The organism is Streptomyces longisporoflavus (assembly GCF_014649775.1).
Taxonomy (GTDB): domain Bacteria; phylum Actinomycetota; class Actinomycetes; order Streptomycetales; family Streptomycetaceae; genus Streptomyces; species Streptomyces longisporoflavus.
On sequence record NZ_BMTR01000003.1, the window covers coordinates 1 to 230686 of the forward strand.

The 230686-nt window shown below is 70.4% G+C and carries 200 protein-coding genes, 2 tRNA genes, 1 rRNA gene, 1 other RNA gene and 2 riboswitches (1 of these 206 cut by a window edge); of the genes, 128 read left to right on the forward strand and 76 right to left on the reverse strand.

The features are described from left to right. Nucleotides 1-132 precede the first annotated feature (132 nt). Nucleotides 133-249: ribosomal RNA gene (gene rrf / locus IE226_RS06705) — 5S ribosomal RNA — on the forward strand. A gap of 104 nt (nt 250-353) precedes the next feature. Here the strand turns inward: rrf and IE226_RS06710 are convergent. The 5 genes from IE226_RS06710 to IE226_RS06730 form a co-directional block, all read right to left on the reverse strand. Next, nucleotides 354-1664, reverse strand: coding sequence for a DUF58 domain-containing protein (locus IE226_RS06710; RefSeq protein WP_190080116.1), 1311 nt, complete (start codon nt 1662-1664; stop codon nt 354-356). Then, nucleotides 1664-2656, reverse strand: a complete 993-nt coding sequence (locus IE226_RS06715) for an AAA family ATPase (RefSeq protein WP_190080117.1) — start codon at nt 2654-2656, stop codon at nt 1664-1666. Before IE226_RS06715 ends, IE226_RS06710 begins: the two co-directional genes overlap by 1 nt. After that, a complete protein-coding gene (locus IE226_RS06720) occupies nt 2653-3786 on the reverse strand; it encodes a DUF4350 domain-containing protein (protein WP_190080521.1) in 1134 nt (377 codons plus the stop codon). Before IE226_RS06720 ends, IE226_RS06715 begins: the two co-directional genes overlap by 4 nt. A 638-nt stretch (nt 3787-4424) precedes the next feature. After that, on the reverse strand, nt 4425-5114 hold the full coding sequence (locus IE226_RS06725; protein WP_229870657.1) for a DUF4129 domain-containing protein: 690 nt from the start codon (nt 5112-5114) through the stop codon (nt 4425-4427). Nucleotides 5115-5133: 19 nt separating this feature from the next. Continuing rightward, complete coding sequence (locus IE226_RS06730; RefSeq protein WP_190080119.1) at nt 5134-6438, reverse strand: DUF7847 domain-containing protein; 1305 nt, start codon at nt 6436-6438, stop codon at nt 5134-5136. A gap of 140 nt (nt 6439-6578) precedes the next feature. On the opposite strand from IE226_RS06730, the gene mtnA reads away from it, so the two are divergent. From mtnA to IE226_RS06765, 7 genes are all read left to right on the forward strand, one after another. Continuing rightward, nucleotides 6579-7772: an S-methyl-5-thioribose-1-phosphate isomerase gene (gene mtnA, locus IE226_RS06735; RefSeq protein WP_190080120.1), complete on the forward strand. Its 1194-nt coding sequence runs from the start codon at nt 6579-6581 to the stop codon at nt 7770-7772. 4 nt (nt 7773-7776) lie between these two features. After that, entirely contained in the window at nt 7777-8466 is a 690-nt protein-coding gene (gene mtrA / locus IE226_RS06740; RefSeq protein ID WP_190080121.1) for a two-component system response regulator MtrA, read from the forward strand. Between the two features lies 1 nt (nt 8467). Beyond that, a complete protein-coding gene (gene mtrB / locus IE226_RS06745) occupies nt 8468-10660 on the forward strand; it encodes an MtrAB system histidine kinase MtrB (protein ID WP_190080122.1) in 2193 nt (730 codons plus the stop codon). Beyond that, complete coding sequence (locus IE226_RS06750; RefSeq protein ID WP_506417418.1) at nt 10650-12527, forward strand: LpqB family beta-propeller domain-containing protein; 1878 nt, start codon at nt 10650-10652, stop codon at nt 12525-12527. The genes mtrB and IE226_RS06750 overlap by 11 nt, the downstream gene beginning before the upstream one ends. A gap of 112 nt (nt 12528-12639) precedes the next feature. Next, nucleotides 12640-13470, forward strand: coding sequence for a ComF family protein (locus IE226_RS06755; RefSeq protein WP_190080123.1), 831 nt, complete (start codon nt 12640-12642; stop codon nt 13468-13470). Between the two features lie 315 nt (nt 13471-13785). After that, the gene (hpf, locus tag IE226_RS06760) at nt 13786-14478 is read left to right on the forward strand and encodes a ribosome hibernation-promoting factor, HPF/YfiA family (RefSeq protein ID WP_373306894.1); all 693 of its coding nucleotides are present in this window, start codon (nt 13786-13788) and stop codon (nt 14476-14478) included. A 209-nt stretch (nt 14479-14687) separates the two neighbouring features. Next, complete coding sequence (locus IE226_RS06765; protein ID WP_190080125.1) at nt 14688-15431, forward strand: response regulator; 744 nt, start codon at nt 14688-14690, stop codon at nt 15429-15431. A 16-nt stretch (nt 15432-15447) separates the two neighbouring features. On the opposite strand, the gene IE226_RS06770 is transcribed toward IE226_RS06765, so the two are convergent. Then, complete coding sequence (locus IE226_RS06770; RefSeq protein WP_190080126.1) at nt 15448-16680, reverse strand: winged helix-turn-helix domain-containing protein; 1233 nt, start codon at nt 16678-16680, stop codon at nt 15448-15450. A gap of 73 nt (nt 16681-16753) precedes the next feature. Beyond that, entirely contained in the window at nt 16754-17338 is a 585-nt protein-coding gene (locus IE226_RS06775) for a GNAT family N-acetyltransferase (protein WP_190080127.1), read from the reverse strand. 234 nt (nt 17339-17572) lie between these two features. On the opposite strand from IE226_RS06775, the gene secA reads away from it, so the two are divergent. Continuing rightward, the gene (gene secA, locus IE226_RS06780) at nt 17573-20416 is read left to right on the forward strand and encodes a preprotein translocase subunit SecA (protein ID WP_190080128.1); all 2844 of its coding nucleotides are present in this window, start codon (nt 17573-17575) and stop codon (nt 20414-20416) included. A gap of 165 nt (nt 20417-20581) precedes the next feature. Here the strand turns inward: secA and IE226_RS06785 are convergent, their stop codons facing one another. After that, the gene (locus tag IE226_RS06785; RefSeq protein WP_190080129.1) at nt 20582-21094 is read right to left on the reverse strand and encodes an Rv3235 family protein; all 513 of its coding nucleotides are present in this window, start codon (nt 21092-21094) and stop codon (nt 20582-20584) included. A 353-nt stretch (nt 21095-21447) separates the two neighbouring features. Here IE226_RS06785 and IE226_RS06790 point away from each other — a divergent pair, with 353 nt between their 5' ends. Then, nucleotides 21448-21918, forward strand: a complete 471-nt coding sequence (locus IE226_RS06790) for a DUF6912 family protein (protein WP_190080130.1) — start codon at nt 21448-21450, stop codon at nt 21916-21918. 156 nt (nt 21919-22074) lie between these two features. Beyond that, nucleotides 22075-22758 carry an HAD family hydrolase gene (locus tag IE226_RS06795; RefSeq protein WP_190080131.1) on the forward strand — a complete coding sequence of 228 codons (684 nt, stop codon included), beginning with the start codon at nt 22075-22077 and terminating at the stop codon, nt 22756-22758. A gap of 120 nt (nt 22759-22878) precedes the next feature. Here IE226_RS06795 and IE226_RS06800 read toward each other — a convergent pair whose 3' ends face one another. Continuing rightward, the gene (locus IE226_RS06800) at nt 22879-23445 is read right to left on the reverse strand and encodes a DJ-1/PfpI family protein (RefSeq protein WP_190080132.1); all 567 of its coding nucleotides are present in this window, start codon (nt 23443-23445) and stop codon (nt 22879-22881) included. Between the two features lie 581 nt (nt 23446-24026). Here IE226_RS06800 and IE226_RS06805 point away from each other — a divergent pair. From IE226_RS06805 to IE226_RS06815, 3 genes are all read left to right on the forward strand, one after another. Beyond that, nucleotides 24027-28973, forward strand: coding sequence for an NAD-glutamate dehydrogenase (locus IE226_RS06805; protein WP_190080133.1), 4947 nt, complete (start codon nt 24027-24029; stop codon nt 28971-28973). A gap of 168 nt (nt 28974-29141) precedes the next feature. Continuing rightward, complete coding sequence (locus tag IE226_RS06810) at nt 29142-32030, forward strand: bifunctional glycosyltransferase/CDP-glycerol:glycerophosphate glycerophosphotransferase (protein ID WP_229870581.1); 2889 nt, start codon at nt 29142-29144, stop codon at nt 32028-32030. Beyond that, nucleotides 32027-33211, forward strand: a complete 1185-nt coding sequence (locus IE226_RS06815) for a glycosyltransferase (RefSeq protein WP_229870583.1) — start codon at nt 32027-32029, stop codon at nt 33209-33211. Before IE226_RS06810 ends, IE226_RS06815 begins: the two co-directional genes overlap by 4 nt. Nucleotides 33212-33252: 41 nt before the next feature. Here the strand turns inward: IE226_RS06815 and IE226_RS06820 are convergent, their stop codons facing one another. Together IE226_RS06820 and IE226_RS06825 are read right to left on the reverse strand one after the other, a co-directional pair. Continuing rightward, nucleotides 33253-34092: an ABC transporter ATP-binding protein gene (locus IE226_RS06820; RefSeq protein ID WP_190080135.1), complete on the reverse strand. Its 840-nt coding sequence runs from the start codon at nt 34090-34092 to the stop codon at nt 33253-33255. Further along, nucleotides 34085-35005 carry an ABC transporter permease gene (locus IE226_RS06825; protein WP_190080136.1) on the reverse strand — a complete coding sequence of 307 codons (921 nt, stop codon included), beginning with the start codon at nt 35003-35005 and terminating at the stop codon, nt 34085-34087. The genes IE226_RS06820 and IE226_RS06825 overlap by 8 nt, the downstream gene beginning before the upstream one ends. A gap of 191 nt (nt 35006-35196) precedes the next feature. Between IE226_RS06825 and IE226_RS06830 the strand changes: the two genes are divergently transcribed. Beyond that, a complete protein-coding gene (locus IE226_RS06830; RefSeq protein ID WP_190080137.1) occupies nt 35197-35829 on the forward strand; it encodes a TetR/AcrR family transcriptional regulator in 633 nt (210 codons plus the stop codon). A 39-nt stretch (nt 35830-35868) separates the two neighbouring features. Here the strand turns inward: IE226_RS06830 and IE226_RS06835 are convergent, their stop codons facing one another. Next, nucleotides 35869-36039: a hypothetical protein gene (locus tag IE226_RS06835; RefSeq protein WP_190080138.1), complete on the reverse strand. Its 171-nt coding sequence runs from the start codon at nt 36037-36039 to the stop codon at nt 35869-35871. Nucleotides 36040-36249: 210 nt separating this feature from the next. Here IE226_RS06835 and IE226_RS06840 point away from each other — a divergent pair, with 210 nt between their 5' ends. Together IE226_RS06840 and IE226_RS06845 are read left to right on the forward strand one after the other, a co-directional pair. Further along, a complete protein-coding gene (locus IE226_RS06840) occupies nt 36250-37416 on the forward strand; it encodes a sensor histidine kinase (RefSeq protein ID WP_190080524.1) in 1167 nt (388 codons plus the stop codon). Beyond that, complete coding sequence (locus IE226_RS06845) at nt 37404-38048, forward strand: response regulator transcription factor (RefSeq protein ID WP_190080139.1); 645 nt, start codon at nt 37404-37406, stop codon at nt 38046-38048. Before IE226_RS06840 ends, IE226_RS06845 begins: the two co-directional genes overlap by 13 nt. Before the next feature lie 223 nt (nt 38049-38271). Here the strand turns inward: IE226_RS06845 and IE226_RS06850 are convergent, their stop codons facing one another. The 6 genes from IE226_RS06850 to IE226_RS06875 form a co-directional block, all read right to left on the reverse strand. Then, nucleotides 38272-40800 (reverse strand): FtsX-like permease family protein, encoded by a 2529-nt coding sequence (locus IE226_RS06850; RefSeq protein WP_190080140.1) that lies wholly within the window; start codon nt 40798-40800, stop codon nt 38272-38274. Beyond that, nucleotides 40797-41594 carry an ABC transporter ATP-binding protein gene (locus IE226_RS06855; protein WP_190080141.1) on the reverse strand — a complete coding sequence of 266 codons (798 nt, stop codon included), beginning with the start codon at nt 41592-41594 and terminating at the stop codon, nt 40797-40799. Before IE226_RS06855 ends, IE226_RS06850 begins: the two co-directional genes overlap by 4 nt. Nucleotides 41595-41717: 123 nt before the next feature. Then, the gene (galE, locus tag IE226_RS06860; RefSeq protein ID WP_190080142.1) at nt 41718-42683 is read right to left on the reverse strand and encodes a UDP-glucose 4-epimerase GalE; all 966 of its coding nucleotides are present in this window, start codon (nt 42681-42683) and stop codon (nt 41718-41720) included. 97 nt (nt 42684-42780) lie between these two features. Next, on the reverse strand, nt 42781-44436 hold the full coding sequence (locus IE226_RS06865; RefSeq protein WP_229870585.1) for a glycosyltransferase family 2 protein: 1656 nt from the start codon (nt 44434-44436) through the stop codon (nt 42781-42783). A 47-nt stretch (nt 44437-44483) separates the two neighbouring features. Further along, nucleotides 44484-46037: a hypothetical protein gene (locus IE226_RS06870; RefSeq protein ID WP_373306895.1), complete on the reverse strand. Its 1554-nt coding sequence runs from the start codon at nt 46035-46037 to the stop codon at nt 44484-44486. Then, on the reverse strand, nt 46034-49555 hold the full coding sequence (locus tag IE226_RS06875) for a bifunctional glycosyltransferase/CDP-glycerol:glycerophosphate glycerophosphotransferase (RefSeq protein ID WP_190080143.1): 3522 nt from the start codon (nt 49553-49555) through the stop codon (nt 46034-46036). Before IE226_RS06875 ends, IE226_RS06870 begins: the two co-directional genes overlap by 4 nt. Before the next feature lie 163 nt (nt 49556-49718). Between IE226_RS06875 and IE226_RS06880 the strand changes: the two genes are divergently transcribed. After that, nucleotides 49719-51818, forward strand: a complete 2100-nt coding sequence (locus tag IE226_RS06880) for a CDP-glycerol:glycerophosphate glycerophosphotransferase (RefSeq protein ID WP_190080144.1) — start codon at nt 49719-49721, stop codon at nt 51816-51818. Here the strand turns inward: IE226_RS06880 and IE226_RS06885 are convergent. Both IE226_RS06885 and IE226_RS06890 read right to left on the reverse strand, forming a co-directional pair. Next, nucleotides 51800-54673 (reverse strand): stealth family protein, encoded by a 2874-nt coding sequence (locus tag IE226_RS06885; protein ID WP_190080145.1) that lies wholly within the window; start codon nt 54671-54673, stop codon nt 51800-51802. The genes IE226_RS06880 and IE226_RS06885 overlap by 19 nt on opposite strands. Then, nucleotides 54670-55662: a hypothetical protein gene (locus IE226_RS06890; protein WP_190080146.1), complete on the reverse strand. Its 993-nt coding sequence runs from the start codon at nt 55660-55662 to the stop codon at nt 54670-54672. The genes IE226_RS06885 and IE226_RS06890 overlap by 4 nt, the downstream gene beginning before the upstream one ends. Before the next feature lie 133 nt (nt 55663-55795). Here IE226_RS06890 and IE226_RS06895 point away from each other — a divergent pair, with 133 nt between their 5' ends. The 7 genes from IE226_RS06895 (at nt 55796) to IE226_RS06925 (ending at nt 68046) form a co-directional block, all read left to right on the forward strand. After that, entirely contained in the window at nt 55796-57553 is a 1758-nt protein-coding gene (locus tag IE226_RS06895) for a hypothetical protein (RefSeq protein ID WP_190080147.1), read from the forward strand. Beyond that, nucleotides 57550-58713, forward strand: coding sequence for an acyltransferase family protein (locus IE226_RS06900; RefSeq protein WP_190080148.1), 1164 nt, complete (start codon nt 57550-57552; stop codon nt 58711-58713). Before IE226_RS06895 ends, IE226_RS06900 begins: the two co-directional genes overlap by 4 nt. 52 nt (nt 58714-58765) lie before the next feature. After that, nucleotides 58766-59509 carry a methyltransferase domain-containing protein gene (locus IE226_RS06905; protein ID WP_190080149.1) on the forward strand — a complete coding sequence of 248 codons (744 nt, stop codon included), beginning with the start codon at nt 58766-58768 and terminating at the stop codon, nt 59507-59509. Between the two features lie 55 nt (nt 59510-59564). Next, entirely contained in the window at nt 59565-60389 is an 825-nt protein-coding gene (locus IE226_RS06910; protein WP_373306896.1) for a TylF/MycF/NovP-related O-methyltransferase, read from the forward strand. A 177-nt stretch (nt 60390-60566) separates the two neighbouring features. Further along, on the forward strand, nt 60567-64061 hold the full coding sequence (locus tag IE226_RS06915; protein WP_190080150.1) for a bifunctional glycosyltransferase/CDP-glycerol:glycerophosphate glycerophosphotransferase: 3495 nt from the start codon (nt 60567-60569) through the stop codon (nt 64059-64061). Beyond that, complete coding sequence (locus tag IE226_RS06920; RefSeq protein WP_190080151.1) at nt 64058-66871, forward strand: bifunctional glycosyltransferase/CDP-glycerol:glycerophosphate glycerophosphotransferase; 2814 nt, start codon at nt 64058-64060, stop codon at nt 66869-66871. The genes IE226_RS06915 and IE226_RS06920 overlap by 4 nt, the downstream gene beginning before the upstream one ends. Then, on the forward strand, nt 66868-68046 hold the full coding sequence (locus IE226_RS06925) for a glycosyltransferase (RefSeq protein ID WP_190080152.1): 1179 nt from the start codon (nt 66868-66870) through the stop codon (nt 68044-68046). Before IE226_RS06920 ends, IE226_RS06925 begins: the two co-directional genes overlap by 4 nt. Nucleotides 68047-68055: 9 nt before the next feature. On the opposite strand, the gene IE226_RS06930 is transcribed toward IE226_RS06925, so the two are convergent. From IE226_RS06930 to IE226_RS06955, 6 genes are all read right to left on the reverse strand, one after another. Then, nucleotides 68056-68922 (reverse strand): class I SAM-dependent methyltransferase, encoded by an 867-nt coding sequence (locus tag IE226_RS06930; RefSeq protein WP_190080153.1) that lies wholly within the window; start codon nt 68920-68922, stop codon nt 68056-68058. 39 nt (nt 68923-68961) lie between these two features. Next, nucleotides 68962-71211, reverse strand: a complete 2250-nt coding sequence (locus IE226_RS06935) for a bifunctional glycosyltransferase/CDP-glycerol:glycerophosphate glycerophosphotransferase (RefSeq protein ID WP_190080154.1) — start codon at nt 71209-71211, stop codon at nt 68962-68964. 184 nt (nt 71212-71395) lie between these two features. Next, nucleotides 71396-72277, reverse strand: coding sequence for a carbohydrate ABC transporter permease (locus IE226_RS06940; protein WP_190080155.1), 882 nt, complete (start codon nt 72275-72277; stop codon nt 71396-71398). Further along, nucleotides 72274-73554, reverse strand: a complete 1281-nt coding sequence (locus IE226_RS06945; protein ID WP_190080528.1) for a carbohydrate ABC transporter permease — start codon at nt 73552-73554, stop codon at nt 72274-72276. The genes IE226_RS06940 and IE226_RS06945 overlap by 4 nt, the downstream gene beginning before the upstream one ends. A 70-nt stretch (nt 73555-73624) precedes the next feature. Then, on the reverse strand, nt 73625-75019 hold the full coding sequence (locus tag IE226_RS06950) for an ABC transporter substrate-binding protein (protein ID WP_190080156.1): 1395 nt from the start codon (nt 75017-75019) through the stop codon (nt 73625-73627). Between the two features lie 138 nt (nt 75020-75157). After that, nucleotides 75158-78394, reverse strand: coding sequence for an FHA domain-containing protein (locus IE226_RS06955; RefSeq protein WP_190080157.1), 3237 nt, complete (start codon nt 78392-78394; stop codon nt 75158-75160). Between the two features lie 458 nt (nt 78395-78852). Between IE226_RS06955 and IE226_RS06960 the strand changes: the two genes are divergently transcribed. From IE226_RS06960 to IE226_RS06975, 4 genes are all read left to right on the forward strand, one after another. After that, the gene (locus IE226_RS06960; RefSeq protein ID WP_190080158.1) at nt 78853-80514 is read left to right on the forward strand and encodes a serine/threonine-protein kinase; all 1662 of its coding nucleotides are present in this window, start codon (nt 78853-78855) and stop codon (nt 80512-80514) included. Nucleotides 80515-80656: 142 nt separating this feature from the next. Beyond that, nucleotides 80657-81892, forward strand: a complete 1236-nt coding sequence (locus IE226_RS06965) for a serine/threonine-protein kinase (RefSeq protein WP_190080159.1) — start codon at nt 80657-80659, stop codon at nt 81890-81892. 239 nt (nt 81893-82131) lie between these two features. Continuing rightward, nucleotides 82132-83238, forward strand: a complete 1107-nt coding sequence (gene prfB / locus IE226_RS06970) for a peptide chain release factor 2 (RefSeq protein ID WP_190080160.1) — start codon at nt 82132-82134, stop codon at nt 83236-83238. Between the two features lie 271 nt (nt 83239-83509). Beyond that, complete coding sequence (locus IE226_RS06975) at nt 83510-84190, forward strand: LPXTG cell wall anchor domain-containing protein (RefSeq protein ID WP_190080161.1); 681 nt, start codon at nt 83510-83512, stop codon at nt 84188-84190. Nucleotides 84191-84293: 103 nt separating this feature from the next. On the opposite strand, the gene IE226_RS43995 is transcribed toward IE226_RS06975, so the two are convergent. Then, nucleotides 84294-84485 (reverse strand): hypothetical protein, encoded by a 192-nt coding sequence (locus IE226_RS43995; protein WP_229870592.1) that lies wholly within the window; start codon nt 84483-84485, stop codon nt 84294-84296. Nucleotides 84486-84725: 240 nt separating this feature from the next. Between IE226_RS43995 and ftsE the strand changes: the two genes are divergently transcribed. From ftsE to dacB, 8 genes are all read left to right on the forward strand, one after another. After that, on the forward strand, nt 84726-85415 hold the full coding sequence (gene ftsE, locus IE226_RS06980) for a cell division ATP-binding protein FtsE (protein ID WP_030788113.1): 690 nt from the start codon (nt 84726-84728) through the stop codon (nt 85413-85415). A gap of 30 nt (nt 85416-85445) precedes the next feature. Then, nucleotides 85446-86363, forward strand: a complete 918-nt coding sequence (ftsX, locus tag IE226_RS06985) for a permease-like cell division protein FtsX (protein ID WP_190080162.1) — start codon at nt 85446-85448, stop codon at nt 86361-86363. A gap of 78 nt (nt 86364-86441) precedes the next feature. After that, nucleotides 86442-87638 (forward strand): S41 family peptidase, encoded by a 1197-nt coding sequence (locus tag IE226_RS06990; protein ID WP_190080163.1) that lies wholly within the window; start codon nt 86442-86444, stop codon nt 87636-87638. 18 nt (nt 87639-87656) lie between these two features. Beyond that, on the forward strand, nt 87657-88178 hold the full coding sequence (smpB, locus tag IE226_RS06995; protein ID WP_190080164.1) for an SsrA-binding protein SmpB: 522 nt from the start codon (nt 87657-87659) through the stop codon (nt 88176-88178). A gap of 146 nt (nt 88179-88324) precedes the next feature. Next, nucleotides 88325-88713, forward strand: a transfer-messenger RNA (tmRNA) gene (ssrA, locus tag IE226_RS07000). A 218-nt stretch (nt 88714-88931) separates the two neighbouring features. Continuing rightward, nucleotides 88932-89204, forward strand: a complete 273-nt coding sequence (locus tag IE226_RS07005; protein ID WP_190080165.1) for a hypothetical protein — start codon at nt 88932-88934, stop codon at nt 89202-89204. Next, complete coding sequence (locus tag IE226_RS07010) at nt 89201-90052, forward strand: collagen-like domain-containing protein (RefSeq protein ID WP_190080166.1); 852 nt, start codon at nt 89201-89203, stop codon at nt 90050-90052. The genes IE226_RS07005 and IE226_RS07010 overlap by 4 nt, the downstream gene beginning before the upstream one ends. Before the next feature lie 362 nt (nt 90053-90414). After that, a complete protein-coding gene (gene dacB / locus IE226_RS07015; protein WP_190080167.1) occupies nt 90415-92007 on the forward strand; it encodes a D-alanyl-D-alanine carboxypeptidase/D-alanyl-D-alanine endopeptidase in 1593 nt (530 codons plus the stop codon). Here dacB and IE226_RS07020 read toward each other — a convergent pair. After that, a complete protein-coding gene (locus IE226_RS07020) occupies nt 91931-93268 on the reverse strand; it encodes an MFS transporter (RefSeq protein ID WP_190080168.1) in 1338 nt (445 codons plus the stop codon). The two genes, dacB and IE226_RS07020, sit on opposite strands and share 77 nt — an antisense overlap. 83 nt (nt 93269-93351) lie before the next feature. Between IE226_RS07020 and IE226_RS07025 the strand changes: the two genes are divergently transcribed. The 4 genes from IE226_RS07025 to IE226_RS07040 all read left to right on the forward strand — a co-directional run bounded on the left by IE226_RS07025 (nt 93352) and on the right by IE226_RS07040 (nt 99080). Next, nucleotides 93352-94344 (forward strand): LysR family transcriptional regulator, encoded by a 993-nt coding sequence (locus tag IE226_RS07025; RefSeq protein ID WP_308429433.1) that lies wholly within the window; start codon nt 93352-93354, stop codon nt 94342-94344. Between the two features lie 166 nt (nt 94345-94510). After that, entirely contained in the window at nt 94511-95296 is a 786-nt protein-coding gene (locus IE226_RS07030; protein WP_190080169.1) for a hypothetical protein, read from the forward strand. Further along, complete coding sequence (locus IE226_RS07035) at nt 95293-97575, forward strand: bifunctional polysaccharide deacetylase/glycosyltransferase family 2 protein (RefSeq protein ID WP_190080170.1); 2283 nt, start codon at nt 95293-95295, stop codon at nt 97573-97575. The genes IE226_RS07030 and IE226_RS07035 overlap by 4 nt, the downstream gene beginning before the upstream one ends. 242 nt (nt 97576-97817) lie before the next feature. Continuing rightward, on the forward strand, nt 97818-99080 hold the full coding sequence (locus tag IE226_RS07040) for an acyltransferase family protein (protein WP_229870662.1): 1263 nt from the start codon (nt 97818-97820) through the stop codon (nt 99078-99080). 19 nt (nt 99081-99099) lie between these two features. On the opposite strand, the gene IE226_RS07045 is transcribed toward IE226_RS07040, so the two are convergent. Next, nucleotides 99100-99753, reverse strand: a complete 654-nt coding sequence (locus tag IE226_RS07045; protein ID WP_190080171.1) for an NAD(P)-dependent oxidoreductase — start codon at nt 99751-99753, stop codon at nt 99100-99102. A gap of 66 nt (nt 99754-99819) precedes the next feature. Further along, a complete protein-coding gene (locus tag IE226_RS07050; RefSeq protein ID WP_190080172.1) occupies nt 99820-100797 on the reverse strand; it encodes an EamA family transporter in 978 nt (325 codons plus the stop codon). A gap of 123 nt (nt 100798-100920) precedes the next feature. On the opposite strand from IE226_RS07050, the gene IE226_RS07055 reads away from it, so the two are divergent. The 6 genes from IE226_RS07055 to IE226_RS07080 all read left to right on the forward strand — a co-directional run bounded on the left by IE226_RS07055 (nt 100921) and on the right by IE226_RS07080 (nt 108252). After that, nucleotides 100921-101469: a MarR family winged helix-turn-helix transcriptional regulator gene (locus IE226_RS07055; RefSeq protein ID WP_190080173.1), complete on the forward strand. Its 549-nt coding sequence runs from the start codon at nt 100921-100923 to the stop codon at nt 101467-101469. A 234-nt stretch (nt 101470-101703) separates the two neighbouring features. After that, complete coding sequence (locus IE226_RS07060; protein WP_190080174.1) at nt 101704-102363, forward strand: hypothetical protein; 660 nt, start codon at nt 101704-101706, stop codon at nt 102361-102363. Nucleotides 102364-102404: 41 nt separating this feature from the next. Next, complete coding sequence (locus IE226_RS07065) at nt 102405-103388, forward strand: hypothetical protein (protein ID WP_229870593.1); 984 nt, start codon at nt 102405-102407, stop codon at nt 103386-103388. Between the two features lie 483 nt (nt 103389-103871). Then, entirely contained in the window at nt 103872-105371 is a 1500-nt protein-coding gene (locus IE226_RS07070) for an ATP-binding protein (protein WP_229870594.1), read from the forward strand. Between the two features lie 170 nt (nt 105372-105541). Further along, a complete protein-coding gene (locus IE226_RS07075) occupies nt 105542-106918 on the forward strand; it encodes a nitrate/nitrite transporter (RefSeq protein ID WP_190080175.1) in 1377 nt (458 codons plus the stop codon). A gap of 131 nt (nt 106919-107049) precedes the next feature. After that, nucleotides 107050-108252, forward strand: coding sequence for a uroporphyrinogen-III synthase (locus IE226_RS07080; RefSeq protein ID WP_190080176.1), 1203 nt, complete (start codon nt 107050-107052; stop codon nt 108250-108252). On the opposite strand, the gene IE226_RS07085 is transcribed toward IE226_RS07080, so the two are convergent. Beyond that, complete coding sequence (locus IE226_RS07085; protein WP_229870595.1) at nt 108192-108785, reverse strand: anthrone oxygenase family protein; 594 nt, start codon at nt 108783-108785, stop codon at nt 108192-108194. The two genes, IE226_RS07080 and IE226_RS07085, sit on opposite strands and share 61 nt — an antisense overlap. A gap of 167 nt (nt 108786-108952) precedes the next feature. Here IE226_RS07085 and IE226_RS07090 point away from each other — a divergent pair, with 167 nt between their 5' ends. From IE226_RS07090 to IE226_RS07115, 6 genes are all read left to right on the forward strand, one after another. Beyond that, nucleotides 108953-109540 carry a CGNR zinc finger domain-containing protein gene (locus tag IE226_RS07090; protein ID WP_190080177.1) on the forward strand — a complete coding sequence of 196 codons (588 nt, stop codon included), beginning with the start codon at nt 108953-108955 and terminating at the stop codon, nt 109538-109540. Nucleotides 109541-109636: 96 nt separating this feature from the next. Then, nucleotides 109637-110221 carry a sigma-70 family RNA polymerase sigma factor gene (locus IE226_RS07095; protein WP_190080178.1) on the forward strand — a complete coding sequence of 195 codons (585 nt, stop codon included), beginning with the start codon at nt 109637-109639 and terminating at the stop codon, nt 110219-110221. After that, nucleotides 110218-111018 (forward strand): anti-sigma factor family protein, encoded by an 801-nt coding sequence (locus IE226_RS07100; RefSeq protein WP_190080179.1) that lies wholly within the window; start codon nt 110218-110220, stop codon nt 111016-111018. Before IE226_RS07095 ends, IE226_RS07100 begins: the two co-directional genes overlap by 4 nt. A gap of 124 nt (nt 111019-111142) precedes the next feature. Then, the gene (locus IE226_RS07105) at nt 111143-113521 is read left to right on the forward strand and encodes a HelD family protein (RefSeq protein ID WP_190080180.1); all 2379 of its coding nucleotides are present in this window, start codon (nt 111143-111145) and stop codon (nt 113519-113521) included. A gap of 376 nt (nt 113522-113897) precedes the next feature. Further along, the gene (locus IE226_RS07110) at nt 113898-115331 is read left to right on the forward strand and encodes an NAD-dependent malic enzyme (protein WP_190080181.1); all 1434 of its coding nucleotides are present in this window, start codon (nt 113898-113900) and stop codon (nt 115329-115331) included. 296 nt (nt 115332-115627) lie between these two features. Then, nucleotides 115628-115909, forward strand: coding sequence for an HU family DNA-binding protein (locus IE226_RS07115; RefSeq protein WP_016645140.1), 282 nt, complete (start codon nt 115628-115630; stop codon nt 115907-115909). Nucleotides 115910-116000: 91 nt separating this feature from the next. Here IE226_RS07115 and murA read toward each other — a convergent pair whose 3' ends face one another. Further along, the gene (gene murA / locus IE226_RS07120) at nt 116001-117344 is read right to left on the reverse strand and encodes a UDP-N-acetylglucosamine 1-carboxyvinyltransferase (RefSeq protein WP_190080182.1); all 1344 of its coding nucleotides are present in this window, start codon (nt 117342-117344) and stop codon (nt 116001-116003) included. A gap of 245 nt (nt 117345-117589) precedes the next feature. On the opposite strand from murA, the gene IE226_RS07125 reads away from it, so the two are divergent. From IE226_RS07125 to IE226_RS07180, 12 genes are all read left to right on the forward strand, one after another. Continuing rightward, nucleotides 117590-118207: a YqgE/AlgH family protein gene (locus tag IE226_RS07125; protein ID WP_190080183.1), complete on the forward strand. Its 618-nt coding sequence runs from the start codon at nt 117590-117592 to the stop codon at nt 118205-118207. A 167-nt stretch (nt 118208-118374) separates the two neighbouring features. After that, the gene (locus IE226_RS07130) at nt 118375-118689 is read left to right on the forward strand and encodes a hypothetical protein (protein ID WP_229870597.1); all 315 of its coding nucleotides are present in this window, start codon (nt 118375-118377) and stop codon (nt 118687-118689) included. Further along, nucleotides 118686-119960, forward strand: coding sequence for a putative T7SS-secreted protein (locus tag IE226_RS07135; protein WP_190080185.1), 1275 nt, complete (start codon nt 118686-118688; stop codon nt 119958-119960). Before IE226_RS07130 ends, IE226_RS07135 begins: the two co-directional genes overlap by 4 nt. 9 nt (nt 119961-119969) lie before the next feature. Continuing rightward, entirely contained in the window at nt 119970-120557 is a 588-nt protein-coding gene (locus IE226_RS07140; RefSeq protein WP_190080186.1) for a hypothetical protein, read from the forward strand. Beyond that, a complete protein-coding gene (locus IE226_RS07145) occupies nt 120554-121267 on the forward strand; it encodes a hypothetical protein (protein WP_190080187.1) in 714 nt (237 codons plus the stop codon). The genes IE226_RS07140 and IE226_RS07145 overlap by 4 nt, the downstream gene beginning before the upstream one ends. Beyond that, the gene (locus IE226_RS07150; protein ID WP_190080188.1) at nt 121264-121812 is read left to right on the forward strand and encodes a hypothetical protein; all 549 of its coding nucleotides are present in this window, start codon (nt 121264-121266) and stop codon (nt 121810-121812) included. The genes IE226_RS07145 and IE226_RS07150 overlap by 4 nt, the downstream gene beginning before the upstream one ends. A gap of 136 nt (nt 121813-121948) precedes the next feature. Next, nucleotides 121949-122257, forward strand: coding sequence for a DUF3039 domain-containing protein (locus IE226_RS07155; RefSeq protein ID WP_160505308.1), 309 nt, complete (start codon nt 121949-121951; stop codon nt 122255-122257). A 116-nt stretch (nt 122258-122373) separates the two neighbouring features. Further along, the gene (locus IE226_RS07160) at nt 122374-123990 is read left to right on the forward strand and encodes a beta-N-acetylhexosaminidase (protein WP_190080189.1); all 1617 of its coding nucleotides are present in this window, start codon (nt 122374-122376) and stop codon (nt 123988-123990) included. Between the two features lie 296 nt (nt 123991-124286). After that, a complete protein-coding gene (locus IE226_RS07165; protein WP_190080190.1) occupies nt 124287-125189 on the forward strand; it encodes an FAD binding domain-containing protein in 903 nt (300 codons plus the stop codon). Further along, the gene (locus IE226_RS07170) at nt 125186-126934 is read left to right on the forward strand and encodes a (2Fe-2S)-binding protein (protein ID WP_190080191.1); all 1749 of its coding nucleotides are present in this window, start codon (nt 125186-125188) and stop codon (nt 126932-126934) included. Before IE226_RS07165 ends, IE226_RS07170 begins: the two co-directional genes overlap by 4 nt. Beyond that, a complete protein-coding gene (locus tag IE226_RS07175; protein ID WP_190080192.1) occupies nt 126931-129243 on the forward strand; it encodes a xanthine dehydrogenase family protein molybdopterin-binding subunit in 2313 nt (770 codons plus the stop codon). Before IE226_RS07170 ends, IE226_RS07175 begins: the two co-directional genes overlap by 4 nt. A 2-nt stretch (nt 129244-129245) precedes the next feature. After that, a complete protein-coding gene (locus tag IE226_RS07180; RefSeq protein ID WP_268251278.1) occupies nt 129246-129779 on the forward strand; it encodes an AAA family ATPase in 534 nt (177 codons plus the stop codon). Between the two features lie 29 nt (nt 129780-129808). On the opposite strand, the gene IE226_RS07185 is transcribed toward IE226_RS07180, so the two are convergent. From IE226_RS07185 to IE226_RS07205, 5 genes are all read right to left on the reverse strand, one after another. Next, nucleotides 129809-129883: transfer RNA gene (locus tag IE226_RS07185), tRNA-Cys, on the reverse strand. A gap of 101 nt (nt 129884-129984) precedes the next feature. After that, nucleotides 129985-130227: a hypothetical protein gene (locus IE226_RS07190; protein ID WP_190080193.1), complete on the reverse strand. Its 243-nt coding sequence runs from the start codon at nt 130225-130227 to the stop codon at nt 129985-129987. Further along, nucleotides 130224-130472 carry a hypothetical protein gene (locus IE226_RS07195; RefSeq protein WP_190080194.1) on the reverse strand — a complete coding sequence of 83 codons (249 nt, stop codon included), beginning with the start codon at nt 130470-130472 and terminating at the stop codon, nt 130224-130226. The genes IE226_RS07190 and IE226_RS07195 overlap by 4 nt, the downstream gene beginning before the upstream one ends. 74 nt (nt 130473-130546) lie before the next feature. After that, nucleotides 130547-131353, reverse strand: a complete 807-nt coding sequence (locus tag IE226_RS07200) for a helix-turn-helix domain-containing protein (RefSeq protein WP_190080195.1) — start codon at nt 131351-131353, stop codon at nt 130547-130549. Between the two features lie 264 nt (nt 131354-131617). After that, a complete protein-coding gene (locus tag IE226_RS07205) occupies nt 131618-132049 on the reverse strand; it encodes an ATP-binding protein (RefSeq protein ID WP_190080196.1) in 432 nt (143 codons plus the stop codon). 156 nt (nt 132050-132205) lie between these two features. Between IE226_RS07205 and IE226_RS07210 the strand changes: the two genes are divergently transcribed. The 8 genes from IE226_RS07210 to IE226_RS07245 all read left to right on the forward strand — a co-directional run bounded on the left by IE226_RS07210 (nt 132206) and on the right by IE226_RS07245 (nt 139364). Next, entirely contained in the window at nt 132206-133078 is an 873-nt protein-coding gene (locus IE226_RS07210) for a helix-turn-helix domain-containing protein (RefSeq protein ID WP_190080197.1), read from the forward strand. Then, nucleotides 133075-133347, forward strand: coding sequence for a DUF397 domain-containing protein (locus IE226_RS07215; protein ID WP_190080198.1), 273 nt, complete (start codon nt 133075-133077; stop codon nt 133345-133347). Before IE226_RS07210 ends, IE226_RS07215 begins: the two co-directional genes overlap by 4 nt. A 98-nt stretch (nt 133348-133445) precedes the next feature. Further along, entirely contained in the window at nt 133446-134897 is a 1452-nt protein-coding gene (locus IE226_RS07220) for an MFS transporter (protein WP_190080199.1), read from the forward strand. A 45-nt stretch (nt 134898-134942) separates the two neighbouring features. Beyond that, nucleotides 134943-135140 carry an Arc family DNA-binding protein gene (locus tag IE226_RS07225; RefSeq protein ID WP_013003224.1) on the forward strand — a complete coding sequence of 66 codons (198 nt, stop codon included), beginning with the start codon at nt 134943-134945 and terminating at the stop codon, nt 135138-135140. Continuing rightward, the gene (locus IE226_RS07230; protein ID WP_190080200.1) at nt 135141-135524 is read left to right on the forward strand and encodes a type II toxin-antitoxin system death-on-curing family toxin; all 384 of its coding nucleotides are present in this window, start codon (nt 135141-135143) and stop codon (nt 135522-135524) included. 111 nt (nt 135525-135635) lie between these two features. Beyond that, on the forward strand, nt 135636-137435 hold the full coding sequence (locus tag IE226_RS07235) for a DEAD/DEAH box helicase (RefSeq protein ID WP_190080201.1): 1800 nt from the start codon (nt 135636-135638) through the stop codon (nt 137433-137435). A gap of 335 nt (nt 137436-137770) precedes the next feature. Then, the gene (locus IE226_RS07240) at nt 137771-138412 is read left to right on the forward strand and encodes an IclR family transcriptional regulator (protein ID WP_190080202.1); all 642 of its coding nucleotides are present in this window, start codon (nt 137771-137773) and stop codon (nt 138410-138412) included. A gap of 145 nt (nt 138413-138557) precedes the next feature. Next, complete coding sequence (locus IE226_RS07245; protein WP_190080203.1) at nt 138558-139364, forward strand: S16 family serine protease; 807 nt, start codon at nt 138558-138560, stop codon at nt 139362-139364. 148 nt (nt 139365-139512) lie between these two features. Here IE226_RS07245 and IE226_RS07250 read toward each other — a convergent pair whose 3' ends face one another. The 6 genes from IE226_RS07250 to IE226_RS07275 form a co-directional block, all read right to left on the reverse strand. Continuing rightward, nucleotides 139513-140112, reverse strand: a complete 600-nt coding sequence (locus tag IE226_RS07250; RefSeq protein ID WP_190080204.1) for an ArsR/SmtB family transcription factor — start codon at nt 140110-140112, stop codon at nt 139513-139515. Nucleotides 140113-140214: 102 nt separating this feature from the next. Beyond that, nucleotides 140215-141183: a glycine betaine ABC transporter substrate-binding protein gene (locus IE226_RS07255; protein ID WP_190080205.1), complete on the reverse strand. Its 969-nt coding sequence runs from the start codon at nt 141181-141183 to the stop codon at nt 140215-140217. Then, on the reverse strand, nt 141180-142079 hold the full coding sequence (locus IE226_RS07260) for an ABC transporter permease (RefSeq protein WP_229870665.1): 900 nt from the start codon (nt 142077-142079) through the stop codon (nt 141180-141182). The genes IE226_RS07255 and IE226_RS07260 overlap by 4 nt, the downstream gene beginning before the upstream one ends. 5 nt (nt 142080-142084) lie before the next feature. Further along, nucleotides 142085-143374, reverse strand: coding sequence for a betaine/proline/choline family ABC transporter ATP-binding protein (locus IE226_RS07265; RefSeq protein ID WP_373306899.1), 1290 nt, complete (start codon nt 143372-143374; stop codon nt 142085-142087). Then, nucleotides 143367-144014: an ABC transporter permease gene (locus IE226_RS07270; RefSeq protein ID WP_190080537.1), complete on the reverse strand. Its 648-nt coding sequence runs from the start codon at nt 144012-144014 to the stop codon at nt 143367-143369. The genes IE226_RS07265 and IE226_RS07270 overlap by 8 nt, the downstream gene beginning before the upstream one ends. A 129-nt stretch (nt 144015-144143) precedes the next feature. After that, the gene (locus IE226_RS07275) at nt 144144-144614 is read right to left on the reverse strand and encodes an Lrp/AsnC family transcriptional regulator (RefSeq protein ID WP_190080206.1); all 471 of its coding nucleotides are present in this window, start codon (nt 144612-144614) and stop codon (nt 144144-144146) included. Between the two features lie 133 nt (nt 144615-144747). Here IE226_RS07275 and hppD point away from each other — a divergent pair, with 133 nt between their 5' ends. Genes hppD through nthA form a run of 4 tightly spaced genes read left to right on the forward strand, consistent with a single transcriptional unit; the run spans nt 144748 to nt 147098 of the window. Next, nucleotides 144748-145908, forward strand: a complete 1161-nt coding sequence (gene hppD, locus IE226_RS07280) for a 4-hydroxyphenylpyruvate dioxygenase (RefSeq protein WP_190080207.1) — start codon at nt 144748-144750, stop codon at nt 145906-145908. Between the two features lie 32 nt (nt 145909-145940). Next, complete coding sequence (locus IE226_RS45205) at nt 145941-146231, forward strand: SH3-like domain-containing protein (RefSeq protein ID WP_190080208.1); 291 nt, start codon at nt 145941-145943, stop codon at nt 146229-146231. Further along, nucleotides 146224-146511 carry an SH3-like domain-containing protein gene (locus IE226_RS45210; RefSeq protein ID WP_190080209.1) on the forward strand — a complete coding sequence of 96 codons (288 nt, stop codon included), beginning with the start codon at nt 146224-146226 and terminating at the stop codon, nt 146509-146511. The genes IE226_RS45205 and IE226_RS45210 overlap by 8 nt, the downstream gene beginning before the upstream one ends. Continuing rightward, nucleotides 146511-147098, forward strand: a complete 588-nt coding sequence (nthA, locus tag IE226_RS07295) for a nitrile hydratase subunit alpha (RefSeq protein WP_190080210.1) — start codon at nt 146511-146513, stop codon at nt 147096-147098. The genes IE226_RS45210 and nthA overlap by 1 nt, the downstream gene beginning before the upstream one ends. 22 nt (nt 147099-147120) lie before the next feature. On the opposite strand, the gene IE226_RS07300 is transcribed toward nthA, so the two are convergent. Next, nucleotides 147121-148695 (reverse strand): tetratricopeptide repeat protein, encoded by a 1575-nt coding sequence (locus tag IE226_RS07300; protein ID WP_190080211.1) that lies wholly within the window; start codon nt 148693-148695, stop codon nt 147121-147123. A 98-nt stretch (nt 148696-148793) separates the two neighbouring features. Between IE226_RS07300 and IE226_RS07305 the strand changes: the two genes are divergently transcribed. Then, the gene (locus tag IE226_RS07305) at nt 148794-150173 is read left to right on the forward strand and encodes an FAD-binding oxidoreductase (RefSeq protein ID WP_190080212.1); all 1380 of its coding nucleotides are present in this window, start codon (nt 148794-148796) and stop codon (nt 150171-150173) included. A gap of 29 nt (nt 150174-150202) precedes the next feature. On the opposite strand, the gene IE226_RS07310 is transcribed toward IE226_RS07305, so the two are convergent. Further along, entirely contained in the window at nt 150203-150682 is a 480-nt protein-coding gene (locus IE226_RS07310; protein ID WP_190080213.1) for an SsgA family sporulation/cell division regulator, read from the reverse strand. 245 nt (nt 150683-150927) lie between these two features. Between IE226_RS07310 and IE226_RS45445 the strand changes: the two genes are divergently transcribed. Continuing rightward, entirely contained in the window at nt 150928-152556 is a 1629-nt protein-coding gene (locus tag IE226_RS45445; RefSeq protein ID WP_190080214.1) for an RDD family protein, read from the forward strand. Between the two features lie 185 nt (nt 152557-152741). Then, nucleotides 152742-153329, forward strand: a complete 588-nt coding sequence (locus IE226_RS07320; protein ID WP_190080215.1) for an RDD family protein — start codon at nt 152742-152744, stop codon at nt 153327-153329. A gap of 57 nt (nt 153330-153386) precedes the next feature. On the opposite strand, the gene IE226_RS07325 is transcribed toward IE226_RS07320, so the two are convergent. Continuing rightward, nucleotides 153387-153704, reverse strand: a complete 318-nt coding sequence (locus IE226_RS07325; RefSeq protein WP_190080538.1) for a hypothetical protein — start codon at nt 153702-153704, stop codon at nt 153387-153389. A gap of 476 nt (nt 153705-154180) precedes the next feature. Between IE226_RS07325 and IE226_RS07330 the strand changes: the two genes are divergently transcribed. Continuing rightward, complete coding sequence (locus tag IE226_RS07330) at nt 154181-156595, forward strand: immune inhibitor A domain-containing protein (RefSeq protein WP_190080216.1); 2415 nt, start codon at nt 154181-154183, stop codon at nt 156593-156595. Nucleotides 156596-156742: 147 nt separating this feature from the next. Then, a complete protein-coding gene (locus IE226_RS07335; RefSeq protein ID WP_229870601.1) occupies nt 156743-157135 on the forward strand; it encodes a hypothetical protein in 393 nt (130 codons plus the stop codon). Between the two features lie 228 nt (nt 157136-157363). On the opposite strand, the gene IE226_RS07340 is transcribed toward IE226_RS07335, so the two are convergent. Beyond that, nucleotides 157364-157948 carry a nicotinamidase gene (locus IE226_RS07340; RefSeq protein WP_190080217.1) on the reverse strand — a complete coding sequence of 195 codons (585 nt, stop codon included), beginning with the start codon at nt 157946-157948 and terminating at the stop codon, nt 157364-157366. Between the two features lie 140 nt (nt 157949-158088). Next, complete coding sequence (locus tag IE226_RS07345) at nt 158089-159417, reverse strand: nicotinate phosphoribosyltransferase (protein WP_190080218.1); 1329 nt, start codon at nt 159415-159417, stop codon at nt 158089-158091. A 79-nt stretch (nt 159418-159496) separates the two neighbouring features. On the opposite strand from IE226_RS07345, the gene clpS reads away from it, so the two are divergent. The 10 genes from clpS (at nt 159497) to IE226_RS07390 (ending at nt 167429) form a co-directional block, all read left to right on the forward strand. Then, nucleotides 159497-159811, forward strand: a complete 315-nt coding sequence (clpS, locus tag IE226_RS07350; protein WP_190080219.1) for an ATP-dependent Clp protease adapter ClpS — start codon at nt 159497-159499, stop codon at nt 159809-159811. An 11-nt stretch (nt 159812-159822) separates the two neighbouring features. Then, nucleotides 159823-160419 carry a DUF2017 domain-containing protein gene (locus IE226_RS07355; RefSeq protein WP_190080220.1) on the forward strand — a complete coding sequence of 199 codons (597 nt, stop codon included), beginning with the start codon at nt 159823-159825 and terminating at the stop codon, nt 160417-160419. Between the two features lie 350 nt (nt 160420-160769). Beyond that, nucleotides 160770-162242 carry an amino acid permease gene (locus IE226_RS07360; protein WP_190080221.1) on the forward strand — a complete coding sequence of 491 codons (1473 nt, stop codon included), beginning with the start codon at nt 160770-160772 and terminating at the stop codon, nt 162240-162242. Between the two features lie 132 nt (nt 162243-162374). Continuing rightward, nucleotides 162375-162797, forward strand: coding sequence for a M67 family metallopeptidase (locus IE226_RS07365; RefSeq protein ID WP_190080222.1), 423 nt, complete (start codon nt 162375-162377; stop codon nt 162795-162797). Between the two features lies 1 nt (nt 162798). Continuing rightward, a riboswitch (cobalamin riboswitch) is annotated at nt 162799-162916 on the forward strand. A gap of 45 nt (nt 162917-162961) precedes the next feature. Further along, nucleotides 162962-163936: an ABC transporter substrate-binding protein gene (locus tag IE226_RS07370; protein WP_190080223.1), complete on the forward strand. Its 975-nt coding sequence runs from the start codon at nt 162962-162964 to the stop codon at nt 163934-163936. 32 nt (nt 163937-163968) lie between these two features. Next, entirely contained in the window at nt 163969-165051 is a 1083-nt protein-coding gene (locus IE226_RS07375; RefSeq protein ID WP_373306900.1) for a FecCD family ABC transporter permease, read from the forward strand. Further along, nucleotides 165048-165863, forward strand: a complete 816-nt coding sequence (locus IE226_RS07380; RefSeq protein ID WP_190080224.1) for an ABC transporter ATP-binding protein — start codon at nt 165048-165050, stop codon at nt 165861-165863. Before IE226_RS07375 ends, IE226_RS07380 begins: the two co-directional genes overlap by 4 nt. Before the next feature lie 69 nt (nt 165864-165932). Then, nucleotides 165933-166034 carry a putative leader peptide gene (locus IE226_RS45215; protein ID WP_336605789.1) on the forward strand — a complete coding sequence of 34 codons (102 nt, stop codon included), beginning with the start codon at nt 165933-165935 and terminating at the stop codon, nt 166032-166034. Nucleotides 166035-166181: 147 nt separating this feature from the next. Then, on the forward strand, nt 166182-166469 hold the full coding sequence (locus IE226_RS07385; protein WP_190080225.1) for a MoaD/ThiS family protein: 288 nt from the start codon (nt 166182-166184) through the stop codon (nt 166467-166469). A gap of 6 nt (nt 166470-166475) precedes the next feature. Then, complete coding sequence (locus tag IE226_RS07390) at nt 166476-167429, forward strand: PLP-dependent cysteine synthase family protein (RefSeq protein ID WP_190080226.1); 954 nt, start codon at nt 166476-166478, stop codon at nt 167427-167429. 282 nt (nt 167430-167711) lie between these two features. On the opposite strand, the gene IE226_RS07395 is transcribed toward IE226_RS07390, so the two are convergent. Continuing rightward, nucleotides 167712-168209, reverse strand: coding sequence for a type II toxin-antitoxin system PemK/MazF family toxin (locus IE226_RS07395; protein WP_190080227.1), 498 nt, complete (start codon nt 168207-168209; stop codon nt 167712-167714). A gap of 223 nt (nt 168210-168432) precedes the next feature. On the opposite strand from IE226_RS07395, the gene IE226_RS07400 reads away from it, so the two are divergent. After that, a complete protein-coding gene (locus tag IE226_RS07400; protein WP_190080228.1) occupies nt 168433-169185 on the forward strand; it encodes an MBL fold metallo-hydrolase in 753 nt (250 codons plus the stop codon). Between the two features lie 80 nt (nt 169186-169265). Here the strand turns inward: IE226_RS07400 and IE226_RS07405 are convergent, their stop codons facing one another. Together IE226_RS07405 and IE226_RS07410 are read right to left on the reverse strand one after the other, a co-directional pair. Beyond that, complete coding sequence (locus IE226_RS07405) at nt 169266-170531, reverse strand: PTS transporter subunit EIIC (RefSeq protein ID WP_190080229.1); 1266 nt, start codon at nt 170529-170531, stop codon at nt 169266-169268. A gap of 264 nt (nt 170532-170795) precedes the next feature. Beyond that, nucleotides 170796-172109 (reverse strand): PTS transporter subunit EIIC, encoded by a 1314-nt coding sequence (locus IE226_RS07410; RefSeq protein ID WP_190080230.1) that lies wholly within the window; start codon nt 172107-172109, stop codon nt 170796-170798. 257 nt (nt 172110-172366) lie between these two features. On the opposite strand from IE226_RS07410, the gene IE226_RS07415 reads away from it, so the two are divergent. From IE226_RS07415 to rdgB, 4 genes are all read left to right on the forward strand, one after another. Then, nucleotides 172367-172600 (forward strand): PTS sugar transporter subunit IIB, encoded by a 234-nt coding sequence (locus tag IE226_RS07415; protein ID WP_055568676.1) that lies wholly within the window; start codon nt 172367-172369, stop codon nt 172598-172600. A gap of 95 nt (nt 172601-172695) precedes the next feature. After that, nucleotides 172696-173436: a ribonuclease PH gene (rph, locus tag IE226_RS07420; protein ID WP_190080231.1), complete on the forward strand. Its 741-nt coding sequence runs from the start codon at nt 172696-172698 to the stop codon at nt 173434-173436. Nucleotides 173437-173559: 123 nt separating this feature from the next. Beyond that, nucleotides 173560-173955, forward strand: a complete 396-nt coding sequence (locus IE226_RS07425) for a hypothetical protein (protein ID WP_190080232.1) — start codon at nt 173560-173562, stop codon at nt 173953-173955. A 28-nt stretch (nt 173956-173983) separates the two neighbouring features. Then, complete coding sequence (rdgB, locus tag IE226_RS07430; protein ID WP_190080233.1) at nt 173984-174589, forward strand: RdgB/HAM1 family non-canonical purine NTP pyrophosphatase; 606 nt, start codon at nt 173984-173986, stop codon at nt 174587-174589. Nucleotides 174590-174654: 65 nt separating this feature from the next. Here rdgB and IE226_RS07435 read toward each other — a convergent pair. From IE226_RS07435 to bcp, 5 genes are all read right to left on the reverse strand, one after another. After that, nucleotides 174655-174740 (reverse strand) — tRNA-Leu (locus tag IE226_RS07435). Nucleotides 174741-174791: 51 nt separating this feature from the next. Then, nucleotides 174792-175433 carry an HNH endonuclease gene (locus IE226_RS07440; protein WP_190080234.1) on the reverse strand — a complete coding sequence of 214 codons (642 nt, stop codon included), beginning with the start codon at nt 175431-175433 and terminating at the stop codon, nt 174792-174794. Continuing rightward, nucleotides 175319-175675, reverse strand: coding sequence for a hypothetical protein (locus tag IE226_RS07445; protein ID WP_373306901.1), 357 nt, complete (start codon nt 175673-175675; stop codon nt 175319-175321). Before IE226_RS07445 ends, IE226_RS07440 begins: the two co-directional genes overlap by 115 nt. 246 nt (nt 175676-175921) lie before the next feature. Continuing rightward, nucleotides 175922-177418 carry a glycine betaine/L-proline transporter ProP gene (proP, locus tag IE226_RS07450; RefSeq protein WP_190080235.1) on the reverse strand — a complete coding sequence of 499 codons (1497 nt, stop codon included), beginning with the start codon at nt 177416-177418 and terminating at the stop codon, nt 175922-175924. A 124-nt stretch (nt 177419-177542) separates the two neighbouring features. Further along, a complete protein-coding gene (bcp, locus tag IE226_RS07455; RefSeq protein WP_190080236.1) occupies nt 177543-178010 on the reverse strand; it encodes a thioredoxin-dependent thiol peroxidase in 468 nt (155 codons plus the stop codon). A 204-nt stretch (nt 178011-178214) separates the two neighbouring features. Between bcp and IE226_RS07460 the strand changes: the two genes are divergently transcribed. The 3 genes from IE226_RS07460 to IE226_RS07470 all read left to right on the forward strand — a co-directional run bounded on the left by IE226_RS07460 (nt 178215) and on the right by IE226_RS07470 (nt 179438). Continuing rightward, the gene (locus IE226_RS07460) at nt 178215-178544 is read left to right on the forward strand and encodes a DUF3618 domain-containing protein (RefSeq protein ID WP_190080237.1); all 330 of its coding nucleotides are present in this window, start codon (nt 178215-178217) and stop codon (nt 178542-178544) included. A gap of 98 nt (nt 178545-178642) precedes the next feature. After that, nucleotides 178643-178945 carry a GroES family chaperonin gene (locus IE226_RS07465; protein WP_190080540.1) on the forward strand — a complete coding sequence of 101 codons (303 nt, stop codon included), beginning with the start codon at nt 178643-178645 and terminating at the stop codon, nt 178943-178945. Nucleotides 178946-179006: 61 nt separating this feature from the next. Further along, nucleotides 179007-179068, forward strand: a riboswitch (guanidine-III (ykkC-III) riboswitch). A gap of 49 nt (nt 179069-179117) precedes the next feature. Continuing rightward, nucleotides 179118-179438 (forward strand): DMT family transporter, encoded by a 321-nt coding sequence (locus IE226_RS07470; RefSeq protein WP_190080238.1) that lies wholly within the window; start codon nt 179118-179120, stop codon nt 179436-179438. A 49-nt stretch (nt 179439-179487) separates the two neighbouring features. Here IE226_RS07470 and IE226_RS07475 read toward each other — a convergent pair whose 3' ends face one another. Beyond that, nucleotides 179488-182025, reverse strand: a complete 2538-nt coding sequence (locus IE226_RS07475; RefSeq protein WP_190080239.1) for a transglycosylase domain-containing protein — start codon at nt 182023-182025, stop codon at nt 179488-179490. A 233-nt stretch (nt 182026-182258) separates the two neighbouring features. Here IE226_RS07475 and IE226_RS07480 point away from each other — a divergent pair, with 233 nt between their 5' ends. From IE226_RS07480 to IE226_RS07495, 4 genes are read left to right on the forward strand one after another with little or no spacing between them, the layout of a single operon-like run. After that, nucleotides 182259-183080 (forward strand): ABC transporter permease, encoded by an 822-nt coding sequence (locus IE226_RS07480; protein ID WP_190080240.1) that lies wholly within the window; start codon nt 182259-182261, stop codon nt 183078-183080. Then, nucleotides 183073-183936, forward strand: coding sequence for an ABC transporter permease (locus IE226_RS07485; RefSeq protein WP_229870605.1), 864 nt, complete (start codon nt 183073-183075; stop codon nt 183934-183936). The genes IE226_RS07480 and IE226_RS07485 overlap by 8 nt, the downstream gene beginning before the upstream one ends. A gap of 6 nt (nt 183937-183942) precedes the next feature. After that, nucleotides 183943-184926 carry an ABC transporter ATP-binding protein gene (locus IE226_RS07490; RefSeq protein WP_229870607.1) on the forward strand — a complete coding sequence of 328 codons (984 nt, stop codon included), beginning with the start codon at nt 183943-183945 and terminating at the stop codon, nt 184924-184926. 9 nt (nt 184927-184935) lie between these two features. Beyond that, entirely contained in the window at nt 184936-185658 is a 723-nt protein-coding gene (locus IE226_RS07495) for a DUF1707 SHOCT-like domain-containing protein (RefSeq protein ID WP_190080241.1), read from the forward strand. Between the two features lie 55 nt (nt 185659-185713). On the opposite strand, the gene IE226_RS07500 is transcribed toward IE226_RS07495, so the two are convergent. Continuing rightward, the gene (locus tag IE226_RS07500; RefSeq protein ID WP_190080242.1) at nt 185714-187033 is read right to left on the reverse strand and encodes an SGNH/GDSL hydrolase family protein; all 1320 of its coding nucleotides are present in this window, start codon (nt 187031-187033) and stop codon (nt 185714-185716) included. 406 nt (nt 187034-187439) lie between these two features. Here IE226_RS07500 and IE226_RS07505 point away from each other — a divergent pair, with 406 nt between their 5' ends. From IE226_RS07505 to IE226_RS07520, 4 genes are all read left to right on the forward strand, one after another. Continuing rightward, nucleotides 187440-188651 (forward strand): DUF445 domain-containing protein, encoded by a 1212-nt coding sequence (locus tag IE226_RS07505; RefSeq protein ID WP_190080243.1) that lies wholly within the window; start codon nt 187440-187442, stop codon nt 188649-188651. A 193-nt stretch (nt 188652-188844) separates the two neighbouring features. After that, a complete protein-coding gene (locus tag IE226_RS07510) occupies nt 188845-190377 on the forward strand; it encodes an MFS transporter (protein WP_190080244.1) in 1533 nt (510 codons plus the stop codon). A 19-nt stretch (nt 190378-190396) separates the two neighbouring features. Beyond that, nucleotides 190397-191404: a GlxA family transcriptional regulator gene (locus IE226_RS07515; protein ID WP_190080245.1), complete on the forward strand. Its 1008-nt coding sequence runs from the start codon at nt 190397-190399 to the stop codon at nt 191402-191404. A gap of 99 nt (nt 191405-191503) precedes the next feature. Further along, complete coding sequence (locus IE226_RS07520) at nt 191504-192046, forward strand: hypothetical protein (RefSeq protein ID WP_229870608.1); 543 nt, start codon at nt 191504-191506, stop codon at nt 192044-192046. Nucleotides 192047-192106: 60 nt separating this feature from the next. On the opposite strand, the gene IE226_RS07525 is transcribed toward IE226_RS07520, so the two are convergent. Next, complete coding sequence (locus IE226_RS07525) at nt 192107-192415, reverse strand: hypothetical protein (protein WP_190080246.1); 309 nt, start codon at nt 192413-192415, stop codon at nt 192107-192109. Between the two features lie 210 nt (nt 192416-192625). Between IE226_RS07525 and IE226_RS07530 the strand changes: the two genes are divergently transcribed. Together IE226_RS07530 and IE226_RS07535 are read left to right on the forward strand one after the other, a co-directional pair. Then, nucleotides 192626-193885: an FAD-dependent oxidoreductase gene (locus IE226_RS07530; protein WP_190080247.1), complete on the forward strand. Its 1260-nt coding sequence runs from the start codon at nt 192626-192628 to the stop codon at nt 193883-193885. A 267-nt stretch (nt 193886-194152) separates the two neighbouring features. Further along, entirely contained in the window at nt 194153-194452 is a 300-nt protein-coding gene (locus IE226_RS07535) for a YndA family protein (protein ID WP_190080248.1), read from the forward strand. A 79-nt stretch (nt 194453-194531) separates the two neighbouring features. Here IE226_RS07535 and IE226_RS07540 read toward each other — a convergent pair whose 3' ends face one another. Genes IE226_RS07540 through IE226_RS07550 form a run of 3 tightly spaced genes read right to left on the reverse strand, consistent with a single transcriptional unit; the run spans nt 194532 to nt 195849 of the window. Beyond that, nucleotides 194532-194753 (reverse strand): DUF397 domain-containing protein, encoded by a 222-nt coding sequence (locus IE226_RS07540; protein WP_190080249.1) that lies wholly within the window; start codon nt 194751-194753, stop codon nt 194532-194534. Between the two features lie 53 nt (nt 194754-194806). Continuing rightward, nucleotides 194807-195004 (reverse strand): DUF397 domain-containing protein, encoded by a 198-nt coding sequence (locus tag IE226_RS07545; RefSeq protein ID WP_190080250.1) that lies wholly within the window; start codon nt 195002-195004, stop codon nt 194807-194809. Then, nucleotides 195004-195849: a helix-turn-helix domain-containing protein gene (locus IE226_RS07550; protein WP_190080251.1), complete on the reverse strand. Its 846-nt coding sequence runs from the start codon at nt 195847-195849 to the stop codon at nt 195004-195006. The genes IE226_RS07545 and IE226_RS07550 overlap by 1 nt, the downstream gene beginning before the upstream one ends. A gap of 202 nt (nt 195850-196051) precedes the next feature. Between IE226_RS07550 and IE226_RS07555 the strand changes: the two genes are divergently transcribed. Then, nucleotides 196052-196705: an ATP-binding protein gene (locus IE226_RS07555; RefSeq protein WP_190080544.1), complete on the forward strand. Its 654-nt coding sequence runs from the start codon at nt 196052-196054 to the stop codon at nt 196703-196705. Between the two features lie 35 nt (nt 196706-196740). Here IE226_RS07555 and IE226_RS07560 read toward each other — a convergent pair whose 3' ends face one another. From IE226_RS07560 to IE226_RS07595, 8 genes are all read right to left on the reverse strand, one after another. After that, nucleotides 196741-197163 (reverse strand): very short patch repair endonuclease, encoded by a 423-nt coding sequence (locus IE226_RS07560; RefSeq protein ID WP_190080545.1) that lies wholly within the window; start codon nt 197161-197163, stop codon nt 196741-196743. 52 nt (nt 197164-197215) lie between these two features. Beyond that, the gene (locus IE226_RS07565; RefSeq protein WP_229870609.1) at nt 197216-198283 is read right to left on the reverse strand and encodes a DNA cytosine methyltransferase; all 1068 of its coding nucleotides are present in this window, start codon (nt 198281-198283) and stop codon (nt 197216-197218) included. A gap of 105 nt (nt 198284-198388) precedes the next feature. Further along, nucleotides 198389-200239 carry a DNA cytosine methyltransferase gene (locus IE226_RS45040; RefSeq protein WP_308429437.1) on the reverse strand — a complete coding sequence of 617 codons (1851 nt, stop codon included), beginning with the start codon at nt 200237-200239 and terminating at the stop codon, nt 198389-198391. A gap of 3 nt (nt 200240-200242) precedes the next feature. Then, nucleotides 200243-201139: a hypothetical protein gene (locus tag IE226_RS44030; RefSeq protein WP_229870610.1), complete on the reverse strand. Its 897-nt coding sequence runs from the start codon at nt 201137-201139 to the stop codon at nt 200243-200245. After that, entirely contained in the window at nt 201136-203091 is a 1956-nt protein-coding gene (locus IE226_RS07580) for a hypothetical protein (protein WP_190080253.1), read from the reverse strand. The genes IE226_RS44030 and IE226_RS07580 overlap by 4 nt, the downstream gene beginning before the upstream one ends. Then, entirely contained in the window at nt 203088-204131 is a 1044-nt protein-coding gene (locus IE226_RS07585; RefSeq protein WP_190080254.1) for a PD-(D/E)XK motif protein, read from the reverse strand. Before IE226_RS07585 ends, IE226_RS07580 begins: the two co-directional genes overlap by 4 nt. Beyond that, complete coding sequence (locus IE226_RS07590) at nt 204128-206713, reverse strand: Z1 domain-containing protein (protein WP_190080255.1); 2586 nt, start codon at nt 206711-206713, stop codon at nt 204128-204130. The genes IE226_RS07585 and IE226_RS07590 overlap by 4 nt, the downstream gene beginning before the upstream one ends. 436 nt (nt 206714-207149) lie before the next feature. After that, the gene (locus tag IE226_RS07595) at nt 207150-208181 is read right to left on the reverse strand and encodes an SEC-C domain-containing protein (RefSeq protein ID WP_190080256.1); all 1032 of its coding nucleotides are present in this window, start codon (nt 208179-208181) and stop codon (nt 207150-207152) included. Between the two features lie 153 nt (nt 208182-208334). Here IE226_RS07595 and IE226_RS07600 point away from each other — a divergent pair, with 153 nt between their 5' ends. The 4 genes from IE226_RS07600 to IE226_RS07615 all read left to right on the forward strand — a co-directional run bounded on the left by IE226_RS07600 (nt 208335) and on the right by IE226_RS07615 (nt 211534). Beyond that, nucleotides 208335-209186: a class E sortase gene (locus tag IE226_RS07600; protein WP_190080257.1), complete on the forward strand. Its 852-nt coding sequence runs from the start codon at nt 208335-208337 to the stop codon at nt 209184-209186. Between the two features lie 148 nt (nt 209187-209334). Continuing rightward, nucleotides 209335-209655 (forward strand): DUF6412 domain-containing protein, encoded by a 321-nt coding sequence (locus tag IE226_RS07605; RefSeq protein ID WP_190080258.1) that lies wholly within the window; start codon nt 209335-209337, stop codon nt 209653-209655. 112 nt (nt 209656-209767) lie between these two features. Beyond that, on the forward strand, nt 209768-210535 hold the full coding sequence (locus IE226_RS07610; RefSeq protein WP_190080548.1) for a YidC/Oxa1 family membrane protein insertase: 768 nt from the start codon (nt 209768-209770) through the stop codon (nt 210533-210535). A 141-nt stretch (nt 210536-210676) separates the two neighbouring features. Beyond that, complete coding sequence (locus IE226_RS07615; protein WP_190080259.1) at nt 210677-211534, forward strand: fumarylacetoacetate hydrolase family protein; 858 nt, start codon at nt 210677-210679, stop codon at nt 211532-211534. 72 nt (nt 211535-211606) lie between these two features. Here IE226_RS07615 and IE226_RS07620 read toward each other — a convergent pair whose 3' ends face one another. Further along, entirely contained in the window at nt 211607-212092 is a 486-nt protein-coding gene (locus tag IE226_RS07620; RefSeq protein ID WP_190080260.1) for a heme-degrading domain-containing protein, read from the reverse strand. After that, nucleotides 212089-213186 carry a Gfo/Idh/MocA family protein gene (locus tag IE226_RS07625; RefSeq protein WP_190080261.1) on the reverse strand — a complete coding sequence of 366 codons (1098 nt, stop codon included), beginning with the start codon at nt 213184-213186 and terminating at the stop codon, nt 212089-212091. The genes IE226_RS07620 and IE226_RS07625 overlap by 4 nt, the downstream gene beginning before the upstream one ends. Before the next feature lie 56 nt (nt 213187-213242). Here IE226_RS07625 and IE226_RS07630 point away from each other — a divergent pair, with 56 nt between their 5' ends. The 12 genes from IE226_RS07630 (at nt 213243) to IE226_RS07685 (ending at nt 225363) form a co-directional block, all read left to right on the forward strand. Beyond that, nucleotides 213243-214577 carry an ROK family transcriptional regulator gene (locus IE226_RS07630; RefSeq protein WP_190080262.1) on the forward strand — a complete coding sequence of 445 codons (1335 nt, stop codon included), beginning with the start codon at nt 213243-213245 and terminating at the stop codon, nt 214575-214577. 358 nt (nt 214578-214935) lie between these two features. Then, nucleotides 214936-216114: a hypothetical protein gene (locus tag IE226_RS07635; RefSeq protein WP_190080263.1), complete on the forward strand. Its 1179-nt coding sequence runs from the start codon at nt 214936-214938 to the stop codon at nt 216112-216114. Nucleotides 216115-216577: 463 nt separating this feature from the next. Continuing rightward, entirely contained in the window at nt 216578-217327 is a 750-nt protein-coding gene (locus tag IE226_RS07640; RefSeq protein WP_229870611.1) for a GntR family transcriptional regulator, read from the forward strand. Nucleotides 217328-217491: 164 nt separating this feature from the next. Further along, nucleotides 217492-218616 (forward strand): TIGR03364 family FAD-dependent oxidoreductase, encoded by a 1125-nt coding sequence (locus tag IE226_RS07645; RefSeq protein ID WP_190080265.1) that lies wholly within the window; start codon nt 217492-217494, stop codon nt 218614-218616. A 5-nt stretch (nt 218617-218621) separates the two neighbouring features. Then, a complete protein-coding gene (locus IE226_RS07650; RefSeq protein WP_190080266.1) occupies nt 218622-219329 on the forward strand; it encodes a phosphonatase-like hydrolase in 708 nt (235 codons plus the stop codon). After that, entirely contained in the window at nt 219326-220378 is a 1053-nt protein-coding gene (locus tag IE226_RS07655) for an ABC transporter ATP-binding protein (protein ID WP_190080267.1), read from the forward strand. Before IE226_RS07650 ends, IE226_RS07655 begins: the two co-directional genes overlap by 4 nt. Continuing rightward, nucleotides 220371-221240, forward strand: a complete 870-nt coding sequence (locus IE226_RS07660; protein ID WP_190080268.1) for a 2-aminoethylphosphonate ABC transporter permease subunit — start codon at nt 220371-220373, stop codon at nt 221238-221240. Before IE226_RS07655 ends, IE226_RS07660 begins: the two co-directional genes overlap by 8 nt. Beyond that, entirely contained in the window at nt 221227-222024 is a 798-nt protein-coding gene (locus IE226_RS07665) for an ABC transporter permease (RefSeq protein ID WP_190080269.1), read from the forward strand. Before IE226_RS07660 ends, IE226_RS07665 begins: the two co-directional genes overlap by 14 nt. 38 nt (nt 222025-222062) lie before the next feature. Next, nucleotides 222063-223142 (forward strand): 2-aminoethylphosphonate ABC transporter substrate-binding protein, encoded by a 1080-nt coding sequence (locus IE226_RS07670; protein ID WP_190080270.1) that lies wholly within the window; start codon nt 222063-222065, stop codon nt 223140-223142. Between the two features lie 134 nt (nt 223143-223276). Continuing rightward, nucleotides 223277-224056: an HAD-IIA family hydrolase gene (locus IE226_RS07675; protein WP_190080271.1), complete on the forward strand. Its 780-nt coding sequence runs from the start codon at nt 223277-223279 to the stop codon at nt 224054-224056. Between the two features lie 71 nt (nt 224057-224127). Further along, nucleotides 224128-224682, forward strand: a complete 555-nt coding sequence (locus tag IE226_RS07680) for a hypothetical protein (protein ID WP_190080272.1) — start codon at nt 224128-224130, stop codon at nt 224680-224682. Between the two features lie 15 nt (nt 224683-224697). Next, entirely contained in the window at nt 224698-225363 is a 666-nt protein-coding gene (locus IE226_RS07685) for a class F sortase (protein ID WP_190080273.1), read from the forward strand. On the opposite strand, the gene IE226_RS07690 is transcribed toward IE226_RS07685, so the two are convergent. From IE226_RS07690 to IE226_RS07700, 3 genes are all read right to left on the reverse strand, one after another. After that, complete coding sequence (locus tag IE226_RS07690; protein ID WP_190080274.1) at nt 225344-226168, reverse strand: CbtA family protein; 825 nt, start codon at nt 226166-226168, stop codon at nt 225344-225346. The genes IE226_RS07685 and IE226_RS07690 overlap by 20 nt on opposite strands. 17 nt (nt 226169-226185) lie before the next feature. Continuing rightward, nucleotides 226186-226407, reverse strand: a complete 222-nt coding sequence (locus IE226_RS07695) for a CbtB domain-containing protein (RefSeq protein WP_190080275.1) — start codon at nt 226405-226407, stop codon at nt 226186-226188. Between the two features lie 477 nt (nt 226408-226884). Beyond that, entirely contained in the window at nt 226885-227640 is a 756-nt protein-coding gene (locus IE226_RS07700) for a GAF and ANTAR domain-containing protein (RefSeq protein WP_190080276.1), read from the reverse strand. 161 nt (nt 227641-227801) lie between these two features. Here IE226_RS07700 and IE226_RS07705 point away from each other — a divergent pair, with 161 nt between their 5' ends. Then, on the forward strand, nt 227802-228836 hold the full coding sequence (locus IE226_RS07705; protein WP_190080277.1) for a glycoside hydrolase family 6 protein: 1035 nt from the start codon (nt 227802-227804) through the stop codon (nt 228834-228836). Nucleotides 228837-228944: 108 nt separating this feature from the next. Here the strand turns inward: IE226_RS07705 and glxA are convergent, their stop codons facing one another. Continuing rightward, a protein-coding gene (gene glxA, locus IE226_RS07710) for a radical copper oxidase GlxA (RefSeq protein WP_190080278.1) crosses the window boundary here: on the reverse strand, nt 228945-230686 show its 3' portion. The gene runs 199 nt beyond the window's last position; only the last 1742 of its 1941 coding nucleotides appear in the window; its start codon lies off the right edge, out of view; its stop codon occupies nt 228945-228947.

Here is a 230686-nt window from a genome sequence, read left to right on the forward strand (position 1 = left end):
GGTGGAGGTGACTGGTACTAATAGGCCGAGGGCTTGTCCTCAGTTGCTCGCGTCCACTGTGTTGGTTCTGAAACCACGAACAACCCCGTATGTCGGGCCACGACTGCGGTGCGGTTGACAGTTTCATAGTGTTTCGGTGGTCATAGCGTGAGGGAAACGCCCGGTTACATTCCGAACCCGGAAGCTAAGCCTCACAGCGCCGATGGTACTGCAGGGGGGACCCTGTGGGAGAGTAGGACGCCGCCGAACTATTATTAACGGAAAACCCCCGCACCCTCTGGGTGCGGGGGTTTTCTGCGTTCTGGATCTTTTGTAAGGGGAAGTCCCGGAGAAGGGGCCTTTCCCTTTTCCGGTCAGAGGCGGCCGGCTGCCTTTAGGGACAGGTATGCGTCTGCCAGTGCCGGGGCCAGGTTCGTGGGTGTTGCGTCTACGACTGTGACGCCGTGCCGGGTGAGTTGTTCTGCCGTGCGGTGGCGTTCTGTGTGGGCCCGGGCTGCGGCAGCCGCTTCGTACACGGCCTCTGTTGTTCCGCGTGCCTTGGCCATCTGCTCTATGTGCGGGTCGGCCACTGATGCGAGGAGGACCGTGTGGCGCTGGGTGAGGCGGGAGAGTACGGGGAGCAGGCCCTCTTCGATGGGCGCTGTGTCGAGGCTGGTCAGCAGCACGATCAGCGAACTGCGGGTTGCCGTGCGGAGAGCCATTGAGGTCAGGCCTCTGGCGTCCGTCTCGACGAGTTCGGGTTCGAGGGTGGCCAGGGCGTTGACGACCGAGGGGAGTACGTCGCCTGCTGCTCTGCCCTGGACCAGGGCGCGTACCCGGCGGTCGTAGGCGAGGAGGTCCACTCGGTCTCCGGCTCGGGAGGCCAGGGCCGCTAGGAGCAGGGCCGCGTCCATCGAGGCGTCGAGGCGCGGGGCGTCGCCGACACGGCCTGCCGAGGTGCGGCCGGTGTCGAGGACGAGCAGGATGTGGCGGTCTCGTTCGGGGCGCCAGGTGCGGATGGCGACGTTGGACTGGCGGGCGGTGGCGCGCCAGTCGATGGAGCGGGTGTCGTCGCCGGGGACGTAGTCGCGGAGGCTGTCGAATTCCGTGCCCTGACCGCGGGTCAGGACGCTGGTGCGGCCGTCCAGTTCGCGCAGGCGGGCGAGCTTGGACGGGAGGTGCTTGCGGCTGGTGAAGGGCGGCAGGACCCGGAGCGTCCACGGGACCTGGTGGCTGCCCTGGCGGGTGAGGAGGCCGAGGGGGCCGTACGAGCGGATGGTGACGCGGTCCGCCCGGTGGTCGCCGCGGCGGGTGGGGCGCAGGCGCGTGGTGAGGCGGCGGCGTTCGCCGGGCGGGATCGTCAGGCGGTGCCGGGACGCGTCGATCTCGGTGCCGGGCTGCCAACTGCTGGGGGGCCAGGCGTCGCGGACGCGGGCGCGCAGGGGGCGGCCGGAGGGGTTGGTGACGGTCAGTTCGACGTCGGCTGGTTCGCCCAGGCGTACGGAGGTGTCTCCGGTGCGGGTCAGGCCCAGCCGGCGTACGGGAGCGGCCAGGGCGAAGTCGCAGGCGCAGGCCAGGGCCAGGGGAGCGTTCACGGCGAGGATGCCTGTCCAGCTGGGGTCCCAGATGCCTACGGGGAGGCTGCCGAGGGCCGCCAGGAGGGCTGTGCGGCCGGTGAGGGCCATCAGCGGGGGACCTGGACGTGGGCGAGGATGGCGTTGATGACGGAGTCCGCCGTCACGCCCTCCATCTCGGCCTCCGGGCGGAGTTGTACGCGGTGGCGGAGGGTGGGCAGGGCGAGGGCCTTCACGTCGTCGGGGATGACGTAGTCGCGGCCCGTCAGCCAGGCCCAGGCGCGGGCCGTCGAGAGGAGCGCCGTGGCGCCTCGGGGGGAGGCGCCCAGGGTGAAGGACGGCGAGTCGCGTGTGGCTCGGCAGATGTCCACCACGTAGGCGGTGATCTCGGGGGAGACGGAGGTCTTGGCGACCGCGGCGCGGGCCGCTTCCAGGTCGGCGGGGCCTGCCACGGGGCGGATGCCGGCGGCTTGGAGGTCGCGGGGGTTGAAGCCTTCCGCGTGGCGGGTGAGGACGTTGATCTCGTCCTGGCGGGAAGGGAGGGGGACGGTGAGCTTGAGGAGGAAACGATCCAGCTGGGCTTCGGGGAGGGGGTACGTGCCTTCGTACTCGACGGGGTTCTGGGTGGCCGCGACGAGGAAGGGCTCGGGGAGCGGGCGCGGGGTGCCGTCGACCGTGACCTGGCGTTCCTCCATGGCTTCGAGGAGGGAGGACTGGGTCTTGGGAGGGGTGCGGTTGATCTCGTCGGCGAGGAGGAGGTTGGTGAAGACCGGGCCCGGCTGGAAGGAGAACTCGGTGGTGCGGGCGTCGTAGATGAGGGAGCCGGTGACATCGCTCGGCATCAGGTCCGGGGTGAACTGGACGCGCTTGGTGTCGAGTTCGAGGGACGCGGTGAGGGCGCGGACGAGCAGGGTCTTCGCGACTCCGGGGACGCCTTCGAGGAGGACGTGGCCGCGGCAGAGGAGGGCCACCACGAGGCCCGTCACCGCGGGGTCCTGGCCGACCACGGCCTTGGAGATCTCGGTGCGCAGGGACTCCAGGGAGGAGCGGGCGCTGCCGGAGCTCCCGGAGTTCTCGGCGTTGTCAGTGGTCGGGTCCATCATGAAGTACGTACCTCTTTTTCGAGGGCGTCGAGTTGGTCGGCGAGGGTGATGAGGGCTGCGTCGTTGGCGGGGGGTGGGCCGAAGAGGAGGGGGTGCAGGTCCTGTCCGGGGGCGCGGAGCCGGGTGGACAGGGCGGGGAGCAGGGTTTCGGGCGCGTGCGCCCGGCCGGGGGATACGCCGATGAGGGGGGCGATGCGGGTGCGGGTGGCCGAGCGGAGGGCGGCGGCCGCGCGGTCGCGGGCGTTCGCCTTGCGGTAGAGGCGGGCTCGGCCTTCGACGGTTTCGGAGGCGCGGATGGCTACGGGGAGGCGTTCGGGGACCAGCGGGCCGAGGCGGCGGGCGCGCCACAGGGCGGCGAGGGCGGCGGCGATGGTGAGTTGCAGGGTGCCCCAGAGCCAGCCGTCGGGGATCAGGTCGAAGAAATCGCGGTCGGCTTCGTCGGTCGCGGCGTCGTCGGAGAGGGAGGGGAGGTACCAGACCAAGTGGGGCCGGGAGCCGAGGAGTTGCAGGGCCAGTGAGGCGTTGCCCTGCTTGTCGAGGCGGTCGTTGAGGAGGATGTCGGGGGCGCCGAGTACGACGGTGTCGCCGCCTCCCTCGGTCGCCGGGAGGTGCAGGAGGCTGGGCAGGCCGTCGCTGAGGTAGCAGGCCTCGGCGTCCGGGGCGAGGGTGTCGTAGCGCCGGCCGCCCACGTCGGCGGAGCCCGCGCGTTCGGCGGCGGGCAGCGAACAGCGGGGGGAGAGCGTCGAGTCGAGGCTGGGGGTGGCGTCCGCGGTGACCCCCGGCGCGAGGGTGCTGACCGAGGGGGTTCCGGGGGCGAGGAGGACGGTGCGGCCCCGGGAGCCCTCGGTGGCCGTGCGGAGGCGCTTTTGCTGGCGCTCGGTGAGGCGGTCGGGGGCGGCCACCAGGAGCGTGGTGTCCGGGCCGGCGGCGGCTCCGGCTTCCTCGGAGGTGGTGACCACGCGGGTGGACACGCCGCGATCGGCGAGGAGTTCGGCGACGGCGCGGCTGCCATAGGGGTCTGCGGAGCGCGGGTCGAGGCGGCCGTGCTGGGCGCCGGAGCGAACGGCCGCGACGGCGATGGCGGCTGCCAGGAGTACGACCAGGGCGAGGAGGATGCCGCGGGTTCGGATCCAGAGTTGGCGGGGGGTGGGTGCGGAGGAGGTCGGGGCGGAGGACGTTGGTGCGGAGGCAGTCGCCGATGCTGTCGCGGATGCGGATGCGGATGCGGATGCGGATGCGGATGCGGATGCGAGGGCGGTGGTGGCCTGCGGGCGTGCGGATGCGGATGCGGGCGCGGTGGTGGCCTGCGGGGGCGCGGTTTTGGGGTTGCTGGTTCCGGGGGTGCTGGGTGCGGAGGTGGGGCCGGGGCCGGGGGTGGAGTCGGGCCTTGTTTTGCTGAGGAGGCCGAGTCGGGGCGCGGATTCGGGTGTCGGCTCGGGGGCTTCGGGTTCGCGCTCGGGCGGGCGACTTCCGGCTTCGGGGTTGCTGTTTCCGGGGGTGCCGGGTGCGGAGGTGGGGCCGGGGGTGGCGTCGGGGCTTGTTTTGTTGAGGAGGGCGGGCCGGGGCGCGGATTCGGATGGGGGCTCGGGGGCTTCGGGGTCGCGCTCGGGCAGGTGACTTCCGGCTTCGGCCTTGGCTCCGGTCGTTGCCCGATGGGCCTTGGTGCTGCCCGTGCCCGCCTCCGGACGGGGGGTGTCGTCCGGCCCGGGCTTGGTGTGGGACGACGGGCCCGTTTCCGGGGTGGGCTTGTCGGGGTCCTTGGGCGGGGTCACCGGTGGCCTCCCTCATGGGTGGGGCTGAGGGTTGGCCTTGTCTGGGTGAGGGCGGTGTCCAGGGTGGTCAGGCGGTCGTACGTCGGTTCCGTCGCGGTGCGGGCTCCGTACGTGATGGCGTCGAACGACCGGGCCGCCGCATGGAGTTCGGGGGCGTGGGCCGGGAGGGTGCGTGAGGCCTCCGCCGCTGCTTCGTCCGCCGTGCGGCCGGGGCGGGGGTCCAGGAGGGCGCGTTCCTCCAGGGAGCGGACGATCGCCCGCATGCGCTCCTGGACGGCTTGGTTCCAGTGGCCCTGGGCGGCGTGTGCCTCAGCGGCGGCGCGATGTTCCGCGGCGGTGCGCGGGCGGTCGTCGAAGAGGGCGGGGGACGAGGCGGGGGCTCGGTGCGGGGTGCCGAGGCGCCACCAGAGTGCCCCGATGAGAGCCAGTACCGCGATGACGATGACCAGGACGCCGAGCCCGCCGCCCGGGGTTGCCCCCGCGGCGGCGGTGAACAGGTCGTCGACCCACTCCCAGAAGCGGTTGAGGGCGCGCTGCAGGAGGCTCGGGTCGTTCTCGTGGTACGGCGGCTTGGACAGTTCCCGTTCGGCGGCCTCCCGCGCGGGGTCGCGCGGAATCGTCACCGGCGGGGCGTCGTCACCGCCGGTGCCTCGTACAAGTGATGCGACCGTTCTTGACCCGTGCAGCGCTGCCCCCGTCACCGCATCAGCTCCCGGGGGTTCCGGGGGCGCCGCCGCCGTTGCCCTGGAGGCCGGCCGCGCGCGCGAGTTCGAGGTCGAGGGCCTCACGGCGGATGCGCTGGTCGACGTACAGGAGGACGGTGACGCCCGCGGTGATCGGGAACGTCAGCATCGAGCCGATGATCGAGCCGATGCCGCTGACGATCAGGAAGGTCCAGCCGAGGTCGCCGGTGCCGCTGTCGAGGAAGCCGGTGACGCCGTCGCCGCTGAGCGCGCCCGCGATGAGCGTGAAGGGGATGACGATGATCGACGCCACTACGTTGGCGATGACCGCGGCGAGCAACTGGATGCCGAACACCCGCCACCAGGAGCCGCGGACCAGCTTCGCGGAGCGGGCCATCGACTTCTTCACGCCCTGCTTCTCCAGCATCAGGGCGGGCGAGGCGAGCGAGAAGCGGACGAGCAGCCAGACGGCGACGACGCCGGCGGCGAATCCGCCGAGCACGGCGAGGCTGATGCCGGCGTCGGACGACCCGGCCACCGCGATCAGTACGCCGGGCAGGGTGCCCGCGGCGACGATCGCGGCGCCGATGAGCGGCAGCAGCAGCGTCAGGCCGACCAGCCTCGGCAGCTGCGGCTTGGCGTCCTGCCAGGCCTCGGCCGTGGTGACCGGCTTACCGAGCACCGCACGGCTGGTCACCATCGTGAGCAGGGCGGTGGCGACGATCGTGCCGAGCAGGGTGATCAGCAGGACCACGCCGGAGCTCAGCAGGGTGTCGCCGAGGGCACGGGTCAGTTCGCCGACGGTGGCGCTCGGGTCGTCGAGGGCTTCCGTGCTGGCGCTGTCGTCGAGGACGAGCCCTTGCAGCAGGATGACGACGATCTCGGTGAAGACGGCCACGGCCAGGGAGATGCCGAGCACCGTGCGCCAGTACGTACGCATCGTGGAGACCGCGCCGTCCAGGATCTCGCCGACGCCGAGCGGCCGCAGCGGGATGACGCCGGGCTTCGCGGCGGGCGGAGGGCCCTGCCAGGCGCCCCAGCCGGGGTAGCCACCGGGGCCGCCAGGACCGACCGGACCGCCGGGGCCGGGGCCTCCGGGGCGTCCGCCGCCCCAGCCGCCGCCGGGCGGCGGCGGAGGCGGTGGCGGGGTCTGGCCGGGCGGCGGCGGGCTTGGGGCGGACCACTGGGCGGGCGGCGGCTGCTCCTTGGACCACTTCGAGGGCGGTCCTTCGGGCTTGGCCGCAGGCTCGGCTGGTTCGGCCTTGCCGGAGTCCTGTCCGTCGGAGGGGGCAGATCCGGGCGAAGCCCAGCCCGGAGTGTCGTTCATCGTCGCTCCTTCACGGTGCCCGTCCGCGGTCGCGGCGGCCGGTTTGCAGCCATCGTGCCATGGCACACCCTTGCGGTGACCGGGCAGCGCATGGGCTGCACACCTTCAATTGTCCGACAGGTACGGGGCAGACTGGGCGGATGGCTGATCAGTACGCGCAATCAGGCGAGGACATCCGGCCCCCCGAGAACCCGACGATTCCGGTGAACCAGGTGAAAGAGGCGGCCCCGGCGATCCCCGCGATCCGCTGGGCCGAGCCGCCGGAGGGCCCCGTACTGGTCCTCCTCGACCAGACCAGGCTGCCCGGCGAGGAGACCGAGCTGGTGTGCACGGACGCGCCGGCCCTGGTGGAGGCGATCCGCACGCTGGCGGTGCGCGGGGCGCCGCTGCTCGGCATAGCCGGCGCGTACGGCGTCGCGCTCGCGGCCGCGCGCGGCTTCGACGTGGACGAGGCGGCGGTCGCGATCGCCGGGGCCCGGCCGACCGCGGTCAACCTCGGCTACGGCGTACGCAGGGCCCTGGCGGCGTACCGCTCGGCGGTCGCGGGCGGGGCGGGGCGGGAGCAGGCGGGCGCCGCGGCCCTGGCGGCGGCGCGGGCGCTGCACGGGGAGGACGCCGAGGCCAGTGCGCGGATGGCGGTGCACGGTCTGGCGCTGCTCGACGAGATGCTGCCCGGCGGCGGACACCGGATTCTCACGCACTGCAACACCGGAGCGCTGGTCTCCGGAGGCGAGGGGACGGCGTTCGCGGTGGCCCTCGCCGCGCACCGGGCGGGGAGTCTTCGCAGGCTGTGGGTGGACGAGACGCGTCCCTTGATGCAGGGTTCGAGGCTGACCGCGTATGAGGCGGCGCGGGCCGGAATGGCGTACACCTTGCTTACGGACAGCGCGGCGGGGTCGCTGTTCGCGGCGGGTGAGGTGGATGCCGTGCTGATCGGCGCCGACCGCATCGCGGCCGACGGTTCGGTGGCCAACAAGGTGGGGAGCTATCCGCTCGCGGTGCTCGCCCGCTACCACCACGTGCCGTTCATCGTGGTGGCGCCGGTCACGACCGTGGACCCGGAGACCCCGGACGGAGCGTCCATCGAGGTGGAGCAGCGGGCGGGTCATGAAGTGACGGAGGTCACGGCACCGTATGTGCCGATGGCCGGATTCGAAGCGGGAGGCGGGATCGCGGTGGCACCTCTGGGGACCCAGGCGTACAACCCCGCGTTCGACGTGACACCTCCGGAACTGGTGACGGCGATCGTCACCGAGGAGGGCGTCGTGTCGCCCGTGACAGCAGAGGGCCTGGGCGAGCTGTGTGCCAGGTCACGCCAGGTATCGATGAGCTAATGGGATGATGTCAGGCATGAAGGGACGAGTCCTTGTCGTCGACGACGACACCGCACTGGCCGAGATGCTCGGGATTGTGCTGCGTGGTGAAGGTTTTGAGCCGTCGTTCGTAGCTGATGGCGACAAGGCGCTGGCCGCTTTCAGGGAGGCAAAGCCGGATCTTGTACTGCTGGATTTGATGTTGCCGGGCCGTGATGGCATCGAGGTGTGCCGCCTGATCAGGGCGGAGTCCGGGGTGCCGATCGTCATGCTCACGGCCAAGAGCGACACGGTGGACGTGGTGGTCGGCCTGGAGTCGGGCGCCGACGACTACATCGTGAAGCCCTTCAAGCCGAAGGAGCTCGTGGCCCGCATCAGGGCGCGGCTGCGGAGGTCCGAGGAGCCCGCGCCGGAGCAGCTGGCCATCGGTGACCTGGTCATCGACGTGGCGGGGCACTCCGTGAAGCGTGAGGGGCAGTCGATCGCGCTGACGCCGCTGGAGTTCGACCTCCTGGTCGCGCTGGCCCGCAAGCCGTGGCAGGTGTTCACGCGTGAGGTGCTGCTCGAGCAGGTCTGGGGCTACCGCCACGCGGCCGACACCCGGCTGGTGAACGTGCACGTCCAGCGGCTGCGCTCGAAGGTCGAGAAGGACCCCGAGCGCCCGGAGATCGTGGTGACCGTCCGTGGTGTCGGTTACAAGGCCGGACCGAGCTGACATGTCCCGGGACAGTTCCCCCGTACCGCCCGGGGCTCCGGGTGGCCGCTCGGGGCGGACTGGAGGGCAGGGGCGGCGCGGCTCCACGTACGGGCGGCTCCTCGACAGTGGTCTGCTGTTGCAGGGCGGGGTGCAGGGCAGCCCCGTCCTGAGGCTCTTCGTGCGCTGGGTACGGCGGCCGCTGCTGCCCGCCCTGCGGCTGTGGCGGCGCAACATCCAGCTGAAGGTCGTCGCCACGACGCTGCTCATGTCGCTCGGCGTGGTCCTGATGCTGGGTTTCGCCGTCCTGAGTTCGGTGAACAACGGCCTGCTCAAGGCCAAGGTGAAGGCGTCGCAGAGCCAGGCCGACGGTGGCTTCAGGGCCGCTCAGGACGAGGCGAACTCCGCCCGGCCGCGCTCCGGGCAGGACAGCGGCGGCGGCACCTCCGACGGCGGGGCGACGCCGCCCACCGCCGTGTGGATGTCCGACCTGGTGGAGCAGCTCTCCAGCGGCGGGCAGAGCGCGTTCAACGTGGTGACGCTGAGCCCGACGTCCGCGCAGGGCAACACCAGTGTGCGCGGGCCGCGTGCCTCCGGGGGCGTGGACCCGATCCAGAGCGTGCCCGAGGCGCTGCGCGACAGCGTCGACAAGGGCACCAGGGCGTATCAGAGCAATACCCGCATCGTCTTCAACGACGGCCGTGAAGCCCAGCCCGGCCTCGTCATCGGCAAGCGTCTGAACGACCTGAACGGCGATCCCTACCAGCTGTACTACCTCTTCCCGCTGACGCAGGAGGAGGAGTCGCTCGGCGTCGTCAGGACGACCCTCGCCACCGCGGGCCTGTTCGTCGTGGTGCTGCTCGGCGCCATCGCCTGGCTGGTGGTGCGCCAGGTCGTCACGCCGGTACGGATGGCCGCAGGCATCGCCGAGCGGCTGTCCGCCGGGCGCCTTCAGGAACGTATGAAGGTCACCGGAGAGGACGACATCGCGCGGCTCGGCGAGGCCTTCAACAAGATGGCGCAGAACCTCACGCTGAAGATCCAGCAGCTGGAGCAGCTCTCGCGGATGCAGCGCCGCTTCGTCTCGGACGTCTCGCACGAGCTGCGGACGCCGCTGACGACCGTACGGATGGCCGCCGACGTCATCCACGACGCGCGCGTGGACTTCGATCCGGTGACGGCGCGGTCGGCCGAGCTGCTCGCTGATCAGCTCGACCGGTTCGAGACGCTGCTCGCGGATCTCCTGGAGATCAGCCGGTTCGACGCGGGCGCGGCGGCTCTGGAGGCCGAGCCGATAGACCTGCGTGAGGTCGTACGACGGGTCGTGGGCGGCGCGGAGCCGCTCGCGGAGCGCAAGGGGACCCACATACGGATCGTCGGGGACCAGCAGCCCGTGGTCGCCGAGGCGGACGCCCGCCGGGTGGAGCGGGTCCTGCGCAACCTCGTGGTCAACGCCGTGGAGCACGGCGAGGGCCGGGACGTCGTGGTGCGGCTCGCCGCGGCGGGCGGCGCGGTCGCGGTCGCGGTGCGGGACTACGGAGTGGGGCTCAAGCCCGGCGAGGCGACCCGTGTGTTCAGCCGCTTCTGGCGGGCCGACCCGGCACGCGCGCGTACCACCGGCGGTACGGGGCTCGGGCTCTCCATCGCCCTGGAGGACGCGCGGCTGCACGGCGGCTGGCTGCAGGCGTGGGGTGAGCCGGGCGGCGGCTCGCAGTTCCGGCTGACGCTGCCGCGTACGGCGGACGAGCCGCTGCGGGGCTCGCCGATACCGCTGGAGCCCGACGACTCGCGGCGCCACCGCGGCCTGAACGACGCCGGTCTCCCGCCCGGCGGCTCGAACAAGCTCGCCACGGTGCCGGCGCAGCCGTCGGCGGCCGAGCGGGTGCCGCCGCCGGTCCCCGCGAGGGCGCCGATAGCGCCACGGCTCGCACAGGCGTCGGCCACGGCGGATCCGACCGCGTGGCCGGGGAGCGGGTCGCGTGTCGTCCCGCGCCGGCCGCTGGACGACGAGGTGGCGCGCGGCGAGGGGCCGCGCGACGAGGAGTCGGGGGGCGTCGGGTCCGAGGGGCCGGCGTCCGAGGAGCTCGGGTCCGAGGGGCCTGAGCCTGGGCGGTCCGCGTCCGGGCGGTCCGCGTCCGACGGGGCCCGTGACGCCGGTGGACCGCCGACGGAAACAGATCCCGCCAGGGAAGGGGAGGCCTCTCGTGGGCGCTGACCACGATCGCCGCGCTCACGCTCCCGCTCGCGCCTACCGGCGTCCGCTGCGGGCAGGCCTGCTGTTCGGCTGCTGCGGCGTGCTGCTCGCGGGCTGCGCCTCGATGCCCGACAGCGGAAACCTCAAGGCCGTCGACGCCTCCCAGCGCCCCGACTCGCAGTCGCAGGTCCGCGTCTACGCGATGCCGCCCGCCGACGACGCGAGCCCCGTGGAGATCGTCCAGGGCTATCTTGAGGCGCTGACCAGCGACGACCCCGAGTTCGCGATGGCTCGCAAGTATCTGACCAAAGAAGCGTCCAAGACCTGGGACCCGACCGTGCGGACGACCGTGCTCGAGAACGGGCCGCGGCAGGGAACGAGTCTCGGGGACGAAAACGAGAGCGGCCGTTCGTTCCCGCTGACCGGGCGCAAGGTCGCCACGGTCGACAAGGAGCACGCGTACCAGCTCGACGACGCCGCGTACAACCAGGTCATCCACCTCACCCAGCAGGACGGGCCGGGCGGCAAGGAGTGGCGGATCGACCGGGTGCCGCCGGGGGTCGTGCTCGGGCAGTCCGACTTCCAGCGGATCTACTGGTCCGTCAACAAGTACTACTTCGCGACGCGGTCCGCCGGTTCGCCGTCCGGGGCGACCGGCGGCGGCCAGGAAGGTCTCGTCGCCGACCCCGTCTACATACGGCAGCGAATAGACCCCGTGACGGAGACCGTCAAGGCGCTGCTCGAAGGCCCCACCACGTGGCTCAAGCAGGTCGTGGACACCCGCTTCCCGACGGGTACGACGCTCAAGTCGGGCACCAGGACGCTGGCGCCCGACGACCAGGGCAAGCTGACGGTACCGCTGAACGCGAAGGCCGATACGGCGAACCAGGAGCGGTGCACCGAGATGGCCGCGCAGATGCTCTACACGCTCCAGGACCTGACGTCGTCGGGCGTCGAGGAGGTGGAGCTGCAGCGCCGCAACGGCTCGCAGCTGTGCGTCCTGAGCAAGGATCGGGCCGAGTCCGTCGCCTCACGCCGCACGGCGGACCACCCCAACTTCCAGTACTTCATCGACGACAAGCGGCGCCTGGTGCGGATGCCGGCCAGCTCGGGGCGGACGACCACGGATCCCGTGCAGGGCAAGCTGGGCAGTGGCGAGCAGCCGCTGCGTTCCGCGGCCGTGTCGCGTGACGAGGAGCGGGCGGCCGGGGTGTCGCTCGACGGGCGCTCGCTGTACATGGGGTCGCTGGTCTCCGAGACGCCGCTGGGCAAGCCGGAGGTGCGCAGCAAGGCCAAGTCGGAGGAGGACGGTCTCTCCACGCCCAGTTGGGACGGCCGCGGCGACCTCTGGGTGGCCGACCGTGACCCGAAGCGCCCGCGGCTGCTCTGGCTGGACCAGGGCGCGGGCGAGCCGATGCCGGTGGAGATCGCGAACCTCGATGGACGGATCGAGGCGGTGCGGGTGTCGGCGGACGGCGTGCGGATCGCGCTCCTCGTGAAGAAGGACGGCAAGACGTCCCTGAAGATCGGCCGCGTCGAGCGGACGGGCGCCAAGGGCGAGCAGCCGGCCATCTCGGTGGTCGAACTGCGCCGGGCGGCACCGCAGATGGAGGAGGTCACCGCCATGTCGTGGGCGGGCGGCAGCCGCCTCGTGGTGGTCGGGCGCGAGTCCGGTGGCGTGCAGCAGATGCGGTATGTCCAGTGCGACGGTTCGATGCCCGCGAGCACGACGCTGCCCGGCCTCACCGGCGTGAAGGAGATCGCTGCCTCCGAGGACGAGCGACAGCCGCTGGTGGCGCACTCGGACGACGGGATCGTGCGACTGCCCACGGGCGCGCAGTGGCAGACGGTGGTCAAGGAGGGGTCGGCGCCGGTCTATCCGGGCTGACGCCGCCGGCGTAACGCGCCGCCCGCGCCGCCGAGTTGGCTTCAGGTGGTTGTCCACAGGCGGTTGTCCACAGGGGTGGCAGGGCCGAGCGCGCCTTGGCACAGTGGTGGGCATGCCGGGGTGGTGGCAGGACCTTGCCGATCTGGTGCTGCCGGCCGAGTGCGGAGGCTGCGCCAGGCCTCGTACGGCGCTCTGCGTTCAGTGCGGTGACGCCCTGTGCGGTGCCGCGCCGTGCCGGGTGCGCCCCGATCCACGGCCGGCCGGGCTCCCGGTGGTGCACGCGGCGGCTGTGTACGAGAACGCGGTGCGGGCGGTGCTGCTCGCGCACAAGGAGCGGGGCGCTCTGGGGCTTGCCCGGCCGCTGGGCGCGTCTCTTGCCGGGGCGGTGCGTGCGGGGTTGCGGGGCGGGGAGGCTTCGGGGCGTGGGTGCGTTGCGGGTGAGCGGGACGGGGGCGCCGGGGGCGACGGTGGCGCCGGGGTGGGTGGTGACGCTGCGGTACTGCTCGTGCCGGTGCCGTCGACGCGGGGGTCCGTGCGGGCGCGCGGGCACGATCCGGTGCGGCGGATCGCGCTGGCCGCCGCGGGGGAGTTGCGGCGGGGCGGGACGCGGGCCCGGGTGCTCTGCGTGCTGCGCCAGCGGCGTGCGGTGGCCGACCAGTCGGGGCTCAACTCCCGGCAGCGGCAGGCGAATCTGCACGGTGCGCTGGAGGTGATCGCGGGTGGCGGGCGGCTGCTGTCCGGTGGTGGCCGGGTCGTGATCGTGGACGACCTGATGACCACGGGGGCCTCCCTGGCGGAGGCGGCCCGCGCAATACGTGACGTACACACGGAAAGTAAAAAACGCGGCGGATTGGTAACAGCCCGTGAAATTGCGTACGAGAACACGATCACCGCGGCTGTTGTCGCGTCCTCACCGGATTCTTTCGGAATAAACCGGAACTGACAGGGAACTTGCATCGTTGCAGGTAGTGAGAGGGTCAATACACCTGAATGGAGGTATGCGGCAGTAGAGGGTGACGACATCCCTCCGGGCGAGATATCTTCGGTTGTGAGGAATGGCGGACGCCGACCCTCGCATATCGGAATGCCGGTTGCCGGGTTTTTCTGCAAACACCGGGCCGGTCGGGGTGGAGATCTTGTTCGCGGGGGAGGAGGAGGTGGAAGTCACCGAGTCCGAGGCTCCGGGAGTCACCGGGGCCTGGTGCAAAAGGGAGATGCTCCGCCGCCGAAGCGGGGCGATCCGGGAACGGAGTTCTGCGTGGACATCGTCGTCAAGGGCCGCAAGACCGAGGTGCCCGAGCGGTTCCGCAAGCACGTGGCCGAGAAGCTGAAACTGGAGAAGATCCAGAAGCTCGACGGCAAGGTGATCAGCCTCGACGTCGAGGTGTCCAAGGAAACCAACCCGCGTCAGGCCGACCGTTGTGACCGCGTGGAGATCACACTCCGTGGGCGCGGACCCGTCATCCGCGCGGAGGCCTCGGCAGCCGATCCGTACGGCGCGCTGGACCTGGCCACGGCGAAGCTAGACGCACGGCTGCGCAAGCAGCACGAGAAGCGCCACAACCGGCGCGGCACCGGCAGGCTCAGCGCCGCCGAGGTGGCCGAGCGGGTGCCGGACGCGGCGACTCTCAACGGCGACGGCACCCTCGCACGTGAGGAAGAGCCGGACGGCGTGCCCGTCAAGCGGATCGGCTCACTGGAGATCCAGGGCGAAGGCCCGCTCGTGGTCCGCGAGAAGACGCACGTGGCGGCCCCGATGTCACTGGACCAGGCGCTCTACGAGATGGAACTCGTCGGGCACGACTTCTACTTGTTCGTCGACTCGGAGTCGAAGGAACCGAGCGTCGTCTACCGGCGGCACGCCTACGACTACGGCGTCATCCGCCTCAACACCGACCCGATGGTCGCGCGGCCCGAGTCGGGTGGCGGGGGCGGTGCGCTCGGCGGCTGACCCCGGCCGGCCGAGGGATGAGACGGTGCCCCTGGAGCGCGTGTGCGCCCCCAGGGGCACCATCGTGCGACCCCTGCGCGCAACGCGCGGCCGTCCGGGCGTGAAATCATGGGCGGAGCCGGCCAACCGGTGTGCTGCTGCCCCGGGTTGGCGGACGGGTTGGCGGCAGTCGACGCACAACGGGGCCATGGCCTTCAGGGGGAGGAACGATGGCGGACAGCTTCGGACCGATGCGGGATGAGGGTGCCGACCACGGCATCGGCATCGGCACGGATGCGGGCGCATCCCGCAAGGAGCCCATCAGGGTCCTTGTGGTGGACGACCACGCGCTCTTCCGCCGCGGCCTTGAGATCGTCCTCGCGGCCGAGGAGGACATCCAGGTGGTCGGCGAGGCGGGTGACGGCGCCGAGGCGGTGGACAAGGCGGCGGACCTGTTGCCGGACATCATCCTCATGGACGTACGCATGCCCAAGCGCGGCGGCATCGAGGCGTGCACCTCCATCAAGGAGGTGGCGCCGAGCGCCAAGATCATCATGTTGACGATCAGCGACGAGGAGGCCGACCTCTACGACGCGATCAAGGCCGGAGCCACGGGCTATCTCCTCAAGGAGATCTCCACGGACGAGGTGGCCACGGCGATTCGCGCGGTGGCCGACGGGCAGTCGCAGATCAGTCCGTCCATGGCGTCGAAACTGCTCACCGAGTTCAAGTCGATGATCCAGCGCACCGACGAACGCAGGCTGGTGCCCGCGCCGCGGCTGACCGACCGCGAACTGGAAGTGCTGAAGCTGGTGGCCACGGGGATGAACAACCGCGACATCGCGAAGGAGTTGTTCATCTCCGAGAACACCGTGAAGAACCACGTGCGCAACATCCTGGAGAAGCTCCAGCTGCACTCCAGGATGGAGGCTGTCGTGTACGCGATGCGGGAGAAGATCCTCGAGATCAGGTGAGGCCCCCGCCGCGGGCTCAGCCCAGGGCGCGGACCAGCTCGGCGGTCAGCTCGGGACGGTCCACGCGCTCCACCCGTACGGAATCGCAGTTCACCCACGTCGCTGCCTCGCGGAGCGCCTGCGCCACCGCGGGCACGGCCTTGGCGCCGTCCAGCGACACCTGCTTGGCGACCAGCGTGCTGCCCTCGCGGGCGGGGTCCACGCGGCCGACCAGGTGGCCCCCGGCGAGCACCGGCATCGCGAAATAGCCGTGGATCCGCTTGGGCTTGGGGACATACGCCTCGAGGCGGTGGGTGAAGCCGAAGATCCGCTCCGTCCGCGCCCGCTCCCAGATGAGGGAGTCGAAAGGGGACAGGAGCGTCGTGCGGTGGCGGCCGCGCGGGGCCGTCTCAAGGGCCGCGGGGTCGGCCCAGGCGGGCTTGTCCCAGCCCTGCACCGTCACCGGGACCAGGCCCGAGTCCGCGACCACCGCGTCGAACTGCTCGCCCTTGAGGCGGTGGTAGTCCGCGATGTCCGCGCGCGTACCGACGCCGAGCGACTGCCCGGCGAGGCGGACCAGGCGGCGCAGGCACTCCGCGTCGTCCAGGTCGTCATGGAGCAGCGTGTCCGGGATCGCGCGCTCCGCGAGGTCGTACACCCGCTTCCAGCTGCGGCGCTCGGTGCAGACCACTTCGCCGTACATCAGTGCGCGCTCGACGGCGACCGTCGCGTCCGACCAGTCCCACCACTCGCCCTTGTTCTTCGCGCCGCCCAGTTGCGTGGCGGTGAGGGGGCCTTCGGCGGTGAGCTGCTTGATGACCGTGTCGTACGCGCCGTCGGGCAGGTCGTGGTGCCAGTGCGGGCGGGTGCGGTAGGCGCGGCGGCGGAAGGCGAAGTGCGGCCACTCCTCGATGGGCAGGATGCACGCGGCGTGCGACCAGTACTCGAAGGCGTGCGGACGGGCAGGGCTCTTGCTCTTGCCCTTGCCGGAGACCTTGCCCTCGCCCTTGCCCGCGTCCGGGGACGCTCCGTCCCAGTACGCGGCCTCGACCGTGTCGCGGCCCACGGCTCCGAGGCGGGCGTACGCGATGAGCTCGTGGGAGCGGGCCAGGACCGAGATCGTGTCGAGCTGCACCGCGCCGAGATGCCGCAGCACGCCCCGCACACCGGACCTGCGGTCCGGGGCGCCGAGGAAACCCTGGGCGCGGAGCGCGATGCGGCGGGCCTCGTCGGCGGAGAGGTCGATGGCGGGGCGCGGCAGGCTCGTCATGCCGGAAACGATAGGGGGCGCCACTGACAACGCCCCCTGGCCTGCGGGAATCACCGGGTGACCGGGGCGGGTCTCAGTTCCCGGCCGACTCCCTGGCCGGCAGATACGGCAGGACCGACGGCAGGCCGATGTCGCCGGGCAGCAGGGCGCCCACCCAGCAGTCACGGAGCGTGGCCTTGTTCAGCAGCCCGCCGCGCAGGACGCCCTCGACGACGAAGCCCGCCTTCTCCGCCACCGCGCGCGAGCCCGTGTTGCCGACCTCGGCGCGCCACTCCAGGCGGGTGCAGCCCAGATCGGTGAAGGCCCACCTGGCCAGCTCCAGGACGATCTCCGTCATGTAGCCGCTGCCGCGGTACTTCTCCGCGGTCCAGAAGCCGACCTCCCAGGCCCCCGAACGCGGGTGGTGCAGGCTGGCGGCGGCGATCAGGGGCCCGCCGTCCCGCGGCCGTGCGGCGAAGGTGTACTCCGTGTCGTGGCGCCAGCCGTCCGGCACCATCCGGGTGACGAAGCCTGCCGCGTCCGTGCGCGCGTAGGGCGAGGGGACCGTGGTCCAGCGCTGGATGCCGGCGTCCTGGCAGGCTTCGTACGTCTCGTCCGTGTCGGCGGGCGTGAAGGCGCGCAGGATCAGGCGTTCGGTGGTGAGGGTGACGGGCTCCATCCGGTGATTCTGCGGGGGCGGAGGGCCGGAGGCCAGTGCTTTTGGCCTGCCTTTCGCCTGCCTTTCGCCCGCATTTCGCCGAGCGCTGATCGGCACAACCCGGCACCTTCCAGGCCCCCCGCCCGTTGACGTATCGGCAGACCTCCCGGCGCGGCCCGCTCCTCGCTTACGATGGCCGTTGCCCTATGAGTAAACCGACCATGCCAGGCCCGACCGGCAAGGAGACCAACCCCCGTGTCCGTCCTCTCGAAGATCATGCGTGCAGGCGAAGGCAAGATCCTGCGCAAGCTGCACCGCATCGCGGACCAGGTCAACTCCATCGAAGAGGACTTCGTCAGCCTCTCCGACGCCGAGCTGCGCGCGCTGACCGAGGAGTACAAGGAGCGTTACGCCGACGGCGAGACCCTTGACGACCTCCTCCCCGAAGCCTTTGCCACGGTGCGTGAGGCCGCCAAGCGCGTCCTCGGCCAGCGGCACTACGACGTCCAGATGATGGGCGGCGCCGCGCTGCACCTCGGATATGTGGCCGAGATGAAGACCGGTGAGGGCAAGACGCTCGTCGGCACCCTTCCCGCGTACCTCAACGCCCTGTCGGGCAAGGGCGTGCACCTCATCACGGTCAACGACTACCTGGCCGAGCGCGACTCCGAGATGATGGGCCGCGTCCACAAGTTCCTGGGCCTGAGCGTCGGCTGCATCATCGCCAACATGACGCCGGCCCAGCGCCGCGAGCAGTACGCGTGCGACATCACGTACGGCACGAACAACGAATTCGGCTTCGACTACCTCCGCGACAACATGGCGTGGTCGAAGGACGAACTGGTCCAGCGCGGCCACAACTTCGCGATCGTCGACGAGGTCGACTCGATCCTGGTGGACGAGGCCCGTACGCCGCTGATCATCTCCGGCCCCGCCGACCAGGCCACCAAGTGGTACGGCGACTTCGCCAAGTTGGTCACCCGCCTCACCAAGGGCGAGGCGGGCAACACCCTCAAGGGCATCGAGGAGACCGGGGACTACGAGGTCGACGAGAAGAAGCGCACCGTCGCCATCCACGAGTCCGGTGTCTCCAAGGTCGAGGACTGGCTGGGCATCGACAACCTGTACGAGTCGGTGAACACCCCGCTCGTGGGTTACCTCAACAACGCCATCAAGGCCAAGGAACTCTTCAAGAAGGACAAGGACTACGTCGTCATCGACGGCGAAGTCATGATCGTCGACGAGCACACCGGCCGTATCCTCGCCGGCCGCCGCTACAACGAGGGCATGCACCAGGCGATCGAGGCGAAGGAAGGGGTGGACATCAAGGACGAGAACCAGACCTTGGCCACGATCACCCTCCAGAACTTCTTCCGCCTCTACAAGCGCCATGACCACGCGGGCAAGGAAACCCCCGGCCTCTGCGGCATGACCGGTACGGCCATGACCGAGGCCGCCGAGTTCCACCAGATCTACAAGCTGGGCGTCGTGCCGATCCCGACGAACCGGCCCATGGTCCGCGCCGACCAGTCGGACCTGATCTACCGCACCGAGGTCGCGAAGTTCGCCGCCGTCGTCGACGACATCGCCGAGAAGCACGAGCAGGGCCAGCCGATCCTGGTCGGCACGACCTCCGTGGAGAAGTCGGAGTACCTCTCCCAGCAGCTCTCCAAGCGCGGTGTCCAGCACGAGGTGCTCAACGCCAAGCAGCACGACCGGGAGGCGACCATCGTCGCCCAGGCCGGCCGCAAGGGCGCCGTCACCGTCGCCACGAACATGGCCGGACGAGGCACGGACATCAAGCTCGGCGGCAACCCCGACGACCTCGCCGAGGCGGAGCTGCGCCAGCGCGGCCTCGACCCCGTCGAGCACGTCGAGGAGTGGGCCGCCGCGCTGCCCGCCGCCCTGGAGAAGGCCGAGCGGTCCGTGAAGGCGGAGTTCGAGGAGGTCAAGAGCCTGGGCGGGCTCTACGTCCTCGGTACCGAGCGCCACGAGTCGCGCCGCATCGACAACCAGCTGCGCGGTCGTTCCGGCCGGCAGGGCGACCCCGGCGAGTCCCGCTTCTACCTCTCGCTCGGCGACGACCTGATGCGCCTGTTCAAGGCGCAGATGGTCGAGCGCGTGATGGCCATGGCGAACGTCCCGGACGACGTGCCGATCGAGAACAAGATGGTGACGCGCGCGATCGCGTCCGCCCAGTCGCAGGTCGAGCAGCAGAACTTCGAGACGCGTAAGAACGTCCTGAAGTACGACGAGGTCCTCAACCGCCAGCGCGAGGTCATCTACGGCGAGCGTCGCCGCGTCCTGGAGGGCGAGAACCTCCAGGAGCAGGTCACGCACTTCATGGACGACACGATCGAGGCGTACATCGCGGCGGAGACCGCCGAGGGCTTCGCCGAGGAGTGGGACCTCGACCGGCTGTGGGGCGCCTTCAAGCAGCTCTACCCGGTGAAGGTGACCATCGAGGAGCTGGAGGAGGACGCGGGCGACCGCGCGGGGCTGACCGCCGAGTTCATCTCCGAGGCCATCAAGGACGACATCCACCAGCAGTACGAGGCGCGTGAGGAGCAGCTCGGCTCCGAGATCATGCGTGAGCTGGAGCGGCGGGTCGTTCTCTCGGTCCTCGACCGCAAGTGGCGCGAGCACCTCTACGAGATGGACTATCTCCAGGAGGGCATCGGCCTGCGTGCCATGGCGCAGAAGGACCCGCTGGTCGAGTACCAGCGCGAGGGCTTCGACATGTTCAACGCCATGATGGACGGCATCAAGGAAGAGTCCGTCGGCTACCTGTTCAACCTGGAGGTCCAGGTCGAGCAGCAGGTCGAGGAGGTTCCGGTGGCGGACTCGGCCGCGGGTGGCGCTTCCCTGGAGAAGAAGGACGCCGTGCCCGCCGGTGGCGGTCGTCCCGAGATCCGCGCCAAGGGCCTTGAGGCCCCGCAGCGGCCCGACCGTCTCCACTTCCAGGCGCCGAACGCCGAGGGCGGTGTCGACGAGGGTGACTTCGAGACCGAGGACGCGGGTGTGCGGTCCGAGTCGGACGGGATGACGCGGGCAGAGCGGCGCAAGGCCCAGAAGGGCGGGCGTCGCCGCAAGAAGTAGTTGCGGGTCGCTTGCTTTGAGCAGTGCGGAGGGCCGGGCACCTTGGGGTGCCCGGCCCTTGTCTTGTCCGGCCCTCTGTGTTGCCTAGCCCTTGCGGTGCCTGGGCTTTGCGGTGCCTGGGCCTTGCGGTGCCTGGCTCTTTGCGTTGCTTGGCTCTTTGCGTTGCTATCCCGGCGGGGTGGCCACCTCTACCGCTGTGCAGCGCCATTTCTGGTCCGCTCCCAGGTGCAGGCGGAAGGCCAGTGCCCTGAGGACCGGGCCCGTGCCGATCCGCGCGAAGACCTCGTAGACGCCGGGGCGTGGCTCGTAGTGGCCGATGCGGTGGACCGTGGGGCGGCGGCCGTTCACGGTCAGCGGGGCGAGCTCGGCGAGGCGGGTCAGTTCGTCGAAGGCGGTGTGGGCGATGTGGCGGGCCGCCCAGTGGACCGGCTTCTGGCCGCTGAGTACCAGGAGCAGGCGCTCGGTGAAGAGCTCCGTGGGGTGCGGTGGGGGTTGGGGTGGGGTCCTGAGGGGGCGGGTGGGGCGCAAGGGGCGCGCGGGTGTGCGCGCTGCCGCCGTGGGTGTGCGGGCCGCCGTGGGTGTGCGGGCCGCCGTGGGGCGGCGGGGGTCCGTGCGGGTCGGGGGGCGGGTGGGTGCCCCTGCCTGGCGGGTGCGGGGCCTGGTCATCACCTTGTGCATGCCGTGTCGCCTCCGGCTTCGCTGTCCCGGTCTTGCTTGGTACCGGGGAGTAACTTCCGTGGGAGATCTTGTACGGGGGCGGAGGCGGGGGCTGCAAGAGGTCTCGGGGTTGAAGGTGAGGGGCGGCGGAGTCACTTATCCGGGTGACGGGGAGCGGCTCGTGCCTTGGGGGCGCCGGGGTGTGCCGGGTGAAGGGCGGGGGTGCGGGGTGACGTGCGGGGCGGGGGTGGGGCGCAGCTCGAAGGGGGACTCCCGCGCGTATTCTGGGGGTCTGTTGCTTGACCTTTCGGCTTCCGGATTCCGGTCTTTTTCCGTTTCTGGTTCTCTGCCCTCGACTTTGAAAGCGGGTCGTCATGCGCGTCTACGTTCCCCTGACCCTGAGCCGCCTCGCCGAGGTGCACAAGGCGGGCGAGCTGGGGCCTGCGCCGCTGACCGCCTATGCGGTGACGCCCTCGCTGCGTGAGTGGGTCGCCTCCGATGACGTGGAGGAGCTGGAGTATGCCGCTCTGTACCAGGCTGCGGCTGCTTCGTTGCGGTTGATCGCCGGGGAGGCCGGGGCTGCCGGGGCTGCTCCAAGGCGGGTTGTTGTGGCTGCGGATGTGCCAGATGCCGGGGTTGAGGTGGTTGATGGTGCGGAGTCGCTTGGTGAGGTGCGGGTGGCCGGGGTGCTGGGGTTGAAGAAGGTTGCCGCCGTGCATGTGGACGCGGGGGAGGCTGAGGCGGATGTTGCCGCGGCGGTGTCGGCCGGGGGGTCGGGGGATGCGGTCGAGGATCATGAGCTGTTGTGGTTTGCCACGCAGGAGATTCCTTCGTTGATCGGTTGAGGGGTTTCCCTGCGGGGCTTGGGCGGAGGGGTGTGCGGGCCCGCGTTTCTTTCTGGCCGAACGGGCCTTTCCCGCCCACCCGCCCGATTGCCCCGCGTCCCGCCCCGCTCGGAAAACCGGGAGTGGGGTGATGGAGGGTGCGGGTACCGTCCTTCTATGGGGAAGTTGCTGCGCGGGGCGCATATTGTCTGGGACTGGAACGGGACTCTGCTGCATGACATACATGCGGTGATCGACTCGACGAACGCGTCGTTCGCGGAGATCGGGCTCGACCCGATCACCCTTGAGCGGTACCGCGATCTGTACTGCGTCCCCGTCCCCCTGTTCTACGAGCGGCTCATGGGGCGCCTGCCCACGGACGCCGAGTGGCAGGTCATGGACGCCGTCTTCCACAAGCACTACTGGGCCAGGGCTGAAGCCTGCGGCCTCGCCGAGGGTGCGGCCGAGCTGCTCGCGGCGCGGCGGGCGGCCGGGCGTACGCAGTCGCTGCTCTCCCTCGCGCCGCACGAGCACCTCGTGCCGATCGTGCGGCGGCACGGTATCGAGGGGCACTTCGTGCGCATCGACGGGCGCATGGACACCTCGCACGCCGGCAAGGCCGAGCGGATGGTGCGGCACCTGGCGGCCCTGGAAGGGGTTGCCGCCGCCGAGCGGGTCGTGGTCATCGGCGACGCCGTCGACGATGCCGTGGCCGCGGCGCACGTGGGCGCGCAGGCCGTGCTCTACACCGGCGGCTCGCACAGCCGGGCCAGCCTGGAGGCCGTCGGAGCCCGGGTTCCGGTGGTCGACAGTCTCGACGAGGCCGTGGAAGTGGCCGAGCAGCTCGCGGCGGCCGCCTGAGTCACACCGGCGCCGCCCGGCACGCGAGCCGCCTCCAGGCCGCCGCCTGAGCCACACCGGCGCCGCCCGACGCACGAGCCAGCCGCCTCCAGGTCGCCGCCCCGGCCCCCGGCCCGCCCCCTAGGTAACCGGCGCCTTCGCCCGCAGTACCGTCAGGAATTCCCTCATCCAGCCCGAGTGATCCGGCCAGGCGCGGGCCGAGACCAGGGTGCCGTCGACCACCACCTCCGCGTCCCTGAACGTTGCGCCCGACGCCTGCATGTCCAGTTCCAGGGCCGGATACGCCGTGACCGTGCGGCCGCTGAGGCCGCCGATCGCCGCCGTCAGGAGCGGGCCGTGGCAGATCTGCGCGACCGGCTTGTCCGAGTCGAAGAAGGACTTGAGGATCTTGCGGAGCTCCGGGTCGTTGCGCAGGTACTCCGGGGCCCGGCCGCCCGGGATCACCAGGGCGGCGTACTGGCCGGGGTCGACTTCGGAGAAGGCGAGGTCCGAGGGCCAGGTGTAGCCGGGCTTCTCCGTGTACGTGTCGAACCCCGGCTCGAAGTCGTGCACCACGAACCGCAGCTTCTTGCGGGCGGGGGCGGCGACGTGGACGTCGTACCCCTCCTCGCGCAGCCGCTGGTAGGGGTAGAGGACTTCGAGTGACTCCGCCGCGTCGCCGGTCACTATCAGGATCTTGGCTGCCATCGGTGCTCGCTCCCCAATCGTGGGCGACCGGTCGTGGGCGGACCGGTCCTGCGTGGGCCCGGTCCTGCGCGGGCCCGGTCCTGCACGGACCGGGCCGGTCCGTCGCGCGCTGTCCGTTCCTCCCGCTCAACGTGCATCCGCCCGTCCGGTTTGCCAAGAGGGCCCACCGGTTCGAGGCGGGGGTCCCTCGCCGACAGATGGCGCGAAAGTCTCTGTGCAGAGTGTCAAAGTTCCACCCCTGCTTTTGTACACATACGGCTCATGACGATCCCCGGGTGGAGGGCGATAGCCTTGACCCGTGATCAGCGCGATATCCCGCGGGGGCGTGTACGCCCCCGCCCTGCGCCCGGGGAACACGGAGGACATCCGTGCCCGGGGCGTCGCTGACGCTTCTTCGCGGTGCGGCCAGCCCACCCATCCCGGCCATCGGTCAGCGAAACCGCTGAATATGGCGGATAACCGCCCGCTCATCTCTCACCGCGGCATAACGTCGACTTCGACCGGAGACCCCGCGTCGTGGCGTTACGCCGGATCATTTCCGCCTACGTCACGCAATGGCGCGCGACAGGAGTCAGAGGACAATGCAGAACAAGCTGGACGAAGCCAAAGCCGAGCTGCTCACACGAGCGGCCCGGGTAGCTGAGAACAGCCCGGCCGGGGGCCGCCTACCGAGTGGCGCACCAGCCGGGTCGAAGGGCAAGAAGGCCACGACCGACCAGGACACGGCCCTTGCGTTCCTCCAGCGCTACTACCTGCACACCGCCCCGGAGGACCTTGCCGACCGCGACCCGGTCGACGTCTTCGGAGCAGCCTTCTCCCACTACCGTCTTGCCGAGAACCGCCCGCAGGGCACGGCCAACGTCCGCGTGCACACCCCGACCGTCGAGGAGAACGGCTGGACGTGCAGCCACTCCGTCGTCGAGGTGGTCACCGACGACATGCCGTTCCTGGTGGATTCGGTCACCAACGAGCTCACGCGGCAGGGGCGCGGCATCCACGTCGTCATCCACCCCCAGGTCGTCGTACGACGGGACGTGACCGGCAAGCTCCTCGAGGTCCTCACGAGCCCCGGCGCGGAGCGCCCGCACGACGCCGTCACCGAGTCCTGGATCCACGTCGAGATGGACCGTGAGACCGACCGCGGGGACCTGAAGCAGATCAGCGCCGATCTGCTGCGCATCCTCTCGGACGTGCGCGAGACCGTCGAGGACTGGGAGAAGATGCGCGACGCCGCGCTGCGCATCGCCGACGAACTCCCCACCGAGCCGACCGCCGACGACCTGCGCGACCAGGAGGTCGACGAGGCCCGCGAGCTGCTCCGCTGGCTCGCCGACAACCACTTCACGTTCCTGGGCTTTCGTGAGTACGACCTGACGCAGGACGACTCGCTCGCCGCCGTGCCCGGCACCGGCCTCGGCATCCTGCGCGCCGACCCGAAGCACGAGGGCGAGGAGGACCATCCGGTCAGCCCCTCCTTCAGCCGGCTGCCCGCGGACGCGCGCGCCAAGGCCCGCGAGCACAAGCTGCTCGTGCTGACCAAGGCCAACAGCCGGGCGACCGTCCACCGGCCGTCCTACCTCGACTACGTCGGCGTGAAGAAGTTCGACGCCGAGGGCAACGTCATCGGTGAGCGGCGCTTCCTCGGGCTCTTCTCGTCCGCCGCGTACACCGAGTCCGTGCGCCGGGTGCCCGTCATCCGCCGCAAGGTCCAGGAAGTGCTCAAGGGCGCGGGCTTCTCGCCCAACAGCCACGACGGGCGTGACCTCCTCCAGATTCTGGAGACCTACCCCCGCGACGAGCTTTTCCAGACCCCGCCCGACGAGCTGCGCTCCATCGTCACGTCCGTGCTGTACCTCCAGGAGCGCCGCAGGCTGCGGCTCTACCTGCGCAAGGACGAGTACGGCCGCTACTACTCCGCCCTCGTCTACCTGCCGCGTGACCGCTACACCACCGGCGTGCGCCTGCGGATCATCGACATCCTCAAGGAGGAGCTCGGCGGCACCAGCGTCGACTTCACCGCCTGGAACACGGAGTCGATCCTCTCCCGGCTGCACTTCGTGGTCCGTGTCGCGCCCGGCGGCGGGCTCGCGGAGCTCACCGACGCCGACACCGACCGCATCGAGGCCAGGCTCGTCGAGGCCGCCCGCTCCTGGGCCGACGGCTTCGGCGAGGCGCTGACCGCCGAATGCGGCGAGGAGCGCGCCGCCGAGCTGCTTCGCCGCTACTCCGGCGCCTTCCCCGAGGGCTACAAGGCCGACCACTCGCCGCGCGCCGCCGTCGCCGACCTCCAGCACCTGGAGCAGCTGAAGCAGGGGCACGAGGACTTCGCCCTCAGTCTGTACGAGCCGGTGGGCGCCGCTCCCGGCGAGCGCCGCTTCAAGATCTACCGCTCGGGCGGCCAGGTCTCGCTCTCCGCGGTCCTTCCGGTGCTCCAGCGCCTGGGCGTCGAGGTCACGGACGAGCGCCCCTACGAGCTGCGCTGCACGGACCGTACGAACGCCTGGATCTACGACTTCGGCCTGCGCCTGCCCAAGTCGCAGAACGGCAACGGCGACTATCTCGGCGACGACGGCCGCGAGCGCTTCCAGGAGGCCTTCGCCGCCGCCTGGACTGGCGAGGCCGAGGTCGACGGCTTCAACTCCCTCGTCCTGCGCGCCGGACTCAACTGGCGGCAGGCGATGGTCCTGCGCGCCTACGCCAAGTACCTGCGCCAGGCCGGCTCCACCTTCAGCCAGGACTACATGGAGGACACCCTCCGCAACAACGTCCACACCACTCGCCTCCTCGTCTCGCTCTTCGAGGCGCGGATGTCGCCGGACCGCCAGCGCGCCGGGACCGAGCTGACCGACGGGCTCCTCGAAGAGGTGGACGGCGCGCTCGACCAGGTCGCGTCGCTCGACGAGGACCGCATCCTGCGGGCCTTCCTCACCCTCATCAAGGCGACGCTGCGCACGAACTTCTTCCAGGAGGCCGTGGGCGGCAAGCCGCACAACTACGTCTCCATGAAGTTCGACCCGCAGGCCATCCCCGACCTCCCCGCGCCGCGTCCGGCGTACGAGATCTGGGTGTACTCGCCGCGCGTCGAGGGCGTGCACCTGCGCTTCGGCAAGGTCGCCCGCGGTGGCCTTCGCTGGTCCGACCGGCGCGAGGACTTCCGTACGGAGATCCTCGGCCTGGTCAAGGCGCAGATGGTGAAGAACACCGTCATCGTGCCGGTCGGCGCCAAGGGCGGCTTCGTCGCCAAGCAGCTGCCCGACCCGTCCGTGGACCGCGACGCGTGGCTCGCCGAGGGCGTGGCCTGCTACAAGACGTTCATCTCGGCGCTGCTCGACATCACCGACAACCTCGTCGCGGGCGAGGTCGTGCCGCCGGCCGACGTCGTGCGCCACGACGAGGACGACACCTACCTCGTGGTCGCCGCCGACAAGGGCACCGCGACGTTCTCGGACATCGCGAACGAGGTCGCCCAGTCCTACAACTTCTGGCTCGGCGACGCCTTCGCCTCCGGCGGCTCCGCCGGTTACGACCACAAGGGCATGGGCATCACCGCCCGCGGCGCCTGGGAGTCCGTCAAGCGGCACTTCCGGGAGCTGGGCACCGACACCCAGTCCGAGGACTTCACGGTCGTCGGCGTCGGCGACATGTCCGGTGACGTGTTCGGCAACGGCATGCTGCTCTCCGAGCACATCCGCCTGGTGGCCGCCTTCGACCACCGGCACATCGTCATCGACCCGAAGCCGGACGCCGAGACGTCCTACGCGGAGCGCCGCCGCCTCTTCGAGCTGCCGCGCAGCTCCTGGGCGGACTACAACAAGGAGCTGCTCTCCGCGGGCGGCGGGATCTTCCCGCGCAGCGCCAAGGCGATCCAGCTGAACAACCACATCCGCGAGGCGCTCGGCATCGAGCGGGGCATCGCGAAGATGACCCCGGCCGACCTGATGAAGGCGATCCTCCAGGCGCCGGTCGACCTGCTGTGGAACGGCGGCATCGGTACGTACGTGAAGTCGTCGGCCGAGTCGAACAGCGACGTCGGCGACAAGGCGAACGACGCGATTCGCGTGAACGGCGCCGATCTGCGCGTCAAGGTCGTCGGCGAGGGCGGCAACCTCGGCCTGACCCAGCTGGGCCGCATCGAGTTCGCGCGGGCCGGCGGGCGCATCAACACCGACGCCATCGACAACAGCGCGGGCGTGGACACCTCCGACCACGAGGTGAACATCAAGATCCTGCTCAACTCGGTCGTCGCGAACGGCGACATGACCGTCAAGCAGCGCAACAAGTTCCTCGCCGCGATGACGGACGAGGTCGGGACCCTGGTCCTGCGCAACAACTACGCGCAGAACACCGCCCTGTCGAACGCGGTCTTCCAGTCCCCCTCGCTCCTCCACGCCCACCAGCGCTTCATGCGGCGCCTCGGCCGTGACGGTCACCTGAACAGGGACCTGGAGTTCCTGCCCAGCGACCGGCAGATCCGTGAGCTCCTGAGCTCCGGGCGCGGGCTCAGCCAGCCCGAGCTCGCCGTGCTCCTCGCCTACACGAAGATCACGGCGGCCGACGAGCTGATCCAGACGACGCTGCCGGACGACGACTACCTGCGCGGGCTGCTTCACGCGTACTTCCCGCAGGCCCTCAGGGAGAAGTTCCCCGAGCAGGTCGACGGGCACGCGCTGCGCCGCGAGATCGTCACCACGGTGCTCGTCAACGACACGGTGAACACCGGTGGTTCGACCTTCCTGCACCGGCTGCGCGAAGAGACGGGTGCCTCCCTGGAGGAGATCGTCAGGGCGCAGCTCGCGGCCCGTGAGATCTTCGGTCTGAGCAAGGTCTGGGACGCGGTCGAGGCGCTCGACAACGTGGTGGCGGCCGACGTGCAGACGCGCATCCGGCTGCACTCGCGCCGCCTCGTCGAGCGCGGCACGCGCTGGCTGCTCAACAACCGGCCGCAGCCGCTCCAGCTCGCCGAGACCATCGACTTCTTCAGCGAGGGTGTCGCCGAGGTCTGGACCGAGCTGCCCAAGCTCCTGCGCGGCTCCGACCAGGAGTGGTACCAGGGCATCCGCGACGAGCTGACGGGCGCGGGCGTCCCCGACGAACTCGCCCAGCTGGTCGCCGGGTTCTCCTCGGCCTTCCCGTCGCTCGACATCGTCGCGATCGCCGAGCGCACGGACAAGGAGCCGCTGGCCGTCGCCGAGGTCTACTACGACCTCGCGGACCGGCTGCGGATCACCCAGCTTATGGACCGCATCATCGAGCTGCCGCGGGCCGACCGCTGGCAGTCGATGGCCCGCGCGTCGATCCGCGAGGACCTCTACGCGGCGCACGCCGCCCTGACGGCAGACGTGCTCGCCGCCGGGAACGGCGAGGACACTCCCGAGCAGCGCTTCAAGGCCTGGGAGGAGAAGAACGCGGCGATCCTGAGCCGGTCGCGGGCGACCCTGGACGAGATCCAGAGCTCGGACGCGTTCGACCTGGCGAACCTGTCGGTCGCCATGCGGACGATGAGGACGCTGCTGCGGACCCACTCGTAATCCGCCGTACGCCGAGGGGGCGCCCCGGGCCTGATGGTCCGGGGCGCCCCCTTTCGCGTACCCCCTCTTTCGCGTATCCGGACTAGGCCAAACACACCCCCCTGAAGGGCGCTAATCGGTCAATAGCGATAATTATGAGGATGAGCTGGTATGCGACTGGAGGGACACATGGGAGCGATAGGTGAGCGGGTGACGCCGCAGGCGAGGCCCGATGTGTCCGTCGTGGTGATCGTCTACAACGACGCCGAGCGGCTGCCGACCGCCGTACAGTCAGTGCTCGACCAGACGCTGCACGGCGTCGAGATCGTCATCGTCGACGACTGCAGCACGGACGACTCGTACGCGACGGCGCAGCGCCTCGCCGCCGAGCACCCCGAGCGCGTGCGGGCCTACCAGCTGCCGGAGAACAGCGGCGCGGGCGGCGAGCCCCGCAACGTGGGCATCGGATACACCGTCGGCCGCCACGTGATGTTCCTCGACAGCGACGACGTCCTGGAGCGCAACGCCTGCCGCAACCTCCTCGAAGCCGCCGAGCGCGACGGCTCCGACATCGTCTCCGGGCTCTGCGTACGCCTGTCGATGGACACCCGCAACAAGAAGCGCGACCAGTGGTACCCCTGGCTCTACGCCACGACCCGCACCCTGGAGTCGGTCACCGAGCTGCCCGACCTGTTCGTCTGGGACACCCTCTCCACGAACAAGCTCTACCGCCGCGACTTCCTCGTCGAGAACAGCCTCCGCTTCCCCAAGGGGATGTTCTACGAGGACCTGATGTTCATAGCCGAGGCCTACCTCGCGGCCGAGCGCATCACCCTCATCCCGAACCAGGTCTACTTCTGGCACGTCCACGAGCGCGCCGCCGCCAAGTCGGTCACCAACCGGCGCCACGAGATGACCAACTTCCGGCACCGCCTGGAGATCCACCGCAGGATCGACGCGCTGCTCGCGGAGCGCGGCCTCGACGAGCTGCGGCTCTTCAAGGACATCAAGTTCCTCAAGCACGACCTCGTCCTCCACCTGCGCGACCTGCCGTTCCGCGACGACTCCTACCGGCAGGAGTTCGCCGGACTCGCCCGCGACTATCTCGCCGGTCTCGACCGCGCCGCGTACGACGAGGTGCAGCCCATCCAGGCCATCTGCGCCTACCTCCTGGAGCGGGGCGACTGGGCGAACCTGCTGCCCGCCGTCGACACCCTCACCAACCGCGACAAGATCTCCTCGCCGCTCGCCGAGCGGGACGGCCGCGTGTACTGGTGCGCCGAGCACCTCGACGACCCGTTCGGCCGCAGGGTCCTCGACGTGACCGAGCTCGGCTATCACGGCAAGCGCTTCGACCAGATGTTCCTGCGCAATGTGCTCACGCGGTACGAGGAGTCGGCGGGCACCGTCCGGATGGCGGGCCGCATCGCCAACCCGCTCGGCATCGTGGGTCCGGACGCCGCGCTCACCGCCGAGCTGGAGTTCACCGCGCGCCGTCGCAGCCTGCAGTCCTTCCGGTTTCCGGTCTCGGTCGTGCGGTACGAGGGGGAGGCGGTGACCTGGGAGGCCTCGGTCGACCTCGCCCGGCGGCTGCGTCCGCTCGGCGTCGTCGACGCGGTGTGGGACGTACGCCTGCACCTCACCGCCGACGGCGTACGCACCAGGACGCGGCTCACCGCCTGCGACCCGGGGCTCGCCCAGGGGCGGCTCCCGGTGCGGCCGAGGCTGACCCGCCTGGTCGCCGACCACATGGAGCCCGAGGTCTCGCAGCGCGGCCACCTCGCGTTCCGGCTCGTCACGAGGGACGCGGCGAGCGGCCGTATCCAGGACCTGGTGGCGCGCGGCACCCGGGGCGTGCCGGGACGGCTGGCCAAGTCCGGTTTCCGCAGGGCGAAGAAGCTGCGCAAGGATCTCACCTCCGGCAGGAACAAACTGCGCGTGTACGACGAGGTGTTCAGCCGCCTTCCCGTGCGCAAGGGCACGGTCGTCTTCGAGAGCCACCTCGGCAAGCAGTACAGCGACAGCCCGCGCGCGATCTACGAGGAGATGCGGCGCCAGGGTCTCGAATTCGACGCCGTGTGGTCGTATGCCGGGAGTCCCGAGGGCTTCCCCGGGGACGCGACACTGGTGCGGCGCTGGTCGCTGCCTTACCTGCGGGCCCTGGCGCAGGCCGAGTTCTGGGTCGACAACCAGAGCTACCCCCTCAAGCTCACCAAGCGGCCGGAGACCACGTACATCCAGACCTGGCACGGCTCGGCGCTCAAGCGCATGGGCTTCGACGAGCCCGCGTGGAAGCTGCGCGGCAAGGCGCGCCAGGACGAGCAGGAGCGGGTGCTCGGCCGCTTCGACCGCTTCCTGATCCGCTCCGAGCACGACGTGCGGACCCTCGCGAAGGCCCTGCGCCTGAAGGAGAAGGTGCTGCTGCGGGTCGGCTACCCGCGCAACGACGCACTGGTGCGGGCGAAGCGGCTGGAGGACGCGAGCGGCGTGCGCGAACGCGGGCCGCTGGCAGCCGAACTCGGCATACCCGAGGACAAGCAGGTGCTCCTCTACGCGCCGACCTTCCGCAGGCACGGCGGACGGCACGGGCGCTTCGCGCTGCCCTTCGACGTCGAGCGTTTCGCGGAGGAGTTCGGCGACCGGTACGTGCTGCTCGTGCGCTCGCACTACCTCAACCACGTGGTGCTCCCGCCGTCCGTGCGGGGCCGCGTCATCGACGTCTCCGCGCACCACGACGTCACACCGCTCTACCGGCTCGCCGACGCGATGATCACCGACTACTCCTCCGTGATGTTCGACTACGCCCTCCTCGACCGGCCGATGCTGTTCTTCGTCTACGACTACGAGGAGTACGTCCACGAGGGCCGGGGCACCTACTTCGACCTGCGGGAACGGGCTCCTGGCCCGGTGGTCGACACCGAGGACGAGCTGTTCGCGGCGCTGAAGGCGCTGGACGAGCAGGTGCTTGAGTACGGGCCGGCGAGGGCGCGATTCGTGGCCGAGTTCGGCGAGTACGACCGGGGCGATGCCGCCAGGAGCGTCGTCGATCAGTTCTTCTCGCACTGGAGCGCCAAGTGAGTCAGACAGTGAGCGAGGCAGCGAGCCCGACGGCGCAGCGGACACGCGACATCTTCTTCGTCTCCAACAGCGTCAACGAGCTGGGCGGGATCACCAGTTGGTCCCACCAGATGGCCGGACTCTTCGCCGGGCGCGGCCACCGCGTGCACGTCATCGGCATCACCGAGCCCGGCGAACCGCAGGACATCGGCACGGACCTGCCCTACCCCACCACGACCCTGTACGACGAGCATCCGCCGCGCGTCGGACCGGCGCGCGGCATCAAGGGGCGGCTCAACGTGGCCGAGCGCAGGCTGCGCGCGCGGCGCGAGCGGGGCATGCACGAGCAGGCCGCCAAGCTGACCGCGCTGTTCGCGCAGGCAGGACCCGGCGCCGTCGTCATCGTCACGCAGGTGTGGGCGATGGAGTGGGTCGAACTGGCCGACACCAGCGGCCTGTTGGTCATCGGCATGAGCCATGAGTCGTTCGGCTACTCGCAGGCGTCCTCGCGCGGCGCGCGCGTGCGCAAGCACTACAAGGACATCGACCGGATGCTCGCGCTGACCCGCGAGGACGCCGATCTGTGGATCAGACGCGGCCTGAACAACGCGTCCTTCATGCCGAACCCGCTGCCGTTCATGCCCGAGGTGCCCTCGCGGCGCACCGAGAAGATCGTCACCAGCATCGGCAGGCTGCACGACCAGAAGGGCATCGACATGCTCCTGGACACCTGGGCGGAGGTCGCGCCGCTGCACCCGGACTGGAAGCTGCGGATCTATGGCTCCGGCGAGGACGAGGAGCAGCTCAAGAAGCAGTGCACCGCCCTCGGCCTCGACGGCTCCGTGGAATGGATGGGACGGACGAGCGACGTTCCGGGCGCGCTGCGGGGCGGATCGGTGTTCGTGCAGTCGTCACGGGGCGAGGGCTTCCCGCTCGCGCTGATGGAGGCGATGGCCACGGCGGTGCCGTGCGCCGCGTTCGACTGCGCGCCGGGCGTGCACGAGATCGTCCGGGACGGGGAGGACGGGCTGCTCGCGCGGCTCGGCAACACCGGTGAACTGGCGCGCAGGCTGGACACGTTGATGTCCGACAAGGAGCTGCGGGACCGGATGGGGGAGCTGGCCAGGGTGAACATCCAGCGCTACACGACCGAGGCGGTCGTGCGGCGGTGGGAGGAGCTTTTCCTCTTCCTGGAGCGGTGAGTTGGCTTCCGGGCGGTGGGTTGGCTTCCGGGCGGTGAGGGTTATTTCTTGCCGCCCGTGAAGCGCTCGTACTCCTTCAGGACGTCCGCCGTCGGGCCGTCCATGCGCAGCTCGCCGTGCTCCAGCCAGAGCACGCGCTCGCAGGTGTCGCGGATCGACTTGTTGTTGTGGCTGACCAGGAAGACCGTGCCCGCGCGCTTGCGCAGCTCGCGGATGCGGGCCTCCGAGCGCTTCTGGAAGGAGCGGTCGCCGGTCGCGAGTGCCTCGTCGATGAGCAGTACGTCGTGGTCCTTGGCGGAGCCGATGGAGAAGCGCAGACGGGCCGCCATGCCGGAGGAGTACGTGCGCATGGGCAGCGTGATGAAATCGCCCTTCTCGTTGATGCCGGAGAAGTCGACGATCTCCTGGTAGCGCTCCTGCACCTGCTGCGGGGACATCCCCATCGCCAGGCCGCCGAGGCGGACGTTGCGCTCGCCGGTCAGGTCGTTCATCAGGGCCGCGTTCACGCCGAGCAGTGAGGGCTGGCCGTCGGTGAAGATGCGGCCGTTCTCGACGGGAAGGAGCCCCGCGATCGCCTTCAGGAGGGTCGACTTGCCCGAGCCGTTCGTGCCGATCAGGCCGATGGCCTCGCCCTTGCGGGCGGTGAAGGAGACCTTCTTGACGGCGTGCACCTTGCGTACGCCGGATTCTTCGCGGGCCTTGCCGCGCTTGAGGATGCGGGTGAGTGCGGCGGTCGCGCTGCCGCGGCCGGAGGGGGAGCCGGCGCCGTGCACCCGGTAGACGATGTCGACTTCGTCGACGATGACCGTGGGGGCGGGGGTGTGGGTGGGGGTGGGCGCCGGGTGATCGGTCGCTGTGGTGGTTGCTGTCGTCTCAGCCACGGCCGTACGTCTCCTCTGCCTTCCAGAAGTAGATGAACCCGCCGACTCCGGCGAGCAGCGCCCAGCCGATGGCCCAGGCCCAGGCGAGATGCGGGAGCTGGTCCCAGTGGAAGCTGTCGATGAGCGCGAAGCGCATCAGGTCGATGTAGATGGCGGCGGGATTGCACTCCAGGAGGACCTGGAGCACGTGCGGCAGGTGCTGGTCCTTGAGGACCGCGTCGATGCTCCACATCACGCCGGACACGTACATCCACGTACGCAGTACGAACGGCATCAGCTGGGCGATGTCCGGGGTCTTGCTGCCCAGACGGGCCATGACGAGGGCCAGACCCGTGTTGAACATGAACTGAAGGACCAGGACCGGGACCACCAGGAACCAGGACAGCGTCGGCGGGACGCCGAAGCAGAGCAGGATCACGACCAGCGCGCCCATGGAGAACAGGAGCTGCTGGAGCTGCTGGAGGCTGAACGAGATCGGCAGCGCGGCCCGCGGGAAGTGCAGGGCACGGACCAGGCCGAGGTTGCCGGCGATGGCGCGGGTGCCGGCCATCACCGAGCTCTGCGTGAACGTGAAGATGAAGACGCCGGTGACCAGGAACGGGACGTAGTCGGGGACGTCGTGCCTGGTGTTCATCAGCAGGCCGAAGATGAAGTAGTAGACCGCCGCGTTCAGGAGCGGCGTCATCACCTGCCAGACCTGGCCCAGCTTCGCCTGGCTGTACTGGGCGGTGAGCTTGGCGGTCGCGAAGGCGGTGATGAAGTGGCGGCGCTGCCACAGCTGCCGGACGTACCCGGGGAGCGTGGGGCGGGCGCCGCTGACGGTCAGGCCGTGCAGGGCGGCGAGCTCGGCGGGGTCGGGTGCGGCGGCCGCGGGGCGGTGCGGTGCCGGTGGGGCGTCGAGGACCTGACTCACGTCCGCTGCTTTCACTCGGGAGCCGTGGGGTGCGAATGTTCCGGACTTGTCCGTGCCGGACCTACGTCCGCGCCGAACCTACGTCCGTGCCGGATTTACGTCGGGACGGGTCCGTATCGTCGCTACGTCGAGAGTAGGACCAAGCGACGTCGGAACGCAACCGTATCGTCGTCACGTTCTATGCTGTCCGTATGACGACGAGCAGGCCAGGAGATGAACAACCGCCCGGGCAGCCGCGCCGCAGGGCGCCCGCCGGGGCCGCGGTGCTCCGCGAGGACGTGACCGAGGCCATCCGGGCGGCCGTCTTCGAGGAGCTTGCGGCGGTCGGGTACGCGCGCATGTCCATCGAGGGCATCGCGCGCCGCGCGGGCGTCGGCAAGACCGCGGTCTACCGCCGCTGGCGCTCCAAGCTGCATCTCGTGCTCGACCTGGTGTCGGCGATAGCGGTCCAGGGCCTGCCGACGCCGGACACCGGCTCCCTGGAGGGAGATCTGCGGCTCCTGTACGAGGTGACGTCGCGTGCCCTGCGCCATCCCGTGGCCTCGCAGGTGATCCCGGATCTGCAGGCGGAGGCGGCACGCAACCCGGAGATCGCGGAAGCGCTGCAGAAGGCGCTGCGGGAGGGGCAGCACGGGGTGGCGAACGGCATCGTGCGGGCCGCCGTCGCGCGGGGCGAGGTGCGGGACGGGGTCGACGAGGACCTCGCCCTCGACCTGGTGTCGGGGCCGCTCTACTGGCGGTCCGTGGTGGTGCGGGCCGAGCTGCCCAAGGGATACCTGGGCAGCCTCGCCGCGGCTACGGGGGCGGCGCTGCGGGCGTTGTGAGTCCGGGCTCGGGGCTGCTCAAGGCTCTGAGTACCGGGCTCAGGGCTGGGGGTGCCGCTCCCGCATCAGGAACAGGGCCGTGCCGGAACCGAGCGTGGCGACGCCGGTGCAGACGCTGATCAGGACCTGCTGCACGCCGTCGAAGGCGAAGCTGGTGGAGACGTTGGCGACGAGGGCGATCGCGAGGACGAGCCAGAGCATGGCCTTCATGGCGGGCCTTTCGGTGTGGTGTGTGGTGGGTGGTGTGCGGGACGCGGTGCGCGGTGTGCGATGTGCGGTGTGATCAACTCTCCCGGAGCGCGTACGGATTGACGATGGTGCGTTCTCCCGGGCCGGGGGTGTAGCGCGCTACACCATCCGCCGGGGAGCGGCCTCGCCCGCGTGTGCGAGCGGGGTCGCATAGCCTCGTGACCCATGACCATGCGGGAGACGCTGCGGCGTACGGAACGTGCCCTGGAGCATCTGGGCGTGGCGGCGCTGCTCTCCCTGGCTTCGTACCTCTTCGTCGGAGTCATCCTCCTCACCCTCGTCCTGATGCTCACTGTCGTCGGCGCGGGTGTCATGCCCGAGACGGTCCTCATGCTGCGCCGGATGGCCGGCTTCAAGCGGCGCCGCGTCGCCCTCTGGACGGGCAGGGAGATCCCCGAGGCGTACGTGCCGCTGACCGGCACGCTCGGCCGGCGGGTACGGGCGGGGGTCACGGACCCGGCGACGTACCGCGATCTGCGCTGGCTCGGCCTGCACTTCGTCTACGGCTGGCTGCTCCTTTACGTCGCGCTGCCGGTGTTCATCGTCGGGATGCTGGTCGACGGCGTGTGGTGCGGGCTGCTCGGCCGCCGGGCGGTGGTGCTTCCGCTGGTGGCGCGTATCGCCGATCTGGAGGCGGCCTGGTCGGGGGCGCTGCTGCGGGCCTCACCGGAGGCGGAGCGCGCCGCGCGGCTCACCGAGCGGGTCGAGGAGCTGACCGTCACGCGGGCCGGCGCCGTCGCCGCGCACGGGGCCGAACTGCGGCGCATCGAAAGGGACTTGCACGACGGTACGCAGGCGCGGCTCGTCGCGATGTCGATGCGGGTGGGGCTCGCGCGGCGGGCCTTCGACAAGGACCCCGAGACGGCGCGGCAACTCCTCGCCGACGCGCAGGACCAGGCCGACGAGGCGCTGACCGAACTCCGGCATGTCGTGCGCGGGATTCATCCGCCGATCCTGACGGACCGGGGTCTGGTCGGTGCGGTGCGTGCGCTCGCCGCGAGCAGCGGGCTCGATGTGGCGGTGCGGGCGGAGGGCGTCGACGAGGGGGCGCGGGCGCCCGCCGCCGTGGAGGCGGCGGCGTACTTCGTGATCGCGGAGGCGCTGACCAACGCGGCCAAGCACAGCGGTGCGCGGAAGGCCGCGGTGGAACTTTCGCGTACGGGCGGGATGTTGAGGATCTCGGTATGTGACGAGGGGCGGGGCGGGGCCGACGACTCGGGCGGCAGTGGGCTGCCCGGGATGCGGCGCAGGGTCGCCGCGCTCGACGGGACCGTGGAAGTGGTGAGCCCCGTCGGGGGGCCGACCGTGATCGAAGTGGAGCTGCCGTGCGCGTGGTGATCGCCGAGGACAATGCGCTGCTGCGGGAGGGGATGGTGCTGTTGCTGTCCTCCGCGGGGCACGAGGTGGTGGCGGTGGCCGCGAGCGGGCCGGAGGTGTTGCCGGCGCTCGTCGAGCACCGCCCCGACGTGGCCGTGCTCGACGTGCGGATGCCGCCGGGGTTCCGGGACGAGGGGCTGCGGGCCGCGCTGGCGGCGCGGCAGGAGATTCCGGGGCTCCCGGTGCTTGTGCTGTCGCAGTACGTGGAGGAGACCTACGCCGCCGAGCTGCTCGGCGGGGGCGCGAGCGGGGTCGGCTATCTGCTGAAGGACCGGGTGGGGCGGGTCGACGAGTTCCTGGACGCGCTGGAGCGGGTCGCCGGGGGCGGGACGGCGTTGGACCCCGAGGTGGTGACGGAACTCCTCACCCGGCGGCGGGACGATCCGCTCGACTCGCTGACGCCTCGCGAGCGGGAGGTGCTCCAGCTGATGGCGGAGGGCAGGGACAACGGGACGATCGCGTCGTCGCTGGTGGTGTCCGACCGCGCGGTCAGCAAACACATCGGCAACGTCTTCGCGAAACTGGGCCTGCCCCCGACCGACAGCGGGCATCGCCGGGTGCTGGCCGTACTGGCGTACTTGAACCGGGGGTAGGGGCGGGGGCCGGTGCGGTCCGGGCGTCTGGGGTATGCGTCCTCGCTTCTGATTGCCGGGTGCGGGTGCGGGGCCCGCTCTCCCGTAGTTGAGGCACGTCGCCGCCCGCCTGCCCCACCCATGCCTCGCATCTGCCCGATGACGCGGGGTAATCGGGCGGGTGGGTGGGAGAGCTTGTTCGGTCGGGGTGAGCGGCGGGACCGCCGTCCCACCGCCGACCCGGTCAACGCCCCTGCGCGGGAAAGCGGCCCCGCAGCGCCCGCCGGGCCGGCGGAAACGTGCCCGCGGCCGTCGTCGCCGCGACCACCAGAACAAGCAGCCCCGCATGCGTCGCCGCCACGTGCGGCACCGTGCGGGCCACCGCCGCGCCGAAGGCGAGGAGAGGGACCAGGGCCACCACGCCGCCCACGGCGAGCCCCGTGACCGCCGAGGCCGCCGCCTCCAGGCCCAGCATGCGGCGCAGCTGCCCCCGCCCCGCCCCCGCGAGCCGCAGCAGGGCGAGCTCGGGGCGCCGCCCGACGGTGATGAGACACAGCGTGCTGAGGACGGCGATGACCGTGAAGCCGCCGATCGCGCCGACCGCCGCCACGCTCACCACCTCGCCCGGCGCCTGGTCCTCCGGCACGAGCGGCCCGGACGCGGGGGCCGTCACCACCGTCGCCCCGGGGGCCGCCGCCCGCAGGGCCCCCGCAGCGCTGCCGTCCGCCGCGACCAGGATCCGGGTCGGCGCCGCCGTATGCCGGAGCAGCTGTTCGTGGGAGAAGAGGAAGCCGCCGAGCGCCAGTTCCCGGTCGTACGTCGCCACCACCCGCAGCCGCGCCTCGACCCCGTCCCCGAACCGCACCGTCACCGTCGAGCCGGTGCCCGCGTCCAGGGAGCGTGCCTGGTCCCGGCCGACCGCCACCGTGCCGGGGCGCAGATCGTCGATGTCGCCGTCCCGGACACCGGGGTCCAGCGTCCGGGCGAGGCCGCCGGGCGTGACGCCGAGCACCGGCAGGCGGTCAAGGCGGGGCGAGCCCGTCTCGCGGCGGGCCAGGACCACCGTGCTGCGCGTGACGGCGGTCGCGGCCGTCACGCCGGGCGCAGTGCGGACCCGCTCCAGCGTGCCCCCCGGCAGACCGCCCGCCGCGGTCACCGCGAAGTCCGCCCGCGCCGCGTCCCGCGCCTGCGCGTCCGCCGCCCGCGTCATCGTCGTACCCGCGGAGAGCTGGACCAGGACGAACGCCGTCACCAGGATGACCGGCGTGATCGCCGCCCCCGAACGCCCGGCCGCGGCGGCGCAGTTGGCCGCCGCCAGCTGTCCTGCCGCGCCGCCGAACCTGCGCATCGGCGCCCCGAGCACCCGCATCGCGCCCTCCGCGATCCACGGACCGAGCAGCGCGCACCCGATGACGAGCACCACCGCCGCGGCTCCGGCGGCGGCCGTCGCTGTCTCGCCCCGCTGGAGCGTCGCGGTGCCCGCCGAGCTCGCGCCGAGGAACAGCAGGACAAGACCGCTGATCCGGCGGGCCCTGCCCGGCGCCGCCTCCCGCAACGCCTCCGCGGGCCGCGCCTTCGCCGCCCTCGCGCACGCGATCAGCGCCGCGATGCGAGCGGTGAGGACCGTCAGGCCCGCGGTCACGAGTGGGGCAGGCAACAGCCAGGGCGGGAGCGGCAGTTCCAGGCCCGGCGGCAGCGCGCCGCGGGCGTCGAGGAGCGCGCGCAGGCCGAGGAAGGCGGGGATCGCACCGACCGCTCCCACCAGCGCCGCGACCGCCGCGACCCGCCCCACCTCCCGGCCGGCCGCGCCCCGCAGCTGCCGCGGCGTCGCACCGACCGCCCGCAACAGGCCCAGCTCGCGGGAGCGCTGCCGCAGCGCCTGCACGATCGTCGACGACACGACGAGCAGCGCGACGAGTACGACGGTGGCGGCGACGGAGGCGAGCAGCGCGAGCATGCCCGCGCGGGCGGGGGCGGCCTCAAGGAACTCGGCGCCGCCGCGCCCGTTCCCCGTCAGGACACGCAGCCCGGCCCCGTCTCCGTCCGCCCGCTGCCCCACGCTGCTGAGGCCGGCGGCGTCCAGGGCGTGCCGTACGCGCGCGTGGAGGGCGGACGTGCTGGTGCCGGGGTCCGCCGTGACGCCTATCGCCGCCACCGATCCGGGGTGACCGGCCAGGCGGCGCGCCTCGGCGGAGGTGAAGTAGACGGCGGCGCGCGGGCCTTCGGCGGCCCCGGTCACCCGGTACGTGGCGTCGGTGCCTGACACGCGTACGGTGATCCGGTCGCCGACGCGGGCGGTTCCCCCGCCCACGACGACCTCGCCCGCGTGCTTCGGGCCGCCCCCGTCTCGTAGGACATGCGGAGCCAACCGGGCGGCGGGCCACGGACGTCCGGTGGCCGGAGCGCCCCGCACGCCCACCCGGAAGACCTCGTCCGCGACGGCCGCACGGACCCCGGAGACCTGCCGCACGGCTGCCAGCGCCGCCCGCGGCACCCGCACCCGCTCGGTCAGGCCCGCTGTCGCCGTCTCGGGGTCGCCGCCCCAGGGCTTGGCCGTGAAGCGGGTGCTCTGATCGCCGGTGACGACGAGGTCGGCGGCGGCGTAGCGCTCCACGCGCGCGTGCCCGAGTCCCGCCGACGCGAGTGCCAGGCCGAAGGAGCCCAGGAGCAGGGAGGTGAGGGCCAGGGCGGCGAAGACCGCGGCCCAGGCCTTGCGGTGCATCCGGGCGGCGCGCGAGGCGAGGAGCCGCGTGACGTTCGGCTTCTTCTTCATGCCGCCGCCCGCCCCAAGTCGCGCATGACGGCGTGCACTTGAGTGCTGTCCGGCTGGAGGAGGCGGGTGGCCACGTGTCCTGCGGAGAGGAACAGCACCTCGTCCGCCCGGGCCGCGGCGGCCGGGTCGTGGGTCACCATCACCACGGTGTGGCCGTCCTGGTCGACGGCCCGGCGCAGCAGCGCGAGCACGCCGTGCGCGGTCACGGGGTCGAGGGCGCCGGTGGGCTCGTCGGCGAAGACGACTTCCGGGCGGGTGACCAGGGCGCGGGCGATGGCCACGCGTTGCTGCTGGCCGCCGGAGAGTTCGGCGGGACGGTCGTCCCCGCGGTCGCCGAGCCCTACCTCGGCGAGGCCGAGCGAGACGCGGCCGTCGTCGGGCTCGCCGCCGAGGAGCAGGGGCAGTGCGACGTTCTCGGCGACGCTGAGCGAGGGCACGAGATTGTGCGCCTGGAACACGAAGCCGACGCGTTCGCGCCGCAGCCGGGTGAGGGCGGCTTCCTTCAGGGAGCCGATGTCCGTGCCCCCGATGCGTACGGTCCCGGCGCTTGGCCGGTCGAGCCCCGCCGCGCACTGGAGCAGCGTGGACTTGCCGGACCCGGAGGGCCCCATCACGGCGAGGAACCGCCCGCGCGGCACAGCGAGTCGGAGGGGAGCGAGCGCGGCGGGGCCGCCGCGTCGGTAGGTCCGGGTCACCCCGTCGAGCCGGAGCGCGTCGACCCCGCCCGAGGGGTCGTCCTCCAGAGTCCCCGGGGTCACCGAGGTCACCGCCGCGGAACCTTGCCGTCTGAACATCTGCGGGTACTCCCTCGCGCCGACCGCCACTGCCACCGGAAACGCTAGGCAGCGGGGGGTCGGGGGACGAGAGAGCACAGTCCCGGAGCGGGGGTGTAGCCGGCTCCACCACCGGCCAGGGGGCTACCCCCGGTCGGCCCACCCCGCCCACGCCGAAGCCACCATCTCGCGCACGTCCCGCTTCGCCGACCAGCCGAGTTCCGTGGCGGCCCGGTCCGCCGACGCCACGACACGGGCAGGGTCGCCGGGGCGGCGGGCGGTCACGGTGGCCGGGCGGTCGTAACCGGTGACCTCGTTGATCAGGGCGGCCATCTCCCGGACGGAGACGCCCTCGCCGCGGCCGATGTTGAGCGTCAGGTCGGTGCCGCGCGCGGCCGCGGCCAGCGTGCGGGCCGTCGCCACGTGGGCCTCCGCCAGGTCGGCCACGTGGATGTAGTCGCGTACGCACGTACCGTCCGGCGTCGGGTAGTCCGCGCCGAAGACGCGCGGCGACTCGCCGGCCGTGAGCTTCTCGAAGACCATCGGGATCAGGTTGAAGACGCCCGTGTCCGCGAGGTCGGGGCTCGCCGCGCCCGCCACGTTGAAGTACCGCAGGGACGCGGTCGACAGGCCGTGCGCCCGGCCCGTCGCGCGGACCAGCCACTCGCCGGCCAGCTTCGTCTCGCCGTACGGGCTCATCGGGAGGCAGGGCGTCTCCTCCGTCACCAGGTCCACGTCCGGCATGCCGTACACCGCGGCCGACGAGGAGAAGACGAAGGAGGCGACGCCGGCTTGCGTCACGGCCGAGAGGAGGACCCGCAGGCCCTCCACGTTCTCGTGGTAGTAGTGCAGGGGCATCTCCACCGACTCGCCCACCTGCTTCTTCCCCGCCAGGTGCACGACACCGGTGACGGCGTGCTCCCTCAGCGTGCGGGACAGCAGATCCGCGTCCAGCGTCGAGCCGGTCACCAGCGGCACGCCCCGCGGCACGCGCTCGGCGACGCCCGTGGACAGGTCGTCGTAGACCACGGCCCGCTCGCCCGCCTCCGTCATGGCGCGGACCACGTGTGCCCCGATGTAGCCGGCGCCGCCGGTGATCAGCCAGGTCATCGTCAGTGGGCCCTTCCCTGTCGTCTCGTCCCGGGCGGCGTCGTGCGTCGTCGCCGGCCGGACGTGCAGTCTCGCAGAGCCCCCTGTACGGCCCGCGTCAGCGCCCGCCGCCGCCCACCCACCGCGCGAGGCGCCTGCGCACCACCCCGGCGACGCCCCGCAGCCCCGGCGCGAGCCGCACCGCGAGGTTCCCGGCCTGCGTGGCGTACGGCTGGGCGAGGAGCAGGCCCCGGCGTGAGGGCAGCGCCGTGCGCCGCAGCAGTCCCGGCCCCGCGACCGCCCGCGCCGTCGTCTCGCGCGCCGTCCCGTCACGGAAGTGCAGGCGCAGCCGCAGATCCCAGACGCCGCCGCCGAGCGAGCCGAGGTCGAGGACGACCCGGGTCACCCAGCTGTCCGTCTCCTCGGCGTCCCCGGAATCGGACGGGTTGAGCGCGGTCGTGCGGCGCAGCACCGGGCCCTCGCCGTCGCGCGGCACGAGTTCCACGTCGACCGTGGTCGGGCCCGCCTCGGCCACCCTTCCGTACAGCTCGTGCAGCCGCAGCGTCAGGCGGCTGCCGTGCGCGCGGGGGCGCAGTTCGGCGTCCACCGCGAGGGGGAGCAGCCGGATCGGGCGGACGAGCAGGTGGTCCAGGGTGACCTGCGGCAGGTCGGGGGACCAGACGGGCGTGGTGCCGTCGGGCGCGAGGGCGTAGGGGGGCGAGAGGCGGGCCGGGCGGGCGGCCACCTCCTGGAGGCGGGGCAGGTCGCGCGGCCCCGGGGAGGCCAGGATCACGCGGGCGATGACTCTGCCGGGTGCGGGCGCCGCTTCCAGGTCGGCCGTGTCGAACGTCGCGAGGTAGGCGCGGGTGAGCGTCCACCACTCCTCGCGGTACTGCGGGCCGCGCGTGGTGAGTTCACGCGCGTACATCCGCAGGCTGTGGTCGACGAACTTCGCGCGGGACGCCTGCGCGAGCCGCTTTCCCGCCGTGCCCGTCGGGCTCCGCGCCTCCCGCAGGATGTCGACGGCCTTGCGGTGCGCGTCCATGCGGGCCTGCCAGTTGCCGATGCCCGAGCGGTCCAGGGAGATCGACAGCTTGGCCGCCGTGCGGCGCACGTTCCACACGTAGACGGGGTCCGTGATCAGCGCGATGCGCGGGCCCGCGGCGAGGACGCGGGCCGTGAAGACGAAGTCCTCGTACGTGAAGCGGCCCTCGGGGAAGCGGATCGCGTGCTTTCGCAGGAAGTCGGTGCGGTAGAGCTTGTTGACGCAGAGGGTGTCGTGGACCAGGCGGGTGCGCAGTTCGGGACGGGCGATGAGCCGGTCCTTCGTGTAGAGCATGGGCTGCCAGGGCGTCTCGCGTCCGGAGGGCAGCTCGCGGCGCACGCACAGGCCGGTGACCACTTCGGCGTCGTGCCGCGCGGCGGCCTTGAGCAGGGCGTCCACCGCGCCGGCGGGCAGGACGTCGTCGCTGTCGAGGAACATCACGTACGGGGACGTGGTGGCCTCGATCCCGTCGTTGCGGGGAGTGCCGCAGCCGCCGCTGTTGGTGGCCCGGCGGATGACCCTGACGCGTGGGTCCTCCCGCGCGAGGGCCGCGAGCAGTTCGCCGCTGCCGTCCGTGGAGCAGTCGTCGACGGCGATGACCTCGCGGACGGCGGGGCCCTGGGCGAGGGCCGAGCGCACGGCGTCCGCGACGTGCGCGGCGTCGTTGTAGCCGATCACGACGACGCAGACCAGGGGCGACGGGGGCGGGAGAGACAGAGAGAGGTCCACGGGGGAAATTTTAGGGGTTACTGGTAATTATCCGATTAGGGGGTCTTCTACTGTTTCGTGTCTCCGCCGCCCACGCGCGCGAGCACCTCCCCGGTCCGCGGCCCCCACGCCACCACCACGGCCTCCTTCGGCACCTTCTGGTCGGGCGTGAGGAGCAGCCAGCGCACGTCGTAGCGGCGGACGATCCGCTCGCGTTCGGTGCGGGACGAGTCGGGGGCGAGGTAGTCGCGCACCTCCTGGAGGCGGTGGTTGCGCGTGTCCTCGTCCAGTGAGGTGTCCGGCCAGGCGGGGGCGACGAGGTTGGCGCCGTACGCCGGGACGGAGCGGGTGGGGTAGTAGCCGTTGGTCAGGACGACGTCCCCCCGGTGCATCCGGCTCACCGCCCAGCCGTAGCCCGGCCAGCGCGGCGGCTGGTCGAAGCCCACCGGGTCCAGGGCGCGCGGCACGACCGCCCCGGCCTGGAGCGTGAAGAAGCCGACGGCCGCGCCGGTGGCCGCGACGCCCGCGAGCGCCGTCCGCCACCGTCGCCAGGGCCGCGGCGCCGCGAGCTCGATCGCGAGGGCGAACTGGAGCGGGACGAGGGTCAGGCCCAGGATGCGGCCGTAGGTGTAGTGGCCGCTGAACCAGCCGTACGCCACGACCGCGCAGTCCAGGACGAACATCAGGACCAGGGGGTCGCGGGGGTTCTTGCGGCACCTGAGGGCGAGCGCGGGCAGGCCGAGGAGGGCGAGCCAGAATCTCTGGGGCATCTCGGTGTAGAGCTGCCGGTGGATCCAGTCGACGCTCTCGTCTCCGACCAGCGAGAACACGGAGTAGTACGGCCAGCTCGCCGCGATCACCGCCGCCGTCACGGCGGTCACCGCCCACTTCCACAGCCCGGGCAGGGGCCGCCGGGCCGAGGCCGCGAGCGCCACGACGCCGATCACCGCCGCCACGGAGGAGATCGGGTGGACGAGCAGGATCACCCCGCAGAGCGCGCCGAGCCCCGCGTACGGCCAGGGGCTCCGGGGCTCCCGCGACTTGGCGAGCGAACCGGCCCACCCCCACGCCCAGAACGCCAGGCCGATCGCGAACGTCGACGGGTAGGCGAGATTCCCCGTCATCGACATCAGGCCGAGGTAGCCGCTCCACCACGCCATCCGGGTGCCCCAGAGCACGACCATGGCGAACAGGGCGAGCACGGGCGCCCATTGACGAGGCGTCAGGACCCGTACGAAGCGGCCGAGGCCCGTCAGGAGCACGAGGAGGTTCAGCGGCCCCGCGAGCTTCACGACCTCCCAGCCCGCGAGCCCCGTCACTCGCGCGAAGACGCCCTGTGCCACCGCGTACGGCGAGTAGTACGGGCTGCCCGCGCCCGGCAGGTCCGCCATCGGGTGGCGCGGGTGCAGCAGGTTGTCCTTGAGCCGCTCGACGACCGCCGCGTGCTGTCCGAAGTCGCAGCACATCGGCACCCGCCAGAAGGCGAGGGACATGACGATCCAGAAGAGCCCGCCGAACACGACGTACGGGGTCGGCCGCCACCGCCTGTGTCCGTGCAGCGCCGTCGCGCCGTGGACCTCGCGGCGCGTGCGGAGCCCGGCTCCCCGCGTCGCCATGGTCATCGCATGAGCCTCTCCGCGACGCGGGCCGCGGCCTGCCCGTCGTCCAGGTCGCAGTAGGCCTCGCGGAACGCCGTGTACGCGTCGGCGTGCCGGGCCGTGAGCGCGTCGAGGTCGCGCAGTGCCTCGACGACCTCGCCGGTGGAGGCGAGCAGCGGTCCTGGCGCGCTGGTCTCGAAGTCGAGGTAGAAGCCGCGGACCGTGTCGCGGTAGTGCTCCAGGTCGTAGGCGTGGAAGAGCATCGGACGCCCGGTGTGCGCGAAGTCGAACATCAGGGAGGAGTAGTCCGTGACCAACACGTCGGCGATCAGCAGGAGTTCGGCCGTGCGGGGGTGGGACGACACGTCGCGCACGAAGGGCGCGCGGGCTCCGGGCAGGCGGCCCGCCGTCAGCGGATGCTTGCGTACGAGCAGGACGTGGTCGTCGCCGAGCACGCCCTCGGCGGCGGCGAAGTCGAGCGCGGGTTCGTAGCGGAAGCGGCCGGGGGAGTAGGCGAGGTGGTCGCGGTAGGTCGGCGCGTACAGGACGATCCTCTTGCCCGGGTCGATGCCGAGCTCGTGGCGCACGCGTTCGGCGACCTTGCCGCGGTCCTCGGAGAAGAGGACGTCGTTGCGGGGCGATCCCGCTTCCATGACCTCGCCCTCGTAGGCGAGCGCGCGTCCCAGATGGGGAGTGGAGAAGCGGTTCGGGGAGACGAGCACGTCCCACTGCCGGGAGAGCTCGGGCAGGGCGTCGAGGTGGCCGTGGTCGGCGTAGAGGGTGTCGGTGAGGTCGGTGCCGATGCGCTTGAGGGGCGCTCCGTTCCAGGTCTGTACGACGGTCTGCCCGTCCCGCCGCTCGAAGAAGTCGGGCAGGTGGCCCGCGGTGACGATGCGGCGGCAGCGGGCCAGCGCCTCGTACCAGGCGGCGCTGTGCTCCTCCACGCCCGTCGCGCCCGCGGGCACCCGGGTCTGCTGGTCCTGCGTCACCCACAGGTGCTCGACGTCGGTGCCGCGGCGCACCAGTTCCTCGTGGACCGCCCGCGGGGAGTCCCCGTCGAAGTAGAGCACGGCGTCCCGCAGGGCCTCGGTGCGCTGCCGAGGGTAGTGCGCGGTGCGCAGCCGGTGCCGCCGGTAGGCACCCCGCTCCCCGCGCGCGAGCACGGACCCGGCCTCGACGAGCAGCCGGTCCCCGAACCGCCGGTCGACGCTGAACTGGCGCCCGTCGACTTCCCGGTGCAGCGGCAGGGCGGCAGCCGCCGAGGCGAGCAGCCGCACGGGCATGCCGTCCGCGACGTGAGCGGCGGCCTGCGGCTCCGCTGAACGAGCCCCCTCACGCCCGACGCCGGCCCCGGTCCCGCCCCCCGTCTCCCGCAGGAACGCGTACCACCGGCCCTCCCGCAGCACCCCGCCTCCCGGCGCCACCACCCCCCGGAAGCGTCCCGCAGCGCGTTCCACCGGGACCGTTACTTCCTCGTCCCTGCCGCTGTGACGCAGTACCAGTTCCGCCGTGGGCCAGCTCGCGTCGGCCAGCGTGCCCTCGATGGTCAGGGTGCCGTCCTCGCTCCAGGCCACGCGGTCGGCGATCGGCTGGCGGGTCAGTTCGACGACGAGCTGGCCCTGGTCGTTCGCCGAGGCGCAGAGTTCGCGGTCGCCGTCGCGGGAGGCGTAGCGGCCGGGCGGCAGGTCGAGGGTGGCCGCCAGGGACTTCAGCTTGCCGTCCGGCAGGACCAGGTTGGCCTGCCAGCGGTCGCCGTGCGGGGGCTCGACCTCCTTGGGGGCGAGGTGCGGGGTCGGCGCGACGCCCGCCAGGTCCGCGAGACGCACCCGGACGTCGAAGCGGTCGTCGCCCGAGAGCGCCACGGGATAGTCGAACTCCGCCGAGGAGTGCTTGTGCGTCAGGCGCAGTGCCGTCGGGCGCAGATGGCTCGGCAGGTGGCCGCCGAGGACCATGTCGTCGCCGTCCCGGTGATGGGCGTCGACCCGTGCCACGTACTGCTGGATCTTCAGGACCAGGCGGCCCTTGCTGAAGCCGAGGACCAGACGGAGCCCGTCGCCCAGTTCGCGCACGAGCGACTGCGCGGACGCGCTGTCCAGGGGGCGGACCGCGGCCCGCCGCACCGCGCCGTGGCCCGCGACGAGCACGCCGAGCAGCCAGTTGCCCGGCCGCCACCGGCCGCCCGTCTTCAGCTGCTCGGGGTCGATGGTGAGCTCGAACCCGGAGAGGTCGTAGCAGTGCAGCTGCTGCCCGGAGTTCTCCGTGGCCTGCGGGGCGGCGACGGTCCGGGTGGCCACCTTCCGCAACCGGGCCCTGCTGTGCGCCGACTTCAGGACCGCCGCCTTGACGGAGTGGCCGGGCCGCGTCGCCTCCAGGTTGCGCACGTACGCGTATCCGCTGATCCGGAGCAGCCCGTCCGGGCCCCAGCCGGCCTCCCGGACGCGGGCGATGACCGGCAGTTCGCCCCGGCCCAGGCGGGCCAGCTCCTGCGGCACCTTGATGTGCCCGCCCGCGCTGCGCGGATAAGCGGCACTGCGCCGCACGAGTCCCCGGATGCGGAACGCGCTGCCGTTGCGCTGCTCGAAGGTGAGCAGATCGATCAGGTCGTCGGTGCGGCCTTCGCGTACGAGGTGCCATTTCACGCGCAGGGACACCGGGAGGCCCGCGATCACCCCCGGATCCGCGCGGCGCAGGAACGCCGACGCGCCTTTCATGAAGGCGGCGCGGTACTCGGGCCCGCCCATCGGCAGCCCCTGGAGGAAGTACACGAAGTCGTCGCGCAGGCAGGACGTGTCGTACGTCCTGCGCAACTGGGGCGCGTGCTCGGCGAGGAACGCGCTGACATGCGCGCACGCCGCGATCCGGTCCCGTACGCCCTTGACGTCCGTGCGCCGCCGGGTGATGGAGCCCTCGCGCACCCGCCAGTAGTAGACGTGGTCGCTGAGCACGTCCACGGAGCCCGCGAGGAAGTGCGCGGGGATCATGACGGGCGTGTCCTCGTAGAGCTTGCCCTCGGGGAAGGTGAAGCCGTGCCGGTCCCAGAAGGCGCGCCGGAAGACCTTGTTCCAGGCGACGCGGTCGGCGAGCAGCTCCAGGTCACGGCTGATGTGCGTGCGCGAGCGCGGCTCGGTGAGCCATTTGTACTGCCAGGCCTGCTGGCGTCCGCGCTCGTTCAGGCGCCAGACGTTGCCGCTGGCGAAGTCGGAGCCCGTCGAGTCGAGACTCGCGGTCATCCGGGCGTACGCGTCGTGCGGCACGACGTCGTCGCTGTCGACGAACGTCAGGTATTCGGCGGTCGGGGTCGCATGCCGCACCCCGGTGTTGCGGGCGGCGCTGAGCCCCGCGTTCGGCTGGCGCACATAGACGAACCGCGGGTCCTTCGCCGCGAACTCACGGGCGATCAGCGGGCTGCCGTCCGTCGAGCCGTCGTCGACGAGCACGGCCTCCAGATCGGCCATGGTCTGCCCGGCGATCGACTCCAGGCATTCCTCCAGGAACTCCTCGACGTTGTAGATGGGCACGACGACGCTGAGACGGGGCTGCACGAGGACCGGCCTTTCGTACGCTCCCAGTCACGGGAGTAATCATGGGAGTACGGGCGTATTCATCACCTTTGCCCGTTCTCGTCAATTTTTTTGCCTCCCTTCACCCCAATGAGTGAGGACAGGTCTTCGACAGGCCGTGTCCGGATGGCTACCGTCGGTGTTCATGTCGCGCTTCTCGGTTGTCGTCCCCGCCCATCGCGTCCAGGGCTACCTGCGGGAATGCCTGGATTCCGTGCTCGAACAGAGCCGCGCCGATCTGGAGCTGATCGTCGTGGACGACGCGTCGCCGGACGCGTCCGCCGCTATCGCCGCGGAGTGTGCGGAGCGCGACGCGCGCGTGCAACTCGTCCGCGTCCCGGCGCACGCGGGACCCGGCCCCGCCCGCAACACCGGCGCGGACCGCGCCACCGGCGACTACCTCCTCTTCCTCGACGGCGACGACCTGCTCCTGCCGGGCGCCCTGGAGGCGATCGCCGACGCCCTGGACGCGGCGGACGACCCGGACGTCCTGCTCCTGGGCCACGACCGCGTCGACTGGTGGGAGAACGTGCGTCCGGGCGGCGACGACCTGACGGGCGACCCCCTCGCCGTCACCGTCGCCGCCTGGAACCGCGTCTTCCGGCGCGGCTTCTGGCAGGAGCGCAGGCTCGCGTTCAGCGACGGGGCCTACGAGGACGTGGTGCCGGTGCGCCGCGCGACCCTGGCCGCCGGGGGCCGCGCGGCCGTCCTCGACAAGCCCTGCGTCCGCTGGCGCGAGCGGCGCGGCGGCAGCTTCGCCAAGACGCCGGGCCGGGAGCACTTCGCGGTCATCGGGCGCTACGAGGAACTCCTCGCCGCCGCCGACTCCGCGGACCGCGCCCGGCTCGTGCCGCACGCCGCCGCGCATCTGCTCGCCGTACTCGACGATCCGGGGCGCGTCACGCCGCGCGACCGGCGTGACTTCTTCCGCGGGGCGGCCCGCCTCTACCGGACGTACGGCCCGGCGGAGCCCGCCGCCACGCCGGGGGAGCGGGCCCTGGCCACCGCCTCGTACGCCGCCTACGAGGCGCAGCGCAAGAGCCGCTCCCGCAGAAAGGGCGTGACCCGGGGGCTCAAGGCGCAGAAGAAGAAGCTGCGCGCCCGCGCGATGCGCCTGGCCTACCGCGCCGACCTGCGTCGCCCCCTGGACCCGCACCTCGCGGTCTACGGCGCGTACTGGAACCGCGGGATCTCCTGCAATCCGGCCGCCATTCACGCCAAGGCCCGCGAACTCGCCCCGCACATCAGGGGCGTATGGGTGGTCTCCTCCCGGCACAAGCACCGCGTGCCGGCCGGGGTCGAGTACGTCATCGAGGGGTCGCGGCGCTACTGGCAGACGATGGCCAGGGCGACGTACCTGATCAACAACTCCAGCTTCCCCGGCGGCTTCACCAAGCGCCCCGGCCAGATCTACCTCCAGACCCATCACGGAACGCCGCTCAAGAAGATGGGCCTCGACCAGCGCCGCTACCCCGCGGGCACGCACGGCATCAGCTTCCAGAAGGTGCTCGACCACACCGACCAGTGGGACTTCAGCCTCTCCGCGAACCCGCACTCCACGGAGGTCTGGGAGCGGGTCTACCCCTCGACGGCGTACCAGGCCCTGGAGGCGGGTTATCCGCGCAACGACGTCTACTTCACGGCCGGGGAGAGCGAGACCGCCCGCGTCCGCGCGGAGCTGGGGATCGCCGACGGCCGCACCGTTCTCCTCTACGCGCCCACCCACCGCGACTACCAGAAGGGCTTTCTGCCCGGCCTCGACCTGGAGCGCTTCGTGAGCGCACTCGGCCCGTCGTACGTCGTGCTGGTGCGCGCCCACTACTTCTACGGCGCCGACGCGGGCCTGCGCGGCCATCCGCGGCTCGTCGACGTCACCGGGCACGCGCGCGTGGAGGACCTCTGCCTCGCTGCCGACGCCCTCGTCACGGACTACTCGTCGCTGATGTTCGACTACGCCTGCCTGGACCGCCCGATCGTGACGTACGCCCCCGACTGGCAGGCCTACCGCCTCGCCCGCGGCACCTACTTCGACCTCCTGTCGGGGCGCGCGGGCGAGACGCCGGGGGCGGTGGCCACCACGGAGGAAGAGCTCACGGACCTCTTCAGGAGCGATGCGTGGGACACGGAGGGCACGACGAAGCTGCGGGCGGCGTTCCGGGCACGGTTCTGCCCGTACGACGACGGGAGCGCGGCCGAGAGGGTCGTGCGACGCCTCTTCCTGGATGGTCAGGCGCCCCGCTCGTAGGGGGAGCGGACCGGGAAGTACGCCGCGAGGAACGAGCGCATGGCGAGCGCCATCTCCTCGTCGGCGAGCTCGCTGTCCGGGGACTCGCCGATGCAGAAGGCCGTCTTGTCGCGGCTCTGGAGCAGCTGTCCCAGTCGCGCGTGGTCGGCGCGCCTGCCGATGTCCACGAAGTCGTACGAGATGCCCGCCGGCACCGCGCGCCCCGTGAGGTAGGCGTAGTGGTGGTGCAGGGACGACACCAGGGCGATGTCGGCGTTCGAGCGGAAGCGGCTGCGCGCGGTGGCCCCGAGCTCGTCGGGGAACCGCTCGGTGAGCTCCGCGAGGACGCTGCGGTGCAGGGCGTAGGGCGCGTGGAAGAAGCTGTGCGTCGCCGTCCTGCCGAACTCCTTCTCCAGCAGGGCGCGGTTGTTCTTGGCGGCGGCCAGATAGCCCTCGTCGTCGGGTGAGACGGGCAGCGCGGGCACGGACGCCGAGGACCAGAAGAAGCGGGAGAGGCCCGAGCTGTGGAAGAAGGTCTGCGGTGTGGTGGGGCGGCCGAGGAACATGTCGTCGTTGAGGTAGAGGAAGTGCTCCGACAGCCCCTCGATGCGGTGCAGCTGGCTCTCGATGGAGTGCGAGTTGAAGGTGGGCAGCGCGGCGTCCGGATCGGCGAAGAGATCGCGGTGGTCGACGACCGTGACGCCCGGGTGATCGGCGTTGAGCCAGGCCGGGGTCTGGCCCGCCGTGACCAGGTAGATGTGCCGGACCCAGGGCGCGTTCGCGGCCAGGGAGCGCAGTGAGTAGCGCAGCTCGTCACGGTTGCGGAAACGGACGGCACCGTGATCCGCCGAAGTCCCGTCGCCGCCCCCGCCGAGGGCCGCGTCGCGCCGCGCCCGCCACTCGGGGTCGGAGTCGTCGACCCAGGTGTAGACGGCGTCCACGGGAAAGTCGATGTCGTTGAAGAGGAGCCGGGCGAAGACATCGAGGGTCGGGTACGTACGACCGCCGACGCGCAGGGTGGCGGTGGCAACGAGCGAGGGCAACTCGGCTCCGGCGAGGGTGGTACCGAAGGGGGCACGACGGGCTTCGGCCGCGCCGGGTCCGGGGGTGCCCTCCGCCCCCTCCGCCCCCTCCGCCCCCTCCTCCGTGACCCGCGGCCAGAACGCCACCGTGCAGGCCTGGCCCGCGCCGTGGCGCAGGGAGAGCGTTGTCGTGGTCACCGGCTTGAAGAGTTTGACGCCCGCGACCTCGCCGATGCCGGCGAGGCGTTCGGCGAGTACGACTCCGGGGGCGGCGTCGCGCGGACGGATCAGTTCGGCGTAGACGGGCTGGCCGTGCAGGGACTCGGCGATCGCCTTGAGCGCGCCCTCGCGTTCGTCGTCGGCCACGGCGAGGGTGTGCGCGGTGCCCGGGGTGCGCACGAGGACGTAGGGGATGTCCTCGGACTCCAAAGCGGTGGCGGCCAGTTCGAGGTTCCAGTCGGTCGCGTCGGGCGCGAGGACATCGTCGCGGCGCTCGGCGATCCTGCCCACCGAGCGGATGAGGAGGCCGCTGGTGTCGGCGGCGATGATCTCGTCCTCGCGGGCCCGCTCCTCGGCGCCGGGCGCGGCGTCCAGGGTGTACGGCGTGGTCGGGCGGAACCCGCTGCCGCCGGACGCGACGCCGAGCGCCACCCGGTCCGCGCGCCCTTCGAGCCGCTCGGGGGCGTCGCGCCGGGCCACGAGCCTGGAGTACAGCTCCTGCCAGCGCGCGGTGACGTCGGCGGACGAGAAGCGGGCGTAGACGCCTTCGCGGGCGGCGTTGGCGTAGGTGCGGCGGGTCTCCGGGTCGCCCATCAACTCGCTCATGGCCGCGGCCAGTTCGTGGATCTCGCCGGGCGGTACCAGCAGCCCGTCGACGCGGTGCCTGACGATCTCGGCGGGCCCGGTCAGGACGTCGTACGCGACGACCGGCACACCCGCGGCGAGCGCTTCGAGCAGCACGAGCGGAAACGCCTCGTTGTGCCCCGCGGTCATCAGGGTCAGCCCCGCCTTGGCCCACTCGGCGGCCATGTCCTGGCAGGGGCCGAGCAGTTCGACGCGGTCCTGGAGCCCGAAGCCGTCGACGAGCCGGCGCAGCTGCTGCTCGCGGTGGCCGCCGCCGAACACGCGCAGCTTCCACTCCGGATAGGCGTCGGCGAGCTCGGCGAAGGCCCGCACGGCGTGGTCGACGCGCTTCTCGCCGGTGAGGCGCGCCGCCATGACGATGACCTTGCTCTCGCCGTCGGCGCGGGGCCGGAAGCCGTCGGGCACGGCGTTCGGGATGACCGCGAGCTCGGGGGCGGTGGCGCCGAGGGACTCCGCGATCCAGTCGCGGGTGCGCTCGGTGAGGGTGACCAGGGCGTCCAGGCGCGGCGCGTGCAGGAGCAGGGGTTCGCCCGAGGGGCCGCGCCGCTGGGTGGGGCGGTGCTCCTGGTGCACGGTGACGACCCTGGCCGGGACGAGCCTCACGGCGGCGGCCATCAGGGCCGGCGTGGTGGTGACCAGGACGTCGGTGTCCAGGGTGGTCAGGGCGGCGGTCATCTCGATGTCGGAGAGCCGGTCGAAGGCGGACTCCCAGGAGGGCTTGATCAGTTCGCTGGGCAGCGCGGCCAGGGTGCGGCAGGCGGCTTCGTCCAGGCATGATCCGCGCACCGGACGCTCGGGGGACACCGTGCGGTCCACGAGATAGCGGACGGGGAGGCTGCGGGCCTCGGGGAAGAAGGGCTCGGGGCGGGTCCGGAAGACGGAGATGACCTCGACGTCGTGCCGGTCGGCGAGGTGCTGCGCCTGGGTGTAGGTGGCCAGCTCGGTGCCGCCCATCTCGTCGCCCCAGCCGAGGAGGTACGTGATCTTCATGAGGTCTCCTTCGAGATGTCCCAGCACGTCAGGGCGAAGGCACCGGACTTGGTGAAGTGGGCGTGGGCGCGGATCAGGGAGCCGCCCGGCAGAGCGAAGACGCGGAAGGGGGTGGGGCAGGCGGCGGCGGGGTCGCGTACGTCGGTGAGCCACCGCCCGAGGGGCAGCGGGGCGCCGCGGGTCTCCGGCTCCACGTGGAAGTCCCACACCCACTGGCCGGGGCCGGCCCCCGCCATTTGCGCGAGGGGCAGCGCGAAGCTGAACTCGGTGCCGTCCCACATCGCCCCGACGGGCACGGTGACCCCGTCCCGCCGCCGTACGGCCTTCGCCCGCCACCGCCGTCCCCGGCTCGTTCTGACGAGCCGTCCGTGCACAGTGATGCCGTCGCCGCCGGGCACGAACCGCAGCAGCTCGGCGCGGGGCTTCGACCGGGTCACCTGGAGCACCGCGCGCCCGCCGCGGCAGCGGACGACGCGGACGAGGGTGCCGGTGCGGGGGTCGGGGGCGTGCGGCAGGGTGGGTGTGAGCGGCGGTTCGGTGGCCCGGTCGAGCCCGATGCCGCGCCGCTGTACGCGTCCGCGGGCATCGGCGGTGACGACCGTGAGCCGCCAGACTCCCTCGCCGAGCCGGGGACCGGCAAGGGCGTCCGCTTCCCCGGGGACGTCACGTGCGTTCCGCAGCGTGGCGGTACCGGCGAGGAGCAGCCCGCCGCGGGCGTGCCGCTCGAAGGCGAGCGGGACACGGAACCGGCGGTGGCCGCGCGAGACGAGCAGGTGGGCCCGCTCGATCCGCTCGTCGGGGAGGGCGGCGACCGCGAGGTTGAGCGTCCGGCTGTCCCGGACCGACAGATGCACGGGCTCCAGGAGCCCTTGCGCCCGGCCCGCTCCCTGGCCCGCTCCCCGGCCCGCGGTGGCGCGTTCCGCCCGGAAGCGGGCGGCCCTTGCGGTGGCCAGGAGCCGCCGGACGGCGGGCGGCTGAGCCGGGATCATGGCGTGAACCCAATGTGGTGCATTGCCCCACTTTGCCCGTTGTTCGCTCCGATGCGGGGTGTGTACGGGTCCGGGTCACCCGGCCGGCCCACGAAAGAGTGTCCCGGAGTGCGCTACGGGGGTAGACCCCTTAATGATCATTTCCCTCGCGCAGCTCCAGCGCCGCAAGGAAGCATCCGGGCCACCCGCACCCGCACCCGCGCCCCCCGCACCCGCGCCCGCATCACCCCGGGCAGGGGCGGCCCTCGCCCTCCGCCGACGCTGGGCCGACCCCGCCGCCGCCGCGTTCGTGACCCTCCTGATCGCCTGGCGCGCGAGCACCCTCGGACAGTGGATCGTCGACGACGCGGCCATCACCTTCGCCTACGCCCGCAGCGTCGACGAGGGCCTCGGCCCGGTGCAGCAACCGGGCGCCGACCCCGTCGAGGGATACTCCAACTCCTCGTGGCTCGCCCTGCTCGTCGCGGGCCGCAGGCTCGGCCTCTTCGACCACGGCACGCTGCTCGGCATCAGCGACCTGGTGCTCTACCCCAAGGCCCTCGCGCTGCTCTGCACGGCGGGCGTCATCGCCTGCGTGGCCGCGGCGGCGCGGGCCCTGCTGCCGGGCCGGGCCTGGGCGGTGACGCTCCTGGCCGGCGGCGTACTCGCCGCGAACCTGTCGTACGTGGCGTGGTCCTTCTCGGGGCTCGAGAACCCGCTGTACGCGCTGACCGCCGCCGCGATGGGAGCGCTGCTCGTCCGGGGCGCCGTGCGCGGCACCCTGCTGCGGCCCGCCGCCGCCGCGAGCGCGGGGGCCGTCGCCCTGCTCGCCGCGCTGACCCGCCCCGACGGCGCGGTGCTCGCCGCGGCCTACCCGCTGGCCGTACTGCTGTTCCTGCGCCGGGAGAGCCTCGCGCGGGCGGCGCGGATGGTGGCGCTGAGCTGCGGCACGTTCGCGCTGCCGTACGCGGCGTTCCTGCTGTGGCGCCGCGCGACCTTCGGGCTCTGGGTCCCGAACACGGCGGTGGCCAAGGCGCAGAAGCCGCCCCGGCTCGCTCAACTGGCCTCCACCGGCGAACTGTTGACGTACGGCGGCTGGGCGCTCGCCCTGATCGGCGCCGCCTGCGCCGGCCTCGCGCTCGCCCGCCCCGGACCGGCCCGCAGGGCCCTGGCCGCGCTGCTCGTCCCGCTGGCCCTGACCCTCCTCGCGTACGGCGTGCTCGGCCGGGACTGGATGGCGCTGTACCGCTTCGCGACCCCGGTGTGGGTGCTCGCCGCGACGGCGCTCGCCCTGGCCGCGGGCGCGCTCTGGCGGGCGGAGGGCCGCCGCGCGCGTGCCGTCACGGTCTGCGCGCTCGCGGGCGCCCTGCTCCTCTCGGTCACCGGACAGGCCGCGCAGAACGGCAGATTCATCCACCGCCCGACGCTGTCCATGTGCTACGTGGCCGAGCGCTACGGCCACACCTTCAACGCGTACGCAGCCCACCTCGGCCTGCGTGACGCCACCGTCGCCCTGCCCGACCTGGGCGGCACCCTGCTCACCACACGGCTGCGTGTCGTGGACCTCGCGGGCCTCACCGACCGCCGGGTGGCCGACGCGTACGCCGCCGCCGACCCGGCCGCCCTGCGCGCCCATGTACTGAACGACGTGCGCCCCGAACTGCTCCACGTGCACGCCGCCTGGACCCGCAGAACGGGCCTGACCCCGCCCCTCCTCGCGGCAGCGGGTTACGTCCCCCTCTACACCGAGGGCAACGGCGGCGACTTCGTCCGCGCGGACGCCGTACGCGACCCGGCCCGGATCGCCGCGGTGCGCGAGCGGGTGCGCCCGGCCCTGGACGACATGGTCCGCGAGATGCGCCCGGCGGGCTGCGGCCCGACCCTGCGCGCCGGAGGGGGGTACCCGGCATGACCACGGCCCTCCCGCGCCAGACCCGCCCCCGCCCCGGGCTCCCCGCAGCAGCCGACGAAGCACCCCGCGTCGACTCCCTGACCGGGATGCGCTTCCTCGCCGCTCTCGCGGTGTTCGTGCACCACTTCACCGGCCTGAGCGCGCACGGCGGGGTCGCCCACGCGCCGCTCCTCTTCCCCTACTCGACGCTCGGCGCGAACGGCGTGGGGTTCTTCTTCGTGCTCTCCGGGTTCCTGCTCACCTGGGGGTACCGTCCCGGCACGCTCGCCCGCCTCTTCTACTGGCGCCGGGCGGGCCGCATCCTGCCCGCCCATCTGGTCGCGACCATCCCCGTGATCTGGGTCTTCTACCTCTGGGGCGGTGTCCCGACGGACGACTTCAGCTTCGTCGCCTCGCTCTTCCTCGTGCAGACCTGGTTCCCCGGCGTCGTGCCGACCCTTCCCGGCAACGGCGTCGCGTGGACGCTGAGCGTCGAGGCCTTCTTCTATCTACTCTTCCCGTTCGCGATCCGCGGCGCCCTGCGCCTGCGCACCCGCACCCTCGCCCTGCTCGCCGGGGGCGGGCTCGTCGCGATGTGGCTGGTCAAATGGTGGACGGTCGTCCATCTCTCGCCGTTCGCCAGCGAATGGGTCATGCGGAACCCGGTGAGCAGGCTGCCCGAGTTCGGCGTCGGAATGGCCTGCGCGCTCGCCCTGCGCCGGGGGCACCGGTTCCGGCTCAGCCCGCCGGTACTGCTCGTCTGCCTCGCCGGGTACGCCGTCGTCTACTGCCACCGCGCGTCCTGGTTCGGGCCGGACTTGTCCGCGCACCTCGCCTGGACCCTGCGGCCGTGCGCCGCCGTCTTCTCCGTCCTCTTCGTCGCCGCCTGTGTGCAGCGCGAACTGACGGGGCATCGCGGCTGGCTCTGCTCGCGTCCGATGGTGCTGCTCGGGCTCTGGTCGTACGCCTTCTATCTGCTGCACCAGACCGTCAACCGGCTGATCCTCGACACCTGGGGCCGCCCGCAGCCGGACAACTCCGCGATCTTCACGCTCCTCGGCGTCGCACTCACCGTGGTCGCCCTGTCCTGGGCGATGTTCACGTACATCGAGGAACCGGCCCGGAAGTGGTGCGCCCGGCGCACGCCGCGCCGGTGGAGCCACTGTGTCGATAAGTCCTAAATGCGAGTGATACGTAGAAGATATCTACCCAGCCCCCTGCCCAGGAGGAGACGTGCACCAGTCCGCGTACGAACAGATGGAACTCTGTGTGGAGCAGTACATGCCCAGAGGGAAGCGACACCGGGTGGTCGATCTCGGCGCGCGGGTCTCCGACGGGCAGACCCGCACCCACAAGACCCTGCTCGAAGGGCGCGACACGCAGTACGTGGGCGTCGACGTGCTCGACGGCCGCAACGTCGACGCGGTGATGACGAAGCCGTACCGCATCCCCCTGAAGTCCCGCAGCGCCGACTTCGTCATCTCCGGGCAGGCCTTCGAGCACATCCCCTTCTTCTGGGCGACGATGCTGGAGATCGCCCGCGTCCTGAAACCGGAGGGCATCGCCTTCGTGACGGCGCCCTCCCGCGGCCATGTGCACGACGCGCAGGACTGCTGGCGCTACTACCCCGACGGGTTCCGCGCCATGGCCGCGTACAGCAGGCTCGAACTGCGCGAGGCCTACACGGACTTCCCGCCCAAGAAGGGCATCCGGCACGCCTACGGAAGCATCGACGCCAAGCACGCCTACTGGGGCGACTCCGTGGGCGTCTTCCAGCGGCCGCGGCGCTACCCGAGTCTCACCATGGCCTTCGTGCGCGCCACCACCACCTGGTGGGCGAACAGGATCGGCGGCGTCGACGGCATCCCGCTGCCGGAGCCCATCGAGGGCCGCGCGCTCTGCGGCCGGCCCAAGTCCGTGGTGGCCCCGCGTTCGGTGGAGGAGCAGCCCGTTTCCTCGCCAAGTGACGCCACCTGAACACGCGTTGACGAAACGTGACATAAAGGACGAGTTGCGCGTACTGTCCGCTCCCATGGCATGGCGACGCGCCGTGAATGGCGCACTGAAGCAACTGACCGGCTATCAGCTGACGCGCACCCCGGTGCCGGGCCAGCGCGCGGTGGCGGCCCCGGAGCCGAAGCCCGCCCCGGCATCGAAGCCGAAGCCGAAGCCGAAGACCCTGAACCTCCCGGCCGACTACGACGACGAGGCGAAGGACATCATCCGTGCGGTGAAGCCGTACACGATGACCTCTCCCGAGCGCCTCAACGCCTTCATCCTGGCGACCCGGCACATCGTCCGGCACGACATCCCCGGCAGCATCGTCGAGTGCGGCGTGTGGCGCGGCGGTTCGATGCAGGCCTGCGCCAAGGCCCTGCTCGGCGCCGGTGTGACCGAGCGCGACCTGTACCTCTTCGACACCTTCGAGGGCATGACCCCGCCCACGGAGGAGGACCTGCGCCTGGACGGCAAGTCCGCCGAGGAACTGCTCAAGCTGCAGGGCAAGGACCGCCCGATCTGGGCGGTCGCCTCCCTCGACGACGTCAGGTCGGGCTTCGAGAACGTGCCCTACCCCAAGGAGCGCGTGCACTACGTCAAGGGCAGGGTCGAGGAAACCGTCCCCGGCCAGGCGCCCGAGCAGATCTCCGTCCTGCGCCTGGACACCGACTGGTACGCCTCGACCAGGCACGAACTGGAAGAGCTGTACCCGCGACTGGTCAGCGGCGGCGTCCTGCTCATCGACGACTACGGCTACTGGCAGGGCTCGCGCAAGGCGGTCGACGAGTTCATGGACAAGACCGGCGAACGCCTGCTGCTCCTGCGCATGGACGAGGGACGCATCGCCGTGAAGCCCTGACACGGGGGGCGGCACCCGAGCGGGCCCCGTGTCCGGCAGCCCCGAGCCGCCGGTCACGGGGCCCGCTCATGTGACCACCCGAATGGCTCTGCGCGGGTGACCCATAAGGGCGGTCGTTGTTAACCGGGTGGCCCCTGGGGCCTGTCGTCAGTACTCCGGAAGGAATGTGCGCACCGCATGACACCCCGACTCGCCGTCGTCGTCCCCGTCCACAACGTCGAGGAGTTCCTCGGTCCCTGCCTCCGCTCACTGGCCGGACAGACCATGCGGGACATCGAAGTCGTCATGGTCAACGACGGTTCCACCGACGGGAGCGCGCGCGTCGCCCGCGAGTTCGCCGCCGGGGACGGCAGGTTCCGGCTCGTCGAGCAGGAGAACGCGGGGCTCGGGGCGGCCCGCAACGCGGGAGTGCGCGAGGCGCGGGGGACGTACCTGACGTTCGTCGACAGTGACGACGTCGTACCGCTGGACGCGTACGAGCGGATGCTGGCGGCACTGGAGAAGTCCGGCTCCGACTTCGTCACCGGCAACGTCCACCGGCTGCGCTCCGGGGGCAGGAGCGAGCAGTCGCCGATGTTCCGAAAGATGATGGAGAGCGACCGCAGCGCCACGCACGTCACCCGCGACTGGGAGCTGCTCGGCGACCGCATCGCCTGCAACAAGGTGTTCCGCAGGGACTTCTGGGACCGGCACGGCTTCGCCTTCCCCGAGGGCGTCCTTTTCGAGGACACTCCCGTCATCGTCCCCGCCCACTTCCTCGCCGCATCCGTCGACGTGCTCAAGGAGCCGGTCTACCTCTGGCGCGACCGCGAAGGCTCCATCACCAGCGGCCGGGCCAGGCCCCGCGCCGTCCGCGACCGCACCGCCGCCGTCCTCGCCGCCAGCGGATTCCTCGCGGCGCGGGCCGCCGAGGCTGCGGGCACACCGCGCGCGGAAATCCTCGCCACCGCCAAGCGGCGCTACGACACGACGGTGCTCTCCGGCGACCTGTGGCTGTTCATGGAGGCCCTGCCGCACGGCGACGCCGCGTACCACGACGCGTTCCTGGAGCAGGCCAACGCCTTCGCCGACACCGTCGACCCCGCCGTCATCGCCGAGCTGCCGCTTCCCCTGCGCGTGCGCTGGCAGCTCATCCGCGGACGCCGGATCACCGACCTGCTCGCCTTCATGGCGTTCGAGAAGTCCCACCCCGGCGCCTTCCGGGTCCGCGGCCTGCGCCGGCGCCGCGCCGACTTCCCCGGCATCGGCGGCCTGCCGCCCGAAGCCGTCGCCCTGAAACGTTCCGACCTGCCGCTCACCGCGCAGCTCACGCAGGCCGCCTGGGACGAGCGGGGCAGACTGCGGCTCAAGGGCTACGCCTACATCCCCAACCTGCCCGCCGGGCGGGTCGGGGCGCGGGCCAGGGTCGCCTGGCTGCGGGCCGGGCGGCGGCGCGTGCTTCCGCTCAAGCTGCGCACGGTACGGGCGCGCGAGGCGACGTACCGCTCCGGGCAGGGCCTGCACGACTACGACCGCTCGGGGTTCGAGACGGTCATCGACCCCCGCAGGACCGTCACCAAGCGCCGCAGCACCACCTGGAAGGTGGAGATGGGCGCGGTCAGCGGGCTCCTGCCGCGCACGGGGCCGGTGCGCACGAGCGGCGCGCCGCAGCTTCCCGTGCGGTATCTGGAGGAGTTCCTGCGCGTCGCCGTCACCCTCGGCAAGGGCCGGCTGAGGCTGCGCACGGAGCGGGTGGCGGCGCGGCTCGTCGCGCACGAGGGGTGCGGCGGCGTCATCCGGCTGCACGGCAGGCTCGCGCCGGGGGAGTCGCAGGCCCTCGACGCCCTGCGGATCGAGAACTGGCACACCAAGGAGGCGCACTACGTCCCCGCCCTGGTGAACGGCCGCGACTTCAGCGCCGATGTGCCGCTCGCCTTCTTCCACGCCGGTGAGGACGAGCACACCGGCCGGCCGCGCAAGGCCGATCCCTGGGGCGTCACCCTCGTCCGCGAGGGCGACGGCCGCACACCGCTCGCCGCCTGCCCCGAGGTGCCGCCGGGGCGGTACGGCCTGCTGCCGGGGCGCGAGCTCCTCGTACTCGCCAACTCGTCGGGCAACCTGGAACTGCGCGACCAGACCCTTCGCCCGCTCGTCTCCGCCGTGACCTGGGACGACGAACTTCTCGTCGAGGGCAGCCACCCCGACGCGGCGGCCCGCACCGGGGAACTGGTCCTCGTGCACGGCGGCCACGGCGACGAGGCCGTGGTGCCGGTGCGGATCGACGGCGGCCGGTTCACCGCGGCGCTGCGCCCCGAGGCCGTGCCGGGCCCCGGAGGCACCCTGCCGCTCGCCGAAGGCCGCTGGAACCTCTGTCTGCGCGAGCCGGGCGAGAGCGACCCCGAGCAGTACACCCCGGTGTGCGTGGCGCCCGGCGCCGCTACCGGGCTCCCGCTCGTCCGCACCAGATCCGGGCGTGACATCACCCTGGAGCGCCACGCCCACGACGGCCTCCACCTGCGCTCCGGCTCCGCCCTGCCCATGGCCGACCGGGGCGGCCCGCGCCAGCGCCGCCTGCGCGAGCTGTACGCGGCACGGCGCGGCGGGCCGCTGCGGGACGCCGTCCTGTACTCCAGCTTCGACGGACGCCAGTACTCGGACTCGCCGCGCGCCGTCCACGAGGAACTGGTCGCCAGGGGCGCGGAGTTGGAGCACTTGTGGGTGGTGCGCGACCAGCAGGTGCGACTGCCGGGCAGCGCCACGCCGGTTGCCCTGTGGAGCGCCGAGTGGCATGAGGCCCTGGCCCGCTGCCGCTACATCGTCACCAACACCCAGCTGCCCGAGTGGTTCGTACGGGCCGAGGGCCAGTACGTCGTGCAGACCTGGCACGGCACCCCGCTCAAGCGCATCGGCCTCGACCTCGCGGACCGCTCCTCCGGGGACCGCGCCTACATGGCCACCCTGCCCGGCCGCGCCGCCCAGTGGAGCGTGCTCGTGTCCCCGAACCGCTTCTCGACCCCCGTCCTGCGCAGCGCTTTCGGCTACACCGGCGAGGTCCTGGAGCTGGGCTACCCGCGCAACGACCTGCTGCACGCCGCCGACCGCGCGAAGGTCGCCGCCTCCGTGCGCGAACGCCTCGGCATCCCCGAGGGCAAACGCGTCGTCCTGTACGCGCCGACCTGGCGCGAGAACCAGCCCAAGCAGAGCGGCCGCTACGCCCTCGACCTCCGGCTCGACCTCGAAGCCGCCGAACGCGCCATCGGCGAGGACCACGTGCTCCTCGTGCGCAGGCACTACCTCGTCGGCGGTACCGTCCCCGGCTCGGACTTCGTGCGCGACGTGACCCGCCACCCCGACGTCGGCGAACTGCTCCTGATCAGCGATGTCCTGGTCACGGACTACTCGTCCCTGATGTTCGACTTCGCCCAGACCGGGCGCCCGATGCTCTTCCACACCTACGACCTCGACCACTACCGCGACACCCTGCGCGGCTTCTGCTTCGACTTCGCGGCACGGGCGCCGGGACCGCTGCTCGCCACGAGCGACGAGGTGGTCGCCGCGCTGCGCGACCCGCGGGCCGCCACCGCCGCGTACACCGAGGCGTACGACAGGTTCCGCGAGGTCTTCTGCGACCTGGACGACGGCAACGCCGCCGCCGGGGTCGCGGACGCCATGCTCGAAGGAGGCCGCGCGTGAGCACGCCGGAACTGCACGACTTCAGCTGCGTCGTGGTCGCGGGGACGGACGCCGACGCGCTGCGGCAGTCGGTGGCGTCCGTGCTCGACCAGGCCATGGGCAGCGTCGAGGCGGTCCTCGTCGACCCCGGAACCGACGGTCCCGCCCGCGCCGCGGCACGGGCGCTCGCCGCCGACCAGCCCTACCGGGTGCGCCTGGTCCGCGCCGGGGGCCCGATGTCCGCCGGCGCCTCGCGCAACCTCGGGCTCGACGCGGCACGCGGGCGCTACGTCATCGTGCTCGGCGACGGCGAACTCCTGGAGCGGCACGCCTGCCGGAACCTCTTCGACGCGGCGCGCACCACCGGGGCCGACCTGGTGGCGGGGCGCTGGACGCGGCTCACGGCCGGCGGCAGGAAGGAGGCCCACCCGGACTGGCAGGCCCAGCTGCACGCGCGGACGAGGAGCGTCCGAGATCTCGCCGACGTCCCTGAACTCGTGACGAGGGACGCCTTGGTCACCGGGTTCTGCGTCCGCAGGGACTTCGTCCACGACAGGCGTCTGCGGTACGCGGAAGACCTGGCCCACAGCGAGATCCTCTTCGGCGTCGAGGCGGCACTCGGGGCCCGCGTCATCACCCTCGTACCGAACCTGATCACCACCCACCGCGCGGCGCCCGACCCCGCCCGCGAGACCTCCGCCCTGGCCGGGGCCCACGACCGCGTCGCCGGGCTCCTACTGAGCCTGGGCCGCATCGAACTGTGCGACCGGCGCGAGCGGGCCTTCCTGAGCGACCACGTACTGCCCTGCGTCCGTACGTTCCCGCAACTCACCGCCGACGAGCGGCGCCGGGTCACCGCCGGGACGGTCCCGCACCTCGAAGGCCGCGCGGACGTGCGCGCCCTGAGCGCCCTCGACCCCGTGGAGCGGGTGAGCGTACGGCTGCTCGCGGAAGGCGACACGGAGGGCGTGCTCGCGGCGGCGTACGCCCTCGTACGGCCGGGGACCGTCGTCTCGGAGCTGACCGAGCGGGAGGGGAAGGTCTACTGGCGCGCGGACGGGCTCGACGACCCCCGCACCCGGGAGGTCCTCGACGTCAGCGAACTCGGCCACCAGCACCAGCCCCCGGCCCGGGCGCGCCTCCTGAACCGCCTCACCAGGTGCAGCGTCGAAGGCACCAGGGCGGTCCTCGAAGGGCACGTCGTACTGCCCGGCGGCCTGGTGCCCGACCGGCCGCCGCTCACCGCCCGGCTCGACGTGCGCACCCGCGGCAGGGGACGGCACGGCTTCCGCGTACCGGTGCAGGAGGCGCACTACGACGGCGGCGCGGTCGTCTGGCGGGCCACGGTGGACCTCACCGCGCGGCTGCGGGACCTCGGCATCCGCGACCGCGTCTGGGAGCCGCGGCTGCGACTCGCCGCGGGAGGCCACGACATGAGCACCGAACTCGTCGCCGAGCAGGAGACCGTGGGGAACGCCCGGGGGTTCACCGTCACCGGCGCGAACCGGCTCGAACTGCGCCTCGCACCCCGCCACCGAGCCGCCCGCACCCTGCGCGCGGCACTGCACTACGCCACGCACTTCCGCCCGGCGCGCAAGGTGCGGCTCCGGCTGCGTGCCCTGCGCAGGCGCTGCGACCGGCTCAACGGACGCGCGGTGAAGCTGCGCGTCTACCGGCGCGTGCTGCGGCGGCTGCCCGTCAGCAAGGGCTCGGTGGTCTTCGAGAGCCACATGGGAGCCTGCTACGGCGACAGCCCGCGCGCCATCCACCAGGAGATCGTCGACCGGGGCCTCGAACTCCGCTGCACCTGGTCGTACGCCGCGTCGGCCGACGGGTTCCCCGCGACGGCCCGCCTTGTCCGCCGCTGGTCCTGGCGCTACCTGTGGGCCCTCGGCCGCGCCGAGTTCTGGATCGACAACCAGGGCTTCCCGCACGCCCTGGCCAAACCGCGCCACACCACCTATCTGCAGACCTGGCACGGCTCCGCGTACAAACGCATGGGCTTCGACGAGGCGCGCCTCAAGACGCAGAACGCCCCGCAGCGCGAGCGGCTCAGGGAAGCCGTCGACCGCTTCGACCACTTCCTGGTGCGCTCCGAACACGACGTGCACACCCTGGCCCGCGCCTACGGCATCCCCGAAGAGCGGCTGCTGCGCTGCGGCTACCCGCGCAACGACCGCCTGATCGCCGCACGCGCCCGCGACGAGGCCGCGGGCCGCTTCCCCCGCCCGCCCGTGGCCGCCGACCTCGGCATCCCCGACCACAAGACGGTGGTGCTGTACGCGCCGACGTTCCGCGGCGGCCCGCCCAAGAACAACAAGCCGGTACGACTGCCCCTCGACGTACGGGAGTTCGCGGCCCGCTTCGGCGACACCCACGTACTCCTGGTGCGCGCCCACTACATGGAGGCGGCCGAGCTGCCCGTGTGCCCGCCCGGCACCGTCATCGACGTATCGGCCCACCACGACGTGAGCGAGCTGCTCTGTCTGGCCGACGTCCTGGTGACCGACTACTCGTCCATCATGTTCGACTTCGCCCTCCTGGACCGCCCCCTGGTGCACTTCGCGCCCGACCTCGACGCGTACGAGACCGAGCGGGGCAGCTACTTCGCGCTGCGGGACGAGGCGGGCGGGCCCGTCGTCGAGACGCAGGAGGAGCTGCTGCGCGTGCTCGCCGCGCTGAAGCAGACCGACGGCGCGTGGGCACAGGCCAGAGCGGCGTTCGCCGCCCGGTTCGGCACGTACGACCAGGGGCGGGCCGCGGCCGGCGTGGTGGACGCGCTGTTCGGCGAGCGGGCCGGCGACAGCGGGAAGAAGGGGGGCGGGGCATGACCACGACGCCCGCGACGGCTGCCGCTCCTACGACGAAGGGCCGCGACCTCTTCCTCGTCGCCAACACCGTCGACGAGCTCGGCGGCGTCACCGCCTGGGCCCACCAGATGGCCCGCCTCTTCCAGGGCAACGGCCACCGGGTGCACGTCATCGGCGTCCACGAGGCCGAGCTGAAACTGGCGCTCCCCGACGATCGCGGCTACCCCGTGACCAGCCTCTACGCCAAGCATCCGCGGACCCCGCGCCCGGTACACGGCCTCGGCCGCCTGAACGTGGTCGCCCGGGGGCGGGAGTCGGCGCGGATCGCCGCCAAGCGCCGCGCCGTGGACCGGCTCTCGCGGCTGTTCCGCGCCGCACGGCCCGGCGCGGTCGCCATCGTCACGCAGGTCTGGCCGATGGAGTGGATCAGGGAGGCCGACACCGCGGGCCTGCGCATCATCGGCATGAGCCACGAGTCGTACGCGTACACCCGTGCCTGCCACCGCTACCGCGCGGTCAAACGCAGCTACCCCGACGTGGACCGGTGGCTCGCGCTGACCCAGGAGGACGCCGACGACTGGATCATCGACGGCATGCACAACGTCGGCGCGATGCCCAACGCCCTCGCCCACCTTCCCGCCGTGCCCTCACGGCGCGAGGCGAAGGTGGTCTGCAGCATCGGCAGGCTCGCCGACCAGAAGGGCGTCGACATGCTCGTCGACACCTGGGCGCTCGTGGCCCCGCAGCGCCCCGACTGGACGCTGCGGATCTACGGCGCCGGGGCGGACGAGGCCGCCCTCAAGCGGCAGTGCACGCGGCTCGGCCTCGACGGCTCGGTCGAGTGGCGGGGGCGCACCAGCGATGTGCCGGGCGTGCTCGCCGAGAGCTCCCTGTTCGTGCAGTCGTCGCGCGGCGAGGGCTTCCCGCTGGCCCTGATGGAGGCGATGGCCAGCGCGGTGCCGTGCGCGGCGTTCGACTGCGCGCCGGGCGTGCGGGAGATCGTCCGCCACGGCGAGGACGGCCTGCTCGCCCCGGCCGGGGACATCGGGGCCCTTGCGGACCGTCTTCTGCGCCTTACCGGTAATCCGCGGCTGCGGAACGCGATGGGGGAGCGGGCCAGGGTCAATGTGCAGAGGTTCTCCGAGGCGCGGGTTCTCGAGCGCTGGGAAGCGTTGTTCGAGTTGCTCGAGCGGTGAGTGTTCCCGTCAAGAACGTCCCGAGCGTGCCAGCAGTGAGGACAGCAGGCCCCTCGCCCTGGAGGGCGGCTGCTGGTTCCGCTCCGGGGGTGCCTCGGCCGCGTGCCGCGAGACCGGCTGTTCCGGGGATCTCGCCTTCTTGCCGCTGATCCTGATCATCGGGTGGCCCGCGACCTCCTCGGCGGCGTGCCACATGTCGTCCCGCTGCTTCAGGAACGCGGCGAGATCGGCGTGGATCGCGTCGTAGGCGCCCCACGTGCCGTAGAACTTCGTGGCCGTGATGCACAGCGGTTTGAGCCCCGTGCTCGCCACGGCGCCCCAGGTCGCCGCGGCCACGCCCGGACAGTGCTCGGCCCGGAAGTCGTCGAGCACGACGATCCCGTCCGGCCCGAGCACCTCCTTCGCGGCGGCGATGTCCGCGTGGACGTGCTCGTACAGATGCGAGGCGTCGATGTGCACGAAGCGGCAGCTGTCCGCCGCCACGTGCGCGGTGATCCCGGAGGACGGCTCCTGGACGATCCGCGGCAGTTCCTCGTGGAAGGAGCGGTAGTTGGCCTCGAAGGCGCGACGGGTGAGCGTGGCGTACGAACGGCCCATCTCGGCGGAGTTGGCCTGGTCAGGGGCGGGGGAGTCGAAGAGGTCGCAGACCGTGAACGTCTCGTCCGCGCGCAGGTACCCGCCCGTGAAGATGGCGCTCTTGCCCAGGTACACGCCGAGTTCGAGCAGGTCACCCCGTTCGGCCCGGTCGAGCTGCCGGCCCAGGATCCAGTCGAAGAGCACCTGGTCGACCGGATGGAACCAGCCCTTCACGTCGGAGAGCGCGCGCGGCCGCGGCAGCTGATCGGTCGCGGGCGTGGTGGCTGAAGCTTTCTGCATGTCTGGTCCCGGAGCTGGTGGGAGAGAAGGACAGCGGGGCTAGAAGCGCGGAGTGGGCCGATGGGCGTCGGCCCGCGGCAGCGGCTCGTCGGCCACCCCCGCGGCCGGCGCCGGTTGCCGGTCCGCCAGTGGCGCCACCGACGGTAGACCCCCTCCCTCCCCCAGCACCACATGCCTCACAACCCGTTCAGCAGCCCGACCGTCGTCGTACACGCAGAAGCGGTCTCGGAAGGCGGCGCGCAGCCGCGCCGAGTGCGAGCCGCGCCAGTGTCCGGTGACGAAGATGTCGATGAGTTCGTCCTGGTCGCGCGCGACCGCGCCGGGCGGGAACTCGCGCACGTCGAAGTAGGTGCCGCGGGCCGCCTCGTACGCCTGCCAGTCCTCGGCGTGCAGGACGACGGGGCGGTCGAGGTTGACGTAGTCGAACATCAGCGACGAGTAGTCCGTGACCAGGGCGTCCGACGCCAGGCAGAGCGACTCGACGCTCGGGTGGTCCGACACGTCGATCAGACGGCCCGACGAGGGGGCGAGCGGCTCCCCGTACGAGTGGTGGGCGCGGGTCAGGACGACGAAGCGGGGTCCGAGGTGGTGCAGCAGCCGCTCCAGGTCGAGGGAGCGCAGCTGCGTGTGGCGGTAGTCGCGGTGGGTGGGCGCGTAGAGGATGGCGACCGTGCCGCGGGGGATCCCGATCGATTCGCGCAGGCGCGCCACGTCGGCGGAGCTCGCCCGCTGGTAGATGTCGTTGCGCGGGTAGCCGTACTCCAGGGTCGTGAAGGAGGCGGGGAAGACGCGCTCCCAGACGAGGGTGGAGTGCCGGTTCGACGACAGGACGTAGTCCCATTTGTCGGCGTTGCGCAGGAGCGCCGCGAAGTCCATGCCCCGGGCCGCGGCCGGGCGGTCCCGGAGGTCGAGCCCCATCAGCTTCAGGGGAGTGCCGTGCTGGGTCTGGATCATGACCTGGCCGCGGCGTTTGACGAGCCTGCGGTCGAAGTTCACGTTGTTCACGAGGTACTTGGAGCGGGCGAGCGCCGTCCAGTACGCCGCCGTGCCGGGCCGGAGCCTGCGGGTCGCCGTGGGCAGGGTGTGGTGGTGGGCCGGGTCGGCGATCCAGGCGGTGCGGATGTGCGGGGCGTGCTCGCGCAGCGCGGCTTCCAGGGCGCCGGGGTTGCAGCCGTAGCCGCGCCCCCAGTACGAGGCGAAGACCGCGCGGTCGGCGCGCACCGGCAGGCACAGCTGGACGCGGTAGTGCAGCTGTAGCGCGGCGCCCTTGGCGCGGCGCCGCGCGGTGGCCGCGTACCGTCCGGCCCTGGTCCGCAGCCGCAGTGCCGTCCACAGGGTCCAGTACGTGCGGTGGGTGCCCAGGCGCACCAGGCCGTGCCGAAGGCGGGTGCGGGCGCGCATGGGTACGCCGGGGGCGCGGTAGCGGCGGTAATGGGTGCGGGCCTTGCGCAGGAATGCGGGGCGGCTGCCGGGCGGGAGGCGGTCGCGCTTGGTGAAGACCGTGGTGAGGTGGTCGACCATCCGTCTGAAGAGCAGGGACCGCCAGGCCGCCGAGAGCTCCGGGTGCGCGTCGAGGAACGTGAAGACCCGCTCGTACTGGTCGAAGATGTCGAAGTGGCGGCGCGTGGTGGTGCGCAGGATGCTGCCGCGGCGGCGCTGGAGGTAGTGCACGCAGACCCGGTCGAGGGTGGCGATGGTGTCCGCCTTCATCAGGACCGGGTACGTCCAGGGCGTGTCCTCGTAGAGGCCGGGCGGGAAGGTGAAGCCCTCGCGCTCGATGAAGTCGCGGCGGTACGCCTTGTTCCAGGCGACCATCAGGAGCCGCAGCAGGCCGGGCCGCTCGCTCAGCGTGAAGGGCCGGTCGCCGTCTTCCTTCAGGAGGTCCGCGAACTGGTTGCGCACCTCCTCGCCGGACCAGAACGTGCGCGCGTAGTCGTAGATCAGGACGTCCGGCTCGTCCGTCTCCTTGATGCGGTCGGAGATGGCGTGCAGGGAGCCGGGGGTGAGGGTGTCGTCGCTGTCGAGGAAGATCAGGTAGTCGCCGGTGGCGTGCTCCATGCCCGCGTTGCGTGCCCGGCCGAGGCCGACGTTCTCTTTGAGGTGGACGGCCCGTACGCGCGTGTCACGGGCCGCGCATTCGTCGATGAGGGCGCCGCACGCGTCGGGCGAGCAGTCGTCGACCACGATCAGTTCGAAGTCCGTGAACGACTGGGTGAGGACCGATTCAAGGCATCCGTGCAGATAGGCCTGCACCTTGTACACGGGCACGATGACACTGAACCGGGGCAAGGCACATCCATGGGTCGACGCGGGCATACTGCCATAAAACGCCCTGGCGGCCGGTCGGGTTACGTCGAACGAGGCATACGGGGGACGGACGCGGGTGAGGCGGCCCCCGGTCGGAGGCCGCCTCACCCGTCGAACGTATGTGCCCGCACGATGGATGCCGTGAACGGGACTCGGATTGACGCCGTTACTTGACCGCGCCCGCCATCACGCCGGACACGAACTGACGCTGGAACGCGAAGAACACGGCCAGCGGAATCACCATCGAGATGAACGCGCCGGGCGCCAGGATCTGCACGTTGTCGCCGAAGGACCGCACCTGCTGCTGGAGCGCGACCGTGATCGGCGGACTCTCGGAATCGGCGAAGATCAGCGCGATCAGCATGTCGTTCCAGACCCAGAGGAACTGGAAGATGCCGAGCGAGGCGATCGCGGGCGCGCCGAGCGGCATCACGACCCGGAAGAAGAGCCGCAGCTCACCGGCGCCGTCCAGGCGCGCCGCCTCCAGGAGTTCGCGGGGGATCTCCGCGAAGAAGTTCCGCAGGAGGAAGATCGCGAACGGCAGCCCGAAGGCCACGTGGAAGACGACCACGCCGACCGTCGTCTCGAAGATCCCGACCGCGCCGAAGATCTTCGAGACCGGGAGCAGCGCCACCTGTACGGGGACCACGAGCAGCCCGACGACGCCGAGGAACCACCAGTCGCGGCCGGGGAACTCCATCCACGCGAAGGCGTACCCGGCGAGGGACCCGATGATCACGACGAGCAGCGTCGCCGGGACGGTGATCATGATGCTGGACAGGATCGAGTCGGTGATCGTCTCGTCCTTGAGGAGGTTCGTGTAGTTGTCCAGGGTCATCTGGGACGGCGTGCTGAAGACCTTCCACCAGCCGCTCTCGGCCATGTCCTCGGAGGTCCGCAGCGAGCCGAGCAGCAGCCCGATCGTCGGCACCAGCCAGAAGAGCGCCACGACGGCGAGGAAGACGCGGACGGCGGTGCCGCTCAGAACGGACACGATCCGCCCCCCGAGCGACCGCTCGGCCTTCACCGCTTCGACTTGGGTGGTCATCGCCGTCCCTCCCGCCGCAATCGCCGGACATTGAAGAGCATCACCGGGATCACGAGGAGGAAGAGCAGTACGGCGATCGCGCTCGCCACGCCTGCATCCTTGTCCAGGAACGCGGAGTTGTAGAGCTGCAGTGCCAGGACGTTCGCGTCGTCCTTCGACGAGTTGGGCGGGATGATGAAGATCAGGTCGAAGATCTTCAGTACGTTGATCATGAGCGTGACCGCCACCACCGCGAGCACCGGCGCCAGAATCGGCACGGTGATCCGGCGGAACACCTGCCACTCGTTGGCGCCGTCCACCCGGGCGGCCTCCAGGAGCTCACGCGGCACGCCGGCGAGACCGGCCGCGATCAGGACCATCGCGAAGCCCACCCAGATCCACAGGTAGGACCCGATGACCGCGGGCGTGATGAGGGTCGGGCCGAGCCAGTCCACGCCGTTGTACGGCTCGCGGAAGTTGGACGCGGGGAAGCGGAGCTGAGCCCCGTCGGCCGCCTCTGGAAGCGCGAAGGTGCCGTCGCCGGCCGCCTCGGTCGAGGCCACCACCTTGCCGTCCTTGACGGCCTCCACCTTGATCCCGGCATAGCCGAACTCGGTCTTGTCCGGAGCGTTCATCTTGCCCCGGCCCTCGCCCCGCGTGAAGTCCTGCCAGGCCGTACCGGTCACCTTGTCGGGGTCCGGCTTCGCGGCCGCGGCCGACTCGGCGCCGTCCGGCATGTTGTCCGGCGCGACACCGGTCAGCGGGAGCACCACCGGAGTGCCCGCGCTGACCGGCTCGCGCGTGATGAAGGCACCGCCGCCCGCCGACTTCAGCGGGGACTCCGTACTGGGGTGCGCCTGCGGGAAGGCGGACGACTCGGCGAAGGTGTCGTGCACCCCCACCATGACGGCGTTGGCGACACCCCGGTCGGGGTCCGACTCGTACACGAGCCGGAAGATGATGCCGGCCGCGAGCATGGAGATCGCCATCGGCATGAAGATGACCAGCTTGAACGCCGTTCCCCAGCGGATCCGTTCGGTGAGCACGGCGAAGATCAGGCCGAGCCCGGTCGCCAGGGTCGGCGCCACGGCCACCCAGATCGCGTTGTTCTTGACCGCGGTCAGGATGGTGTCGTCCGTGAACAGGGTCTTGTAGTTGCCGAACGCCGTGAAGTCGCCCGACTTGTCGAAGAAGCTGCGGAAGACGGAGTACCCGATGGGGTACAGGACCAGAGCGCCGAGCAGCACCAGGGCGGGCAGCAGGAAAAGCACCGCCATGCCCTTGCGCGTGCCGGTCACGCTCTTGCGGTTGGGGACCGGGGGCAGCACCGCGTCGGGCGTGCCCCCGGCGTTCGCGGACGCCACCGCGTCAGTCCTTGTAGGCCGCGGCGGCAGACGTCTCCAGCGCCTTCTGGGTGGCCTCGACGTCCTTCGGATTCTTCAGGAAGTCCTGCAGCGCCTTCCACTCGCCCTTGCCGGGCGTGCCGCCGAAGGCCTGCGGGGCCTGGTCGGACATGTCGAAGCGGATGTCGTCGCCCGCCGCGATCAGCGCCTTGGCGATGTCCCGCTGCACGTCGTTCGGGTACGCCGCCATGTCCAGGCTCTTGTTCGGCGAGACGAAACCGCCCGCCTCCGCCCAGATCTCGGCCGAGTCCGGCGACGCGAGGAAGGTCAGCAGCGCCTGCGCGCCCTTGTTGTCCTTCAGCGCGACGGCGGCGTCACCGCCGACGACCGCGGGGGACTCGTCGCCGACCGCCGGGAACGGGAACACCTTGGCGTCCGTGCCGACTTCGGCCTTCGTCTCCGAGATGGGCAGCGAGACCATGTCGCCCTCGAAGACCATGCCCGCCTTCGGCTGGTCGCCGCCGGTGAAGGTCTGCTTCACGGAGGCCGGGAACTCGGTCTGGAGCGCGCCGTTCGCGCCGCCCGCGACGAAGCCCTTCTTGCCGAATATCTCGCCGAGCGTGGTCAGCGCCTCCTTCACGGAGGCGTCCGTCCACTTGATCTCGTGCTTGGCGAGCTGGTCGTACTTCTCCGGGCCCGCCTGCGAGAGGTAGACGTTCTCGAACCAGTCGGTGAGGGTCCAGCCGTCGGCGCCCGCGACCGAGACCGGCGGCACGCCGGAGTCGTACACCGTCTGGGCCGTCTTCACGAAGTCGTCCCAGGTCTTGGCCTCCTCGGCGCCCGCGTTCTCGAAGACCTTGGTGTTGTACCAGACCAGGGACTTGTTGGCGGCCTTGAAATACACGCCGTACTGCTTGCCGTCGACGGCCCCGAGGTCCTGCCAGCCCTTCGCGTAGTTCTTCTCCAGCTGCTTCTGCGCCTCGGGCCCGACCGGCTTGGCCCACTTGTTCTGCACGGCCTGGTCGATCGCGCCGACCTGCGGAAGCATCGCGACGTCCGGCGGCTGCCCGCCCGCGACCTTCGACTCCAGGAAGCTGATGATCGGGTCCTGGGCGGGTACGAAGGTGACCTTGGCCCCCGTCCGCTTCTCGAACTCGTCGAGAACCTTGAGGAAGACCTTCCGTTCCGAGCCGCCCCATACGGCGGCGACGGAGACCGTCTGCCCGTCCAGCTTCGGCAGTTCGACCGCGGCGGCGCTCTCCTTGCCGCCGCCCTTGTCCCCGCCGTCTCCGTCGTCGTCCCCGTCGCCGCCGCATGCGGTGACGGAGAGCGCGAGCGCGCTCGCGACGACGGCCGCGGCGAGTTTGGCGGTGGTACGCCGGTGGTGCGGTGCCCTGCGTGTACGAAGAGTGCTGCGCATCACTGCCCCGTTCTCTTCCCTGGCGAGTCCGTGCGGCCTGTTTACGCCCGCCCGGGGAGAAGCGGCAATAGCGCCAACCATGACAACCGGGTGATCGTGATGGCGTTGTGACGTGGCGTCATGAGCTGCGGGGCAGAGCTACAGAAGGGACGGCACCTGATCCGCGGCGACGGAGCGGGCGGCACGCTCCAACGCGCTGGCGAGCAACGCCAAGTCCGTGGGTCCGTTGCCGAGTTCGCGGACGGGCCGCCGCGCCGGCGGATCCCCCATCCGCTCCCACTCCAGCGGGACGACGGTGGGGCGCAGCGTGGAGGTACGGGGGATACGTCCTGTGACCCGCCCCGCCTGAAAGGGACCCCCCCGCCCCTCGGCGGTACGCAGCTCCCCCCGCCCGGGAGCGGGCTCCTCCGGCCCCGGAGTGACCGCGTCCAGCACGATGCGCAGCGCGGCCCGCCGCCCCAACTCGGTCTCCGGCGTCCGCTCGCTGCGCGCCGTGGTGGCAATCAGATGCACCCCGAGCCGCTCGCCGTCCCTGGCGACAGCCTCGAGCGCCCGCACGACGGACCCCGCCGCGGGCCGGCCCGGCGACCCGAGCGCGGGCGAGAGCAGCGCGTCGAAGTCATCGACGAGTACGACGAGCCGAGGCAGCGGAGGCCCCGGCTCGGCTCCCTTGCGCGCGGCGGCGACGGGCCGCAGCCGCATGGTGGAACTCGGCGGCGGATCAAGATCGTCCCCGCCGCCCCCGTTGCTTCCGCTGCTTCCACTGCCCACGGCGACCCCGACAGCCCCGCTCCGCCCGGCGGCCCGGGGCGCCTGCGCGTGCCACTCCGCGAAGCCCAGCCGACCGAGGAGCTCGGCCCGCCGCTTCAGCTCGGCGGTCAGTGACTGGGCGAACTCCCGCATGCGGACCGGGTCGTTGGCGGCGAGATGCGTGGTGACGTGCGGCAGGTCCGTACAGACCGCGAGGCCTTCGACCAGCCGGATGTTCGCACCGTTCGTCCCGCCGCCCCCGCTGCCCGTGCTGTCACGCCCGTCGATCAGGACCATGCCGAGCCGGTCGGGGCGCTCCGCCGCGGCCAGCGACGCGGCGACGGACCGCAGCAGTTCCGTACGACCGCTCCCCGAAGGGCCCTCGGCAAGTACGTGCGGGCCCTCGGCGGCGAGGTCCATGACGACAGGCCCGCGCGGCCCCGCGCCGAGCACCGCCCAGGCCCGCCCGCCCAGCGCCTCCGCGTCATCGGCGGCAGCGGCCCACCGTGCCATGAGTGACGCGGGGGTGGCCCGCGCGAGCCCCAACTCGTCCAGAAGCCGGGCCATTTGAGGCAACGGAGCGGACACGCGCGCGTGGCCGTCGCCGGGCGCCCCGTCCGTACGGAAAGGCGCCAGGGCCCGCGCGAACCGCTCGGCCCAGGCCTGTGAGACCGCGTCCACCGCGGCGACGGTGCCGTACCCGGCGGGGTGGCCGTCCACGGTCCGCAGCAGCCGCAGGGCGGTGGCCACGTCACCGCTGAGCAGCGCGACCGCACCGCAGGAGCGGAAGGCGGGCGACACGGAGCAGGCGGCTTCGTACGTGGCGGAGACCGGCGACGCGGGCGACGCGGCGGGCGTCTCCGCAAGGCAGACGACATGGATTCCGGCGTCGGCCCCGTCCCGCGCGAGGCGCGCCACGGCTTCCCGCAGTCCGGCCGACCCCGGATCGCCGTCCACCACGACGACGGCGCGGGGCCCGGGGTCCGGAGCGATGCCGACCGCGGGGTCGTCGGCGGCGGACGCCTTGTCCGCGGCGTAGTCGTCGAGGCGGCGCAGCAGCTCTCCCGTGCGGGCCGCGGCCTGCTCGCGGTCGTAGGCGAGGAGGAGGCGGCAGTCCTGGCCGTGCGTGGGCCGCAGATGCGGGAGCCAGCCGAGCCAGGACCACTCGGCGGTGCGTTCCTGTACGGACCGCGCGCGGTCCGTGCTGAGCAGCACGATCTCCAGGGCGTCGGGGGAGTGCATGGCCGCGAGCTGGGCGATGACGGCGCGGGCGAGCCCGGCGAGCCGTCCGCGCGGTCCCGCGAGGCCGAGCGCGCCGGCCTCCCGCAGGCTGACCGTCACGGGGACGGCGGGCAGCAGGCCGCGCTCGTCCGGAGCCGTGCGGTCGACCGTGCCGAGCCGGACCGCGAGCGCTTCGGGGTGGCCCGGCCCGCGCTCCCAGAGCCGGGGGCCGGGACCGAGAGCCGTGAGCAGCAGGGCCGCCGGATCGGGCCAGGTCTCCGGGGTCCGTGCGGCGGCGGCCACCGCGAGGTCCTCGGGGGTGGGGCCCGCCGGTTCCGGGGACACGGCGTGGCTCCCCGTCCCGTACGGATCGTCCTCGTGCTCGCCCTGGCCGGCTTGGCCGTACTCGTCGTCGCGGGCGCCCGTGAGCCGCCGGGCCCAGGCCGAGAGCCCGCCGCGCTTCCGGAGGGCGCGGGGCACGGTCGTGCCGCGCGCGGGGGTGCCGGTGCGGGCGCTCTCGGCGTCCGGGGCGCCGCCCTGCTGGGGCACCATCGGCGCGTCGGCGAGGGAGGTCCGGCCGTACGCCCCTTGTGTGCCGTACGCCTCCTCCGCTCCGTATGCCCCGCTCCGGCTGTCCTCGTCCGTGCCGGGGAAGGGAGTGGAGCCGTACGCGTGACGGGTGTCCTCGGAGGGGGTGCGGCCCGCTCCGGGGGGCGCGCTCAGGGGGTTGCCGCCGCTCGCGGTGACCCGCACGCGCACGTGCCCCTCGCCGTCCGGGGCCGTCGGCAGCACGCCGCCCGTGCCGTCACCGGCGGTGAGCCGCAGCGCGGACTCGCCGAGCCGCAGCAGGGAGCCGGGGGTCAGATGCACCGGGCGGTCGGTGATGTCGCGGCCGTCCACCGTCGTGCCGTTCGTGGACCCCAGGTCCGTGACGGTGACCCGGCCGTCCGGGGCGAGCGTCACCGCGCAGTGCAGCCGCGAGACGTCCGGGTCGTCCAGCGGGACGTCCGCGTCGGCGGAGCGGCCCACGCGGATCTGGCCGCCGTGCAGGAGATGCACCCCGCCCGCGTCCGGCCCAGCGACCACGTGCAACTGGGCGGCGGCGCCCGCGAGTTCGGGGCCCGGCTCGGCGGGGGAGCCGAGCGAGAGCACCGCTCCGTCGATCAGCGGGGGCTCCCCGACGGTGCAGCGCTGGGCGTCGAGCCGCTCCGACTCCGCGTACAGGACGAGGGGGCCTTCGCCGCCCGCGACAGCGGTGGCGAGACCCGACGCGACGGTGGCGAGCGCGGTCCCGGCAGGGGCGGTGACCAGCACGTCGACGGCGTCACGGGGCACGGCAGGGCGGCCTTCGGACTCGGCGGTCTGGCCGCTGCGCGGCCCGAGGACGGTCAGCCGGATCTGCATCGCCGTCAGCGGTCCCTTCTGCCCTTGCCGCCGGGCACGGGGACCCGCGCTGTACTCGCGCTGTGATTCCCCCCACCGCACACGGCCACGTCGGCCAGTAACAAGAAGGCATCTTCGCACCTGCCACTGACAACACGCCCGGCGGCCACCATTAAGTGATCTTGATTGGTCGGCTCTGCTCGGAAAAGTGCCTGCTTGGACCGTTGCGATCGGCGGTCAGCGCATCGTGACGAAGGTCAATTCGACGCCCGTCGGCAACCAACGGCGACACTGGGGCGTCTTTCCAGCGAACAGCTGTCCGGTCACCCGGCGACCGGGCCGGAACGAGATCGGAATGAGACCGGCCGGTGCCCCGTTCGGCGGCATTAGAGTGGGTCGGAACATCCTCCGGCGGGTAGCCGGGTCCGGACAGATCAGCGACAGACCAGCCAGATCAGCAGATCAGCAGGGAGCATGACGTGCGGCCGGTAGGCAGCAAGTACCTGCTCGAGGAGCCGCTCGGGCGCGGCGCCACGGGCACCGTCTGGCGAGCCCGCCAGCGCGAGACCGCGGGTGCGGAGGCATCGGTCCCCGGCCAGCCCGGCGAGACCGTCGCGATCAAGGTCCTCAAGGAGGAGCTCGCCAACGACGCGGACATCGTGATGCGCTTCCTGCGCGAGCGATCGGTCCTGCTCAGGCTCACGCACCCGAACATCGTGCGGACCCGTGACCTGGTCGTCGAGGGGGAGCTCCTGGCCCTCGTCATGGACCTGGTCGAAGGCCCCGACCTGCACCGCTACCTCCGCGAGAACGGCCCGTTCACGCCGGTCGGTGCTGCCCTCATGACCGCCCAGATCGCCGACGCCCTTGCCGCGAGCCACGCGGACGGAGTCGTGCACCGCGACCTGAAGCCCGCGAACGTCCTGCTCAAGCAGGATGCCGACGGCTCGATGCACCCGATGCTCACCGACTTCGGCATCGCGCGCCTCGCCGACTCGCCGGGCCTGACCCGCACCCACGAATTCGTCGGTACGCCCGCGTACGTGGCGCCCGAGTCCGCCGAGGGCCGCCCGCAGACCAGCGCCGTCGACATCTACGGCGCGGGCATCCTCCTGTACGAGCTCGTCACCGGCAGCCCGCCCTTCGGCGGCGGCTCGGCCCTGGAAGTCCTGCACCAGCACCTGAGCGCCGAACCGCGCCGCCCCTCCACGGTCCCCGACCCGCTGTGGACGGTCATCGAACGCTGCCTCAGCAAGAACCCCGACCACCGCCCCAGCGCCGAGAACCTCGCGCGCGGCCTGCGGGCCGTCGCGGACGGCGTCGGCGTGCACGCGTCCAGCGCGCAGATCGCCGCGGCGGAGGGCGTGGGCGCCCTCCTCATGCCCGACCCGTCGCCCGCCGCCGTGCCGGGCACGGCCGGCGCGGCCGACCCCACCCAGGTCCTGCCGAACAACGCGGGTTCGTACGACCCGAACGCGGCGACGAGCGTCATGCAGAACACCGGCGGCTCCGGCGACGCCGACCCGACGTCGGTGCTCCCCACCGGAAGCCGCGGCGCGGCCGACCCGACGGCGGTCATGCCGCCGGTGCCGCCGAACCAGCCCGGCGGCGACCCGAACGACCCGCACCCCTGGCAGAACCAGATGCGGGCGGCCCGCGACCGCAACGAGCAGACGCAGGTCCAGGCGTACATGGACCCGAACGACGACCCGCTGCGCCGCCGCCCCCAGCGCCAGGTGGCCCGCCCGCAGCAGCAGCCGCAGCAACGTCAGCAGCAGTACGCGCCGCAGCAGCAGCGTCCCGCGCAGCGCCGGCAGCAGTACGCACCGCAGCAGCAGCCCCAGCCCCAGCAGCAGTACGCGCCACCGCCGCAGCAGACGCCGCCCCAGCAGCCGCCCGCGGGACGCCCGCCGCGCGAGCCGAGGCAGCGCGGCTCGAACCCGAACCGGATGAAGATCCCGGGGCTCGGCTGCCTCAAGGGCTGCCTCTTCACGATCATCATCCTCTTCGTGGCGAGCTGGCTCGTCTGGGAGCTGAGCCCGCTCCAGGAGTGGATCGGCACGACGAAGGGCTACTGGGACCAGCTGACGGACTGGTACGACACGGTCGCCGGCTGGATGGGCAAACTGAGCGGCAAGTAGCGGCTCAGCGGTCAGTGATGGGCGAATCCCCTCCCGACCCCGGGGATTTGTCGACACCCGCAGGGTGATTTCCGCTCCTGGAGTGAAGGTTGGCGTCGAGGCCGCGTAGCTTTGTCGCCAACACGCATCCGTAGGAGCAGTCTTGGCACGCAAGATCGGCAGCCGGTACACCGCCCACCAGATCCTTGGTCGGGGCAGCGCCGGCACGGTGTGGCTCGGCGAGGGACCCGAGGGCCCCGTCGCCATCAAGCTGCTGCGCGAGGACCTGGCATCCGACCAGGAACTCGTCGGCCGCTTCGTCCAGGAGCGCACGGCGCTGCTCAGCCTCGACCACGCGCGCGTGGTGGGCGTCCACGACCTGGTGGTCGACGGCAACGACCTCGCCCTGGTCATGGACCTGGTCCGGGGCACGGACCTGCGCACCCGCCTCGACCGTGAGCGGCGCCTGGCCCCGGAGGCGGCGGTGGCGATCGTCGCGGACGTCGCCGACGGCCTCGCCGCGGCACACGCGGCGGGCATCGTGCACCGTGACGTGAAGCCGGAGAACGTCCTGCTCGACATGCAGGGCCCGCTGGGTCCCGGCGGCTCGCACCCCGCGCTGCTCACGGACTTCGGCGTCGCGAAACTGATCGATTCCCCGCGCAGGACCCGCGCGACGAAGATCATCGGTACGCCGGACTACCTCGCCCCGGAGATCATCGAGGGCCTCCCGCCGCGCGCGGCCGTCGACATCTACGCCCTCGCCACCGTCCTGTACGAGCTCCTCGCGGGCTTCACGCCCTTCGGCGGAGGCCACCCCGGAGCGATCCTGCGCCGGCACGTGACGGAAACGGTTGTGCCGCTCCCCGGCATCCCGGACGAGCTCTGGCAGCTGATGGTCCAGTGCCTGGCGAAGGCCCCCGCGTCCCGCCTGCGCGCCTCGGAGCTCGCGGCGCGCCTGCGGGAGCTGCAGCCGCTGGTGGCGGGGATGCCGCCGCTCGACGTGGACGAGCCGGACACGGAGCCGGCCGCGGAGGAGGCGGAGGAGGAGCCCGCGCCCGAGCCGACGCCGGGTGCCCCGCGCCGCGGAGCCGTCCCCCTCGTCCCCCGTTCGTCCCCCGACTCGAACCGCGACACCCACACCTCCATGCGCGTCCCCGGCCCCGACGAGCTCGCCGGCGGCGCCAGGGGTACGGCCCGTGCGCCCCGCGCGTCCGGCGCGGCCCGTCCCGGCTCGGCCCGCCACCGCGCCTCGGCCCGCCGCCGCAGGATCACGCTCGGCGTGGCGGGAGCGGTCCTGGCGGCCGCGGCGGGCATCGGCACATGGGCCGCCACGAGCGGCGATGACGCGGACGCGGGCCCTCAGGACACGAACAACTCGTCCCCCTCAACGCCGTAGCCCCCCGGCACGTACCTGCTGCCCGCCGGTCCGGATCTTGCGGTCACTCCCCGCCTGCGGCCCTCCTGGCCCGGCGCTTCGCGCCGGATCTCTCCCACCCGCCCGCCCGATTACCCGGAGTCACGGCCGGGCCCCGCGCCCCCGCCAGGCCCGCAGGGCAAGCCCCCGGGGCACCCGGAGAGATCCGCACCCCGGGCCGGGAGGCCGAACCGCTTGCGTCCAGCCGTTAGGCTGGTCCCGTGGCAGTCGTCGATGTATCCGAAGAGCTCAAGTCCCTCTCCTCGACCATGGAGTCGATCGAGGCCGTCCTGGACCTCGACAAGCTGAGGGCAGACATCGCTGCGCTCGAGGAGCAGGCAGCCGCGCCGTCCCTGTGGGACGACCCGGAAGCGGCCCAGAAGATCACCAGCAAGCTGAGCCACCTCCAGGCGGAGGTGCGAAAGGCCGAGGCCCTGCGCGGGCGCATCGACGATCTCGGCGTGCTCTTCGAGATGGCCGAGGAGGAGGACGACCCGGACACCCGCGCCGAGGCCGAGACCGAGCTCACCGCCGTCAAGAAGGCGTTGGACGAGATGGAAGTCCGCACACTCCTCTCCGGCGAGTACGACGCCCGTGAGGCGCTCGTCACCATCCGCGCGGAGGCCGGCGGCGTGGACGCCTCCGACTTCGCCGAGAAGCTGCAGCGCATGTACCTGCGCTGGGCCGAGCGCCACGGCTACAAGACGGAGCTCTACGAAACCTCGTACGCGGAAGAGGCCGGCATCAAGTCGACCACCTTCGCCGTCCAGGTCCCGTACGCCTACGGAACGCTCTCGGTCGAGCAGGGCACCCACCGCCTCGTCCGCATCTCGCCCTTCGACAACCAGGGCCGCCGCCAGACGTCCTTCGCCGGAGTCGAGATCCTCCCGGTGGTCGAGCAGACCGACCACATCGAGATCGACGAGTCCGAGCTGCGCATCGACGTCTACCGCTCCTCGGGCCCCGGCGGCCAGGGCGTGAACACGACCGACTCCGCGGTCCGCCTGACGCACCTCCCGACCGGCATCGTGGTCTCCTGTCAGAACGAGCGCTCGCAGATCCAGAACAAGGCGAGCGCGATGAACGTCCTCCAGGCCAAGCTCCTCGAGCGCCGCCGCCAGGAGGAGCAGGCGAAGATGAACGCCCTCAAGGGGGACGGCGGCAACTCCTGGGGCAACCAGATGCGTTCGTACGTCCTGCACCCGTACCAAATGGTCAAGGACCTGCGCACGGAGTTCGAAGTGGGCAATCCCGAGTCCGTGTTCAACGGCGAGATCGACGGTTTCCTCGAGGCCGGAATTCGCTGGCGCAAGCAGCAGGAGAAGTAAGCGCCGCTTTATCGACAAGGCAACTGCCGCCCCAGAGGCGGCAGTTGCCTTTTACGTCACAGTCACATCTCCGTACGCCGGTCAACTGCTGCTATTTCCGACATCGCAGGCGCAACGACCTTGACGCCGCTCCGGAAACTGGAAAGGCTATCGAGCGGCATGCGTATCTCTGGGGCGCGTGTGATCTGTGGGGGCGGATTCAGCGCTCCCGACGAAACGCAGTCCCGGACGCTGCCTCACTGACGATTCAGCTACTGGGGGTAGCAGCCAGATGACCAAGAAGACGCGTATCCGCGTAGCGCGCATAGCGGCCGGCGCGGTGATCGCCGCCGGTGCTTCGCTGACCGCCGCGGGTGCCGCCTCGGCCCTTGACGTCGGCGTCGACCTCGGCGGCGGTGTGGGCGCCAGCGCCAGCGCCGACGAGAACGGCATCGGAGTCGACGTCGGCCTCGGCGGCGACGACGAGACCGAGGGCCCCACCGACCCCACCACTCCGCCCACGGAGATCCCCGAGGACCCGGACCCGACCGAGGGCCCGACGGACCCGACGGTGCCGCCGACGGACGAGCCCACGGAGCCCACCGAGGAGCCGACGGAGCCCACCGAGGACCCGGACCCCACCACCGACCCGACCGACCCGGGCACGCCCACCGAGGACCCCAGCGACCCCGGTAACGGCAACGGCACGGGTGGCGGCAACGGCACCGGTGGCAACGACAACGACCCCGACGGCGGCTCCAACCCCGTCGAGCAGGGCAAGGGCAAGGACAGCCTGACCGACACGGGCTCCACCCCGGTCGAGCAGGGTGACAAGGCCGAGAAGGGCGAGCTCGCCGAGACGGGCGCCGCCGAGACCACGTTCCTGCTTATCGGTGCCGCGACCATGATCGCCGGCGGCATCGGCTTCCGCGTTCTGCCGCGCTTCGTCGGCAACCGCGGCGCCGCTGCCTGATAACGGGCACCGGCACGGCATGACATGAAAGAAGGGCCCGGAGCGACTGCTCCGGGCCCTTCTGATGTCCTGGCACGCGCCTCGGCGCGCTCCGGGCGGCGCGCTAAGCGGTCTGGTGAGCCAGCAGGGCCATCGCCGCTATCAGCACGACGAGCACGCCTATCAGAGCCGCTGGGCTGAGGCCGCCGAACGGTCCCTCCTGCTGCAGGCGCTCGCGGCTGGCCCGGCACACGGGGCAGCGGCCTTCACTCACGGGCCCCGCGCAGTTCGCGCACACCAACCTGTCATGGGTCATGCGCTTCTCCTCCCGCACAGTTACAGCCTGCCCAACGCTAGAGGGAACCCAACCGTTCCCCCTACCACTGTGCCAGCTTCCACGAGTTTCGGCGCGGCCCGCCCGTCCTCGTCGGTTTCCGACTGTTACGTTCCGTGGTATATCCGCGACAATTCGCGCAACTCAGGACGCTGACTGCGCTCGCACACCGGCTTCGCGTATGGTCACGCTCACCTACCCCCGGCGACCCGTGGTGCATCCGTGATCCGATTCGACAACGTCTCCAAGGCCTACCCCAAGCAGACCCGGCCCGCCCTCCGGGATGTCTCCCTGGAGATCGAAAAGGGCGAGTTCGTCTTCCTGGTGGGCTCCTCCGGCTCCGGAAAGTCCACCTTCCTGCGTCTTGTCCTGCGCGAAGAGCGCACCAGCCACGGCCAGGTGCACGTCCTCGGCAAGGACCTCGCGCGCCTCTCCAACTTCAAGGTGCCGCACATGCGGCGCCAGTTGGGCACCGTCTTCCAGGACTTCCGGCTCCTTCCGAACAAGACCGTCGGCGAGAACGTCGCCTTCGCGCAGGAAGTCATCGGCAAGTCCCGCGGCGAGATCCGCAAGTCCGTTCCCCAGGTCCTCGACCTCGTCGGTCTCGGCGGCAAAGAGGACCGGATGCCCGGCGAGCTCTCCGGCGGTGAGCAGCAGCGGGTGGCGATCGCGCGAGCCTTCGTCAACCGCCCCAAGCTCCTGATCGCCGACGAGCCGACCGGCAACCTCGACCCGCAGACGTCGGTCGGCATCATGAAGCTGCTCGACCGGATCAACCGGACCGGCACCACCGTCGTCATGGCGACCCACGACCAGCAGATCGTGGACCAGATGCGCAAGCGGGTCATCGAGCTGGAGAAGGGCCGTCTCGTGCGCGACCAGTCGCGCGGCGTTTACGGCTACCAGCACTGACGACCCGTACTGATCCACTGAAAGGACGCCATGCGCGCCCAGTTCGTCCTGTCGGAGATCGGCGTCGGTCTCCGCCGTAATCTCACGATGACCTTCGCGGTCATCGTCTCCGTCGCCCTCTCGCTCGCCCTGTTCGGCGGCTCGTTGCTCATGCGCGACCAGGTGAGCACGATGAAGGGCTTCTGGTACGACAAGGTCAACGTCTCGATCTTCCTCTGCAACAAGGCCGATGCGGAGCAGGACCCGAAGTGCGCCAAGGGCGCCGTCACGAACGAGCAGAAGGAGCAGGTCAAGACCGACCTGCAGAAGATGCCCGTCGTGCAGAAGGTCGAGTACGAATCGGCGGACGAGGCCTACAAGCACTACAAGGAGCAGTTCGGCGACTCCCCGCTGTCCAGCTCGCTGACGCCGGACCAGATGCAGGAGTCGTACCGCATCAAGCTGAAGGACCCGGAGAAGTACCAGGTCGTCGCGACCGCCTTCTCGGGGCGTGACGGCGTGCAGTCCGTGCAGGACCAGAAGGGCATCCTGGAGAACCTCTTCGGACTGCTCAACGGCATGAACTGGGCGGCGCTCGCGGTGATGGCGCTGATGCTCGTGGTGGCGCTGATGCTGATCGTCAACACGGTGCGCGTTTCCGCGTTCAGCCGGAGACGTGAAACCGGCATCATGCGGCTCGTCGGAGCGTCGAGCTTCTACATCCAGGCGCCGTTCATCATGGAGGCCGCCGTCGCCGGTCTCATCGGCGGAGCCTTCGCCTGCGGCATGCTCCTCGTGGGCCGCTACTTCATCATCGACCACGGTCTCGCGCTCTCCGAGAAGCTGAATCTGATCAACTTCATCGGGTGGGACGCGGTCCTGGCCAAATTGCCGCTCGTGCTCGCCATCAGCCTGCTGATGCCCGCGCTGGCCGCGTTCTTCGCGTTGCGCAAGTACCTGAAGGTGTGACAAAACCCGCCTGCGCACCGGGGCGTCGTACGGTTCAACCGACCGTGCGGCGCCCTTCGTTGTCCTAGACTCACCGGCATGTCAGGCCCCGACCGGTTCTGCGAACTGCTCTCCCGGCCCCGCCGCATCCGCCGCGGGGCGACCCTGACATTGGTGTTCGCGAGTGTGCTCGCCACCGGCGCGGCCACCGGGTCCTGGGACGAGGCGGCCGGCGAAGGCCGGAAGTCGCCTGCCCTGTCCACCCGCTCCGTCTCCTCCTCCGGTGACGCCTCCTCCGGTGACGCCGCCACCGAGGCGGCCGACGCCGCGGCCGAGGCGATGGCCGACGGCAAGTCCGGCAAGAAGGCCGCGGAGGAAGCCGTCAGCCGCAGCGGCGACCGCTGGGGATCGGTCTACTCCCCGGCGGAGTACCAGGAGTTCGAGCAGTCCCTCGACGGCGCGTACACCGGCGTCGGTCTCTGGGCCAGGCGCGCGTCCGACGGGCGCATCGAGGTGTCGAGGGTCCAGCGCGGCGGCCCCGCGGGACAGGCGGGCATCCGCGAGGGCGACCAGCTCAGGAGCATCGACGGCAAGCGGGTCGCGGGGCTTCCGGTGACCGAGGTCGTGTCGTTGCTGCGGGGTACCCGCGCGGGCAGCCCGGTCGAGCTCGGCCTGAAGCGGGGCACGCGCGCGTGGAGCGAGACACTGCACCGGGCCCGCCTCTCCACGGACGACGTCACGGTCACGAAGCTCGCGGGCGGCGCCGTCATGATCAAGGTCGAGGCTTTCACCAAGGGCGCCGGCGAGCGCGTACGTTCCGCGGTGCGTGACGCCCCCGAAGGCGCCGGGATCCTGCTCGACCTGCGCGGCAACTCCGGCGGACTGGTGTCGGAGGCGGTCACCGCCGCTTCGGGGCTCGTCGACGGCGGCCTGGTGGCCACGTACGACGTACGCGGCGAGCAGAAGGCCCTGCACGCCGAGCGGGGCGGTGACACCACCAGACCCGTGGTCGCCCTGGTCGACGGCGGCACGATGAGCGCGGCCGAATTGCTCACGGGCGCCCTCCAGGATCGCGGCCGGGCGGTCGTGGTGGGCTCGAAGACCTTCGGCAAGGGCTCGGTCCAGATGCCGAGCCGGCTGCCCGACGGTTCGGTCGCCGAGCTGACGGTCGGGCACTACCGCACCCCTTCGGGGCAGGCGGTCGACGGGCGTGGCATCACCCCGGACCTGGAGGTCGAAGGCGGCGCCGAAAAGCGGGCCGAGACAGTATTGACTGGCCTCGGACCCCCCTCGTAGTGCGAAAATGGCCGCACTATGGCGAAGGAAAAGGTAAAGCGCAAGGCCGCTAAGGCCGCTGAGAAGGCCCCTGCCCGGAAGATCGTCGCGCAGAACAAGAAGGCGCGGCACGACTACCACATCCTCGACACGTACGAGTGCGGCCTCGTCCTGATGGGCACCGAGGTCAAGTCGCTGCGGATGGGCCGGGCGTCCCTGGTGGACGGCTTCGTGCACATCGACCACGGCGAGGCGTGGCTGCACAACATCCACGTCCCGGAGTACGTGCAGGGCACCTGGACGAACCACTCCGCCACGCGGAAGCGCAAGCTCCTGCTGCACCGTGCGGAGATCGACAAGCTGGAGTCCAAGTCACAGGAGACGGGCCACACGATCGTGCCTCTGACCCTGTACTTCAAGGACAGCAGGGTCAAGGTCGAGATCGCCCTGGCCAAGGGCAAGAAGGAGTACGACAAGCGCCAGACGCTCAAGGAGAAGCAGGACCTGCGCGAGACGAACCGCGCGATCGCGGAGGTCAAGAAGCGCCAGCGCAGCGCCTAGCCCGCGAGGCCGATGGGCGCCCGTGGGCCCTGACGGGCCGCGCGGGAATTGGCTGGCATCGTCGTGCGTTGGTCAAGTACGATGGGCACTGCCCCGCACAGCCGGGGCGTGGATTGAGCAGTATCTAATTCAATAGTGGCAAACATGGGGATGATCGGTTTCGACAGCGGATGTCGAAGCAGGGGAAGCGAGCCGAGGAAGCGACAATGATCTCGTAAACCACATGTCGCAACCAATAATCGCCAATTCCAAGAGCGATTCCCAGTCCTTCGCCCTCGCTGCTTAATTAGCAGTGAGTGAAGGACCCTTAATGGGTGTCAGCCCGGGAGTGTTCCCGACCCGGATCCTGGCATAATCTAGGGAACTAAACCATCGAGCCCGGTCACGGGGTTCGATGGGAAATCAAACAGTGACTGGGCCCGTCGGAGACTTGTTCGCGAGATCACCGGGGCCGAGAAAATCGAAGCGAACTGCGCTCGGAGAAGCCCTCCTTTTGCACCGTTGGACGCGGGTTCGATTCCCGCCATCTCCACAATTCCCATGTTGAGGACAGAGCCCCCCGGCCACCCGCCGGGGGGCTCTTTCCGTGTGCGGGGACCGGAACCGGCGGATGTACCGCGCAAAGGTCTGCCCGAGGGGCCGGCGCGGGCACATCCTCTCGGCATGTGACTCGTTACTGCCTGCGAGTGCAGGTTCCCCCTCGGCCGGGCGCGCAGTGGCTCCGTCGAGTACGCAAGTGCAGGAGGCAGTCGCTTGGATGCCACCGTCACTCTTTTCGGCTCCCTTCTCGCCAGCCTCGGAGTTCTGGGCGCGGCAGTGGTGGCCTATCTCGGCAAGCGCGGCGAGAACGCGCTCACCGGATACTCCAGCCTCACGGAGAGACTCCAGACCGAGCGGGACAGACTGGAGCGGCAGGTCGCCGAACGCGACGAGAAATTAGCCGAGTTAAACGCTCTGCACGTCCATGACCAGAGTGAGATCGCCCGGCTGCTCATCGACAACCAACGGCTCGGAGGCACTCCGTGAGCAAGCTCGAGCGGATTCTGGCCCACCGTTGGCGCAGCGTGTTCCTCGTCTGCGTGCTGGTCGCGCTCTGCGGGGTCGCGGCGGTTCTGTGGGCCCGCATCGACGCCGGTGACCGCCGTGCCGATCAGTTGGCCACCGAGGCGGACCGGCGCGGGGAGGCCGTGTCGACGCTTGCCAGGGACGTACGGACCTTGCGCGCGCAGGTCCGCTCCCACGGCGACACCCCGGCAGCGCCGGACCCCTCCGACGCCGTCGACGACCTCGTGTCGCGGGAGCGGGTGCCAGCCCCGACGCCTGGTTCGCCCGGCGCGGCCGGCGCGGACGGCACGGACGGGAAGCCGGGCCGGCAGGGCGAGAAGGGGGCCGGTGGCCGCAACGGCGACCAGGGCGATACGGGGGAGCCCGGTGAGCCGGGACAGACCGGGGCCGCCGGGGCGGACGGCGAACAGGGCCCGGAGGGCCCCGCGGGGGCGGCGGGGGCGGCGGGGCCGCCGGGCTCGGACGGTGCGAGGGGCTCGGACGGTGCGAAGGGCACCGACGGTGCGGGCGGTGCCGCGGGCCCCGAAGGCCCTGCGGGGCCCATGGGACCCGCGGGCCCGCGCGGCGAACGCGGGCCCAGGGGCGAGACGGGCGAGGCGGGTTCCCCCTGCCCCGAGGGCTACAGCCTCCAGCAGCCGCCCGGCGACCCCGACGCCTTGGTCTGCCGCCGGGCCGGCGTAACCCCCACCGACCCGGCCCCCGCACTCCTCCTGCTGGCCGCAACACTGCCCCGCTGCCGCAGGACGCCGGGGGGCGGCGGGCTGAGGGCGGGCGGGCCGGAGGCAGGGACGCGGTACGCGCCGGGCTGAGAGCGGGCAGGCGGGTTGGGGGCGGGGCGACGCGCTGGGCTGAGAGGGGGCAGGCGGCCAGGCGGGCCGGAGGCGGGCATGCCGTATGCGCCGGGCTGAGAGCGGGCAGGCGGGCTGGGGCGCCGTACGCGCCGGGTCGGGCTGGGGGCAGGGGCGCCGTGCGCGTCGGGCTGAGGGTGCGGGCGGGTGGGCCGAGGGCGGGGAGTCCGTACGCGTCAGGTCGGGCTGGGGACGGGGACTCCGTGCGCGGCGGGGCGGAGGTGGGGGCTCCGTGCGTGGTGGGCCGGCGGATTTCGGTGGGCGTGTATGTGTCCGGAGTGGGGGCTGTTGCGGGGCGGTGGAGTCCGGGATGCTGCTGGGTCATGAGTAGACCCGTGAGACGCGTCAACGCCCGTATGCGCCACTGGATCTGGCCCGCCGTGCTCGGCGTCGCGGCGGCCACCCTCTCCGTCAGTTCGCCCGCCGGGGCGGACTCCGACCGCAGCGGCCTGCCCGAAGCCATCGACACCATCCTCGGGGACCCCCGGATGGAGGGCGGCGCGGCGAGCGTCGTCGTCGCCGACGCCGCGTCAGGTGACGTGCTCTACCAGCACCTGCCCAGCGGGCGCCTGATGCCCGCGTCCAACACCAAGCTGCTCACCTCGGCGGCGGCCATGGAGCGGCTCGGGCCCGACCACCGCTTCACCACCGACGTGCTCACCGACGGCGAGCGCAAAGGCCGCGTGCTCTCCGGCGACCTCTACCTGCGCGGCACCGGTGACCCGACGACACTGGCCGAGGACTACGACCGACTCGCCGCGAAGATCGCCGACTCGGGCGTCCGGCGGGTCTCGGGGCGCCTGGTCGCGGACGACACCCGGTTCGACGACAAACGCATCGGCGACACCTGGGCCGGCGACGACGAATTCGCGTACTACGCCGCCCAGATCTCCGCACTCAGCGTCGCCCCGGACACCGACTACGACACCGGCACGGTCATCGTCGAGGCCACGCCCGGCGCGAAGGCCGGGGACAAGCCGAAGGTGACGGTGACCCCGAAGACGGACTACGTGGACGTCGACAACAGTGCGAAGACTGTCCCCTCGGGTGGCGAGGACACGCTCACCATCGAGCGTGAGCACGGGACGAACACCATCACGGTCACCGGGACCGTTCCCGTGGGAGGCGGTGCCACCAAGGAGTGGATCAGCGTATGGGAGCCGACCGGATACGCCGCCGCGATCTTCCGGGACGCCCTTGAGGCACACGGAGTACGGGTGAGCGGGCCGACCAAGGCCGGGATCGCCACACCCGAGGGCGCGCGGCAGCTCGCCTCGCACGACTCCATGCCGCTGAAGGAGCTGATGATCCCCTTCATGAAGCTCTCCAACAACATGCACGCGGAGAACCTCACGAAGACGATGGGCTACGAGGCGACCGGGCGGCCGGGAAACTGGCCGGACGGACTCGCCGCCATCGGCGCCTATTTGAAGTCCGCAGACGTCGACCCCGGCAAGCTGCGCCACGTCGACGGCTCCGGGCTCTCCCGCAAGAACAACGTCCCCGCCGACCAGCTGATCAAGCTGCTGCTCTCGGCGAAGGGCGAGCCCTGGTACGCCGATTGGTACAAGTCCCTTCCGGTGGCCTGCGGCCCGGGCAAGTCCGTCGGCGGGACCCTGCGCACGCGGATGTGCGGGACTCCGGCGGCTCTCAACGTACGGGCGAAGACGGGGTCGTTGACCGGGGCGTCCGCCCTTTCGGGGTACGTGAAGGACGCGGGCGGGCGTGAGCTGGTGTTCAGCATCATCCTGAACAACTATCTGCCCTCTTCGGTGAAGGCCCTGGAGGACGCGATCGTCGTGACGCTCGCCGAGTCGACCGAGGACAAGGCCGTACTGGTCAGGCCGCGCTCCGAGCGCGGGGCCGAGCCGAGCGGGGACCTGGAGTGCTCGTGGCGCAAGCCCGCGCGATGCTGAGCAGCAGCGCGCAGCACGCGGCGGCGACCGGGACCCCGTAACCCTCGGTGGCCCCGAGGTGCTCCACCACCCAGCCGCCCCCGGCGGCGCCGCACGCGATGCCCCCGAGGAGACCGGTGACGGCGAGGGTCATGCCCTCGTTCAACCGGCCCTCGGGGGTGCGCTCCTGGACCAGGGTCATGCCGGTGACCATCGTCGGGGCCGTCGCCATTCCGGCGACGAGGAGGGCCCCGGCGAGCACAAGGAGCGAGCCGGTGAGCGTGGCGGCCAGGAGCGGCAGCGTCATCAGGGCCGCCATCGCGCCGGTGCACAGGATGTGGCGGCGGCGCATCGGCCCGCTCGGCTTGAGCGTCCCGTAAAGGAGCCCTGCGGCGCAGGAGCCCGCTGCCTGGAGGGCGAGGATCGCGCCCGCGGCTGCTTTGTGGCCCCGGTCGTCGGCGTAGGCGATCGTCACGACCTCCATGGAGCCGAAGACGGCGCCGGTCGCGAGGAAGGCGGCGAGCAGGACCGGCATCCCGCGCGCGTGGAGGGGCGATTTCCCCTTCGTGGCGGTACGTCCCCGTGGCGGCGGTTCCGTCGTGCGCTGGGCGGCGAAGAGCAGGACGCCGGTCAGGAGCAGTACGACGCCGACGAGGGTGCCCGCCTCCGGGAAGAACGTGCCGCACAGGAAGGCGGCGATGACGGGCCCGAGCATGAAGCACAGCTCGTCCGCGGCCTGCTCGAAGGAGTTGGCGGTGTGCACGGCCCGCTTGTCGTCCCGCAGGAGGTGCGCCCAGCGCGCCCGGGACATGCCGCCGGTGTTGGGGGTCGTGGCCGTCGCGGCGTACGAGGCGAACAGGGTCCAGTCGGGCGCTCCGTAGCGCACGCAGAGCAGCAGCGAGAGCGAGCCGAGCGCGGCGATCGCGGTGGCCGGGACGGCGATACGGGCCTGGCCGTGACGGTCCACGAGGCGGGCGGTCCAGGGCGCGACGACGGCGGTCGCCGCGAGGCCGGTGGCGGTGACGGCGCCGGCGAGCGCGTACGACCCGCGGGCCCGGGCGATCATGATGACGGCGCTCACGCTGAACATCCCCATGGGGAGGCGGGCGATGAGGTTGCCGATGGTGAAGGCGGTGGCCCCGGGTATGCGGAAGAGGCGGGCGTAGGGATTGCGGCGGCGGGGGACAGGGGGTCCGGCGGCGGGGCGGCCGGGCGGACGGGGTCCGGCGGGGCGGCTGGGTCCAGAGGGCACAGAGGGCACAGAGGGCTCGGCGGGCGGCATGGGACAACCCTCACCGGGGAGCCGGCGCGGGGTCCAACACCTTCTGCGGTCCGACTCACGCACTCCCGTTGTAAGTTCCCGGAGTGACAGCAGACCCCCGTATACCCCGCGACGTGGAACCCCGCCTCCTGCGCGCCTTCGTGGCCGTCTCCGAAGAGCTGCACTTCACGCGGGCCGCCGCCGCACTGTACGTCGCCCAGCAGGCGCTGAGCCGCGATGTGCGGCGCCTGGAGCGGGAGTTGGGCGCCGAGCTGTTCGTACGGACGACGCGGCAGGTCACACTGACGGCCGAGGGCGAGCGGCTCCTTCCGTACGCGCGGCGGGTGCTCGAAGCACAGGACGACCTGGCGGCGGCCTTCGCGCGCGGCACGGGGAGCGGCTCCGCGGCCCGTCCGCTGCTCGTGGACCTGAACAGCCCGGGACTCATCAGCGGGCGCGTCCTGGAGCGGGCCCGCGCACTCGCCCCGCAGTGCGAGCTGATGGCCCGCTACGAGAGCGGCCTCACCGGGGCCGCCGCCGAGATGCTGGCCGGGCGGCTCGACGTCTCCTTCGGGCGGTACGCGGGGCTCGAACCGGCCCTGCGCTCCCGGCTCGCCCAGCAGCCCGTACGGTACGAGCCGATGGCGATCCTGCTGCCGCTCGATCACCCCTTGGCCGAGCTTGACGAGGTGCCGCTCGGGGCGCTCGCGGGGGAGAGCGTGTACGCGGGGGCGGGCAATCCGCGGACGCTGGAGTGGACCGACCTGGCGCATCGCCTCTTCGAAGGGCGCGGCATCGAGGTGGCGGCGCCCGCTCCGCTCGCGGTGGGGCCCGAGGAGTTCGGGCGGATCATGGCCAAGAACCGCAACCCCGTGCTCGCCGCCGTGGACTTTCCGGCCATGCCCGAGTCGGTCCTGCGGCCCCTGATCGACCCCGTGCCGCTGTCACCGGTGTCGTTGGTGTGGAGAAGGGGGCTCGCGCACCCCGGTCTCGACGCTCTGCGCGCCGCCGCGGCCGAGCTCGCCGCGGCCGGGGGATGGCTGCGCAGGCCCGAGGACAGTTGGGTTCCGGCCATGGATAAGCCCGGCATGACGTGAGTCACGGCTGGCGGATTAGTACGACTGTCACTGCGGTGCGCTACATTCATGGTCCGGGCGCGGTGTGATAGGGGGGCGCTCGGGTCGGGTGGGGGCCCGGTCCGACGGCAAGTTGCCCGGAGTCGTGCGCGCCCGAGTCAGGTTATGTGGGGGGTTGTGCGTACGCATGGAGAATTGGCGAGAAGGTGCCCTACCGGAACACACCCATGATCCGAACGAAGTCACCGTTCAGATCGACGGGGTGGGCCGGCAGCTGGCGGAGCTGGCCGCCGAGAACGGCCAGGACGCGCCGGACGGGCCGGTTTTCGTCGACGAGTCGGGTCGCCGCAGCCGGAGATACCGCCGGATAGGCGTGCTCGTCGGCATAGCCTGCGCCGTGTACGCGATGATCATCGTCGGCACCCTGCTCTCGGGCAACTCCAGCGCACCCTGGCTGCCGCTCGACGCCAAGGACGACAAGCCGGCCGGCAGGGTGGACACCCCGAACCGCCCCGATGACCCGCTCGACCCCTCGGCCTCGCCCGGCACCACACCGTCCCCCGGCGCGTCGGAGAGCGGCACCACCGCTCCCGCCACCGGCGGCAAGGACTCCGCCGACCCGGACGCCCCGGACGACGGCAGGACCGAGCCCGGCGACAAGCCGGACCCCGACCCCACGGGTGACGACAAGCCCGACCCCGACCCGACGGGCGGCAACAGCGGCGGCGGCGGGAACCCCGACCCGACCGACGACCCCCCGAAGCCGGACCCCGATCCGGAGCCGTCCGACGACCCCTCCACGCCTGACCCCGACCCCACCACCTCGGCCCCCGGCGGCACCGCCGGAGCCGGTGGCGAGGTCCCCGTGGCGCAGTCCGCCGCCGATCAACAGTCCCCGCTGCGCGCACAGGCGGCCGTCTATCAGTCCCCCCAGAGCGCAGGCCAGCAGCCCTCGGAGGGCGCACAGCGATGAACACCCGCTCGAAGAGGGGCCGGTCCGCCGGCTCCCGTCACAGTCACGCCCAGCCCCGGGGCGGCGGCAGCGGCCATGCCCAGCCGCGCGGAGGCGGAGGCGGCGGCCGGCGCCGCGCGCAGCCGGCCCGCGGCGCCAAGCGGCGCAGGGTCCCGCTGCGTTATCTCCTGCCGCTGCTCCTCCTGGTCGCCCTGATGGCGATGCTGATGCTGCGCGGCTACACGCACAGCGAGATCCTCGCCGACCACCGCGTGCGCCCGCCCGCCGCCACCGACCAGGTCCCGAAGAAGATCCTGGAGGACGGCGGCCCGGTCATCGACACGCGCGGCGGCCACGAGGGCACGCTGAGCGTCCCCGACCACCGGCTCGTGCTGACCTTCGACGACGGCCCGGACCCGGAGTGGACCCCCAAGGTCCTCGACGTACTGAAGAAGCACGGCGCGCACGGCGTCTTCTTCGTCACGGGCACGATGGCCTCGCGCTACCCCGACCTCGTCGAGCGCATGGTGGACGAGGGCCACGAAGTCGGCCTGCACACGTTCAACCACCCCGACCTGTCGTACCAGTCCAAGAGCCGTATCGACTGGGAGCTCTCGCAGAACCAGCTCGCCCTCGCGGGCGCCGCTGGCGTGCGCACCTCGCTCTTCCGCCCGCCGTACTCCTCGTTCTCCGACGCCATGGACAACAAGTCCTGGCCGGTGACGAAGTACATAGGCAGCCGCGGCTACCTCACCGTCGTCAACAACACCGACAGCGAGGACTGGAAGCGCCCCGGCGTCGCCGAGATCATCCGCCGCGCCACGCCGAAGAACGGCAACGGCGCGATCGTCCTGATGCACGACTCCGGAGGCGACCGCTCGCAGACGGTCGCCGCGCTGGACACCTTCCTGCCCGGTCTGCAGGACAAGGGCTACAAGTTCACGAACCTCACCGAGGCCCTCGGCGCCCCCAGCGCGCACGCCCCGGTCAGCGGCATCGAGCTCTGGAAGGGCAAGGCCTGGGTCTTCCTGGTCGGCGCGTCGGAGAACATCACCGGCGTACTGGTCGTCGCCCTCGCCGTCATCGGCTCCCTGGTCATGCTCCGCTTCGGCCTGATGCTGCTGCTCTCCGCGGTGCACGCGCGCAAGGTGCGCAAGAAGGGCTTCCGCTGGGGTCCCGACGTCACCGAACCGGTGTCGGTCCTGGTGCCCGCGTACAACGAGGCGAAGTGCATCGAGGCGACGGTCCGCTCCCTCATGACGAGCGACCATCCCATCGAGATCATCGTCATCGACGACGGTTCGTCGGACGGCACCGCGCTGATCGTCGAGGGCCTGCGCCTGCCGAACGTACGCGTCGTGCGCCAGCAGAACGCGGGCAAGCCGGCCGCCCTCAACAGGGGTATAGCCAACGCCCGGTACGACCTCATCGTGATGATGGACGGTGACACGGTCTTCGAGCAGTCGACCGTGCGCGAGCTCGTGCAGCCGTTCGGCGACCCGCGCGTCGGCGCCGTCGCGGGCAACGCGAAGGTCGGCAACAGGGACTCGCTGATCGGCGCCTGGCAGCACATCGAGTACGTGATGGGCTTCAACCTCGACCGCCGGATGTACGACATGCTCGGCTGCATGCCGACCATCCCCGGCGCCGTGGGAGCCTTCCGGCGCTCGGCGCTCGAACGGGTCGGCGGCATGAGCGACGACACGCTCGCCGAGGACACCGACATCACGATGGCGATGCACCGGGACGGCTGGCGCGTCGTGTACGCGGAGAAGGCGCGCGCGTGGACCGAGGCGCCGGAGACGGTGCAGCAGCTGTGGTCGCAGCGTTACCGCTGGTCGTACGGCACGATGCAGGCGATATGGAAGCACCGCCGCTCGGTGATCGAGTCCGGCCCCTCGGGCCGCTTCGGCCGCGTGGGCATGCCGCTGGTCTCCCTCTTCATGGTCCTGGCGCCTCTGCTCGCGCCGTTGATCGACGTGTTCTTGCTGTACGGACTGGTCTTCGGCCCCACCCAGAAGACGATCGTCGCGTGGCTCGGCGTGCTCGCCGTCCAGGCGGTGTGCGCGGCGTACGCCTTCCGGCTCGACCGCGAACGCATGACCCATCTGATCTCGCTGCCCCTCCAGCAGATCCTCTACCGGCAGCTGATGTACGTCGTGCTGCTGCAGTCCTGGATCACCGCCCTGACCGGAGGCCGTCTGCGCTGGCAGAAGCTCCGGCGCACGGGAGTCCTGGGAAACCAGCCCTCTATTCCGCAGCAGCGGACGGGCAGCCCTGATCGGAGGCCCGTCGCATGACCTATCCCCAGCAGCCCACGCGCCCGACGAAGCCCGGGTATCCCGAGCAGCCGGGGCATCCCGTGGAGCCCGGATATCACACACAACCCATGCAGCCCGCGCAGCCGATGCAGCCCACGCAGCAGCTGCCGCAGGTGCCGCCGCCTCCGGGCCTGAGGAATCACGCGCCGGCGCAGCATGGTCCGGCGGGTCCCGGCATGAGGGCTCCGGGCGTGGGGGCTCCCGGCACGGCGGCTCCCGGTATGGGGGTGACGCCGGTGGGCCCGGCGACCCCGGAAGCCCCGGCGGCTCCCAAGAAGCCGGGCCGGGACCGCTACTTCGACGTACTGCGCTCGCTCGCCCTGGTGCGCGTCGTCATCTACCACCTGTTCGGCTGGGCCTGGCTGACCATCCTCTTCCCGTCCATGGGCGTGATGTTCGCGCTCGCGGGCGCGCTGATGGCCCGCTCGCTGAAGCGCCCCGCGTGGGGCGTGATCAGGGGCCGAATACGCCGACTGCTCCCGCCGATGTGGGCGTTCAGCGCGGTAGCGCTGTTCCTCCTCTTCTACGGCGGCTGGAACGTGAGCAAGGACCCGGACCACGGGGGCACGTGGGGCCTGGTCAGCATGGTCAACTACGTCTTCCCGATCGGTGCCCCGCCCTTCCCCTGGCACATCGGCGACAAGGCGGGCCTCCTGGAGGACACCTGGCCGGCCCAGGCGGCGGGCCCCCTCTGGTACCTCCGCGCGTACCTCTGGTTCGTCATCGCCTCGCCCCTCCTGCTGTGGGCGTTCCGCCGGGTGCCGTGGGCGACCCTGTTCGCGCCGCTCGCGCTGACGGCGGTGCTCGCCACGGAGATCGTCAAGATCCCCGGCGAGACGGGCAACGCGGTCTCGGACTTCGCGGTGTACGGCAGCTGCTGGGTGCTCGGCATGGCCCACCAGGAGGGTGTACTCGCCCGCGTCCCGCGCTATGTGGCGGTGTCGGTCTCGGCGCTGATCATGGCCTTCGGCCTGTGGTGGGCCTCGGGCCATCTGGGCCCGGACGGCTGGGACCTGAACGACATCCCGCTGGCCCAGGCGGCCTGGTCCTTCGGTTTCGTGGTCATCCTCTTCCAGTACTCCCCGTCCTGGCAGGAGCTGCCGGGCCGCCTGAAGCGCTGGGACAAGCTGATCACCCTCTCCAACAACCGAGCGGTGACGATCTACCTCTGGCACAACCTGCTGATCATGGCCACGGTGCCGCTCATCGACCTGGCGTACGACCTGCCGTTCATGGAGGACGAGCAGTGGAGCTCGGCCCTGGACACCACGTACATGCTGTGGATGACGGTCCTGGTCTGGCCGCTGATCGGCCTGATGGTGATGGCGGTGGGCTGGATCGAGGACATCGCGGCGAAGCGGAGTCCGAGGCTGTGGCCGGACGGTTCGAAGCCGTCCAAGCCGCGCGATTCTGCGGGTAAGGCCGCCCCCAAGGCCAGGCGGGCTGCTCCGAGGGGCGGCGGGGGCGGCTCGCACCGGGGCTGACCCGTTGCTCGATTGCCGCTCAGTACCCGGCGGTGAAGCGGGTGCGGTGGTGCTTGGGGCGTTCGGCCTCGTCCAGGAGCGCCACCGCGAGGTCCTCCATGGAGATGGCGGAGTTGCCGTCGGCGTCGACGATCAGCTCGTCGGCGCCGAGCCGGTAGCCGCCGGTGCGGACGCCCGGTTCGAGCAGGGCGGACGGGCTCAGGTACGCCCAGTCGACGTCGGTGCCGGTGGTGCGGACGGCGTCGAACTGGGCGTTGGAGGCCAGCGCGATGTGCCGCCAGGCGGCGGGCACGAAGGCGGGATCATCGACGGCGAGCACGCCGCCGCTGCCGGGCACGGTCAGACTCCCGGCTCCGCCGACGATCAGCAGCCGTACGCCGGTCTCGTGCAGCCCGGCGAGCAGCGCCCGGCTGATGGCGGCGTGTGACGACGACTCGGCCTCGCGGCCGGGGGCGGGTCTGGTGGCGTTCACGACGAGATCCTGCCCGGCGCTCAACTCGGCCACCTGCTCCGGGACCCCGGCGTCACCGACGCGGTGCGTGGCGTCGGGATGCAGCTCGCCGAAGCGGGCGGGGTCGCGGACGACCGCGGTGACGTCGTGGCCGCGGGTGAGGGCTTCGGCGACGACACGGCTGCCGACGTTGCCGGCGGCTCCGAAGACGGTGATGCGCATGGGTCTGCTCCTTGGGTTGCCGGTACGGGGGCGGGGTGGGCCGGGGGCGCGGTGGGCCGGTTGGGGTTACGGGCGCCGCGGGGCCGGCGCCCGGCGCCCCTGCCCGACCAGCACACTGGCGACGACGAGCACGAGTCCGCCCACCTGCCAGAGGGTGAGGGTCTGGCCCAGCAGGAGCAGCCCGGCGAGGGTGGCGACGACGGGATTGGTCAGCCCGAGGAACGCCACGGAGGAGGCGGGAAGCCGCTCGATGCCGCGGAACCAGAGGGCGTACGCGACGGCGGTGCCGATGATGCCGAGGTAGGCGTACCCGGCGAGGTTGGCCCCGGTGAAGTGGTCCGGGACACCTTCGAAGCCGAGGGCGACGGGGGCGAGTACCAGCCCGCCCGCGGTGAGTTGCCACCCGGTGAGGGCGAGCAGCGACACACCTTCGGGCCGTCCCCAGCGCTTGCTGAGTACGACGGCGAGGGCCATCAGAGTCGTGGCGACCAGCATGGCCGCGATCCCCGCGAGGTCGAAGGAGGCGCTGCCGCGCAGGACGAGCAGCGCGACGCCGACGACACCGACGAGCCCGGCGGTCAACGTACGCCGGGTGGGCCGCACCTTGAGCAAACTCACCCCGAAGCCGGCGACGAGCAGCGGCATGACGGCGCTGATGGTCGATGCGACGCCGCCGGGAAGGTGATAGGCGCCGAAGAACAGCAGCGGAAAGAAGGCGCCGAAGTTGAGCAGCCCGAGCACGCCCGCCTTCCACCACCAGTCACCGGTGGGGAGCCGCCGGGTGAGGGCGAGCAGGATGAGCCCGGCGGGCAGCGCGCGCAGGGCCGCGGCGAGCAGGGGGCGGTCCGGCGGCAGGAGTTCGGTGGTGGTGACGTAGGTGGTGCCCCAGGTGGCGGGGCCGATGGCGGCGAGGCCTGCGGCGGCGAGAGCGTGGGCCCGCGGCGCTGAAGCGGGGTGGCCCTGACGGGCGGGGTGACGTACGGCGCGTGCGAGGTCTGCTTGTTGCTGTTGCTGTTGCTGTTGTTGCTGGCTGCGGACGGACATGGTGGCTCCCCCTCGGCTCAACTCTGCTCAACGCTGTTATTCTCAACGTTGAGATAAATATGGCCCCGTGGGTCTGCGAACGTCAAGTATCTCAACATTGAGAGATTGGGTGAGGGGAGAGTCATGGTGGACCCCAAGGGGCTGGCGTCGACGGCGTCCACGGATGCCGACGCGATCGACGAACTGCGTGCGCAGTGGCACAGGGAGCGCCCGGACATGGACGCGGCGAGTCTGGACGCGATGGCTCTGGTGGGCCGCATCAAACGGGCGGACCATCTGCTGAGCAAGGGGATGAAGCCGATCTTCGCGGAACACGGCCTGGAGTTCCCGGAGTTCGACGTCCTGGCGACCCTGCGCCGGGTGGGCGCCCCGCACGAACTGACGGCGGGCGGCCTCCTGAAGTCGGCCATGGTGACGTCGGGCGCCATCACCAACCGCCTCGACAAGCTGGAACGCAAGGGCCTGATCGAACGCCGCCCGGACCCGTCCGACCGCCGAGCGATCCGAGTCCGCCTGACAGAGGCGGGCCGCGAACTGGTCGACCGAGCGGTGGTGGACCACGTGGCGAACGAGGAGCGGATGCTGGGGGCGCTGTCGGCGGAGGAGCGGGGGGCGTTGGACGGGGCGCTGCGGAGGCTGCTGGTGTCGCTGGGGGACACGCATCTGGGGTGAGCCCGCTACGAGGTAGTGGGCCTCCGTGCAGAGGGTGGCGCCGCGTCAATGAGTGGGCTTTTCGCCGGGGGCCTCATGTGGTGCGCCGCCTTGACGGTGCTGGTGTCCTGCCGCCGAAGAAGTCTCGCCTCCCATGGGCGATGGGGTGTGGACGTGGGGTCACCGCCGGGGGCACCGCCCCTCGCCGATGGCTAGGTTCGCTCTACGTGACTCTCGTCTCACCAGGAGCTGACCTTGAATCGCCGACCCACCCTGCTCGCGGCGACGGCCCTCACAGCTGCCGCAGTCCTTTCGCTCTCTGCTTGCGGAGGCGGCGGCGACGTCGCCAAGGAGAACGACAAGATCGCGGGTGCGGGGACCGGCGACAAGAGACAGTCACCGACGCCGACAGCGTCCGACGACGGGATCGAGCGCCCGGAGATCAAGCTGCCGAAGGACGTGCGGAACGTCTTCGAGGGCGGTGAGACGGGCGATGCGAAGAAGGATGCGATCCTCGCCGACAACGAACGGCGGATCACCTCCATTGACGAGGCGATCACGGTCGATGCCGAGAAGCATCCGGCGCTGGCGTTCTACTCGTCGGGCGATGCGTTGCTGTCGGCGGCGAACCACGTGCAGGGTTTCTACAAGAAGGACAAGACCTTCGTAGGGACCACCCGCTATTACGACCGCGAGGTCAGGTTCCTCAAGGGTGGTGCCGCCGCGGTGACGTATTGCGAGGACACCAGCAAGACGTACCCCAAGGATCGCAGGACCGGCAAGGTGGACAGGTCGATCCCCGAGTCCGAGCAGGACTACGCCTTCTACAACACCCGACTGGATAAGAACGAGAACGGCGTCTGGCAGACGACGAACGTGTTGACCACAACGGCGGCTAAGCGGTGCATGCCGTGAACCGGCGCAGGCTGATTCGCCGGTTCGTTCCCCTTCTCGCGTTGACCGTCGCCGTGCTGCCAAGCAACGCTCATGCCTCTGGCGGTAAGGAGGCACAGGTAGTTGCTCCGCAGGCCAAAGCCGGACGCCAGGACCAGAAGCTCACCGTCGAGACGAAGATTCAGACAACCGTCAACGGAGCTCAGAAGAGCGTCAAGACGGGCACGCTCACACCTGCCAACAGCAACTGGGTCCCGCCGGCCTGCTGGTACGAGCCCGCCTACTCCCCGAAGCAGATCCAGGCCGCGGTGAAAGCGATCCGGAGGGTGAAGGTACTCGGGATCGGTGCGGCCTTGGGCGGGCTGCTCGACATGTACTTCAAGGAAGGCCGCCCCTACAAGAACTACAACCTCGACAAGCAGGGTGAGGGACAGTTCTGGGCGGCGACCGTCAACGAAAAGCGCAAGGACGATCCCGAGGCAACAGCCTGCGACAAGCTGCCCTTCTGGGTGCCCACCGGCGACACTCCCAAGGAACCGCTGGCGGTCACACCCAAGATCCTCGCCGAGTACGCGTACGACGAACTGCCCGTACCCAGCACCGAGATCACGACGGCACCCGAGGGAACGACGAAGGTCAATCTCCCGACCTGGATCTGGCTGGACAAGGCGAAATTCAAGAAGGTCTCCGTCACCGCGAGCATCCCGGGCTCGGGGCTTTCCGCGACGGCGACCGCTGAGCCCGTGTCCCTCTCGATCGACCCGGGCACGCAGGACGCGGAGACCTACCCCGCCTCCGGGCAGTGCCCCATCGAGAACGGCAAGATCGGCAGCCCCCGCGCGAAGGGCACCCCCGTCGACACACTCCCGCCGTGTGGCGTGCAGTACCTGCGGTCCTCGGGCGACGGCTCGTACAACCTCCGGTCGACCCTCACCTGGCGGATCACCTGGTCCAGCACCACCGGTGAGGGCGGCGACCTCCCTGACGGCGAGTTCGGCGGGGCCCGGCAAGTCGCGGTGGAGGAGATCCAGTCACTCAACCGCTGAGCGCACCCTCAAAGCCACCCCACACTGACCAGTCGCAGAAAAGTCCTGGTACCACGCCACTAAATGGCGTCCGGCACGGGACTTTTCTGCAACCAACGCAGCCCCCGGCGGGCAGACGCAGGAGGAGGCCTCCTGGCTGCGGGATGACTTCTGCCAGTCGTACGTCTGCATGGTTGGCGGTCCTCGGAGTTCCTGGGGCAGGTGGTGGATCAGGTCGCGAGACGGAGATGGGGCCAGTGCGCCCATCTCCATGCGATCCAGTAGTTGGCGGTACTTAGCCAACTGTGCCTCTGCGTCCGGGAACTCGCGGCCGTGATGCTGGGCCACCGTGCTGAGTGCGCCGACGTCAGGCCCTGGCGTGTTGGATGCCCGCCTGTCTACCCGCCTATCGGGTGTCACGCTACGTGTGTGCCTGGTCGCAAGAACTCGGCTAGCCTTAATTCAGTTAGGCTAACTGGAATCCGGCGAGTGGAGGCTCCCGCCATGTCCAGTCCGTCCCTGCCTCGGCCGGCCGTCCTCTTCGATCGGACCCATGAGTGGGCCGATCTTGCGCGGTTCAGTACGGATCCGGCGTCCGGTCTGCGTATCGGGGTGGTGCGAGGGCGGCGGCGGCACGGGAAGTCGTTTCTGCTCGAGCATCTGTGCCGTGCCGTCGGCGGTGTCTACACCCTCGCTCTGCAGCAGAGCCGTGCCATGGCCCTGGACCGGTTCTCCGACAGCCTTGCCCAGGGGCTCGGCTACCGTGTCGGCCGCTTCAACTCGTGGGTTGAAGCCCTGGACACCGCCGCCGACGTACTCGGCAGCCGGCAGGGCGGGGCCGAGTCGGTGCCGCCGCTCCTCGTCCTCGACGAGTTCCCGTACCTCGTCACGCACTCGCCGGAACTGCCGTCGGTCCTCCAGGCCCTGTACGACCAGCGCGGGCCCTCGTCCGGGAAGCCGCCGCTGCGGATCATCCTCTGCGGATCCGCGATCTCGACCATGTCCACCCTGCTCGCCGGGGATCAGGCGCTCCGCGGGCGGGCCGTGATCGACATGCGCGTCGGGCCCTTCGGCTTCCGGGATGCGGCGGACTACTGGCGTGTGGGCGACGACCCGGATACCGCCTTTCTCGTGGACGCGGTTCTCGGAGGAGCGCCCGGATACCGGGATGTCGTCGGGGACGCTCCGGCGCCGGGCCCCGAGGGCTTCTACGACTGGCTGGCGCGCAGCGTCTTCAACCCCTCGCACATCCTCTTCACCGAGCCCGAATATCTGCTGGCCGAGGACCCGCGCATAAGCGATCGCGCCACGTACCACGCCATCTGGGAGGCGGTGTCCTCGGGCGCGGCCACGCCTACCCAGATCGGCGGTCTGGTCGGGATGGACGCCAAGTCGTTGACGTACCACCTCAACATCATGAAGGCGGCGGCCTTCATCCGGTACGAACAGGACCTGCTGCTCCAGCGCAAGCCGGTGATCACCGTCGCCGATCCCATCGTGCGCTTCCACGACCTGATCGTCCGCCCGAACCTCGTCGACTTCGAGATGCGCGAGGGGAGAGCGGCCTGGGAGCGGTCGCGGGACACCTTCGCCTCCAAGGTGCTCGGGCCGCACTTCGAGGACTTGGCCCGGCAGTGGACGTTGCGGTACGGGCGTGAGCAGGGGCTCGATGACGTCGGGCAGGTCGGTACGACCGTCGTGGCTTGCCGGGAACACCGTGGACACGAGGTCGATGTCGTCGCGCTCAGCCGTGCCTCGCGTCCGCGGGACAAGAGTGCTCGTATCACCTTGCTCGGTGAGGCCAAGGCCACCAACAAGTTGCGGACTTCGGCTGATCTGCGCCGACTTGTGCATATCCGTGAGCTGCTCTGCGCGCAGGGGTGGAATGCCGATGGCTGCACTCTCGCCGTCTACTCCCGGTCCGGATTCGCCGAGGACCTGACCGAAGCCGCAGAGGCGGAGGGGGCGTTGCTGGTCGGCCTCGAGGAGCTGTACGGGGGCTAGGCCCCCGCTCACGCCCACCTGCGAAAGGCCCCCCGCTCACGCCCCCGCGAAGGGCCCCTCACCGCCCGCCCCGCCCCCGCGTGAGAGCAACGTTCCCCGGCGGTCACCGCGTGCCACAGGGCTGAAATGCGGCCTCCCTACCTTCGGTGCATCAGCCGTCGGCTGTGGCGATGCGGAGGACGCGGAGGTCTGGCATGTGGATCCAGCGGTGGGACCCGGAGGACGAGAGGTTCTGGAAGGAGGAGGGGGGCGAGCGCGTCGCCCGGCGGAATCTGATCTTCTCGATCCTCTCGGAGCACATCGGGTTCTCGATCTGGACCCTGTGGTCCGTGATGGTCCTGTTCATGGGGCCCGAGTACGGGATCGACCCCGCCGGCAAGTTCTTCCTCGTGTCGATGGCGACGCTCGTCGGGGCCGTCGCCCGCGTCCCCTACACCTTCGCCGTCGCCCGCTTCGGCGGGCGGAACTGGACGATCATGGCGGCCGGCGCGCTCCTCGTGCCGACCGTCGCGGCCTTCGTCGTCATGGAGCCCGGCACCTCGTACACCACGTTCATGCTGTGTGCCCTGCTCACCGGCGTCGGCGGCGGTAACTTCGCCTCCAGCATGACCAACATCAACTCCTTCTTCCCGCTGCGGAAGAAGGGGTGGGCGCTCGGGCTCAACGCCGGTGGCGGCAACATCGGCGTGCCCGTCGTGCAGCTCGCCGGGCTCGGGGTCATCGGGGCCGGAGGAGGGCCGCGGGTGCTGCTCGGGATCTACATCCCGCTCATCTTCGTCTCCGCCCTCTGCGCCGCACTCTTCATGGACAACCTCGCCACCGTGAAGAACGACACCGGCGCCGCGAAGGAGGCCGTGCGGGACGCGCACACCTGGATCATGGCTCTGCTGTACGTGGGGACCTTCGGCTCCTTCATCGGGTACAGCTTCGCTTTCGGGCTTGTTCTCCAGACCCAGTTCGGGCGGACGCCGTTGCAGGCCGCCGCCGTCACCTTCATCGGGCCGCTGCTCGGCTCGCTGATCCGGCCCGTGGGCGGGCGGCTCGCCGACCGGTTCGGCGGTGCCCGCATCACCCTGTGGAACTTCGTCGGCATGGGCGCGGCCACCGGCGTCGTCGTCATCGCCTCCATGCGCGAGTCGCTCGCGCTCTTCGTCGCCGCGTTCGTCGTGCTCTTCGTGCTCACGGGGCTCGGGAACGGGTCGACGTACAAGATGATCCCCGGCATCTTCCAGGCCAAGGCCCTGCAGAAGGGGCTCCACGGGGAGGACGCGGCGGCTTACGGGCGGCGGCTCTCCGGAGCGTCCATGGGGCTCATCGGCGCCGTCGGCGCGCTGGGCGGGCTCGGGATCAACCTCGCCTTCCGGCAGTCCTTCCAGACCGTGGGGTCGGGCACCGGCGCGTTCGTCGCCTTCCTCGCCTTCTACGCGGTGTGCTTCTGCGTCACGTGGGCCGTATACCTCCGCCGTACGACGCCGGCGCGGACGCCGGACTCCGGGCGGACCCCGGACGCGGAGACGGAGCCCCGGTTCACGTACGCGCAGGTCTGAGGGATGGGTGGTCGTAGCCTGGTGTAACACGTACGACATCGTGATGATCCGGGGTTGTCACGGGCCGTTGGCAGGCTCGTGAGACCCCGGACCACCCATTACGCAGTACTAGCGGGACGAGAGCAGCTGCCATGCACGGGACCCCTCAGAACGGTCATCACAACGGTCAACCCGGCGACAAAGCGCAAACCGGCCGGCACAGCGCGCCGCTCGCCGGATTCACCGTCGGCGTCACCGCCGCCCGGCGCGCCGACGAGCTCGGCGCGCTGCTCCAGCGGCGCGGCGCCACCGTCCTGCACGCGCCCGCCCTCCGTATCGTCCCGCTCGCCGACGACAGCGAACTGCTCTCCGCGACCAAGGAGTTGATCGACCACGCGCCCGACGTGGTGGTCGCCACCACCGCGATCGGGTTCCGCGGCTGGGTCGAGGCCGCCGACGGGTGGGGTTTCGGCGAGGCGCTTCTGGAGTGTCTGAGGGGTGTCGAGCTGCTCGCCCGCGGGCCCAAGGTCAAGGGCGCCATCCGCGCCGCCGGGCTCACCGAGGAATGGTCGCCCTCCTCGGAGTCCATGGCGGAGGTGCTCGACCGGCTCCTGGCGGAAGGCGTCGAGGGGCGGCGCATCGCGCTCCAGCTGCACGGCGAACCGCTGCCCGGCTTCGTCGAGTCGCTGCGCGCCGGGGGAGCGCAGGTGGTCGGCGTGCCCGTCTACCGGTGGATGCCGCCCGAGGACCTCGCGCCCGTCGACCGGCTCCTCGACGCCACCGTCGCGCGCGCCGTCGACGCCCTGACCTTCACCAGCGCGCCCGCCGCCGCGTCCTTCCTGGCCCGCGCCGAGGACCGCGGCATGTCCGCCGAGCTCTTCGAAGCGCTCCGGCACGACGTGCTCTCGGCCTGCGTGGGCCCGGTCACCGCGCTGCCGCTCCAGGACCGCGGCGTCGAGACGGTCCAGCCCGAACGCTTCCGGCTCGGCCCTCTCGTACAGGTCCTGTGCCATGAACTCCCCGCCCGCGCCCGTACGTTGCCCGTCGCGGGGCACCGCGTCGAGATCCGGGGCCACGCGGTCCTGGTCGACGACGAGCTGCGGCCCGTACCGCCCGCCGGGATGTCGCTGCTCCGGGCCCTCGCGCGGCGGCCCGGATGGGTGGTCTCCCGCGCCGAACTCCTGCGCGCGCTGCCCGGCACGGGCCGCGACGAGCACGCGGTGGAGACCGCGATGGCCCGGCTGCGTACGGCGCTCGGCGCCCCGAAGCTCGTCCAGACGGTGGTCAAGCGGGGCTACCGGCTCGCGCTCGACCCGGCCGCCGGGTCCGCCGCCGGGTCCAAGTACGCGGACTGACGGGTCTGGTCGTCCCGCCCCGCCCGTCCCCACAGCACCAGGGCCCGCGCGAGGAGTCCGACCGCCACGGTGGACAGGACGGTCCGTACGGCGTTCCAGGCCAGCCACACGTCCTCGAACCTCTCGCGCACCGCGGCCGGATCGGAGATCTTCGCGGGGTCGCCCGCGTCCGCGAGCTCGTCGTTCAGCGGCACGTTCACGCCCGACGTGATGGCGAAGGCCAGGAGATAGGCGATGAGCGCGGCAAGGACCCAGCGGAACGAGGTCGTGCCGCGCAGCTGCCACGCGGACACCGCCGTGAAGAGCAGCGCCCCGATGAAGCTCGCGAAGAAGACCGGGTTGTTGAAGGCGTCGTTCATGTTCTGCATGACCTCGATGAAGACGCGGTCGTCGCTGCGTCCGAGGCCGGGCATGACACCGCAGGAGAAGATGTAGAAGGTGCCGGCGATCAGGCCCATGGCCACCACGGCCGCTCCCAGAACGGCCCCCGCGCCGCCACGCCTCCGCCGGTTCGTCACTCGGTTGTCTCTCATGTGACCGAGTCAACCGGGCCGCCGGGCGCCCGCCCATGGTTCCGAAGCGCACGTCCATAAGCGGGCGTCTCGCCCCGTTCGCGGTGGCAGGGGTTCCGCGCCCGCCCAAGGCGAGGCACTGTAAGGGGGAGCACTCACCGGTAACCCCACAAGGCGGTGACACGCGCATGGCACTGGGCATGGACCCGGCCACGTACGAGCTGCGATTCGACTCCGGGCGGAGCTGTCTGGACCTCGTGGCGACGAACCATCCCGTGGAACGGCTCGACTCCGTGGACCGGCTGCGTGCCTGGCTCGCGGGCGCCGGGCTTATCCCCGATCGCACGGCCCTGCCGGAGGCGGGCCCGGTCTGGCTCGCCGCCTTCTGCGAACTGCGGGCGAATGTGGGCCAGTTGGTGCTCGCGGAACTCGAAGGTCGTTACGCGGACACCGCCTTGGCCAGAATCAACGCCCTCGCCGCCACCGCGCCGCCCGCCCCGCGCGCCGTCCGGCACCCCGGCGGCAGCCTGGTCCGCGTCCTGGACGGCGAACCCGGCTGCGCGGCCCTGCTCGCCGCCGTCGCCCGCGATGCCGTCGACCTGCTCACCGACCCCGCCGCACGCGCCCTGCTGCGCCAGTGCGAGGGCGACACCTGCCCCATCGTGTACCTGGACACGTCACGCGGGCGCCGCCGCCGCTGGTGCTCCAGCGAGGTGTGCGGCAACCGTGAGCGCGTGGCCAGACACCGGCGGCGGGCGGCGCTCGCGAGGGCCTGATCGAAATTCTTCCGGGCGCGGCTGAACACACCCGTTCCGGTGTACGTACATCTCCGGTGAGCCAGCCAAGACGAAGAGCGGACACCGGAGGCAAGCGTGCGCAAGGATTCCGCCGTGGCCGATGAGCGCCCGCAGGAACGCCCGCACCGACATCGTCTTGTCCCCCGCCGCAACGGGCCCGACGAGGAGTTGATGCGCGCCCTCTACCGCGAGCACGCGGGTCCGCTTCTGGCCTATGTGCTCCGACTTGTGGCGGGAGACCGGCAGCGCGCCGAAGATGTCGTACAGGAAACGCTCATCCGTGCCTGGAAGAACGCCGGTCAGCTCAATCGTGCGACCGGTTCGGTACGCCCCTGGCTGGTGACGGTCGCCCGGCGCATCGTCATCGACGGACACCGCAGCCGGCAGGCCCGGCCGCAGGAGGTCGACCCGTCGCCGCTGGAGGTCATCCCCGCGGAGGACGAGATCGATAAGGCGCTGTGGCTGATGACACTCTCGGACGCGCTCGAGGACCTGACTCCCGCACACCGGGAGGTACTTGTCGAGACCTACTTCAAAGGGCGTACGGTCAATGAGGCGGCCGAGACGCTGGGTATACCCAGCGGGACAGTGCGTTCGCGGGTCTTCTACGCGCTTCGCTCGATGAAGCTGGCGCTCGAGGAGCGGGGGGTGACGGCATGAACGAGTCCTACGGACATGACGCGCGGGGCCATGCGGAAGCGGGCGACGTGCACGAGACCGTCGGCGCCTACGCCCTCGGGATCCTGGACGACGCGGAGGCGACGGCCTTCGAGGCACATCTGGCGGGCTGCGAGTTCTGCGCGCACCAGCTTGAGGAGTTCTCGGGCATGGAGCCGATGCTGTCCGCGCTCGCCGACTTCCCCGGCACCCGCGGCCTGCCGGCGATCGGTGAACAGCTCGCCGCCCGGCCGAGCCCGCACCTCGCGGACCGCCTGGTGGACGAGGTCTCCGTGAAACGGCAGCAGAAGCGCAGGCGCGGCATGTATCTGGTGGCCGCGGCGGCGGCGCTGATCATCGGCGGGCCGCTCGCCGTCCTCGCGGTGAACGACGACGGCGGTACGAGTGAGGTGGCGGGCGAGCCGCACCCCACGAGCCCCGCCGAGGACGCCTTCTTCAACCACATGGACGACAAGATCAAGGCGACGGACCCGCGGACCAAGGTCAGCGCCACGGTCGGCACGGAGAAGAAGGCCTGGGGCACGCACGCGGTCCTGGAGCTGAAGAACGTGAAGGGTCCGCTCAAGTGCTCCCTGGTCGCCGTCGGCAAGGACGGCGAGAAGGAGACCGTGACCACCTGGTCGGTCCCGAAGTGGGGTTACGGCATCGAGGACAGCCCGAACAAGTGGGCGCGCAGTCCGCTGTACGTCCACGGGGGCGCCGCGATGGACCGGAACGACATCGACCACTTCGAGGTGACCACCTTCGACGGCGACCGCCTGGTGGAGGTGGACGTGTAGGCGCGCATGCCGGCGTACGGCCGACGCGTGGTCGGCGCGCAGGAGAAGTGCACACCGGGGCCCCCTTTCGCGTACGGTAGACGGCTGCTCGATTGGGCAGCTGCACGTCCGGAAAGGGGCCTCGGTGGCCGACGTACGCGACCGTGAGATCAGCGTCGAACAAGAACATCTCGACCAGGTCTACCGGCGTCTCGAGGAGAAGATCCACGAGGCCGAGTTCCTCATGACCGACGCGGCCAAGCGCTCGCAGGTCGGCACGCCGGGCGCGCTCGCCGAGCGGGACGCCCAGGTGTTCCGCGCGGGAGTGCATCTCAACCGCCTGAACAACGAGTTCGAGGACTTCCTCTTCGGACGGATCGACCTGCTGCTCGGCAAGGACGGCAAGAAGGGCCCGGACGGCGCGTACACGTCGGTGGAGCCCGCAGAGGACGCCGTCAGCGAGAACAACACGGCCGAGATCGCCGAGACCCTGCACATCGGCCGCATCGGCGTCCTGGACGCGGACTACTCCCCGCTCGTCATCGACTGGCGCGCACCGGCGGCGGCACCCTTCTACCGCTCGACGCCGGTCGACCCGGGCCGTGTCGTACGACGCCGGGTCATCCGCTCCAAGGGCCGCAGGGTCCTCGGCGTCGAGGACGACCTGATGCGTCCCGAGCTGACGGCCACCCTGAACGGCGACGAGCTGCCCGTCGTCGGCGACGGCGCCCTGATGGCGGCGCTCGGCCAGGCCCGCAGCCACACGATGCGCGACATCGTTGCCTCGATCCAGGCCGAGCAGGACATGGTGATCCGCGCCCCCGCCGCCTCGGTGACGTACGTGGAGGGCGGCCCCGGCACGGGCAAGACCGCCGTGGCGCTGCACCGCGCGGCGTATCTGCTCTACCAGGACAGGCGCCGGTACGCGGGCGGCATCCTGATCGTCTCGCCGACTCCGCTGCTCGTGGCGTACACGGAGGGCGTGCTGCCCTCCCTCGGCGAGGAGGGGCAGGTCGCGATCCGCGCGGTGGGCTCGCTCTCCGACGAGGCGGGGGAGGGGGCGACGGTCTACGACTCGCCCGCGGTGGCGCGGGTCAAGGGCTCCTCGCGGATGCTGCACGTGCTGCGGAAGGCGGCGCGGGGGGCTCTGGAGGGGGGCACGGGCACGGCCGCGGCTGCCTCCTGGGACGGCCAGCTCGCTTTCGGCGAGGACGACGAGGACGACGAGGAGACCACCAAGGCCCCTGCCGAGACCCCCACGCGCCTGCGCGTCGTCGCCTTCGGCCGCCGCCTTGAGCTGGAGGCCGACGCCCTCGGCCGCATCCGCCGCAACGCGCTCAGCGGCACGGCGCCCGTCAACCTGCTGCGCCCGCGCGCCCGCAAGCTCATCCTGGACGCCCTGTGGTCGCAGTCCGGCGCCGCGGGCCGGCACAGCGACCCCGAGCTTGCCGCCGAGCTGCGCTCGTCCTTCGACGAGGACATCACCTCCGAGGACGACTTCATCCGCTTCCTCGACGCCTGGTGGCCCGAACTCACCCCGCGCGCCGTGCTCCGCGCGATGGGCGACGAGAAGCGGCTCGGCCGCTGGGCGCGGCGCGTCCTGAACCCGGGCGAGGTGCGCAAGGTCGCCCGCTCCCTCAGGCGCGACGCCCTCTCCGTGCACGACGTGGCGCTCCTCGACGAGCTCCGGTCGATCCTCGGCACGCCGCCCAAGCCCCGCAAGAAGAAGGACCTCGACCCCCTCGACCTGCTCACGGGGCTCGACGAACTGATGCCGCGGCGCGAGGAGTCCCAGCGCGAGCGCGCCGAGCGGCTCGCCGCCGAGCGCACCGAGTACGCCCACGTCATCGTCGACGAGGCGCAGGACCTGACGCCCATGCAGTGGCGCATGGTCGGCCGCAGGGGCCGGCACGCCACATGGACCATCGTCGGCGACCCGGCCCAGTCCTCCTGGTCCGACCCGGACGAGGCCGCAGCCGCCCGCGACGAGGCCCTGGGCAGCCGCCCGCGCCGCCGCTTCACCCTCACCGTCAACTACCGCAACCCCGCCGAGATCGCGGACCTCGCCGCCAAGGTGCTCGCGCTCGCGATGCCGGGCGCCGAGTCGCCGTCGGCCGTCCGGTCCACCGGCGTGAAGCCGCGTTTCGCGACGGCGAACAACGGAGACAGTGCCGCCGTACGGGACAAGGGCCTCGGCGCCTCGGTGCGCGAGGAGGCCGCGCGGCTGCTCGATCAGGTGGACGGCACCGTCGGCGTCGTCGTGGCGATGAACCGTCGCGAGCAGGCGGCCCGCTGGCTCGACGGTCTCGGCGACCGTGTGGTGGCACTCGGCAGCCTGGAGGCCAAGGGTCTGGAGTACGACGCGACGGTCGTCGTCTCTCCGGCGGAGATCGCGGATGAGTCCCCGGCGGGTCTGCGCGTCCTGTATGTGGCCCTGACCAGGGCGACGCAGCAGCTGACGGTGCTTTCCGGCGAGCGCGACGAGCCGGACGGCGAAGGCGTGCCGGACCTGCTCCGCGAATGACTTCGGAGACTTGTCGGGACGGGAATTGCCTTACGGGGATCGTTTGTTACCGTTGATGTGGCACCGGCCCGATCCAAGCCCCCGGGCCCAACCATCGTCGCTACGAGCGACCACTTGCCGCGAGGCGAGCATGGCGGGTCGGTGTCGCTAGCTCAGAAAGAGGCCCTCGTCACCCGTGACGAGGGCCTCTTTCGGTTTCAACCACCGGTTTCCGTTTCCCTCTACCGGCTTCCCTCAACTTCTCGTATGGTGGAAACTAGTTTCCGAAAAGCTGGTGAACGAAAAGTTCGCAATCCGAGGCGGCTACCACGTACTCAGTGGTAGGTGCGACGATCGGACGGCAAGAGCAACACGGTGAAAGCAGAGGAAGTCGGCCATGGCAACGGCGCCCAGCGTCTCCTACTCGAACACGGTCCGGTTGGAGGTGCCCGCGAGCGGCACCGCGGTCTCCCAGATCACCACGGCCGTCGAGTCCCACGGAGGCTCGGTGACCGGCCTCGACGTCACGGCTTCCGGCCATGAGGCACTCCGGATCGACGTCACGATCGCGGCGACCTCCACGACGCACGGCGACGAGATCGTCGCCCAGTTGCGCACCATCGAGGGCGTCACCGTCGGCAAGGTCTCCGACCGTACGTTCCTGATGCACCTCGGCGGCAAGATCGAGATGGCGTCCAAGCACCCCATCCGCAACCGTGACGACCTCTCCATGATCTACACCCCGGGCGTGGCCCGCGTGTGCATGGCGATCGCCGAGAACCCCGAGGACGCGCGCCGCCTCACGATCAAGCGAAACTCCGTTGCGGTCGTAACGGACGGTTCGGCCGTCCTCGGTCTCGGCAACATCGGCCCGAAGGCCGCCCTGCCCGTCATGGAGGGCAAGGCGGCCCTCTTCAAGCGCTTCGCCGGCATCGACGCCTGGCCGATCTGCCTGGACACCCAGGACACCGACGCGATCGTCGAGATCGTCAAGGCGATCGCCCCCGGCTTCGCGGGCATCAACCTCGAGGACATCTCGGCGCCGCGCTGCTTCGAGATCGAGGCGCGGCTGCGCGAGGCCCTCGACATCCCCGTCTTCCACGACGACCAGCACGGCACCGCGATCGTCGTGCTCGCCGCGCTGACCAACGCACTTCGCGTGGTGGGCAAGGGAATCGGCGACGTACGCGTCGTCATGTCCGGTGCGGGCGCGGCCGGTACGGCCATCCTCAAGCTGCTCCTCGCGGCCGGCGTGAAGAACGCCGTCGTGGCCGACATCCACGGCGTCGTGCACGCGGACCGCGAGGACCTCGTGGACGCCGCGCCGGACTCGCCGCTGCGCTGGATCGCCGACAACACCAACCCCGAGGGCGCCCGCGGCACCCTCAAGGAAGCGGTCGTCGGCGCCGACGTCTTCATCGGCGTCTCGGCTCCGAACGTCCTGGGCGCGGCCGATGTCGCGGCCATGGCCGAGGGCGCCATTGTGTTCGCGCTCGCGAACCCCGACCCCGAGGTCGAGCCCACGATCGCCCGTCAGACGGCGGCCGTCGTGGCGACGGGCCGCTCGGACTTCCCGAACCAGATCAACAACGTCCTGGTCTTCCCCGGCGTCTTCCGCGGTCTGCTCGACGCCCAGTCGCGCACCGTCAACACGGAGATGATGCTGGCGGCGGCAGGCGCCCTCGCGGACGTCGTCGCCGAGGACGAGCTCAACCCGAACTACATCATCCCCAGCGTCTTCAACGACAAGGTCGCGGGCGCGGTCGCCGATGCGGTGCGCAGCGCGGCGAAGGCCGCCGGGGTGACTGTGACAGCGGCCACGGCCCCGTAGAACGGCGCGTCGTGGAACGCGGGGCCCGCAAAGGCCCTCTAGGGTGGCGTGGAAGCGCGCCCCCGACTGCCACCTTCAGGGGGCGGTGAAGCCTTTCGTGGGACCCGGCGAGGGCCCCGGATTGGCTTTACCGCCGCAGGTGGGGGCAGGATGCCTTTCTGGGCGCGAGGGTCCGGACGACGGACCCGGGTCCGGGGCCTGACCGAGGACCCTGGCAGCATCGGCTTCGCTGTGCCCATCATGCGGCCCCGCCGCGTGGCACGCCTCAACGGCAAGAAGAACACGGGAGTACAAACATGAACCGCAGTGAGCTGGTGGCCGCGCTGGCCGACCGCGCCGAGGTGACCCGCAAGGACGCCGACGCCGTGCTGGCGGCGTTCGCCGAGACCGTCGGCGAGATCGTTGCCAAGGGCGACGAGAAGGTCACCATCCCCGGCTTCCTGACCTTCGAGCGCACCCACCGTGCCGCTCGCACCGCCCGGAACCCGCAGACCGGCGAGCCGATCAACATCCCGGCCGGCTACAGCGTCAAGGTTTCGGCGGGCTCCAAGCTCAAGGAAGCCGCCAAGGGCAAGTAGCCTCAAGGCAGCAAGCAGAAGGGGCGGTCACCCGGTGGGTGACCGCCCCTTCTGTGTGTTCCGTACGCGCGTGCGCGTGTGTGACCGGGCTCTAGGCGAGCGTCGCCCTGCCGGGCAGCTCCACCTTCGCGCCGAGCTCCACGAGCTTGTCCATGAAGTTCTCGTAGCCGCGGTTGATCAGGTCGATGCCGTGCACGCGGGACGTGCCCTGCGCCGCCAGAGCCGCGATCAGGTACGAGAAGCCGCCGCGCAGGTCGGGAATGACCAGATCGGCGCCCTGGAGCTTCGTGGGGCCGCTCACGACCGCCGAGTGGAGGAAGTTGCGCTGCCCGAAGCGGCAGTCGGAACCGCCGAGGCACTCGCGGTAGAGCTGGATGTGTGCGCCCATCTGGTTGAGCGCGGAGGTGAAGCCCAGCCGCGACTCGTACACCGTCTCGTGCACGATCGACAGGCCCGCGGCCTGCGTCAGGGCGACGACGAGCGGCTGCTGCCAGTCCGTCTGGAAGCCGGGGTGCACGTCCGTCTCCAGGGCGATCGCGTTGAGCGAGCCGCCCGGGTGCCAGAAGCGGATGCCCTCGTCGTCGATCTCGAAGGCACCGCCCACCTTCCGGTAGGTGTTCAGGAACGTCATCATCGAGCGCTGCTGCGCGCCGCGGACGTAGATGTTGCCTTCGGTCGCCAGGGCCGCGGAAGCCCAGGAGGCGGCCTCCAGGCGGTCCGAGAGGGCGTGGTGGTTGTAGCCGCCCAGGCTGTCGACACCGGTGACCCTTATGGTCCGGTCGGTGTCCATCGCGATGATCGCGCCCATTTTCTGCAGGACGCAGATGAGGTCTTCGATCTCGGGCTCGACGGCGGCGTTCGAGAGCTCGGTGACGCCTTCCGCGAGCACGGCGGTGAGGAGCACCTGCTCGGTGGCGCCGACGGAGGGGTACGGCAGCTTGATCTTCGTGCCGCGCAGCCGCTGCGGGGCCTCCAGGTACTGGCCGCCCTCACGCTTCTCGATCGTGGCGCCGAACTGGCGGAGCACCTCGAAGTGGAAGTCGATGGGCCGGCCGCCGATGTCGCAGCCGCCGAGGCCGGGGATGAAGGCGTGCCCGAGGCGGTGCAGGAGCGGCCCGCAGAAGAGAATCGGGATGCGCGACGACCCGGCGTGGGCGTCGATGTCCGCGACGTTGGCACTCTCCACGTGCGAGGGGTCCATGACCAGCTCGCCCGGCTCCTCACCGGGGCGGACCGTCACGCCATGCAGCTGCAGGAGTCCGCGTACGACGCGCACGTCACGGATGTCGGGGACATTGCGCAGCCTGCTCGGAGCGCTGCCGAGCAGCGCGGCGACCATGGCCTTGGGCACGAGGTTCTTCGCGCCGCGGACACGGATCTCGCCCTCCAGCGGGGTTCCGCCGTGGACAAGCAGTACATCGTCGGTGACGGTCATGAATCTCGCGTTCCGATTGGATGGACGGGTGGACCAAAGGGCAAGCGTAATGGGCGTGTACCCCCTTCCCGTAAGGCCAAGTGCGTCCAGAACACGTCATGAGTTCGTGACAACACGAACCGTTCGGAACCGGACACTCCGGGTCACCGCCGAAAAAGTGCGCTCCGGACGCGCCAGTGCGCCCCTGAGCTGCATTCACTCCTGTACGGGCATTGCCTCCCCCCGCGGGGCAAAGATGCGGGATCATGTCGTTCATGACCGAGGTGTCCTCGCTCACAGGGCGGCTGCTCGTGGCCACGCCTGCCCTGGCGGACCCGAACTTCGACCGCGCGGTGGTGCTGCTCCTCGACCACGACGAGGAGGGCTCACTCGGCGTGGTCCTCAACCGGCCCACGCCGGTGGACGTCGCGGACATCCTGGAGGGCTGGGGCGACTTGGCGGGCGCGCCGGGGGTCGTCTTCCAGGGCGGCCCCGTCTCGCTCGACTCCGCGCTCGGCGTGGCGGTGATCCCCGGTGAGGAGGGCTCCGCTCCGTCCTCTCCCCGCTCCCGGCCGCGCCCGGTCAGAGGGGAGCCGATCGGCTGGCGCCGCGTGCACGGCGCGATCGGCCTGGTCGACCTGGACACACCCCCCGAACTACTGGCCCCCGCACTGGGCTCCCTGCGCATCTTCGCCGGCTACGCGGGCTGGGGCCCGGGCCAACTAGAGGACGAACTGGCGGAGGGCGCCTGGTACGTGGTCGAGTCAGAACCCGGCGACGTCTCCTCGCCGTCCCCGGAGCGCTTGTGGCGAGCGGTACTCCGCCGACAGCGGAGCGAGCTGGCCATGGTGGCGACTTATCCGGATGACGCTTCGCTGAACTGAGCGGGCGGCGCCTCAGAACGGTCCTCGGTAGCGTGACCACGCGTGACACGGATAGCGTCGTGATGCGTACTTGACGTCTTGCATACGGGAGTTGACCGTGAAGCGCCGCAATCCGCCCAAGTCACCCGCTCTCGCGGTGGCTTCGTATGCGCGGGGGGTATGAGCCCGTGTCGGACAGAACCAGATACGACCTCGACCTCATCAAAGATTGCTCGGAGTCGCTTTACCGCATCCACCGTGAGTTCAAGGAGAACGGCGACCCTTCCGACGGCTACGAGAAGGACTTGGGCAGCGACAAGCTGCGCGAGATTTTCGACGATTTCTCCACCACGTGGAAGAAAACGCGCAAGAAGCTCAACAAGGACATCGAAAACCTCGCCAAGATCACGGCTGATGCCGCCAAGGCGTACGAGGACATTGACCACGAGCTCGCGCAAGCGCTCCGGGACGCCAAGAAGAGTGGAAAGAAGGGGAAGAAGTGAGCAGGCGGCCGAGCGACTGGACCCCTCTCTATGACTCCGACCCGGTGCCGGGTGATCCGTATGAGGTCGCGCGCCTCGGCAAGAAGCTGCGCGGCATGGCGGAGGAGATCGACAAGCAGGCGCGGAACATCAAGGCACTGGCGTCCGTCGAGAGCTGGGACAGCGACGCCGGGCGCGCCTTCCACGAGGTTGCAGGCGACACAGCGGGGCGTCTGAAGAAAGCGTTCGATCGCTATGACGAGGCTGCGGACGCTCTGGGCACCAAGGTCAGGGAGGGCGAGTCCAAGGAGTACGCCAGCGAGTTGCACCGGGCGCAGCGCATGGCGGACAAGGCGCTTGAGGAGTTCCGTAAGGCGGAGGTCGAGCAGAAGGCCGCCATGAAGGAGCTGGAGAAAACCAAGGGGACGGTGCCGTCGTCGAAGGAGGACGGTACCGAACGCACGAAGCAGCAGAAGAAGCAGGACGACGCCACCTCGGTGATGGCTCACCACCGACAGCAGATCATGAACGCGGTGGAGATCCGCGATGACGCGGCGAGTGCGGCTGCGAAGAAGATCAAGACCGTGATTCATCACGACGGGGTCCGGGATCCTGGTGGGTTCATGAACTGGATCGCGGATCACGCAGATTGGTTCACGGCCGCGGCGACAGTTCTCGCAGTGGCGGCTCTGGTGGCAGCGGTCGTCCTGACGGGTGGCGCTGCCGCTTTCCTCATTGTCGCTGCCGCCGCGATGAGTGCTACTGCCTTGTCTGGTCGGTTGTACGATCTTTTTGCGCGGGGCGGAAAGTTCGATTGGATGGCGATCACCATCGACGTGCTGGGTATCATTCCTGGCCTCGGCGCTCTGAAGGGGCTCACCGCGGCTGCCAAGGGTGCGCGCCTTACCACCGCGCAGCGCACCGTATGGGGAATGTTCACCAACGGCATCGCAGTGAAGAACATCAACCGAGGTGCCGGCGTCGCGTCCAAGCTGCTGGGCAAATGGGGTTCGAAGATCCCGGCCGGAGGCTGGCATCCGGAGAACGTCACCCGCTTCATCAAGGGGGCCGCCCTGACCAAACTGGGGGTGGACTCCTTCATCAAACTGCAGCGCATCCTGCCACCAGAGGATGACAAACCGAACCACATCACCCCTGGGACGGGCCCAGGCGCTCGCCCTCACCCGGGTACGCCACCAAGTACGCCGTCGACGCCGAGTACGCCCTCGCCCTCGCCGCGGCCGAGCCCGGCCTCCGCGCCATTCCACGGTGCACTGGCGCCCGCAGGGTAAGGAGAGCATGTGCTGACAAGCGATTTCCACGCCATGGAGAACCGCCAGTTTGTCGACGACGGAGGGGAGGTTCACGACCTGATCCCTGCCAGTGTCATCGCCACTGTCCCAGCGGCCCGTGAGGCCGCGGAAAGATATGGCAAGGAGGTGGACTTCGATTTCCTCGACGACGAAGCTGTGCTCCGGCTGCTGTTCTATCGGAGCCAGGACACGTCGAAAGCGGGAGTTCTCGGCTGCCTTTTTGCGCTGCCCGTGGTCGTTTTCGTGGCCGGTGCATGGCCGTTCTGGGACTTGGTCGCCTCGACGAGGCCACGGCCGTTCCAGGTCGGGTTCATCGTTGCGGATGCCTTGATCGTCTGCGGTTTGCTGCTTGCGATGTACCTGTTGAGGCGACGCAGCTTGCTTGACGTGTCCAATCGCAACATGCGGTGCCGAGTGCGTCTCTACCGGAAGATCGTCGTCATTGCCCGCAACGGTGGTGCCGACGTACCCCTTCTGTATCCCCACTACGGCATGTACGCATCGTCGCGGAAGTTCTTCCCCGGCGCACCGGAGCTACCGGCTCCGTCCCTTCCGGAAGGTAATGCCCCCAAGTGACCGCCCCCACTGTGCCGTCCCGCCTGGAATTCATTCCCACGCAGGCGGCACCCGACGTCAATGATATAGAGGCCGATGGTATTCACGTCCGCTGGGTGATGCCGGAGATCTTCCACGACATTCCCATTCACGTGGAGGACGAGGACGAGGCGGTCCGGCTCATTGAGGAACTCGCCCAGAAGGCGCTGCCCGGAACCGAGGTCGAGGAGTGGCTGAAGTTCGCGGTAATTTGCGCTCTCGGCATGGACGATCTGCTGGCGGCGGGCGCCGAGTTCGCGGCTGTCTGCGTCGGTGCGGTTGATGAGACCCCGTGCACGGCCACCGTCTACGCGGCGCTGACCGACAGCCCTGAAGGCGACGATCAGGATCCGATCGCGGCAATTGCGTCCAGCCTGCGGCGGGAGGACATGGGTGAAGTCACGGAAATCCAACTCCCGTGTGGCCCCGCGGTGTCGTGCACCGGCACGCGCGAGGACAAGGTGACCGGCGAGCTGACGGAGGATCCGCAGGGTCTTGCCCTTCCGACGTCGTTCATCCGCGTCTACGTCCCGCTGCCGAACGGCACCACGCTGGTGATGGAGATGAGCACGCCGACACCGGCGGGGTGGGATCCGTTTGCAACGATGTTCGGGAACATCGTGAGCAGCATCCGCTTGTTCGAGGCGGACGGCGAGCCACTGATCATCCCGGATCTGGACGCGGTCGCATGAGCGACACCATGGCGCCGCCTTCGGACTACCGGATCCTCGTACCCCGCGATTGGTTCCGCGTCGACCTGACGCTGGAGCGGTGGCGCAGTCAGCTGAAAACGTTCGTGGACCGGGAGGCGGCGGACAGCGGTGTCTCCGGGGAGACGCGGCGCGGCGTCTGGACGACTTTGCGCAACACCGCCGAGACCGGGGTCGCGCAGGGGGCACTGGAGTTCTTCCTCAAGACCGAGGCGCCCCAGGACTCGGCCTGCCCCGCTTCGCTATTGGTCTCTCTGTTGCCCACGCCTCCTGGGCTTGCGCCGGACGTCGCCGATCTGGCAGAGACACTGACCCGGCGTAGGGGGGCGGGGACGCAGATCACCACCGGCGAGTTCCCGGCAGGGGACGTGGTCCGCGCCGTCACGGAGACGACGTTGGACTTCCATGTGCGCATGCCCGGCGGCGTGGGCTATCTGGTCCTCGCGTTCTCCGTGCCGCTGAGTGGTACGGAGAGCTCTATGGGTGATCTGTGTGACGCGATCGCGTACTCGTTGAGGTGGGTGTGAGGCACGGCTGAGGGTGAGGACGAGGAGATGAGCGAGGGCGCGTTCGTGGTCTGGCCACCGGGGGCATCACGCGACTGCTGCCCGCGCGGGCACAGGCGATGCCCGTAAGCGGTCCGCGTAGGTACCCTTGGATGCCATGAGCACTCTTGAGCCCGAGCCCGAGCGCGGGGCAGGTACGGGGACCCTCGTTGAGCCGACGCCGCAGGTGTCGAGCGGTGACGGTGACCACGAGCGCTTCGCGCATTATGTCCAGAAGGACAAGATCATGGCGAGCGCGCTGGACGGTACGCCCGTCGTCGCGCTCTGCGGCAAAGTGTGGGTGCCGGGTCGTGACCCGAAGAAGTACCCCGTCTGCCCCATGTGCAAGGAGATCTACGAGTCCATGAGCGCCGGCGGCGACAAGGACAAGGGCGGCAAGGACGGCAAGGGCGGCGGGAAGAAGTAGCCCGCGCCCGCACCCCACCCGCACCGGGAAGCCGTTACGAGCCTCCTCGCCTCAGGGGCGTTGCGTGTACCGCAACGCCCCTTTTGCGTTGTGCAACCGCGTGGCAGCCTCGCCGCATGACCTTTGAGCAACTCATCCCCGCGCCCGCGCGCGCCGAGGGACCGCATTCCGAAGGCTTCATCCTCGACTCGTCGACCGCGCTGCGGGCCGGCCCCGGCACCGAGTCCACCGAGCGCTGGCTGCGCGCCACCCTCGGCGGCGCGCTCGGTCTGCCCCTGGCGCCGGGTGAGGGCGCCGGTGTCTCGCTGGCGGTCGATGACTCCCTCGCCCCCGAGGCGTACCGGCTCAGCGCGACACAGAGCGGTATCGAGATCGCAGGCGGCGCCGCACCCGGCGTCTTCTGGGGTGCGCAGACCCTGCGCCAGCTCGTCGGTCCCGAGGCGTTCCGGCGGGCCCCGCTGCGGGCGGCCGGGCGGTACGCCGTCCCCGGGTGCCTCATCGAGGACAGCCCGCGCTTCGGCTGGCGGGGCATGATGCTCGACGTGGCCCGGCATTTCATGCCCAAGGACGGTGTTCTGCGGTACCTGGACCTGCTCGCCGCCCACAAGCTGAACGTCTTCCACTTCCACCTCTCCGACGACCAGGGCTGGCGCGTCGAGATCAAGCGCTACCCGAAGCTGACGGAGGAGTCGTCCTGGCGGCCGCGCACGAAGTGGGGACACCGCGCCTCCGAGCTGTGGAACGACACCCCGCACGGCGGCTTCTACACGCAGGACGACATCCGCGAGATCGTCGCGTACGCCCATGAGCGGCACATCGCCGTCGTACCCGAGATCGACATCCCCGGGCACTCGCAGGCCGCCATCCACGCCTACCCGGAGCTCGGCAACACCGACGTCGTCGACACCGCGTCGCTCGGCGTCTGGGACAGCTGGGGCGTCAATCCGAACGTCCTCGCACCGACCGAGAACACCCTCCGTTTCTACGAGGGCGTGTTCGAGGAGCTGCTGGAGCTCTTTCCCTCCACCTTCATCCACGTGGGAGGGGACGAGTGCCCCAAGGACCAGTGGAAGGCGTCGCCCGCCGCGCAGGCCCGCATCAAGGAACTGGGCGTCGGTGACGAGGACGGGCTGCAGAGCTGGTTCATCCGGCACTTCGACAGCTGGCTCACGGCTCGCGGGCGCCGGCTCATCGGCTGGGACGAGATCCTCGAAGGGGGCCTCGCCGACGGAGCCACCGTGTCCTCCTGGCGTGGATACGGGGGCGGCATCGCGGCGGCCAAGGCAGGTCACGACGTCGTCATGTGCCCCGAGCAGCAGGTGTACTTGGACCACCGCCAGGACGGCGGCCCCGACGAGCCCGTGCCCATCGGCTTCGTCCGCACCCTGGAGGACGTGTACCGCTTCGAGCCGGTGCCGCCGCAGCTCACCGAGGAGGAGGCCCGGCACGTGCTCGGAACCCAGGCCAACGTCTGGACCGAGGTGATGGAGTACCACGCACGCGTGGACTACCAGGTGTTCCCGCGCCTCGCCGCCTTCGCCGAGGTCGCCTGGAGCACGCTGCCGGCGCCCGCCGAGCGTGACTTCGCGGACTTCGAGCGGCGAATGACTCCGCATTACGCGCGACTTGACGCACTCGGCGTCGACTACCGCCCGCCCGGCGGCCCGTTGCCGTGGCAGAAGCGCCCGGGTGTGCTCGGACGCCCGATCGACGGGGCGCCCCCGAACGTGTGAGGCACACCCCGTAGTCCGCGTGTCGGGCTGCCCGCGCTGTCAGCGTGGGCAGCCGGACGAAAGGCGTACAAGAGTCACCGAAGAGTGGCAATTCCCGCTGACCGGCGAGGGCGTGCGAAACGGCACATCTTCCGGGTCTGCGGACGAATGACTCCTAGCGGACCCCCGCGCCGGGGGCCGGGGAAGATGTGCCAGAGTTGCCACGTCCGGGCCGTGAGCACGTACCGTACGGCGGAACAGGCGTAACGGTGAGAACGGCGAGAAAGCCGCCGGGCATCGGGAAGGGGCAGCCGGTTTTGAGCACGCACGCACCGCAGGCGGCGCACACAGCGCAGACGGCGACGCTGCCTGCGACGTTGGACGAGGCCGTGGAGGCGCTCGCCGCGATGCCCGCCGCCGTGCCCGTGGCCGGCGGCACCGACCTCATGGCCTCCGTCAACGCGGGCCTCCTGCGCCCCGCCGCGCTCGTCGGCCTCGGCCGCATCAGCGAGATCCGCGGCTGGCAGTACCAGGACGGTCACGCGCTGCTCGGCGCGGGCCTCACGCACGCACGCGTCGGGCGGCCCGACTTCGCCGCCCTCATCCCCGCGCTCGCCGCGGCCGCACGCGCCGCGGGGCCTCCGCAGATCCGCAACGCGGGCACCCTCGGCGGCAACATCGCCACCGCGGGCCCCACCGGCGACACCCTGCCCGTCCTGGCCGCCCTGGAAGCCGTGCTCATCATCGCGGGGCCCGGCGGCGCGCGCCGCGAGGTGCCCGTGTCGCACCTGCTCGCGGGGATGGACATGCTCCGGCCCGGCGAGCTGATCGGCTTCGTACGGCTGCCGCTCCTGCACGCCCCCCAGGTCTTCCTGAAGGCGACGGGACGGACCGGCCCCGGCCGCGCCACCGCGTCCGTCGCGCTGGTCCTCGATCCCGCGCGGCGCGGTGTGCGCTGCGCCGTCGGCGCCGTCGCGCCGATGCCGCTGCGGCCCCTGGAGGCCGAGCAGTGGGTCGCGTCGCTGATCGACTGGGACGGCGAGCGGACGATCGTGCCGGAGGCGCTCACCGCCTTCGGCGAGTACGTCGCCGCCGCCTGCATCCCCGATCAGCCCCCGGCGGAGGACGGCTCCCCGCAGCCGCTGCCGCCCGCCGTACTGCACCTGCGGCGCACCGTCGCCGCGCTGGCCCGACGAGCACTGGGGAGGGCGCTGTCGTGACCGACGAGCAGAACAACAACAACGGCGGCTGGCAGCCGCATCCGCAGGGCGAGTACGACTCGGACGCCACGGCGTTCGTGCAGCTGCCGGAAGGCGCGCTCGACTCCTTCGACCACTCGCCGCTCGCCGCGCCCGGACACGGCTATGTGCCGCCGCAGATAACGGTCACCCCGACGAGCGCCGACGCGACCGACCCGGCAGCCACGGGCGTCTGGGCCATGCCGCCCGAGGTCACCGGCGTGCAGAACGTGCAGTGGCCCACCGTGGGCGAGGCAAGCGAGGCGGCCGGGCCCGCCGCCGGTCACGACGGCAGTGACGTACAGGAGCACGCGTACGACCCGCGGGCCACCGGGCAGTGGAACTTCCACGAGGCGGAGGAGCACGCGTCCGCCGCCCCGGCTCCTGCCGATGTCACCGGGCAGTGGTCGATCCCCGTCGCCAATGGTGATCTTCCGGATGAATCGGGCGAGTTCACCGCGTCGTCGCTCACCGCGCAGTGGGGCGGTACGCCGCCCGCGACGCTGCCGGGCGGAGCTCCGGCGCCGTGGGCGACCGGAGGCGCGGGCGCGGGCGCGCCGTGGTCGGAGCCGGCACAGCAGTCGCAGCAGTCGCAGCAGTCGCAGCAGGCGCACGTGGAGCCGCACCAGTACGTCGAGCCGCAGTCGCAGCCGTACGTCCCGCCGCACGAGCAGCACCCGCCGCACGAGCAGCACCAGCCGCACCAGCACGTCGAGCCGCAGCCGTACGTCCAGCCGCAGCACCACGAGCCCGTGGTGCCCCCGGAGGCGTTCGTCCCCGAGGCGCCTGTCGCGCCCGAGATGCATGTGGCGGTGCCCGAGGCGCCCGCGGAGCCGGAGCCCGGTCCCGAACCCGTCCACGAGCCGGAGCCCGAAGCCGAAGCCGCAGCAGAGGCCGAAGCGGAGGCAGAGCCCGAGCCCGAAGCCGAGGCGGAGCCCGAGGCCGAGGTCGAGGCCGAGACGGACACCCCGGCCGAAACGGACGCCGAAGCCGCCGCCGAGCCTGAGGCCGCCCCCGAAACCACCCCGGAATCCGCCCCGGAACCCGCCGAAGAAGCCCCTGCGGACCCCGCCATCACCGCCACCGCACTCGGCGACGAACACCCCCTCTGCTCGTACGTCCTGCGCGTCAACGGCGCCGACCGCCCCGTCACCGACGCCTGGATCGGCGAGTCCCTGCTCTACGTCCTGCGCGAGCGCCTCGGCCTCGCGGGCGCCAAGGACGGCTGCTCGCAGGGCGAGTGCGGTGCCTGCAACGTCCAGGTGGACGGCCGTCTCGTCGCCTCCTGCCTGGTGCCCGCGGCCACCGCCGCCGGCAGCGAGGTCCGCACCGTCGAGGGCCTCGCCGCCGACGGCAGACCCTCCGACGTGCAGCGGGCGCTCGCCGCCTGCGGTGCCGTCCAGTGCGGCTTCTGCGTGCCCGGCATGGCGATGACCGTGCACGACCTGCTCGAAGGCAACCCCGCCCCGACCGACCTGGAGGCCCGCCGCGCCCTGTGCGGGAACCTCTGCCGCTGCTCCGGCTACCGCGGCGTCCTCGACGCCGTGCAGGAGGTGGTCGCCGAGCGTGAGGCGTCCGCCGCCGCCGCGGAGCCTTCGGTACAGGACGACCAGCCGGGCGAGGCGCGTATTCCGCACCAGGCCGGGCCCGGCGCCGGAGGCGTCAACCCGGCGGCGCAGGACGGCACGTACGAAGGTCCCTACGGCCAGGACGGAGGCCAGGCGTGAGCAACGAAGCCGCGGCGACGGCGCACACCGCGACCGCAGTGGAGACGCAGCCCGGCCCCGAGCCGCTGCCGCACGGCATCGGCGCCTCGCTGCCGTCGGCCGAGTCCCGTGCCAAGACGGAGGGCACGTTCCCCTACGCGGCCGACCTGTGGGCGGAGGGCCTGCTGTGGGCGGCCGTCCTGCGCTCGCCGCACGCGCACGCGCGCATCGTCTCCATCGACACGTCCCAGGCGCGCGAGATGCCGGGCGTGCGCTCCGTCGTCACGCATGAGGACGTGCCGGGCCAGGCGCTGCACGGCCGCAAGACCGCGGACCGCCCGTTCTTCGCCTCCGACGTCGTACGCCACCACGGCGAGCCCATCGCCGCCGTGGCCGCCGACCACCCCGACACCGCGCGGATGGCCGCCGCGGCGATCTTCGTCGAGTACGAGGTGCTCGAACCGGTCACCGACCCCGAGAAGGCGTTCGCCGCCGAGCCCCTGCACCCCGACGGCAACCTGATCCGGCACATCCCGCTGCGGCACGGCGACCCGGAGGCGGCGGGCGAACTCGTCGTCGAGGGCCTGTACCGCATCGGCCGCCAGGACCCGGCGCCGATCGGCGCGGAGGCGGGGCTCGCCGTGCCGCGCCCGGACGGCGGCGTGGAGCTGTACATCGCCTCCACCGACCCGCACACCGACCGCGACATGGCCGCGTCCTGCTACGGCATCGACCCGGACATCGTGAAGGTCGTCGTGACCGGCGTCCCCGGCGCCACCGCCGACCGCGAGGACGCGGGATTCCACCTTCCGCTCGGCCTTCTCGCATTGACGACGGGCTGCCCGGTGAAGCTGACGGCGACCCGCGAGGAGTCCTTCCTGGGCCACGCCCACCGCCACCCGACGCTGCTCCGTTACCGCCATCACGCCGACGCCGAGGGCAAGTTGGTGAAGGTCGAGGCGCAGGTCCTGCTCGACGCGGGCGCGTACGCGGACACCTCGTCGGACGCGCTCGCCGCGGCCGTTTCCTTCGCCTGCGGTCCGTACGTCGTCCCGAACGCCTTCATCGAGGGCTGGGCGGTGCGTACGAACAACCCGCCGTCCGGACACGTCCGGGGCGAGGGCGCCATGCAGGTGTGCGCCGCGTACGAGGCCCAGATGGACAAGATCGCCAAGAAGCTGGGCATCGACCCGGCCGAGGTGCGGCTGCGCAACGCGATGGCCACCGGCGACATCCTGCCCACCGGCCAGACGGTGACATGCCCGGCTCCCGTGGCCGAACTCCTCGCCGCCGTACGGGACTTCCCCCTCCCCGAGCTGCCCAAGGACACTCCCGAGGACGAGTGGCTGCTGCCCGGCGGACCCGAGGGCGCGGGCGAACCGGCCGCGGTGCGCCGGGGCGTCGGCTACGGCCTCGGCATGGTCCAGCTCCTGGGCGCCGAAGGCACGGACGAGGTCTCCACGGCCACGGTGAAGGTCCACGACGGCGTCGCGACGGTCATCTGCGCGGCGGTCGAGACGGGCCAGGGCTTCTCGACGCTCGCCCGCCAGATCGTCCAGGAGACCCTGGGCATCGACGACGTCCGCGTGGCCCCCGTCGACACGGACCAGCCCCCGGCAGGACCGAGCTGCCACGGCCGCCACACCTGGGTGTCGGGCGGCGCGGTGGAGCGCGCGGCGAAGATGGTCCGCACGCAGCTTCTCCAGCCCCTGGCCCACAAGTTCGGGATGTCCACGGAACTGCTCCAGATCACCGACGGCAAGATCACCTCGTACGACGGTGTGCTCAGCACGACGGTGACGGAGGCGATGGACGGCAAGGAACTGTGGGCCACGGCCCAGTGCCGCCCGCATCCCACCGAGCCCCTCGACGAGGCAGGGCAGGGCGATGCCTTCGTGGGCATGGCGTTCTGCGCGATCCGCGCGGTCGTGGACGTGGACATCGAGATCGGCTCGGTCCGGGTCGTGGAGCTGGCGGTCGCCCAGGACGTGGGCCGCATCCTGAACCCGACCCAGCTGAAGGTACGTATCGAGGCGGGCGTCACGCAGGGAGTCGGCGCGGCGCTCACGGAGAACCTCCGCACGCCGCGCGGCCTGGTCCGCCACCCGGATCTCACGGGCTACGCGCTCCCGACCGCCCTGGACACCCCCGACATCCGCATCGTGAAGCTGGTGGAGGAGCGGGACGTGGTGGCTCCCTTCGGCGCGAAGGCGGCGAGCGCGGTGCCGGTCGTGGCGACTCCGGCGGCGGTGGCGTCGGCGGTACGGGCCGCCACCGGCCGCCCGGTGAACCGCCTCCCGATCCGCCCGCAGGCGGCGGTGGCGACGTGACGGTGCCGCCGCTGACCGGTGTCGTCGTCATCACCGGGATCATGGCCGCGGGCAAGTCCACGGTGGCGCAGGCTCTCGCCGAGCGGCTGCCGCGTGCGGCGCACGTACGGGGTGACGTCTTCCGCCGGATGATCGTGTCGGGCGGTCAGGAGTACGAGCCCGGCGCGTCGGACGAGGCGGCGGCACAACTGCGCCTGCGCTACGGCCTGTCGGCCGCGACGGCCGACGCGTACGCCGCCGCGGGCTTCGTCGCGGTGGTCCAGGACGTCATCCTGGGCGAGGAGTTGAAGACGTACGTCGATCTCCTGCACACCCGTCCCGTGCACGTCGTCGTCCTCGCCCCGCGCCCGGACGCGGTCGCCGCGCGGGAGGCCGGCCGCGGCAAGACCGGGTACGGCGCGTGGACCGTGGAGGACCTGGACACGGGCATGCGGTCGACCACCCCGAGGGTCGGGCTCTGGCTGGACAGCAGTGACCTGACGGTCGAGGAGACGGTGGACGCGATTCTCGCGGGGCTCGACGAGGCGCGGGTCTGAATCCTCGGGGAATCCTTCGGGCAATTCTCTGGAGGCCGTGGCGGGAATCGAACCCGCGTTACTGGATTTGCAGTCCAGCCCCTGAGCCACTCGGGCACACGGCCAAGTTGTCGATGACTTGACTCGTTGAACGTAGCCGTGGCCGGCGGGTTCGCTCAAGGAATCTCCGGCTGCTGCAACGGGACTGCCATACGGCGTTCATGTTTCAAGGTGCCGGGATCAGCCGGACGACCGTGACGGTCAGGATCGAACCCGAGACGTAGTACCGGAGGAAGACGCCGTGAATGGTGGCCTCCCTGCGATCCGCGTCCTTTCCGAGGGCAATGGAGCCGTGACCGTATGGATCAACGCCCAGTGTTCGCTCCACGGCCGCCTTGAACGTCTCGGACCTCGCCATCTTCGCCAAGGTGTCGTCGGCGGGCGGCGCGTAGGAGATGCGGTAGGTCACGCGGCGCTGTTCCTCTCCGCTTCCTCGCGGGCGAGGCGGTCCATGATCGCGTCGGCCACCGGGTCCGGCACCGCCTCGAACATCCAGTGCCGCATCACTGCGTGGATCTCGTGCACACCGGCCGAGTTGATCTCCTGGTCGAATTCCTCGCGCCTGCGTTCCGGCAAGGCCTCGCGAATGGCGGGAATGCTGTTGGGCACCTCGACCTCTACCCCGTCGATCACGGTTTTGAGCGGCTCGGCCATGATGCGCTCCCTTCTGGCTCCGCAGTCACGGTAGCGATTCTTCATGGTGCTCTGTCGTCTCTTCTCTCTTCGGCTTACGCCGCCGCCGTGGCGGAGTGCACGGTGCAGTCGCGGCAGCGGCCCGGTCCCGGGGCGCGGAAGGCGCGGTCGCAGTGGTCGCAGTTCTGGAGGGGGTCCGGGCGTGGTGGGGCCGTCGGGGCGGGCGGGATCGGCGGTGGGAGGAATTCCGTCAGGCGGTGGGCCAGCAGGGCTGCCGGGTGGTGGATCGGGGTGGCTGGGAGCCCCGCTGTGAGCGTGCGGCGCACCGCCTCCGGGGTGATGCCCCGGTCCAGCCATGCCGTGGCCGCCGGTGCGAGGCGGCGCACGTCGCGTTCGGCGAGAAGGAGGCGGGGGTCGTGGCGCCGCAGGTCCGTGAGGAGGGTGGTCGCGGTGTTGTCGTGCGCCTCGGGGAGGGGGCGGGGCAGGGGGAGGGGAGCTTCAGGGGGTGCTGGCGCGGGCTTCGGCGGCGGCTGTGCGCTCACCGTCATCGCGGGCGGGTTGTTGTACGACACCGTTCGCGTGATCACCTGGCCCGACGGCAGACGCTCGCGTGTGCGGGTGAGGTAGCCGTGGGCCTCCAGCTCGCGCAGGGCCGCCGCGATGCGGACCTCCCCTTCGGGGAAGCGGTCCGCCAGGCGTTTGATGCTGACCTTGGCGCCTGCGGGCAGCGACTGGATGTGGGCGGCCAGGCCAATCGCCGTGAGGCTCAGCTCGCGATGCTGGGTGAGGTGATTGCCGACGACGGTGAAGCGGTCGGGGTGGCGGCGGTCGATGTGCCGGATGCCGCTGGACGGAACCGGGGGTTCCGCGCACGGGTGCGCGTTAAGCTGCTGCTCAGTCATCGGGAAGCTCTTATCTTCCTCGGTGATCAGGCCCTCGCATTGGGATGCCAGTCCCGGCGAGGGCCGTCTCATGTCTGGAGTTGTCGAGGCCGAGCTTGCACGGTGAACTGGCATATGCGCCAGTTGGGTTGGGGTAGATCACCCGTGTGAGTGACGGCGGCGGGGTTTGGGGCGGGTGGGGAGGTTCTCTCCCTCGTTTCTTACGTACTTGATGTCGCGCCCCACCGATCGCGGGTCCGCCGGGACGCGGAATCCTCGATGCGGTCACGTGGGGACAGGGGCATCGATTTCCGCCCAGACGGTTTTGCAAGGGGGCGACCCCGGTTCCGTGCCCCAGCGGTCGGACAGGGCGGCGACCAGGAGCAGGCCCCGGCCCGACTCGGCGTACAGAGGCGGGGGTTGGGCTGCTTCCGGCGGGCGGCGGTCCGCCCTCGCGTCCGTCACCTCGATACGGAGCGTGGCCGCCTCGCCGATCTTGAGCGCCAAGCGGAAGCTTCTGCCGGGTACGTGGCCGTGCAGCGCGGCGTTGTTCGCCAGCTCGGCGACGATCTGCTCGGCCGCCTCGAACGGCATGCCCCAGCTGCGAAGTTGCTCGCCTGCCAGCAGTCGTGCCAGGCGGGCGCCTCTACGGGTGGCGGAGAGCAGGATCGTGAACTGATGTACGGGGATCGAGGTGCGGGTGGTTTCTTGATTCACGTCACTCAGAGTGGCCGCGCGTGCGTACCGTGAACAGCGGCGCGGGCTGTGCGTACCGCGTTTGTCCCGCGCTTGTCCCGGCTTGTCCCGGCTGTCCCTGGTGACGTTCGGGTACGAGTGCGCGTTGGGCTTGGACGGTACGTCGGAGGTGGCGCGGTGGGCACGGAACGTGGCGGCGAGGGGCGTAATGACGGGGCGGACGAGCCCGGTTGGGACGTCGACCCGGAGGACGAGATCAGCGCGGTGGTCGAGGCGATCGGTCACCACCTCAAGTTGCGGAGGGAGGCTGCGGGGCTTCGTGCGGCCGAGTTCGCGGAGGCGATTGGGTACGGGGAGGACCAGGTCCGGAAGGTTGAGCGCGGGGCACGGATCCCGCGACCTGAGTACCTGGACAAGGTGGACGAGGTCCTCGGCGCGGGAGGGCTTGTCTCCGCGATGAAGAAGGACCTGGAGAAGGCGCGGTACCCGAAGAAGGCCAGGGATCTGGCGAAGCTGGAGGCACAGGCGGTCGAGATCGGGCTTTACAGCCACCACAACATCCACGGCCTTCTGCAAACCGAAGAGCACATGCGGGCGCTGTTCGAGATGCGGCACCCCTCGTACACGCAGGATCAAGTGGAGCGAGACGTGGCAGCGCGTATGGCCCGGCGGGCGGTCTTCGAACGTTCCCCTGCGCCAACCCTCAACTTCGTCCAGGAAGAGGCGACGCTACGGCGCACCATCGGAGGAAGAATGGTGCTGCGTCGGCAGCTTGAACACTTGGTGACCGTAGCCCAGTTGCGGAATGTCACCTTCCAAGTGATGCCGCTCGACTGCGAGGACCATGCCGGAATGGGAGGACTGATCGAAGTGCTGAAGTTCCGTGACGGCACGGCAGTTGGGCGCTCCGATGGGGCGTTCGGCGGTCGCCCTGTTTCCGACCCGAAGCAGCTCAGGATCCTTGAGTTGCGCTATGGAATGATCCGGGCTCAGGCCCTCAGGCCACGGCAGTCACTGGCCTTCATCGAGCAAATGCTGGGAGAGACATGATCCGCAAGGCTTCTGACGGAGACGCCTCCGGGCTGGAGTGGTTCAAGAGCAGTTACAGCAGTGGCAGCGAGGGAGACTCGTGCGTCGAGATCGCCCTGGAATGGCATAAAAGCAGCTATAGCAGCAGTAACGAGTCAGGCGACTGCGTCGAGGTAGCCACCACCCCCGCCACCATCCACATCCGCGACTCCAAGAACACCCCTGGCCCCCAGCTGGCCGTCACCCTCGCCGCATGGAGCGACTTCGTGACGTACGCCTCCGAAAGCTGAGCTGACCGCAGGTAGCCGGAGACGTACGACCAAGGAACCAGAGGTCCCCGGACCCCGGACAGGGGTCAAAGCCTGCCACGCCCCTTACGCTGGCCAGCATGACCGCCCTGGAACCACGTGACGCCGAAGTCACGGCCGCCCCGATAGTCCCGCCGTCCGAGCTCAAGGGCGGAGTGCTGCGCGCTCCCTATCGCGCGCTCAGTCTCGGTATCGTCTCCGTGGTTCTGCTCATCGCCTTCGAGGCGACCGCCGTCGGGACCGCGATGCCGGTGGCCGCCCGTGAGCTCGACGGCGTCTCCCTCTACGCCTTCGGTTTCTCCGCGTACTTCACCACCAGCCTCTTCGGCATGGTGCTCGCCGGGCAGTGGGCCGACCGGCGCGGGCCCCTTGGACCGCTCGCCACCGGCATCGGCGGCTTCGCGGCGGGCCTCGTCCTGTCCGGGACCGCGCAGGCCATGTGGATGTTCATCCTCGGCCGCGCCGTGCAAGGGCTCGGCGGCGGGCTCGTCATCGTCGCGCTGTACGTCGTCGTCAGCCGCGCCTACCCGGAGCATCTGCGCCCGTCCATCCTCGCCGCGTTCGCGGCCAGCTGGGTCGTGCCGTCAGTGGTGGGCCCGCTGGTCTCCGGGACCGTCACCGAGCATCTGGGCTGGCGCTGGGTCTTCCTCGGTATCCCGGTGCTCGTCGCGGCGCCGCTCGCGCTCGCCCTGCCGCAGATCCGCCGCCGGGCGGCAGGGCCGGTCTCCGACGCACCTGCCGGTCCCTTCGACCGGCGTCGTATCCGGCTCGCGCTCGGCATCTCGCTGGGGGCCGGGCTCCTCCAGTACGCGGGGCAGGAGCTGCGCTGGCTCTCGTTGCTGCCCGCCGTGCTCGGCGCGGCCGTGCTCGTGCCCGCCGTCCTCGGGCTGCTGCCGCGCGGCACGTACCGGGCGGCCCACGGCCTGCCGTCCGTCGTGCTCCTTCGCGGCATCGCCGCCGGGTCGTTCATCGCCGCCGAGTCCTTCGTGCCGCTGATGCTCGTCACCCAGCGCGGGCTCTCGCCGACCCTGGCGGGGCTCTCGCTCGCCGTGGGCGGTGCGACCTGGGCGTTCGGATCGTTCGTACAGTCGCGGCCGGCCATGGAGCCGTACCGGACCCGGCTCATGGTCGCCGGGATGCTCCTGGTCGCCGCCGCCATCGCCACCGCGCCCACGGTCCTGATCGACGCCGTCCCGGTGTGGATCCTCGCCGTGGCCTGGGCCTTCGGCTGCCTCGGCATGGGCGCCGTCATCGGCTCGACGAGCGTCCTGCTGCTCCGGCTCTCGCCGCCCGAGGACGCGGGCGCGAACTCCGCCGCACTGCAGATCTCCGACGGCCTCTCCAACGCCCTGCTGCTCGCCGCCGGGGGCGCCGCCTTCGCCGCACTCGGCGGCGGCATGGTGGACGCGCACGGCTCCACCGGGGCGGGCGCCTCGCATCCGGCGGCCTTCGTCGCCGTATTCCTGCCGATGGCTGCGGTGGCGCTGGTGGGGGCTTGGGTGGCTACGCGGCTACGGGAGCGGTCGGCGTAAGTGGTACCACTCTGACCCCACTCGCAGTACCATTGCGGTATGGCTATGAACCTTCGTCTGCGCGACGACCAGCAGGAGGCGCTCAAGCTGCGTGCTGAGGAGGAGGGGCGCAGCATGCACGCCATAGTGCTTCAGGCGATCGACCGGTATCTGGAGCAGGAGGCGGACCGTGCGACTGTCCGCCGCCTGGGGGCCAAGTACGCGGCGGGCCACGCCGACTTGCTGCGGAGGCTGGGGGAGTAGATGAAGTACCTCACGGTTCAGGAGGTCCTGGACCTGGCGGAGCTCGCCTGCGGGGAGCAGGAGATCGCCGTACGTGATCTGGGGCTGCTCAGCTCGGCAGTACACCGTCCCCAGTCTCAGATGTTCGGCGTCGAGGCGTACACGGACCTGTTCGAGAAGGCCGCCGCGCTGCTCCAGTCGCTTGCGGTGAACCACCCTTTGGTCGACGGCAACAAGCGCATGGCGTGGATGAGCACCGTCGTGTTCCTGGACTTCAACGGCACTGACATGATCGACGTGGACCAGGACGAGGCGTACAAGCTCGTCATCGAGGTGGCCAGTGGCGGTCTGGACGACGTGGGGCTGATCTCCCGGCGACTGCGAGGGTTGCACGAGGCCGTGTGACCCCTGTCGCACCCAGGGCTGACGTGATGCCGTCAACCCCGGGAAGCGGCAGGGGCACCGGTAGGGTGGCCCGGTTGTCGTACGTACCCGAGCTGCAAAAATCCGGAGACCGTGACTACCACCGCCGCCAACTCCGCCTCCTCCCACCACCTCTCTCCCGCCTTCCCCGGCCGCGCCCCCTGGGGCACCGCCAACAAGCTGCGTGCCTGGCAGCAGGGCGCGATGGAGCGGTACCTCCAGGAGCAGCCGCGTGATTTCCTGGCCGTCGCGACACCCGGCGCAGGCAAGACGACGTTCGCGCTGACGCTCGCGTCCTGGCTGCTGCACCACCATGTCGTGCAGCAGGTGACGGTGGTCGCGCCGACCGAGCATCTGAAGAAGCAGTGGGCGGAGGCGGCGGCCCGCATAGGGATCAAGCTGGACCCGGAGTACAGCGCGGGGCCGCTCAGCAAGGAGTACCAGGGCGTCGCCATCACGTACGCGGGTGTCGGCGTGCGGCCCATGCTCCACCGGAATCGGGTCGAACAGCGCAAGACCCTCGTCATCCTCGACGAGATCCACCACGCCGGTGACTCGAAGTCGTGGGGCGAGGCCTGCCTCGAAGCCTTCGAGCCCGCGACCCGGCGGCTCGCGCTCACCGGTACGCCGTTCCGCTCCGACACCAACCCGATCCCCTTCGTCGCGTACGAGGAGGGGAACGACGGCATCCGGCGGTCGGCCGCCGACTACACGTACGGCTACGGGAGCGCGCTCGCCGACGGCGTCGTGCGCCCCGTCATCTTCCTCTCCTACTCCGGCAACATGCGCTGGCGGACCAAGGCCGGCGACGAGATCGCCGCGCGGCTCGGCGAGCCGATGACCAAGGACGCCATCTCGCAGGCCTGGCGGACGGCCCTTGACGCGCGCGGCGAGTGGATGCCGAATGTGCTGAAAGCCGCTGACCAGCGGCTCACCGAGGTGCGGAAGGCCATCCCGGACGCCGGCGGCCTCGTCATCGCCTCCGACCAGGACTCCGCCCGTTCCTACGCCAAGCTGATCCGCGAGCTCACCGGGGAGAAGGCCACCGTCGTCCTCTCCGACGACCAGGGCGCCTCCAAGCGGATCGACGACTTCACCGCGAGCACCGACCGGTGGATGGTCGCCGTCCGCATGGTGTCCGAGGGCGTCGACGTGCCGCGCCTCGCGGTGGGCGTGTACGCGACCACGATCTCCACGCCGCTCTTCTTCGCGCAGGCAGTGGGCCGTTTCGTACGTTCCCGGCGGCGCGGCGAGACCGCGTCCGTCTTCCTGCCCACGGTCCCCGACCTGCTCGGCCACGCCAACGAGATGGAGGTCGAGCGCGACCACGTGCTCGACAAGCCGAAGAAGGAAGGCGAAGAGGACCCCTACGCCGAGTCCGAGAAGGAGATGGACGAGGCGAACAAGGAGCAGGACGAGGACACCGGCGAGCAGGAGCAGTTCTCCTTCGAGGCCCTTGAGTCCGACGCCGTCTTCGACCGGGTTCTTTTCGATGGTGCCGAGTTCGGGATGCAGGCCCACCCGGGGAGCGAGGAGGAGCAGGACTATCTGGGCATCCCGGGGCTCCTCGAACCCGACCAGGTGCAGATGCTGCTCCAGAAGCGGCAGGCCCGGCAGATCGCGCACAGCAAGAAGCGGCCCGACGAGGAGGCCGACCTGCTCGAACTGCCCGCCGAGCGGCGGCCCGTGGTCTCCCACAAGGAGATGCTGGAGCTGAGGAAGCAGCTCAACACCATGGTCGGCGCGTACTCCCACCAGAGCGGGAAGCCGCACGGCGTGATCCACACCGAGCTGCGCCGCACCTGCGGCGGACCGCCGAGCGCCGAGGCCACCGCCGGGCAGCTGCGGCAGCGCATCGCGAAGGTCGGGGAGTGGGCCACCCGCATGAAGTAGGGGTCCTTCCCGGCTGAAGTTAAGGGTCCCTCTCGGTGACGGGGGAGGAGGGGTGCGTTCCATGTGTGGGGGAGTCGTGCGTACCCCCGTCCGCGAGCCCCGCGTATGGGGCATTGCGGCCCCTAATAGCCGGTCCCGTGCCCGGATTCTGGACTGAGTCTTCCGCTGAGCGGGACGGTCTCGCTAATGTCCCCGCAACGTACACGCCCCGTGGCAGCGCCGCCGCGGAGCGCAGCCGGAGTTCCGACCGGCGGCCTCTGACGCGCGTCGCCCACGGGACCGGCGACGCAACCGCCGTAAAGGGGCCGTCGACCCTCACCTAAGGAGTGGGCGTCGTGACCGCGGAGACTTCCCAGACCCTCGACCGAGGGCTGCGTGTCCTCAAGTTGTTGGCCGACACCGATCACGGGCTCACCGTCACCGAGCTCTCGAACAAGCTCGGCGTGAACCGCACCGTGGTGTACCGCCTCCTCGCCACCCTTGAGCAGCATGCCCTGGTCCGCCGTGACCTGGGCGGCCGGGCCAGGGTCGGCCTCGGGGTGCTTCGCCTGGGCCGCCAAGTGCATCCGCTGGTGCGCGAGGCCGCGCTGCCCGCCCTTCGCTCCCTCGCCGAGGACATAGGCGCCACGGCGCATCTGACGCTGGTCGACGGCACCGAGGCACTTGCCGTCGCCGTCGTCGAGCCGACCTGGACTGATTACCACGTGGCCTACCGCACCGGCTTCCGGCACCCGCTGGACCGGGGCGCCGCGGGCCGCGCGATCCTCGCCGCCAGACAGGGCCTGGCCACCGACCCCGGTTACGCCCTCACGCACGGAGAGCTGGAGGCGGGCGCGAGCGGGGCCGCGGCGCCGCTGGTGGGCGTCACCGGCATAGAGGGCAGCGTGGGCGTCGTGATGCTGTCGGACTCGGTGCCGGAGCGGGTGGGGCCGCGGGTGGTGGATGCGGCGCGTGAGGTAGCCGATGCGTTGCGCTGAGACCGCGCGGGCGAGCCGGTGTCTGTCGGTACGGTAAATCACCGGCTCCGCCGGGTTCGTCCTCAAACGCCGGACGGGCTTGATACCCGCTCGTCCGTCTCGCCTGACAGGGCGGACGCAAATCCTCGTCCGTTAGATTGATCCCGTGTTCTCCCTCTCCAGTCTCACGCGCCCCAAGGCCCTCGCCGTCTGTGCCGTACCCGTGGTCGCCCTGCTTGCCGTCACCGCGCTGGCGCCGTTGCCGTTCGCGGTGGCTCAGCCGGGGTCGACGGCGAACGTGCTCGGCGAGAGCGAGGGCAAGCCGGTCATCACGATCAGCGGTGCGCCCACCCGCGAGACGAGCGGGCAGCTGCGTATGACGACGATCGTGGCGACGGGTCCCGAGATGGACGTGAGCCTGGGTGACGTGGTGGACGGCTGGTTCCGTACGGACCGGTCCGTGATGCCGAAGGACTCGGTGTACCCCACCGGCGACAACGACGAGGAAGTCGAGAAGCACAACCTCGGCGACATGAAGAAGTCGCAGGACACGGCCACGCAGGCCGCGCTCTCCTACCTGAAGGAGAACGGCGTGGACGGCACCGGCAAGGTGAAGGTGAAGGTCGACCTCGGCAAGATCGGCGGGCCCAGCGCGGGCCTCTTTCTCTCGCTCGGCATCATCGACATGATCGACGGAAACGGCAGCGGCGGGGATCTCACGGGCGGCCGGAAGATCGCGGGCACCGGCACGATCGCCGATGACGGCAAGGTCGGCCCGGTCGGCGGTGTCTCGATGAAGACGCAGGCCGCCAAGCGTGACGGGGCGAGCGTCTTCCTGGTCCCCGAGGCCGAGTGCTCGGACGCTCAGGCGGAGCTGCCGAAGGGCCTGCGGCTGATTCCGGTCAAGACACTGAAGGGCACGGTCGACGCGCTGCGTTCCCTGGAGCGGGGCGGGAAGGTTCCGAGCTGCTGACCAGCCGAAGGCCGAACTCGACCATGGTCCAGCCCAGTTGAGATCGCAGGTGGGGCCGGCGTTTCCGTAAAGGCGCCGCTCGGTGGAGTTCGGCGGCACGGGTGCGGTGCAGCACGAGATGGACGTCGGGATGCATGGCTGAGGCCTCTCACTCGGTGTAGTGCGTCGGGAAGACGTGGGTGTGCAGGCGCACCCTTGCGGAGTCCGGTGTGCTCTCGTCGACCGCCAACGGGCGGTAGCTCTCGATGAGTTCGTTGATCCGGCCGTTCAGCTCCGCGGTGAGCTCGGGTGTCAGGCGCAGGGTGTAGTCGCTGATGTCGGCGCTCTCCGTCCACTCCGGGGACCAGTCGTGCTGCGTGCCGATCCAGGTGGAGACTTCCGAGGCGTGGAAGGCCGCCACCTCGTGGAGGTAGACGGCGACCGCGCCGCGCACCGTCGGGTCCGGGTCGGCCATGAGCGACTCGTCGAGGCGTGTGCCCTGGTGCGTCGACTGCCACCAGCGTTCGCGCCCCTTGCCCCGCCCCGGCGCGTCCTCGACGAAGCCGTGCGCGGCGAGCTGGCGCAGGTGGTAGCTCGTCGCACCGCTTGACTCGCCCAGGCGCTCCGCCAGTTGGGAGGCCGTGGCCGCGCCCTGCTTTCGCAGCGAGGTGAGCAGCTGGATGCGCAGAGGGTGGGCCAGGCCCCGCAGGGAGTGGGGGGTGAGGGTGTGGATCTTGCGGCTCTCGGGTTCTGTCACGCCGTCCGTCATGCCTCGACGATAGGTATGCAAAGACTCCGCTGCAACCCTTTCTTTGCAACGGAGTCTTTGTAACTTCCGGAGGCTGTGGCTCCGGTACGCGCCCGGCCGGGACTACTCCTTGATGAACCCCTCCCGCACCAACCAGTCCAAGGCCACCTCATGTGGATCCTGCCCGTCCACATCCACCTTGGAGTTCAGCTCCCTGGCCACCTTGTTGTTGAGCTTCTTCGTGATGGGGGCCAGGACCTCCGCCATCTCCGGGTGCTCCTTCAGGGACTTGCTGTTGATCTCCGGGGCGACGTTGTAGTTGGGGAAGAAGTGCTTGTCGTCCTCCGTCACCGACAGCTTCATCGCCTTGATGCGGCCGTCGGTGGTGAAGACCTCGCCGAACGTGCACGAGCCCTTGGCGGCCTGGGTGTAGATGATCCCGGTGTCCATCTTGGTGATGTTGGAGTTCGGGATCTTCATCCCGTACGCCTTCTGCATGCCGGGCAGGCCGTCCTCGCGGGAGGAGAACTCGCTCTCCACGCACAGCGTGACCGCCTTCGGGTCCGACTTCGACAGGGCCGCCACGTCGGAGAGCGTCTTCGTCTTGTACTTGGCCGCGTTCTTCTCGTTGAAGGCGAGGGCGTAGGTGTTGTTGAGCTCGGCGGGCGACAGCCAGGTGACGCCGTTCTCCGCGTCCGCCTTGCGCACCGCCTCCCACTGCTTGTGCGGGTCGTCGATGGGTTCGGAGTTGCCGAGGTACGTGATCCAGGCGGTGCCCGTGTACTCGTACATGGCGTCCGCGTCGCCGCTCTTGACGGCCTCGCGGGCGCCGATCGAGCCCTGGATGCCCGTCCGGTCGAGGACGTCCGCGCCGGCCGCCTCGAAGGCGATGCCCATGATCGCGCCGAGGATCAGCTGCTCGGTGAACTCCTTGGACGCCACGGTGAGGTCGGCGCCCTTCAGGGGCAGGCCCTTGCCGATCGTGCCCGGCTTCACGTCGTCCACCATCGGGCTGCCGCTGGTGAGGCCGCAGCCCGCGAGCAGGGCCCCGCCCATCACGCCGACCACCGCCGTACGCAACGTGACCCTCATGACCCGGCCTCCAAACCTCGCGGACGAAGGACCAGTTCGGCCAGGGAGGCCAGCCAGTCCACGAGCAGCGCGAGCGCGATCGTCAGGATCGAGCCGAGCATGAGGACCGGCATCCGCTGATTGGTGATGCCGGTGGTGATGAGGTCGCCGAGCCCGCCGCCACCGCCGAAGGTGGCGAGCGTCGCCGTCCCGACGTTCAGCACGAGGGCGGTGCGCACGCCCGCGAGGATCAGCGGTACGGCCAGCGGCAGTTCGACCTTGCCGAGGACTCCCCACGACGACATCCCGATGCCGCGCGCGGCCTCCAGGAGCGTCGGGTCGTTGGCGTTCAGTCCCGCGATCGTGTTGGAGAGGACCGGCAGGACGGCGTAGATGATGATGCCGATCAGGGCCGCCTTCTCGCCGATGCCGATCCAGATCACCAGGAGGGCGAGGAGGCCGATCGCCGGGGTCGCCTGGCCGATGTTGGCGAGGGCCATCGCGACGGGCGCTCCTTTGCGGAGCTTCTTGCGGGTCAGCAGGATGCCGAGCGGGATCGCGATGATCAGTACGAAGAAGGTGGAGATCGCCGTCAGTTGGATGTGCTGGCGCAGCCTGAGCCACACATTGCCGTCGGCCAGGGCGTTCTTCGAGATGGAGTCCAGGTCCGCCTGCTGGAACCACAGCCAGGTGAGGAGCAGGAGCAGGGCGAGGAACGCGGGCAGGACGGTCAGCTTCAGCCAGCCGATGCGCCGTGTCCGGCCCGTGGCCACCGACGGGGGCGGCGGCTCGGGCTCGCCCTCGCCCGTGTCGCGGAAGAGATGGCCCTTGACCTCGTGCTCGCCCTCTGGCCGTGGACCGGGTCCGTCGCCGGGCGCCGGTGTGTGCTCGGGGATCCGGGGGCCGTTCCCGTGGATGCCGCTCACGCCTTCGCCGCCCCTCCGTTGCCCTCCTGCTCGTGGTGGGTCAGCAGGGCGCGCTGCTCCTGGAGCTCGTGCTGGTGCTCCACGGCGTCGAGCCGGTCGGCCTCCAGCATTTCGTGGACGGAGTTCAGCAGCGTCTGCATGTCCACGACGCCGGTGAACTCGCCGCGCCGCCCGGTGACCGCGACCCGTCCCGCGTTGTCCGTGAGGACCGCTTCGAGCGCGTCGCGCAGCGTGGCGTCCCGGGTGACCGTGTCGTGGACCAGGGTGCCCGCGCGGGCCAGCGAACCCTCGGCGCGCATCAGGTCACCGCGGCGCAGCCACTTGTAGGGGCGGCGCCGTTTGTCGAGGAGCAGCAGTTCGTTCGTACCGCTGGAGCGCAGCTTGTCGAAGATGTCCTGGAGCGGGTCGTCGACGGTCACCGTCGCGAAGTCGGCGATCTCCACGTCCCGTACGCGGGTGAGGTTGAGCCGCTTCAAAGCCGCGCCCGCGCCCACGAAACCGGAGACGAAGTCGTCGGCGGGGTTGGTGAGAATGGCTTCCGGGGTGTCGAACTGCGCGATGTGCGAACGCTCCCGCAGGACGGCGATACGGTCACCGAGCTTGATCGCCTCGTCGAAGTCGTGCGTGACGAAGACGATCGTCTTGTGCAGTTCGTGCTGGAGCCGGATCAGCTCGTCCTGGAGGTGGTCGCGGGTGATCGGGTCGACCGCGCCGAACGGCTCGTCCATCAGGAGGACGGGTGGGTCGGCCGCGAGGGCCCGTGCCACGCCCACGCGCTGCTGCTGGCCGCCGGAGAGCTGGCGCGGATAGCGGCCGTGGAACTCGCCGGGGTCGAGCCCGACGAGGTCGAGCATCTCCTCGACCCTGGACTTGGTCTTCGCCTTGCCCCAGCCGATCATCTTCGGCACGAGGGCGATGTTCTGGGCGACGGTCATGTGCGGGAAGAGCCCGGACGACTGGATCGCGTACCCGATCTTGCGGCGCAGCTTCACCGGGTCCATGTCGGTGACGTCCTCGCCGCCGATGCGGATGCGGCCGCTGGTCGGCTCGATGAGCCGGTTGATCATCTTCAGCGTGGTCGACTTCCCGCAGCCCGAAGGGCCGACGAGGATGACGATCTCGCCCGCCTTGATCTCCATGTTGACGCTGTCCACCGCGGGGTCGCCGCTGCCCGCGTACCGCTTGGTCAGATTCTCCAGCTCGATCGTCGCGCCCGTGGTCTCGTGCGGGGCCGCCGCGCCCTCGGCCGTCGCCCCATCGGTGGAAGTCGCGGTGGTCTCAGACACGGATACCCCTCGAAATGGTCAGGCGGCCGATCAGGATGTACGCGGCGTCGAAGAGCAGGGCCAGGACGATGATCCCGAGCGTGCCCGCGAGTACCTGGTTGAGCGCGTTCTTGCTGCCGAGCGAGCCGATGCCGCGGAAGATCTCGTTGCCGAGGCCGGGTCCCGACGCGTACGCGGCGATGGCGGCGATGCCCATCAGCATCTGCGTGGAGACGCGGATACCGGTCAGGATCGGCGGCCAGGCGATCGGAAGCTCCACTTTCACCAGGCGTGCGGCGCGCGACATCCCGATGCCCTTCGCCGCGTCGACCAGCGAGGGATCGACGCCGCGCAGGCCGACGATGGCGTTGCGCACGATGGGCAGCAGGCCGTAGAGGGTCAGGGCGATGACCGTCGGGGCGACACCGAGGCCGACGACGGGGATCAGCAGGCCGATCATGGCGAGCGAGGGGATCGTCAGGAGGGTGGACGTCGCCGTGGTGGCCAGGCTGCCCGCCCACTCGCTCCGGTACGTGATGACGCCGATCAGTACTCCGATGACGGTCGCCACGACCATGCACTGGAAGACCGCGCTCGCGTGCTGGTAGGCGTCCGTCAGCAACTGCTGGTGGCGGTTGCCGAGGTAGTCCCAGAAGTTCACTGAACTGCTCACCTCGTCCAGGCGCGGTTCAGACGGCGCCGGGAGTCTCCCGGGGCCCGCGTGCTGCGTACGTCGTGTGGCCGTATCGCGTGGAGCCCGTCCGGCCGTCCGTTGTGCTACTTACCCGCATCAGGTGCCCTCTGACGCCTGTTCGACCAGCGGGATGATCCGCAGCGGAACAGGGTTCTCCATGACGATCGCCGTGGAGGCCCGGACGATGCCATCAAAACCCAGGACGCGGTCGATCACACGTTGGAGATCCGCGTTCGAACGGGCGACGAGACGGCAGAGCATGTCGCCGTGGCCGGTGATGGTGTGCAGTTCGAGCACCTCGGCGACGGTGGCCAGATGTGCCCGTACGTCGGCACCCTGCCCCTGTTTGATCTCCAGCGTGGCGAAGGCGGTGACGGGGTAGCCCAGGGCGGCGGGGTCGACCTCCGGGCCGAAGCCGCGGATGACTCCGTTCGACTGAAGGCGGTCCATCCGGGCCTGCACGGTCCCGCGCGCGACGCCGAGCCGGCGCGACGCCTCCAGGACACCGATGCGGGGTTCACGGGCGAGCAGCACGATGAGCCTGCCGTCCAGATGATCGATCGACATGGGGCGTTCTTCTCCGCATCAAGGGTGGGCATCGTGTACAGATGGCCCGCTCACTCTGACCTGTCGCTGGGCAGATTGCCCACTGAATACGCAAACTATTGCGCACCTTGCGATACGGCGGGAGCCTGCGCACATGGCAGCTACCGCGAACACCCAGCACACGGACACCACCCCCCACACCGCGCGCGAGGCCGATCCCTTCCCGGTCAAGGGAATGGACGCGGTCGTCTTCGCCGTGGGCAACGCCAAGCAGGCGGCGCACTACTACTCCACGGCGTTCGGCATGAAACTCGTGGCGTACGCCGGTCCGGAGACGGGCAGCCGCGAGACCGCGTCGTACGTCCTCGCCAACGGCGGCGCCCGCTTCGTCTTCACCTCCGTCATCAAGGCCTCCACGGACTGGGGCCACTTCATCGAGGGCCACGTCGCCGAGCACGGTGACGGCGTCGTCGACCTCGCCATCGAGGTGCCGGACGCCCGCGCCGCGTACGCCTACGCCGTCGAGCAGGGCGCCCGCGGCCTCACCGAGCCCTACGAGGTCAAGGACGAGCACGGCACGGTCGTGCTCGCGGCCATCGCCACGTACGGCAAGACCCGCCACACGCTGGTCGAGCGCACCGGCTACGACGGCCCCTACCTGCCCGGGTATTCCGCCGCCTCGCCGATCGTCGAGCCGCCGGCCAAGCGCACCTTCCAGGCCATCGACCACTGCGTCGGCAACGTCGAACTCGGCAAGATGAACGAGTGGGTCGCCTTCTACAACAAGGTCATGGGCTTCACGAACATGAAGGAGTTCGTGGGCGACGACATCGCCACCGAGTACAGCGCGCTGATGTCGAAGGTGGTGGCCGACGGGACGTTGAAGGTGAAGTTCCCGATCAACGAGCCCGCCATCGCCAAGAAGAAGTCCCAGATCGACGAGTACCTGGAGTTCTACGGCGGCGCGGGCGTCCAGCACATCGCGCTCGCCACGAACGACATCGTGGCGACCGTACGCACCATGCGCGCGGCCGGCGTCCAGTTCCTCGACACCCCCGACTCGTACTACGACACCCTCGGCGAGTGGGCCGGCGAGACCCGCGTCCCCGTCGAGACCCTGCGCGAGCTGAAGATCCTGGTCGACCGCGACGAGGACGGGTACCTGCTGCAGATCTTCACCAAGCCGGTCCAGGACCGCCCGACGGTCTTCTTCGAGATGATCGAACGGCACGGCTCCATGGGCTTCGGAAAGGGCAACTTCAAGGCCCTGTTCGAGGCGATCGAGCGCGAGCAGGAGAAGCGCGGCAACCTCTAGGGCCCGCGGCGATCGCTGGCTAGAGTGCGGACATGGCCAGGATCAACGACGTCGGCGGGATGACGGGCTTCGGCCCCGTCGTCACCGCCGACGACCCCGACGATACCGAGCCCTTCCACGCGGACTGGGAGGCGCGCGTTTTCGCGCTCAACAGCGCGCTGGTCCGCGAAGGCGTCTACAACCTCGACGAGTTCAGGGACGCCGTGGAGACGATGCCGCCGGGGGAGTACCTGGCGGCGTCGTACTACGAGCGGTGGTTCCACGCGATCCGCGTGCTGCTCGAACGCAAGGGCGTCGTGGCGGCGGGGGAGCTCGATGACTGACCGCTTCGCCTCGGGCGCCCGGGTCCGCACCGTCCACCACGACCCGACGCACCACACCCGCCTGCCCCGGTACGCCAGGGGCAAGCGGGGCGTGATCGTCGAACCGGAGGGCCGCCACCCGCTCGCCGACATCCGCTCGCAGGGGCGCGGCGACGCACCCCTGGAGCAGGTGTACGCGGTGCGGTTCGCCGCGCGCGAGCTGTGGGGCGAGGGCGACCACGAGGTGGTGCTCGACCTGTGGGAGAGCTACTTGGAGCCGGAAGCGGAGGCAGGACACTGATGTCCGGTACGCACACGGATGCGGCGATCTCCCGCCGCGTACGGAAGCTGGAAGCACTCCTGGAGGAGCGGGGAATCGTCGCGGGGGCCGCCCTCGACGAGGCCCTGGACGCGTTCCTCGCCGGATCGTCCCCGCTGAACGGGGCCCGGATCGTGGCACGGGCCTGGACGGACCCGGCGTTCAAGGAGCGCCTGCTCGCGGACGGCACGTCGGCGGTGGCCGAACTCGGTTACGCGGCGGGCGGGGTCCAGCCGCAGCGCCTGAGGGTCGTGGAGAACACCGCCCGCACCCACAACGTCGTCGTCTGCACCCTCTGCTCCTGCTATCCGGTACGGCTCCTCGGCCCTTCCCCCAGCTGGTACAAGAGCGAGGCCTACCGCTCCCGCGTGGTGCGCGAACCGCGGGCGGTCCTCGCCGAGTTCGGCTGCGTCCTGCCCGCCGACACCGAGATCACCGTCTGGGACTCCAGCGCGGAGACCCGCTATCTGGTCCTGCCCCGCCGCCCCGCGGGCACCGACGACCTCACCGAGCAGGCCCTCACCGACCTGGTCACCCGCAACGCCCTGATCGGCACGGCGACGCTGTAACCGCGGGCGAGCCTCGGCGGGGTCAGCTCTGCCGCGCGGGCTTCGGCTTGGGCTTCGGCGTCGGAATGGGGTCGGGGGTCGACCCCGGAGGCGCGTACATCTCCTCCGGGCCGCCGTCCGGGGGCTCGCCCAGGGCCTCCATCGCATGCTCGGCGGCCGGGACCAGCAGAGGGGAGAAGTGCGGGTTGATGCGCAGCGCCGCACCGATGTGCCGCCGCGCCGCCCCGTACTTGCCCAGCTCCCGCTCGATCTCGCCCCGGTGATAGGAGAGCAGCGCGCTGATCGGCCCCTTCTCCGTCGCCCGCGTGGCGTACTTCAGGCCCGCCTTGCTCTTACCGGCCCGATGCAGCGCCCAGCCCAGCGCGTCCGCCACCTCCGGACTCGCGTGCCGCTCGAACTCCGCCCGCAGCCGGCCCACCGCCGCCTCCGGGTCGCCGTGGTCCGCCTCGTACAGACCGAGGACCCGTTCGTCGTTGACGCCGTTGACCCCCTCCTGCTTCACCCGGGCCCGCAGCACGTCGTACTGCGCGCGGGCGGCCGGGGCGAGCCCCAGCGACTCGTACAGCTCGCCGAGAGCCAGGGCGTACTCCGGAGCGGGCTGCCTGACCAGCGCGTTCTGATAGGAACGCAGCGCGTCCGCCGTACGCCCAAGAGCCGCGAGCGCCCGGCCCTTCCCGGCGAGGGAGGGGTGGTGGTCAGGGTCGGCGTGCAGCGCCGCCTCGTAGTAGCGAAGCGCCTCCGCGGGCTCGCCCCGCTCCCACGACAGCTCGCCCACCCGGTACAGGCAGACCGCCTTCTGCGCGGGGCCCTCCGCGAGGGCCGCCGCGTCCATCAGCGCCGTCGCCGCGTCCTCGCGCCAGCCGCGGTCCCGGTAGACCTGCCCCGACCTGGCCTTCACCGCGGCGCCCGAATGCAGCTCCTTCAGCGTCTCCAGGGCCTTCTCCACGCCCTTCGCGTCGCCGAGACCGCTGTACGCCTCGATCAGCGCGGGATACGCCGACCACCGCTTCGGCGCGAGGGCGACCGCGCCCTCGGCCCACTTCTTCGCCCCGCGGTAGTCGTGCCGCGCGTTCGCGAGCGCCGCCATACCCGTCAGCGCCTGCGCGTTCCCCCGCGGCCCGGTCCGCAGCGATGTGCGCAGCGCCCGCTCGGCCCTGGGGTAGTACGCGGAGTCCGCGGTCCGCAGGCCACGCTCGACGTAGGCGGCCCCGAGCACCGCCCACGACTCGTCGTCACCGGGATGCCTGCGCAGATGCGTCTCCCGCTCCTCGATGAGGACCGTGAGATCCGGCAGCGCGGCGGGCGCCCCGGCACCCGCCGCCGCCATCGCCCGCCCGGCGGGCCCGAGAGCGGGCGGCACCGCCTTGTGGGGCTCGGGCCACAGCACCAGTACGCCGCCGAGCACCACGCACCCGGCGACCGAGGCGAGCAGAGCGCGCCGCAGGAGAGCGGACCGGCGCGGACGCCGTGAGGGCTCGCTCCAGAGGCGGGACGCGGCCGGTGACCGCCCGCCCTTCGCGGCCACGTCCCCGGCGGTCGCGTCCCCCGCGATCACGTCCTTCGCGGCCTCGGCCCCGGACCGGCTCTCGATCTCCATGACAGTCACTGTGCGTCAATACGAAGAGCACATCCCGGCATGTGGTCCGGCGTCGCACACGGGTTCACACCGATGGCCCCGGGTGCGAGGCTGTGATCATGAGCCGCACACTCATCGAACTCCTCCGCGCCGGTGACGAGGGCCTCCCCGCGGACGCCGTCCTCACGGACCCCGACGTCACGTCCTCGTACGCGAACGACATGGCGAGCTTCTGCGACGCGGGCACCCCGGCCGTCGTCGTCCTGCCCCGCACCGTCGAGCAGGTCCAGCACGTCATGCGCACGGCCACCGAGCTACGCGTCCCGGTGGTCCCGCAGGGCGCCCGCACGGGCCTCTCGGGCGGCGCGAACGCCAGCGAGGGCTGCATCGTGCTGTCCCTGCTCAAGATGGACCGCGTCCTGGAGATCAACCCCGTCGACCGGATCGCGGTCGTCGAACCCGGCGTCGTCAACGCCACGCTCTCCCGCGCGGTGAACGAGCACGGTCTCTACTACCCGCCGGACCCGTCCAGTTGGGAGACCTGCACCATCGGCGGGAACATCGGCACGGCCTCGGGCGGCCTGTGCTGCGTGAAGTACGGAGTGACGGCGGAGTACGTCCTCGGGCTCGACGTCGTCCTCGCCGACGGGCGGCTCATGAGCACCGGACGCCGCACCGCCAAGGGCGTCGCCGGCTACGACCTCACCCGCCTCTTCGTCGGCTCCGAGGGCAGCCTCGGCATCGTCGTCCGCGCGACCCTCGCCCTGAAACCGCAGCCGCCGCAACAGCTCGTCCTGGCGGCCGAGTTCGGCTCGGCACAGGCCGCCTGTGACGCCGTATGCAGGATCATGGAGGGCGGGCACGTCCCCTCCCTCCTCGAACTGATGGACCGTACGACCATCCGGGCCGTGAACGCCCTCGCCCACATGGGCCTCCCCGAGACCACCGAAGCGCTGCTCCTCGCCGCCTTCGACACCCAGGACCCCGCCGCCGACCTCGCGGCGGTCGGCGCGCTCTGCGAGGCCGCCGGTGCCACCCAGGTGGTCCCGGCCGAGGACGCGGCGGAGTCCGAACTCCTGCTCCAGGCGCGGCGGTTGTCGCTCACCGCGCTCGAAGCGGTCAAGGGCACGACGATGATCGACGACGTGTGCGTGCCGCGCTCGAAGCTCGCCGACATGCTCGAAGGCGTCGAGCGCATCGCCGACAAGTACAGCCTCACGATCGGGGTCTGCGCACACGCCGGCGACGGCAACACCCACCCCACCGTCTGCTTCGACGCGACGGACGCCGACGAGGGCCGCCGCGCCCGCGAGTCCTTCGACGAGATCATGGCCCTCGGTCTCGAACTCGGCGGCACGATCACCGGCGAGCACGGCGTGGGTGTCCTCAAGAAGGAGTGGCTGGCCCGCGAGATCGGCCCGGTGGGCGTGGAGATGCAGCGCGCCATCAAGACGGCGTTCGACCCGCTCTCCCTGCTCAACCCCGGCAAGCTGTTCTGACCCTCCGCATGCCCCCGTGGCGGCGGAGTTCACTCACCGTCCTTGGACTCGTCGGAGGGCCACGGGTCGCGCAGCCAGAGCTCGTCGATGCGGCCCGTGGTCGCCATGAGCAGCTCGGCGAGGCCGTCGTCGATGCCGAGCCGCTCAGCCTCGGAACCCGGAGGGACCACCCGCAGCGTCCGCTCGAGCCAGGCGGACACGGCCGCCGCCGGTGCCTCCAGAAGGGCGTCACCGTCGGGTGAGGTCAGCGCCATCAGTACGACGCTGCGCCCGTCGACCTTCGTGGGCCAGACCCGCACATCGCCGTGCCCGCACGGCCTGAACACCCCCTCGACCAACAGCTCGCGGGCGAACGTCCAGTCCACGGGCTGGTCGGAGCCGATGTGGAAGGCGATGTGGACGGCGTAGGGATCGTCGGTGCGATAGGTGAGGCGGGCCGGGACGGGGACGGCGCGTTCCGGCGAGATGACGAGTTTGAGCTCCAGCTCGCGTTCCACCACGGTGTGCATGTCGGTGCTGTTCCTTCCTCGTTGGGGACCCCGGAGCGGGTCCGTGCAAGGAGAGAGCGCGGGGACGGCAGAGCGTTACGCGGGTTCCGGAAAGTTTTTCCGCGTACGTTCGTCACGTGGTGGAACTACGTGATTGAACTGTGCCCGGAAAGTGGCGTGTGAGGCAGGACCCGCACGGTGGGGCGCGGAGGTCTGATAGATGTGGAGCCTCAAAAAGACCCCCGAGCAGATACGGGACGACGGACATGAGCGCCCCAACTCCGGCCCCAGGCGACGACAGGCCCCGCGAAGGCTACTACCCCGATCCGTCCATTCCCGGATATGTCCGGTACTGGAACGGCGCGGCCTGGGTGCCCGGGACCAGCCGTCCCGCACCGACCGACGGAGAGTCGCTGCCGGCGCCTCCCGGGTCCGCGTCCGCGCCCGCGTCTGCGTCCGGATCTGTGTCCGGGCCGGTGTCCGCACAGTCCAGGCCCGCGCCCGCGTCCACGCCTTCGGCGGAGGAGACCGGGCCGCACTTCTTCGACGAGGAGCCGTCCCCGGCGCCGGAGGCTGTGACAGGCGGTGCGGCTGATGCCGACGCGGCGCAGCACGGGACCAAGCCCGAACCCGCCTCGGCGTGGCAAGCGGACGCTGCTCGGCAGGCGGGGCTCAGCGGCGAACAGGATCAGCGAATTTCGTGGGGCGGGCCCGAGCAGCAGGGTGCCGCGAGGGCGGCGGATCCGCGGGTGGCGAGCGCATCGGCCTCCGGCGACACTCCTGCCTCTTCTCCCACCACACCCTCTACTCCCTCTCCTGGTCCCACATCCTCTGCGTCACCCGCGGCCCCGGTCTCTCCTTCTGCCCCTGCGTCCCCTTCTGCTCCGGAGGCGAACGGGCCCGGCACGGTGCAGATCCGTGCGATCAAGCCGGGCGGGTCGTCCGGTACGCCGAAGCAGCAGCCCCCGACCGAGGGGACGGTGACGTTCCGCAGGCCCGCGGGACCGGTGCGGCCCACCGCGCCCTCGCCCGCCACCGAGGGCACCATGGCGATCCGGGCGCTCCGCCCGAAGTCGTCCGGTGCGGGGTCGCAGACCCGGGCGCCCGAACAGGCCGCGGTACCGCCGCAGGCCGCCGCCCCTGCTCCTGCCCCGGCACCTGCCCCTGCGCCGGCACCCGCGCCGGCACCTGCGCCCGCCCCGGCACCTGCGCCCGCCCCGGCTCCCGCCCCCGTACAGCCCTCCGTTCCGCAGCAGGGCGGTGCGGCCTCGCCCGTGACCTCGGGGCCCGGCGGCGGCTCGCCCTCCTGGGCGCAGCAGGTGCACCAGCTCGCCGAGGGGGACGGGCAGCAGCCCGTGGTGCCGTGGAAGCCGGTGACCAACGACCCCTTCCTCGCGATGGCGCAGAGCCAGGCTTCCGGGCGGCCCTCGGGGCTCGGCAAGCGGTTCGCCGCGCGGCTCATCGACACGGTCGTCCTGGTGGCCGTGACCGGCGCGGCGGCGCTGCCGCTCGGCACGAAGGCCGCCGATCACGTGGACAGCAAGATCGACGCGGCGAAGATGTCCGGCGAGAAGGTCACCGTGTGGCTGCTCGACGGCACCACGGCGGGCTATCTGGGGATGGTCCTTGCCGTGCTGCTCCTCTTCGGCGTCCTCTACGAGGTGCTGCCCACGGCCAAGTGGGGGCGGACGCTGGGCAAGAGGGTCCTCGGGCTGCAGGTGCGGGACATCGAGGAGCACGAGCCGCCGACGTTCGGGGCGGCGCTGAAGCGGTGGCTCGTCTATGTGGTGCCGGGGGTCCTTGTGGTCGGGATCGTCGGCGTCCTGTGGTGCGTGTTCGACCGCCCGTGGCGCCAGTGCTGGCACGACAAGGCGGCGGGAACGTTCGTGGCTTAGTTCTGGCCCCCGGGCCTTGGGCGCCGTCTGTCACCGGCTTCGCCGAGTTCGTCCTCAAACGCCGGACGGGCTGGAAGTCTCCGGCCGGGCTGAAGGTCTTGGGCCGTCCGGCGATCGAGGTCGTTCTTAACCCGGACAGCCCCTCGCCGGATGCGCCCCCGGCGCCCCCGCGGTCGACTCGGCCCATGAGTACCGAACCGCCGCAGTATCCGCCGCCCCCCGACGACAACGACCCCTTCCGGAAGCAGCCCCCGCCGTACGGGGGAAGCGGCGTCGGAGGGGGCGGGGGAGATCCCTACGGCGGGGCCGGAGATCCGCTGGCCGGTATGCCGCCCCTGGCGGAGAGCGGTAAGCGTGTGCTCGCCCGGATCATCGACATGATCATCGTCGGCGTGGTCGTCTGGCTGCTCTCGTGGGGCTTTGGCACCAGTGAGTTCGACGTCGACCCGGACCAGGTCCAGTACGGCAAGAGCTTCGGCCAGTCCCTGCTCGCCGCCGTGCTCTACATCGCGTACGACAGCTTCATGATCTCCAGGACGGGCCAGACCCTCGGCAAGAAGTGGCTGGGGATGCGGGTCGCGAACCTCAACGACGGGGCGACGCCCACCCTGCAGACCGCGCTCGTCCGCGCGGCCGTCCTCTGGCTGCCGTTCGCCTTCTGCTGCGCCTGCATCTGGACGGCGATCTGCGGCGGCTGGAGTTTCTTCGACAAGCCCTACAAGCAGGGCCTGCACGACAAGGCTGCCAAGACGGTGGTGGTCAGCACCGGCTGACCACCGCAGACCGCCTCGGCGGCAAGGACATCGGCAGTTCGGGCGGGCCCGTGATCTTTACGGGCCCGCCGGCTCGCGTACGGAGTCGGCGAGGACGGGCGCGGCGGCCCGCTGGACCGGAACCCGCTCTGTGGCGGTCCTGGCGGCGGGGGCGACCCGGGCCCGGGCGGCAGGGGAGACCGCGGGTGCGGGCGCGGGCTGGGGCCGCGGTCGGGGAACCGTCATGGCCACGAGTAACCCGAGGCCGAGCGCGGCGACTGTTATCACCGCGACACCGATCCCCGAAGTCGTCTGGGAGAGCAGCAGCATGGCGAGCGTCGAGAAGACGACCGTCAGCGTGCCGTAGGTGGCCTGAGCGGGGGTCGGACGAGGCAGCGGCATGGGACGAGGCATGGCGTAATCCGTCCTCGGGACAGCGGATACGGGGGTGGTCGTGCCCGATGTGAAGCTGTGTATACGAATCAAAGGATGCTTGGTGGCAACGACTTGCGATGTGTCGTCGCGCGCCATGACGCACCGACGAATGACTCTAATCCGCTCCATGCCCGACGGGAACAGCCAGTAAGCGTGACCTAACCCACGGTGCGGCAGCACAGGGGGCGCACGGGTTCATGATGTCCAGCAAGTGGACTGCGGGGCGCGCCTGTTGACCATGCCTCCGGGCGGGTGCACCTGTCCGGATAGCGGATCTCCGAGCCTGCATAGTGCACTTGGCCTGTTCAAGTCAAGGTCTGTCTTTTCTCCCGCATCTCCGGTCGAATGTCGTCACTTGTGACGCGTATCGCGCGCGGACCTCCTCCGACCGGGACCTCGGCCCGCCTTCGCGCGGACGCGGGGGAGGACAGCATCAAGTGACAGTCAGCAGACGGACGTTCAGAGCCACCGCGGCTGCCGTGGCGATGGCCGCGGCAGCCGCCACGTTCTCGGCAGCCACCGCATCGGCCGACGACAGCGGCTCCACCGGGGCTCCCGCCATTGACCGGCAGGACCCGGGCAGGACCAAGGCGCAGGTCGACCACGACCTCGAAGGGCCCTTCAGCAAGCAGCAGGCGCAGCAGCGCAAGGCCGCCCTCCAGCAGGTCATCGAGGGCGACGCCAAGGTGCAGAAGCGCGGCGGCTCCCAGGTCGTGAAGCTCGACGACAAGAAGTACGTCGAGCTCGGCCGGGAGAAGACCGACAAGATCTTCACGATCCTGGTCGAGTTCGGCGACAAGGTGGACGACACCACCATGTACGACCCGGACGGCGCGGAAGGACCCAAGCCGCCCGTCAAGAAGTACGGCGGCAAGCCCGGCCCCGCGCACAACCAGATAGCCGAGCCGGACCGTGCGAAGGACAACAGCACGGCCTGGCAGAAGGACTACAACCAGAAGCACTTCCAGGACCTCTACTTCGGTGAGGGCAAGGACAGCAAGGGCAAGCAGAAGCACTCGCTGAAGACCTACTACGAGAAGACCTCCTCCGGCCGTTACTCGGTCGACGGCGAGGTCTCCGACTGGGTCAAGGTCGACTACAACGAGGCCCGTTACGGCTCCAATTACTGCGGCGACACCAACTGTGCCAACGTCTGGGACGCGGTGAAGGACGGCGTCACCGCCTGGACCAAGGACCAGAAGGCACAGGGCCGCACGGACGCCCAGATCAAGGCCGACCTCGCCAAGTACGACCTCTGGGACCGCTACGACTTCGACGGCGACGGCGAGTTCAACGAGCCCGACGGCTACATCGACCACTTCCAGATCGTCCACGCGGGCGAGGACGAGTCGGCCGGCGGCGGCGCCGAGGGCACCAACGCCCTGTGGGCGCACCGCTGGTACGCGTACGGCAGCGACGCGGGCAAGACCGGCCCCGGCCAGAACAAGGCGGGCGGCACGCAGATCGGCGACTCGGGCATCTGGGTCGGCGACTACACGATGCAGCCGGAGAACGGCGGCCTCGGCGTCTTCGCCCACGAGTACGGCCACGACCTGGGCCTGCCCGACCTGTACGACACCTCGGGCAAGGGCGAGAACTCGGTCGGCTTCTGGTCGCTGATGTCGGCCGGTTCGTGGCTCGGCACCGGCAAGGACGCCATCGGTGACCTGCCCGGCGACATGACGGCCTGGGACAAGTTCCAGCTGGGCTGGCTCGACTACGCCAAGGCCAAGGCCGCGACGACGTCCGAGCACAAGCTGGGCGTCTCGGAGTACAACACCCGCCACCGCCAGGCGCTCGTCGTCGAACTGCCCAAGAAGCCCGTCACCACCACGGTCACCAAGCCCACCGAGGGCTCCAAGCAGTGGTGGAGCGACCAGGGCGACGACCTCAAGAACACCCTGACGCGCTCGGTCGACCTGACCGGCAAGTCCAAGGCCGGGCTCACGCTCGACGGTTGGTGGGACATCGAGGCCAACTACGACTACCTCTACACCGAGGTGTCCACGGACGGCGGCGCCAACTGGACGCCGGTGGACGGCACCGCGGACGGCAAGGCCATCCCGCGCGACGCCGGCGACAAGCCCGCGTTGACCGGTGCCTCGGGCGCGTACAAGAAGCTGGCGTTCCCGCTCGACGCGTACGCCGGCAAGAAGATCGACCTCCGTTTCCGTTACTCCACGGACGGCGGCGCGGGCGGCAAGGGCTTCGCGGCCGACGCGCTCGCGGTCACCGCGGACGGCGCCAAGGTCTTCGAGGACGGCGCCGAGGGCGACGACAACGGCTGGACGGCGAAGGGTTTCTCGCGCATCGGCGAGTCCTTCACCAAGAAGTACGACCAGTACTACCTCGCCGAGAACCGCCAGTACGAGTCGTACGACAAGACCCTCGAGGTCGGCCCGTACAACTTCGGCTTCTCCAAGTCCCGTCCGGACTGGGTCGAGCACTACCCGTACCAGACCGGCCTGATGATCTGGCAGTGGGACACCTCGCAGAAGGACAACAACACCAGCGCCCACCCGGGCGAGGGCCTGATCCTTCCGGTGGACGCGCACGCCAAGCCGCTCAAGTGGACGGACGGCACCCTGCTGCGGAACAAGATCCAGCCGTTTGACGCGCCCTTCAGCAAGTACGCGACCGACAAGTTCACGCTCCACAACGCGGACGTCGCGCTGAAGATCAAGTCCCAGAAGGGTGTCCCGGTCTTCGACGACCGCAAGGGCACTTACTGGTACAAGGAGAACGGCACGGGAAGTGTCAAGGTCACTGACACCAACACTCAGATCAAGATCATCAAGCAGCCGAAGGACGGCTCGACGATCACGGTCCAGGTCGGCCCCTCCTCGAAGTAATTAGCGTTTGCGCAGGTCAAGCCATGATCGGCCGCCGCCCCCTAGCGGGCGGCGGCCGATCGTGTTTAGGTGCGTCCTGTGGATTCCTTATTGACACGGGGCCCGGCCAGGGGCCTCGTGCGCCGTCTCACGGGGGTGTGACCAGCCATGTCCGCAGGAGGTTTCAGCAAGCTGCCGAACGGCAGCGTGGTGGTGGCCCTGACCCTGCCGAGCCCGTACGCGGGCGGCGGCAACGTCAGGATGATCGTGCACGCGATGAACCGCGCCAGGGCGTTGACGCGGCTGCGGAACCTGGGTATGCGGGCCGTCTATCTCCGCGGCAACGCGGAGCCGCCCACGCCGGACGAGATCACGGCGGTGCTGCATCACCCGGACGGGTTGATATGGCGTACGGCGCCGGACGGTGCGGCTGAGCTTTGGCATCCGATCAGGGCGTTGAAGCGGCAGGCCTTGCAGGGGCAGGCCTTGCAGGGGCATTCCCCTGGGCAGAGACCCGGTGCTCCGGGGTTCGGCGTCAGGCCCAGGCCTACGGGGGTCTGAGCGGGGCGCTTGCTGGTGCCTGCGGGTCCGGTGGGGGCTTGGCGCGCAGTTCCCCGCGCCCCTGATCGGGGTGTGGGCGCTTTTCTTGTCTGCGGGTCGGTGGGGGCTTGGCGCGCAGTTCCCCGCGCCCCTGATCGGGGCGTGGGTGCTTTTCTTGTCTGCGGGTCCGGTGGGGGCTTGGCGCGCCGTTCCTCGCGCCCCTTGCGGGGCCTTCCTTGTGAGGTTGGTCTAGACCACCGGCTTGCCCGTTAGTTCTACGCCCGCCTTGCGGAGGTCCTCCAAGGCTCGTTCCGTTGTTTCCTTGGAGACGCCTGCGGTCAGGTCCAGGAGGACTGTCGTGGCGAAGCCCTCGCGTACCGCGTCGAGTGCCGTGGCGCGGACGCAGTGGTCCGTGGCGATGCCCACCACGTCCACCTCGGTGATCTTCCGGGCCCGCAGCCAGTCCGCCAGCAGGACGCCGTTCTCGTCGGCCCCCTCGAAGCCGCTGTAGGCGGCCGAGTGGGCCCCCTTGTCGAAGACCGCGTCGATCGCCCCGGACGCGACGGCCGGCGCGAAGTTCGGGTGGAAGCTGCCGCCCTCCGTACCCGCCACGCAGTGCGGGGGCCAGGAGTGGGCGTAGTCCGGCTGGTCCGAGAAGTGGTCGCCGGGGTCGATGTGGTGATCGCGGGTGGCCACCACGTGGCGGTAGCCGGCGGGCGCCTGACCGGTCAGGTCGGTGATCGCGGCGGCCACGTCGGCACCCCCGCTGACCGCGAGGCTGCCGCCCTCGCAGAAGTCGTTCTGCACATCGACGACGATCAGAGCGCGGCGCATCGGGTGTCCTTCGGTCGGGCAAGACTCGCTGCCGGTGAGGGCTCGGCCGGATGAACCGAGCGTAGAGACTTCGAGCGCGCAGCGGGAGAGGGCGTTCGAGCGCCCCGCTCTCCGCTCCGGCGCACAATCGGAGGCAATCGTCAGACGTATTCCGTCGGAATGACGGCCTCGCCCTTCGACAGCTGCGTGGCCGACAGCGGAAGCCGCCCCCGCGCCGCCGCGTGCCGGTCGCGCACGGTGTCGAGCGGCTCGCGCGCAAGCACCTCGCCGCCCTTGACCAGCTCGACGAGCAGCTGGTGGTCGGCCAGCTCCGCGGGCACCGCGCCCGTGCCGATCACCTCGGCCTCGGCGATCCCGTGCTCGTCCGGCCGCCGGGCGGACCACTTGCGGCCGCCCACGGACGACTTGGCGCCGAGCGACTTCTTGGCCACCGGCTCCAGCGGAGCCTTCGGGTCCGCCGAGTGGGCGCGGGCCACCAGCTTGTAGACCATCGAGCACGTCGGGTGCCCGGACCCGGTGACGAGCTGCGTGCCCACGCCGTACGCGTCCACGGGCGCCGCCGCGAGCGAGGCGATGGCGTACTCGTCGAGGTCCGACGTCACGACGATCCTCGTGTTCGTGGCGCCGAGCTCGTCCAGCTGCTGGCGCACCCGGTGCGCGACCAGGAGCAGGTCACCGGAGTCGATGCGGACGGCGCCGAGCTCGGGACCGGCGACCTCCACGGCGGTGCGGACGGCGGCGGTCACGTCGTACGTGTCGACGAGCAGCGTCGTGCCGGGGCCCAGGGAGTCGACCTGGGCCTGGAAGGCGTCGCGTTCGTTGTCGTGCAGAAGGGTGAAGGCGTGGGCCGATGTGCCGACGGTGGGGATGTCGTAGCGGAACCCGGCCGCCAGATCGGACGTGGTGGTGAAGCCGCCGACGTACGCGGCGCGCGAGGCGGCGACGGCCGCCAGCTCGTGCGTACGCCGTGCGCCCATCTCGATCAGCGGGCGCTCCCCGGCGGCCGAGGCCATCCGGGAGGCGGCGGCCGCGATCGCCGAGTCGTGGTTGAGGATGGAGAGGATCACCGTCTCCAGGAGCACGCACTCCGCGAAGGAGCCCTCGACGCGCAGGATCGGGGAGCCGGGGAAGTAGACCTCGCCCTCGGGATAGCCCCAGATGTCGCCGCTGAAGCGGTACGACGCGAGCCACGAGAGGGTTTCCTCGTCGACGACGCGGCGCTCGCGCAGGAATCCGATGACGTCGGCGTCGAAGCGGAAGTTCTCCACGGCGTCCAGGACCCGGCCGGTGCCGGCCACCACTCCGTAGCGGCGCCCCTCGGGCAGTCTGCGCGTGAAGACCTCGAAGACGGAGCGCCGGTCGGCGGTGCCGGCCTTCAGCGCGGCCTGCAGCATCGTGAGCTCGTAGTGATCCGTGAAGAGCGCTGTCGACGGAACATCCACCGGCAGCCCAAGGTCCGCTGTGTTCATATGAAGGATGCTACCCCGCATCTCGTCACTCTGACGATTTCCTGGCCCATTTGTGCGAGGGCCCCCTCCGGGTGGCAGCATGGGTGGGGTGAGTACGGCTCCTGCAGAGATCACCCGCCCGGAATCCGACGAAGAAGCCTTCGCCGTCCCGGAGCCCGACGTTCCCTGGATCACGCTCGTCCACAACGACCCGGTCAACTTGATGAGTTACGTGACCTATGTGTTCCAGTCCTACTTCGGGTACTCGAAGGAGAAGGCCACGAAGCTGATGATGGACGTGCACCACAAGGGCCGCGCGGTCGTCTCCACCGGCTCCCGCGAGGAGATGGAGCGCGACGTACAGGCCATGCACGGGTACGGCCTGTGGGCCACCCTCCAGCAGGACCGGAAGTAGCGACGCATCTGATGCCAGGACAATTCGAAGCCATTCCCGGGGGCGGCGCCGCCGTCGCGCTCGACGAGGTCGAGATCTCGATCATCCGCTCCCTCGCCGTGCAGCTCCTGGAGCTGATCGGCCCGGGACCGGCCGAGGACGCCTCCGACGACCCCCTCGCGGAGCTGTTCGCGGAGGGTCCGAGCGAGCCGCCCGCCGACCCGGTCCTCAAGCGACTGCTCCCGGACGCGTACGGCGGCCCCGGCAGCGAGAAGGCCGATGAGGACGAACTGCGCGCGTACTCCTCCGAGTTCAGGCGCTTCACCGAGAACGACCTGCGGGCCAAGAAGCGCGACGACGCCCTGGTGGTGATCCGCTGCCTCGACGCCACGGCGTCCAGGGGCGAGGGCGGCGCCGTCCTGAAGCTGTCCGCCGACGAGTCGCGGCACTGGCTGGGCGCGCTCAACGACCTGCGCCTCGCGATCGGCGCCCGCCTCGAAGTGACCGACGAGGACGACACGGACCTGCTCTTCCAGCTGCCCGACGCCGACCCGCGCAAGCCGATGGTGATGGCCTACCTCTGGCTCGGCGGTCTCCAGGAGACGTTGGTCGGCACGCTCATCGGTTAGAAGTCACACCGTAGCTTCCGCAAAGTCGGTGTATAGACCAGTGACCATCACCGTTCGCTCATCGGACGCTCAAATCCGGATAACGATCGCGTCACTTCCGTGCCCGCCTTTGAGGCCGTGAGGGAATTTTGTCCGGTTCTTCTCGTGGCGTGAGCCACACGCGGCTCGACCGATCACTGTTGCGGCCGTGATAAATCTTCACGACCACTCGGTGACGCCACCCATGTCACCGGTGGCGCTCGGGCCGGCAGACCGCCGGTAGCACTCCATCCATATCCGGGGGGATCAGGACCTGATCCGTTGCCATCCGCAGACGCGGGCACGGATCTAGCGTGGAGAAAGGCGTCACCATGACCTCAGTGCAGGTCGAAGAGCATCACGACGGCAATGAGGCCGGCGGAGCGGGCGGTTCGTCCGGCTCCTCGGGCGAGGGCTATCAGCGCGGGCTCGGGGCCCGGCAGATCCAGATGATCGCGATCGGCGGTGCCATCGGCACCGGCCTGTTCCTCGGCGCGGGCAAGGCCATTCACAAGGCCGGCCCGAGCCTCATCCTGGCGTACGCCATCGCCGGCCTCGTCATCTTCTTCATCATGCGGGCCCTGGGCGAGCTGCTCATGTACCGCGCCGTGTCGGGCTCCTTCTCGGAGTACGCGCGCGAATTCATCGGCCCCTTCTTCGGGTACGTGACCGGCTGGACGTACTGGCTCTTCTGGGTCGTCACCGGCATCACAGAAGTAACGGCAGCGGCCCAGTACATGCAGTACTGGACCCACGACGCCATCCCTCAATGGGCCTACGCGCTGATCTTCACGGTCATCCTGTACGGCGCCAACCTGATCTCCGTGAAGCTCTTCGGCGAGCTCGAGTTCTGGTTCTCGATGGTCAAGGTCACCGCGATCATCGGCATGATCCTGATCTGCGCCGGCATCCTCACCATCGGCTTCTCCGACGCCGGTGACACCGCGTCCGTCTCCCACCTGTGGGACCAGGGCGGCTTCTTCCCCAACGGCATCGGCTCCACGCTGATGACGCTCCAGATCGTGATGTTCGCCTTCCTCGCCGTCGAGCTGGTCGGCGTCACCGCGGGCGAGTCCAAGGACCCCAAGACCGTCCTGCCCAAGGCCATCAACACCGTGCCGTGGCGCATCGCCGTCTTCTACGTCGGCGCGCTCATCATGATCCTCTCGGTCGTGCCGTGGACCACGTTCCAGCCGGGCGTCTCGCCGTTCGTGGCGGCGTTCGAGGAGATGGGCCTGGGTATCGGCGCCGCGATCGTCAACTTCGTCGTCCTGACGGCCGCGCTCTCCTCCTGCAACTCCGGCATGTACTCCACCGGCCGCATGCTGCGCGACCTGGCGCTCAACGGCCAGGGCCCGAAGTTCTTCACCAAGCTGACGAAGAACGGCCTGCCCCTTGTCGGCACCACCTTCTCGGCCACGCTGATGCTGGTCGGCGTCTGGATCAACTACCAGTGGCCGGGCGAGGCGTTCAACTACGTCGTCTCCTTCGCGACCATCTCCGGCATGTGGGCCTGGATCATGATCCTGGTCTGCCAGATCAAGTACCGCCGCAAGGCCGACCGCGGCGAGCTGCCGCAGTCCACCTTCCGGGCGCCCGGCGCCCCGTACACGAGCTGGTTCGCGCTCGCCTTCATCGCGATGGTCATCGTGATGATGGGCATCGACAAGGACGCGCGGATCTCGCTCTACGCGGCTCCGGTCTGGGCGCTGATCCTCGGTGTCGGCTACCTGGTCATGCAGCGCAAGAACAAGGACTCGGCGGACGGCGGCCGGCCGGGCCCGAAGGACGCGGTCAAGTCCTGACAGCCTGACGGTGGAGTCCTGATCACCTCCCGGACGTCCTGAGCACCGCCTGATCACCAGCTGATCCCAGCATGTGGGCCGGTCCGTACCACTCTTCGGTACGGGCCGGCCCTTCTGCTTATCCTGGCTGCCATGCTGACCCTCACCCAGGCCCTCCACGACCAGATCGTCGCGCACGCACGCCAGGACCACCCCGACGAGGCCTGCGGTGTGGTCGCGGGCCCGGAGGGCACGGACCGCCCGGAACGCTTCATCCCGATGCTGAACGCGGCCCGCTCGCCCACGTTCTACGAGTTCGACTCCACCGACCTCCTCAAGCTCTACCGCGAGATGGACGACCGCGACGAGGAGCCGGTGATCGTCTACCACTCGCACACGGCCACCGAGGCATACCCCTCGCGCACGGACATCTCGTACGCCAACGAGCCTGGCGCCCACTACGTCCTGGTCTCCACGGCCGACACCGACGGCGCGGGCGAGTTCCAGTTCCGCTCCTTCCGGATCGTCGAGGGCGAGGTCACCGAAGAAGAGGTGAAGGTCGTCCAGGCATACTGAGCTGACCTTTGAGGCGGCAGGACCCAGGAAGCCGGTGCGAGTCCGGCACGGTCCCGCCACTGTGACCCCACCCCTCGCGGGCGGGGCAGTCAGGAACTGACCTGCCGCCTTCTTCTCCCACGACGCAGGGGACGCGGAAATCCCCTGGAGGAGGCAGCTCAGCCATGTCCCGTCCCATACGCGCGTCCCTGCGCGTGCTCACCGCCGCGGCCCTGCTCGCCCCGCTCGCCGCGTGCTCGTCCGCCTCCGAGGGCGGCACGTCGAAGTCGGAGTCCGAAGCCCCCGGCTTCCCGTACACGGTCACGAACTGCGGCGTGAGGACGACGTACGACGCACCCCCGAAGCGCGCCGTGACGATGAACCAGCACACGACGGAAGTCATGCTGGAACTGGGCCTGAAGGACCGCCTTGCCGGAACGGCGTACCTGGACGACAAGGTACTGCCGCGATACGCGAAGGCGTACGCGGACACCCCCGTCCTCGCCGAGGAGTACCCCTCGTACGAGAAACTCCTGGCCGCGAACCCCGACTTCGTCTACGGCGGCTACGTGAGCGCCTTCCAGGCGGGCGAGGGCCGAAGCCGCGAAACCCTGGCGAAGTCCGGCATCAAGAGCCGCCTCAACGTCGAGGGCTGCGCGAAGCGGCCCGTGTCGATGAACGACGTCTACCAGGAGGTCCGCGAGGTCGGCAGCACCTTCGGCGTGCGGGCGCGGGCGGACGAGTGGGTCGGCGAGGCCAAGCGGGAACTGGCCGCCACGGCCCAGAAGCTGAAGTCCCGGAAGCCGCTCCCCGTCTTCGTCTACGACAGCGGCGACAAGACCGCGTTCACGGCGGGCGGCCGGGGCATCGGCAACGACATCATCGAGCGGGCGGGCGGCAGGAACGTCTTCGCCGACCTGGACAAGTCCTTCGGCGACGCGTCCTGGGAGTCGGTCGTCGACCGGCGGCCCGAGACGATCGTCATCCTCGACTACGGCGGCACGACGGTCGCCCAGAAGAAGAAGCGCCTCCTGAACGACCCCGTCCTCGCGAACGTCCCCGCCATCAAGCACAAGCGCTTCGCGGTCCTGCCGCTGTCGGACGTGGTGACGGGGGTGCGGGCACCGGGGGCGGTGAAGAAGCTGGCGGACCAGCTGTGAGGCGGCTCTCTGTTTCTCGGCCCGTCCGGCGTTTGAGGACGAACCCGGCGGAGCCGGTGATCGACGGCAACCGTGCCGCGGTCAGCAGGAGACTCCGCTACGGCGTGGTCGTCGCCGGACTGCTCGCGGCACTCGCGGTGGCGGTCGTCGCGGGCCTGGCCCTGGGGTCGGTCCGCATCCCCACGTCCGACGTCCTGGAGATCCTGACGGGAGGGGCACAGCCCTCCCCGTTCCGCACGATCGTGCTGGACGTCCGCCTGCCCCGGGTCCTGCTCGGCGCAGCCGTAGGCGCCGGGCTCGCCGTCATCGGCACCGTCCTCCAGGCCCTCGTGAGGAACCCCCTGGCCGACCCCTTCCTCCTCGGCGTCTCCTCCGGCGCCTCGGCCGGGGCCGTCGCCGTGATCGTCCTCGGGAGCGTCTTCGGCATCGGCGCCGGACTCGCCACCACCGTCACCATCCCCGCCGCGGCCTTCGCCGGCGCCCTGCTCTCGCTGCTCGTCGTCTACACCCTGGCGAGGTCGGGAGGCGGCGGCTTCGCCACCGGGCGGCTGATCCTGGCCGGAGTGGCCGTCTCGTACATCCTCTCCGCCCTGACCAGCCTCATCCTGATCACAGCCGACAGCGCGGACCACCTGAAGGAAGTCCTGTACTGGACGCTCGGCGGCCTCGGCAGCGCCCGCTGGGACATGCTCGCCCTGCCCGGCACCGCGCTCATCGCCGGCACGGCGCTGCTCGTCGCCCTGGCCCGCCCCCTGGACCTGCTCCTGGTCGGCGAGGAGGGTGCCACCGTCCTCGGCCTGGACACGGCCCGCTTCCGCGCCGCCGTCTTCGTCCTCGCCTCGCTCCTGACCGGCGTACTCGTCGCGTACAGCGGGGCCATCGGCTTCGTCGGCCTGATGGTGCCGCACGCGGCCCGGATGCTGGTCGGCGCCGCCCACCGGGCGCTCCTGCCGGTGGCGGCCCTGCTGGGCGCGTTGTTCCTGGTGGCCGCCGACCTCGCCGCGCGCACGGTCGCGGCGCCGCAGGACATCCCGGTCGGCGTCCTCACGGCGCTGACGGGCGGCCCGTTCTTCCTGTGGATGCTGCGAAGGAACCGTACGGAGGCAACCGCATGAGCGTCCCGGCCGAGCTGCGCACGGAGTCCCTCACCTACCGCACGGGCACGGGCCCGGGCGGGAAAACCCTCGTCGACGACGTCAGCCTGCACGCCGAACCGGGCGAGACAGTCGGCCTCGTCGGCCCCAACGGCAGCGGCAAGACCACCCTCCTGCGTTGCGTCTACGGCACCCTCGCCCCCACCGCCGGCCGCGTGCTCCTGGACGGCGCCGACCTGGCGGCGGGCTCGGCCAAGGACCGCGCCCGCCGTATCGCCACCGTCCCGCAGGACGGGCACACCGGCTTCGAGCTCACCGTCCGGCAGATCGTCGCCATGGGCCGCTCCCCGCACAAGCGCTTCTGGGAGGCGGACAGCGCGCGGGACGCCGCCCTAGTGGACGCGGCCCTGGCCCGGGTCGGTGCGGCGGACCTCGCGCACCGCGCCTTCGCCGGGCTCTCCGGCGGCGAGCGCCAGCGCGCCCTGGTGGCGAGGGCGCTGGTGCAACAGCCCGGGGTCCTCGTACTCGACGAACCCACCAATCACCTGGACATCCGCTACCAACTGGAGATCCTCGCCCTGGTCCGCGATCTCGGCACGACGAATCTCCTCGCCCTGCACGACCTCAATCTGGCGGCCTACTACTGCGACCGCCTGTACGTGCTCGACCGCGGCCGTCTCGTCGCGTCGGGAGCCCCGAAGGAGGTCCTGACCAGCAAGCTCCTCGCCGAGGTCTACGGGGTGACGGCGGAGGTCGCGGTGCATCCGGCGACGGGCGCGCCCACGGTCACCTACCTGCCGCCGACCGCGCCACGGCTGCCCCCATCCACGTGATGGACGCGAACCGTCCACCATGCGAGATCACATTCCAGAACCCGGACCGGGAATCGATACGATGACCGCATGGTTCCCCACGACGTGAGCGACAAGATGCCGGGCATGCTGCTCGTTGCGCGTCTGCACGTCGATTTGTGCAGGCTCTCCAGCGCGATCTGTTCGCGCTGACAGCCGCCGCCGTACGGCCGTGAGCCGCGGCGCCATCCCCGCGTAGAGCCTTGCGCAGTAAAGCCTCACGCATCCGCACTTACGCACCCGCACCACCGGGCCGCCGCGCGCCCACCCACGTGACTCTCCCGACAGGAGCCCCCAGCCATGGCCATCGAGGTCCGCATCCCGACCATCCTCCGCACCTACACCGACGGCGCCAAGGCCGTCGAGGGCAGCGGTGACACCCTCTCCGAGCTCTTCGCCGACCTCGACTCGCGGCACGCGGGCATCGCCGAGCGACTCATCGACCCGGCGAACGACGGCAAGCTGCGCCGCTTCGTGAACGTCTACCTGAACGACGAGGACGTCCGCTTCCTGGACGGCATCTCCACCAAGCTCACGGACGGCGACAACGTCACGATCCTCCCGGCCGTGGCCGGCGGCATGGTCTGATCGCGGATGCCTCGCTACGACTCCCCGCTGGCGGCCGTGGGCAACACGCCCCTCGTCCGCCTGCCGCGCCTGTCCCCGTCCGGTGACGTCCGCATCTGGGCGAAGCTGGAGGACCGTAACCCGACCGGTTCCATCAAGGACCGCCCGGCGCTGCACATGGTCGAACAGGCGGAGAAGGACGGCCGGTTGACGCCCGGCTGCACGATCCTGGAGCCGACATCGGGCAACACGGGCATCTCGCTCGCGATGGCCGCGAAGCTCAAGGGCTACCGCATCGTGTGCGTCATGCCGGAGAACACCTCGCAGGAGCGGCGTGACCTCCTCGCCATGTGGGGGGCGGAGATCATCTCGTCCCCGGCGGCGGGTGGCTCCAACACGGCGGTACGCGTCGCCAAGGAGCTGGCGGCCGAGCACCCGGACTGGGTGATGCTCTACCAGTACGGGAACCCGGACAACGCGGGCGCCCACTACGCGACGACCGGCCCCGAGATCCTCGCGGACCTGCCCTCGATCACGCACTTCGTGGCGGGCCTCGGCACGACGGGCACGCTCATGGGCGTGGGCCGCTTCCTGCGCGAGCAGAAGCCGGACATCAAGATCGTCGCCGCGGAGCCGCGCTACGACGACCTCGTGTACGGCCTGCGGAACCTCGACGAGGGCTTCGTCCCCGAGCTGTACGACGAGTCGGTCCTGACGACCCGCTTCTCGGTCGGCTCGGCGGACGCGGTGACCCGGACCCGCGAGCTCCTCGCGCAGGAGGGCATCTTCGCCGGAGTCTCCACCGGCGCCGCGCTGCACGCCGCGATCGGCGTGGGCAAGAAGGCGGTGGCGGCGGGGGAGTCCGCCGACATCGCCTTCGTGGTGGCCGACGGAGGCTGGAAGTACCTGTCGACCGGCGTCTACACCGCCGAGACGACCGAGGCGGCGATCGAAACGCTGCAGGGCCAACTCTGGGCGTAGGGCGTAGGGCTCTGGCGCCCGGCGGAGCGGTTCGTCACCGGCTCTGCCGGGTTCGTCCTCAAGTGCCGGACGGGCTGGATATCTCCAGCCCGTCCGGCGTTTGCGGGTGGGCCTGGCGTTCGGGGTTCTCAGCCCGTCCGGCGTTTGAGGACGAGCTCGGCGCAGCCGGTGATTTCCCGGGCCGAGAGCCGGGGTCCGGGGCGGAGCCCCGGTTTGGGGAAGGGGCGGGACTGGGGAAAGCCCCGCAGGGTCCGCCCCACCCCGCCGCCTACTCCGCCCGCCCTACCCCGCCAGGTACCGCACCTGATCCCACAACGCCGGATCCACCAGCCCCGCCCGCCTGCGGAACTCCCACACCGGAACATCCCGCAGCTCATCCGTCTCCAGAAAACTGGGCCGCCCCCGCGCGTCCCCGACCGACCCCGGCGGCAGCGGAATCACCCCGCCCCGGTCATCGTGGTACTTACTGGTGATCTTCGCGACGACCGCGCTCTCGCCCCGCACGGACAGCACCAGGCAAGGCCGGTCCTTCTTGCCGGGCCCGTCCTCGTACGGCACCCGCGCCCACCAGATCTCCGCCGGTTTCGGCGCGGGCAGCCGACGTCGCGGACCGCGCGGCCGGCGAGGCGGCCGACCCGCGGACCGACCCGCCGGACGACCCGGCGGACGGGTGGCCCGGCCACGGGGCCCGCGGCTGCCACGCCCCCAACCGTCCACCACGGTGGCGACCACCGCGAGCACCACCACAGCGGCCAGGGCGAGCCACCACGACGTATCCATACCGCAGACGGTACCGGCGCACCCCCCGCCCCGCGCGCCCCCCGAACCGGTGACAGCGCAGGTGAGTTCTCCCACAACGGCCCTCGGCGGAGGAGCGACCGGCCCTTTTGCGCCTTACGCTCGACGGACTGAAGCACTCCACGAAGGGCCTCTCGCAAGGCCCTTCGCGAGCCCCGCAAGGCCCCCGCACAACCCCCGTTTCGCTCCCGGAGGTCTCCGCTCCATGAAGCTCACCGTCGTCGGCTGCTCGGGGTCGTTTCCGTCCGCGGACTCGGCCTGTTCGAGCTACCTCGTAGAGGCCGACGGCTTCCGGCTGCTGCTCGACATGGGCAATGGTGCCCTCGGCGAGCTGCAGCGCCATGTCGGTCTGTACGACCTGGACGCGATCTTCCTCAGCCATCTGCACGCCGACCACTGCATCGACATGTGCGCCTACTTCGTGGCGCGCTACTACCGGCACGAAGGCGGCCGCTGCGCCCCCATCCCGGTCTACGGACCCGAGGGCACCGAACAGCGCCTGACCACGGCCTACGCAGACACCCCCTCGGCCTCCTCGATGAGCGAGGTCTTCGACTTCCACACCGTCAAGCCCGCCTCGTTCGACATCGGCCCGTTCTCCGTCCGTACGGAGAAGGTGCACCACCCCGTCGAGGCGTACGGCATCCGCGTCGAGCACGGGGGCAAGTCCCTCACGTACTCGGGAGACACGGGTGTGTGCGGCGTGCTCGACGAACTGGCCGCCGACACCGACCTGTTCCTGTGCGAGGCGGCCTTCACGCACGGCAAGGAGAACATCCCCGACCTGCACCTCAACGGCCGTGAGGCGGGCGAGTCCGCCCAGCGCGCGGGTGCCGCGCGTCTCCTCCTCACGCACATCCCGCCGTGGACGGACCCGCAGGTGAACCTGGCGGACGCGCGAGCCGCGTACGACGGACCGACGGAACTCGCGAAGGCCGGACAGGTATACGAGATCTAGCGCCTGGCGACACGAGAGAGCCCCGCACCGTTGATCACAACGGGCGGGGCTCTCTCAATTCGTACGGCTGAGGCTGAGGCCTACTTCGCCTCGGCCTTGAGGAGCTCGGCGAGCTCCTCGTCGGACTCGCGGCCCGGCGTCGGGAGGTTCCACTTGGTGATCGCGAAGCGGAAGATCACGTAGTAGACGGCCGCGAAGCAGAGGCCCACGAGGGCCAGGCCCCACGGGTTGCTCGCGATGCCCAGGTTGAGGAAGAAGTCGACCGCTCCCGCCGAGAAGCCGAAGCCGTCCTTCATGCCGAGCGCCCAGGTCAGCGCCATGGAGACACCGGTCAGCACCGCGTGGATCGCGTACAGGACCGGGGCGATGAACATGAACGTGAACTCGATCGGCTCGGTCACACCGGTCACGAAGGCGGTGAGCGCGAGCGAGAACATCATGCCGCCGACGACCTTGCGGCGCTCGGGCCGTGCGCAGTGGACGATCGCGAGGCAGGCCGCCGGGAGGGCGAACATCATGATCGGGAAGAAGCCGGTCATGAACTGGCCCGCGGTCGGGTCACCGGCGAGGAAGCGGTTGATGTCGCCGCTCTTGCCCTCGTACGAGCCCGCCTGGAACCACGGGAAGGAGTTGAGGAGGTGGTGCATGCCGACCGGGATCAGCGCGCGGTTGGCGACACCGAAGATGCCCGCGCCCACTGCGCCCGAACCGACAAGCCACTCACCGAAGTTGTGCAGGCCCGTGCCGAGGATCGGCCAGATGTAGCCGAAGACGATGCCGAGGACCAGACCCGCGAAGGCGGAGAGGATCGGGACGAGACGGCGGCCGCCGAAGAAGCCGGCCCAGTCGGGCAGCTTGGTCCGGTAGAACTTCTGGTAGAGCAGCGCCACGACGATGCCCATCACGACACCGCCGAGGACCTTGGCGTCCACCGGGGCCTCGGTCATGACTATCTTGCCGTCGACGACCTTCGCGATCTTGTCGAGGTTCGGGTCGGTGAACGTGGCGAGCACGTTCTTGAAGACGAGGTAGCCGGTGACGGCCGCGAGGGCCGTCGAGCCGTCGGACTTCTTGGCGAAGCCGATCGCGATGCCGACGGCGAACAGCAGCGCCATGTTGTCGAGGATCGCGTTGCCGCCCGCGGCCATGAAGGAGGCGATCTTGGTGATGAAGGTCGGGAAGGAGTCCCGGCCGAGCATGTCGGGGTTGCCGAGGCGGACGAGCAGCGCGCCTGCCGGCAGCACGGCGACCGGCAGCATGAGGCTGCGGCCGATGCGCTGCATGACAGCCATCACGCCGGCGCCCTTCTTCTTCTCGGCCGCGGGAGCGGAACTGGCCGTGGACACAACTTCCTCCAGTGGGCAAGGCGCCGCCAGGGGACATGGAAGTTTGGGACGGCGGCGTCTCCGGGGCCGCGGCGGACGGCCGCGTGGTCTACACCATTTAGTGGTGTAGACCTGTTGTAGCACGGTGAAGGTGACGTAAGGAACCCACGAGTTTTGTGGGGTCCGCCATAACGCGAAATAAACGCTGAAAGACCCCCGGACGATTTCGTCCGGGGGTCTTCCGCTTAGGCGTGGGCCGGTCGGCGGCGGGGTTCCTGACGGCGGTTAAGCCTTCGTCTGCTCTACGTCCTGCGCTTCCGCTTCCTCCTCGGGCTCGCGCCCCGGCGTATGCAGGTCGAACTTGCGGATCACGAAGCTGAACAGCGCGTAGTACACGACGGCGAAGACCAGGCCGATCGGGATGATCAGCCAGGGTTTGGTCGCCAGACTCCAGTTGATGACGTAGTCGATCAGGCCCGCCGAGAAGCTGAAGCCGTCCTTCACGCCCAGGGCCCACGTCACCGCCATCGAGACACCGGTGAGCACGGCGTGGATCGCGTACAGCAGCGGCGCGATGAAGAGGAACGAGTACTCGATCGGCTCGGTGATCCCCGTGACGAACGACGTCAGGCCGACCGACAGCATCATGCCGCCGACCACCTTGCGCCGCTCCGGGCGGGCCGCGTGCGTGATCGCGAGAGCCGCCGCGGGGAGCGCGAACATCATGATCGGGAAGAAGCCCGAGGTGAACTGACCCGCCGTCGGGTCGCCCGCGAGGAACCGGTTGATGTCGCCGTGCACCATCGTGCCGTCCGGCTTCTCGAAGTCGCCGAACTGGAACCAGACGAACGTGTTCAGGAACTGGTGCAGGCCGACCGTCAGGAGCGCCCGGTTGGCCACGCCGAAGATCCCCGAGCCCAGCCAGCCGAGGTCCACGAGCCACTTGGAGAAACTGGTCAGCCCGTCGCCGATGGGCGGCCAGATCCACACGCACAGACCGGCGAAGACCAGACCGACGAAGGCCATGATGATCGGCACCAGACGGCGGCCGTTGAAGAAGCCGAGCCAGTCGACCAGCTTCACCCGGTGATAGCGCTGCCAGAACCACGCGGCGAGCAGACCCATCACGATGCCGCCGAACACCCCCGGATTCTGGTACGCGGCCTGCGCGACCGTCCCGTCCTCCGCGATGCAGACGCCGCTCCACATCCCGGCGGCGCCGAAAGTGGTGTCGGTGGGACAGTCGTCGGGGAAGGCGCGCAGGACCGCGTAGTAGACGAGGAATCCGGTGACCGCCGCGAGTGCCGTCGAGCCGTCCGACTTCTTGGCCATGCCGATCGCGACACCGATGCAGAACAGCAGCGGCAGACCCAGGGCGGAGTCCAGGAGCGAACCGCCCGCCGCCGCGAAGACCTTGGCGACGTTGTCCCAGCCGAGGCCGTCGGCGCCGAAGACGTCCGGCTGGCCGAGACGGTTGAGGATGCCGGCGGCGGGCAGGACCGCGATGGGAAGCTGGAGGCTGCGGCCCATCTTCTGCAGGCCCTGGAACAGCCCGTTCCACCACTTCTTCTGCGGCGCCGCCGCGGCGTCGGTACTCATCGGCGTCCCCTCCGGAACAAGCCAGGTTTGGCGGTCGTTGAAAACTGGTGTAGACCAGTTGCGGAACGGGTGCGGTGCCGCCCCTCGGGACGGCATGCGGGGTGGCATGAGGGGTGACATCAGGGATGGCACCTTGATCGTCATCATTGGGTACGAGTGCCGCAGGCGCCTGCGAAGATGCTCCAACCGTGCGCTACCGTGACAAAGCGGGCCTACGGTGTGGTGAGGCCGCGTCCTTTAAGAACAGGGAGAACACCATGGCCAGCAAGGCTGAGAAGATCGTCGCCGGGCTCGGCGGCATCGACAACATCGAAGAGGTCGAGGGCTGCATCACCCGCCTCCGCACCGAGGTCAAGGACCCGGCACTCGTCGACGACGCCGCACTGAAGGCCGCGGGCGCACACGGCGTCGTCAAGATGGGCACCGCCATCCAGGTCGTCATCGGCACCGACGCCGACCCCATCGCCGCCGACATCGAAGACATGATGTGAGCCACTGAGCCCACCCGCCGAGGGCCCTGCCGAGCACCGGCAAGGGCCCTCAGCCATGTGCCGGCAGGGTCAGCCGGGCCGATAGGGTCAGCCGCATGTCCTCCACGCTCCGCATCGACGGCCGCACCCCCGAACAGCTCCGCCCGATCACCATCGAACGCGGCTGGAGCAAACACGCCGAGGGCTCCGTCCTCATCTCCTTCGGCGACACGAAGGTCTTCTGCACCGCCTCCGTCACCGAAGGCGTCCCCCGCTGGCGCAAGGGCAGCGGCGAAGGCTGGGTCACCGCCGAATACTCCATGCTGCCGCGCTCCACCAACACCCGCGGCGACCGCGAATCCGTACGCGGCAAGATCGGCGGCCGAACCCACGAGATCTCCCGCCTCATCGGCCGCAGCCTCCGCGCCGTCATCGACTACAAGGCGCTCGGCGAGAACACCATCGTCCTCGACTGCGACGTCCTCCAGGCCGACGGCGGCACCCGCACGGCCGCGATCACCGGCGCCTACGTCGCACTCGCCGACGCCGTCGCCTGGGCCCAGGGCAAGAAGCTCGTCAAAGCCGGCCGCAAGCCGCTGACCGACACCGTGTCCGCCGTCTCCGTCGGCATCGTCGGCGGCGTACCGCTCCTCGACCTCCGCTACGAGGAAGACGTCAAGGCCGACACCGACATGAACGTCGTCTGCACCGGCGACGGCCGCTTCGTCGAGGTCCAGGGCACCGCCGAGGCCGAGCCCTTCGACCGCAAGGAGCTCAACGCCCTGCTCGACCTCGCGGTCGGCGGCTGCGAGGACCTGGCCGCGTTCCAGCGCGAGGCGCTCGAAGCCACGAAGTAACGGCCCTGGCCGCCAACTCGACGGCCCGGCAGGCAACCACGAGCCCTCCCCGGGCGTTCTTACGGGTACGGGCGCACGCGCACAGCCGTACGCCCGTACCAGCACCCGGGGAGGGATCCACGCATGGCCGCGCGCCACCGCCGTATTGCCATCGCCATCACGTCAGTTCTGATCGCCGTACCGGCGGGCATCGGACTCGTCGGCTGCGACGCCGTCAACAAGGCGCTCGACTGCGTCCAGACCGCGGACGCCATCGCCGACAGCGTCACCGACCTCCAGCAGGCCGTCGAGAAGGCGGGCGACGACCCCACGCAGGCGGACGAGGCGCTCGACAAGATCGACAAGAACATCGACGAGATCGGCGACAAGACCGACGACACCGACGTGAACAAGGCCGTCGACGACCTCGACAAGGCCGTCGCCAACGTCCGCGACGCCGTCGACAAGGGCGACGCCACCCCCGACCTCAAGCCGATCGTCGACGCGACGAGCGAGCTGACGAAGGTCTGCACGCCGTAGGGGTCCAAGGGCTTGGATACTGATGGGCATGACCCGCCTCATCCTCGCCACCCGCAACGCCGGCAAGATCACGGAACTCAAGGCGATCCTCGCCGACGCAGGCCTCACCCACGACCTCGTCGGCGCGGACGCCTACCCCGAGATCCCCGACGTCAGGGAAACCGGCGTCACCTTCGCCGAGAACGCCCTCCTCAAGGCCCACGCCCTCGCCAAGGCCACCGGCCTGCCCGCCGTCGCCGACGACTCCGGCCTCTGCGTCGACGTCCTCGGCGGAGCCCCCGGCATCTTCTCCGCCCGCTGGGCAGGCCGCCACGGCGACGACGCCGCGAACCTCGCCCTCCTCCTGGCCCAACTCGGCGACATCGACGAGGACATCCACCGCGGCGCCCACTTCGCCTGCGCGGCGGCCCTGGCGCTCCCGGACGGCACGGAGAGGGTGGTGGAAGGCCAACTGCGCGGAGTCCTGCGCCACACTCCCGCGGGCTCGGGCGGCTTCGGCTACGACCCGATCCTCCAGCCGGAGGGCGAGACGCGCACGTGCGCGGAACTCTCCGCGGAGGAAAAGAACGCGATCAGCCATCGGGGGAAGGCGTTCCGGGCGTTGGTGCCGGGGGTGCGGGAGCTTTTGGGCTGAGAGAGCGCGCGAACGCCGAAGGCCCGCCTCGCGGGGTGCGCGAGGCGGGCCTTCGAATTAAAGGCTGGTGCGGCCGATGGGATTCGAACCCACATGGGCTTGCGCCCAGAGGCACCTAAAACCTCCGCTTATACCATTCAGCAACGGCCGCCAGCTGCCAGCATCGTATCTGGCTGGCCGCTGTGGTGGAACGCGCACCGGCCTACGCTGTACTGGTTCGTGGCCTCCTGCGACCCCCTCGGCACCATGTGCTCGTAACCGCATGGCAGTTGGGGCACAGCAATCGCAGGTTCTCACGTCGGTCGTCGCCCCAGTCGCCGTTGATGTGGTCGATCTCCAGGGTCATGGGCTTCCCGTGCCACTCGGGCGGAGTCCCGCACGCGTCGCAGAGCTCGGGGACGCCGACCTCACGCAGGGCCCGGCGGAGCAGCACGCTCCTGGTGCGACACCGACCATCATGGCGGACCAAGATATGCGCTGCATTCTTCCTCGGCGTCGTGCCCGGCTTGTCCCTCTGATGTGCCTGGCCGAGAAAATGGGACGTGTCCATGCGCTCTTCCGCGATCCAGCCACGCAACATGCCTCGCTGACTTTGGTTGTCCGGCCGCTCAAGGCGCCGGAGCGCCTCGGCCACGGACTTCGACTCCGCCACGACCCTGTGCAGGACAGTCGAATCAGGTCGTGTGCGTTGTCTGGTGAAACTCGGCCGGCGATGGAAGCTCGGCTCGCTCATGACTGCCGCCCCTTGGCCCGGCCCCGCCCTTGCCAGTCGCCGTCGATGTGATCGACCTCCAGCGGGAGCGGATGCCCTTGCCACAGTGGTTCCGTGCCGCACATCGCACATAGCTCGACGACGCCCACGGCGGCCATGGCCCACCTGAGCCGGTCGCTTTGCATGCGCCGGGCCTTCGTCGGTTCTTGTGCGACGAGAATCTGTTCCGGCGTGCGGCGCTGCTTGGGAACACCGACCCGGGACGGATGCCGAAAGTGCGATGTGCTGATGCCGTACGCCTTGATGCGGCGCGTGATGTTGGTGTGATGGCCGCCCACTACCTCGATCCCCAGGTATCGCAGCACGTCGTTCACGCTTCTCGACACAGCCACGGCGGGCTCGAGAACGCCTCGGACAGCGTGCGTGAGGACTTGGCGGCCTCCTCCAGGCGTTCCCTGGTGTATCTACTGACCGGCATCGTTCCCCCTCCGCATCCGGCCGCCCGTTGCAGCCTCGTACGGGCTAACGAACCGCTTATCGGACAGTCACGCCCGGAATGCGGAACGGCCCGCCCCACTTTTACGTGGGGCGGGCCGTGCCGGGCCGGAGAGGGGGAGGGGTCAGAAGCGGGGGGTCGGGGCCGCTGCCTCGACCATTTCCGCTGCCTCTTCCTTCGTGCCCACCGACGGGGGCGAGCCCTCGAGAGGCTTCTGGGCCGTTTCCTTCATGCAGGCCACCGCGATCACACCCACCAGCGCCGCCGCCATCGAGTAGTACGCCGGGACCATGTCCGTGCCCGTGACGCTGATCAGGGACGTGATGACCAGAGGGGCCGTGCCGCCGAAGAGGGAGGCGGAGAGGTTGTAGCCGACCGACAGGGAGCCGTAGCGGACCGAGGTCGGGAACAGGGCCGGGAGCGTGGCCGACATGGTGCCGAGGAGGCAGACCAGGGAGAGGCCAAGGAGGAGCATGCCGGCGGAGACGGCGACGAGGCTGCCCTGCTTGATCAGGAGGAACGCCGGGATCGAGACGACCAGGAAGCCGACCATGCCCGCCATCAGGAGCGGCTTGCGGCCGAAGCGGTCGGAGAGCTTGCCCACCTGCGTGATGATCAGCATCAGGATCACCATCGTGCCGATGAGGAGCAGCAGGCCGTGCGAGTCGTCGTAGCCGAGCTCGTCGGAGAGGTAGGTCGGCATGTACGACAGGAGCATGTAGTCGGTGATGTTGTACGCGCCGACCAGGGCGATGCAGAGGACCAGCTTGGGCCAGTGGTCGCGGAAGATCTTGGCGAGGTCGCCCTTCGCCGTGGTCTCCACCGTGGACGCGCCTTCGGAGGCCGCGTGGAAGGTGGCGTCCTCCATCTTCTGGAACGCGGGTGTCTCGTCGAGCTTCAGCCGCAGGTAGAGGCCGACGAGGCCGAGCGGGCCCGCGACGAGGAACGGCAGGCGCCAGCCCCAGGACTCCATGGCGTCCGAGCCGAGGGCGCTGTTGAGGATGAGGACGAGGCCCGCGGCACCGGTGTAGCCGGCGAGGGTGCCCATCTCCAGGAAGCTGCCGAAGTAGCCGCGGCGCTTGTCGGGGGCGTACTCGGCGATGAAGGTCGAGGCGCCCCCGTATTCGCCGCCGGTGGAGAAGCCCTGGACCAGGCGGAAGAAGATCAGCAGGACGGGTGCCCAGAAGCCGATCGTGGAGTAGGAGGGGATCAGTCCGATGGCCAGGGTGCCGATGGCCATCATGATCATCGTCAGGGCGAGGACCTTCTTGCGGCCGATCTTGTCACCCATGGGGCCGAAGACCATGCCGCCGATGGGGCGCACCAGGAAGGAGACCGCGAAGGTGGCGAAGGAGGAGATCAGCTGGACCGTGTCGTTCCCGGAAGGGAAGAAGACGTGGCCGATGGTGACGGCGAGGTAGCTGTAGATGCCGAAGTCGAACCATTCCATGGCGTTGCCGAGGGAGGCTGCTTTGACGGCTCTTTTGACCGCTGCGTCGTCCGTGACCGTGATGTCCGTGCGTCGCAGCGGGGGGTCCTTGCGGCGTTTGGCGGCTCGGAAGAGGGTGCGGTGACGCTTCACGGCCTCGGTATCGGCCTCTGCCTCGTCGTGGGCCGCCATGGGTTGTCCTTCCGTTCTGCGAATAATCCTCCTGGCATCATTTGCTCGATCCGCGCCGACGCAAACGAAAGCCCCCGTCAAGGGGGCTTTCGTCACACTTGGAAAGGGGGCCGGGGCCTCCGGCTCAGATGCCCAGGTCCTTGATGATCTTGGCTACGTGGCCGGTCGCCTTGACGTTGTAGAAGGCGTGCTCGACCTTGCCCGACTCGTCGACGACGACGGTGGAGCGGATGACGCCGGTGACGGTCTTGCCGTACAGCTTCTTCTCGCCGAAGGCGCCGTACGCCTCCAGGGTCTCCTTGGAGGGGTCGCCGACCAGCGTGACCTTGAGGTTCTCCTGCTCGCGGAACTTGGCGAGCTTCTCCGGCTTGTCGGGGGACACGCCGATGACGTCGTACCCCGCGGACGCGAGAACGTCGAGGTTGTCCGTGAAGTCGCAGGCCTGCTTGGTGCAGCCGGGGGTGAGTGCGGCCGGGTAGAAGTAGACGATGACCTTGCGGCCCTTGTGGTCGGCCAGGGAGACCTCGTTGCCGTCCGCGTCCGGCAGGGTGAACGCCGGGGCCGTGTCGCCGGGGGTGAGTCGCTCGCTCATCTTTCGGTCTCCTCGCACAGGATGCTGCGTAAGCAGGTAAGCAGGATGCTCGTAAAACATGTGGTGACGGAGTCGAGCGTAATAGGGGTGCCGTGGGGTGCGGCGGGCGTGGAGCTGACAGACTGTCGGCGATACGTACACAAGACACGGACAGAACAGACGACCGGACAGCAGACAGCCGGACACGACCACGGAGGCAGCGCGGTGGCGGACACGTCGGACACCAGGACCCCGGCGCAGATCGAGGCGGACATCAGGCGCCGTCGCGTGACGCTCGCCGAGACGCTCGACGAGATCGGGGTGCGGGTCCACCCGAAGACGATCGTCGGGGACGCGAAGGCCAAGGTCGTCGCGAGTGTGGACAACTCCCTCGGCCGGGCGTACGTCGGTGCGAATCGCGTCGTCTCCGACGTGCGGGCCCAGCTGGTGACCGAGGACGGTGCGCCGCGTCTTGAGCGCGTCGTGCCGGTGGCGCTGGTGGTCGTGGGGCTCGTGGGGCTGCTCGCGGTGGGTACGCGGCGCCGCAGGGACTGACCCGGGGGCGTACGGGCGCGCCGGTGGCAGGTAGGTTCAGGGGCGTGAGCGCCAAAAGCCAGGGACAGAGCCCGCACGACGACAAGTTGCCCATCCGGATGCTGCACGACCGTGTGCTCGTGCGGCAGGACACCGCCGAGGGCGAGCGCAAGTCCGGCGGCGGCATCCTGATTCCCGCGACCGCCGCCGTCGGCAGGCGGCTCGCCTGGGCCGAGGTGGTCGCCGTGGGGCAGAACGTGCGGGCGGTCGAGCCGGGTGACCGTGTCCTCTACGACCCGGAGGACCGGGCCGAGGTGGAGGTGCGGGGCGTGGCGTACGTGCTGATGCGCGAGCGCGACCTGCATGCCGTGGCCGCCGACCGGTTCGAGGGCTCCGAGGATTCGACGGGGCTTTATCTGTAGCTGCGCGGGAGTACGCACAGGGGCTGGTGATCATCGTCACCAGCCCCTTACGCGTGTCGTTTGCTACCTTTTAAGGACCCCGACGAGACGCGCCGTACCGGGTTTCCGCAAAGACGACGCACCCCCATTCAAGTGACGCGATCTCGCGTCTCTACGTGTCGGAGGTGCCGTCGTGGCCTGGGTTCTGTTGATCGTCGCCGGTCTGCTCGAAGTGGGCTGGTCGATCGGGATGAAGTTCACCGAGGGGTTCACGCGGCTGTGGCCGAGCGTGTTCACCGGCCTCGGGATCGTCGCGAGCATGATGCTGCTGTCGCAGGCCGCCAAGACGCTGCCGATCGGTACGGCGTACGGCGTGTGGGTCGGCATCGGTGCGGCCGGTGCGGCGGTGGTCGGGATGATGGTCCTCGGTGAGCCCGCCACCGCCGCCCGGATCTTCTTCGTCGTACTGCTGCTCGTCGCCGTGGTGGGCCTGAAGGCGACCTCGGGGCACTGACCGGCCGGTCACCGACGGTCGGGGGTACTGACCGGCCGGGGCGTCGGCGCTAGTAGTACGACGGGCCGCCGTCGCCCTGTCTCCGGTAGGCCCCCGCGTTGTCCGGGAAGCCGCCCACGGCCCCCTCGGCGACGCCCGTACCGCCGTCGGCGGTGGCGCCGCCGTCCGTCTGGCCGCCCTGGACGGCGCCGGGGTCGGTGGGCGTGCCCCCGTCGGTCGCTCCGCCGTCGGCGGTGGCTCCGCCGTCCGTCGTCGGGCCCACGGTCTGGCCCTGGTCCTGGCCCTGCGTCTGGCCCTGGTCCTGGCCTTCGGTCTGCCCCGGGTCCTGGCCTTGCGTCTGGCCCTGGTCCTGGCCCTGGGTCTGGCCCTCGTCCAGGCCCGGCGTCTCGCCGCCGGTGGCCGCCCCGCCGGTCGCCGGGTCCTGCCCGGTGGCCGAGGGGTCCGGGAGCTCCGGCACGTCGGCGCCCTCTTCGACGTCCAGTTCGAAGTCCTGCACGGGCTCGCCCTGGAGGGCGTCCCTGGTGAACTGCGCCCAGATCTGGGCCGGGAAGGCGCCGCCGTTGATGCGGGGCTGGCCGAGCGCCCCGTACAGCGGGGTGTGCGCGCCGGTGTCGGGGTTCTGGCCCATCACGGAGACCACGGTGGCCAGCTCGGGCGTGTAGCCCGCGAACCAGGCCGCCTTGTCCTCTTCCGCGGTGCCGGTCTTGCCCGCCGCGGGACGGCCCGCGGCCTGCGCGGCCGTGCCGGTGCCGCCGTCGACGACGCTCTGCAGGATGGACGTGGTGGTGTCGGCGGCCTCGCGGCTGACGGCCTGCGCGGTCTTCGGCTCCGGGAGTTCGATCTCCTGGCCGTCCTTGGTGACCTTCGCGACCATCGTGTACGTGGGGTGCTTGCCGTGGTTGGCGAGCGTCGCGTACGCCTCCGTCATGTCCAGGACGGAGGCCGTGGACGGGCCGAGCGCGATGGAGGGGGACGCGGTCAGGTCGGGTGTGCTCGACGGGATGCCGAGGTCGATCGCGGTGTCCTTGACCTTGTCCGAGCCGACGTCGACGGCCATCTGCGCGTAGACCGAGTTGACGGACTTGTCGGTGGCGGTGCTGACGGTGATGTCGCCGTAGTCGACGTCGTCCTCGTTCTCGGGGGCGTACGCCCCGCCGTCCCAGCCCTGCACGGGGCGCTTGTTGGTGCCGTCGTAGATCGTGTTCGGGGTGATCGGGCGGCCGTCCTGGGTGACGGAGCCGTTCTCGACGGCCGAGGTGAAGACGAACGGCTTGAAGGTGGAGCCCACTTGGTAGTCGCGGCGCGTGGCGTTGTTGACGTACTGCTTGGTGTAGTCGATGCCGCCGTACATCGCGACGACCTCGCCGGTCTTCGGGTCGATGGAGGCGCCGCCCGCGCGCACATTGCGGTCGACCTTGCGGGCGCCCTTGTCGAGCTTGGACATGACCTGGTCGTCGACGGCCTTCTTGAAGGCGTCCTGGCGGTCCTTCTGGAGGGTGGTGGTGATGCGGTAGCCGCCCTTGTCCAGGGTGTCCTCGTCGACGATCTTGTTGGCCGTCAGATAGTCCTCGACGGCCTGCACGAGATAGCCGCGCTGCCCCGACAGGCTGGACGCGCCCTTGGCCTCCTTCGGCTCGGGGAACTTGGTCTTCGCCCGTTCGGCGGCGCTGAGCCAGCCCTCCTTGACCATGCCGTCGAGGACGTAGTTCCAGCGGCCCACGGCACGCGGCTTGTTCTCCGGGTGGGTCGCCACGTCGTACGCGTTGGGGGAGTTGAGGAGCGTCGCCAGATAGGCGCCCTGCGCGGTGTCGAGGTCCTTCACGTTCTTGCCGAAGTACGCCTGGGCGGCGGACTGCACGCCGTACGCGTTGCGCCCGAAGTAGCTGGTGTTGAGGTACCCGGCGAGGATGTCGTCCTTGCTCACCTCGCGGTCCAGCTTGATGGAGATGAAGAATTCCTTGGCCTTGCGGGTGACCGTCTGCTCCTGGCCGAGGTAGTAGTTCTTCACGAACTGCTGGGTGATCGTCGAACCGGACTGTTTGCCCTTGCCGGTGACGGTGTTGTACGCGGCGCGGATCATCGCCTTGGGGTCGACCGCGGACTCGCTGTAGAAGTCCCGGTCCTCGGCGGCGAGCGCGGCGTGCTGGACCTCCTTGGGGATCTGGCTCAGCGGTACGTTCTCGCGGTTGACCTCGCCGTCGCGGGCCAGCTGGCTGCCGTCGGCGTACAGATAGACGTTGCTCTGCGCGGTGGCCGCGGTGTTGGCCGGCGGGATCTCGACGATCATGTAGCCGGCCGCGAAGCCGCCGACGCAGAGCAGGATCAGCAGGATGAATCCGCCGAGCACCATGCGCCAGGTGGGGAAGATGCGCCGCCAGCCCTTGCGCTTGGGGCGCTTCTTCTTGCCTTTCTCGTCGGCGCCGGTCGCTCCGGTCGCTCCGGTCGCTCCGGTCGCTCCGGTCGCGTCCTCGTGGGCGCCTTCGGGGGCTCCGGCCGGGGTGGCCGCCGGGGGGTCCACGGGTTCGCGGGGCGCCCAGCCCTCGGGCTCTTTGCCGCCCGGCTGCTGTGGCTCGTCGCTGCTGCTCATGTCTCGTGGAACTCCCGGTTCGCGTCGCACGTCACGTACGCCTCGTACGACCCATTGCACACTGTCGCTTCCTGCGTTCCCTGCCAGGCACGCGCCGTGCGCCGAAAATGCCTGGCACGGGCGATGACGACCGCACTAGGCTCCGTCTCTTTGGTCCGGGCCGGGTGCGGCTTTCGTCAAGGCTCTCGGTCGAGTGCTCGTCAAAGCGTTCGTCAAAGCTCTTGTTAAAGGGGATGCGTGTGCGTACAGGACGGTTCCGCTTATACGCGGCCGTCGCCAGGAGCGGCTTCAGGCGGTACGCGACCTACCGGACGGCCACCCTGGCGGGGGTCTTCACCAACACGGTCTTCGGACTCATCCTCGCGTACACCTACATCGCCCTGTGGGACGAGCGGCCGGGGCTCGGCGGATACGACCAGTCGCAGGCGCTGACGTTCGTCTGGCTCGGGCAGGCGCTGCTCACGGTCATGGCGCTGATGGGCGGCGGCTTCGAGGGCGAGCTGATCGAGCGGATCCGCACCGGGGACATCGCCGTCGACCTGTACCGGCCCGCCGACCTGCAGACCTGGTGGCTCGCGACCGACCTGGGACGGGCCCTGTTCCAGCTGCTCGGGCGCGGTGTCGCGCCGATGGTGGTCGGCGCCCTGGTCTTCGACCTGGCCCTGCCCGGCGAACCGGGGCGCTGGCTGGCGTTCCTGGTCGCCGTGTTCCTCGGCGTGCTCGTGAGCTTCGCGATCCGCTTCCTGGTGGCGCTCTCCGCGTTCTGGCTGATGGACGGCGCGGGCACCACGCAGGTGGCGATGCTCGCGGGCACCTTCTTCTCCGGGATGCTGCTCCCGCTGAACGTCTTCCCGGGCGCCCTCGGCGAGTTCGCCCGCGCGCTGCCCTGGTCGGCGCTGCTCCAGGTGCCCGCCGACGTGTTCCTCGGCAAACACACGGGCGTGGACCTGCTGCGGACGTACGCCTTCCAGATCGGCTGGGCCGCGGCGCTGCTCACCGCCGGGCGGCTGTTGCAGGCCGTGGCCACGCGACGGGTGGTGGTCCAGGGTGGATGACTCCGTGCAGGCGCGGAACGGGCGCACGCGGGCGCGACACGGCCTGGCGCAGGTGCGGGACGGCGTCCGGGCCTACCGGCTGATCTCCGGCATGTGGATCCGCTCCCTGATGGCCTACCGCCTCTCGTTCGCGATGACCGCGTTCGGCAACTTCGCGGTGACCGCGTTCGACTTCGCGGCGATCCTGCTGATGTTCTCGCAGGTGGACCGGCTCGGCGGCTACTCGCTCTCCGAGATCGCCCTCCTGTACGGCGCCACGTGCACGTCGTTCGGGATCGCGGACCTCGCCCTGGGGTCCATGGACCGGCTTGGCAAGCGGGTGCGCGACGGCACGCTCGACACGCTCCTGGTGCGGCCCGCCCCGGTGATCGCGCAGGTCGCCGCCGACCGCTTCGGCCTGCACCGGCTCGGGCGCCTCGTGCAGGGGGCGTTCGTCCTCGGGTACGCGCTGGTGGTCCTGGACATCGGCTGGACCCCGGTGAAGATCCTGATGGTCCCGCTGATGGTGCTCTGCGGCGCGGGCATCTTCGCCGCCGTGTTCGTGGCGGGCGCGGCCTTCCAGTTCGCGGCGCGGGACGCGGCCGAGGTGCAGAACGCCTTCACGTACGGCGGCACCACGCTGCTCCAGTTCCCGCCGACCGTCTTCGCCAAGGACCTGGTGCGCGGCGCCACCTACATCCTGCCGCTGGCCTTCGTGAACTGGATCCCGGCGCTGTACGTCCTCGGGCGGCCCTATCCGCTCGACCTGCCGACGTGGACGGCGTTCGCGCCTCCGCTGGTGGCCGCCGTCCTTCTCGCACTCGCGGGCCTCGCCTGGCGCACGGGCCTGCGTTCGTACCGCAGCACAGGGAGCTGAACCACCGTGGAACCAGACCTCATCGCGGGACCGGACCTCATCGAGCTCGACGGCGTCGAGAAGGTCTTCGACGTACGCAAGAAGACCGGCTTCCTGCGGCGCGAGAAGCACGAGGTGCGTGCCGTGGACGGCATCAGCTTCACCGTGCCGCGCGGCGAGATGGTCGGCTACATCGGCCCGAACGGCGCGGGCAAGTCGACGACGATCAAGATGCTGACCGGCATCCTGACCCCCAGCGGTGGCCGGCTGCGGGTCGCGGGCATCGACCCGTCGCGCGAGCGCACCCGGCTCGCGCGGCGGATCGGCGTGGTCTTCGGCCAGCGCACCACCCTGTGGTGGGACCTGCCGCTGATCGACTCGTACCGCCTGATGCACCGCATGTACCGCATCCCGGACGCCCGCTACAAGGAGAACCTCGACCGGTGCGTCGAACTCCTGGAGCTCGCCGAACTGCTGGACGTCCCGGTGCGCCAGCTCTCGCTCGGCCAGCGGATGCGCGGGGACATCGCGGCGGCGCTGCTGCACGATCCGGAGGTGCTCTACCTGGACGAGCCGACGATCGGCCTCGACGTGATCAGCAAGGCCAAAGTCCGGGGCTTCCTGCGGGACTTGAACGCGGAGTCCGGCACGACGGTCCTGCTCACCACGCACGACCTGACCGACATCGAGCAGCTCTGCAAGCGGGTGATGGTCATCGATCACGGGCGCCTGATGTACGACGGTCCTCTTGCCGGTCTGCACGAGGCGGGGGAGAGCGAGCGGACCCTGGTAGTGGACCTGGAACGTGAACTTCCGCCTCTTGAGGTGGAGTCGGCGCGGGTGGTGAAGGTGGAGGGGCCGCGGCAGTGGCTCGCCTTCCCCGCGGCGGAGTCGGCAGCTCCGCTTGTCGCCCGGGTCGCGGAGCGGTATCCGATGGTCGATCTCTCGGTCAGAGAACCCGACATCGAGGCGGTCATCGCCAAGATGTACGCGGACAAGTCGACCTCGTAGGCTGCTCGTATGACCGACGAGCAGCCGCATCTCCCCGATCTCAGGGCCGCCGACGCCGACCGTGAGCGCGTCGCCGAACGACTCCGCGACGCGGTGGCCGAGGGCCGCCTGGACATGGAGGAGTTCGAGGAGCGCCTGGAGGCGACGTACAAGGCCCGTACGTACGGCGAGCTTGAGCCGATCACGCGGGACCTGCCCGCGGTGGACGCGAAGGTGTCCATGGTGAAGGGCCCGGTGAGCGGCGACCCCGCCGCCATCGACTGGTCCGAGCGGATGGTGAGCGGCGAACCGACGTCGAAGATCGGCTTCGCCTTCTGGGGCGGTTTCGGCCGCAAGGGCGGTTGGGTGGTCGGCCGGCAGTTCGACGGGATCGCCATCTGGGGCGGCGGCGAGATCGACCTGCGCGAGGCGCGCTTCACGGAGCGCGACGTGGAGATCCGCTGCTGGACCCTCATGGGCGGCATGCAGGTCATCGTGCCGCCGGAGATGACCGTCGTGGTCAAGGGCTTCGGATTCATGGGCGGCTTCGACGACAAGGCGACCGGCGAGGGCACTCCCGGCTCGCCCCGCGTGGTCGTCAAGGGCTTCGCCCTGATGGGCGGCGTCGGCGTGGACCGCAAGATCCGCCGGGTCGAGAAGCTGCGCCTCAAGGAGGAGCGCCGCCGCGAGCGCCTCGCGCGGCGGGAGGAGCGGCGCGAGCTGCAGATGCGGCGGCGCGAGGAGCGGGGCTGAGGAGCGGGGCTGAGGGGGCGGGGCTCAGTGCTATGACTGAGCCCCCGGACCGCGGCTACAGCTCGGCGGCCGCCGAGCCCCGCAGGCTCGTCAGGTTGAACGTCTCGGCCATCTTCCGGTAGCCCTCGTCGCTCGGGTGCAGGTGATCACCGGAGTCGTACTGGCCGCGCAGCTTGCGGGGGTCGTACGGATCGCGCAGCGCCCGGTCGAAGTCGACGAACTCGTCGAAGACCTTGCCGTCGCGGATCTGCTCGTTCACCGACTGGCGGACGTTCTCCAGGGCCGGCTCGTATCCCCGGTGGCCGCCGAACGGCATCAGGGTCGCCCCGACGACGCGCAGTCCGCGGGTGTGCGCCTGCCGGGTCAGCTCCCGCAGGCCTTCCACGATGCGGTCGGGGTCGTTCTGGTGCGGGTTGCGCAGGATGTCGTTGACGCCGAGCGCCACGACGACGGCCTTGACGCCCGACCGGTCGAGCACGTCGCGGTCGAAGCGCGAGAGGCCGCTCGGGTTGTCCGCCGGTGATCCGTTGCCGTCCGAGAGGACGCGGTTGCCGCTGATGCCGGCGTTCACGACGCCGTAGCGGGGACCGCCCGACTCGTCGCGCAGGCGGGCGGCCAGAGTGTCGGTCCAGCGGGCGTTGGCGCCCATGGTGGAGGAGATGCCGTCGGTGAGCGAGTCACCGAAGACGACGACGGTGCCGTCCGCCTCGTTGCTCAGGACGTCCACGGCGGTGAGGTAACGCCAGGAAGTGCTCTGCTGGTTGTACGCGGCGGCGTTCGGGTCTTCCGTACGGTCGCCCTCGGCGACGTAGCTGACCTGGCGGGCGTGCGGGTGGAAGGTCACCGGGCCCGAGGGGGTCGGCGAGTACGTCGTGACCAGGAGGTCACTGGCCTGCGGCACGCGCAGCCGGACCGCGTCGCTCATCACCTGCTGGCCCGCGGGGATCACCACGGACGTGTTGCCGTTGAAGTTCAGGCGGCGCAGGGTGCCCGGCGCGGCGGCCGGGTTGTTCGAACCGACGGCGACCGCGATGGAGGCGTGGGTGATGCTCAGCGGCTGCTGTCCGTACAGGTTCGACAGGGTGATGCGGGCGCTGTTGCCGCCGACGCTGGTGTGCACGACGTTGCGGATGGACTTGCCCGCGAAGCCGTTGCGGTGCGTGTTTGGTTCGGCCGCCGCGGGGGATGCGGCCCAAGAGCCGACCCAGGTGCCGGCGGAAGCGGGCGCGGCGGAGTTACGCGGGCCGCGTGGCCCCGCGCTGATGGTGTCCTGAGATCCGTCGTCGGTGGCTACACCGAGATATATGGCGGCGGAAATCACCACTATTACCGCGAGCACCGCGGCAAGCAGGGCATAACCGTGACGCTTGGTCATGCGGGCTGTGTCTCCTCGAGCAGGGGGAGCCCCCGGGCTCCGATGTGATCACCCCATGATGCGTCATGGGCCGTGAGGCGGCCGACACTGCCCCCCTCCGACCATTCAGACGCCGGGAACTTGTGGTCCGTTCCAGGAGTCGGTCAGGAAGGGGCGCAGAGAGACGGGGACAATACGGATGAGGATGCCGCGAACCACGCAAACGGGCCAGGTGGAGTGAGTGGAACGTACGAATCGAGCAATCCCGGAGGATGCGGCCGCAGCGGCTGCTGCCGGACAGCATTCCCGTGAGCCCCGCCCGGCAAGCGGCGTCCCGTCGGGCACTGGCTCCGCCGGGAGCGGTTTCGGCGGGGGTGGTTTCACGTACAGCCCCGCTGACGAGGAGAAACGGCGCGGCGTCCGCCGGATGAAGATCACCGCGACGGGCCTCCTCGTCTTCGTCGCGCTCGTCTACGTGCTCGCCAAATGGGCGCAGAACTCCGGCGCCGGAGCCTGGGCGGGCTATGTCGCCGCGGCGGCCGAGGCAGGCATGGTCGGCGCGCTCGCCGACTGGTTCGCGGTGACGGCGCTCTTCCGCCACCCACTAGGCCTGCCCATCCCGCACACGGCGATCATCCCGAACAAAAAGGATCAACTGGGCGCGTCCCTGGGCGACTTCGTGGGTGAGAACTTTCTCTCATCCGCTGTCGTACGGGGGCGGCTGCGCGCCGTCGGCATCGGCAACCGGCTCGGCACCTGGCTCGCCGACCCCGAGCACGCCGACCGGGTGACGGCCGAGCTCGCGACGGCGCTGCGCGGCGCCCTGACGGTCCTGCGCGACTCCGACGTGCAGGCGGTCGTCGGCGAGGCCATCACGCGCCGCGCCGACGCCCGGGAGATCGCGCCGGGCATCGGGAAGATGCTGGAGAAGGTGGTCGCGGACGGCGGCCACAAGCGGGTCGTCGACCTGGTCTGCGCACGCGCCTACGACTGGCTGGTGCTGCACGACGAGTCGGTCATGGACGCGGTGCAGGGCGGCGCGCCCGGCTGGACCCCGCGGTTCGTCGACAAGAAGGTCGGCGAGCGGGTCTACAAGGAACTGCTCCGGTTCCTCGCCGAGATGCGGGACATGCCCGAGCATCCCGCGCGCGGCGCCGTCGACCGCTTCCTGGCCGACTTCGCCGCCGACCTGCAGTCCGACTCGGAGACCCGGGAGCGCGTGGAGCGCCTCAAGCGGGAGGTCCTCGGCCGGGGCGAGGTGCAGGACCTGATCGCCTCCGCCTGGTCGGCCGTACGCGCGATGATCGTGGCCGCCGCCGAGGACGAGCGCAGCGAGCTGCGCCTGCGGGTGCGGGCCGCGCTGCTCTCGCTCGGCTCGCGGATGGCGACGGACGGCCGGTTGCAGGAGAAGGTCGACGGCTGGGTCGAGGGCGCCGCGGTGTACGTGGTGACGACGTACCGGGACGAGATCACCTCCCTGATCACCGACACGGTCGCGGGCTGGGACGCCGAGCACACGTCGAAGAAGATCGAGGCGCACATCGGGCGTGACCTGCAGTTCATCCGGATCAACGGAACCGTGGTGGGGGCGCTGGCGGGGCTCCTCATCTATTCGGTTTCGCGGTTGCTGGGGGCGTAGGGGGCCGCATAGGGGGCCGCGCCGGGCGGCTCTTCCTGGGTGGCGCTCCGAGTGGCGCTCCGGGTGGCTTCGGCGCGCGTGAGGGCGGCTTTGCCGGGCACTCTGGAGTAGCTCTCTCGACGCAGAGAGGGCCGTCGCCCGGGCGAGGGAGATACGGCCGGCGACGTGGGAGCAGCGGAAGGAGCCGCCCGCCATGACCGCGTCGTCCACGCCCGCCCCGCCGCCCCCGCCCGACCGGGGGCGTGCCGAGAACGGCAGCGACAACGAGAACAGGAACGGGAACGAGACCGGCACCGTCACCACCGCCGTCCCCGCCCGCCTCGACCGGCTGCCCTGGTCCCGCTGGCACTGGATGATCGTCATCGGGCTCGGCACGGTCTGGATCCTGGACGGCCTCGAAGTCACCACGGTCGGCAACATCGCGAGCCGCCTCTCCGAGGAAGGCAGCGGCCTCGCCATCAGCTCCGCCCAGATCACCGGCACCGCGGCGGCCCTGTACGTGGCGGGGGCCTGCGCGGGCGCCCTCTTCTTCGGCCGCCTCACGGACAAGTTCGGCCGAAAAAAGCTCTTCATGGTCACCCTCGCGGTGTACCTCGGCGCCACCGCGCTGACGGCGCTCTCGTTCGACGCCTGGTGGTTCTTCCTCTTCCGCTTCCTCACCGGCTTCGGCATCGGCGGCGAGTACGCGGCCATCAACTCGGCCATCGACGAGCTGATCCCGTCCAAGTACCGCGGCCGGGTCGACCTGATCATCAACGGCAGCTACTGGCTCGGCGCGATCGGCGGTTCGCTGCTCTCCGTCGTCATGCTGAACACGAACATCTTCCCGAAGGACATCGGCTGGCGGCTCACCTTCGCCCTCGGCGTCGTACTCGGCCTGGTGATCCTTCTCGTACGCCGTCACGTCCCGGAGAGCCCGCGCTGGCAGTTCATCCACGGCCGGGGCGAGGAGGCGGACGCGCTCGTCACGTCGGTGGAGCGGGAGATCGAGGAGGAGAAGGGCGAACGGCTGCCGCCGCCGGAGTCCGAGATCACCATCCACCAGCGCAAGAGCATCGGCTTCGGCCTCATCGCGAAGACCGTCTTCCGCGACTACCCCAAGCGCGCCGTCCTCGGCCTGTCCCTCTTCGTCGGCCAGGCGTTCCTCTACAACGCGATCACCTTCGGCTTCGGCGCGATCCTCACCAAGTTCTTCGACGTTCCCTCGGGCAGCACGGGCTACTACTTCGCCGTCATCGCGGCGGGCAATTTCCTCGGCCCGCTCTTCCTCGGCAAGCTCTTCGACACGGTCGGCCGCCGGATCATGATCTCTTCGACGTACATCGTGTCGGGCCTCCTGCTCTTCGGCACGGCCTGGCTGTTCGATCGGGGCTCGCTGAGCGCGACGACGCTCACGGCCTGCTGGTGCGTGGTCCTGTTCTTCGCGTCGGCGGGGGCGAGCAGCGCCTATCTGACGGTCTCCGAGATCTTCCCCATGGAGACCCGTGCCATGGCGATCGCCTTCTTCTACGCCGTCGGTACGGCGGCCGGCGGCATCAGCGGCCCGCTGATCTTCGCCAAGCTCACGGAGTCGGGCGTGGTCGGCGACACGGTGCTCGCCTTCCAGATCGGCGCGGGCTTGATGTGCGCGGCGGGCCTGGTCGCGGCGGCGTTCGCGGTGAAGGCCGAGCAGCAGTCCCTGGAGGACATCGCCAGGCCGCTCTCGGAGGCGAAGGCTTCGGGGTGAGGCCCGGGAAGATCGGGGGATGAGCGGAGAGGGAGTGGAGGGTTCGCGCCGGGTTGGCCCTCACCGGGTGGCGGTCCTCGTACGGGACGGCGTCCTGCCCATGGAGCTGGGCCTGGTCCACCAGCTGTTCGGCAACGCGCGCTCGCCGCGGGGCGCCCGCCTCTACGAACTCACGACGTGCGCCCTGACCCCCGGCATGATCCGCACGGACGCCGACTTTCCCGTCCACGCCGAACACGGCCCCGAGGCGGTGGCCGCCGCGGACACGGTGATCGTCCCCGCCTCGCACGAGCAGGACGAGTCGCTGGCGCCGGGCACGCTCCCGCCCGCCCTCGCCGCGACGCTCGACTCCGCCTCCGGCGCCCGTATCGCCTCCATCTGCACCGGCGCCTTCGTCCTCGCGGCGGCGGGCCTCCTGGACGGCCGCAGGGCGACCACGCACTGGCTGTCGGCGGACCTCTTCGCCCGTACGTTCCCGGCCGTGACCGTCGACCCCGATGTCCTGTACGTCGACGAGGGCCAGGTCCTCACCTCCGCGGGCGAGGCGGCCGGCATCGACCTCTGCCTGCACATGATCCGCGGCGACCACGGCGCGGCGGTCGCGGCGGAGGTGGCCCGCCGCACGGTCGTACCCCCGCACCGCGAGGGCGGCCAGGCCCAGTACATCCGGCGCCCGGTGACGGAACCCCGGCTGACGTCGACGGGACGGGCGAGGGAATGGGCACAGGAGCGTTTGGCGGAGCCCCTGACGCTGGCCGATCTTGCCGGGCGGGAGTCGATGAGCATCCGCACCTTCAGCCGCCGCTTCCGCGAGGAGACGGGCCTGACGCCGATGCAGTGGCTGACCCAGCGCCGCGTGGACCGGGCCCGCGAACTACTGGAGGAGACGGACCGCACGGTCGACCGCATCGCGGCGGAGGCGGGCTTCGGCACGGGCGCGTCGCTGAGACAGCACTTCCAGGCGGGGCTCGGGGTGTCACCGGGGGCGTACCGGATGACGTTCAGGGGGACGCGGGGCTCGGACTGAGTATCCGAGCATCTGAGTACGCGTACTCTGTCGCGCCCTCCGGCCGGGTCGGCAGGCTCTGTACGCATGACGGCAAAGTCGATGAACATGAGCGGGAGCATGAGCCGGCGGAACACGAGCGGGAACATGGGCCGGCGGAACACGGGCCTGCGCATGAGCCCGCGGAACATGGGCCTGCGCATGAACCCGCGCCACGAACTGAGCCCCATAAACCCGCGGAACCTGCTGACGTCCCTGCCCGGCAGCCCGCCCCTGCGGCGCTGGGTGACGCGCGTACTGGGAGCGGGCCTCGCGGCAGCGGCGTACCTCCTCTGCCTCCCCTGGGACCTGCGCAACCGCCCCGAGACGCCGGGCGCGCTGAACGAGACGTCACCGGTGACGGCGCTCGGAGTCACCGTCCTGGCGGTCACGATGCTGGCCCTGGCGGCCTACTTCGGCTTCCGCGACCGCCTCGTACTGGCGCTGCTGCTCGTGGCGGGCCCGCCGGCGACGCTGATGTACTTCTCCATCGACAGCCACCCGGAGCCGGACGCGGCGATATTTCCGCTGCCGCTGGTGTGGGGCCTCTTCGCGCTGGTGATGGGGACGGGAGTCCTCGCGGTGGCGGGCTTCGCGCGCCTGTTCAGGGACAGCGAGGCCTGAACGGCCCGTGGGGCCCGAACGGGCGGGGACTGGGGAGCAGCGGCGGGGGTCAGACCGAGGCTAGGCCGCGCGACGGCGGTCGGCGAAGGCCCAAGAGGCGAGCCCCACGCCGCCCGCGACCGTGAAGACGGCGGGCCAGGCCCCGACCTTCTTGGCGAGCGGGTGCGACCCGGCGAAGGCGGCGACGTACGCGGTGCTGAGCGCGGCAGCCGTCTTCGGCCCCGCGTTCTGCCGCCACTGCTGAGCGGCAGCGGCTCCCGCGGCGGCGAGTACGACCCCGCCAAGAGGCCGCTTCTTCGTCCACCGGGCGACGGCGAACCCGCCGACGAGCCCACTGGCGGCCGCTGCTGCTGCCGGTACCTTCGCCACGCCTGCCTCGCTTCCACGGCTCTGCCGCGGCTGCCGCCACGGCTTCCACCGATACGCCCTCAATGCGCCCTCAATGCGCCTTCGGCCCGAGGCTAACGCGCCGGGAAAGCCTTGCGGCGAGGGGGTCTGCGGCACGTAGGTTGGTGAGGGTGTGCGCTGCGCCTACGCGGCGTGTGCGACAGCGCCGCCGACAAGGGACCGATAGTAAAGATGACCGCGCGAACCACCGCCCGCACCCGAACCGCCCTGGTCATCGGGGGTGGCATCGCCGGCCCGGTTGCGGCGATGGCCCTGCACAAGGCGGGCATAGAGGCAACGGTCTACGAGGCGTACGACTCGACGGGGCACCCGGCCCCGTCCTTGAGCAGCGGCGGCGGCATGACGATCGCCCCGAACGGCCAGCAGGCGCTGGAGGCGATCGACGCGGCGGAGACGGTACGCGCCATCGGCACCCCGGTGACGGCACTGGGCCTGCGCAGCTGGACGGGCAGGCACCTGGCCCGGCTCGCCCCGCCCGAGCACCTCCCCACCACGCGCTTCGTATGGCGCACGGAGTTGCACGAAGCCCTGGCGGCGGAGGCGACGCGCCGCGGCATCCCGATCCAGCGGGGCAAGCGCCTCCTGGACGCGACGGACACGGGCACGGGGGTGACGGCTCGCTTCTCGGACGGCTCGCTGGCGAAGGCGGACGTACTGATCGGCGCGGACGGCCTGCGCTCGACGGTGCGGTCCTTGATCGCCCCGACCGCCCCGAAACCGCACTACGCGGGAATGCTGACGTTCACGGCACACGTACAGAAGACGGAACTCCCCTCTACGGAGGGGGTGTTGTACATGTGCTACGGAAAGAGGGCGTACTTCGCGTACCAGATCCGGGACGACGCGTCGGCGGTGTGGACCGTGAACCTGCCGCACCGGGAGCCGATGACGTCGGCGGAGGCGCAGGCGGTGGGGGCGGTGGAGTGGCTGAGGCGTTTGGCTCAGACCTTCACGGACGACCGCACCCCGGCAGCGGACCTGGTGGCGGCCACGGCCCCGGAGGACCTGCTGATCACGGGCCCCACAGAAACGATGCCTCCGCTCACGACCTGGAGCCGGGGCCGGATGACCCTGATCGGAGACGCGGCCCACGCCACGCCCCCCACCTCGGGCCAGGGTGCATCACTGGCCTCCGAGAGCGCGGTACAACTAGCGCGCTGCCTGAGGGACTTGCCCCCCGGCAAGGCGTTCAGCGCGTACGAGTCCCTGCGCCGCCCCCGCGTGGACCGCATCCTGAAACACACGACAGCCACCCCCACGGCCACCTCAGCAGCGGCCCGCACAGCCACCCCGAAACCGGCGGGCCCGCTCAGCCGGGTACTGAGGGACGCCCTCCTGCCGGTGGCGACGAAGGTAGGCGGGGCCGGGGGAGCGGTGTGGGGGGCGTGGCAGTTCGACCACCCGATCGACTGGGAGGAGCGGGTGGAGTAGGAACCGTGGAGTAGGCACGGTTGCGGGCCTGTTGGTGATGTGTTGGCCGGATTTGCGACGGTGGCGGAAGCCGCAAGCGACAAACGGCAAGCGACGAGTGGCTGGCGGCGAACGGCAACACACGCAGTACAGGTAGGGATCGAAGCAATGAGGAAGCGAAAGACACTAAAGACGGTAGGCAAGGCAGCAGGGGTGGCGTTCTGCGCGTCGGTCATGGTGGCTGCTGGTTCGGGGGGCATCGCAAACGCTGCGGCGGGCTGGGACCACGTGGGCAGCAGCACGTTCAAGCACCGCGACGTCGACTCGCACCTGTGGTTCACGGGCTACTCCCACTCAACCGGCGGCAGCTTCAAGGTCTGCATCGACAAGACGCAGTTCAAGGAAGAGATCACGCTGTGGGAGCAGGACTCCAATGGCATGAAGGACGTGGGCAAAAGGTCCACCAAGGGCGGCTGCCACGTCTTCAACGGTCTGGGTGACTACGTCGACGGCAGCAACAAGAAGGCAGAACTCACCCTGTCCACAACGGACGCCGAGGGCGGCGGCAGGGTCTTCTTCTACGACTAGCCTCCACGCGGCCACCCGCCGCGACTCCCTCTACCGGACGGCTCCCCCGTCGCCTGCACGGCGGCGGGGGCGGCCCGCCTCAGGGACGCGGCATGTCCCGTACGGATGCGACGAACCCGGCCCAGGCCCGCGCCTCAACGCCGAAGCGCCTGCCGGCGGGCAGCTTCGAGTCGCGCACGAACACCTGATCGCTCACGGTGGCGACTTCCACGCATTCGGTCTCGTTGCCCCCGCTGTAGGAGGACTTGAACCACACCAGCTCATCGGCAATGGCGCGCTCGGTGTTGATGCTGCTGGTCATTGAATCTCGCTCTTGCTCCCCGTTCCCTTCCCGGTGGCGGGGCGCGGGTTGATTCAGGGGCGCGGTATGTCCCCTATGGACGCGACGAACTCGGACCAGGTGCGCGGCGTGACGGCCAGCTGATCGCGGGCGGAGCCCTTGGAGTCGCGGACAAGAACATTGTGTCCGGTCACCGCCACCTCGACGCATTCGGTTCCGGACCCCCCGCTGTAGGAGGACTTGAACCAGTGGAGAGGGCGTCGGGCGTCCATCACAACTCCGTGAGGATTCGGCGAATGGTCTTGCTGGATGATGGCAGATCAAGAGCCTGTGCACGAAGGTAATCGAACGCCGACTTGTACCGCTCCAGTTCCTTCGGTTTCTCCATGAAGAGCCCGCCGCCGAGAAGGTCCACGTAGACGACGTCCAGGTCTTGGCTCTGACCTCGCAGGAGGACAAAGCTGCCCACCGCTGCGGCATGGGCTCCTGTCGAGAACGGCAGTATCTGTACCGTCACGTGCGGGGACTCGGCCAGTTCCAGGAGATGTCGGAGTTGCTCACGCATGATGTGGGCCCCGCCGACGACACGGCGGACGGCGGCTTCGTCGACGATGGCCCAGATGTGCGGCGGCTCGGAGCGTTGCAGAAGCTCCTGCCGTTTCATGCGAATGTCGACCATGTGCTGCACCTCGCGGTCCGAGCAGCCCATCTCTGACGCCCGGTGCACGGCTTCGGCATACGCCCTGGTCTGGAACAGGCCGGGGACATACATGCACGCGTAGTGCTCCTCTCGCACCACCTCGTCCTCAAGGGTCAGCATGAGGTTCATCGACTCGGGAATGGGATCGGCCAGGGAGCGCCACCACCCTTGGATCCGGGCGCCCTTGGCGAGCTCGACGAGGGCTGTACGCACCTCCTCATCGGCGTCGTACGTCCGACAAAGGGCGTCCACGGTGGGCCACTTGACCGTTCCCTCCTTGGTCTCGTAGCGACTGAGGGTGGCTTTGGAGATACCCACCCGAGCACCGGCGTCCTCCAGCGTGAGCCCCATGCGTTCGCGCAATCGGCGAAGATCGGCGCCGAGCTGGCGACGGCGGGTGGTCGGCCCAACTGCCATGTTTCCGGCCTCTCTTGTTGATCGGTCTGAGAGTGCCCCCGCTTCGGTGACGGAGCAAGGGCGCACGACCGGGGAGTGCGAAGTGGTCGCGTGCTCCCGGAAGCTCCTCATGAGAGTTCCATTTTGAGAGTTCCACTGCAACCCTGGGTGCACAGTCAGGCACAGTAAGCGATGCCTGCGCGGCGTGGAGGGGCTGGTCGACATGTCTGACTGCCGGTGCGGGGTGCTGAGAAGGGCGTGGGAACTTCCCTTCTTGGCCGAGCCGGAAGAGGTGGCAGCCCTGCGGCGCATGGTGCGGCTCCATCTGACCCGATGGGGTCTGCCCGAGGTCGTCGAAGCGGCGCAACTGTGCGTGAGTGAGCTCGTGGCCAACGTCATCACGCATGTGGGCCCGCACACGCCCACCACGCTCAGGCTCACGATGAAGGACACGTGCGTTCGCGTCGAGATCGGCGACCCCGACACTCGTGCGCTACCAACCCTGATCGCGGCCCGGGCAGACGCGGAAAGCGGACGAGGCATGGCACTGCTCGACGCGGTTGTCGACCGGTGGGGCGTAATCCTTCGAAGCGACTCCAAGGTCACCTGGTGCGAGCTGGCCACGGGCCTCGCCTCGCCGACCGGTCACACGGGCGGGCCCCGGGTCGATCGTGCCGAGGCTTTGATCGGCCACTACGGCGAGAGAGGCGTTTCGCGTCGCGTTGCGGACACATCCTTGACGGTGGCCGCCGCGGAGGAAGCCGCGATCGACGTCATCGCGGATCTTCTCCACTGGCTGCGGGCGCATGGCTGCGATCCGGACGAGGCGTTGGATCGGGCGGAGACGCGCTTCGAAGCCGGGTGGACCAGTGCGTGATCCCGGGGAGGGGGCGGGACGCCGAGGAGCCCGCTTCAGGGTAGTTCGCTGCGTTCGTCCTTCGGCCCCGACCGGTCGTCGACGGGCTTTGCCGATCGGATCACTTTGGCCACTTGGTCGGCCACCAGCTCCGGGTCCTCGTGCGTATAGAAGCGGAGGACGGTCCAGCCGAGGGATTCCAGGTGGGCGGTGGTCCTGGTGTCGCGCATGGCGTTCTTGTTGATCTTCTCTCGCCAGAACGCGGGGTTCGACTTCGGGAAGGTGGCGTGCTCGGGGCAGCCGTGCCAGAAGCAGCCGTCGATGAAAACGGCGACTTGAGGCCCCGGGAAGGCGATGTCGATCGTGTTGCGGGCCATCCCGGGGACGCGTCGCTGCAGTCGATAGCGGAGCCCGGCGGCGTGCAGCAATCGGCGGACGGTCACTTCCGGTTTGGTGTCCCGAGAGCGTTGCTTGCTCATGCGCGCGGAGACGACATGGGACGAGGGAAGCGGGCGTGAAGCAGGCACGATCTCAGTGTGCGGCATCTGCCGTGGCCTCGGCACGGGCTCGTGGGGACCATTCGGCGAGCGCACGCCACACGTCCTCACCCGGCGTCGTCAGGCCGAGCGCGGCACTGAGGACGTGAATGCCGAGGCGGGGCGGAACGGCATTGCCGATCTGCTGGGAGATGTCGCCGCCGGACCAGGGGAACCTGTGCGGGAAGGTCTGGAGCTGGCCCGCCTCACTCGTGCTCAGTCGGGGGAGATCATGCTCCGCCGGGTCGTCGGTGACGATGCGGTTGCGGGAGACCTTGCCGGTGACCGTGGCTGCGGGTTCGCAGGAACGGCGCCTGCCGCGCAGCCGAGGGTTGCCGCCGGTGCCGTAATTCGAAACGACCTGGAAGGGGCCGGTCCGCTGCGTGAGTACATCCTCCATGGCCACCCAACTCTGGCGCAGGAGATCGCCCGCGGGGCGCGGAACGCCCTTGCGATAGCGCTGATGTGTGGGTGTGGGGAGGGCGGCCGTGTGCCCGTCACGTCGAGCCACGAGGATGGCGCGGCGGCGGGTCTGTGGGACGCCGAATTCTTCGGTGTGCAGGATGCCGTGGGCGACCGAGTAGCCCTCGTCGGCCAGGGCCGCTCCGTATGCCTCCCAGACGGGAAGGGCCGCGGGGACCTGTTCGAGCACGATGGCGTCGTAGGGGCGGAGCTTGTCGTCGTCGATTGCGTTGAGCGCCCAGCGCAGAGGCTCGAGAACAAGCCCTGTGCGCTCGTCGTCCATGTCGGCGAGATCGGCGTCGATGTTGTTGCGTGCGTCTCGGTCGACCAGGCGTTGGACAAACTTCAGGACGTCGTCCAGGGCACGGCGACCGGCTCCGCTGCCGGCGACGGTGAAGCTCTGGCAGGGCGGGCCCCCGGCGAGGACATTCGCCTCGGGGAAGTCTCTTGGACCGTAACTCCGCACATCGCCGTGGATCGTGTGGAGACCCGCCGCGGTACGTGTCGTGACGGCGTTCGCGTCCCATTCGATCCCCGTCGAGGGGATGCCCAGGACCGTCGCGGCCATGTCCAGTCCGCCGGGGCCGGCGAAAAGGTCCACGATGTGGAAATCCACAGGTGGGAGCTGGTGAGGCAAAGCGACGGTCATGGTGAGCGAGTTTATAGGTGATGGAGGGGGCGAGGGAGCCGGTGGAGGGCCACGACCTCATGCGGTCGACAGCGCGGCGTAAATGGCACGTCCCAGCGCCTCGCCGACCGGGGGCGGGGAGGCGTGGCCGACCTGGCGGTAGCGGGCGGTTTTGCGCCCCGCGAAAACCCAGTCCTTCGGAAATCCCTGCAGCAGGGCGGCTTGCTCGACTGTGAGCGCCATCATGCCGTCGCGACCGCGGGTCGGGTTCCACACGAAGTCCGGGTCCGGCACCTCGTTCGCGACCGTGCCACCGTCCACTCCCATGCGCGCCCAAGCCCGCTTGGAGCCGGTGGGCCCCAGATCGGCGCCGCCACGGTCCCAGGAACCGCCGACGAGAGTAGGAGCGACCTCCGTGGCCAGCGCCATCCACTCGGCAACCCCTGCCCAGCCCCGGGCTGCCATGGATGGCCCGAGCGCCTGGCCGACGGTGGCCGCCGGTTCGGGGGAGCGGGGCGGAATCCGGAATGCGTTTGCAGCCTCGGCGCTCGCGAAGGCCAGGAGGATGCCCTGCTTCCGGAACTGGGGCACGCCGTAATGGGCGGCGTTGAGGACGAACCACAACGGGGTGTAGCCGCTCGCAGCGAGCTCCTGCTGTATGTGGTCCCGGAGCGGTGCGTAGGTCTCGCTGGTGATCAGATCCGGAACGTTCTCGATCAGGAGCGCGCGGGGGCGCAGGATCCGGGTGAGATCGAGGGTGGCGCGGAGGACGGCAAGTTCGTGGTCATTGCCGCGTTCTCGGGAGACGGCGGCAGCTGCCTTCACGCGTGGTAGCCCGCCCGAGATCAAGTCGAGTCGCAGCAAGGGTTGTTCCCGGGCGAGTGACTGAGGGTCCAGGGTGCTCAAGTCTTCCTCGCGGAGGCGCCAACCGGGTCTGTTCAGGCGCAGTGTGTCGAGGGCGACGGGGCGATGGTCGATCAGTAGGGCGGGGTCGAAGCCCGCGTACTCCAGGCCCAGTGCGAGGCCCCCCGCTCCCGCACACAGCTCCAGAGAGGTCAGCCGACGGGTGGGAGACGCGGGTTGCGAGGCGGAGATCGGCTCCGGCTCGGGTCTCCCCGTCTGTTCCGCCGAGGTCGCGCTCGTGGGCACCGTCTCTGCCGAGGCCGGCTGTGATTCGTCGGTCCGCAACGCGGCCACGGACTCGTCGACCACGGCGCTGAGTTCGGCCCGCAGGTCGGCGTCGGCCAAGGCCTCGAAGATGACGAATGGGGCGAGCCTCAGAAGCCGCTTGAGGAAGTCCCGCAGCACGTCGCGCTCGGGAAGGCCGTGCAGGTCGACTGCTGCCCAGGCGTGAAGAATGTTGCGTACGAGATGAGGGCTGCCGCCGAGGGCCTTGCGGCGGGCGTAGATCTGGTCGAAGGCGGCCTCGCCGAGGATGTCGAGCGCCGCGTACGGCTCGAGGGCCGCAGAGTCACGGACGAGGTGTGCACGCCACCAAAGACGACCGAAGACATGCCGGGTGAGGTCGCTGGCCACCACACGGTCGCCGGGAGGGCGGGGATAGCGCCAGTACGCGACATCGGGAAGCAGGATCAGCGCGAGAAAGGCCCAGACGTCGCCGGACGCGGCTTCGGCCGGCATCAGGTCCATCTTGCCGTGCAGGAGCGCGGCCAGGTCGAGGTCGAAGCGGGCCCGCGCCGCGCGAGAGGACTCCTCGGGGAAGCCCGCACGCTTGGCGGTCTCCAGTACGAGAGCCCGCAAGTCGCGCAGCTGTGACTCCGTGATCCGGTCGCCGCCGGTGGCCACATAGACCGCGGACTCATGGCGGTACGCGACGAGCTCGGCCAAGTCGGGAAGCGGCATCTCCTTGTATTGCTGGTGGAGCGGCTTGGCCTGTCCGGCGAGGAGACGAGGGTAGAGGAGAGCCATGGTTCATGCCTCCTGGAGGATGCGGGTCGCGGCCTGTAGTTCGGAGGCGAACAGGCTCGGCGAGTTCTGCCGGAGTTGTCGCAAGTCCTGGACCGTGCGGCCGGGGAAGAGCCGGTGGAAGAGGTTGACGAGGGTGGCGCCGAGGGAGTCCTCGGCGAAGTCCGCGTCGTCGACGAACTCCTCCTTGAGGAGAGCGTGTTCCACCATGATGCGGGCGCAGTCCGAGTACACCATCGAGAGGACGACGCGATCCACCGGGCCGGGTTTGGCCGCATGGGCGAAGGCAGCGGACACGTCCCCGGCCTTCTCGTTGACGAGGAGAAGCATGGAACCCATCGCAGCGGCATTCAGGTCTGATCCGAGCTGCAGGTGCCAGGCCGCTCCGTCCCTGAACGAGGTGTGCGCGAAGTCGATCACCGTCATGGGGAAGAGCGGCGCGTCGCCCTGCAGACGCAGAGCCGCGGTGTCGTCCCAGAGAAGCGAACCGGCGCGCCGCGGTGAGAACACGGCGGCCGTCGGCGTGGTCCGAGAGAGAACCAGCACCGTTTCCAGGACAAGGACCCCGCCCAGTTGGGCGCCCGGCAGGACGGCGTGGAGATCCACCGTGCGCACGCCTTCACCGGCGAGCGGAATCCGCTGCACGGAGCCGCGCAGATTGGAGCCTGAGGCGGTCCAGACGGCCGCGAGAGTGAGTACCGCGCCGTCGGAAAGTCCCGCCCCTGCACGAGCCGCCGGCAGGTCGACGTGCACGGTGCGGCTCAGCTCGACGTCCATGCGGTAGTCCCAGAAGTCGAGCGCCTCGGGGAGGTCGGTGGTGGCGCCGTCGAGGACGAGTTGCCACGGCTCGGTCCGGACGCACGAGGCTGCGGGTGAGCGGTAGGGAAGGGCGAGCCTGCTCACGATGCGTTCACCGCCCGGGTCTTCACGGTGATCTCCGTGATCGTGTCCGGGGCCGGCCGGACGACTGCGCGCCACACGGTTTCGTCGCCGCCCTCGATGACGTACGTGGGCGAGGCGTGGAGCCTGCCCGTCGGGTCCTCCCAGCCGACGAGGCCGGGCATCGCGGCACCCGCCGGGGGATCGGTCTCGCGGTTGCCGGTGCCGGGCAGGGCCACCGCCAGCTCGACCTGAACCCGCTGCACGACCGGCACGGGGAGAGTGAACGCCTGCACGAGGACGGCGTGTCCGAATCGCTCTTCGTACGTGGTCTCGCCCGCATACTTCACGCGTGGGCGGAGGGCACGGGCGCCGCCGCCCTCCGGGGTCGAAGACTCGGCCGTGCCTACGTTTCGGCCCTTGCGACGCTTGCCTGCGCGGTCGCGCGCGCTCGGGATTTCCTCGTCGTCGTCCGGTGCTGCGGTCGCCCGGCCCGTGGACGTGACGCCGTAGTCCGTGGCGCCCCCGGTGCCCCAGGCTCCTCCGACCAGCGGGGAAAAGCGGGCGCTGGCCGCGCCCAGTGCCACGTTCGCCGAGCCTTCGCGAGCTGATCCGCCCAACTGGAGGAGTTCGTCGACCGCTTCCTTGAGACGGGTGAAGGTGGTGCGGACGAATGTCCGGTCCTGACCCTCCAGACGCTGGTGGTTCCATGCATCGTGCGTCGGAGGTTCGGCCTCGGCGAAGGTGGTGTCCATTTCTTCGTTGGCGCGGAAGACGCCGGCGTACGAGAGGAGCTCGGTGCCCGTCTCACGCCCCGGCCAGTAGGTGACCACCAGCTCCGCCGGACGCATCAGTGCCACATGGTGCACGGACCGCTCGACCTGCACCATCTCCATGGCCCGGCGCGCGGCGGGAGAAGGATCGAGAGGGAGGACCGGACGCTGGACGAGACCCAGCCGACCCAGCTCTCGGACGGGCCTCTGACAAGACAAGGTTCGGCCCTCGTCCGTGCCCAACTGGCGGAAGGCGTCCACGAAGAGGTTGAGCGGGGATGTGGTGCGCGGGTCGGGGATCGGGAAATCTCGCCCTTCGCAGGTGACGGAGAACCGCATGGGCAGAGTGCCGTCGGCGCGTTCGAGCATCTTGGGCCACAAGTGCCAGGCCACGGTTTCGGCCAGGTAAGCGGCGGCCTCTTTGGGTTCCAGGCCGTCGAGTTGGGGATCGAGGATGACCACGCTCGTACCGGTCTCCTCCTCCCGAAAGGGAGTGAGGCCCAGGTGGCGAGCCGTATCCTCCGCGGCGGGGCCGATCAGAGGGTCGATGACGTCACCGGATGCGTCGCCCCACCAGTGTCGGCCGGTGTACCGGCGCTCTTCGCCTTGCTCGTCCCGGTCTCGATAGCTGTTGCCCAGAGCACAGCCGATCAGCCGGGTCTCCAGCTCTCCCCGGTCGTTCCGGCAACGGGTATGCACGAGCACCGTTCCGAGACTGGAGAGGAGATAGAAGATGGCCTTGCCGAAGCCATAGGTGCCGCCGCCGAGTTTGGTGTCGCGAGGTTCACCGACGTTCCGCACAAAGGCGACGAAGTCTTGGCGGCCCTCGGAGATCTCGTGGGCGCGGGTGGGGCCACCGAGGCCGTTCGTGCCCCGATCGGAAATCGTCATGATCCGAATCCCGGCGCGCAGGGCTCTGCGCAGGGCGAGGTGCTCGTTCGACGGAGCTCCGTTCAACATGAGCCTGCGCCAGGAGTCGGCATACGCAGGACCTACGTACCCAAGGTCGATACCGAAACGGACCGGTCCGTCCTGTCGCACATCTTTGGCGTCCCAACTGTTCTGGGCAGCTTCCCGTACGAGGATGGTGAGCAGGTCCAACTCGGGTCTGCCGAGCTGGTTGCGGATGCCCTCGGCCGCGCTCGCGCCTTCCGGCGGATACGGCTGGGAGTACCACTGGGGTTCGGTGCGCACGTCTGTCACTTGCTCTCCCCGAGCAGGGCGGCCAAATGTCTTTCCACGCGGGTCATCGGAAGAGGGACGGGTGGGGACACGGTGAGATCCACCGTGTACTCCACGTCCGTCACGTTGCCGGGCACCTCGGCAAGGGCGAGGTCGGCTGCCGTGAGGCGAGGGAAGCCCGATGTCACCGCATACCAGCGCTCCTCACGCACGAGGAATCGGACCGTGCGATAGCGCTCCGCATCGACGGTGTGGTAGCCGGCCTCGGCAAGGAGGCCGAGCAACGTGCTCTCGTCGTCGCACAGCCGCAGAGCCTGCTCCACGAGGTCCACGACGCTCGTCCCCTCGCCGCCCTCGGGGACGCGATCTACGCGCAGACAGGCGAGCTGTAGGTTGCCGCCCTCGGGCGGCTCCAATTGGCGCAGGCCATGGACGCGTATGCGCAAGGCGTCGCCGGTGACGGTTTTCACCTCTACGGATTCGGTTCCGGACGTGAAGTCGTGCGGGCGACCGCTCGGCCCCGCCCACAGCCTGTGGGCGCTGGGATTCTCGGCCAGGAGCCGGAGCAGTATGCACAGTTCGCCGTAGAGGCCCGCGAGTTGTATCGGGCCCAGCAGCGTGCCGTGCGCACGGAACAGGGCTCGCCAGCGATCCAATACCCGGTGCAGGGCTTTGAGCGTCTGGGAGGACGCGGGGGACCGGTCGTCTTCGCCGAGCCGGGCGATCTCCCGCAAAACGTTCTCGCCGAGTCCCGTGAAGACGTCGTCGAGATCGTGACGCAGGCAGCCGAGGTCGGCGTAGTGCTGGTAGACCTCCTCGTCCTCCAAGGGCCGCTTGCGCAAGTGCAGGACCTGGCCGTCCCGGATCTCGCGGACGTGCTGATTTCCGGCTATCGGTACCAACAGGTGTCGGTGACCCTCGCGATCGATGGCCGCGAGAACCGGGCCGCGTGAAGTGGAGACAGGTAACGGGGAAGTCCGGAGCCGGTTGTCCGCCGACACGGGAGCCAGCAGGAGATCCCGCCAACTCTCTTCCAGGGCCTGCCGGAATATGTCACTCATGCGGCGTCATCGCCTTCGAGGGTGCGAAGGTCTTCGTCGTCGTTGTCCTCCAGCCGAAGGCCGGAGAGGTCTGCCGAGATGTAACTGCCGTCCCACTTGATTTGACTGTCGTTCTGCCCGGGCTTGACCTCCGGGAAGACCAGTCCGACACCGACCACGTGATCGTCGGCACCGAGTGGCTCACGGAACTTCTTGCGGTGCTCGGAAGGGCAGGAGTCCTTGTCTATCGGATACAGCACGAGCAGGCCGGTGTCCGGGAGTTGTTCGCGGCGCTTCCGCCAGATCTCGGCTTCCGGGAGCTCACGAGGGGCGCCCCGCAGGTCGGCGGCGGCGTCGGACCGGCTCATCATGGTCTTGATGTCGGCGAAGTCCGGTTCGCCGGTGAGGTTGTGGAGCCGGGCACGGGTGACGCGGCCGACCGTGACGTCCGGGGCGAAGGTGAAGTCGCTGGTGGCGTTCCCCGCGCTGTTGCCGATGACCGCGACGTTCCAGCGCTGGAGGGAGCCCTCTCGTACACGACGCCGGATGTACGAAGAGATCAACTTGGTGTCGCACTCCTGGGATTTTTCGTGGAAGCGGTACCGACTCAGGAAGTCCAGCACGTCGGTATGTGGCACCCCGTGGAGGACGTGCCGACCCTCTTGGGGGCGCGAGTCGTGCGTGACTGCCTCAGTGACGGCACGACGCACCAGCTCGCGAGCGGCTTCCTGATTGTCCGCGAGCCAGTCGGCGCGGGTGTGGAAGTAGCGCGTCTGGATCCGACGGCCGCCGTACGACGCGCTTGCCCTGATCGCGGACTGCATCTTGGCCGCGGCGGTCACCCGCAGCACCGGGTGGGTGCGCACGCGGACGGCGAACGTCTGCGGGGTCTCGTTCTCGTGGAGGTAGACGTCGATGTCGCGACGCATGTCGGCCTCGACCGTGGCGAGATGACGGAACGATGCCTGAAGTTCGTCCGTCATCCACACGCGCGGGAGATCGGCGTACCCATGCCGGAAGCCGAACCAGCGGCCCATCTGCAGCAGGGTGTCGTATGCCGAGGCCGCCCGTACGAAGTAGGTGACGGCGAGCCCTTCCAGGGTGAGGCCACGGGAGAACTTGTTGCCGCCTACGGCGATGGCGACGACCGGGCCGTTGTCGTAGTCGAGCGTGTCCTCGCTGTCGGAGTTGTCCATGATGATCCGGCAGTCGCCGATGACGCCCGGCAGCTCCTTCAAGAGCGTCTCGAAGGGAACCTTTGTCTCCCGGAAGTCCTCGGCGGGCACACGCGCGGTCTCGTCATCCCACAGGCCGCGCAGCTTCCGCAGGGAATCGGGGTCGTTCAAATGGTCCAGGGTGTGCGCTCGAAGTTTCCTGAGCGGCTCACGGAAGCTGTTGTGGACCTGGATGCGCATGCTGGTGTGGATCAGCATGGTGGCGTGCTTGTTGCCCTTGCCGCGAGCCCGGCGCGCGGCGGTGGACAGCCAGAAGTACTGGATGGCGTCTTCGAGGGTGTCGGTGATCTCGGGCGTGAAGCCGTCGGCGTCCGCCCTCGTTGCAGGCGTGACCAGGGGGACGTCCTCGCCGGGGACACTGCGGATCATGTCGTGTCCGTCGTCGACGTCTTCGGGGTCCTCGCCGTCGAGGGCGTATCGACCAAAGAGGACCTCCGTGCCGAAGTGCTCCCGGGGCTGCGGCAGGTTGACGACGAAGTCGCTCGGGTACAGGTCCTTCGCCGCCGGATCGATGAGGACGTTGGCGAAGGGCGTCGCGGTGTATCCGACGTACGCCGCCTTCGGCAGGGTGTCGAGAATCCGGAGGATCAGCGGGTTGATCGAGGCGGTGGCGACGCTGGCCTGGTCTGCCTCGTCGTCGATCACCAGCGCGGGGGCCTGCCGCAGGTACTCGGAGGCCGACTCCAGCCAGCGTGCGAACTTCCGGAGAACGGTGGCGTTCTTCTTCACCACGCACAGGACGTGGGTGCGGTTGCTGCCGCCGAAGAATGACGCGGCGTTTTCGGTCGGAACGAAGTCACGTTCAAGCCCGGTGAGTTGTGACCAACCAGTCGGATTTGACTTCACCAGTTGCTCGGCGAGGCGGGCTTGGGTCTGACGACGCAGGCCGTTGTGGATCCCGGCGAGGACAATGAACAGTTTGTAACCGCGGTCCGCCGCCTTGGCCATCACCGAGGTGAAGTTGGTGGTTTTGCCGGACTGTACGTAGCCGACCACCAAGCCACGCGTGGAGAAGTCGGGCTCCTTGGGGTGGTTGAGCAGCGAGACGACTCGCGTGGATGCTGCGTCGAGGTCCGCGAGCGCGTCCGGGGCCCAGCCCGACCTTTCCAGTTCGCGCTGAATCGCGGGCCAAGCACGGTCGTTCTCGCGAGGGCCCGTGTACCAGGTCTCCCGGTTGCCGTTGACGGCTACCCGCGGCTCTTCCATCTCCTTGATCGCAAGCAGCTTCTGTTCGTGGAACTCACGGATCCCCTGGATCCGTTCTACGCCGACCCCCAAGATCTCCAGCTTCTTCACCGCTTCCGCAGGCGTGCTGGTGTCGAGGAGATCGCGAAAGACGCCGTAGATCTGGTCGAGTTCGCTGCTCACTTGTTCTCCTAACCGGGCCGCGCGTGGCGCCGGTCCCCCGAGTACGTGCCGACTCGCCGAAGTTGGTGCGGGTCGTGAATTCCAGAGTCCGCGAAAAGCGTGCTCAGTGCTTATGCGGGATACAAACTGACCGGGTTTACCGGTGGAGTTGTACGCCCGAGACCAACGAAGCCGTAGAGGGGGGAGGCCGGGATGCCGCCGGCCGCGTCTTCGTGTCGCAAGACGGTGGAGGGCGCATCAGGCATGGCTGTCGTGTTCCTTTGGAGCGCGGTACTGCACCTACGGAAGCAGGAAACAACGCCTTGGCCGTTCCAGTTTTCCGCTTTGACGATATCGCACAGGCGTTTCATATGGGGCGTGAGTGTAGATAAGGGGGCCAAGACGCCACTCAAGGCCCCACAGCCCCGGAGGTGGATCTCGCCGAAAGGGTGCGCCTCTAGGACACCCCGTGGCAGTCCCCGTAAGTCCGCCCCGACCCGCACCAACACCCCGCCCCCGCCTCCGGCGGCCACCCCGCTGCCCGCCCCCGGGCCGCCAGTGTTGTCGCGTACTGGGGGAGTAGTGACACGTCCGTCGGTTGTGCGCCCTCCGAGGCCGCGAAGGCCTCGTACGACGGGACCGTGCCCGTGACGATTCCCAGGTTGGGGGTGCCCGAGGAGGCGAGTTCCCTCAGTGATGCCTCTATGGTCGACAAGTGCGCCTCGTGCGAGGGGTATTCGGATTCCAGGGACGGGTACGCCGTCAGGAGTTCCGTCAGTTCCGCGGAGGGCCAGTGCAGGACCGCCACCGGGAACGGGCGGGACAGGGCCTCTCTGTACGAGCCCAATTCCGCCTGGATGCGGGAGATCTCCGCGCGCAGTTCCGCCGGGTTGTCCGAGCCGAGTGACCAGATTCGTTTCGGGTCGTGCAGTTCGTCCAGGGGGACCGGGGAGGAGGAGATCTCGTCCGCGAGAGCGTCCCACGCGTCGTGCTCCGCGCCCAGCAAGCGGCGCACCCTGTGGCGGCCGAACAGCAGCGGGCGTTGTTCGTAGGACGGGGCGGACGCGGGAGCGCCCTCGCCGCCCGGCTGCGGGAGCAGCAGTTCCAGCGCCTCCGTGAACGTCTCCTGCGCTTGTGCCAGCTCGTCGTGGGACTCCAGGGACTCCGCCGCGATCACCCACGGGGCCGGGTCGCGCGGCGCCGCCGCCCGGACTCCGTCGATGATCGCCCTTGCCTCCGCCTCATGGCCGTACTCCCAGAGGTTCGAGGCCTTCAGGGCCCGGATCAGGGTCGGGGCCGACGCACGCTGCGGGGCGTCCGGGGCGAGGAGGCGGTCGTAGAGCGTGGTCGCGCGGTCGCGTTCGCCCGCCAGTTCCAGGTGGGCCGCGGCCTGGAGCAGCAGGTGCTCGGTGTCCTCGGGGTACAAGCCGGCGGTCCGCTCCAGGCGCTCGGCTTCGGCGATGTGGTCAGCAGGCGTGTCGGGGCGCATACGGGACACCGTACTGCCGAGTGGGGGCGTTGCAGCAGGGTTGCCGTGCAGATCAGGGCAGTCGCATCTTTGTCGGCCACGCGTCGTGATCGCCATGGCTTGTTGGCGGGCTTGGGCTTAGTCTGCCGCCCTCTCGGGAGGGGCGGTGCCGGCATGCGGGAGCGGGTGGAGCGGGTTCCTGTTGTCGTGCAGGGGCGTCGTGGTCGTCGGGGGCGTGCCGCCCGTCTGGTGTGGGGCGGCGCCGAGGCTGCCGTGACCTGCGGTCTTGTCTTGCTGCTTCTCGTCGTCCATCAGCTCTGGTGGACCAACCGCCAGGCCCGCGAAGGCGCCGAGCGCAAGGTCCAGGCCCTTGAGCGGGAGTGGGGGAGCGGGAGCGGCCAGTCGGCGGACGGTGGTTCCGGTCGTTCTCCGGGGGACGCCGTCGATCCGGGGAGGGGCGGGCCCGGTCCCGACCCCGCCGGCTCTGATTTGGGCGGCCCTGACTCGGGCGACGGTGAATCCGCCGGTCGGCAGCAGCCCGCCCCGCGCCGGCAAACCGACCCCGCCCCCCGCTGGGACCAGGCCTACGCCGTCCTCCGCATTCCCCGTATCGGAATACGGGTGCCCGTCGCCGAGGGCATCAGCAAGGGCGCCGTACTCAATAAGGGATACGTCGGGCATTACCCCCGCACCGCCCAGCCCGGGCAGGGCGGGAACTTCGCCCTTGCCGGGCATCGCAATACGCACGGCGAGCCCTTTCGCCGCCTCGATCGGCTCGCGGGCGGCGATGAGCTGGTCGTCGAGACCAAGCGGGCCATTTACACGTACGTCGTCGACCAAGTCCTTGCCCGGACCTCCGCCCGCGACAGCGGCGTCATCCGCGCCGTCCCCCGCAGCCTCGTGAAAGCCGGGCACGGCTACAGCTCTCCCGGCTACTACATCACCCTCACCACCTGCACTCCCGAGTACACCTCCAAGTACCGGCTCATCGTGTGGGGGAAGCTGAAGTCCATGCGGCCCCGGTAGGACGCCGCTGGTAACCCCGGCAGCCTGTCCTTACGGCCGTCGGCGCCGATCCTGTATAACGGCAGCAGTACGTACGTTCGCCGTACGTCGTATCAGCAACAACGTCATCAGCGATGATCTTGAGCAGGAGAGAGGGGGACGGAAAGCCATGCAGGATCTGATCCGTGGCTGGAAGACCGCCCTCCGGCCCACCGGGCTTCTCCTCTTCCTCCTCGTCGAGGTCGTCCTCCTCGACGCGAGCAGCCTCACCGCCGCCGTCGCGCTCGCCGCGACCGCCGCCGCGGGCTCCGCGCTCGCCGTCTGCTCGCTGATCGCCGCGCGTTGCGCCCCCGCCGTGCCCCGTACGCGGGTACGGACGGCCATCCGCGACCGCGAGAAGCGCACGGCGTTCCTGCCGCAGCGCGATCCCGACGCCGCCGGGCGGCGGCGGCCCCGAGCGCCGGGCCGTCTCGTCATGACGGCCGCGTAGGGAACCACTACCGACTGACCTGGACCCCTTGCGGGCCGTCACGCCGAAAAGAGCAATCGCCCCTTTTCCTCGGCACGACGAGACCCCGGAGGGCTTCTCCGTGTTCAATTTCCTGTCCGGTTTCATGTCCCTGTTCGCCGATCTGGTCGGCTCCATCGCCGACCTGCTCGAACCCCTCTTCCACGCCTCCGCGACGGCCGCCGCCATCGTGCTGTTCACCGCTTGCGTACGACTCCTCGTCCACCCCCTGTCGCGGGCGTCGGCCCGCGGTCAGAAGGCCCGCGCCAGGCTGAACCCGCAGATCGCCGAGTTGCGCAAGAAGCACTCCAAGAACCCCGAGAAGTTGCAGAAGGCGGTGCTTGAGCTGCACCGCGCCGAGAAGGTCTCGCCGCTCTCCGGATGCCTGCCGAGCCTGTTCCAGCTGCCCGCGTTCTTCCTGCTCTACCACCTGTTCTCCAGCTCCAGCATCGGCGGTGAGGCCAACGCGCTGCTCGGGCACGAGCTCTTCGCCGCGCCCCTCGGCGGGCGGTGGGCGGACGCGCTCGGCGACGGCGGGGTCTTCGGGGCGCAGGGGCTCGTCTACCTCGCGCTCTTCGCGATCGTGGCCGCCGTCGCGACCTTCAACTTCCGGCGTACGAAGACGCAGATGGCCGCGGGAGCGTCTGCGAGCGGCGGCACCGACGCCCAGCAGGTGCCCGGCATGGGCGCGATCACCAAGGTCATGCCGTACATGTCGTTCATGACGCTGTTCACCGTCGCCTTCGTACCGCTGGCCGCCGCCCTTTACGTGGTCACCAGCACCACCTGGAGCGCGGTCGAGCGGGCCGTTCTCTACCGCGATGTGCCGATCGGCGCCGGGGCGCTGGCTACCGCCGGGTAACGGTCCGGTCCGTGAACAGGGTCTTGCGGGATGGATGACTAGCTTGGAGGATCTTCCAAACCTCCGATGGCCGCATCCCATCGGCCTGGCCACGCGGGCGGTCACAGCAGACCGGTCGCGCTCGACCAAGGGAGATTGACCATGAAGCTGCTGCGAGTCGGTACGGCCGGAGCCGAGCGCCCGGCATTGCTCGACGCCGAGGGCACGCTGCGGGACCTGTCCGGGATCGTCACGGACGTCGACGGGGCGCTGCTCGCCGACCCGGCCGCCCTCGACCGGGTCCGGTCCGCCGCTAATTCGGGCGAGCTGCCCGTGCTCGTCGCGGAGGGGCTGCGGGTCGGGCCGCCGGTGGGCCGGATCGGCAAGGTCGTGTGCATCGGGCTGAACTACCACGACCACGCGGCCGAGACCGGGGCCACGCCGCCCGCCGAGCCCGTCATCTTCTTCAAGGCGGCGGACACGGTCGTCGGCCCCGAGGACACCGTCCTGGTGCCGCGCAAGTCGGTGAAGACCGACTGGGAGGTGGAGCTCGCGATCGTCATCGGGCGCACCGCGCGCTACCTGGAGTCCGACGAGGAGGCGCTCGCGCACGTCGCCGGGTACGCGGTGTCGCACGACGTGTCGGAGCGGGAGTTCCAGATCGAGCGCGGCGGCACCTGGGACAAGGGCAAGAACTGCGAGACGTTCAACCCGCTGGGCCCGTGGCTGGTGACGCCGGACGAGGTACCCGACCCGCAGGCCCTGTCCCTCAAGCTCTGGGTCAACGGCGAGCTGAAGCAGGACGGGACCACCGCCCAGCAGATCTTCCCGGTGGCCGAAGTGGTGCGCTACGTAAGCCAGTTCATGACCCTGTACCCGGGTGACGTCATCAACACCGGTACGCCGGCGGGCGTCGCCATGGGCCGGCCGGAGCCGAAGCCGTATCTGCGGGCCGGTGATGTGGTCGAGCTGGAGATCGAGGGGCTCGGCAGGCAGCGCCAGGAATTGAAGGACGCGTAGCCCGCGACGACTCCGGATAACTCCGCTGACGGGGGGGGCGCCGTTGATGACGCGGCGCCCCCCCGTCACGGGTTAAGCGGAACCCTCCAGGAACCGCTCCAGCGCCTCCACCACCAGCGCGTGGTCCGCCGCCTGCGGAAGGCCCGAGACGACCACCGTGCCGATCACGCCCGCGCCCCGTACCGCGATCGGGAACGCGCCGCCGTGGGCCGCGTACACGTCCGGGTCCAGGCGCGAGGAGTCCTCGAACGTCGTCCCCTTGGCGCGGAAACGCGTGCCGACCAGGAACGACGAGCAGCCGTAACGCTCGACGACGCGGCGCTTGCGGGCGATCCAGGCGTCGTTGTCCGGGGTCGATCCCGGCAGCGCCGCGTGGAAGAGCTGCTGGCCGCCACGGGTGATGTCGATGGCGACGGGGGCCTGGCGCTCGCGGGCCAGTTCGACCAGGAGGGTGCCGAGTGCCCAGGCGTCCTCGTACGTGAAGTGGGGCAGGACCAGGCGGAGTTCCTGGGTCTCCAGTTCCTCCACGGTGGGTGCGGAGGCGGCGGGCGTCGTCATACGACCACCGTCACACCGTCGCGGGCCGAGCGGCGTGCCGCCTCCAGGACGTCGAGCGCGGCTGCGGCCTCGTACGCGGAGACCGGGTTGTCGCCGGTGCCGCGCAGCGCCTCGGCCACGGCCGCGTAGTACGCGGGGTAGTCGCCCGGCAGGGTCTTGACCGGGTTGCCGCCGCCGGTCAGCGGGGACTCGCCGGAGCCGACCCGGCCCCACATGCATTCGAGCTCCTCGCCCCAACTGTCCTCGGTCGCGGGGCGCTTGCCGTCACGGAGCGCGGCTTCCTGCGGGTCGAGGCCGTACTTCACGTAGCCTGCGGCCGAGCCGAGGGCGCGGAAGCGCGGGCCGAGCTGGGCGGTGGTGGCGCTCACGTACAGGTGCGAGCGGACGCCGCCCTCGTGCGTGATGGCGATGAACGTGTCGTCGTCGGCCTCGGCGCCGGGGCGGCGGACGTCGGACTCGGCGTACACGGTCCGGGCGGGGCCGAAGAGCACGAGCGCCTGGTCGACCACGTGGGACCCGAGGTCGTAGAGCAGACCTCCGATCTCTTCGGGGTCTCCGGACTCGCGCCAGCCGCCCTTGGGCTGCGGACGCCACCGCTCGAAGCGGGACTCGAAGCGCCATACGTCGCCGAGCTCGCCGTCCGCGACGAGCTTTTGGAGAGTGCGGAAGTCGTTGTCCCAGCGGCGGTTCTGGAAGACGGAGAGCAGCAGGCCGCGCTCGTCGGCGAGTGCGGCGAGCTCGCGGGCCTCGGCGGCGGTGCCCGCGATCGGCTTGTCCACGACGACCGGGAGGCCGGCCTTGAGGGCGGCGGTCGCGAGCGCGACGTGCGTCTTGTTCGGGGACGCGATCACCACCAGGTCGAGCTCGTCCGCGCGGGCCCAGAGGTCGTCGGCCGACGCGGCGAAGCGCAGTCCGTCACCGAACTCGGCGCGGGCCTGCGCCTGCCGCTCGGGGTTCGACGTGACGACCGTGTCGAGGGTGAGGCCCTCGGTGGCGGCGATCAGCGGGGCGTGGAAGACGGAACCCGCGAGGCCGTATCCGATGAGGGCTACGCGTAGAGGGGAGCCAGAGCCAGTGGAGCCGATACCAGTCATGCTTTCCACTTAAGCAACGGTGTTGCCAAAGCGCAAGCGCGCGCGACAATGGGGCTGTGAACAGGACAGACGCGGGAGTCGAGGGCGGCGGTGGCCGGGGGAACGGCGCCAGGGGGAATGGCGGCCGGGGAAACGGCGGCAGGGGGGCGGGTGCCGGGGCGAACCTTCTCGCGCTGCGCGGGCACAACGCCGCCCTGGTGCTCGACCTGCTGCGCACGGCGGGCGAGGCCGGCATAAGCCGCCTCGAACTGGCCGAGCGGACCGGGCTCACGCCGCAGGCCGTCAGCAAGATCACCGCGCGGTTGCGTACGGAGGGGCTTGCCGCGGAGGCGGGGCGTCGCGCGTCCACGGGCGGCAAGCCGCGGACGCTGCTGCGGCTCGTCCCGGAGGCGGGCCACGCGGTCGGTCTGCATCTGGACCGCGACGAGCTGACCGCGGTCCTCGCCGATCTGACGGGCCGCGTGGTCGCGGAACGGCGGGCGCCGCTGGAGTTCGCCGCCGGGGCGGAGGCGGTGGTGGATGTGGCGGTGGGGGTGGTGCGGGGGCTGCTCGGGGACCAACTGCCTCGCTCGGCCGGCTCGTCCGCCTCGGGCTCTGGTTCCGGCATTGGCTCTGGCTCCGGGGCGGGCTCTGGCTCGGGCTCTGGTTCCGGCATTGGCTCCGGCTCCGGGGCGGGCTCTGGCTCGGGCTCCGGTTCCGGCTCTGGCCCCGGCATACTCGGCGTCGGGGTCGCGCTGCCGGGGCCGCTCGACCACTCCGAGGGAGTGTTGCACCGCGTCACCGGATTCCCCGCGTGGGACGGCTTTCCGTTGCGGGAGGCGTTCGCGGGGCGGCTCGGGCTGCCGGTGGTCGTGGACAAGGACACGAACGCCGCCGCGCTCGGGCTCGCGCTCGGCGGGGTGGCGGAGTCCTTCGCTTACCTGCACCTCGGTACGGGGCTCGGGGCGGGGCTCGTCCTGGGCGGCGACCTTTACCGCGGGGCGCGGACCGGGGCGGGCGAGTTCGGCCACCAGGTGATCCAGCTGGACGGCCCGGAGTGCGGGTGCGGTGACCGCGGCTGCATCGAGGCGCTGTGCCTGGCGGCGGTCGCGCGGGGGGATCTGGACGAGGCGGCGCGGGTGCTGGGAGCGGGTGCCGGGAACCTGGTCAGCCTGCTCGACATCGACCTCGTACTGCTCGGCGGCCGTGCGGTCCTCGCGGACGAGGAGCGCTTTGTACGAGGAGTCGGAGCGGTCGTCACGGCACGCGCCCGGAGGGGCGGCGGGGGCAGGGAGGTCCCGGTGGCCGTGGCGTCCGGGGGCGAGAGGGAGGTGGCGGAAGGCGCCGCACAGCTGGTCCTTGCGCCTGTCTTCGGGCGGGCGGATGTGGCGTTTGCGGTGGGGCGGGGGTAGGGGGGAGCGGGGGTAGGGGGTAGCGGGGGTGGCGGGCTGGCGGGGGTGAGGCCGGGTGGCTGGTCGTTTCGGCGGCTTTGAGTGTGGCGGGGCTGGTAGTCGTGCCTGTGTCCGGGTGTCGGCGGGTGGGGTGTTCGTGGTGGAGCGGGGTAGCGGGCCGTCGGGAGTGACGCCGGGTGACTGGTCGTTCCGGCAGCTGCGGATGCGGCGCGGCTGGGCCTTGTGCCTGTATCCGCCCGCCCCGTCAGCCGTAATTAACGGAAAGTCAGCTGATAGGAGTGACTTGCGCGGTCCAGTCGGCCGTACGGGGTTGTGGCGAGTGCGGTGAGGCCGTGCGGGGGTGGCAAGGTCGCGGGCCATGACCCGTGTCTTGTCGTCGCAGGCCATGATCCGTGTCCTGTCGCTGTGGACCGCGACCCGCGTTCTGGCGTCGCAGGCCATGACCTGTGTCCTGGCGTTGTGGGCTGCGACCCGTGTCGCGTCATTGCGACCCGCGACCCGCGTCCTGTCGTCGCAGGTCATGACCCGTGGCATGCCGGTGCGGGCCGCGGCCCGTGTCGTACGGCCCCGCCCCCGCCCCGCCCGTCCGCTCCGTGCTCAGCAAAGGCCCCCCATGCGACTTCGCCGCTCTCTTGCCCCGGGCATCACCGGCATCACCGCCGCTGCCGCCGCTCTCGCGTCCGCCGTGGCCGGGACAGGGCCGGCCGTTGCCGTGCAAGGGCTGCCGGGGAGCGACGCGGCGGCGGTGACGGTGGCCGCCGCCGTACAGCGACCGCAGGCGGCCCAGCCCCCCATCTGCTCCGACCCGACCGGCGAGGACTTCCCCATCGGAACGCGGATCAGGGGCGGTCCCCCCACCTACGAGGCCGGTGGCGGCTACCGGAGCTGGTCCGTCGAGCTGGCCAACACCACCCGCGGCACCTGCGGGAACATCCACCCGGTCGTCGTCATCGTCGACAAGGAGCGCGAGCTGACGCCCCGGCAGGTCCAGTTGGAGTTCCACGACGGCAAGCGGTGGCGGACCGTGGGGTTCGAGCGTACGGACCGGGACGAGAACGTCGGCGTCTTCGACGACGGATTCCCCGGCTTCACGGTCAAGGCGGGCAAGACCCGCACCGTGAAGGTGCGGCTCTCCTTCACCTCCGCCGCCAGGTCCGAGCACGCCGTGATCTCCGCGGCCGTCGTACAGCGCCGCGACGACGACGGCGACTGGGTCGGGGAGTCCGAGGACTACCCGTTCGGCATCGAGGGCGATGGCGGCACGGGTGGCACCGGCGAAACGGGAGGTGTGGGTGACACGGGGGGCGTGGGCGCCGAGGAGGAACCCGAGGGCAGCGTGGACGCGGGGCGGGACGGAGGCGCCGGCGACGGAGGGCGTGAACGCTCCGACGGCGGCGACTCCTCGTACGCCGACGAACTCGCCGCCACGGGCCCCCGCGCCCTGCTCGGCGTCACCGCCATCGCCTGCGCGCTGTTCGCCGCGGGCTGGGCCCTCCTCACAACGACCCGCCGCGTACGCGCGGCACGGCGACGCTGAGCGGCCCCGCTCTCGCGGGGCGCTGAGGACGAGGTCCCGCTGCTCGCGGGGCGCTGAACGCGAGGCCTCGCTGCCACGGCGACGCTGAGCGGCCCCGCTTTCGCGGGGAGCTGAGGGACGAGGTCCCGCTGCTCGCGGGGAGCTGAGGACGAGGTCCCGCTGTCGCTGGGGCGCTGAGCGCGATGCCCCGCTGCCGCGGCGACGCTGAACACAAGCTCCCGCCACCGCGGCGACGCTGGACCCGGAACCCAGCCCCGCCCGCCGGGGCGACCGGGAACCCCGCCCAGCCCGCCGGGACGACCAGCACCCCTCACCCCGCCCCCGGAGGCGCCCAGCACCCCCCACCCCACCCCACCCCCCTCCGCTCACCCCCCCGTTCACAAACATCTGCGAACATCCCCGAGTGGACAACCCGAACTCCCCGCAGAATCCCCCGCACCCCCCCGCCCACCTACTAGGTCAAGTGCCCGGCGCCCCCATCCGGTCCGGGATTCCCGAGCACGGGCGTATTCCTAAGTACTACGCGGTCAAGGCCAGGATCGCCGAGTTGATAGAGGAGTTGGGGGACGGGCGGGTGTTGCCGACCGAGCGGGATCTTGCCGTGCGGTACGAGGTCGCGCGGGAGACCGTGCGGCAGGCGTTGCGTGAGTTGCTGCTCGAAGGGCGGCTGCGCAGGCAGGGCCGCGGGACCGTCGTCGCGGGGCCCAAGCTGGAGCAGCCGCTGTCCCTCGCGAGTTATACGGAAGGCGTGCGCAGGCAGGGCCGCACTCCCGGCCGGCATCTCATCTCCCTCGACCGGTTCCCCGCCCCCGCGGCCCTCGCCGCCGAGATCGGCGTCGAACAGGGCGAGCCCGTCTGGCACATGGAGCGAGTGCTGCTCGCCGACGACGAGCGGGTGGGCCTGGAGAGCACATACGTCGCGGTCGCCCGCGTCCCCGCGCTCGACCGCGACTTCGAGCCCGACTCCTCCTTCTACGCCTACCTCCGCGACCAGCTCGGCATCTCCTTCGGCGACGCCGACGAACGCATCGAGACGGTGCTCGCGACGCCCCGCGAAGCCCTGCTGATCGGCACCCCTCCTGCCCTGCCCATGCTGCTCATCCACCGCGTCTCACGCGACACCTCCGGCCGCCCCCTGGAACGCGTCCGCACCCTCTACCGGGGCGACCGGTTCTCCTTCACCACCCACCTGGGCAGCAGCGGCGGCTCCTGAACGGCTCCTGAACTCCCCGACGCGGTACGGCATCAGCCGACAGCCGTGCCTGCTCAACTTGGTAACAGGAGCATAACGGGTCTGGTCCAAGCTTGGGTGGCCGTTCACCGTCCCGTTGCCGACCCGACCGCGGCGGGTCACCCGCCCCCAGCAGCGTTGCCGCCGTGAGAGTCATCGTCGTAGGAGCCGGCGTGGTGGGAACCATGCACGCCTGGCACGCAGTGGAACGCGGCCACGAGGTCGTACAGATCGAGCGCGAGAGCGAGGCCCGCGGGGCCTCCCTGCGCAACTTCGGGCAGATATGGGTGAGCGGCCGCGCCGGAGGCGAGGAGCTCGACACCGCCCTGCGCGCCCGCGAACTGTGGGAGGAGATAGGCCGGCGGGTGGAGGGCATCGGCTTCCGGGCCAACGGCTCCCTCACCCTCGTGCGCAACGAGCGCGAGCACGCGGTCGCCGAAGCCGCCCTCGCCCGCCCCGACGCGGCGGCCCGCGGCTACAAGCTGCTCGGCGCCGACGAGGCCCGCGCACTCAACCCGGCGCTGCGGGGCGAATTCATCGCCGGTCTGTGGTGCGAGCGGGATGCCGCCGTGGAGCCGCGCACCGCCCAGCTCCGGTTGCGGGAGGCGCTGCTGCGATCCCCCCGCTACACCTTCCTGCCCGGTCGCGAAGTCCGCGAGGTCGTCGGCGGGAGTGCCGTGCGGGACGACCACGGCGACGTTCACACCGGTGACGTCGTTGTGCTCGCCACCGGCGCCTGGCTCGGCGGTCTCGTACGCGAACTGGCGGGCCCCGACCTGCCCGTACGCCGCGTGCGGCTGCAGATGATGCAGACCGCGCCGCTGGGCGAGACGCTCACCACCTCCGTCGCCGACGCGGACAGCTTCCGCTACTACCCGGCCTACAAGTCGGACGCCCTCGACGCGCTCAACGCCGGGCAGGCGCAGACCCCGACCGCCGCCGCGCACAAGATGCAGCTGCTCATGGTGCAGCGTGAGGACGGCGGCCTGACCATCGGCGACACCCACGAGTACGAGCACCCCTTCGCCTTCGACACCCTCGAAGACCCCTACGACCACCTGACCGAGGTAGTCGAGGGCTTCCTCGGCCGCCCGCTGCCGAAGATCAGACGGCGCTGGGCCGGGGTCTACGCACAGTGCGTCGACACGACCCGCGTCGTGCACCGGCAGCAGGTACGCGACGGCGTGTGGCTGGTCACCGGGCCCGGCGGGCGCGGCATGACGTGCTCGCCCGCGATCGCCGAGCAGACCGCCGACGAGTTGGGATGGTGAGGGAAATGCGAGACGGCACGGTGAACGAGCGCTGCGGGCTCGTCGTCCTGGACATGGCCGGTACGACCGTCGCGGACGGCGGCCTCGTCGAGGAGGCCTTCTCCGCCGCCGCGCGGGAACTCGGCGTCGAGCCGGGCTCCGCCGACCACGCGGAGAAGCTGGACTACGTACGCGCCACCATGGGCGAGTCGAAGATCTCCGTCTTCCGGCATCTGTTCGGGGACGAGGCCTTTGCCCAGCGCGCCAACGGGGCCTTCGAGAAGGCGTACGGGAATCTCGTCGAGGGCGGCAGGATCGCCCCTGTCGCCGGGGCCAGGGAGGCCATCGAGGAGCTGCGGGACGAGGGACGGACCGTGGTGCTCAGCACCGGGTTCGCCCGCGTCACGCAGGACGCCATCCTGGACGTCCTCGGCTGGCGTGACCTGGTCGAACTGACGATGTGCCCCGCCGACGCGGGAGGCCGGGGGCGGCCCTACCCAGACATGATCCTCGGTGCCTTCCTGCGGACGGGCGCGGTGGACGACGTCCGGCGGATCGCCGTCGCGGGCGACACGGCGTACGACATGCTCAGCGGCGTACGAGCCGGCGCCTCGGTCGTCGCCGGGGTGCTCACGGGGGCGCACGACGACGCGGCGCTGCGGGCCGCCGGCGCGACGCACGTACTCGCAAGCGTCGCCGAGCTGCCCGCCGTCCTCCGGGGTGTCGGGGCATGAGCAGCGGCATCCGCTTCGACCGCGTCTCGGTCGCCTACGGCAAGAACACCGTCCTCGACGCGCTCGACCTGACCGTCGAGCCCGGCGAGGTCATGGCCCTGCTCGGCCCCTCGGGCTCGGGCAAGACGACCGCGCTGCGGGCCGTCGCCGGGTTCGTGCGGCCGGCCTCCGGGCGGGTGTTCATCGGGGAGCGCGATGTCACCGGCCTGCCGCCGCACCAGCGGGGCATCGGGATGGTCGTCCAGCAGTACGCGCTCTTTCCGCACATGCGGGTCGCCGAGAACGTCGCCTTCGGCATGAAGGCGCAGAAGGTGCCCAAGTCCGAGATTCCGGGGCGGGTCGCCGAGGCGCTCGACATGACGGGGATGGCCTCGTACGCGCGGCGGTTTCCCCGGGAGCTCTCCGGCGGGCAGCAGCAACGGGTCGCGATTGCGCGGGCGCTGGCCATCCGGCCGGGGGTTCTGCTGCTCGACGAGCCGCTTTCCGCGCTCGACGCGCAGTTGCGGTCGGGGATGCTGGGGGAACTCGCCCGATTGCACCGGGAATTGCCGGACGTCTCCATTCTGTATGTCACTCACGATCAGGTCGAGGCGCTCACTCTCGCGGATCGCATCGCCGTCATGGACAAGGCCCGGCTCAAGGACTGCGGTACTCCGCAGGAGCTTTACCGGGCTCCCCGGACCGAATTCACGGCGTCCTTCGTGGGGAACGCGAATCTCCTTCCGGTGCGGGTGGGGTCCGGTGCCGTCTCTTTCGGCGCCACTGATCTGAAGGTCGATACGGGGGACGTGGCTCAGGGAGCCACGGCCACGCTGTGCGTGCGGCCGCATCTGGTCGGGCTCGGGGACGGCCCCAACGCCCTTTCCGGGAGGGTCGCCGAGGTGCAGTGGCGGGGGGCCACCCACCGGCTGTACGTGGATGTCGCCGGGGAGCGGGTCAAGGCGGACCTGCGGGAACTCCGGACTCCGCCGGGGATCGGGGACGAGGTCACCCTGCATTTCGCGCCGGAGGACGCGGTGCTGCTGGGTGCGGGGGTGACCGATGGCTAGCGCCACGCTGACCGTGCGGGCCGGGAAGGACAAACCTCCGCCGAAGACCCCGGGGTGGATATGGGCCCTTCCCCCTGTCGCTCTCCTCGCCCTCTTCTTTCTCTACCCTCTCGCCCTCGTCGTCCAGCAGTCGGTCCAGCCCGACACCGGCGGGACCTCGCTTCAGCCCTACTCCGACGTCTTCGCCTCCGAAGCGTTCCGGGAGGCGCTCGGGACCACCGTGTGGCTGGCCGTCGGGGCCACCGCCGGATGTCTCGTGCTGGGGTTCGCGCTCGCGCTGATCATCGCCTTCGTGCCGTTTCCCGGCGGGAGAGCCGTCGCCCGGTTCATCGACGTCTTCCTCTCCTTTCCGTCCTTTCTCATCACCCTCGCCCTGCTGTTCATCTACGGCACCAAGGGCATGGCGAACGGAATGTGGACGGACGCGACCGGCGCCGCCGAGGGGCCCTTTCAGTTCCTCACCACCCCGTGGGGCGTTCTCCTCGCCGAGATCACGTACTTCACGCCCTTCGTGATGCGCCCGCTGCTCGCCGCTTTCTCGCAGATCGACACCGCGCAACTGGAAGTCGCGTCGAGCCTCGGGGCGAAGCCGGGCCGTATCGTCCGGCGGGTCATCCTGCCCGAGGCGCTGCCCGCCCTCGCCGCCGGCGGCAGCCTCGTACTGGTGATGTGTCTCAACGAGTTCGGGATCGTCCTCTTCACCGGGGCGAAAGGGGTCACGACCCTTCCCATGCTCGTCTACAGCAAGGCAATTCTCGAATCCGACTATCCGGCGGCCTGCGTCGTCGCCGTGGTCAACGTCGCGATCTCCGTGGGCCTTTACGGTCTCTACCGGGTGGTGAGCCGTCGTGTTGGTGCATAGCCGCAAGGGGAAGCTGGCCACTTGGGCCCTCTTCCTCGTCCTTTTCCTGCCCCTTTTCGCGCTGCCGCTCCTGGTGATCCTGGCCGCGTCGTTCTCGGCGCACTGGTCCGGCGCTTTTCCGTCCGGATTCACCACCGGGCACTACGAGGCCGCCACCCGCGGTGAATCGCTCACGGCGCTCACCACCAGCCTGGTCACCGCCGTCAGCGCGAGCCTGCTCGCTCTTGCCGTCGGGTCGTGGGCGGCGCTCGCCGCGGCCTCGCTGAAGAACGGAGGCAAGAGGGTGCTCGACACCCTCTTCATGCTGCCGGTGGCCGTGCCCTCCGTCGTCGTCGGGCTCGCGGTCCTCGTGGCGTTCAGCAAGCCGCCGATGATCCTCAACGGCACGCGCTGGATCGTGATCCTCGCGCACACCATTCTTGTCACGGCGTTCGCCTACCAGTCCGTATCGGCTGCGATCGTCCGCCTCGACCCGGCGTACGAACAGGCCGCCGCCTCGCTCGGCGCCCGGCCCTCGTACGTCCTGTGGAAGGTGAAGCTCCCGCTCCTGCTGCCGTCGCTCAACGCGGCCGCCGGACTCTGCTTCGCGCTCTCCATGGGCGAACTGAGCGCCACGATGATGCTCTACCCGCCGGACTGGCTGCCGCTGCCCGTGCAGATCTACGCGGCCACCGACCGCGGCTCCCTGTTCACCGGCGCCGCCGTCGCGGTGGTCCTGATGGCGGCGACGCTGCTCGTCCTCTTCGGCGTCTCCCGCGTCCGCACCCGCGCCTCCTACCGCTGACCCCCGTCTCCACCCCTTCGCAAGGAGCATCCCGCGTCATGTCCCGCGTCCCGCAGATCCGCACGCTCGCCGCCGTCTCCGGCAGCCTCCTCCTCGCAGGCTCCCTCACCGCGTGCGGCGGCGAATCCTCCGCGTCCGACGCCAAGGAGGTCACCGTCTACAGCGCCGACGGCCTCAAGGGCGAGAACGGCGACGGCTGGTACGACCAGGTATTCAAGGACTTCGAGAAGAAGACCGGCATCAAGGTGAACTACGTCGAGGGCGGCTCCGGCGAGATGGTGCAGCGCGCCGTCCGCGAGAAGTCCAACACGCAGGCCGACGTCATCATCACCCTGCCGCCGTTCATCCAGCAGGCCGACGACAAGGGCCTCCTCCAGGCCTACGAGCCCGCGGGCTCCGACCAGGTGGACGGCGCCGACAAGGCCCCCGACGGCAAGTGGACCTCCGTCGTGAACAACTACTTCGGCTTCATCTACAACAAGAAGGAACTCGGCGGCGGCAAGGCGCCCGAGCCCCCCAAGACCTGGGAGGACCTCACCGAACCCGCGTACAAGGACAAGGTCCAGTACTCCACGCCCGGTGTCGCGGGCGACGGAACCGCCGTGCTCATCAAGGCGATGCACGACTTCGGCGGCAAGAAGCCGGCCATGGACTACTTGAAGAAGCTCCAGACGAACAACGTCGGGCCCTCCGCCTCCACCGGCAAGCTCGCGCCCAAGGTCGACAAGGGCGAACTCCTCGTCGCCAACGGCGACGTCCAGATGAACTACGCCCAGTCCAAGGACATGCCGAACCTCGGCATCTGGTTCCCCGCCAAGCAGGGAGGCAAGCCCACCACCTTCGCGCTGCCCTACGCCGCCGGCCTGGTCAACAAGGCCCCGCACTCCGCCAACGCCAAGAAGTTCCTCGACTACCTGCTCGGGCAAAAGGCCCAGCAGCAGGTCAGCGAGATCGGCGGCGGATTCGCGGCCCGCAAGGACATCAAGGCCACCGACGCGAACGCGGTCGCCCTCGACAAGATCGTCGACGGAGTCGAGGTCTTCGAGCCTGACTGGTCCGACATCGCGAAGAACCTCCCGGCGTACGTCGAGGACTGGAAGTCGGCCACGGGAAGCTGACAGGCATCCAGATGATCGAGGGGTTCACGATCACCGCATCCTGATTAGGCTGTGGGGCGCCGGCACAGAGCCGTCCCGGCGCCCCACAGCTCACCCAAGCTCACCCGTTCATCGAAGACGCAGGAGTGCACCCCATGGCAGAGCGCAAGCCCATCGAATCGTGGCTCACCGACATGGACGGCGTGCTCATCCACGAGGGCGTTCCGATCCCCGGCGCGGACTCCTTCATCAAGCGGCTCAGGGAGTCCGGCAGGCCCTTCCTGGTCCTGACGAACAACTCCATCTACACCGCGCGCGACCTCCAGGCCCGTCTGACCCGCATGGGCCTCGAAGTCCCCGTCGAGAACATCTGGACCTCGGCGCTCGCCACCGCGAAGTTCCTGGACGACCAGCGACCCGGTGGCACGGCGTACGTCATCGGCGAGGCGGGACTGACCACCGCCCTGCACGACATCGGGTACGTCCTGACCGACCACGACCCGGACTACGTGGTCCTCGGCGAGACCCGTACGTACTCCTTCGAGGCCATGACCAAGGCCGTGCGCCTCATCAACGGCGGGGCCCGCTTCATCTGCACCAACCCGGACGAGACCGGGCCCTCGACGGAGGGGCCGCTGCCCGCCACGGGCGCCGTCGCCGCGCTGATCACCAAGGCCACGAAGCGGAGCCCGTACTTCGCCGGCAAGCCCAACCCCCTGATGATGCGGACCGGACTCAACGCCATCGGGGCGCACTCCGAGACCAGCGCCATGATCGGCGACCGTATGGACACCGATGTCCTCGCCGGTCTGGAGGCCGGGATGGAGACCTTCCTCGTCCTCACGGGACTCACCACCAGGGCGGAGATCGACCAGTACCCCTTCCGCCCGTCCAACATCGTGGACTCCATCGCTGACCTGGTCGAACGCGTCTGACGTCACCCGTTTGCCGCATGCGGGAGGCGGTCGCCGATGCCGCGCGTGAACCTCGGAACAGGAGGTTCACGATGCGTAGAGGATCACTCACCCTTCGTGGCATAGCCGGGGCGGCCGTCCTCGCCGCGTTCCCCGTCACCGTCACGGCCCCCGCGTACGCCCATGAGCAGGACAAAGTGCACGCCACCGTCACCCCGTCCAGCGCCGCTGCCGGGGCCGACGTGGAGATCAGTGTCACGGGCTGCGACGGGACGACGGGGTCCGCGGGGTCCGGCGCCTTCGAGGGCGACGCGAAGCTCACCGGCAGGGACGGCGACAAGTACGCGCTGAACGGCTCCGCCAAGATCCGCGGCGGCGTCAGCGGTTCCTACGACGTGACCGTCGTCTGCGACGGCCACCCCCACCAGGGCGTGGGCACCGTACGGGTCGTACAGCACCGCACCGAGCCCGTGTCGCCGGTCCGCGCGGGCGGCGGCGGCGCCGCGCGTGACGGCACCGCGCAGCTGGCCGCGCAGGCCGAAGAGGCGGGCCCCGGCACCTGGCACGCGGTGATCGGACTGGTGCTCGCCGGGGTGGCGGCCGTGGCCGTGGCGTTCCGCAGTGTCCGCCGGCGCCGCTCCGAGTGACGGGCGGCCACCGACATGTCGGGTCAGGAGACGCCGACGGGGCACGGGCGATTCCTCACCGGAGTCGCCTGGGCGCTGCTGCTCGTGGGGCTCTGGCTGTGGGGCAGCGAGATCACCGACGTACGCGGCGGCGTCTCGGAGCCCACGAACGGTGACGTGGCGGCGGTGGGCCGCCCGTTCGGCGTCGAACTCCCGGACGCGCACGAGCCGTTGGGCGCCGCCAGACCGCAGCGCATCGAAGTCCCCTCGCTGAAGGTGCGGGCGCCCGTGCTCACCCGCGGGCTCGACCAGGACGGCGCCATCGACCCGCCGCCCTTCGAGCAGGCGGGCTCCGTCGGCTGGTACGGCGGCGGGACGCGCCCCGGCGCCGTCGGCACCTCCCTGTTCGTGGGCCACGTCGACACCGAGACGCGCCCCGCGGTCTTCTACGACCTCAGCGCTGCGCGCCCCGGCGAGAAGGTCCTGGTCACCCGCGACGACGGCTCGGTCGCCGAGTTCACCGTGGACGACGTCCGGGTCATCGGCCGGGACCGCTTCGACGCGAAGAAGGCATACGGCCCCCACAAGGAGGGCCGCGCCGAACTCCGCCTGATCACCTGTGGCGGCACGTTCGACCGGGAGACCAGGACGTACTCGGCGAACGTGGTGGTGTCCGCCTACCTCACGGGGGTGGGGCCGTAGGGGAGGTGCCGGGGGCGGCACCGGGGCGCGAGGGCACTCCCGCCGCTCTCGCGCCCGCGATGACCCCCCTGGCGGCCCCTCCCCGGACGGCCCGCAGGCCGAGGCCCCCGAAGACCGCCGCGAGCACGGCCCACAGCAGGGCGTGCGAGGCGACCGAGAGGACACGGAAGTCCCAGAGCAGCTCCGCGTCGACCGGGACCGGATCGGGGTTGTCCGGGAGCAGGAAGAGAGCGGCGAGGACGGCGACCCCCGTGAGGGCCGCCCCGATCTGCCGCACCGGTGCGGCTCTGGCCGACAGGCGTACGTACACCTGCCTGACCAGGAACATGCCGAGAACGCCGATCGCGACGGACGCCAGCCACAGTGCCTGGCGTTCGCCGACCGTGGCCGAGTCGCCGACGCCCGGCGGGTTCGCCGGGTAGCGCAGACCGGGCAGCAGCGAGACGGCGGCGAAGGCCGCGCCGGCGAAGACGAGGGCGCGCGGCCACGGGGCGGCGCGCGGATCGCGGCGGTGCACCAGGGCGTACGCCACGGCGAAGAGGACGCCGACGGCCAGACCGGCGACGACCGCGGTGACCACCAGGCCCGCGTGCTGCGTCGAGCGCGCGAACAACTCCTCGTGATGCTGCGCCGTGCCGTGCATTCCCCGCGCGTGCTCCTGAGCCGCCGACCGCTTCTCCTCGGCGCGGATCGCCCGGTCCATCAGCGGCTCGGCGAGCAGCAGGGAGAAGAGCCCGGCCGCGAGCCCCGCCGCCGCGCCCGCCACCAGACCCCGGCCGAGCAGCGGCAGTACAGGGGAGGGCATGGCCGTCACCGGTCCGGTCAGTGGCACGGGGCACCGAAGAGGTGCCTGCCGTCGTGCGCGAACTCGTGCAGATAGCCGCCGGTCGCCGAGATCAGCGAGCCGTTGTCGACGAAGACCGCGTAGAGCGCGATCAGGGCGACGATGACGGCGGCCGACGCGACGAGCCAGTCGCGGGTCTGGACGGTGGCGGCCTTCGCCGCAGCGCCGTCGGTGTGGGATGCCGCGGAGTGCAGTGACATATCGAAGGCCTCCTGCCGGGTGCCTGGCAACTGCCGCCTCGACGTATGTACTTGTCGTCCCGGAGAGTCCCGGGCGCTCCGGGCACTGTCAACGGTCCGCGCATCCGGCAGCGCCCGGCAGTGTCCGTAGCAATGCCCGGCAGTGTCCGTATGAGTTGCGTACGAGTTCCGCATGAGTCGGGACAACCCGGCCCGGTCGGCGGCCCGCTCCCCCCGGAGCCGTCGACCGGGCTGGTCCTCGACCGCGCGCGCACGAGCTGCGGGAGTAACCCGGCGCCGGCGCGGGAGGTTCGATGGCCAACCCCGCAGTACGGGATGGACGGTCAGGCCGGGGGCTTGGGCCGTTGTGACGACTCTAGAACGGATGAGCCCCTGAGCCTAGGGGTGGAATGACGCCAAGTCGTGATCCGCTTTCTCTCCGTGATCTCCCCAGGTGGCAAAGGACCCCGGAAGTCGGCAAAGGACCCCGGACGGCACTCAGGAAGGTTCGGACCTGCTGTCGCCCAGCGCCTCGTCGTCGAGCGTCCCCTTGATCACTTCCTTGGCGACCAGGTCCATGACCAGCCGTTCTCTACGCGCGTACCGCCGCAGGGCCTCAAAGGCCTCGTCCACGTCGGTGTGCCAGCGTTCGGCGAGCATCCCTTTGGCCTGTTCGATGCGTACGCGGCTGGTCAGGGCGCCCTGGAGCTGCGTCGCGAGTATCCGGTACTCGGAGTAGGCACGGTGGTTGTGCAGGCCGAGCGCGGCCGCGTCGGCGATCACCCGGGCCAGCCGCAACTCCCCTTCGGGCTGCGGCGCCTTGGCGGTCACGGGCAGGAACACGTTGAGCGCGCCGAGCAGCGTCCCGCGCTGCCGGAGCGGAACCGCGTACGTCATCCCGATGCCCTGGCGCAGGGCGAGCGAGGTGAACTCCGGCCAGCGGGCCGCGGGTCCGGCCACGGAGAGCCGCACCGGCGGCACGAGCTGCCCCGTGCCGAGGCTCTCCACACAGGGACCGCCGCTCTGCTGGGCCCCGAGCAGACCCAGTGCCAGCTCCCTGGGGTGACCGCCGGCGGCCACCGCGGGAGCCCCTGAGGCATCGAAGATCACCCCGGCGGCGGTCGCACCCAGAAACTCCACGCAGTGGCTCGCGACCCGGCTCAGATAAAACTCCGGATCAAAGTCGTCATGCAGGGTGTTCGTGGTCTCCACCAGCGCTTCGGCCAGTCGCAATTCAGAGGTGTGATCCCGCATGATCTCCTCCCCATGAGAGCCACCCCGCTCCCTGCGCCTACCCCCCGGCGCCGTGCTGTAACAGCTCTCCAACAGGTATCCGCCGACGACGGGCGGCCCTCGTGGGCCGACAGTGCGTATGTCAGGATTGAGAATCGGACAGTGCACCCAAGGGGGAGTGGATGTACCACAAAGGCACCGGCCGCGGTCATCGGATCGCGGGCCGGGGGGTGAAGGCTGCGGCGGCGTTTGCGGGGGCTGCGCTACTGCTGTCGGGGTGCTCCTCCGATGACGGCTCGGGCAATGAGGAGTCGTCGGGGAAGCCGATCAAACAGCAGCCGAAGGGCACCGATCCGTACTGGGTCAATCCCGAGGGCAACGCGGCCAAGCAGGTCGCCGCGTACGAGAAGGACGGCAAGAAGGACCAGGCCGAGCTGATCCGGAAGATCGCCGAGCAGCCGGTCGCCGAATGGATCATCCCGGAGAACGCGGAGGACCAGGCGCGCGGCTTCACCGAGGCCGCCGAGAAGGCCGACCGCGACGCTCTGTTGGTCCTCTACAACATCCCGCACCGCGACTGCGGCCAGTACTCGCAGGGCGGCGCGGCCGACGGCAACGAATACAGGGCGTTCATCGACCAGGTCGCCAAGGGCATCGGCGACCGGAAGGCCACGGTCATCCTGGAGCCGGACGCCGTGCTCCACCTGGTCGACAACTGCACGCCGGAGGAGTTCCACGAGGAGCGCTACGACCTCCTCAAGGGCGCCATCGAGAAGCTCAAGTCCCTGAAGAACACCAAGGTGTACCTGGACGCGGGCAACGCGGGCTGGAAGAACCCCGACTCGCTCTGGGAGCCCCTGAAGTGGTCGGGGGTCGAGCAGGCCGACGGCTTCTCGGTGAACGTCTCGAACTTCCAGACCACCGAGGCCAGCACGGAGTTCGGCAAGAAGCTCTCGGCGAAGATCGGCAACAAGCCGTTCGTCATCGACACCGCGCGCAACGGCAACGGCGCGTACACCAAGGGCAAGGACACTTGGTGCAACCCGCCGGGCCGTGCGCTCGGCGAGACGCCCACCACCAAGACCTCCGACCCGCTCGTCGACGCGTATCTCTGGGTCAAGCGCCCCGGAGAGTCGGATGGCACGTGCCGGGGTGGCCCCAAGGCCGGAGAGTGGTGGCCGGAGTACGCACTGAGCCTGGCGAAGGCGGCCCGCTAGGGGCGCGGGGAACTGCGCGAGCAACCAACGAAAAGCCGCAGTCGCGTCTGCTGAGTAATCGAGCAGACGCGACTGCGGCTTTTCACGCGCTGAGCGCGCCCACGCGAGCTACGGCACGTGTACCCACTGGGCCTTGCTGGGTGTGCCCTGATCGTCCGTCACGAAGAGCATGTACCAGCCCGACTCCACCAGACTCTTCTCCTTCGGGATCGTCACCGTGACCCCGTCCGCGGACTTCTTCAGGTCGAGCGCGACGGACGTCTGGTCGATGTCCGTGACATGCGTCGAAGCGCTGGGCCGGATAAGGCGGGCCGTCTTGATGGACGAGGCGTGCTGGGTCTTGAACGTCCCGGACCCGCCCCGCCTGATCTCCTCCGGGCCGCCGCTGAGCTTGGGCTGCGAGCCCTGGTACAGATACGGCGGGGTGTAGATCTCGATGCGCTGCTCGAACTCGCCGGGCTTCGTGTTGGCCTTGTCGGAGTAGAGCGAGTCGGAGCCGAAGAACATCACGCGGCCGTCGGGCAGCAGGATCGAGCCCGAGTGGTAGTTGCGGCCGACCTCCGGGTCCGCGACCCGCCGCATGTTGCCGGTCTTGGCGTCGTAGATCCGCGCCTGCTTGATGTTCGAGTCGCTGCGGCCGCGGTAGTCCTCGGAGCCGCCGGATATGAGCACCGTGTCGTCCGGCAGGGTCGAGGCCTGCGGGTAACGCGTGCCCTTCTCCAGCTCGGGGCCGTCCTCGAACTTCGGGTCGTCTTCCAGAAGGTCGACGATGCGGGTCTTCTTGCTGGACTTCTTGGACTCGCCGACACCGCCGCCGCCGATCACCATGTACTTCTGGTCCTGGGCGGGCGGCAGTTCGACCGTGTTGGACGTCTCCAGGAGATCCGGGTCGCTCATCCCGGGAATCCCCTTCCAGCTGCCCTTTTCCTCTAGGTCCCAGGTGCCCGGCTTGCGGCCGACGTCATCGGGGCCGTAGCCCGCGTTCGAGCCCGAGTAGAAGAGCCTGCCGCTCTGGAGCTGGAAGACCGCGGGGTACGTCGGGAACTGGCGGACCTGCTTGGTGTAGGTCCACTTCTTGGTCTTCGGGTCGTAGATCTCGTTCTTGCCCGGCACCAGCTGGCCGATCTCGTCGAGGCCGGAGAGGCTGAGCACCTTGCCGTCCGAGAGCGTGGTCAGCGTGGGGTACCAGCGGGCCTCGTTCATCGGGTCGACCTTGATGTACTTCTCGGCGACCGGGTCGAACTCGAAGGCGTCCTTGATCCCCTGGAAGTCCTTCTTGTCCAGGGCGAGCTTCTGCGCGATGCCGTACGTGTTGCGGGTGGCGGCGCCCTTGAGGCCCTGCACGCGGTAGTTGTCCTGCGTGCCCGTCTCGTACTTCGTGCCGCTCTTCTGCGCCTCCACGTACACCCGGCCGAGGCCCGGTTCGTTGCGCACGAACGCGCCGGTCTGCTTGTCGAAGATCTTCTTCGCGCGCTCGACGACGACGGGGTCCTTGGAGACGAACGTCTTGCCGTTCTTCTTGCCGGTGAACTTCGTGCCCGCCGGCAGCGTGATCGGCTTGTCCGGGTCTTCGTTGTGCACCACCATCAGGCCGCCGGCCTTGGTGATGTCGCCCTTGAGCTTCTCGTAGCGCTGGGTGCCGCCCGCGATCAGGAGATTGCCGTTGGCCAGCTGGGTGTGGCCGGTGCAGAAGAGGTCGACGGGCGTCTTGATCTTCTTGATGGTGTTCTTGACCGGGTCCCACAGGCGGGTGTCGAACTTCTTGGCGTCGAAGTTCTTCTGGTTGTTGCCGGAGCCGGCGACAAGCAGGATCTTGCCGGTGTGCAGGAGCGCCGCGTGGATCGTGTTCT

Excerpts from the sequence above, each read along its gene's own strand:
- IE226_RS06710 (WP_190080116.1), bottom strand. The coding sequence starts at position 1,664 with ATGGCCCTCACCGGCCGCACAGCCCTCCTGGCGGCCCTCGGCAGCCTC.
- IE226_RS06715 (WP_190080117.1), bottom strand. The coding sequence starts at position 2,656 with ATGATGGACCCGACCACTGACAACGCCGAGAACTCCGGGAGCTCCGGC.
- IE226_RS06730 (WP_190080119.1), bottom strand. The coding sequence starts at position 6,438 with ATGAACGACACTCCGGGCTGGGCTTCGCCCGGATCTGCCCCCTCCGAC.
- mtnA (WP_190080120.1), top strand. The coding sequence starts at position 6,579 with ATGGCTGATCAGTACGCGCAATCAGGCGAGGACATCCGGCCCCCCGAG.
- mtrA (WP_190080121.1), top strand. The coding sequence starts at position 7,777 with ATGATGTCAGGCATGAAGGGACGAGTCCTTGTCGTCGACGACGACACC.
- mtrB (WP_190080122.1), top strand. The coding sequence starts at position 8,468 with ATGTCCCGGGACAGTTCCCCCGTACCGCCCGGGGCTCCGGGTGGCCGC.
- IE226_RS06755 (WP_190080123.1), top strand. The coding sequence starts at position 12,640 with ATGCCGGGGTGGTGGCAGGACCTTGCCGATCTGGTGCTGCCGGCCGAG.
- IE226_RS06765 (WP_190080125.1), top strand. The coding sequence starts at position 14,688 with ATGGCGGACAGCTTCGGACCGATGCGGGATGAGGGTGCCGACCACGGC.
- IE226_RS06770 (WP_190080126.1), bottom strand. The coding sequence starts at position 16,680 with ATGACGAGCCTGCCGCGCCCCGCCATCGACCTCTCCGCCGACGAGGCC.
- IE226_RS06775 (WP_190080127.1), bottom strand. The coding sequence starts at position 17,338 with ATGGAGCCCGTCACCCTCACCACCGAACGCCTGATCCTGCGCGCCTTC.
- IE226_RS06785 (WP_190080129.1), bottom strand. The coding sequence starts at position 21,094 with ATGCACAAGGTGATGACCAGGCCCCGCACCCGCCAGGCAGGGGCACCC.
- IE226_RS06790 (WP_190080130.1), top strand. The coding sequence starts at position 21,448 with ATGCGCGTCTACGTTCCCCTGACCCTGAGCCGCCTCGCCGAGGTGCAC.
- IE226_RS06795 (WP_190080131.1), top strand. The coding sequence starts at position 22,075 with ATGGGGAAGTTGCTGCGCGGGGCGCATATTGTCTGGGACTGGAACGGG.
- IE226_RS06800 (WP_190080132.1), bottom strand. The coding sequence starts at position 23,445 with ATGGCAGCCAAGATCCTGATAGTGACCGGCGACGCGGCGGAGTCACTC.
- IE226_RS06805 (WP_190080133.1), top strand. The coding sequence starts at position 24,027 with ATGCAGAACAAGCTGGACGAAGCCAAAGCCGAGCTGCTCACACGAGCG.
- IE226_RS06810 (WP_229870581.1), top strand. The coding sequence starts at position 29,142 with ATGGGAGCGATAGGTGAGCGGGTGACGCCGCAGGCGAGGCCCGATGTG.
- IE226_RS06830 (WP_190080137.1), top strand. The coding sequence starts at position 35,197 with ATGACGACGAGCAGGCCAGGAGATGAACAACCGCCCGGGCAGCCGCGC.
- IE226_RS06835 (WP_190080138.1), bottom strand. The coding sequence starts at position 36,039 with ATGAAGGCCATGCTCTGGCTCGTCCTCGCGATCGCCCTCGTCGCCAAC.
- IE226_RS06840 (WP_190080524.1), top strand. The coding sequence starts at position 36,250 with ATGCGGGAGACGCTGCGGCGTACGGAACGTGCCCTGGAGCATCTGGGC.
- IE226_RS06850 (WP_190080140.1), bottom strand. The coding sequence starts at position 40,800 with ATGAAGAAGAAGCCGAACGTCACGCGGCTCCTCGCCTCGCGCGCCGCC.
- IE226_RS06855 (WP_190080141.1), bottom strand. The coding sequence starts at position 41,594 with ATGTTCAGACGGCAAGGTTCCGCGGCGGTGACCTCGGTGACCCCGGGG.
- galE (WP_190080142.1), bottom strand. The coding sequence starts at position 42,683 with ATGACCTGGCTGATCACCGGCGGCGCCGGCTACATCGGGGCACACGTG.
- IE226_RS06870 (WP_373306895.1), bottom strand. The coding sequence starts at position 46,037 with ATGACCATGGCGACGCGGGGAGCCGGGCTCCGCACGCGCCGCGAGGTC.
- IE226_RS06880 (WP_190080144.1), top strand. The coding sequence starts at position 49,719 with ATGTCGCGCTTCTCGGTTGTCGTCCCCGCCCATCGCGTCCAGGGCTAC.
- IE226_RS06885 (WP_190080145.1), bottom strand. The coding sequence starts at position 54,673 with ATGAAGATCACGTACCTCCTCGGCTGGGGCGACGAGATGGGCGGCACC.
- IE226_RS06890 (WP_190080146.1), bottom strand. The coding sequence starts at position 55,662 with ATGATCCCGGCTCAGCCGCCCGCCGTCCGGCGGCTCCTGGCCACCGCA.
- IE226_RS06895 (WP_190080147.1), top strand. The coding sequence starts at position 55,796 with ATGATCATTTCCCTCGCGCAGCTCCAGCGCCGCAAGGAAGCATCCGGG.
- IE226_RS06900 (WP_190080148.1), top strand. The coding sequence starts at position 57,550 with ATGACCACGGCCCTCCCGCGCCAGACCCGCCCCCGCCCCGGGCTCCCC.
- IE226_RS06910 (WP_373306896.1), top strand. The coding sequence starts at position 59,565 with ATGGCATGGCGACGCGCCGTGAATGGCGCACTGAAGCAACTGACCGGC.
- IE226_RS06915 (WP_190080150.1), top strand. The coding sequence starts at position 60,567 with ATGACACCCCGACTCGCCGTCGTCGTCCCCGTCCACAACGTCGAGGAG.
- IE226_RS06925 (WP_190080152.1), top strand. The coding sequence starts at position 66,868 with ATGACCACGACGCCCGCGACGGCTGCCGCTCCTACGACGAAGGGCCGC.
- IE226_RS06930 (WP_190080153.1), bottom strand. The coding sequence starts at position 68,922 with ATGCAGAAAGCTTCAGCCACCACGCCCGCGACCGATCAGCTGCCGCGG.
- IE226_RS06940 (WP_190080155.1), bottom strand. The coding sequence starts at position 72,277 with ATGACCACCCAAGTCGAAGCGGTGAAGGCCGAGCGGTCGCTCGGGGGG.
- IE226_RS06950 (WP_190080156.1), bottom strand. The coding sequence starts at position 75,019 with ATGCGCAGCACTCTTCGTACACGCAGGGCACCGCACCACCGGCGTACC.
- IE226_RS06955 (WP_190080157.1), bottom strand. The coding sequence starts at position 78,394 with ATGCAGATCCGGCTGACCGTCCTCGGGCCGCGCAGCGGCCAGACCGCC.
- IE226_RS06975 (WP_190080161.1), top strand. The coding sequence starts at position 83,510 with ATGACCAAGAAGACGCGTATCCGCGTAGCGCGCATAGCGGCCGGCGCG.
- IE226_RS43995 (WP_229870592.1), bottom strand. The coding sequence starts at position 84,485 with ATGACCCATGACAGGTTGGTGTGCGCGAACTGCGCGGGGCCCGTGAGT.
- ftsX (WP_190080162.1), top strand. The coding sequence starts at position 85,446 with ATGCGCGCCCAGTTCGTCCTGTCGGAGATCGGCGTCGGTCTCCGCCGT.
- IE226_RS06990 (WP_190080163.1), top strand. The coding sequence starts at position 86,442 with ATGTCAGGCCCCGACCGGTTCTGCGAACTGCTCTCCCGGCCCCGCCGC.
- smpB (WP_190080164.1), top strand. The coding sequence starts at position 87,657 with ATGGCGAAGGAAAAGGTAAAGCGCAAGGCCGCTAAGGCCGCTGAGAAG.
- dacB (WP_190080167.1), top strand. The coding sequence starts at position 90,415 with ATGAGTAGACCCGTGAGACGCGTCAACGCCCGTATGCGCCACTGGATC.
- IE226_RS07020 (WP_190080168.1), bottom strand. The coding sequence starts at position 93,268 with ATGCCGCCCGCCGAGCCCTCTGTGCCCTCTGTGCCCTCTGGACCCAGC.
- IE226_RS07030 (WP_190080169.1), top strand. The coding sequence starts at position 94,511 with ATGGAGAATTGGCGAGAAGGTGCCCTACCGGAACACACCCATGATCCG.
- IE226_RS07035 (WP_190080170.1), top strand. The coding sequence starts at position 95,293 with ATGAACACCCGCTCGAAGAGGGGCCGGTCCGCCGGCTCCCGTCACAGT.
- IE226_RS07040 (WP_229870662.1), top strand. The coding sequence starts at position 97,818 with ATGGGGGTGACGCCGGTGGGCCCGGCGACCCCGGAAGCCCCGGCGGCT.
- IE226_RS07045 (WP_190080171.1), bottom strand. The coding sequence starts at position 99,753 with ATGCGCATCACCGTCTTCGGAGCCGCCGGCAACGTCGGCAGCCGTGTC.
- IE226_RS07050 (WP_190080172.1), bottom strand. The coding sequence starts at position 100,797 with ATGTCCGTCCGCAGCCAGCAACAACAGCAACAGCAACAGCAACAAGCA.
- IE226_RS07055 (WP_190080173.1), top strand. The coding sequence starts at position 100,921 with ATGGTGGACCCCAAGGGGCTGGCGTCGACGGCGTCCACGGATGCCGAC.
- IE226_RS07070 (WP_229870594.1), top strand. The coding sequence starts at position 103,872 with ATGTCCAGTCCGTCCCTGCCTCGGCCGGCCGTCCTCTTCGATCGGACC.
- IE226_RS07075 (WP_190080175.1), top strand. The coding sequence starts at position 105,542 with ATGCGGAGGACGCGGAGGTCTGGCATGTGGATCCAGCGGTGGGACCCG.
- IE226_RS07080 (WP_190080176.1), top strand. The coding sequence starts at position 107,050 with ATGCACGGGACCCCTCAGAACGGTCATCACAACGGTCAACCCGGCGAC.
- IE226_RS07085 (WP_229870595.1), bottom strand. The coding sequence starts at position 108,785 with ATGAGAGACAACCGAGTGACGAACCGGCGGAGGCGTGGCGGCGCGGGG.
- IE226_RS07090 (WP_190080177.1), top strand. The coding sequence starts at position 108,953 with ATGGCACTGGGCATGGACCCGGCCACGTACGAGCTGCGATTCGACTCC.
- IE226_RS07100 (WP_190080179.1), top strand. The coding sequence starts at position 110,218 with ATGAACGAGTCCTACGGACATGACGCGCGGGGCCATGCGGAAGCGGGC.
- IE226_RS07110 (WP_190080181.1), top strand. The coding sequence starts at position 113,898 with ATGGCAACGGCGCCCAGCGTCTCCTACTCGAACACGGTCCGGTTGGAG.
- IE226_RS07115 (WP_016645140.1), top strand. The coding sequence starts at position 115,628 with ATGAACCGCAGTGAGCTGGTGGCCGCGCTGGCCGACCGCGCCGAGGTG.
- murA (WP_190080182.1), bottom strand. The coding sequence starts at position 117,344 with ATGACCGTCACCGACGATGTACTGCTTGTCCACGGCGGAACCCCGCTG.
- IE226_RS07125 (WP_190080183.1), top strand. The coding sequence starts at position 117,590 with ATGTCGTTCATGACCGAGGTGTCCTCGCTCACAGGGCGGCTGCTCGTG.
- IE226_RS07150 (WP_190080188.1), top strand. The coding sequence starts at position 121,264 with ATGAGCGACACCATGGCGCCGCCTTCGGACTACCGGATCCTCGTACCC.
- IE226_RS07155 (WP_160505308.1), top strand. The coding sequence starts at position 121,949 with ATGAGCACTCTTGAGCCCGAGCCCGAGCGCGGGGCAGGTACGGGGACC.
- IE226_RS07160 (WP_190080189.1), top strand. The coding sequence starts at position 122,374 with ATGACCTTTGAGCAACTCATCCCCGCGCCCGCGCGCGCCGAGGGACCG.
- IE226_RS07195 (WP_190080194.1), bottom strand. The coding sequence starts at position 130,472 with ATGGCCGAGCCGCTCAAAACCGTGATCGACGGGGTAGAGGTCGAGGTG.
- IE226_RS07200 (WP_190080195.1), bottom strand. The coding sequence starts at position 131,353 with ATGACTGAGCAGCAGCTTAACGCGCACCCGTGCGCGGAACCCCCGGTT.
- IE226_RS07215 (WP_190080198.1), top strand. The coding sequence starts at position 133,075 with ATGATCCGCAAGGCTTCTGACGGAGACGCCTCCGGGCTGGAGTGGTTC.
- IE226_RS07220 (WP_190080199.1), top strand. The coding sequence starts at position 133,446 with ATGACCGCCCTGGAACCACGTGACGCCGAAGTCACGGCCGCCCCGATA.
- IE226_RS07225 (WP_013003224.1), top strand. The coding sequence starts at position 134,943 with ATGAACCTTCGTCTGCGCGACGACCAGCAGGAGGCGCTCAAGCTGCGT.
- IE226_RS07230 (WP_190080200.1), top strand. The coding sequence starts at position 135,141 with ATGAAGTACCTCACGGTTCAGGAGGTCCTGGACCTGGCGGAGCTCGCC.
- IE226_RS07250 (WP_190080204.1), bottom strand. The coding sequence starts at position 140,112 with ATGACGGACGGCGTGACAGAACCCGAGAGCCGCAAGATCCACACCCTC.
- IE226_RS07255 (WP_190080205.1), bottom strand. The coding sequence starts at position 141,183 with ATGAGGGTCACGTTGCGTACGGCGGTGGTCGGCGTGATGGGCGGGGCC.
- IE226_RS07275 (WP_190080206.1), bottom strand. The coding sequence starts at position 144,614 with ATGTCGATCGATCATCTGGACGGCAGGCTCATCGTGCTGCTCGCCCGT.
- hppD (WP_190080207.1), top strand. The coding sequence starts at position 144,748 with ATGGCAGCTACCGCGAACACCCAGCACACGGACACCACCCCCCACACC.
- IE226_RS45205 (WP_190080208.1), top strand. The coding sequence starts at position 145,941 with ATGGCCAGGATCAACGACGTCGGCGGGATGACGGGCTTCGGCCCCGTC.
- IE226_RS45210 (WP_190080209.1), top strand. The coding sequence starts at position 146,224 with ATGACTGACCGCTTCGCCTCGGGCGCCCGGGTCCGCACCGTCCACCAC.
- nthA (WP_190080210.1), top strand. The coding sequence starts at position 146,511 with ATGTCCGGTACGCACACGGATGCGGCGATCTCCCGCCGCGTACGGAAG.
- IE226_RS07300 (WP_190080211.1), bottom strand. The coding sequence starts at position 148,695 with ATGGAGATCGAGAGCCGGTCCGGGGCCGAGGCCGCGAAGGACGTGATC.
- IE226_RS07305 (WP_190080212.1), top strand. The coding sequence starts at position 148,794 with ATGAGCCGCACACTCATCGAACTCCTCCGCGCCGGTGACGAGGGCCTC.
- IE226_RS07310 (WP_190080213.1), bottom strand. The coding sequence starts at position 150,682 with ATGCACACCGTGGTGGAACGCGAGCTGGAGCTCAAACTCGTCATCTCG.
- IE226_RS45445 (WP_190080214.1), top strand. The coding sequence starts at position 150,928 with ATGAGCGCCCCAACTCCGGCCCCAGGCGACGACAGGCCCCGCGAAGGC.
- IE226_RS07320 (WP_190080215.1), top strand. The coding sequence starts at position 152,742 with ATGAGTACCGAACCGCCGCAGTATCCGCCGCCCCCCGACGACAACGAC.
- IE226_RS07335 (WP_229870601.1), top strand. The coding sequence starts at position 156,743 with ATGTCCGCAGGAGGTTTCAGCAAGCTGCCGAACGGCAGCGTGGTGGTG.
- IE226_RS07340 (WP_190080217.1), bottom strand. The coding sequence starts at position 157,948 with ATGCGCCGCGCTCTGATCGTCGTCGATGTGCAGAACGACTTCTGCGAG.
- IE226_RS07345 (WP_190080218.1), bottom strand. The coding sequence starts at position 159,417 with ATGAACACAGCGGACCTTGGGCTGCCGGTGGATGTTCCGTCGACAGCG.
- clpS (WP_190080219.1), top strand. The coding sequence starts at position 159,497 with ATGGGTGGGGTGAGTACGGCTCCTGCAGAGATCACCCGCCCGGAATCC.
- IE226_RS07355 (WP_190080220.1), top strand. The coding sequence starts at position 159,823 with ATGCCAGGACAATTCGAAGCCATTCCCGGGGGCGGCGCCGCCGTCGCG.
- IE226_RS07360 (WP_190080221.1), top strand. The coding sequence starts at position 160,770 with ATGACCTCAGTGCAGGTCGAAGAGCATCACGACGGCAATGAGGCCGGC.
- IE226_RS07365 (WP_190080222.1), top strand. The coding sequence starts at position 162,375 with ATGCTGACCCTCACCCAGGCCCTCCACGACCAGATCGTCGCGCACGCA.
- IE226_RS07370 (WP_190080223.1), top strand. The coding sequence starts at position 162,962 with ATGTCCCGTCCCATACGCGCGTCCCTGCGCGTGCTCACCGCCGCGGCC.
- IE226_RS07380 (WP_190080224.1), top strand. The coding sequence starts at position 165,048 with ATGAGCGTCCCGGCCGAGCTGCGCACGGAGTCCCTCACCTACCGCACG.
- IE226_RS45215 (WP_336605789.1), top strand. The coding sequence starts at position 165,933 with ATGGTTCCCCACGACGTGAGCGACAAGATGCCGGGCATGCTGCTCGTT.
- IE226_RS07385 (WP_190080225.1), top strand. The coding sequence starts at position 166,182 with ATGGCCATCGAGGTCCGCATCCCGACCATCCTCCGCACCTACACCGAC.
- IE226_RS07390 (WP_190080226.1), top strand. The coding sequence starts at position 166,476 with ATGCCTCGCTACGACTCCCCGCTGGCGGCCGTGGGCAACACGCCCCTC.
- IE226_RS07395 (WP_190080227.1), bottom strand. The coding sequence starts at position 168,209 with ATGGATACGTCGTGGTGGCTCGCCCTGGCCGCTGTGGTGGTGCTCGCG.
- IE226_RS07400 (WP_190080228.1), top strand. The coding sequence starts at position 168,433 with ATGAAGCTCACCGTCGTCGGCTGCTCGGGGTCGTTTCCGTCCGCGGAC.
- IE226_RS07410 (WP_190080230.1), bottom strand. The coding sequence starts at position 172,109 with ATGAGTACCGACGCCGCGGCGGCGCCGCAGAAGAAGTGGTGGAACGGG.
- IE226_RS07415 (WP_055568676.1), top strand. The coding sequence starts at position 172,367 with ATGGCCAGCAAGGCTGAGAAGATCGTCGCCGGGCTCGGCGGCATCGAC.
- rph (WP_190080231.1), top strand. The coding sequence starts at position 172,696 with ATGTCCTCCACGCTCCGCATCGACGGCCGCACCCCCGAACAGCTCCGC.
- IE226_RS07425 (WP_190080232.1), top strand. The coding sequence starts at position 173,560 with ATGGCCGCGCGCCACCGCCGTATTGCCATCGCCATCACGTCAGTTCTG.
- rdgB (WP_190080233.1), top strand. The coding sequence starts at position 173,984 with ATGACCCGCCTCATCCTCGCCACCCGCAACGCCGGCAAGATCACGGAA.
- IE226_RS07440 (WP_190080234.1), bottom strand. The coding sequence starts at position 175,433 with ATGTGCGATGTGCGGCACGGAACCACTGTGGCAAGGGCATCCGCTCCC.
- proP (WP_190080235.1), bottom strand. The coding sequence starts at position 177,418 with ATGGCGGCCCACGACGAGGCAGAGGCCGATACCGAGGCCGTGAAGCGT.
- bcp (WP_190080236.1), bottom strand. The coding sequence starts at position 178,010 with ATGAGCGAGCGACTCACCCCCGGCGACACGGCCCCGGCGTTCACCCTG.
- IE226_RS07465 (WP_190080540.1), top strand. The coding sequence starts at position 178,643 with ATGCTGCACGACCGTGTGCTCGTGCGGCAGGACACCGCCGAGGGCGAG.
- IE226_RS07475 (WP_190080239.1), bottom strand. The coding sequence starts at position 182,025 with ATGAGCAGCAGCGACGAGCCACAGCAGCCGGGCGGCAAAGAGCCCGAG.
- IE226_RS07480 (WP_190080240.1), top strand. The coding sequence starts at position 182,259 with ATGCGTGTGCGTACAGGACGGTTCCGCTTATACGCGGCCGTCGCCAGG.
- IE226_RS07495 (WP_190080241.1), top strand. The coding sequence starts at position 184,936 with ATGACCGACGAGCAGCCGCATCTCCCCGATCTCAGGGCCGCCGACGCC.
- IE226_RS07500 (WP_190080242.1), bottom strand. The coding sequence starts at position 187,033 with ATGACCAAGCGTCACGGTTATGCCCTGCTTGCCGCGGTGCTCGCGGTA.
- IE226_RS07505 (WP_190080243.1), top strand. The coding sequence starts at position 187,440 with ATGAAGATCACCGCGACGGGCCTCCTCGTCTTCGTCGCGCTCGTCTAC.
- IE226_RS07510 (WP_190080244.1), top strand. The coding sequence starts at position 188,845 with ATGACCGCGTCGTCCACGCCCGCCCCGCCGCCCCCGCCCGACCGGGGG.
- IE226_RS07515 (WP_190080245.1), top strand. The coding sequence starts at position 190,397 with ATGAGCGGAGAGGGAGTGGAGGGTTCGCGCCGGGTTGGCCCTCACCGG.
- IE226_RS07520 (WP_229870608.1), top strand. The coding sequence starts at position 191,504 with ATGAGCCGGCGGAACACGAGCGGGAACATGGGCCGGCGGAACACGGGC.
- IE226_RS07530 (WP_190080247.1), top strand. The coding sequence starts at position 192,626 with ATGACCGCGCGAACCACCGCCCGCACCCGAACCGCCCTGGTCATCGGG.
- IE226_RS07540 (WP_190080249.1), bottom strand. The coding sequence starts at position 194,753 with ATGACCAGCAGCATCAACACCGAGCGCGCCATTGCCGATGAGCTGGTG.
- IE226_RS07545 (WP_190080250.1), bottom strand. The coding sequence starts at position 195,004 with ATGGACGCCCGACGCCCTCTCCACTGGTTCAAGTCCTCCTACAGCGGG.
- IE226_RS07550 (WP_190080251.1), bottom strand. The coding sequence starts at position 195,849 with ATGGCAGTTGGGCCGACCACCCGCCGTCGCCAGCTCGGCGCCGATCTT.
- IE226_RS07555 (WP_190080544.1), top strand. The coding sequence starts at position 196,052 with ATGTCTGACTGCCGGTGCGGGGTGCTGAGAAGGGCGTGGGAACTTCCC.
- IE226_RS07560 (WP_190080545.1), bottom strand. The coding sequence starts at position 197,163 with ATGAGCAAGCAACGCTCTCGGGACACCAAACCGGAAGTGACCGTCCGC.
- IE226_RS45040 (WP_308429437.1), bottom strand. The coding sequence starts at position 200,239 with ATGGCTCTCCTCTACCCTCGTCTCCTCGCCGGACAGGCCAAGCCGCTC.
- IE226_RS07585 (WP_190080254.1), bottom strand. The coding sequence starts at position 204,131 with ATGAGTGACATATTCCGGCAGGCCCTGGAAGAGAGTTGGCGGGATCTC.
- IE226_RS07595 (WP_190080256.1), bottom strand. The coding sequence starts at position 208,181 with ATGCGCCCCGACACGCCTGCTGACCACATCGCCGAAGCCGAGCGCCTG.
- IE226_RS07600 (WP_190080257.1), top strand. The coding sequence starts at position 208,335 with ATGCGGGAGCGGGTGGAGCGGGTTCCTGTTGTCGTGCAGGGGCGTCGT.
- IE226_RS07605 (WP_190080258.1), top strand. The coding sequence starts at position 209,335 with ATGCAGGATCTGATCCGTGGCTGGAAGACCGCCCTCCGGCCCACCGGG.
- IE226_RS07615 (WP_190080259.1), top strand. The coding sequence starts at position 210,677 with ATGAAGCTGCTGCGAGTCGGTACGGCCGGAGCCGAGCGCCCGGCATTG.
- IE226_RS07620 (WP_190080260.1), bottom strand. The coding sequence starts at position 212,092 with ATGACGACGCCCGCCGCCTCCGCACCCACCGTGGAGGAACTGGAGACC.
- IE226_RS07625 (WP_190080261.1), bottom strand. The coding sequence starts at position 213,186 with ATGACTGGTATCGGCTCCACTGGCTCTGGCTCCCCTCTACGCGTAGCC.
- IE226_RS07635 (WP_190080263.1), top strand. The coding sequence starts at position 214,936 with ATGACCCGTGTCTTGTCGTCGCAGGCCATGATCCGTGTCCTGTCGCTG.
- IE226_RS07650 (WP_190080266.1), top strand. The coding sequence starts at position 218,622 with ATGCGAGACGGCACGGTGAACGAGCGCTGCGGGCTCGTCGTCCTGGAC.
- IE226_RS07655 (WP_190080267.1), top strand. The coding sequence starts at position 219,326 with ATGAGCAGCGGCATCCGCTTCGACCGCGTCTCGGTCGCCTACGGCAAG.
- IE226_RS07660 (WP_190080268.1), top strand. The coding sequence starts at position 220,371 with ATGGCTAGCGCCACGCTGACCGTGCGGGCCGGGAAGGACAAACCTCCG.
- IE226_RS07670 (WP_190080270.1), top strand. The coding sequence starts at position 222,063 with ATGTCCCGCGTCCCGCAGATCCGCACGCTCGCCGCCGTCTCCGGCAGC.
- IE226_RS07675 (WP_190080271.1), top strand. The coding sequence starts at position 223,277 with ATGGCAGAGCGCAAGCCCATCGAATCGTGGCTCACCGACATGGACGGC.
- IE226_RS07680 (WP_190080272.1), top strand. The coding sequence starts at position 224,128 with ATGCGTAGAGGATCACTCACCCTTCGTGGCATAGCCGGGGCGGCCGTC.
- IE226_RS07685 (WP_190080273.1), top strand. The coding sequence starts at position 224,698 with ATGTCGGGTCAGGAGACGCCGACGGGGCACGGGCGATTCCTCACCGGA.
- IE226_RS07690 (WP_190080274.1), bottom strand. The coding sequence starts at position 226,168 with ATGCCCTCCCCTGTACTGCCGCTGCTCGGCCGGGGTCTGGTGGCGGGC.
- IE226_RS07695 (WP_190080275.1), bottom strand. The coding sequence starts at position 226,407 with ATGTCACTGCACTCCGCGGCATCCCACACCGACGGCGCTGCGGCGAAG.
- IE226_RS07700 (WP_190080276.1), bottom strand. The coding sequence starts at position 227,640 with ATGCGGGATCACACCTCTGAATTGCGACTGGCCGAAGCGCTGGTGGAG.
- IE226_RS07705 (WP_190080277.1), top strand. The coding sequence starts at position 227,802 with ATGTACCACAAAGGCACCGGCCGCGGTCATCGGATCGCGGGCCGGGGG.